This is a genomic window from Stenotrophomonas geniculata (assembly GCF_034508895.1).
Taxonomy (GTDB): Bacteria; Pseudomonadota; Gammaproteobacteria; order Xanthomonadales; family Xanthomonadaceae; genus Stenotrophomonas; species Stenotrophomonas geniculata.
In genome coordinates this window covers 1567501-1793766 of the sequence record NZ_CP140571.1, presented here as the reverse complement: position 1 = coordinate 1793766, position 226266 = coordinate 1567501, and the positions used below count along the sequence as shown (strand labels likewise).

General features: G+C 67.3%; 209 protein-coding genes, 1 tRNA gene, 1 pseudogene and 2 riboswitches (2 of these 213 cut by a window edge). Of the genes and pseudogenes, 113 read left to right on the top strand and 98 right to left on the bottom strand.

Features of this window, described 5'->3' with window-relative positions; genetic code table 11:
- Window positions 1-542: the 5' end (the start) of a TldD/PmbA family protein gene (locus RI032_RS08430; RefSeq protein WP_010487267.1), read on the bottom strand. It extends 1093 nt beyond the left edge of the window; only the first 542 of its 1635 coding nucleotides appear in the window; its start codon is at window positions 540-542; its stop codon lies beyond the left edge, outside the window.
- 30 nt (window positions 543-572) lie between these two features.
- Entirely contained in the window at window positions 573-2204 is a 1632-nt protein-coding gene (locus RI032_RS08425) for a TldD/PmbA family protein (protein WP_162292575.1), read from the bottom strand.
- Between the two features lie 673 nt (window positions 2205-2877).
- Between RI032_RS08425 and RI032_RS08420 the strand changes: the two genes are divergently transcribed.
- Complete coding sequence (locus RI032_RS08420) at window positions 2878-3492, top strand: DUF938 domain-containing protein (RefSeq protein WP_241885773.1); 615 nt, start codon at window positions 2878-2880, stop codon at window positions 3490-3492.
- Here RI032_RS08420 and RI032_RS08415 read toward each other — a convergent pair whose 3' ends face one another.
- The 3 genes from RI032_RS08415 to RI032_RS08405 form a co-directional block, all read right to left on the bottom strand.
- Window positions 3493-4779, bottom strand: coding sequence for a type II toxin-antitoxin system HipA family toxin (locus tag RI032_RS08415; RefSeq protein ID WP_197657443.1), 1287 nt, complete (start codon window positions 4777-4779; stop codon window positions 3493-3495). It lies immediately after the preceding gene.
- A gap of 33 nt (window positions 4780-4812) precedes the next feature.
- On the bottom strand, window positions 4813-5172 hold the full coding sequence (locus RI032_RS08410) for a helix-turn-helix transcriptional regulator (RefSeq protein ID WP_197657444.1): 360 nt from the start codon (window positions 5170-5172) through the stop codon (window positions 4813-4815).
- A gap of 167 nt (window positions 5173-5339) precedes the next feature.
- Complete coding sequence (locus RI032_RS08405) at window positions 5340-9026, bottom strand: indolepyruvate ferredoxin oxidoreductase family protein (protein WP_322548125.1); 3687 nt, start codon at window positions 9024-9026, stop codon at window positions 5340-5342.
- 169 nt (window positions 9027-9195) lie between these two features.
- On the opposite strand from RI032_RS08405, the gene RI032_RS08400 reads away from it, so the two are divergent.
- A complete protein-coding gene (locus RI032_RS08400; RefSeq protein ID WP_171954779.1) occupies window positions 9196-9831 on the top strand; it encodes a tetratricopeptide repeat protein in 636 nt (211 codons plus the stop codon).
- 582 nt (window positions 9832-10413) lie between these two features.
- Here the strand turns inward: RI032_RS08400 and RI032_RS08395 are convergent.
- On the bottom strand, window positions 10414-11898 hold the full coding sequence (locus RI032_RS08395; protein ID WP_322548124.1) for an AAA family ATPase: 1485 nt from the start codon (window positions 11896-11898) through the stop codon (window positions 10414-10416).
- A 123-nt stretch (window positions 11899-12021) separates the two neighbouring features.
- On the opposite strand from RI032_RS08395, the gene RI032_RS08390 reads away from it, so the two are divergent.
- The 9 genes from RI032_RS08390 to RI032_RS08350 all read left to right on the top strand — a co-directional run bounded on the left by RI032_RS08390 (window position 12022) and on the right by RI032_RS08350 (window position 20994).
- Window positions 12022-12651, top strand: coding sequence for a ParA family protein (locus RI032_RS08390; RefSeq protein WP_010487235.1), 630 nt, complete (start codon window positions 12022-12024; stop codon window positions 12649-12651).
- Between the two features lie 49 nt (window positions 12652-12700).
- A complete protein-coding gene (locus RI032_RS08385; protein ID WP_019337594.1) occupies window positions 12701-13177 on the top strand; it encodes a SixA phosphatase family protein in 477 nt (158 codons plus the stop codon).
- Between the two features lie 4 nt (window positions 13178-13181).
- The gene (locus tag RI032_RS08380; RefSeq protein WP_049454254.1) at window positions 13182-13799 is read left to right on the top strand and encodes a YceI family protein; all 618 of its coding nucleotides are present in this window, start codon (window positions 13182-13184) and stop codon (window positions 13797-13799) included.
- Window positions 13796-15847, top strand: coding sequence for a phospholipase D family protein (locus tag RI032_RS08375; protein ID WP_019337596.1), 2052 nt, complete (start codon window positions 13796-13798; stop codon window positions 15845-15847). Before RI032_RS08380 ends, RI032_RS08375 begins: the two co-directional genes overlap by 4 nt.
- A gap of 10 nt (window positions 15848-15857) precedes the next feature.
- Window positions 15858-16292 (top strand): hotdog fold thioesterase, encoded by a 435-nt coding sequence (locus RI032_RS08370; protein WP_010487227.1) that lies wholly within the window; start codon window positions 15858-15860, stop codon window positions 16290-16292.
- Between the two features lie 120 nt (window positions 16293-16412).
- Window positions 16413-17204 carry a lysophospholipid acyltransferase family protein gene (locus tag RI032_RS08365; protein ID WP_019337597.1) on the top strand — a complete coding sequence of 264 codons (792 nt, stop codon included), beginning with the start codon at window positions 16413-16415 and terminating at the stop codon, window positions 17202-17204.
- 52 nt (window positions 17205-17256) lie between these two features.
- Window positions 17257-18246: a YheT family hydrolase gene (locus RI032_RS08360; RefSeq protein ID WP_029380138.1), complete on the top strand. Its 990-nt coding sequence runs from the start codon at window positions 17257-17259 to the stop codon at window positions 18244-18246.
- Between the two features lie 56 nt (window positions 18247-18302).
- Window positions 18303-20372, top strand: a complete 2070-nt coding sequence (locus RI032_RS08355; protein WP_197656721.1) for a tetratricopeptide repeat protein — start codon at window positions 18303-18305, stop codon at window positions 20370-20372.
- 10 nt (window positions 20373-20382) lie between these two features.
- Entirely contained in the window at window positions 20383-20994 is a 612-nt protein-coding gene (locus tag RI032_RS08350) for a YbhB/YbcL family Raf kinase inhibitor-like protein (RefSeq protein ID WP_312720619.1), read from the top strand.
- Window positions 20995-21126: 132 nt separating this feature from the next.
- On the opposite strand, the gene RI032_RS08345 is transcribed toward RI032_RS08350, so the two are convergent.
- From RI032_RS08345 to RI032_RS08335, 3 genes are all read right to left on the bottom strand, one after another.
- On the bottom strand, window positions 21127-21576 hold the full coding sequence (locus tag RI032_RS08345) for an META domain-containing protein (RefSeq protein WP_019337127.1): 450 nt from the start codon (window positions 21574-21576) through the stop codon (window positions 21127-21129).
- Between the two features lie 129 nt (window positions 21577-21705).
- Window positions 21706-22533: an META and DUF4377 domain-containing protein gene (locus RI032_RS08340; protein ID WP_010487212.1), complete on the bottom strand. Its 828-nt coding sequence runs from the start codon at window positions 22531-22533 to the stop codon at window positions 21706-21708.
- Between the two features lie 73 nt (window positions 22534-22606).
- Entirely contained in the window at window positions 22607-23401 is a 795-nt protein-coding gene (locus RI032_RS08335; RefSeq protein ID WP_010487209.1) for an undecaprenyl-diphosphate phosphatase, read from the bottom strand.
- Between the two features lie 223 nt (window positions 23402-23624).
- On the opposite strand from RI032_RS08335, the gene glnA reads away from it, so the two are divergent.
- From glnA to RI032_RS08315, 4 genes are all read left to right on the top strand, one after another.
- The gene (gene glnA / locus RI032_RS08330) at window positions 23625-25034 is read left to right on the top strand and encodes a type I glutamate--ammonia ligase (RefSeq protein WP_010487206.1); all 1410 of its coding nucleotides are present in this window, start codon (window positions 23625-23627) and stop codon (window positions 25032-25034) included.
- A gap of 345 nt (window positions 25035-25379) precedes the next feature.
- Window positions 25380-25718 carry a P-II family nitrogen regulator gene (locus RI032_RS08325; RefSeq protein WP_004134334.1) on the top strand — a complete coding sequence of 113 codons (339 nt, stop codon included), beginning with the start codon at window positions 25380-25382 and terminating at the stop codon, window positions 25716-25718.
- 22 nt (window positions 25719-25740) lie between these two features.
- Window positions 25741-27168, top strand: a complete 1428-nt coding sequence (amt, locus tag RI032_RS08320) for an ammonium transporter (RefSeq protein ID WP_322548123.1) — start codon at window positions 25741-25743, stop codon at window positions 27166-27168.
- Window positions 27169-27413: 245 nt separating this feature from the next.
- On the top strand, window positions 27414-28160 hold the full coding sequence (locus tag RI032_RS08315) for an N-acetylmuramoyl-L-alanine amidase (RefSeq protein ID WP_322548122.1): 747 nt from the start codon (window positions 27414-27416) through the stop codon (window positions 28158-28160).
- Window positions 28161-28190: 30 nt separating this feature from the next.
- Here the strand turns inward: RI032_RS08315 and RI032_RS08310 are convergent, their stop codons facing one another.
- Window positions 28191-28892, bottom strand: coding sequence for a LytR/AlgR family response regulator transcription factor (locus RI032_RS08310; protein ID WP_322548121.1), 702 nt, complete (start codon window positions 28890-28892; stop codon window positions 28191-28193).
- Window positions 28880-30478 carry a histidine kinase gene (locus RI032_RS08305; RefSeq protein WP_322548120.1) on the bottom strand — a complete coding sequence of 533 codons (1599 nt, stop codon included), beginning with the start codon at window positions 30476-30478 and terminating at the stop codon, window positions 28880-28882. The genes RI032_RS08310 and RI032_RS08305 overlap by 13 nt, the downstream gene beginning before the upstream one ends.
- A gap of 238 nt (window positions 30479-30716) precedes the next feature.
- Between RI032_RS08305 and RI032_RS08300 the strand changes: the two genes are divergently transcribed.
- From RI032_RS08300 to RI032_RS08265, 8 genes are all read left to right on the top strand, one after another.
- Window positions 30717-32225, top strand: coding sequence for an alpha/beta hydrolase (locus RI032_RS08300; protein ID WP_322548119.1), 1509 nt, complete (start codon window positions 30717-30719; stop codon window positions 32223-32225).
- A 67-nt stretch (window positions 32226-32292) separates the two neighbouring features.
- Complete coding sequence (mltA, locus tag RI032_RS08295; protein WP_322548118.1) at window positions 32293-33459, top strand: murein transglycosylase A; 1167 nt, start codon at window positions 32293-32295, stop codon at window positions 33457-33459.
- An 84-nt stretch (window positions 33460-33543) separates the two neighbouring features.
- Window positions 33544-33858 carry a hypothetical protein gene (locus RI032_RS08290; protein ID WP_008268793.1) on the top strand — a complete coding sequence of 105 codons (315 nt, stop codon included), beginning with the start codon at window positions 33544-33546 and terminating at the stop codon, window positions 33856-33858.
- Window positions 33859-33998: 140 nt separating this feature from the next.
- On the top strand, window positions 33999-36044 hold the full coding sequence (locus RI032_RS08285) for a TonB-dependent receptor (RefSeq protein WP_322548117.1): 2046 nt from the start codon (window positions 33999-34001) through the stop codon (window positions 36042-36044).
- Between the two features lie 114 nt (window positions 36045-36158).
- Window positions 36159-37220, top strand: a complete 1062-nt coding sequence (locus RI032_RS08280) for a two-component system sensor histidine kinase NtrB (RefSeq protein ID WP_313509114.1) — start codon at window positions 36159-36161, stop codon at window positions 37218-37220.
- Complete coding sequence (gene ntrC, locus RI032_RS08275; protein ID WP_322548116.1) at window positions 37213-38661, top strand: nitrogen regulation protein NR(I); 1449 nt, start codon at window positions 37213-37215, stop codon at window positions 38659-38661. The genes RI032_RS08280 and ntrC overlap by 8 nt, the downstream gene beginning before the upstream one ends.
- Before the next feature lie 93 nt (window positions 38662-38754).
- A complete protein-coding gene (locus tag RI032_RS08270) occupies window positions 38755-39324 on the top strand; it encodes a superoxide dismutase family protein (protein WP_010487189.1) in 570 nt (189 codons plus the stop codon).
- Between the two features lie 31 nt (window positions 39325-39355).
- Window positions 39356-39982, top strand: a complete 627-nt coding sequence (locus RI032_RS08265; RefSeq protein ID WP_019336498.1) for a superoxide dismutase family protein — start codon at window positions 39356-39358, stop codon at window positions 39980-39982.
- A gap of 213 nt (window positions 39983-40195) precedes the next feature.
- Here the strand turns inward: RI032_RS08265 and RI032_RS08260 are convergent, their stop codons facing one another.
- On the bottom strand, window positions 40196-41083 hold the full coding sequence (locus RI032_RS08260) for a hypothetical protein (RefSeq protein ID WP_322548115.1): 888 nt from the start codon (window positions 41081-41083) through the stop codon (window positions 40196-40198).
- Between the two features lie 93 nt (window positions 41084-41176).
- On the opposite strand from RI032_RS08260, the gene RI032_RS08255 reads away from it, so the two are divergent.
- Entirely contained in the window at window positions 41177-42472 is a 1296-nt protein-coding gene (locus RI032_RS08255) for an acetyl-CoA C-acetyltransferase (protein ID WP_029550824.1), read from the top strand.
- Window positions 42473-42603: 131 nt separating this feature from the next.
- Here the strand turns inward: RI032_RS08255 and RI032_RS08250 are convergent, their stop codons facing one another.
- From RI032_RS08250 to RI032_RS08240, 3 genes are all read right to left on the bottom strand, one after another.
- Window positions 42604-43899: a heme biosynthesis HemY N-terminal domain-containing protein gene (locus tag RI032_RS08250; RefSeq protein WP_164193419.1), complete on the bottom strand. Its 1296-nt coding sequence runs from the start codon at window positions 43897-43899 to the stop codon at window positions 42604-42606.
- Between the two features lie 6 nt (window positions 43900-43905).
- Window positions 43906-44883, bottom strand: a complete 978-nt coding sequence (locus RI032_RS08245; protein ID WP_029380131.1) for a uroporphyrinogen-III C-methyltransferase — start codon at window positions 44881-44883, stop codon at window positions 43906-43908.
- Window positions 44884-44987: 104 nt separating this feature from the next.
- Window positions 44988-45797 (bottom strand): uroporphyrinogen-III synthase, encoded by an 810-nt coding sequence (locus tag RI032_RS08240; RefSeq protein WP_235651259.1) that lies wholly within the window; start codon window positions 45795-45797, stop codon window positions 44988-44990.
- A 35-nt stretch (window positions 45798-45832) separates the two neighbouring features.
- Here RI032_RS08240 and RI032_RS08235 point away from each other — a divergent pair, with 35 nt between their 5' ends.
- The 5 genes from RI032_RS08235 to RI032_RS08215 all read left to right on the top strand — a co-directional run bounded on the left by RI032_RS08235 (window position 45833) and on the right by RI032_RS08215 (window position 48917).
- Window positions 45833-46300, top strand: coding sequence for a YiiD C-terminal domain-containing protein (locus tag RI032_RS08235; RefSeq protein WP_322548114.1), 468 nt, complete (start codon window positions 45833-45835; stop codon window positions 46298-46300).
- A gap of 32 nt (window positions 46301-46332) precedes the next feature.
- Entirely contained in the window at window positions 46333-46758 is a 426-nt protein-coding gene (locus tag RI032_RS08230; RefSeq protein WP_019338209.1) for a hypothetical protein, read from the top strand.
- 57 nt (window positions 46759-46815) lie between these two features.
- A complete protein-coding gene (locus RI032_RS08225; protein WP_004153552.1) occupies window positions 46816-47253 on the top strand; it encodes a rhodanese-like domain-containing protein in 438 nt (145 codons plus the stop codon).
- Window positions 47254-47352: 99 nt separating this feature from the next.
- Window positions 47353-47871: a protein-export chaperone SecB gene (gene secB / locus RI032_RS08220; protein WP_004153553.1), complete on the top strand. Its 519-nt coding sequence runs from the start codon at window positions 47353-47355 to the stop codon at window positions 47869-47871.
- Window positions 47872-47891: 20 nt separating this feature from the next.
- Window positions 47892-48917: an NAD(P)H-dependent glycerol-3-phosphate dehydrogenase gene (locus RI032_RS08215; protein WP_010487166.1), complete on the top strand. Its 1026-nt coding sequence runs from the start codon at window positions 47892-47894 to the stop codon at window positions 48915-48917.
- Between the two features lie 116 nt (window positions 48918-49033).
- Here RI032_RS08215 and RI032_RS08210 read toward each other — a convergent pair whose 3' ends face one another.
- Window positions 49034-49486 carry a YybH family protein gene (locus tag RI032_RS08210; RefSeq protein ID WP_322548263.1) on the bottom strand — a complete coding sequence of 151 codons (453 nt, stop codon included), beginning with the start codon at window positions 49484-49486 and terminating at the stop codon, window positions 49034-49036.
- A gap of 135 nt (window positions 49487-49621) precedes the next feature.
- Between RI032_RS08210 and RI032_RS08205 the strand changes: the two genes are divergently transcribed.
- Window positions 49622-50296 carry an Ivy family c-type lysozyme inhibitor gene (locus tag RI032_RS08205; RefSeq protein ID WP_099559723.1) on the top strand — a complete coding sequence of 225 codons (675 nt, stop codon included), beginning with the start codon at window positions 49622-49624 and terminating at the stop codon, window positions 50294-50296.
- Window positions 50297-50356: 60 nt separating this feature from the next.
- On the opposite strand, the gene RI032_RS08200 is transcribed toward RI032_RS08205, so the two are convergent.
- The 5 genes and pseudogenes from RI032_RS08200 to RI032_RS08180 form a co-directional block, all read right to left on the bottom strand.
- Window positions 50357-50731 (bottom strand): hypothetical protein, encoded by a 375-nt coding sequence (locus RI032_RS08200; protein ID WP_322548113.1) that lies wholly within the window; start codon window positions 50729-50731, stop codon window positions 50357-50359.
- Window positions 50732-51221: 490 nt separating this feature from the next.
- Window positions 51222-52253 carry an ACR3 family arsenite efflux transporter gene (arsB, locus tag RI032_RS08195; RefSeq protein ID WP_322548112.1) on the bottom strand — a complete coding sequence of 344 codons (1032 nt, stop codon included), beginning with the start codon at window positions 52251-52253 and terminating at the stop codon, window positions 51222-51224.
- Window positions 52254-52266: 13 nt separating this feature from the next.
- Entirely contained in the window at window positions 52267-52770 is a 504-nt protein-coding gene (locus RI032_RS08190; protein WP_241883578.1) for an arsenate reductase ArsC, read from the bottom strand.
- Window positions 52771-52854: 84 nt separating this feature from the next.
- Window positions 52855-53226 (bottom strand): annotated as a pseudogene (locus RI032_RS08185) (GNAT family N-acetyltransferase); the annotation flags it as partial.
- A 1-nt stretch (window position 53227) separates the two neighbouring features.
- Window positions 53228-53557, bottom strand: a complete 330-nt coding sequence (locus RI032_RS08180) for an ArsR/SmtB family transcription factor (RefSeq protein ID WP_049454280.1) — start codon at window positions 53555-53557, stop codon at window positions 53228-53230.
- Between the two features lie 17 nt (window positions 53558-53574).
- On the opposite strand from RI032_RS08180, the gene arsH reads away from it, so the two are divergent.
- Window positions 53575-54303: an arsenical resistance protein ArsH gene (gene arsH, locus RI032_RS08175; protein WP_322548111.1), complete on the top strand. Its 729-nt coding sequence runs from the start codon at window positions 53575-53577 to the stop codon at window positions 54301-54303.
- Window positions 54304-54326: 23 nt separating this feature from the next.
- Here the strand turns inward: arsH and RI032_RS08170 are convergent, their stop codons facing one another.
- The 3 genes from RI032_RS08170 to RI032_RS08160 form a co-directional block, all read right to left on the bottom strand.
- Window positions 54327-55013, bottom strand: a complete 687-nt coding sequence (locus RI032_RS08170; protein ID WP_043034949.1) for a L,D-transpeptidase family protein — start codon at window positions 55011-55013, stop codon at window positions 54327-54329.
- A 157-nt stretch (window positions 55014-55170) separates the two neighbouring features.
- Window positions 55171-55443 (bottom strand): hypothetical protein, encoded by a 273-nt coding sequence (locus RI032_RS08165; RefSeq protein WP_010487149.1) that lies wholly within the window; start codon window positions 55441-55443, stop codon window positions 55171-55173.
- A 212-nt stretch (window positions 55444-55655) separates the two neighbouring features.
- The gene (locus tag RI032_RS08160; protein WP_322548110.1) at window positions 55656-56606 is read right to left on the bottom strand and encodes a DUF2268 domain-containing putative Zn-dependent protease; all 951 of its coding nucleotides are present in this window, start codon (window positions 56604-56606) and stop codon (window positions 55656-55658) included.
- A 206-nt stretch (window positions 56607-56812) separates the two neighbouring features.
- On the opposite strand from RI032_RS08160, the gene RI032_RS08155 reads away from it, so the two are divergent.
- The 5 genes from RI032_RS08155 (at window position 56813) to RI032_RS08135 (ending at window position 60313) form a co-directional block, all read left to right on the top strand.
- Entirely contained in the window at window positions 56813-57388 is a 576-nt protein-coding gene (locus tag RI032_RS08155) for an OmpO family porin (protein WP_004134798.1), read from the top strand.
- A gap of 121 nt (window positions 57389-57509) precedes the next feature.
- Complete coding sequence (locus tag RI032_RS08150; protein WP_322548109.1) at window positions 57510-58277, top strand: helix-turn-helix transcriptional regulator; 768 nt, start codon at window positions 57510-57512, stop codon at window positions 58275-58277.
- 68 nt (window positions 58278-58345) lie between these two features.
- Window positions 58346-58714 carry a VOC family protein gene (locus RI032_RS08145; protein WP_010487140.1) on the top strand — a complete coding sequence of 123 codons (369 nt, stop codon included), beginning with the start codon at window positions 58346-58348 and terminating at the stop codon, window positions 58712-58714.
- A gap of 123 nt (window positions 58715-58837) precedes the next feature.
- Window positions 58838-59812 (top strand): Dyp-type peroxidase, encoded by a 975-nt coding sequence (locus tag RI032_RS08140; RefSeq protein WP_322548108.1) that lies wholly within the window; start codon window positions 58838-58840, stop codon window positions 59810-59812.
- An 84-nt stretch (window positions 59813-59896) separates the two neighbouring features.
- Complete coding sequence (locus RI032_RS08135; protein WP_043400701.1) at window positions 59897-60313, top strand: hypothetical protein; 417 nt, start codon at window positions 59897-59899, stop codon at window positions 60311-60313.
- A gap of 106 nt (window positions 60314-60419) precedes the next feature.
- On the opposite strand, the gene pnuC is transcribed toward RI032_RS08135, so the two are convergent.
- The 7 genes from pnuC to RI032_RS08100 all read right to left on the bottom strand — a co-directional run bounded on the left by pnuC (window position 60420) and on the right by RI032_RS08100 (window position 69195).
- Window positions 60420-60989, bottom strand: a complete 570-nt coding sequence (pnuC, locus tag RI032_RS08130; protein ID WP_019338380.1) for a nicotinamide riboside transporter PnuC — start codon at window positions 60987-60989, stop codon at window positions 60420-60422.
- 8 nt (window positions 60990-60997) lie between these two features.
- Window positions 60998-63187: a TonB-dependent receptor gene (locus tag RI032_RS08125; RefSeq protein ID WP_322548107.1), complete on the bottom strand. Its 2190-nt coding sequence runs from the start codon at window positions 63185-63187 to the stop codon at window positions 60998-61000.
- A gap of 70 nt (window positions 63188-63257) precedes the next feature.
- Window positions 63258-63353, bottom strand: a riboswitch (TPP riboswitch).
- 43 nt (window positions 63354-63396) lie between these two features.
- On the bottom strand, window positions 63397-64521 hold the full coding sequence (locus RI032_RS08120; protein ID WP_322548106.1) for a phosphotransferase enzyme family protein: 1125 nt from the start codon (window positions 64519-64521) through the stop codon (window positions 63397-63399).
- Between the two features lie 128 nt (window positions 64522-64649).
- Complete coding sequence (locus RI032_RS08115) at window positions 64650-65057, bottom strand: glycine zipper 2TM domain-containing protein (RefSeq protein ID WP_005407617.1); 408 nt, start codon at window positions 65055-65057, stop codon at window positions 64650-64652.
- Between the two features lie 247 nt (window positions 65058-65304).
- Complete coding sequence (locus RI032_RS08110) at window positions 65305-67296, bottom strand: peptidoglycan-binding protein (RefSeq protein WP_322548105.1); 1992 nt, start codon at window positions 67294-67296, stop codon at window positions 65305-65307.
- Between the two features lie 111 nt (window positions 67297-67407).
- Window positions 67408-68178, bottom strand: a complete 771-nt coding sequence (locus RI032_RS08105) for a hypothetical protein (RefSeq protein WP_071306505.1) — start codon at window positions 68176-68178, stop codon at window positions 67408-67410.
- 378 nt (window positions 68179-68556) lie between these two features.
- Window positions 68557-69195 carry a response regulator gene (locus RI032_RS08100; RefSeq protein ID WP_010487129.1) on the bottom strand — a complete coding sequence of 213 codons (639 nt, stop codon included), beginning with the start codon at window positions 69193-69195 and terminating at the stop codon, window positions 68557-68559.
- A gap of 74 nt (window positions 69196-69269) precedes the next feature.
- Here RI032_RS08100 and RI032_RS08095 point away from each other — a divergent pair, with 74 nt between their 5' ends.
- Window positions 69270-72866, top strand: a complete 3597-nt coding sequence (locus RI032_RS08095) for an ATP-binding protein (RefSeq protein WP_322548104.1) — start codon at window positions 69270-69272, stop codon at window positions 72864-72866.
- On the opposite strand, the gene RI032_RS08090 is transcribed toward RI032_RS08095, so the two are convergent.
- Together RI032_RS08090 and RI032_RS08085 are read right to left on the bottom strand one after the other, a co-directional pair.
- Entirely contained in the window at window positions 72860-73261 is a 402-nt protein-coding gene (locus tag RI032_RS08090) for a c-type cytochrome (protein ID WP_019338385.1), read from the bottom strand. The genes RI032_RS08095 and RI032_RS08090 overlap by 7 nt on opposite strands.
- Window positions 73262-73326: 65 nt before the next feature.
- Window positions 73327-75003: an electron transfer flavoprotein-ubiquinone oxidoreductase gene (locus RI032_RS08085; RefSeq protein WP_019338386.1), complete on the bottom strand. Its 1677-nt coding sequence runs from the start codon at window positions 75001-75003 to the stop codon at window positions 73327-73329.
- Window positions 75004-75260: 257 nt separating this feature from the next.
- On the opposite strand from RI032_RS08085, the gene RI032_RS08080 reads away from it, so the two are divergent.
- A complete protein-coding gene (locus tag RI032_RS08080; protein WP_057504116.1) occupies window positions 75261-76424 on the top strand; it encodes an acyl-CoA dehydrogenase family protein in 1164 nt (387 codons plus the stop codon).
- Window positions 76425-76724: 300 nt separating this feature from the next.
- Here the strand turns inward: RI032_RS08080 and RI032_RS08075 are convergent, their stop codons facing one another.
- The gene (locus tag RI032_RS08075; protein WP_005407625.1) at window positions 76725-77204 is read right to left on the bottom strand and encodes a tRNA (cytidine(34)-2'-O)-methyltransferase; all 480 of its coding nucleotides are present in this window, start codon (window positions 77202-77204) and stop codon (window positions 76725-76727) included.
- Between the two features lie 69 nt (window positions 77205-77273).
- Window positions 77274-77750 (bottom strand): XAC0231 family protein, encoded by a 477-nt coding sequence (locus RI032_RS08070; protein WP_010487121.1) that lies wholly within the window; start codon window positions 77748-77750, stop codon window positions 77274-77276.
- Between the two features lie 414 nt (window positions 77751-78164).
- On the opposite strand from RI032_RS08070, the gene RI032_RS08065 reads away from it, so the two are divergent.
- The 4 genes from RI032_RS08065 to RI032_RS08050 all read left to right on the top strand — a co-directional run bounded on the left by RI032_RS08065 (window position 78165) and on the right by RI032_RS08050 (window position 83684).
- Complete coding sequence (locus tag RI032_RS08065; RefSeq protein WP_071306509.1) at window positions 78165-81014, top strand: M16 family metallopeptidase; 2850 nt, start codon at window positions 78165-78167, stop codon at window positions 81012-81014.
- A gap of 202 nt (window positions 81015-81216) precedes the next feature.
- The gene (locus RI032_RS08060; protein ID WP_005407628.1) at window positions 81217-81534 is read left to right on the top strand and encodes a DUF4156 domain-containing protein; all 318 of its coding nucleotides are present in this window, start codon (window positions 81217-81219) and stop codon (window positions 81532-81534) included.
- 102 nt (window positions 81535-81636) lie between these two features.
- Window positions 81637-82653, top strand: a complete 1017-nt coding sequence (locus RI032_RS08055; protein WP_010487115.1) for a 3-oxoacyl-ACP synthase III — start codon at window positions 81637-81639, stop codon at window positions 82651-82653.
- Between the two features lie 140 nt (window positions 82654-82793).
- Window positions 82794-83684 (top strand): alpha/beta fold hydrolase, encoded by an 891-nt coding sequence (locus RI032_RS08050; RefSeq protein WP_010487114.1) that lies wholly within the window; start codon window positions 82794-82796, stop codon window positions 83682-83684.
- 77 nt (window positions 83685-83761) lie between these two features.
- On the opposite strand, the gene RI032_RS08045 is transcribed toward RI032_RS08050, so the two are convergent.
- Entirely contained in the window at window positions 83762-84193 is a 432-nt protein-coding gene (locus RI032_RS08045; RefSeq protein WP_029380125.1) for a YkgJ family cysteine cluster protein, read from the bottom strand.
- A 104-nt stretch (window positions 84194-84297) separates the two neighbouring features.
- Between RI032_RS08045 and oleC the strand changes: the two genes are divergently transcribed.
- The 3 genes from oleC (at window position 84298) to RI032_RS08030 (ending at window position 87183) form a co-directional block, all read left to right on the top strand.
- Window positions 84298-85956, top strand: a complete 1659-nt coding sequence (oleC, locus tag RI032_RS08040) for an olefin beta-lactone synthetase (protein ID WP_054170707.1) — start codon at window positions 84298-84300, stop codon at window positions 85954-85956.
- Complete coding sequence (gene oleD / locus RI032_RS08035; protein WP_322548103.1) at window positions 85953-86945, top strand: 2-alkyl-3-oxoalkanoate reductase; 993 nt, start codon at window positions 85953-85955, stop codon at window positions 86943-86945. Before oleC ends, oleD begins: the two co-directional genes overlap by 4 nt.
- Before the next feature lie 82 nt (window positions 86946-87027).
- Entirely contained in the window at window positions 87028-87183 is a 156-nt protein-coding gene (locus RI032_RS08030) for a DUF1328 domain-containing protein (RefSeq protein ID WP_004153593.1), read from the top strand.
- 82 nt (window positions 87184-87265) lie between these two features.
- Here RI032_RS08030 and ddlA read toward each other — a convergent pair whose 3' ends face one another.
- Entirely contained in the window at window positions 87266-88360 is a 1095-nt protein-coding gene (gene ddlA / locus RI032_RS08025) for a D-alanine--D-alanine ligase (RefSeq protein ID WP_322548102.1), read from the bottom strand.
- A gap of 401 nt (window positions 88361-88761) precedes the next feature.
- On the opposite strand from ddlA, the gene RI032_RS08020 reads away from it, so the two are divergent.
- The 4 genes from RI032_RS08020 (at window position 88762) to RI032_RS08005 (ending at window position 92484) form a co-directional block, all read left to right on the top strand.
- Window positions 88762-89397, top strand: a complete 636-nt coding sequence (locus RI032_RS08020) for a ubiquinone biosynthesis accessory factor UbiJ (protein WP_019337432.1) — start codon at window positions 88762-88764, stop codon at window positions 89395-89397.
- Window positions 89394-91049, top strand: coding sequence for a ubiquinone biosynthesis regulatory protein kinase UbiB (gene ubiB, locus RI032_RS08015; protein WP_057503922.1), 1656 nt, complete (start codon window positions 89394-89396; stop codon window positions 91047-91049). The genes RI032_RS08020 and ubiB overlap by 4 nt, the downstream gene beginning before the upstream one ends.
- Window positions 91050-91054: 5 nt before the next feature.
- Complete coding sequence (locus tag RI032_RS08010) at window positions 91055-91633, top strand: class I SAM-dependent methyltransferase (protein WP_049454296.1); 579 nt, start codon at window positions 91055-91057, stop codon at window positions 91631-91633.
- 107 nt (window positions 91634-91740) lie between these two features.
- Window positions 91741-92484, top strand: a complete 744-nt coding sequence (locus tag RI032_RS08005; protein ID WP_057503920.1) for a pseudouridine synthase — start codon at window positions 91741-91743, stop codon at window positions 92482-92484.
- 70 nt (window positions 92485-92554) lie between these two features.
- Here the strand turns inward: RI032_RS08005 and RI032_RS08000 are convergent, their stop codons facing one another.
- Window positions 92555-93082 (bottom strand): DUF2059 domain-containing protein, encoded by a 528-nt coding sequence (locus RI032_RS08000; RefSeq protein WP_010487093.1) that lies wholly within the window; start codon window positions 93080-93082, stop codon window positions 92555-92557.
- 133 nt (window positions 93083-93215) lie between these two features.
- Between RI032_RS08000 and arfB the strand changes: the two genes are divergently transcribed.
- From arfB to dcp, 3 genes are all read left to right on the top strand, one after another.
- On the top strand, window positions 93216-93647 hold the full coding sequence (gene arfB / locus RI032_RS07995) for an alternative ribosome rescue aminoacyl-tRNA hydrolase ArfB (RefSeq protein WP_322548101.1): 432 nt from the start codon (window positions 93216-93218) through the stop codon (window positions 93645-93647).
- A 46-nt stretch (window positions 93648-93693) separates the two neighbouring features.
- Entirely contained in the window at window positions 93694-94254 is a 561-nt protein-coding gene (locus RI032_RS07990) for a lysophospholipid acyltransferase family protein (RefSeq protein ID WP_224329368.1), read from the top strand.
- 111 nt (window positions 94255-94365) lie between these two features.
- Window positions 94366-96522 (top strand): peptidyl-dipeptidase Dcp, encoded by a 2157-nt coding sequence (gene dcp, locus RI032_RS07985; RefSeq protein ID WP_322548100.1) that lies wholly within the window; start codon window positions 94366-94368, stop codon window positions 96520-96522.
- Between the two features lie 134 nt (window positions 96523-96656).
- On the opposite strand, the gene RI032_RS07980 is transcribed toward dcp, so the two are convergent.
- Both RI032_RS07980 and RI032_RS07975 read right to left on the bottom strand, forming a co-directional pair.
- Entirely contained in the window at window positions 96657-97103 is a 447-nt protein-coding gene (locus RI032_RS07980) for a 3-dehydroquinate dehydratase (RefSeq protein ID WP_004153636.1), read from the bottom strand.
- A gap of 3 nt (window positions 97104-97106) precedes the next feature.
- Window positions 97107-97508: a hypothetical protein gene (locus RI032_RS07975; RefSeq protein WP_197656735.1), complete on the bottom strand. Its 402-nt coding sequence runs from the start codon at window positions 97506-97508 to the stop codon at window positions 97107-97109.
- Between the two features lie 257 nt (window positions 97509-97765).
- Between RI032_RS07975 and lepB the strand changes: the two genes are divergently transcribed.
- A complete protein-coding gene (gene lepB, locus RI032_RS07970) occupies window positions 97766-98392 on the top strand; it encodes a signal peptidase I (RefSeq protein ID WP_010487079.1) in 627 nt (208 codons plus the stop codon).
- A gap of 124 nt (window positions 98393-98516) precedes the next feature.
- The gene (locus RI032_RS07965; protein WP_164192496.1) at window positions 98517-99773 is read left to right on the top strand and encodes an MFS transporter; all 1257 of its coding nucleotides are present in this window, start codon (window positions 98517-98519) and stop codon (window positions 99771-99773) included.
- 80 nt (window positions 99774-99853) lie between these two features.
- On the opposite strand, the gene RI032_RS07960 is transcribed toward RI032_RS07965, so the two are convergent.
- Both RI032_RS07960 and RI032_RS07955 read right to left on the bottom strand, forming a co-directional pair.
- A complete protein-coding gene (locus RI032_RS07960; protein ID WP_197654746.1) occupies window positions 99854-100762 on the bottom strand; it encodes a LysR family transcriptional regulator in 909 nt (302 codons plus the stop codon).
- A 326-nt stretch (window positions 100763-101088) separates the two neighbouring features.
- Window positions 101089-102057 carry a LysR family transcriptional regulator gene (locus RI032_RS07955; RefSeq protein ID WP_134959120.1) on the bottom strand — a complete coding sequence of 323 codons (969 nt, stop codon included), beginning with the start codon at window positions 102055-102057 and terminating at the stop codon, window positions 101089-101091.
- Window positions 102058-102166: 109 nt separating this feature from the next.
- On the opposite strand from RI032_RS07955, the gene aceB reads away from it, so the two are divergent.
- The 4 genes from aceB to RI032_RS07935 all read left to right on the top strand — a co-directional run bounded on the left by aceB (window position 102167) and on the right by RI032_RS07935 (window position 109117).
- On the top strand, window positions 102167-103789 hold the full coding sequence (gene aceB / locus RI032_RS07950; RefSeq protein ID WP_012478791.1) for a malate synthase A: 1623 nt from the start codon (window positions 102167-102169) through the stop codon (window positions 103787-103789).
- A gap of 65 nt (window positions 103790-103854) precedes the next feature.
- The gene (gene aceA, locus RI032_RS07945; protein ID WP_019337654.1) at window positions 103855-105156 is read left to right on the top strand and encodes an isocitrate lyase; all 1302 of its coding nucleotides are present in this window, start codon (window positions 103855-103857) and stop codon (window positions 105154-105156) included.
- Window positions 105157-105573: 417 nt separating this feature from the next.
- Complete coding sequence (locus RI032_RS07940; protein WP_322548099.1) at window positions 105574-106614, top strand: GGDEF domain-containing protein; 1041 nt, start codon at window positions 105574-105576, stop codon at window positions 106612-106614.
- Window positions 106615-106618: 4 nt separating this feature from the next.
- Entirely contained in the window at window positions 106619-109117 is a 2499-nt protein-coding gene (locus RI032_RS07935) for a putative peptide modification system cyclase (RefSeq protein WP_197616392.1), read from the top strand.
- 7 nt (window positions 109118-109124) lie between these two features.
- On the opposite strand, the gene RI032_RS07930 is transcribed toward RI032_RS07935, so the two are convergent.
- Window positions 109125-109421 carry an NHLP-related RiPP peptide gene (locus RI032_RS07930; protein ID WP_010487062.1) on the bottom strand — a complete coding sequence of 99 codons (297 nt, stop codon included), beginning with the start codon at window positions 109419-109421 and terminating at the stop codon, window positions 109125-109127.
- A 138-nt stretch (window positions 109422-109559) separates the two neighbouring features.
- Here RI032_RS07930 and RI032_RS07925 point away from each other — a divergent pair, with 138 nt between their 5' ends.
- Entirely contained in the window at window positions 109560-110726 is a 1167-nt protein-coding gene (locus RI032_RS07925; protein ID WP_322548098.1) for a putative peptide maturation dehydrogenase, read from the top strand.
- 19 nt (window positions 110727-110745) lie between these two features.
- On the opposite strand, the gene RI032_RS07920 is transcribed toward RI032_RS07925, so the two are convergent.
- From RI032_RS07920 to RI032_RS07910, 3 genes are read right to left on the bottom strand one after another with little or no spacing between them, the layout of a single operon-like run.
- Window positions 110746-112746, bottom strand: a complete 2001-nt coding sequence (locus RI032_RS07920) for an acetyl/propionyl/methylcrotonyl-CoA carboxylase subunit alpha (protein ID WP_425603843.1) — start codon at window positions 112744-112746, stop codon at window positions 110746-110748.
- Between the two features lie 8 nt (window positions 112747-112754).
- The gene (locus RI032_RS07915; protein WP_010487057.1) at window positions 112755-114365 is read right to left on the bottom strand and encodes a carboxyl transferase domain-containing protein; all 1611 of its coding nucleotides are present in this window, start codon (window positions 114363-114365) and stop codon (window positions 112755-112757) included.
- A 10-nt stretch (window positions 114366-114375) separates the two neighbouring features.
- Window positions 114376-115539 carry an isovaleryl-CoA dehydrogenase gene (locus tag RI032_RS07910; RefSeq protein WP_019337659.1) on the bottom strand — a complete coding sequence of 388 codons (1164 nt, stop codon included), beginning with the start codon at window positions 115537-115539 and terminating at the stop codon, window positions 114376-114378.
- 161 nt (window positions 115540-115700) lie between these two features.
- Between RI032_RS07910 and RI032_RS07905 the strand changes: the two genes are divergently transcribed.
- The 3 genes from RI032_RS07905 to RI032_RS07895 all read left to right on the top strand — a co-directional run bounded on the left by RI032_RS07905 (window position 115701) and on the right by RI032_RS07895 (window position 118710).
- Window positions 115701-116318, top strand: coding sequence for a TetR/AcrR family transcriptional regulator (locus tag RI032_RS07905; protein ID WP_019337660.1), 618 nt, complete (start codon window positions 115701-115703; stop codon window positions 116316-116318).
- A 219-nt stretch (window positions 116319-116537) separates the two neighbouring features.
- Window positions 116538-117056, top strand: a complete 519-nt coding sequence (locus RI032_RS07900; protein WP_043400625.1) for a c-type cytochrome — start codon at window positions 116538-116540, stop codon at window positions 117054-117056.
- A gap of 208 nt (window positions 117057-117264) precedes the next feature.
- Window positions 117265-118710: an ExeM/NucH family extracellular endonuclease gene (locus RI032_RS07895; protein WP_312250132.1), complete on the top strand. Its 1446-nt coding sequence runs from the start codon at window positions 117265-117267 to the stop codon at window positions 118708-118710.
- Between the two features lie 301 nt (window positions 118711-119011).
- Here the strand turns inward: RI032_RS07895 and RI032_RS07890 are convergent, their stop codons facing one another.
- Window positions 119012-119869 (bottom strand): EamA family transporter, encoded by an 858-nt coding sequence (locus tag RI032_RS07890; RefSeq protein ID WP_322548096.1) that lies wholly within the window; start codon window positions 119867-119869, stop codon window positions 119012-119014.
- Between the two features lie 43 nt (window positions 119870-119912).
- Here RI032_RS07890 and RI032_RS07885 point away from each other — a divergent pair, with 43 nt between their 5' ends.
- Both RI032_RS07885 and zapE read left to right on the top strand, forming a co-directional pair.
- On the top strand, window positions 119913-120584 hold the full coding sequence (locus tag RI032_RS07885; RefSeq protein WP_010487046.1) for an alpha/beta hydrolase: 672 nt from the start codon (window positions 119913-119915) through the stop codon (window positions 120582-120584).
- The gene (zapE, locus tag RI032_RS07880) at window positions 120581-121681 is read left to right on the top strand and encodes a cell division protein ZapE (RefSeq protein ID WP_029380119.1); all 1101 of its coding nucleotides are present in this window, start codon (window positions 120581-120583) and stop codon (window positions 121679-121681) included. Before RI032_RS07885 ends, zapE begins: the two co-directional genes overlap by 4 nt.
- Window positions 121682-121783: 102 nt before the next feature.
- On the opposite strand, the gene RI032_RS07875 is transcribed toward zapE, so the two are convergent.
- Window positions 121784-122620: a DUF2884 family protein gene (locus tag RI032_RS07875; RefSeq protein WP_322548095.1), complete on the bottom strand. Its 837-nt coding sequence runs from the start codon at window positions 122618-122620 to the stop codon at window positions 121784-121786.
- Window positions 122621-123150: 530 nt separating this feature from the next.
- Between RI032_RS07875 and RI032_RS07870 the strand changes: the two genes are divergently transcribed.
- Together RI032_RS07870 and RI032_RS07865 are read left to right on the top strand one after the other, a co-directional pair.
- The gene (locus RI032_RS07870) at window positions 123151-125553 is read left to right on the top strand and encodes a ribonucleoside-diphosphate reductase subunit alpha (RefSeq protein WP_019337780.1); all 2403 of its coding nucleotides are present in this window, start codon (window positions 123151-123153) and stop codon (window positions 125551-125553) included.
- Window positions 125554-125700: 147 nt separating this feature from the next.
- Complete coding sequence (locus tag RI032_RS07865) at window positions 125701-126720, top strand: ribonucleotide-diphosphate reductase subunit beta (RefSeq protein ID WP_005407669.1); 1020 nt, start codon at window positions 125701-125703, stop codon at window positions 126718-126720.
- 144 nt (window positions 126721-126864) lie between these two features.
- On the opposite strand, the gene RI032_RS07860 is transcribed toward RI032_RS07865, so the two are convergent.
- The gene (locus RI032_RS07860; RefSeq protein WP_322548094.1) at window positions 126865-127500 is read right to left on the bottom strand and encodes a LysE family translocator; all 636 of its coding nucleotides are present in this window, start codon (window positions 127498-127500) and stop codon (window positions 126865-126867) included.
- Window positions 127501-127651: 151 nt separating this feature from the next.
- On the opposite strand from RI032_RS07860, the gene RI032_RS07855 reads away from it, so the two are divergent.
- The 3 genes from RI032_RS07855 (at window position 127652) to RI032_RS07845 (ending at window position 130176) form a co-directional block, all read left to right on the top strand.
- The gene (locus tag RI032_RS07855) at window positions 127652-128053 is read left to right on the top strand and encodes an acyl-CoA thioesterase (protein ID WP_010487034.1); all 402 of its coding nucleotides are present in this window, start codon (window positions 127652-127654) and stop codon (window positions 128051-128053) included.
- A 55-nt stretch (window positions 128054-128108) separates the two neighbouring features.
- Window positions 128109-128915, top strand: coding sequence for an NAD-dependent protein deacetylase (locus tag RI032_RS07850; RefSeq protein WP_049409979.1), 807 nt, complete (start codon window positions 128109-128111; stop codon window positions 128913-128915).
- A 160-nt stretch (window positions 128916-129075) separates the two neighbouring features.
- Window positions 129076-130176, top strand: a complete 1101-nt coding sequence (locus tag RI032_RS07845) for an NADH:flavin oxidoreductase/NADH oxidase (RefSeq protein WP_043400603.1) — start codon at window positions 129076-129078, stop codon at window positions 130174-130176.
- A 3-nt stretch (window positions 130177-130179) separates the two neighbouring features.
- On the opposite strand, the gene RI032_RS07840 is transcribed toward RI032_RS07845, so the two are convergent.
- Window positions 130180-131091, bottom strand: a complete 912-nt coding sequence (locus RI032_RS07840; RefSeq protein WP_010487028.1) for a LysR family transcriptional regulator — start codon at window positions 131089-131091, stop codon at window positions 130180-130182.
- Between the two features lie 114 nt (window positions 131092-131205).
- On the opposite strand from RI032_RS07840, the gene purU reads away from it, so the two are divergent.
- Complete coding sequence (gene purU / locus RI032_RS07835) at window positions 131206-132057, top strand: formyltetrahydrofolate deformylase (protein ID WP_029550788.1); 852 nt, start codon at window positions 131206-131208, stop codon at window positions 132055-132057.
- 105 nt (window positions 132058-132162) lie between these two features.
- Here purU and pncA read toward each other — a convergent pair whose 3' ends face one another.
- Both pncA and RI032_RS07825 read right to left on the bottom strand, forming a co-directional pair.
- On the bottom strand, window positions 132163-132789 hold the full coding sequence (gene pncA / locus RI032_RS07830) for a bifunctional nicotinamidase/pyrazinamidase (RefSeq protein WP_049409976.1): 627 nt from the start codon (window positions 132787-132789) through the stop codon (window positions 132163-132165).
- 56 nt (window positions 132790-132845) lie between these two features.
- Window positions 132846-133532, bottom strand: a complete 687-nt coding sequence (locus RI032_RS07825; protein ID WP_082587898.1) for an epoxyqueuosine reductase QueH — start codon at window positions 133530-133532, stop codon at window positions 132846-132848.
- Between the two features lie 161 nt (window positions 133533-133693).
- Window positions 133694-133908: riboswitch (cobalamin riboswitch) on the bottom strand.
- Between the two features lie 154 nt (window positions 133909-134062).
- Between RI032_RS07825 and RI032_RS07820 the strand changes: the two genes are divergently transcribed.
- Complete coding sequence (locus RI032_RS07820; protein ID WP_053443779.1) at window positions 134063-135910, top strand: patatin-like phospholipase family protein; 1848 nt, start codon at window positions 134063-134065, stop codon at window positions 135908-135910.
- Between the two features lie 295 nt (window positions 135911-136205).
- On the opposite strand, the gene RI032_RS07815 is transcribed toward RI032_RS07820, so the two are convergent.
- Window positions 136206-137573, bottom strand: a complete 1368-nt coding sequence (locus RI032_RS07815) for a helix-turn-helix domain-containing protein (RefSeq protein WP_010487019.1) — start codon at window positions 137571-137573, stop codon at window positions 136206-136208.
- A 114-nt stretch (window positions 137574-137687) separates the two neighbouring features.
- Between RI032_RS07815 and RI032_RS07810 the strand changes: the two genes are divergently transcribed.
- From RI032_RS07810 to mmsB, 5 genes are read left to right on the top strand one after another with little or no spacing between them, the layout of a single operon-like run.
- Entirely contained in the window at window positions 137688-139193 is a 1506-nt protein-coding gene (locus RI032_RS07810) for a CoA-acylating methylmalonate-semialdehyde dehydrogenase (protein WP_010487017.1), read from the top strand.
- 14 nt (window positions 139194-139207) lie between these two features.
- On the top strand, window positions 139208-140374 hold the full coding sequence (locus RI032_RS07805) for an acyl-CoA dehydrogenase family protein (protein WP_029380118.1): 1167 nt from the start codon (window positions 139208-139210) through the stop codon (window positions 140372-140374).
- Complete coding sequence (locus tag RI032_RS07800) at window positions 140371-141168, top strand: enoyl-CoA hydratase (protein WP_010487013.1); 798 nt, start codon at window positions 140371-140373, stop codon at window positions 141166-141168. Before RI032_RS07805 ends, RI032_RS07800 begins: the two co-directional genes overlap by 4 nt.
- Window positions 141165-142340, top strand: coding sequence for an enoyl-CoA hydratase/isomerase family protein (locus tag RI032_RS07795; protein ID WP_322548093.1), 1176 nt, complete (start codon window positions 141165-141167; stop codon window positions 142338-142340). The genes RI032_RS07800 and RI032_RS07795 overlap by 4 nt, the downstream gene beginning before the upstream one ends.
- Window positions 142337-143227, top strand: coding sequence for a 3-hydroxyisobutyrate dehydrogenase (gene mmsB / locus RI032_RS07790; protein WP_049464149.1), 891 nt, complete (start codon window positions 142337-142339; stop codon window positions 143225-143227). The genes RI032_RS07795 and mmsB overlap by 4 nt, the downstream gene beginning before the upstream one ends.
- A gap of 231 nt (window positions 143228-143458) precedes the next feature.
- Here the strand turns inward: mmsB and RI032_RS07785 are convergent, their stop codons facing one another.
- Both RI032_RS07785 and RI032_RS07780 read right to left on the bottom strand, forming a co-directional pair.
- Entirely contained in the window at window positions 143459-143884 is a 426-nt protein-coding gene (locus tag RI032_RS07785; protein ID WP_004153735.1) for an organic hydroperoxide resistance protein, read from the bottom strand.
- A gap of 111 nt (window positions 143885-143995) precedes the next feature.
- Complete coding sequence (locus RI032_RS07780; protein WP_019337793.1) at window positions 143996-144976, bottom strand: cation diffusion facilitator family transporter; 981 nt, start codon at window positions 144974-144976, stop codon at window positions 143996-143998.
- Between the two features lie 209 nt (window positions 144977-145185).
- Here RI032_RS07780 and RI032_RS07775 point away from each other — a divergent pair, with 209 nt between their 5' ends.
- From RI032_RS07775 to RI032_RS07750, 6 genes are all read left to right on the top strand, one after another.
- A complete protein-coding gene (locus RI032_RS07775) occupies window positions 145186-146649 on the top strand; it encodes a SulP family inorganic anion transporter (protein WP_322548092.1) in 1464 nt (487 codons plus the stop codon).
- A 144-nt stretch (window positions 146650-146793) separates the two neighbouring features.
- The gene (locus RI032_RS07770; protein ID WP_322548091.1) at window positions 146794-147444 is read left to right on the top strand and encodes a DUF6338 family protein; all 651 of its coding nucleotides are present in this window, start codon (window positions 146794-146796) and stop codon (window positions 147442-147444) included.
- 206 nt (window positions 147445-147650) lie between these two features.
- Complete coding sequence (gene dusA / locus RI032_RS07765; protein ID WP_322548090.1) at window positions 147651-148682, top strand: tRNA dihydrouridine(20/20a) synthase DusA; 1032 nt, start codon at window positions 147651-147653, stop codon at window positions 148680-148682.
- A gap of 212 nt (window positions 148683-148894) precedes the next feature.
- Window positions 148895-149269, top strand: coding sequence for a hypothetical protein (locus RI032_RS07760; RefSeq protein ID WP_010487000.1), 375 nt, complete (start codon window positions 148895-148897; stop codon window positions 149267-149269).
- A 73-nt stretch (window positions 149270-149342) separates the two neighbouring features.
- Entirely contained in the window at window positions 149343-150026 is a 684-nt protein-coding gene (locus RI032_RS07755) for a response regulator transcription factor (RefSeq protein WP_004136763.1), read from the top strand.
- 25 nt (window positions 150027-150051) lie between these two features.
- A complete protein-coding gene (locus RI032_RS07750) occupies window positions 150052-151476 on the top strand; it encodes an ATP-binding protein (protein ID WP_049480014.1) in 1425 nt (474 codons plus the stop codon).
- 84 nt (window positions 151477-151560) lie between these two features.
- Here the strand turns inward: RI032_RS07750 and RI032_RS07745 are convergent, their stop codons facing one another.
- Together RI032_RS07745 and RI032_RS07740 are read right to left on the bottom strand one after the other, a co-directional pair.
- Window positions 151561-152349: a M90 family metallopeptidase gene (locus RI032_RS07745; protein ID WP_193391012.1), complete on the bottom strand. Its 789-nt coding sequence runs from the start codon at window positions 152347-152349 to the stop codon at window positions 151561-151563.
- On the bottom strand, window positions 152316-152594 hold the full coding sequence (locus RI032_RS07740) for a hypothetical protein (RefSeq protein ID WP_010486993.1): 279 nt from the start codon (window positions 152592-152594) through the stop codon (window positions 152316-152318). Before RI032_RS07740 ends, RI032_RS07745 begins: the two co-directional genes overlap by 34 nt.
- A 143-nt stretch (window positions 152595-152737) precedes the next feature.
- On the opposite strand from RI032_RS07740, the gene birA reads away from it, so the two are divergent.
- From birA to RI032_RS07720, 4 genes are all read left to right on the top strand, one after another.
- Window positions 152738-153706 (top strand): bifunctional biotin--[acetyl-CoA-carboxylase] ligase/biotin operon repressor BirA, encoded by a 969-nt coding sequence (gene birA, locus RI032_RS07735; protein WP_322548089.1) that lies wholly within the window; start codon window positions 152738-152740, stop codon window positions 153704-153706.
- Window positions 153703-154434, top strand: a complete 732-nt coding sequence (locus RI032_RS07730; protein ID WP_010486989.1) for a type III pantothenate kinase — start codon at window positions 153703-153705, stop codon at window positions 154432-154434. Before birA ends, RI032_RS07730 begins: the two co-directional genes overlap by 4 nt.
- A gap of 9 nt (window positions 154435-154443) precedes the next feature.
- Window positions 154444-155292 (top strand): SPOR domain-containing protein, encoded by an 849-nt coding sequence (locus RI032_RS07725; protein WP_322548088.1) that lies wholly within the window; start codon window positions 154444-154446, stop codon window positions 155290-155292.
- 41 nt (window positions 155293-155333) lie between these two features.
- Window positions 155334-155409: transfer RNA gene (locus tag RI032_RS07720), tRNA-Thr, on the top strand.
- A 111-nt stretch (window positions 155410-155520) separates the two neighbouring features.
- On the opposite strand, the gene RI032_RS07715 is transcribed toward RI032_RS07720, so the two are convergent.
- The 3 genes from RI032_RS07715 to RI032_RS07705 all read right to left on the bottom strand — a co-directional run bounded on the left by RI032_RS07715 (window position 155521) and on the right by RI032_RS07705 (window position 157595).
- The gene (locus RI032_RS07715) at window positions 155521-156306 is read right to left on the bottom strand and encodes a hypothetical protein (protein WP_134958845.1); all 786 of its coding nucleotides are present in this window, start codon (window positions 156304-156306) and stop codon (window positions 155521-155523) included.
- A gap of 54 nt (window positions 156307-156360) precedes the next feature.
- A complete protein-coding gene (locus RI032_RS07710) occupies window positions 156361-156963 on the bottom strand; it encodes a hypothetical protein (RefSeq protein WP_143048254.1) in 603 nt (200 codons plus the stop codon).
- A gap of 227 nt (window positions 156964-157190) precedes the next feature.
- The gene (locus RI032_RS07705) at window positions 157191-157595 is read right to left on the bottom strand and encodes a hypothetical protein (protein WP_322548087.1); all 405 of its coding nucleotides are present in this window, start codon (window positions 157593-157595) and stop codon (window positions 157191-157193) included.
- Window positions 157596-158189: 594 nt separating this feature from the next.
- Between RI032_RS07705 and RI032_RS07700 the strand changes: the two genes are divergently transcribed.
- Window positions 158190-158960: a DUF3011 domain-containing protein gene (locus RI032_RS07700; protein ID WP_322548086.1), complete on the top strand. Its 771-nt coding sequence runs from the start codon at window positions 158190-158192 to the stop codon at window positions 158958-158960.
- A 24-nt stretch (window positions 158961-158984) separates the two neighbouring features.
- Here the strand turns inward: RI032_RS07700 and RI032_RS07695 are convergent, their stop codons facing one another.
- Complete coding sequence (locus RI032_RS07695) at window positions 158985-159332, bottom strand: hypothetical protein (protein WP_260363915.1); 348 nt, start codon at window positions 159330-159332, stop codon at window positions 158985-158987.
- Between the two features lie 130 nt (window positions 159333-159462).
- Between RI032_RS07695 and rocF the strand changes: the two genes are divergently transcribed.
- The 3 genes from rocF (at window position 159463) to RI032_RS07680 (ending at window position 161108) form a co-directional block, all read left to right on the top strand.
- Window positions 159463-160383 (top strand): arginase, encoded by a 921-nt coding sequence (gene rocF / locus RI032_RS07690; protein WP_010486976.1) that lies wholly within the window; start codon window positions 159463-159465, stop codon window positions 160381-160383.
- A 162-nt stretch (window positions 160384-160545) separates the two neighbouring features.
- Window positions 160546-160683 carry an entericidin A/B family lipoprotein gene (locus RI032_RS07685; RefSeq protein ID WP_014035659.1) on the top strand — a complete coding sequence of 46 codons (138 nt, stop codon included), beginning with the start codon at window positions 160546-160548 and terminating at the stop codon, window positions 160681-160683.
- A gap of 203 nt (window positions 160684-160886) precedes the next feature.
- Window positions 160887-161108 carry a CsbD family protein gene (locus RI032_RS07680; protein WP_010486972.1) on the top strand — a complete coding sequence of 74 codons (222 nt, stop codon included), beginning with the start codon at window positions 160887-160889 and terminating at the stop codon, window positions 161106-161108.
- Window positions 161109-161181: 73 nt separating this feature from the next.
- Here the strand turns inward: RI032_RS07680 and RI032_RS07675 are convergent, their stop codons facing one another.
- Window positions 161182-161976: a hypothetical protein gene (locus RI032_RS07675; RefSeq protein WP_057503837.1), complete on the bottom strand. Its 795-nt coding sequence runs from the start codon at window positions 161974-161976 to the stop codon at window positions 161182-161184.
- Between the two features lie 108 nt (window positions 161977-162084).
- On the opposite strand from RI032_RS07675, the gene RI032_RS07670 reads away from it, so the two are divergent.
- The 4 genes from RI032_RS07670 (at window position 162085) to RI032_RS07655 (ending at window position 166775) form a co-directional block, all read left to right on the top strand.
- The gene (locus RI032_RS07670; RefSeq protein WP_057500021.1) at window positions 162085-163380 is read left to right on the top strand and encodes a tryptophan--tRNA ligase; all 1296 of its coding nucleotides are present in this window, start codon (window positions 162085-162087) and stop codon (window positions 163378-163380) included.
- A 204-nt stretch (window positions 163381-163584) separates the two neighbouring features.
- Window positions 163585-163881, top strand: a complete 297-nt coding sequence (locus tag RI032_RS07665; RefSeq protein WP_049409948.1) for a hypothetical protein — start codon at window positions 163585-163587, stop codon at window positions 163879-163881.
- Window positions 163882-164084: 203 nt separating this feature from the next.
- Entirely contained in the window at window positions 164085-165017 is a 933-nt protein-coding gene (locus RI032_RS07660) for an MBL fold metallo-hydrolase (RefSeq protein WP_322548085.1), read from the top strand.
- Between the two features lie 105 nt (window positions 165018-165122).
- Window positions 165123-166775, top strand: coding sequence for a M28 family metallopeptidase (locus RI032_RS07655; protein WP_049454347.1), 1653 nt, complete (start codon window positions 165123-165125; stop codon window positions 166773-166775).
- An 88-nt stretch (window positions 166776-166863) separates the two neighbouring features.
- Here the strand turns inward: RI032_RS07655 and RI032_RS07650 are convergent, their stop codons facing one another.
- Window positions 166864-167160: a hypothetical protein gene (locus RI032_RS07650; protein ID WP_010486965.1), complete on the bottom strand. Its 297-nt coding sequence runs from the start codon at window positions 167158-167160 to the stop codon at window positions 166864-166866.
- A 67-nt stretch (window positions 167161-167227) separates the two neighbouring features.
- Window positions 167228-168562 carry an MFS transporter gene (locus RI032_RS07645; RefSeq protein WP_134958848.1) on the bottom strand — a complete coding sequence of 445 codons (1335 nt, stop codon included), beginning with the start codon at window positions 168560-168562 and terminating at the stop codon, window positions 167228-167230.
- A gap of 223 nt (window positions 168563-168785) precedes the next feature.
- Between RI032_RS07645 and yedA the strand changes: the two genes are divergently transcribed.
- Window positions 168786-169691 (top strand): drug/metabolite exporter YedA, encoded by a 906-nt coding sequence (yedA, locus tag RI032_RS07640; protein WP_322548084.1) that lies wholly within the window; start codon window positions 168786-168788, stop codon window positions 169689-169691.
- Window positions 169688-170581: an EamA family transporter RarD gene (rarD, locus tag RI032_RS07635; RefSeq protein WP_010486962.1), complete on the top strand. Its 894-nt coding sequence runs from the start codon at window positions 169688-169690 to the stop codon at window positions 170579-170581. The genes yedA and rarD overlap by 4 nt, the downstream gene beginning before the upstream one ends.
- Window positions 170582-170699: 118 nt before the next feature.
- Here rarD and RI032_RS07630 read toward each other — a convergent pair whose 3' ends face one another.
- From RI032_RS07630 to RI032_RS07610, 5 genes are all read right to left on the bottom strand, one after another.
- Entirely contained in the window at window positions 170700-173558 is a 2859-nt protein-coding gene (locus tag RI032_RS07630) for a TonB-dependent receptor plug domain-containing protein (RefSeq protein ID WP_010486961.1), read from the bottom strand.
- 359 nt (window positions 173559-173917) lie between these two features.
- A complete protein-coding gene (locus tag RI032_RS07625; RefSeq protein WP_164193165.1) occupies window positions 173918-175234 on the bottom strand; it encodes an ABC transporter permease in 1317 nt (438 codons plus the stop codon).
- A 12-nt stretch (window positions 175235-175246) separates the two neighbouring features.
- Complete coding sequence (locus tag RI032_RS07620) at window positions 175247-176404, bottom strand: ABC transporter permease (RefSeq protein WP_010486959.1); 1158 nt, start codon at window positions 176402-176404, stop codon at window positions 175247-175249.
- A 14-nt stretch (window positions 176405-176418) separates the two neighbouring features.
- Window positions 176419-177108, bottom strand: coding sequence for an ABC transporter ATP-binding protein (locus tag RI032_RS07615; protein WP_010486958.1), 690 nt, complete (start codon window positions 177106-177108; stop codon window positions 176419-176421).
- 102 nt (window positions 177109-177210) lie between these two features.
- Window positions 177211-178455 (bottom strand): efflux RND transporter periplasmic adaptor subunit, encoded by a 1245-nt coding sequence (locus RI032_RS07610; protein ID WP_322548083.1) that lies wholly within the window; start codon window positions 178453-178455, stop codon window positions 177211-177213.
- A 202-nt stretch (window positions 178456-178657) separates the two neighbouring features.
- Here RI032_RS07610 and RI032_RS07605 point away from each other — a divergent pair, with 202 nt between their 5' ends.
- From RI032_RS07605 to RI032_RS07590, 4 genes are read left to right on the top strand one after another with little or no spacing between them, the layout of a single operon-like run.
- Window positions 178658-179554, top strand: a complete 897-nt coding sequence (locus RI032_RS07605) for an ABC transporter ATP-binding protein (RefSeq protein ID WP_057503845.1) — start codon at window positions 178658-178660, stop codon at window positions 179552-179554.
- Entirely contained in the window at window positions 179551-180333 is a 783-nt protein-coding gene (locus tag RI032_RS07600; RefSeq protein WP_322548082.1) for an ABC transporter permease, read from the top strand. The genes RI032_RS07605 and RI032_RS07600 overlap by 4 nt, the downstream gene beginning before the upstream one ends.
- A 6-nt stretch (window positions 180334-180339) precedes the next feature.
- On the top strand, window positions 180340-181554 hold the full coding sequence (locus RI032_RS07595) for a sensor histidine kinase (RefSeq protein ID WP_322548081.1): 1215 nt from the start codon (window positions 180340-180342) through the stop codon (window positions 181552-181554).
- A complete protein-coding gene (locus RI032_RS07590; protein WP_005407733.1) occupies window positions 181551-182153 on the top strand; it encodes a response regulator transcription factor in 603 nt (200 codons plus the stop codon). Before RI032_RS07595 ends, RI032_RS07590 begins: the two co-directional genes overlap by 4 nt.
- 430 nt (window positions 182154-182583) lie before the next feature.
- Here the strand turns inward: RI032_RS07590 and RI032_RS07585 are convergent, their stop codons facing one another.
- The 10 genes from RI032_RS07585 to RI032_RS07540 all read right to left on the bottom strand — a co-directional run bounded on the left by RI032_RS07585 (window position 182584) and on the right by RI032_RS07540 (window position 191100).
- The gene (locus RI032_RS07585) at window positions 182584-183120 is read right to left on the bottom strand and encodes a cytochrome b (RefSeq protein ID WP_010486949.1); all 537 of its coding nucleotides are present in this window, start codon (window positions 183118-183120) and stop codon (window positions 182584-182586) included.
- Window positions 183117-184220 (bottom strand): catalase family peroxidase, encoded by a 1104-nt coding sequence (locus RI032_RS07580; RefSeq protein ID WP_010486947.1) that lies wholly within the window; start codon window positions 184218-184220, stop codon window positions 183117-183119. The genes RI032_RS07585 and RI032_RS07580 overlap by 4 nt, the downstream gene beginning before the upstream one ends.
- A 134-nt stretch (window positions 184221-184354) precedes the next feature.
- Window positions 184355-185722, bottom strand: coding sequence for a leucyl aminopeptidase family protein (locus RI032_RS07575; protein ID WP_191850488.1), 1368 nt, complete (start codon window positions 185720-185722; stop codon window positions 184355-184357).
- 3 nt (window positions 185723-185725) lie between these two features.
- Window positions 185726-186445: an HAD family hydrolase gene (locus RI032_RS07570; RefSeq protein WP_029550770.1), complete on the bottom strand. Its 720-nt coding sequence runs from the start codon at window positions 186443-186445 to the stop codon at window positions 185726-185728.
- 73 nt (window positions 186446-186518) lie between these two features.
- A complete protein-coding gene (locus tag RI032_RS07565; RefSeq protein ID WP_322548080.1) occupies window positions 186519-186986 on the bottom strand; it encodes a hypothetical protein in 468 nt (155 codons plus the stop codon).
- A 93-nt stretch (window positions 186987-187079) separates the two neighbouring features.
- Complete coding sequence (locus RI032_RS07560; protein WP_010486939.1) at window positions 187080-188189, bottom strand: AI-2E family transporter; 1110 nt, start codon at window positions 188187-188189, stop codon at window positions 187080-187082.
- A 67-nt stretch (window positions 188190-188256) separates the two neighbouring features.
- Window positions 188257-188724, bottom strand: a complete 468-nt coding sequence (locus RI032_RS07555) for a hypothetical protein (protein ID WP_019337636.1) — start codon at window positions 188722-188724, stop codon at window positions 188257-188259.
- Window positions 188721-189191 (bottom strand): phage holin family protein, encoded by a 471-nt coding sequence (locus tag RI032_RS07550; protein ID WP_322548079.1) that lies wholly within the window; start codon window positions 189189-189191, stop codon window positions 188721-188723. Before RI032_RS07550 ends, RI032_RS07555 begins: the two co-directional genes overlap by 4 nt.
- Before the next feature lie 8 nt (window positions 189192-189199).
- Window positions 189200-189565 carry a hypothetical protein gene (locus RI032_RS07545; protein ID WP_010486932.1) on the bottom strand — a complete coding sequence of 122 codons (366 nt, stop codon included), beginning with the start codon at window positions 189563-189565 and terminating at the stop codon, window positions 189200-189202.
- 101 nt (window positions 189566-189666) lie between these two features.
- Entirely contained in the window at window positions 189667-191100 is a 1434-nt protein-coding gene (locus RI032_RS07540) for a Do family serine endopeptidase (RefSeq protein WP_322548078.1), read from the bottom strand.
- Between the two features lie 491 nt (window positions 191101-191591).
- Here RI032_RS07540 and RI032_RS07535 point away from each other — a divergent pair, with 491 nt between their 5' ends.
- Entirely contained in the window at window positions 191592-192485 is an 894-nt protein-coding gene (locus RI032_RS07535) for a histone (RefSeq protein WP_322548077.1), read from the top strand.
- A gap of 107 nt (window positions 192486-192592) precedes the next feature.
- The gene (locus RI032_RS07530; protein WP_010486925.1) at window positions 192593-193285 is read left to right on the top strand and encodes a hypothetical protein; all 693 of its coding nucleotides are present in this window, start codon (window positions 192593-192595) and stop codon (window positions 193283-193285) included.
- 15 nt (window positions 193286-193300) lie between these two features.
- On the opposite strand, the gene RI032_RS07525 is transcribed toward RI032_RS07530, so the two are convergent.
- The gene (locus tag RI032_RS07525) at window positions 193301-193660 is read right to left on the bottom strand and encodes a DUF1428 domain-containing protein (protein ID WP_049455507.1); all 360 of its coding nucleotides are present in this window, start codon (window positions 193658-193660) and stop codon (window positions 193301-193303) included.
- A 91-nt stretch (window positions 193661-193751) separates the two neighbouring features.
- A complete protein-coding gene (locus tag RI032_RS07520; RefSeq protein ID WP_322548076.1) occupies window positions 193752-196154 on the bottom strand; it encodes a S9 family peptidase in 2403 nt (800 codons plus the stop codon).
- Between the two features lie 211 nt (window positions 196155-196365).
- On the opposite strand from RI032_RS07520, the gene RI032_RS07515 reads away from it, so the two are divergent.
- Together RI032_RS07515 and RI032_RS07510 are read left to right on the top strand one after the other, a co-directional pair.
- Entirely contained in the window at window positions 196366-196938 is a 573-nt protein-coding gene (locus RI032_RS07515) for an OmpO family porin (RefSeq protein ID WP_010486919.1), read from the top strand.
- 190 nt (window positions 196939-197128) lie between these two features.
- Complete coding sequence (locus tag RI032_RS07510; RefSeq protein WP_049403468.1) at window positions 197129-197806, top strand: response regulator transcription factor; 678 nt, start codon at window positions 197129-197131, stop codon at window positions 197804-197806.
- 6 nt (window positions 197807-197812) lie between these two features.
- Here the strand turns inward: RI032_RS07510 and RI032_RS07505 are convergent, their stop codons facing one another.
- On the bottom strand, window positions 197813-198250 hold the full coding sequence (locus tag RI032_RS07505) for a DUF6165 family protein (protein ID WP_049403467.1): 438 nt from the start codon (window positions 198248-198250) through the stop codon (window positions 197813-197815).
- 130 nt (window positions 198251-198380) lie between these two features.
- Between RI032_RS07505 and RI032_RS07500 the strand changes: the two genes are divergently transcribed.
- Window positions 198381-199079 carry a TorF family putative porin gene (locus tag RI032_RS07500; RefSeq protein ID WP_029380105.1) on the top strand — a complete coding sequence of 233 codons (699 nt, stop codon included), beginning with the start codon at window positions 198381-198383 and terminating at the stop codon, window positions 199077-199079.
- Here RI032_RS07500 and RI032_RS07495 read toward each other — a convergent pair.
- Window positions 199076-200224, bottom strand: coding sequence for an MFS transporter (locus RI032_RS07495; protein WP_338141133.1), 1149 nt, complete (start codon window positions 200222-200224; stop codon window positions 199076-199078). The two genes, RI032_RS07500 and RI032_RS07495, sit on opposite strands and share 4 nt — an antisense overlap.
- A gap of 144 nt (window positions 200225-200368) precedes the next feature.
- Here RI032_RS07495 and RI032_RS07490 point away from each other — a divergent pair, with 144 nt between their 5' ends.
- Entirely contained in the window at window positions 200369-201256 is an 888-nt protein-coding gene (locus tag RI032_RS07490) for a LysR family transcriptional regulator (protein ID WP_322548075.1), read from the top strand.
- On the opposite strand, the gene RI032_RS07485 is transcribed toward RI032_RS07490, so the two are convergent.
- The gene (locus RI032_RS07485; protein WP_005411992.1) at window positions 201225-201692 is read right to left on the bottom strand and encodes a YehS family protein; all 468 of its coding nucleotides are present in this window, start codon (window positions 201690-201692) and stop codon (window positions 201225-201227) included. The genes RI032_RS07490 and RI032_RS07485 overlap by 32 nt on opposite strands.
- A gap of 116 nt (window positions 201693-201808) precedes the next feature.
- Here RI032_RS07485 and RI032_RS07480 point away from each other — a divergent pair, with 116 nt between their 5' ends.
- Window positions 201809-202561 carry an SDR family NAD(P)-dependent oxidoreductase gene (locus RI032_RS07480; protein ID WP_019337645.1) on the top strand — a complete coding sequence of 251 codons (753 nt, stop codon included), beginning with the start codon at window positions 201809-201811 and terminating at the stop codon, window positions 202559-202561.
- A gap of 127 nt (window positions 202562-202688) precedes the next feature.
- On the opposite strand, the gene RI032_RS07475 is transcribed toward RI032_RS07480, so the two are convergent.
- From RI032_RS07475 to RI032_RS07460, 4 genes are all read right to left on the bottom strand, one after another.
- Window positions 202689-203597: an SPOR domain-containing protein gene (locus RI032_RS07475; RefSeq protein WP_109815132.1), complete on the bottom strand. Its 909-nt coding sequence runs from the start codon at window positions 203595-203597 to the stop codon at window positions 202689-202691.
- A 21-nt stretch (window positions 203598-203618) separates the two neighbouring features.
- Window positions 203619-205307 (bottom strand): arginine--tRNA ligase, encoded by a 1689-nt coding sequence (argS, locus tag RI032_RS07470; RefSeq protein ID WP_322548074.1) that lies wholly within the window; start codon window positions 205305-205307, stop codon window positions 203619-203621.
- A gap of 114 nt (window positions 205308-205421) precedes the next feature.
- Window positions 205422-206126, bottom strand: coding sequence for a RadC family protein (gene radC / locus RI032_RS07465; RefSeq protein WP_322548073.1), 705 nt, complete (start codon window positions 206124-206126; stop codon window positions 205422-205424).
- Between the two features lie 70 nt (window positions 206127-206196).
- A complete protein-coding gene (locus tag RI032_RS07460; RefSeq protein WP_019338987.1) occupies window positions 206197-206823 on the bottom strand; it encodes a response regulator in 627 nt (208 codons plus the stop codon).
- Between the two features lie 228 nt (window positions 206824-207051).
- On the opposite strand from RI032_RS07460, the gene coaBC reads away from it, so the two are divergent.
- The 3 genes from coaBC to RI032_RS07445 are packed head-to-tail and all read left to right on the top strand — an operon-like array spanning window position 207052 to window position 211142.
- The gene (gene coaBC, locus RI032_RS07455; protein WP_322548072.1) at window positions 207052-208314 is read left to right on the top strand and encodes a bifunctional phosphopantothenoylcysteine decarboxylase/phosphopantothenate--cysteine ligase CoaBC; all 1263 of its coding nucleotides are present in this window, start codon (window positions 207052-207054) and stop codon (window positions 208312-208314) included.
- Complete coding sequence (gene dut, locus RI032_RS07450) at window positions 208311-208784, top strand: dUTP diphosphatase (protein ID WP_005411999.1); 474 nt, start codon at window positions 208311-208313, stop codon at window positions 208782-208784. The genes coaBC and dut overlap by 4 nt, the downstream gene beginning before the upstream one ends.
- Before the next feature lie 12 nt (window positions 208785-208796).
- Window positions 208797-211142 (top strand): phosphomannomutase/phosphoglucomutase, encoded by a 2346-nt coding sequence (locus RI032_RS07445; protein ID WP_049412124.1) that lies wholly within the window; start codon window positions 208797-208799, stop codon window positions 211140-211142.
- Between the two features lie 303 nt (window positions 211143-211445).
- Here RI032_RS07445 and RI032_RS07440 read toward each other — a convergent pair whose 3' ends face one another.
- The 8 genes from RI032_RS07440 to pyrE all read right to left on the bottom strand — a co-directional run bounded on the left by RI032_RS07440 (window position 211446) and on the right by pyrE (window position 220943).
- Complete coding sequence (locus RI032_RS07440) at window positions 211446-212159, bottom strand: response regulator transcription factor (RefSeq protein WP_019338804.1); 714 nt, start codon at window positions 212157-212159, stop codon at window positions 211446-211448.
- Entirely contained in the window at window positions 212140-214800 is a 2661-nt protein-coding gene (locus RI032_RS07435) for a sensor histidine kinase KdpD (protein WP_322548071.1), read from the bottom strand. Before RI032_RS07435 ends, RI032_RS07440 begins: the two co-directional genes overlap by 20 nt.
- Before the next feature lie 51 nt (window positions 214801-214851).
- Window positions 214852-215502, bottom strand: coding sequence for a potassium-transporting ATPase subunit KdpC (kdpC, locus tag RI032_RS07430; protein WP_322548070.1), 651 nt, complete (start codon window positions 215500-215502; stop codon window positions 214852-214854).
- Window positions 215499-217556 (bottom strand): potassium-transporting ATPase subunit KdpB, encoded by a 2058-nt coding sequence (gene kdpB / locus RI032_RS07425; RefSeq protein ID WP_312250916.1) that lies wholly within the window; start codon window positions 217554-217556, stop codon window positions 215499-215501. The genes kdpC and kdpB overlap by 4 nt, the downstream gene beginning before the upstream one ends.
- A 10-nt stretch (window positions 217557-217566) precedes the next feature.
- The gene (kdpA, locus tag RI032_RS07420; RefSeq protein ID WP_322548069.1) at window positions 217567-219276 is read right to left on the bottom strand and encodes a potassium-transporting ATPase subunit KdpA; all 1710 of its coding nucleotides are present in this window, start codon (window positions 219274-219276) and stop codon (window positions 217567-217569) included.
- A 12-nt stretch (window positions 219277-219288) separates the two neighbouring features.
- Window positions 219289-219381, bottom strand: a complete 93-nt coding sequence (locus RI032_RS07415; protein WP_005407770.1) for a potassium-transporting ATPase subunit F — start codon at window positions 219379-219381, stop codon at window positions 219289-219291.
- Window positions 219382-219602: 221 nt separating this feature from the next.
- Window positions 219603-220265, bottom strand: a complete 663-nt coding sequence (locus RI032_RS07410) for a hypothetical protein (RefSeq protein WP_134959253.1) — start codon at window positions 220263-220265, stop codon at window positions 219603-219605.
- Between the two features lie 18 nt (window positions 220266-220283).
- Entirely contained in the window at window positions 220284-220943 is a 660-nt protein-coding gene (gene pyrE, locus RI032_RS07405; protein WP_010486876.1) for an orotate phosphoribosyltransferase, read from the bottom strand.
- A 162-nt stretch (window positions 220944-221105) separates the two neighbouring features.
- Between pyrE and RI032_RS07400 the strand changes: the two genes are divergently transcribed.
- The 3 genes from RI032_RS07400 (at window position 221106) to RI032_RS07390 (ending at window position 223584) form a co-directional block, all read left to right on the top strand.
- Window positions 221106-221906 (top strand): exodeoxyribonuclease III, encoded by an 801-nt coding sequence (locus RI032_RS07400; RefSeq protein ID WP_005420469.1) that lies wholly within the window; start codon window positions 221106-221108, stop codon window positions 221904-221906.
- The gene (locus RI032_RS07395) at window positions 221903-223276 is read left to right on the top strand and encodes a muropeptide MFS transporter (RefSeq protein ID WP_049455489.1); all 1374 of its coding nucleotides are present in this window, start codon (window positions 221903-221905) and stop codon (window positions 223274-223276) included. Before RI032_RS07400 ends, RI032_RS07395 begins: the two co-directional genes overlap by 4 nt.
- A gap of 77 nt (window positions 223277-223353) precedes the next feature.
- Entirely contained in the window at window positions 223354-223584 is a 231-nt protein-coding gene (locus RI032_RS07390) for a hypothetical protein (protein ID WP_005407775.1), read from the top strand.
- Between the two features lie 79 nt (window positions 223585-223663).
- Here the strand turns inward: RI032_RS07390 and RI032_RS07385 are convergent, their stop codons facing one another.
- Window positions 223664-224791 (bottom strand): anhydro-N-acetylmuramic acid kinase, encoded by a 1128-nt coding sequence (locus RI032_RS07385; RefSeq protein WP_125437753.1) that lies wholly within the window; start codon window positions 224789-224791, stop codon window positions 223664-223666.
- A gap of 65 nt (window positions 224792-224856) precedes the next feature.
- On the bottom strand, window positions 224857-226266 hold the 3' portion of the coding sequence (locus RI032_RS07380) for a M23 family metallopeptidase (protein WP_010486866.1). 63 nt of this gene lie beyond the right edge of the window; 1410 of the gene's 1473 nt are visible here — the last part of the coding sequence; its start codon lies beyond the right edge, outside the window — the gene reads right to left on this strand; it ends in the stop codon at window positions 224857-224859.

Here is a 226266-nt window from a genome sequence, read left to right as displayed (position 1 = left end):
CTGGCACCGGCACCCATCGCCGCAGCGTTGACGTCCAGCAGCAGCCCGACCTTGTCCTTGATCGGCACCTCCATCGCATTCTTGCGGATCGGCGTGCGCCAGCTCACCTCACCCACGCCCGGCGCCTTGGCCAGTTGCACCGGTGCGGTCTGCACGCCGGCATTGGCCTTGGCGATCGCCGCGGCCTGCTGCGCGGCCCTGGCCACATCGGCCGTACCCAGCGCATTGGTAGCCGCGAAGCCCCAGGCACCGTTGACGATCACGCGGATGCCCACGCCGGTGGACTCGGTGTTCACCACGTTCTGCACCTTGTCCTCGCGGGTGATCACGAACTGCCGCAGGTAGCGGCCGATGCGTACGTCGCAGTAGGTGGCGCCAGCGCTGCGTGCGGCCTGCAGGGCGGCGTCGGCCAGGCGCTTCTTCAGCCCCAGGTCCAGCGTGCTCTGCAGCTGTTCGGCGGCAATCGCCTTGCCGAAGAAGGAGGGCACGATCAGCCCACCCGCGGTAAGCCCGGTCAGGGCCAGGAAGTCACGTCTTTGCAAGGCTGCTCTCCATGTCGAAGGATGGGTGGCTCAAGCGCCGAGACTGCGCGCGGTGTTGATGATGTTGATGCCGTTGAAGCGGGTGGTGGACGAACCGTGCGAGACCGCCGAGACCTGGCCGGGCTGGCCCTTGCCATCGAAGAACGAACCGCCCAGGCGGAAATCGCGTTCATCGCAGATGGCGGTGCAGGCGTTCCAGAATTCCGGCGTGCGGATCTGGTAGGCCGCGTCCTCGACCATGCCGGCGATCTTCCCGTCCTTGATCTGGTAGTACAGCTGGCCGCCGAATTGCGCGTTGTAGCGCTGCTGGTCGATCGAATACGACCCGCGGCCATGGATGTAGATGCCGTTCTCCACGTCCTTGATCATGTCCGCGACGCTGAGCGGTTGCTTGCCCGGTGCCAGCGAGACATTGGCCATGCGCTGGAACTGCACGCTGGACCAGGAGTCGGCATAGCTGCAGCCGTGCGACGCATCGCGGCCGAGGATATGGGCTTCATCGCGGGTGGCCTGGTAGTCGACCAGGATGCCGTCGCGCACCAGGTCCCAGCGCTGGGTCTTCACCCCTTCATCGTCGTAGCCGACCGCACCGAGGCTGCCCGGCTGGGTCTTGTCGGCGAAGAAGGTGACAATGTCGCTGCCCCAGCGGAAGCCGGCATCGCGCTTGTCCAGCGTGGCGAAGCTGGTACCGGCGTAGTTGGCTTCGTAGCCGAGCACGCGGTCCAGCTCCAACGGGTGGCCGACGTTCTCGTGGATGGTCAGGAACAGGTTGGACGGGTCCAGCACCAGGTCGTACTTGCCGGGCTTCACCGACGGTGCCTTCAGTTTCTCGCGCGCGTGGCGGGCGGCGGCGATGGCGTCTTCGACCGGGTCGTAGGAATCGCGGTAGGCGGTGATGCCGCCGGGCAGCTGGACCTTGCCACTCGCATCGCCATCAAGGAACTCGTAGCCCATGCCCATCGGCGAGGAGAGGCCGGCGCGGGTACGGAACCTGCCGCTGGCCTTGTCGATGGCAGTGGCGGTGAATGGCAGCCAGATGCGATGGATGTCCTGGTCGATGAACGAGCCGTCGCTGGAAGCGAAGTACTTCTGTTCGTTGACCAGGAACAGGGTGGAATTGATGTAGTCGGCGCCCGCATTCAGCGCGGCGGCGTTGAGCGCCAGCAGCAGCTCGACCTTGTCCTGGATCGGCACCGCCATCGCGTTCCTGCGGACCGGCGTCTGCCAGCGGACCTCACCCACCGACGGCGTCGGCGCCAGCTGCACCGGCCGGGTCTGGATGCCGGCGTTGGCGCGGGCGATCGCCGCCGCCTGCTCGACCGCAGCGCGCACGGCGGCCTCGGTCTGCTGGTGGGTGGCGGCGAAGCCCCAGGCGCCATTGACGATCACCCGCACGCCCACGCCGGACGATTCGCGGTTGGTCACGTTGCCGACCTGGTGTTCGCGGGTGATGACCGACTGGTTGAGATAGCGGCCGATGCGGACATCGCAGTAGCTGGCCTTGGCGGTGCGCGCGGCGGCGAGCGCCACGTCCGCCAGGCGCCGGCGCTGGGCGGTATCGACCGGTGCGAGCAGCTGCTCGGCGGCGATGGCGCGGGAATGCGGCAGCAGCAGGCCCGCCAGGCCCAGACCGGAAAAAGCCAGGAACTCACGTCGTTGCACAGCGTTTCTCTCTCTCGCTTGCGTGCGGCCGACAATGGGTCGAGCCGATCACGTCAACTTCTCGACTTTCGCCAGTGCGGCGCCACCGGGCAAGTGACTGCAGTCATGGTTGGGAGGGTTTCGGCAGGGCTTGCAGCCCTGCACCTGCTCAATGCAACGGCAACGGCCAAAGCCAGAGCCAGAGCGGCATTCCGTGGGTTGGCGGGGCGGTGTCGGATTGCGGGGACGCCGCAAGTACGTCCGTGTAGGCTTGGCAGCCGCATCCATGCGGCTGACACCCCGCAATCCGACACCGCCCCACCTTCGACAGATTCCGTGTGCTGTTGGTGGGTGTCGACCTTGGTCGACACAATCTGTCAGATATCGAAATGAATCCGGGGTTAGATCCGTTTTCCTGCGGTAAACGGATCTGACCCCAAGAGCCGTTCCAACAGACCACTGGAACCTGTCGAAGGCGGGGTGGGTCCGGTTGCGGGGGCGTGAGCCGCATGGATGCGGCGACCGAGCCTCCATGGACGGATTTACGGCGTCCCCCGCAACCGGACCCACCCCGCAATCCCACAGGAAGCCCGCTGTTGCTGTTGCCGTTGCTTCGGCGGGTGCAGGGCGCCGCCCTGCTGAGCAACACCCCCTCGTGCACAATGGGGCTGACCCCGCCTGGACACCGTCCCTGATGTCGAGCAAGCCGTATTCAGAAGCCTGCGAGCGCAACCGCGAACCGATCGCCACCGCACTCGACCCCTGGATGGGCGATCGCCACCGGGTGCTGGAAATCGGCAGCGGTACCGGCCAGCATGCGGCCTTCTTCGCCGAGCGCTGGCCGTGGCTGCGCTGGCAGCCCAGCGATCATCCGGACCATCTGCCTGGCATCGAGGCGTGGCGCGCCGAGGCGGCGCTGCTCAACCTGCTGCCGCCCGTGGCGCTGCAGGTGGAACTGCCGCCGGCAGCGGGCCTGACCCTGCCGGAGGGCAGCTCGTTCGATGCCGCATTCAGCGCCAACACGCTGCACATCATGAGCTGGGAACACGTGCAGGCACTGTTCGGCGCGCTGCCGCCACTGTTGCGTCACGGTGCGCTGTTGGCGGTCTACGGGCCGTTCAACTACGGTGGCCGCTACACCAGTGACAGCAACGCGCAGTTCGATGCCTGGCTGAAGGCGCGTGATCCGCGCAGCGGCATCCGCGATGTGGAAGCCGTGCATGCGCTGGCTGCGGACAATGGCTTCACCCGCCTGCGCGACGTGGCGATGCCGGCCAACAACCGGCTGCTGCTGTGGCGGTTAGGGTGATCAGGTTGCGGGTTGTTCAAACTGCCGCAGGCAGCGCTGACAGCTCATATCGATGGCATCAAGCAAGCGGTTCAGTACCGGGTGACGAAGTCCCTCCGCGTGGAGGTCCGCATGCGACTTCCGCGCGAGCGCGGGAAGTTGGGTGGCCATGTCGAACAATCCAGACAGTGCCTTGTCTGCGTCAAGTCTCATTGCCTCAGCGGTAGACCGCCAATCCATCAAGCGGATGTCCCACCAGCGGTAATGGCTGCCGATCCTCATTGCCATCTTGATCTTGCGGCGCTGAAGTTCGGCGTAGGGCAGTGCGCTCGATATGTCGTACAGAGGGGCAAGGCGGGCCCTTCCCTGGGCGCCTATCAGCAGCGAATAATTCTTCGCGTGCGCATCCGTGCCGCCGATGAGGTAGTTGAACTGCAGTGCCTGTAGCAGTGCCTCGACATCCGACCGCGGTTGACTGGAGTGGTCCCATAGCACTCGTGCGAGATCGGCAGGACCAGGTCCGCCCTGATTCTGGTACTTGATGTGGGGCATCACGCCCAGAGCTTGGCAAAAGTCTTCCTGGTGCACACGCTGCCATCCAGTCGCCGTACGTATGCGGTCGTATCGCCTTACGGAAATTGCCTGTGCGTCTTCCACGCAGATCATTTCAGCAAACGCGGCCGACATGCCAAGTTGTCTGGCCAGACGTAGGCAGAACACCTCATTTTCAACGAATCCGTCGTAGTCGCCGCTGGGTGGCTTGAGGATATGGGTCGTTGGAACACGGCCGGCGGGAATCTCCCAGCCCCCATCGTCGCGCTGTAACAGGGCGATCTTGGCTTGCGCCCCGGCTAGGCTGAACTGGCCGACATCATCGAGTCGCCGTGCTGCGGCTTGGTCCACCTGTACACGCTGCAGGCGCTGGGCGATTTCATGCGTGGACAGTGGCTCCTGCCTGTCGCTCTCGCCTGAAATGACGGCCGCTAGCCGTTCACTTCTCACAAACTGGACGGCTCCCGCGCAGTCCTCACCCACGCGGGACAGCAGTGCGATCGGATTGCGGGCTGATACATGGAATCGCGAGGCCCATCGTTGCAGCAGTGCTTCGTTGTCCGGAAGCAATCCCCACAGCACTGCGGAAAGCGTCGCGCTGGGAGCACTGTCCTGCGCCAACGGAAGTGCGAGAGACAAGGGATAGGCCCCCGGCGTCTGGCGCCAACTGTCCGCGTAACGGAACGTTGGATGCCCATGTGCATCCTGCCCCAGGTATCCAGCCACTCTGTTGGAAAGGAGTACGTTGAGGTCCATGCCGGAAGCGCGGTGTCCAGGGAGAAGAGGCTTTCAGAGATCCTTGCTGCGGTTACGACGATCGACCGGCAGAACTGCCTTGCGACGTTCATCCGGGTACAGTCGGTTGCTATCCACGATAGTGTCGATATCGGGCAGCGCTAGAGGCATTTCCGACGAATCAGCAACGGATGCCTCGCCCTCGACGTTACCAACGCCCAGTACCAGGCCGAGGACATTCACCGTCCGCAGCACAAGTTGCAGTTCGGCCCGGGGCTTGCCCTTCTCCATTTCGATGACCCACTGCCGGCTCACTCCCACGCGCTCGGCCAGCTGCGCCTGGTCCCAGCGCAGTGCCTTGCGACGTTGGCGGATGACCGCGCCCAAGTCTCGGGAAGTTCGGAGAACGCTCATTTCACAAATGTATGCGCTCGCCGACATTTAAGCAAAATATCAGCGTTCGTTGGCATTTTGGAAAATGTCAACGAACGCTGACTAAACTCGGAATGTCAACGTTCGTTGGCACTGTCGCCGAGGGAAGCGTGCTGCAGGGCAATGCCGGCCAGCGGCCAGCACTACCTTCAAGCCACCTGCACGATGTGCAGCGCCTTCGGATTGCGCCACTGCGCCAGCAGCGCCGCTTCCCGTGCCTTGGCCTGCGCGAAATGCGCTTCCTTGACGTGGCCGAAGCCGCGGATGTGCTCGGGCACGCTGGCGATCTCCACCGCCAGCGCCAGGCGATCGTCATCCAGTCCATCCAGCAGCACCTGCACGGTCGCCTCGTAATCCCCGATCAGTTTGCGCTCCATGCGGCGTTCCTCGGTGCGGCCGAACACGTCGAGTCGGCCGCCACGCAGGAACTTCAGCTTCGCCAGCAGGCCGAAGGCCTTGAACATCCACGGGCCGTATTCCTTCTTCAGCAACCGGCCCTGCTCGTCCTTCTTGGCGAACAGCGGCGGTGCCAGGTGGAAACGCAGCTGGTAGTCGCCCTCGAACTGCTGCTGCAGGCGGCGCTGGAAGTCGCCGCTGGTGTACAGGCGGGCCACTTCGTACTCGTCCTTGTAGGCCATCAGCTTGAACAGGTAGCGGGCCACGGTTTCGGTCAGCGCGGTGGAGCCACCGATGCGGTCGGCTTCGGCGGCGCGCACGCGCTCGACCAGGCTGCGGTAGCGGTTGGCATAGGCGGCATCCTGGTACTCGACCAGGAAGGCGGCGCGACGCTCGATCATTTCGTCCAGCGAACGCGACAGGCGCGCGTCGTCTAGCGGCAGGAAGGCCACGTCGCCGCCATGCGAGGGCAGGCCACGCAGTTCGCGTTCGTCGCCGGTGTTGCGCGGTGCGGCGGTGGCACCCCATTCGTTGCCTTCCCACTCGCCCGGCGGCAGCGGGTGCAGCGGGCCCGGGGTGGATTCGGTATCGGTGTGGCGGTTGCGCACCAGGCCGGCGGCCTGCTGCACGGCCTGCGGGTCGACCACGGCCAGTCGACCCCAGGCGAAGGCCTGCTGGTTCATCGCCACGGCGGCGCCGTTGAGTTCGATGGCGCGCATCAGCGACTCGAACGACAGCGGTACCAGGCCCTGCTGCCACGCGTAGCCGAGGATGAACAGATTGGCGGCGATGGCGTCGCCCAGCAGCGCGGTGGCCAATTGGGTGGCATCGAGCAGCAGCGGTTCCTCGCCCCCCAGCGCCACGCGCACACCGGCCACGATGTCGGCGGCGGGGAACTGCATGTCCGGGCGGGTGGTGAAGGTGCCCGGCATCGCTTCGTAGGTGTTCAGCACCACCTGCGAACGGCCGGCACGCACCTTCGACAGCGCCCAGTAGTCGTTGACCACCACCATGTCGCAGCCCAGCACCAGGTCGGCTTCACCGGCGGCGATGCGCACGGCGTGGATGTCGTCCGGTCGGCGGGCGATGCGGATGTGCGTGGTCACCGCGCCCCCCTTCTGCGCCAGGCCGGTCTGGTCGAGCACGGTCGCGCCCTTGCCTTCCAGGTGGCCGGCCATGCCCAGCAGCGCGCCGATAGTCACCACGCCGGTACCGCCCACGCCGGTGATCAGGATGTTCCAGGGCTGTTCCAGGGTGCTGCGGATGGTCGGCGCCGGCAGGTTGTCCAGCAGCGTGGAGGCATCACGCTTGCTGCCCTTGCGCGGCTGGCCACCGTGCACGGTGACGAAGCTCGGGCAGAAACCATTCACGCAGGAATAGTCCTTGTTGCAGTTGGACTGGTCGATCTCGCGCTTGCGCCCGAACTCGGTTTCCTTCGGCAGCACCGACACGCAGAAGCTCTTCTTGCCGCAGTCGCCGCAGCCTTCGCAGACCAGCGAGTTGATCAGCACGCGCTTCTGCGGGTCTTCCAGCTTGCCGCGCTTGCGGCGGCGGCGCTTCTCGGTGGCGCAGGTCTGTTCGTAGATCAGGATCGAAACACCCTTCACTTCACGCAGGCGCTTCTGCACTTCGTCCAGTTCGCTGCGGTCGTGGAACTCGACATCGCTGGGGAAGTGCTCGCGCTGGCCGGTCCACTTGCCGATGTTGTCCGACAGCACCACGATGGTGTGGATGCCTTCGGCGCGCATCTGCTTTGCGATGTCCGGCACGCTCAGCGGGCCGTCCACCGGCTGGCCGCCGGTCATCGCCACCGCGTCGTTGTAGAGGATCTTGTAGGTGATGTTGACGCCGGCCGCGACCGCCTGGCGGATCGCCAGCGAACCGCTGTGGAAGTAGGTACCGTCGCCCAGGTTCTGGAACACGTGCGGGGTGTCGGTGAACGGCGCCTGCCCGGCCCAGGTCACGCCTTCGCCACCCATGTGGGTGAAGGTATCGGTGCTGCGGTCCATCCAGGTCACCATGTAATGGCAACCGATGCCGGCCAGCGCACGCGAGCCTTCCGGCACCTGGGTGGAGGTGTTGTGCGGGCAGCCCGAGCAGTAATGCGGCACGCGCGGGAAGCTGGCGCGCGGCAACGCAAGCTCGGCTTCCTTCTCCTGCATCCACTGCAGGCGCTGCTCGATCGATTCGTTGTTGAAGAACTTCTGGATGCGGCGGCCGATCACGCCGGCGATGGTGGCCGGCGTCAGTTCACCGGTGGACGGCAGGATCCATTCGCCGCTCTCGTCGTACTTGCCAACGATGGACGGGCGCTGGCCCCAGCTGGCCGGCCAGTTGAAGAACTGTTCCTTCATCTGGCGCTCGATGAAGGCACGCTTCTCCTCCACCACGATGATGTCTTCCAGGCCCTGCGCGAAGCGCGCGATGCCCTGCGGTTCCAGCGGCCAGGTCATGCCGACCTTGTACACGCGGATGCCGATGTCAGCGCATGCGGCTTCATCCAGGCCCAGGTATTCCAGCGCCTGCAGCACGTCCAGGTAGCTCTTGCCGGTGGTGACGATGCCCAGCCGCGCGCGCGGCGCGTCCATCACCACTTTGTCGACGCCGTTGGCGCGGGCGAACGCCTGTGCGGCCTTCACCGCATAGCGGTGCAGCCGCATTTCCTGGTCCAGCGGCGGGTCCGGCCAGCGGATGTTGAGGCCGCCCGACGGCATCTCGAAGTCCTCCGGCAGCACGATGCGGCGTGCCGTCGGATCGACCTGCACCGAGGCCGACGATTCCACCGTCTCGGCAATCGTCTTGAAGCCGACCCAGCGCCCGGTATAGCGGCTCATCGCCCAGCCCAGCAGGCCCATGTCGAGGATGTCCTGCACGCCGGCCGGGTTCAGCACCGGCATCATCGCGCTGACGAATTCGTCTTCGCTGCCGTGCGGCAGGGTCGAACTGCGGCAGGCATGGTCATCGGCGGCCAGCGCCAGCACGCCGCCGTAGCGCGAGGTGCCCGCAGCATTGGCATGCTTGAACACGTCGCCGCAGCGGTCCACGCCCGGGCCCTTGCCGTACCACATGCCGAACACGCCCTGCACGTTGGCGCCGGGGAACAGGTTGGTCTGCTGCGTGCCCCACACCATGGTGGCGCCCAGGTCCTCGTTCAGGCCCGGGGTGAACTTCACCTTCGCCGCTTCAAGATGCTTGCGCGCGCGCCACAGTTCCAGGTCGAAGCCACCCAGCGGGCTGCCACGATAGCCGCTGACGAAGCCGGCGCTGTCGATGCCTTCGGCGGCGTCGCGCAGGCGCTGCATCAGCGGCAGCCGCACCAGCGCCTGCACGCCACTCAGATAGATCCGCCCCTCGTTGCGGGTGTACTTGTGGTCGAGCGTGTAATCACGGTCGAGCAGGTCGGCGGAAGAGGGCGAAGTGAGTTGCGCGGTACTGGTCATGGCTGGCCCGGTAGGATCGGCTGGCACCGGCCGCGTGCAGGCACGCGGCGGGAAAGGCGCGAATTGTAGCAGCGGGGCCGCGCAGGCCCCGGCACTCGCGCCCGTGGCGGTGCTGGGGTTAGGATCGGGAAGAGAGAGGGAGGCTGCAGTTGCGGCCTGGGGAGAAGGGATGTCAGTTCCAGGAAAGATCCTGGCCAGCGTGCTGCTGGCCTCGGGAGTGGTCACTGCGTGGGCCGCGCCGGTCGTGCCGGCACCACAGGAGTTCTACTTCGACAACGACCCGGCGGCCACGCCGATGGTGGCGGTGCACGGCGAGGGCGATGACCTGGTGGCCCAGCTGGTCAAGCTGCGTGAACGCGGCCGCCGCGCGGTTGAGGCGACGGTACAGCTGGCATCGGTGGCCGGGGCGCAGGGTCGCGGTGAACTGGCCGAGCAGCTGTACGGCGAAGCTCTGAAAGAGGCCCCGGCGCAGAGCAGCAGTGGCCGCAGCGTGCGCTGGAACTACGGCTGGGACCTGCTGCGCCAGGGCAAGCCGGAGGCAGCGCTGGAACAGTGGCTGGCTTCGGCCGGCAATGCGCGCAGCAAGCCCAGCTGGGTACCGCCGACCTATGCGCTGGCGCTGTGGCGGATGGGGAAGAAACAGGAAGCGGTGCAGTGGTATGCCGCTGCCGTGCGTACCGAGCCGACGCAGTGGAGTACCAGTGCCCACCATGCGCAATTGCTGCCGCAGTGGCGTGAGGACGAGCGCGCATCGCTGGCCGAGGTGCAGCAGGCGTGGGTTGCCGCGCCGCCTGCCTGGCCCTGAGGGAGGGGTTCGGCCGGGTTGCACCCGGCACCCGCAGAGGCAACAGCCAAAGCAACAGCAACAGCAACAGCGGGCAATCCGTGGGATGGCGGGGCGGTGTGGGTTGGCAGGACACGCCGTAAACCCGTCCATGGGGGCTCGATGGTGCCATCCATGGCGCCAACGGACCTGCCAACCCACACCGCCCCGCCTCCGACAGTTCCCTGCTGCTGGTAGGTGTCGACCTTGGTCGACACGGTAGATCCACGTCATGCGTGGATGAATCTGTATCGGAATCGACTATTCGATATCTGATCGAAATGCAGCCGAGCGTGGGCTCGGCTCTACAGAAGGCGGCCAACCAACCGGCTTTTGCTTTTGCTTCTGCTTTTTTTTTTTCTTTTCCGTGGCGGACGCACTCGGAAATTGTCAGAGGCCGGGCGGGGTGGGTTCGCGGGGGTGTCCGCGGCATGGATGCCGCGGCCAAGCCCCCATGGACGGGTTGACGGCGTCCCCCGCGAATCCATCCCGCCCGGCCAAGCGCGGCTTTTGATGTTCACGGTCAACCAGCCGCCACGAGGGGCTGCGCCGTTCGCTGGAAACTCAATCGTCCGCGGAAACTGTCCGCCCCGACGCCCACGCCCGTAGTGCCTCCACCTGCTCGGCCATCAGCACCGACAGCGGCCGCGTGGCGCGGATCTCGGCCATCAGCAGCTCGGTGTCCAGCGGCCGGCCCTCGGCATGCGCCGCATACAGGCCGGCGACGATCGCCTGCTCGATCTCGGCGCCGGAGAACCCATTGGCGGCCGCCGCCAGCGCGGGCAGTGCGAAGTCGTCGGCGTTGAGCTGGCGCCGGCCCAGGTGCAGCCGCAGCAGTTCCACGCGCACGTCAGGCGAGGGCAGGTCGACGAAGAAGATCTCGTCGAAGCGGCCCTTGCGCAGCAGTTCGGCAGGCAGCTCGTGCACCTGGTTGGCAGTGGCCACGATGAACACCGGCGCCTTGCGCTCGGCCATCCAGGTCAGCAGGTAACCGAGCACGCGGCGTGACACGCCGCCGTCCTCGCCACCGCTGGCCAGGCCCTTCTCGATCTCGTCCATCCACAGCACGCAGGGCGCCAGCTGCTCGGCCGAGGCCAGCGCCTGGCGCAGGTTCGCCTCGGTCTCGCCGTGGTACTTGTTGTACAGCGCGCCCACGTCCAGGCGCAGCAGTGGTACGCCGAAGCCGGCGGCGGTGGCCTTGGCCAGCATCGACTTGCCGCAGCCCTGTACGCCCAGCAGCAGCATGCCGCGCGGCGGGTCCAGCCCGGCCGGGGCCGAACCGGCAATGAAGGCCACGCGGCGCTGGTTGATCCAGCGCTTGAGCCGGTTGGCACCGGCCACATCGCCGAAGCGCGCGCTGTCGTGCTCGAAGAACAGGTGGCCGCTGCGGTTGAGCAGCTCGAACTTCAGCCGTGCCAGCTGTGGCAGGTCGTCGTCGCGCAGCGCGCCATCGGCGTAGATCAGCTGGCGGGCGATGCGCCGGGCATCGACCAGGCTCAGGCCCTGCAGGTTCTTCAGGATCATCTTCACCGCCTCGCTGTCGACTTCAACCCGGCGGCCGCCATGCTCACGCGCATAGGCGTCGGCCTCTTCGCGCAGCATCTTCAACAGGGCGTTGGCATCGGGCAGGCGCGGGTTGAAGCGCACCGCCAGTGCTTCCAGCTCGGCCGGCAGCTCCACCTTGGCACCAATCAGCACCAGCACATGCGGCTCGCTGTGGCGGCGCTGGATCAGGTCGCGCAGGGCGCGCTGGTGACTGGCATAGCCCAGGTAGGGATGGAAATCGAGCAGCAGGTAGACCCCGCGCTGCTCCGCCTGGCGGATCATCTGCAGGGCCGCGCTGGCGTCGGGCGGCCCGACCGGCGGGTCTTCGCTGTCCAGGTCGATCCGGCGCAGGCCCTCGGTGATCGACCAGCGGTGCAGCGCCCGCCATACGTGCATCAGCGTCTGCCGGAACAGCTCGACGATGCGACCCTCGTCCTGGGTCTCGATGACGATCAGTGGGGTGTTGGCGCGGATCAACGCGCTCAGATCCTGCAGTTCGCTCATGCCGGTTCGATCCTTCGGGGGCGCCACGATAGCAAAGGCGATGGCCGCTGGTTCAGCACGACGCTACCTCCCGTCACCATCGCCGGTGTACGCTCGGGGCACGTACCCGGAAGCGAGGCTGGCATGAAGACGATCCTGGTGGCCGGTTCCAAGGGCGGGGTGGGCAAGACCACCGTCGCCACCCACCTGGCCGCGTACGCGGCATTGCAGGGCAAGGCCACGGTGATTGCCGATGCCGACCCGCAGGGCTCCAGCACCCGCTGGGCACAACGCCGTGCCGGGCTGGAAAGCGCGGTGCTGCCGATCGATGTGTATCGGAAGAAGCAGTGGGCGCAGAAGCTGCCCGATGGCACCGACACCGTCATCATCGACGCGCCGGCCGGTGCCCTGGCTGACGATATTCCCCATTTCCTCGACGCTGCCGACGCGGTGGTGGTACCGGTGCTGCCCTCGGCGCTGGACATCGAAGCGATCGTCGGCTTCCTCAACAGCCTGGCCCAGAACCCGCGCGTGCACAGCCGCAAGCTGCCGGTGGGGCTGGTGCTCAACCGTACCAAGCCATGGACCCAGACCTCGCAGCAGGCGCTGCAGATGCTGGGTGAATGGCCGTACCCGGTGGTCGCGCAGCTGCGCGACAGCCAGAGCTACGTGGTCATGACCGGCCTTGGCCGCAGCCTGTTCGACTACCGCTCGGCCCAGGTGCGCGAGCACCAGGCCGACTGGGAGCCGCTGCTGTCCTGGCTCAAGCTTTGATGCCTGCATCACTCTTTCTGCTGCATCCTCTTCTTCATGGAAACCCGCGATGCGTGAATTGATCCTGCTGCGCCATGCCCATGCCGAACCGGCGACCCCCGGCCAGGCCGACCTCGACCGGCCGTTGTCGCCGGTGGGGCTCGCCGAAGCCGAAGCCGCCGGCAAGTGGCTGAAGGAGAAAAACCTGCTGCCGGACTGCGTGCTGTGCTCACCGGCGCGGCGCACCCGGGAAACCCTGGAAGCCGTGCTCGGCACCATCGGCTACGTCGAGAAGCGCCTGGAAGACCGTATCTACGAGGCCACCCCCGGCACCCTCGCGGCGCTGGTGGACGACCGCCGTGACCTCGACCGGGTGCTGATCGTCGGCCATAACCCCGGCCTGGAGCGCCTGGTGGCGTTGATGACGGAAGGCACCAGCAGCGACTACCGCGGCATGCCGCCGGCTGGCATTGCCGTGCTCGGGTTCCCGCGCGAGGCCTCGATCGAGCCGGGCGTGGCCAGCCTGAACGCGTTCTGGTGGCCGTGATCCAATGAGCCTGGCGCGGCGCGGCCGCTTTCTGCTGCCCGTGCTGCTGGTTTCCGGCGCGGCCTGGGCTGCCGCGCCACCGCCAACGCCCCTGCCGCCGGTGGTCGCCGAGGCGCACCGGGTCCTGCGCCTGGATACCCAACGCTCGCAGATCGGTTTCGAGGTGCGCACCCGCTTCGGGCAGCGCATCGAAGGCCTGTTCCCGCACTTCGAAGGTCGCATCGAGGTCCTCTCCGATGGCCGCCACCAGGTGCACCTGAAGATGTTCACGCGCTCGGTCGAGATCCCCGGCAAGGCGCGCTACACCGGCTGGATGCGTGGCGAGGAGTTCTTCGACGCGGGCCGCCACCCGGTGGTCGAGTTCGACTCGCTGCCGTACTGGCCGGAGACCGTGGAAGACGGGGGCGACATCAACGGGCGGCTGACCCTGCGCGGGATCAGCCACCCCGAGACACTGAAGGTCGAGAAGGCGGAGTGCGCCCGACCCGGCTATGATTGCGACGTCGTCAGCCGCGGTACCGTGCAGCGAGGCCGGTATGGAATGGACAGCTGGCAGCTTGCCTTGAGTGACCGAGTGACCTTCGTATTGCGAGCGCGCCTGAGCGAGGCGCCGAAACCGTGAACCTCCTGCTGCGTGTACTGGCGCTGGCAACCGTGTTGCTGGGCAGCGGTTGTGCATCGCTGTCCACTGCCGAGCGCGACCGTGCCGAGGCCATCGCCGTGCAGGCGCGATCGACCCAGGTCGACTGCCAGCGCGCCGACCGCTGCGCGCAGGACTCGCCGCTGCGTGCGCTGGCCGGCCGGGCGTTCACCGAATCCACCCCGGAGCAGCCGCGCCACTACGCCACCCTGCTGGACGAGGGGGAGGGCGCCCTGGTGGCGCGCCTGAACCTGCTGCGCAGTGCCACCCGCAGCATCGACCTGCAGACCTACATCTTCGACAAGGACGACAGCGCGCGGCTGGTCATCGACGAACTGCTGGCCGCGTCGCGGCGCGGGGTGAAGGTGCGGGTGCTGATCGACCAGCTCTCGGCGATTTCCGACCTGCAGATCCTCGGCGCGTTGTCCGGTGCCCACCAGAACTTCCAGCTGCGAGTCTACAACCCGACCTTCGGCAAGGCCCGGCTGAACTACTTCGACTACGCCGGCAGCGTGCTGTGCTGCTTCCGCCGGTTCAACCAGCGCATGCACAACAAGCTGCTGGTGATCGACGATGCGATCGGCGTGGTCGGCGGCCGCAACTACCAGGACGACTATTACGACTGGGACCGCGAGTACAACTTCCGCGACCGCGACGTCATGATCGCCGGCCCGGAAGCGCGCGCGATGGCGGCCAACTTCGATGCGTTCTGGCGCGCCCACCGCAGCGTGCCGGCCGAGCGCCTGAATGACGTGGGCCGCACCCTGCTGCGCGAGGGCGTGCCGGTGCTGCCACCGGCCACCTTCCGCCGCCCCGAGCGGGTGCAGCGGGTCAGCGCCGAAGCCAATGACATGGACTTCGTCACCCGTTCCTTCGTGGATACCGCGCTGCCGGTGGCTTCGGTGCGCTACGTCGCCGACCTGCCGCGCAAGCACCGCCGCGAGAAAGCCGATGCCCCGCTGGCCGGCCAGCACGTGACCGAGCCACAGCTGGATGCACTCATTGCCGGTGCGCAGAAGGAAGTGATCCTGCAGACCCCGTACCTGGTGCTGTCCAAGCCGGCGCAGAAGCTGTTCCGTGAGCTGCGCAAGCGCCCGCAGCCGCCGCGCGTGGTGGTGTCGAGCAACAGCCTGGCGGCCACCGACAACCCGATCGTGTATGCGCTGTCGTACAAGTACAAGCGGCGCAACATGCGCGAACTGGGCTTCAACATCTTCGAATACAAGCCGTTCCCGCTGGATGCACCGGTCGACTACCGCAACCTGCTGCCTGATCCGATCGCCGCGCCCGCGGGCGACGACGACGGCGGGCGCAATCCGCTGATTGGTGGCAGCGCCGCTGGCAGCAATGCCGGCGGTGGCAGCGATGGGGATCTGGCCGCGACCCGCAGGCAGGTACCGGTGAACCATCCGCGTACCGGCAGCGCCTACCAGAACGCCCGCGAACGCCGTCGTGCCGCTGGCAGCGAAGTGGAAACGCGCCTGCTGCGTACCGAGACGCGTCCGTCGTTCCTGGGCAGCAAGGCGGTCAACAAGCCGTTGCCGGTCACCCGCAAGGGTGCCCGCATGGGCCTGCACGCCAAGTCGCTGGTGGTCGACCGCCGCATCGGCGTGGTCGGCACCCACAACTTCGATCCGCGCAGCGAGAACTACAACACCGAAGGCGCGGTGATCATCGACGATCCGGTCTTCGCCGAGCAGCTGGCCGAGAGCATCCTGCGCGATACCCATCCGCAGAACGCGTGGACGGTGGCGCCGCGGGCCAAGCCGCCGGTGCTGTCGGGCCTGAACTACAGTGTCGGCAAGGCCTCCGAAGCGCTGCCGATTCTCGACTTCTGGCCGTGGCGCTATGCCACCGACTACGAGTTCAAGCCCGGCCCGGACTGCCCGCAGCCGCTGCCACGGCAGGACCCGGATTTCCATCGCTGCTACGTTGCCGTCGGCGACTTCCCCGAAGTCAACGTCGGCCCGAAGTGGCTGCTGGTGCGCATGCTGACCGCATTCGGTGCCGGCCTCGTTCCCATTCTCTGAAGGTGCCCGCATGACCCAGGTGTTCCGCGAAGCTGTTTCCATCGAGCAGCTCAATGCGCTCAGCCGCAACACGGCGATCGAGTCGCTGGGCATCGTCTTCAGCGCCGCGGGCGAAGACTGGCTGCAGGCCACCATGCCGGTGGACGAGCGCACCCGGCAGCCCTACGGCATCCTGCACGGCGGTGCCTCGGTGGTGCTGGCCGAGACCCTGGGCAGCAGCGCCGGCAACCTGTGCGTGGATACCGCAAAGCAGATCTGCGTGGGCCTGGAAATCAACGCCAACCATGTGCGTGCGGTGCGCTCGGGGACTGTCACCGGCACCGCGCGCGCGCTGCACGTGGGCCGCAGTACCCAGTTGTGGGAAATCCGCATCGAGGACGAGCAGGGCCGGCTGGTGTGCATCTCGCGGCTGACCCTGGCGGTGGTGGCCGCCGGCCACGGTTGAGCCCCCGTCGGGCGTGTTGACGGCGGCAGAACCCAGCGTTCCCCGCCGATTGCCCCGGTCAATGGCGGTTATGGCCTAAATCGGCTGGCAGCTGCCGCGGCGCTCCGGTATCGTGCGCGGATGACTTCCCCCACTCCGGCCCCCCGTGGCGGCGTGGCGCGTGTGTGCCGTTACCTGTACCGCGTACCGCTGCTGTTGGTCCACATCACCGTGTTCCTGCCGCTGATCCTGATCGGCATGCTTCCGCCGTGGGGCGAGCTGCGCGTGGGCGAGGATACCTTCGGCGCGAAGGTGGTGAACTGGTGGCAGGGCGGGCTGATGTGGATCTTCGGCTTCCGCCTGTCACGGGTGGGCCAGCCCTTGCCCGGTGCCGTTCTGTTCGTCGCCAACCACGTCAGCTGGGTCGACATCTCCATCCTGCACAGCCAGCGCATGATGGGCTTCGTTGCCAAGCGCGAGATCGCCAGCTGGCCGTTGGTGGGTTGGCTCGCCGCGCGCGGCCAGACCATCTTCCATCAGCGTGGCAACACCGAATCGCTCGGTGGGGTGATGCAGGTGATGGCCGATCGCCTGCGTGCCGGCAAGGCGGTCGGTGTGTTCCCGGAAGGGCGCACCCGCGGTGGCCACGAAGTGGGGCCGTTCCATGCCCGCATCTTCCAGGCCGCGGTTGAAACCGGCGTGCCGGTGCAGCCGGTGGCGCTGGTATACGGGATGAAGGGCGACGCACAGACCATCGTCGCGTTCGGCCCGGGCGAGAGTTTCGCCGCCAATTTCCTGCGCCTGCTGGGTGAGCCGGCGCGGCATACCGAAGTGCATTTCCTGGAGCCGATCGGTACCCAGGACCTGGAAGGCCGTCGACGCATCGCGGAAACCTCGCGCGCGCGCATCGTGGCGGCCATGAGCACGCAGTGAGGGTGCGGTGGCCCTGATACCGCCACCTGTCCTGGACGCCGGTACGCCGACGCTGCATGCGGCTGACTATCAGCCGCCGCGCTGGCTGCGCAATCCGCACCTGCAGTCGATGCTCAGTTCCAGCCGCATGCGCCTGCAGCGCGGCCTGCTGCTGCTGGCGGCCACCGGTGCAGTCAGCGAAGAGCTGATCCTCGATGGCGGTGATGGCGTGCGCCTGCAGGGCTGGCACAGTCATGTCGAAGGCCGCGAGCCGAAGGGTGTCGCGCTGCTGCTGCATGGCTGGGAAGGCAGTGCCGAATCCAGTTACATGCGCATGGCCGCCGCGCGCATGATCGAGCAGGGCTTCGACGTGGTGCGGCTGAACTTCCGCGACCACGGCAACACCCATCATCTCAATCCCGGCATCTTCCACTCCAATCTCATCGATGAAGTGGTGCACGCCGCAGGCGACATCGCCCAGCGCTGGCCGCAGCTGCCGCTGGTGGCCGCCGGCTATTCGCTGGGTGGCAACTTCGTGCTGCGCCTGGCTCTGCGTGCCCCGGCCGCCGGCGTGCCGCTGCTGCGCGTGGCCTCGGTGTGCCCGGTGCTGGATCCGGCGTTGACCATGGAGAACATCGAGAACGGCCCGGCGATGTACGACTGGTACTTCCGCCGCAAGTGGGCCGGCTCGCTGCGCCGCAAGCGCGATCTGTTCCCCGAGCTGAGCGACTGCGACGACCGCGTGCTGAAACTGGACATCCGTGCACTGACCGCCTGGCTGGTCGAACGGCACACCACCTTCGGCTCGCTGCAGGCCTATTTCGATGGCTACTCGATTGCCGGTGACCGCCTGTCCACCCTGCAGGTGCCGGCCGACATCCTGATGGCGCAGGACGACCCGGTGATCCCGTACGCGACCTTCAGCGATTGGCAGCTGCCGCGCCAGGCGCACCTGGAAACCGCCTGCTGGGGAGGCCACTGCGGCTTCCTGGAAAACTGGCGGGGTGACGGCTTCTCCGAGCGCTGGGTGGCGCAGCGCCTGCAGCGGGTGCTGGCGGGCTGAACCGGCACCGGTGCGTGGACCGCTACAATGCGGGTTTGCACTTGAACCGGACCGCCATGCAAGACCAGATCATCCAAGCGTTGCGCCAGAACCAGGCCGACCAGGCCGTGCAGCTGGCCCAGGCATGGACCCGTGATGAACCCGGCCAGGCCGGCGCCCACCGCTGGCTGGCGCTTGCGCTGCAGCAGCAGGGCAAGGCCGAAGATGCCATGGAAGCCCTGCAGCAGGCGTTGCAGCTGGCACCGGACGACGCCCAGCTGCACCTGCAGCATGCTGGCCTGCTGCTGGCCCTGCGCCAGTACGAAGGCGCCGACGAAGCGCTGGCGCGCACTACCGGGCTCGACCCGAACTCCTTCTCCGCCTACCTGATGCAGGCGCACCTGGCGATCGGCCGCAACGACTTCGATGAAGCCCAGCGCCTGTCCACGCTGGCCTCGCGCGTTGAGCCGGATCACCCGGAACTGCTGACCATCGACGGCATGATCGCGCTGCGCCGTGACGATCCGGATCGTGCGCTGACGCTGCTGTCGGCGGCCAACCAGGCGCAGCCCAACGACATCCGCGTGCTGTACGCGCTGGGCTTCGCCTACCTGGGCAAGGACATGCTGGCCTTCGCCGAGCAGGCGTTCCGCCGCGTGCTGGAGCTGAACCCGGCCATCAGCTCGCTGCATGGCCTGGTGGTGCAGCTGGCGCTGCGCCAGGGCAACCTGGAGGCGGCTGCCGAAGCGATGCAGATCGCCCTGCAGCAGGAAGGCATGGATACGCCGTCGATGCGCCGCCTGGCCGGTGAACTGTCGCTGCGCGGTGGCCAGCCGCTGCGGGCGCTGGACCACCTGCTGCCGTTGCTGGAATCGATCCCCGACGACCGCCAGGTGCTGCAGCTGCTGCTGATGTCCTGGCAGCGCCTGGGCCGCGAAGACGAGGCGCGCGCGCGCCTGGACGCTGCCCTGGAGCAGCACCCGCAGCTGCACGACCTGTGGCTGGCGCGCCTGGCCGTGGAAGAAGTGGGCAGCCCGACCGCCGCCGCGACCGTGGAACGCTGGATGGACGCGATGCCAGGTCATCTGCCGGCCCTGGAAGCGCGCCTGCGCCTGCATGACATGGTGGGCGAACACGAACAGGCTGAAGCCATCGCCGAGCGTATCGTCAGTCTCGAACCGGGCCGCGTCAGCGGCGAAACCCGCCTGGTTGAAGGCCTGTTGCAGCGTGATCCGGTCGCCGCGATCGCCCGAGTGCAGGCGCTGATCGACAGGGCGCCGGACGGCCATCGCGCCGACCTGCGTACCTGGCTGGGTGAAATCCAGGATCGCGCTGGCCAGCCGGAACAGGCGTTGCAGACGTGGATGGCGCTGCAGGCCGACCAGGCGCCGCAGCGCCTGCCGCTGCCGCCGCAGGCCAAGGCGCCGCCGAGCTGGCCGGACAAGGGCGAGATCGACGCTGATGCCAGCTCCGCGCCGATCTTCCTGTGGGGCGCGCCGGGTTCGGGCGTGGAGCGGGTTGCGACCGGCCTGGCCGCCGCCAGCCCGGTGCTGCGCAGCGACCGTTACACCAGCAATCCGCCGGATGATGCATTCCAGAACTACCACACGCTGCAGGACCTCGCCTCCGGCGTGCTGACCCCGGAGCGCCTGGTGCAGCGCTGGCGCGAGCAGCTGCCCGTGCGCGGCGTGCAGGGTGATGCCGTCATCGACTGGCTGCTGTGGTGGGACAACGCACTGCTGTGGGCGCTGCGCCCGCAGCTGCCACAGGGGCGCCTGGTGCTGGTGCTGCGTGATCCGCGCGACATGCTGCTGGACTGGGTGGCCTACGGCGCCGCCGCACCGCTGGCGATGACCTCGCTGGCTGAAGCCAGCGAATGGCTGGCACGCGCGCTGGCGCAGGTTGCCACCCTGCACGAGGAAGATCTGTACCCGCACGTGCTGCTGCGCATCGACCAGATCGGCAACGATCCGCATGCGATGGCCGAGCTGCTGGGACGCCTGTTCGAGCGGCAGATGCCGCCGGCCGCACAGCTGGGCGCACCGCGCTTCCCGCCGGGCCACTGGCGCAACTATCGCGACGTGATGAGCGCCGCCTTTGCCAAGCTCACCCCGATTGCGGTGCGCCTGGGTTACCCGGAAGAGTAAGGAGAAGCCGATGCAACTGAGCAGCCACAGCCTGACCAACGGCGCGCCGATCGACCGCGAGTTCGCCGCTGGCGATGCCGCAGGCTTCGCGCCGGACCGCAACCCTCACCTGGCCTGGAACGGCGCGCCGGAACGCACGCGTTCGTTCCTGCTGGTGTGCGTGGATCCGGATGTGCCGACCGTTCCGGAAATGGTCGGCCGCAGCGACATGACCGTGCCGCGCGACCAGCCGCGCTGCGACTTCGTGCATTGGGTGATGGCCGACATTCCGGCCTCGGTGCAGGAGATCGCCGCTGGCAGCTGCAGCGATGGCTTCGTGGTGAAGGGCAAGACCGCACCGGCGGGCCCGGCCGGCAGCCGCCAGGGCCTGAACGACTTCACCGGCTGGTTTGCCGGCAATCCGGACATGGCCGGTGACTATCTGGGCTACGACGGCCCGTATCCGCCGTTCAACGACGAACGCGTGCACCGCTACTTCTTCCGCGTGTTTGCGCTGGACGTGGCCTCGTTGGAGCTTCCGGCACGCTTCACCGCCGCAGACGCGTATCGCGCCATGCACGGCCACGTGCTGGCCGAAGCGGCGTTGCACGGCACCTACACATTGAATCCTGCGCTGGGTTGAGCGCGTCTGCAGGGCCGGGCCAAACCCGACTTTGCTTTCTGTAGCCATGCTCGCCTGCTTTTCGCCCAGTCGAGCATGGCTGGCCTCTATAAAGCCCCGATCGAGCCGGCTCGACCTTACCGGCTGCACTTCTCATCTGTTTTTCAGTGGCACCGGCGCGAACACCAGCGTGTCGCCACGTGCGGTATGCAGGGTCAACGGCCCCGCGCGACCCATGATCAGTGTGGAGGCCCCCAGAATCCTGCGCTTGGCTTCGGTTTCCTGTTCGCCTTTGGCACCGAAGCATCCCTTCAGGTTCTGTTCCATGCTGCCCAACGTGAGCTGGCTGTCTTTCAACGTGTATGGGCCGCCCATGCCGTTGCACAGGTTCAGCACGTTGGCACTGGTGCCGCGGAACAACAGACCGACGGGCGGATCACTGGCGATGAACAGTGCATCCAGGCGCTTGCCGTTGCCGTCGACTGCGTGGGTGAGATGCCACTCGTATGCCTGTAGGCGTTGCAGATCGCTGGCATCACTGGCTGCCGCGAGGCCGGCAGGCGTTGTGGCCAGCAGGAGCGCGAAAATGCGGGAAAGAATCATGCCTGTCTCCTTGGCGGTTGGGTATGTAGAGTCGAGCCATGCTGGACTGCCTTCTTCCCAGCCGAGCATGGCTCTACTTCAAGGTGTCCCATGGAAGAAGGGCGACCTCGCGGCCGCCCTTCTGTTTTCTTACTTCTTCTCGATGGCCGACTCGACCACCATGTCCAGCACATACGCCTGCGACGGCGCATCAGCCGGCGGGTTCTTCACTTCGTAGCGCTTCACGCGCACCACGTTGCGCACGCCGTCTTCGTGGGTGTAGCCCTCGATGTTGCCGTAGAAGTTCTCGAACTTGCCCGGCTCACCCTGCTTCAGGCCCTTGTCGTCGAACTTGACCTCACGCACCTGCAGGCACTGGTAGTCCGGGATCAGCGGGTGCGAGCACTTCTCGGTCTTCGCGGCCACTTCCAGGAACACGGTTTCGCCGGCGCCGCCATAGCGGGTTTCAGCGGTCGGTTCCGGGTTGAACACCAGCACGTCGCCCTTGGCGGTGGTCAGGGTCAGCTTGCCATCGGCATCCTGCTCGGCCTTCAGCTCGCCCTGCAGGCGGCTCGACACGGCCTCGTCCAGCGCCATCAGCGCCTTGTCGGTGCAGGCCATCATGGTCGAGGCCATCGCACTGACCGTCAGCTTGCCGTCGGCCAGTGTGTAGCCGCCACCCATGTGGTTGCAGGCGTTGCTGACCGACAGGCGGCCATCAGCGAAGTCCAGGGTGACCGGCTTGTCTTCGCGGGCGAACAGCGCGTCGATGCGCTTGCCGTCGGCGGCGGTGGCCTGCTGCAGCAGCCAGTGCTGGCTCTGCAGGCGCTGCGCGTCCAGGTGCGCCAGCGTCTGCTGGTCTGCTGCCTTGGCCGCGGCCGGGGCCACGTCGTCGCCGCCGGTGCCGGCCGGGGCCGGGGTCTGGCTGCAGGCGGCCATCAGGGCCAGCGGGAGGAGCAGGGTGAGCTTGCGGTTCATGGTGATTCTCCTTGGGGAACCGTGGGGGAAACGGGGTGGGGCCGGCATCGGGGTTACCGTGCCCCGGCGCTGTTCAGCTGCCGGACGGCAACCACAGCAGCAGCGCCGCGCCCAGCGCGATGCGGTAAATGGCGAAGGCGGTGAACCGGTGCGACTTGATGTAGCCCATCAGCCACTTCACTACGACGAAGCCGGTGACGGCCGCGGCAAGGAAGGCCACGCCCACGTCGGCCCAGTTCTCGCTGCCCAGCTGCCCGGCCTTGGCCATCTCCAGGAAGGTATAGGCGCTGGCGGCGAACATGGTGGGAATGCCGACCAGGAACACGAACTCGGCGGCGGCGGCGCGGCGGCTCAGGCCCAGCAGCATGGCCAGGAAGATCGCCGAGGCCGAGCGCGAGGTGCCGGGGAACACGCCGGCCACCACCTGCGCCAGGCCCACACCGATCGCCACTGTCCAGGTCACCTGGTCGCGGTCGGGCAGGCGCGCGGTATAGGCCTCCACCAGCAGCATCCAGACGCCACCGATGATCAGTGCCCAGGCCACCGGGCTGACCGTCTCCGGCAGCGACCAGCCGGCCTTGCGCACCACCAGGCCGACCACGGCGGTGACCAGGAAGGCCGCGCCCAGCTTGAACACGTACTCGCGGTTCTCGCGCTGGTTCAAGCCGGTGGCCAGCTGCAGCAGGCGCTGGCGGAACACCAGCACCACGGCCACGATCGCGCCGGCCTGGATGACGATGTTGAAGAAGTCCGAGCGGGCACCCAGCCAGTGCTGGGCGATGAGCAGGTGGCCGGTGCTGGAGATCGGCAGGAATTCGGTCAAGCCTTCGAGGATGCCCAGCAGCAGGGCGGAGAGCAGGTCGGACATGGACAGTGCGGGCACGCGCGGCAGGTAGGAAGAAGGTCGAGAGGATAGACGATCCCTGCTGCACCAAACGGGTGCGTCTGGTGCTGGGTGCACCCAATTGGTGCGCCCGATTTGCACCGGTCCAGGGCACCCTTTTTGAAATCAATGACTTGCAGCCTGCGAAAAGTTGGCACGGTCGTTGCTGTACCTCAGCAGGCATTCATCCCCATCCGAGGTCGTACCGATGTCCGTGGAAAACGTTGAGAAGCTGATCAAGGACAACCAGATCGAGTTCGTCGATCTGCGCTTTGTCGACATGCGTGGTGTCGAGCAGCACGTGACCTTCCCGGTCAGCATCATCGAGCCGTCGCTGTTCGAAGAAGGCAAGATGTTCGACGGCAGCTCGATCGCCGGCTGGAAGGGCATCAACGAGTCGGACATGGTGCTGCTGCCGGATACTGCCAGCGCCTACGTCGACCCGTTCTACGCCGATCCGACCATCGTGATCAGCTGCGACATCCTGGACCCGGCCACCATGCAGCCGTATGGTCGTTGCCCGCGCGGCATCGCCAAGCGCGCCGAGGCTTACCTGAAGTCCTCCGGCATCGCCGAAACCGCGTTCTTCGGCCCGGAGCCGGAATTCTTCATCTTCGACTCGGTCCGTTTCGCCAATGAAATGGGCAATACCTTCTTCAAGGTCGATTCCGAAGAAGCCGCCTGGAACAGCGGTGCCAAGTACGACGGCGCCAACAGCGGCTACCGTCCGGGCGTGAAGGGTGGCTACTTCCCCGTGCCGCCGACCGACACCCTGCACGACCTGCGCGCCGAGATGTGCAAGACCCTGGAACAGGTCGGCATCGAAGTGGAAGTGCAGCACCACGAAGTGGCCACCGCAGGCCAGTGCGAGATCGGCACCAAGTTCAGCACCCTGGTGCAGAAGGCCGACGAACTGCTGCGCATGAAGTACGTCATCAAGAACGTCGCGCACCGCAATGGCAAGACCGTCACCTTCATGCCCAAGCCGATCGTCGGCGACAACGGCAGCGGCATGCACGTGCACCAGTCGCTGTCCAAGGGCGGCACCAACCTGTTCTCCGGTGACGGCTACGGTGGCCTGAGCCAGCTGGCGCTGTGGTACATCGGCGGCATCTTCAAGCACGCCAAGGCCATCAATGCCTTCGCCAACTCGGGCACCAACAGCTACAAGCGCCTGGTGCCGGGCTTCGAAGCGCCGGTGATGCTGGCCTACTCGGCCCGCAACCGTTCGGCCTCGTGCCGCATTCCGTGGGTCTCCAACCCGAAGGCGCGCCGCATCGAAATGCGCTTCCCGGATCCGATCCAGTCCGGCTACCTGACCTTCACCGCGCTGATGATGGCCGGCCTGGACGGCATCAAGAACCAGATCGACCCGGGCGCACCGAGCGACAAGGACCTGTACGACCTGCCGCCGGAAGAAGAGAAGCTGATCCCGCAGGTCTGCTCCTCGCTGGACCAGGCGCTGGAAGCGCTGGACAAGGACCGCGAGTTCCTGAAGGCCGGTGGCGTGATGAGCGATGACTTCATCGACGGCTACATCGCGCTGAAGATGCAGGAAGTGACCAAGTTCCGCGCGGCCACCCACCCGCTGGAATACCAGCTGTACTACGCCAGCTGACCGGATGCGATGGCGGTGGGCTTCCCCTCCCACCCGCCGCCATCGCTTCCGTTCTCGCGGCTGGGGAGCCGCAAGGCGGGCGCAGGCCCGCCGTTGTAGAGCGGACTGTCAGTCCGCTGCATTGGAACGCGGGCCTTTGGCCCGCTTATCCAGGGGCAAGAGAAAGACCGGATACGCGACCAGGGCCGCCCTCCCTCCCGCGTCGGTCGTGCAAGGAGAAAGGCACGGCCGTCCCGGCCCTGTATGTGTCCGGTGCAACAGCCACGGCCATCATCTGATGGCCGCGGGTTGCCTGATGCCAACGCGCGTCTGCGCGCTGGCCCCATCCACCATCGGGACATGCGCATGAAACTGATCTCCGCCATCATCCGGCCGTTCAAGCTCGACGAGGTCCGCGAGGCCCTGTCCGACGCAGGCGTGTCGGGCATCACCGTGACCGAAGTGAAAGGCTTCGGTCGCCAGAAGGGCCACACCGAGCTGTATCGCGGCGCCGAGTACGTCGTCGATTTCCTGCCCAAGATCAAGATCGAAACCGTGGTCACCGACGAGCGTGCCGACGCGGTGATCGAAGCGATCCAGTCGTCGGCAGGCACCGGCAAGATCGGTGACGGCAAGATCTTCGTCACCGCCGTCGAACAGGTCATCCGTATCCGCACCGGCGAAATCGGTGCCGACGCGCTGTAACCCCCCTTCCGGAGACTCCCCCATGAAGATGCGCCTTCTCACCGGGTGGCAAGCCCGGTTCCATGTCGTGTGGCTGTTGATGCTGCTCAGCGCGTTCGCCGCCGGTGCGTGGCCGGGCAGCGCCCATGCCCAGGCACAGGTGTCGCCGCTGCCGAGCGAAACCGTAGCGGTTGAACCGTTGCAGGCCCCGGTGGCCGCAGCACCTGCCGCTGCCGAAGCAACGGCCCCGGCGTTCGACCACGGTGACGTGGCCTGGATGCTCACTTCCACCCTGCTGGTGCTGCTGATGGTGGTGCCGGGCCTTGCCCTGTTCTACGGCGGCCTGGTGCGTTCGAAGAACGTGCTGTCGGTACTCAGCCAGATCCTGGTGGTGTTCTCGCTGGTGCTGCTGCTGTGGGTGGCGTATGGCTACAGCGCGGTATTCAGCGCCGGCAACCCATTCTTCGGCTCGTTCACCGAATTCGCCTTCCTCAAGGGCTTCACTACGGAGTCGGTCGGCAACACGCCGATCAAGGGCCTGCCGGATTACCTGTTCGTCGCCTTCCAGTCGACCTTCGCGGGCATCACCACTGCGCTGATCGTTGGTGCCTTCGCCGAACGCATCAAGTTCCGTGCGGTGCTGCTGTTCTCGGCGCTGTGGTTCACCCTCAGCTACATCCCGATGGCGCACATCGTCTGGGGGGGCGGCTACCTGGGTGAGATGGGCGCGATCGATTTCGCCGGTGGCACCGTGGTCCACATCAACGCAGGCGTTGCCGGCCTGGTAGCCGCATGGTTCGTCGGCAAGCGCCTGGGCTATGGCCAGACCGCGCTGAAGCCGCACAACGTGCCGTTCACCTATATCGGCGCGATGCTGCTGTGGGTGGGTTGGTTCGGCTTCAACGCCGGCTCCGCCGCCGCGGCCGATACCGTAGCTTCACTGGCCTTCCTCAACACCGTGCTGGCCACGGCTGCGGCTGTACTCGGCTGGACGCTGGTGGAAGCGATCAGCAAGGGCAAGCCGTCGGCACTGGGCGCGGCCTCGGGTGCGGTGGCCGGCCTGGTCGGCATCACCCCGGCCTGCGGCACCGTCGGCCCGCTCGGCGCGATCGTCATCGGCTTCGTCGCCGGCGTGGTCTGCGTGTGGGGCGTGACCGGCCTCAAGCGCCTGCTGAAGGTGGACGACACCGCCGACGTGTTCGGTGTGCATGGCGTCGGCGGCATCGTCGGCGCGATCCTTACCGGCGTGTTCAGTGCGCAGTCGCTGGGTGGCACCAAGGCCGATCTGGATATCGCGCACCAGGTCTGGGTGCAGGTGGTCAGTGTCGGTCTCACCGTGGTGTGGTCGGCCGTGGTGACCGCGGTCATCCTGCTGGTGGTCAAGGTCGTGGTCGGCCTGCGCGTGACCGAAGAGGCAGAGCGCACCGGCCTGGATGTGACCTCGCACGGCGAATCGGCCTACGAGGCCTGAAGTAGCGGTGCATGGACGGGGTGGGTGCCGACCGTTGGTCGGCACTTCCACTGTCCTCGTTCTGGTAGGTGCCAAGCTTGCTTGGCACGGGGTCTGGGTCTGCTCTGGTGGGTGCCGACCGTTGGTCGGCACAGCCGGTAGCCCATCCACGCATGGCGTGGATCTACCGCATCCTCTCTGGTGGGTCCCAAGCTTGCTCGGCACGGCGGCATGCATCATCGCGCCCGATCGCGCACAATCAGGCCATGCGCCCGATCCGCACTGCCTTCATGCTCTCGGCCTGCCTGTTGCTGGCCGCCTGTGCCTCCGCGCCACGGGAGACGCACAACCCGCTCGCCACCTGGGTGCCGTCGCCCAACCAGAACGCGCGCACGCCGGTCATCATCGTCATCCACCACACCGAGCAGAAATCGGTGCAGCAGAGCCTGCACACGCTGCGCACGGCCAACAGTGGTGGACCGGTCAGCGCGCACTACCTGATCGGCGCCGATGGCCATCGCTACCAGCTGGTGGCCGATGTGCGCCGCGCCTGGCATGCGGGGGCCGGACGCTGGGGCACCATCACCGATCTCAATTCGGCCTCGATCGGCATCGAACTCGACAACGATGGCCGCAGCCCGTTCAGTGCGGCGCAGATCGAATCGCTGATCGTGCTGCTGCGTGACCTCACCACGCGCCTGAACATCCCGCCGCGCCAGGTGATCGCCCACGCCGACCTGGCACCGACGCGCAAGCAGGATCCGAGCCGCTTCTTCCCGTGGCAGCAGCTGGCCGAAGCCGGCTTCGGGGTGTGGCCGCGCGCCGCCGATGGTGCTGCGCCGGAGGGCTTCGATGCATGGGCCGCGCTGGCACGCTTCGGTTATCCGCTGGACAACCGCGAGGCGGCGGTACGAGCGTTCCACCGCCGCTTCCGTGGCAGCGACACCCTGCCGAAAACACTCGACGCCGAAGACGCGCGCATCCTGCATTCGCTGTTGCTGCAGACCCCATGAGCCAGTAGTGCCAGCCCATGGCTGGCAGCCTCACTCCATCCCAAGCTCGCTGCGCAGTGCCGCCACATGCCCGCGCCCAACAGGCAACTCGCTGCCGTCGCTCAGCATCAGCCAGTAGCGGCTGCCCGAGGCCGCATGCAGGGTACGCACCTGGCGCAGGTTGACCAGGTAGGAACGATGGCAGCGGACGAAATCCGCAGGCAGCACGCTGGCCAGCGCGGCCAGGGATTTGTCATGTAGTTCACTGCCGCCGTCGCGCAGGCGCACCTGGCTGTAGTCGCCGTCGGCGCGTATCCAGAGCACGTCCGCCAGTTCGACGGTCGCGGTACCTTGCGCGCGCCAGATGCCCAGATACCGCGCGCGACCGGCGCGGACGCCCCCGGTGTCGAGCAGCCGTTCCAGCGCGTGGGCAAGGCGCTCGCGTGAGAAGGGCTTGGGTACGAAGTCGAGTACGCCGTGTTCGAACGCCTGCAATGCACGCTCGCGGTGTGCCGACACCACCACGCACTGGTAGCGCCCGGCCACAGCGCGGCGCAGCAGCTCGAAGCCATCGTCGCCGCCAAGGTTGAGGTCCAGCAGCAGGCCGTCGTAGACGCTGCGCTGCAACCGGTCGCCGGCCGCTTCCAGATCGGCCACCGCATCGAAACGCGCCCGTGCACCGGCCACCTCGCTGCACAGGCGCAGCAGGCGCTGTCGCACCAGCGGCTCGTCCTCGACGATCAGGATGCGCATGTCAGCTCGATCCGGCCGCACCAGTGGTCACCGTCGATGCCCTGCACGAAGCTCCAGCCGGCGGGGCTGGCTGCCGCCAGACTGGCCTCGATGTAGCGCGTGCCGGTGCCACGTCCGCGATGCGGAGCCGAGCCTCGCGCACTGTGCAGTTCCAGTATCCAGCGCGCGTTGTCGCGCTGCACGCGCAGGCGGAAAGGGTGCAGTGCACAGGCGACAGCACCGGCATGGGTCAGTGCATTTTCCACCTGCGCATGCAGGATGCCGGGCGGCAACGAAATCGCCGCATCCTCGCCCTCGACGTCCAGCATCATGCGCCGGTCCAGGGCAAGACCGACGATATCCAGATGGCTGCGGCACAACGCCAACTCGTCCTGCAGGGGCACGCTCTGGCGGCTGCTGCTGTCGCGCAGGCGATCGAACTGATCAGCCAATGACTCCACCAGGCGGCTGGCGCGCATCGGCGACTGTTCGATCAGCTCCTGCAGGCAGGTCAGCGTGTTCATCAGCCAATGCGGCTGGATACCCCGTTGCAACAACTGCAGCGAAAGCCGCGCGCGCTCTTCGCGCAGCCGGGCGTTGTGCCGGTCCAGCGCCTGCCACTGGGCAGCGTGGCGCAGTAGCAGGAACACCATCATCACCGCCAGCAACAGGAAGTAAGGGCCATCAAGGAAGGCACCGCGTGCGACCAGCAGCGCGAGCAGGCCGGTAGACAGCAGCGCCAGGATCGGCCATCGGTCTTCCTGCTCCGCAGGCGTGCGCAGCAGCACCCACACCGAAGCGAGCAGGCTCAACAGCAGCACCGCCGCTGAGCGGGTGTCGAAGCCGGGCAATGCGATGGCCGCGGCCATGATCAGCGCCAGATAGATGACACCCCCCACCTTCGGCACGGCCACCTCGAAGCGACGCGCAAGATAGGCTGGCAGCAGCACGGCCGCGATGACATGCAGTGCAAGCAGCGCGACCAAGCGAACGCCGTGCCATGGGTAGGTGTAGCCCAGCAGTGATCTCCATGCCTCGACCGCGGGCAGTGCAAGTCCCACCACCCCCAGCGCCAGCAGCAGCCGCGCGCCGGGTTTGTGCGCCTGTCCCCGCAGCACGGCCAGGAAGTACAGGCACGCTGCCGCCAGCGCACCGGTGGCGAACGCGGCGATCAGCCACGGCAGGATCACTTGGCCGTACAGCACGGCGGCAGGCGCAATCAGTACCATCGCATCGGCACCATGCAGAGCAAAGCGTTGCCGTTGGCTGGACGCAAGCACCACCAGCTCATCGCTGGCGTTGGCCGAAGGAGGCGGCAGCACGCGGACGATGTCGATGCGTCCCGGCCGCTCTTCATCGGCAGTACGGCCGACCACGCCATTGCTGATCCACGGTGTGCCATTCCAGTACAGCTGGCTGGCCGCGCGCAGCGACAGTCGCAGGGCGCGGCCGTGATCACCGGCGTCGGCCGGCGCAGGCACATGCCAGCGCAGCCAGTACGGGCCGCGCCAGCGCGCCAGCGCGCGTTGGTCCAGTGGCTGCCAGGCCAGGTCCTGCGGCGGTCGCGTCGGCAGGGGGCCGGATGCTCCGAGGTTCGCAGGTGCCATCTCCGCCCCGCGCACCTGCACCATTCCGGGCGGGGGCGTCGTCGCGATCAGCCACGCGGCGACGGCCGCAAGCAATACAACGAGGACAGCCAGGGTTCGTAGGATCTGCATGGCGGCCATCGTATCGGCTGCGCGGAGACATTGGGCTGCCGTCTGGAGACGTTCGGCAGACGGACGCGTCCGCAACGCGGCGAGGGAGCAGATGCTGGCGGCGCACATCCTTCCATCGGAGCCCACCATGACCCGCAGCGCCTCCACCTCCTCCAGCCGTTTCCAAGTTCGTCGCCCTGTCGTGGCTGCCACCCTCGCCGCGCTCAGCCTGGCCCTGGCCGCGGCCCTTCCCGCGCAGGCCAGTCCGGCGGCGCTGGCATTCGAGCCCTACACACTGCAGACCAAGGGCCATGGCGATATTCCCGCCGAGATCGCCACGCTGGAGGTGCCACGTCGGCACAGCGAGCCGGACGGTCCGCGCCTGCACCTGAAGGTGGTGCGCCTGCGCGCGACGGCCGGCAATGGCCGCGCGGCACCGGTGGTCTACCTGGCGGGTGGTCCGGGTGGTTCCGGTATCGACACTGCACGGGGTCCCCGCTGGCCGGTGTTCGACCAGGTGCGGCGCGAATCCGACGTGCTGCTGCTCGACCAGCGCGGCGCCGGCCAGTCCGAGCCGCCGCCGGAATGTCCGCATGAAACACGTTTCGACGACTCCCAACCGCTGCAGCGCGATACGGCTCTGGCCGCAGTGCAGGCCACGGCGGCGAAGTGTGTAGCGTTCTGGCGTCAGGCCGGCGTCGACCTCGGCGCTTACACCACGGCCGAGAGTGCCGGCGACCTTGACGATCTGCGGCGCGCGCTGGACGTGCCGAAGATCAGCCTGTGGGGCATGAGCTACGGCACCCACCTGGCCTTGGCCACGGTACGCCTGCATGGTGGCGGTCTGGAGCGCGTGGTGCTGATGGGGTCCGAAGGTCCCGACGATACGCTGAAGCTGCCGCTGAGCAGCGACGCGCTGCTGCAGGAGCTGGCGGTGCTTGCGCGCAAAGACGGCTTCGACGATCTCGCCGGATCGGTTGCCCGCGTGCTGCAAGCGCTGCGTGAGCAGCCGCGGCAGGGCCGCAGCCACATGCATGAGGGTAAGCAGGTCACCATCGGCCTGTACGACGCGCAGATCGTCATCGCCAACATGCTGGGGCAGCGCATCACCCAGCAATGGCTGCCGTTGGTGCTGCGCGAGGCCGAGCGCGGCAACTACGATCCGCTGGCAGACCTGGTGCTGATCGGGCGTGCCCAGTTCGCACAGTTCCCGGCCATGGGCCTGGCGATGGACGTTGCTTCCGGGCAGAGCCCGCAGCGCCGGGCGCTGGCCGAAGCACAGGCACGCCAGAGCCTGTTCGGCGACGGGCTGAACTTCCCGTTCCCGGCCATCGGCGAAGGCCTCGGCCTGGCCGATCTGGGTGAGGGCTTCCGCGGGCCGCTACACAGTGAGGTGCCGGTGCTCTTCATCAGCGGCACGCTGGATGGACGCACGCCCCCGGCCAATGCCGCTGCACTGCTGCCGGGGTTCAGCAACGGCCACGCGCTGCTGGTGCGCAATGCAAGCCACCACAACGAGCTGTGGACCGGCAATCCCGCCATCGCCCGCAATATCGTCGACTTCCTCTCTGGCCGTGCCGTGAGCGACACCGTGCTGGACGTGCCGCCGCCGGTGTTCGCCACCCACGGCAGTGAGTCGCTGGGCGGCAAGCGATAAGGCCCGTCGTGCGGCGCAGGATGCGATCCCGGTCCTGCGCCACGCCCGATTGCACTACATTGGGGCAATGACTGACCTCATCGCCCCCTTCAACCGCACGTGCTGGAGCCTGATTGCGCTTGCCGTGCTTGCTGGCTGTTCCACCACCGGCACCCGTCCCGAAGCGCCTGCTGCAGCAAAGCCTTCGGCCATCTACGCCAAGGTCGCCTGGAGCACGTTGCCGGCCGTATCCGATAGCGACCTGCTGGCAGGTTTCGCCGCCTGGCGCAGTAGCTGCACCCGGCTGAAGAACGATGCGACCTGGGCCAGGCCCTGCGCGACCGCCGGCACCGTGTCCGACAAGGACGTCAGCGCGATCCGTGCATTCCTGCAGCGCGATCTCGATGTCTATTCCCTTCGTGCCGGCGGCCACCAGGCCGACGGGCTCATTACCGGCTACTACGAACCGATCTATCCCGGCAGCCTCACCCGCACGGCCACTGCCACGGTGCCGGTGTACGGCACGCCCGATGATCTGGTGGTGGTGCAGTTGGACAGTCTCTACCCGGAACTGAAGGGCAAGCGCCTGCGCGGGCGCGTCGAGGGCAAGGTGCTCAAGCCCTATGACGACGCCGGTACCATCGCGGCCAAGGGCGCCAAGGCGCCGGTGCTGGCCTGGCTGACTGATCCGATGGACCTGCAGCTGCTGCAGATCCAGGGATCCGGCCGGGTGCGACTGGGCGATGGCACGCAGGTGCGGCTGGCCTATGCAGAACAGAATGGCCACCCGTACCGCGCCATCGGTCGCTGGCTGGTGGACCAGGGCCAGCTGAAGAAGGAAGACGTCACCATGGACGCCATCCGCACCTGGGCCCGAGCCAATCCCGCACGCGTGCCGGAACTGCTGCGCAGCAATCCCAGCTACGTGTTTTTCGTGCGCAACCCGGACAGCCCGGAAGGTCCACGCGGTTCACTGAACGTGCCGCTCACCGCCGGTTACAGCGTGGCAGTGGACCGCACCGTGGTGCCGCTGGGCAGCCTGCTGTGGCTGTCCACCACGCGCCCGGACGGCAGCCCGGTGGTGCGCCCGGTGGCCGCGCAGGACACCGGCGGTGCCATCGCCGGTGAAGTGCGCGCCGACCTGTACTGGGGCAGCGGCGATGCCGCCGGCAAGCTGGCCGGTGACATGAAGCAGAAGGGCAACATCTGGATGCTGTGGCCGAAGGGCGTGGCGTTGCCGGCGCCGGCCCAATGAAGCGCTCACCTGCGTGCTGCAAGGTCGGGCGATAATGGCGCCATTCCGAACTTTCCGGCCGCGTCTGCGGCCAGGACCTCCGCAATGACCTACGCAAAGCACAACGCAAGATCCGGCGCGAAATCCGCCGCAAAGAAGTACTACAAGCACTGGGCCGAATCGGGCCTGGGCAAGGGCAACGTGCTGATGGAAGCACGCGGCGAGAAGATCGTGCGCCAGGTGGAAATCTACGGCACCAAGATGGTCTGGGCCGACGAGCATGCCCACAGCGACGACCGCTTCCTGCTGGCCGACCAGCCGGTGTCGTTCCTGGATTTCGACGAGGACGACGAAATCTCCGCGCGCGAATTCGAAAGCGCCTGGAAGAAGGCCAGGGAAGCCACCGGCTACCCGGTGTAAGCACCGCTCCACCCCCGCCTTTGCAGCGTCGAGCCATGCTCGACTGCTGTTTGCCAGGAGCCGTCGAGCACGGCTCGACTCTACATGGCAGGCGCATGAAATGTTATAGAATTACATTTCATCCGCACCCTTCCACCCCCATGAAGACCTCCACGCTGGTGGCCGCGCTCGCGGCCGCCCCGTTCGCCCCTGAAGCATTCGCCCAGTCCGCCGACGCCGCGCTCACCCTCGGCAAGGTCGATGTGCACCAGCACAGCGAGGGGCAACTGAGCGCACACCAGGTGCTGACCTCGGTGGACGTGCTGGGCGCGGACCAGATCGAAGACCGCAACGTCTCGCACAGCTGGGAACTGCTGGGGCAGATGCCCGGCATCCAGCTCACCGAAACCCGGCAGGGGGCCGAATCGGGCAAGGTCAGCTTCCGCGCCTTCAACGGCGAGGGCTACCTCAACGCCATCAAGACCCTCATCGATGGCATCCCCAGCAACGTCAACAGCGGCAACCAGCGCTTCATCGACATGCTGTTCCCGCTGGAGATCAGCTACATCGAAGTGGTGCGCGGAACCAACGACCCGCGCTACGGCCTGCACAACATCGGCGGCAACGTGAACTTCGGTACGCGCCAGGGCGGCAACTACACCGATGCGCGGCTGGCTTACGGCAGCTACAACACCCGCGATGCGCAGCTGGCGATCGGCCGCGAAAGCAATGGCTTCGCTCAGAACTACTTCGTCGGCACCCAGGCCAGCGATGGGTACCGCGACCACGACACCTCGAAGAAGTATTCGCTGGGTGGCAAATGGTTCTACGGGTCGCTGGACAACGGCCTGCGCGTGGGCCTGAGCGCGCGCGCCTACCACCACGAAGCGGACGAACCCGGCTTCATGACGGCCGACGAACTGCGCACGCATCGTCGTGGCAGCGACCTGCGCAACGGCAACGATGGCGATGACCGCGACATGCGGCAGATCGCCGCGCACGTGGACTTGAAGCTGTCCGACGCGCTCACCTTCGGCACGCGGCTGTACTACAACCGCTACGAAGACGACCGCCGCGTGACCTTCAGCGACCTGCCCACCGGCAACCTGCCGCGCCAGCGCCGCGTGTGGGATGAGCGCCAGACCGGCCTGCTCAGCACGCTCACCTGGCAGGCCAGCCCCGCGCTTACCGTCGAAGGCGGCCTGAACTACGAGCAGCAGGACAACGGCTACGTCCGCGAGCGCTACGCCTACGCCGAACCCACCGATTTCAGCCAGGCACCGGCGCGCGTGCAGAACAACGACCGCCACAGCTTCGACAACTGGGGTGCCTACGTGCAGGCCATCTACCAGCCCGGCGAGGCGTGGAAGATCGTGCCGGCCTACCGTATCGACCGCTTCAGTGGTAGCACGCACCTGATGAGCGGGATCAGCGCCCGCCTGCAGGACTACGGCACGATCGGCCAGCCCAAGCTGAGCGTCATCCACAGCCTGGGCCAGACCACCCACGTCTACGCGAACTGGGGCCGCACCTTCCAGGTACTGACCGGCTCCACCGCACCGGCCTACCTCACCCCGGGGCAGACGCCGATGCAGCCGTCCACCAACACCGGCACGGAGCTGGGCCTGAAATTCCAGCCGTTTGCCGGCAGCCAGGCACGCCTGGCGGTGTGGCAGCAGGATGCGGAGAACGAGGTATCCAACATGCCGGCTACCGGTACGACGGTCACCTTGGGCAAGACCCGCCGACGCGGCGTGGATGCGCAGCTGAGCCTGCAGATGGGCGACGACTGGACGGTCTGGGCCTCGCACGCCTACCAGGAAGCGAAGATCACCCGCGACGACCGCGATGCCAGCGTTTCCCTGCAGGGCCGCGAAGTGGCCGCGACCCCGCGCCACATCAGCAATCTGGGCGTGGACTACCGCGCCACTGATGCGCTGCGGCTGGGCCTGCAGGCGCGTGCACAGGGCGATTACTACCTGGAAGAGCGCAACGCGGCCGGCAAGTTCGGAGGCTTCGCCGTGCTCGACCTCAGCGCCGCGTACCAGATCAACCCGCGCTGGAGCGTGGACCTGCAGCTGAAGAACGTCACCGGCCGCGAGTACGCCTACGCCTGGTACGACAGCTTCTTCTGGGACAGCGCCCGCCCGATGTTCTCGCCTGCCCCGGGCCGCAGCGTGTTCGTCGGCCTGAACATGAAGCTGTAATCGGCCACGCACCCGGTAGTGGTCGAGCCTGCTCGACCTGCGGCAGGGGTCAGAGCCCTTTCCTGACGGAAAGGGCTCTGACCCCGAACCCACGTTTTGCACTACATTGGTGCAATGTCCGACCCCGCACCCCCGCCGTCCCTCGATGCCCTCGGCACGCCGCTGGCCTGGGCCGGGGCCGATGGCTGCATTGCCGGCTGCAATCCGGCGTTCGCCCGCTGGCTGGGCGTCAGCGTCCGGCGCCTGTTGGGTCGGCCGCTGGCCGCACTGGAAGTGCAGGGCGAGGCACTGGCCCATTTCCTGGCCCGCGATGAACGCGACAGCCTGCGCCTGAACCGGCTGGCGCTCGCGGTGCCCGGCGAGGCCCCGCGCTTCGCCGAGGGCTGGATGAGCCGCCGCGACGATGGCGGCTGGCTGCTGGAGGCGCATCCGGTCGATGAATTTCCCGGGCTGGACCCGACCCAGGCCCTGCCCAGCGCGCTCAGTGCAGCGCTGAAGGGGCTGGCCCACGAGCTGCGCAACCCGCTGGCCGGGCTGAAGGGCGCGGCCCAGCTGCTGGCCCGCCGCGCGGCCCAGCGCGATGCCAGCGAACGCGAGCTGATCGAACTGATCGGCTCGGAGATCGAGCGCCTCAACGGCCTGCTCGACCAGCTGCTGTCGCCGGCCCCGGCCGCGCCGCATGCCGAACTGAACATCCATGCCGCGCTTGAGCGCGTGCTGCGACTGGCCGAGAACGAGGCCGGCTGGGCGGTACGCCTGCAGCGCGACTACGACCCCAGCATTCCCGAATTCCATGGCGACGCCGACCGCCTCACCCAGGCGGTGTGGAACCTGGTGCGCAACGCGATCCAGGCCGGTGCCGGCAACATCACCCTGCGTACCCGCGTGGAGCATGGCGTGCGCATCGCCGAGCAGCTGCACACGCTGGCGTTGCGCCTGGAAATTGCCGACGACGGCCGTGGTGTACCCGAGGAACTGGCCGAGCACCTGTTCCTGCCGCTGGTCAGTGGCCGCGCCGAAGGCACTGGCCTGGGCCTGGCGCTGGCCCAGCAGGTGGCGCGCGAGCACCGCGGCACGCTGACCTACCGCTCGCGCCCGGGCCATACCGTGTTCACCCTGCTGCTGCCGATCGGCAACGGCGCCGCCCTGGCCGAGGAGGCCCCGCGCGATGTCTGAGTCTTCTTCGTCCCCGCAGCGCATCTGGGTGGTCGATGACGATCGTGCCGTGCGCTTCGTGCTGTGCACCGCGCTGCGCGAGGCGGGCTACCAGGTCGTCGATTTCGACAGCGCTGCGCCCGCGTTGCAGGCGTTGAACGAGGGCCCACCGCCGGCGCTGCTGTTCACCGACGTGCGCATGCCCGGCGACGACGGCCTGGTGCTGCTGGACAAGCTGAAAGCCGCATTGCCGCAGCTGCCGGTGTTGGTGATGTCGGCCTATACCGATGTGGCCAGCACGGCCGGTGCGTTCCGTGGTGGCGCGCATGAATTCCTGTCCAAACCGTTCGACCTGGACGACGCGGTGGCGCTGGCGCAGCGTGTGCTGCCGGCAATTGCGCCGGCACTGGCGGCGCCCACACCTGCGGCGGAAGCGCATAGCGACCAACCGCCGCAACTGGTGGGCGATACCCCGCCGATGCGCGCGCTGTTCCGTGCCATCGGCCGCCTGGCGCAGGCGCCGCTGGCGGTGCTGATCACCGGCGAGACCGGCACCGGCAAGGAGCTGGTGGCCAATGCGCTGCATCGCGAATCGCCGCGCGCGCAGGGGCCGTTCGTCGCGCTCAATACCGCTGCAATCCCCTCCGAGCTGCTGGAAAGCGAGTTGTTCGGCCACGAGGCTGGTGCCTTCACCGGCGCGCAGCGCCGCCATATCGGCCGCTTCGAACAGGCCGACGGCGGCACGCTGTTCCTCGATGAGATCGGCGACATGCCGCTGCCGCTGCAGACGCGCCTGCTGCGCGTGCTGGCGCAGGGCGAGTTCTTCCGCGTGGGTGGCCGCGAGCTGATCCGCGTCGATGTGCGCGTGGTCGCCGCCACCCACCAGGATCTGGAAGGCCTGGTTGCACAGGGAAAGTTCCGCGCCGACCTGCTGCACCGCCTGGACGTGGTGCGCCTGCAGCTGCCGCCGCTGCGTGAGCGCCGCGAGGACATCGCGCAACTGGCCAGCACCTTCCTGGCCGCCGCCGCGCGCAAGCTGGATACGCCGCCGAAGCGCCTGACCGCTGCCGCACTGCAGGCGCTGCGCGAACACGACTGGCCGGGCAACGTGCGCGAACTGGAAAACGTGTGCTGGCGGATGGCGGCGTTGGCCGCCGCCGACACCATCGGCGTGGCAGACGTCGATACCGCGCTGAACCGCACGCGCGGCCGTCGCGGCAGCACCAGCGGTGCCGATCCCGGCCAGTGGGAAGCGCTGCTGGCCGAATGGGCACGCCGTCAGCTGGCCGAAGGCGTGGAAGGGTTGCACGCGCAGGTGCGTGAGCGGGTCGACCATGCCCTGCTGGAGGCCGCGCTGCAGATCACCCATGGCCGTCGTGCCGAAGCCGCTGCCCGCCTGGGCCTGGGCCGCAATACCCTTACCCGCAAGCTGGGCGCTGGCCGCCGCCGCGGGGGCCATTGAACGGTCCCTGCACGCGATCCTCGCGCCCGCTTGCCGAACCGTTGATCGTTCATGGACGATGCCGTCCGTAGTGTCACCTGCAAGGAGTCTTCGATGCGTCTGTCCTTTGCCATCCTGCCGTTGTCCGCCGCCGTGCTGCTGTCTGCCTGTGGCAGCGCGCCGAAGAAGGCCGAGCCCACCCCGCCACCACCGACCGTGGTCAGCGCCGCGAAACAGGCCGAGGCCAATCTCTCGCCGGCCTCGGCCAGTATCGTCAGTGGCCGCATCGCGCTGATGGTGGAGCCCGGTGGCCTCCACATCACCGGCCTGATCGGTGGCCTGCAGCCGATGCAGCAGGCCGGCTTCCACATCCATGAGCGTGGCGACTGCAGCGCGGTGGATGCCAGCAGTGCCGGCAATCACTTCAATCCCGGTGGCGCTGCGCATGGCCGCGCCGGCACCGGCAAGCACCACCTGGGCGACATGGACAATCTGCGTGCCGACGCCCAGGGCCGCGCCAACGTCGATATCCACCTCAAGGGCGTTACCCTTGGCGGAGGCGCCGCCACCGATATCGCCGGACGTGCACTGGTCGTGCATGCCAACGCCGACGACTATCGCAGCCAGCCCGCCGGCAATGCCGGCGTCCGCATCGCCTGTGGCGTGATCCGGGTTGTCCGCTGATCACTGCAGGCATCATCCAGGGAGAGATTCCATGCGTTTGATCCACACGTCGCTGTTCGCAGCCATTGCTGCACTGGGCCTGGCGGCCTGCAACCAGCAGCCGGCCGCGCCGCAGGCTGAAACCCCGCCGGCCGCACCGGCCGACGGCGCCACCACCGAACCGGCCGCAACGCCGGCGCCGGCCGCTGCAGCGGCCACCGATGCCACCGCCACCGCCGAACTGGCACCGACCCAGGGTAACGAGACCAAGGGCAGCGTCACCTTCAAGGTGGTTGACGGCAAGGTCCACGTGACCGGCCAGATCAGCGGCCTGAAGCCGGGCAGCGAGCACGGCTTCCACATCCACGAGAAGGGCGACTGCAGCGCCCCGGACGGCATGAGCGCCGGTGGCCACTTCAACCCGGGCAAGCAGGATCACGGCAGCGTGTCCGCTGATCCGCACCACGGTGGCGACATGCCCAACATCAAGGCCGACGACAAGGGCGTGGCCACCATCGACGGCCCGGTGTCGAGCAACGTCAACATCGGCAAGGGTGATGACTTCGACATCATCGGCCGTGGCCTGATCGTCCACGCCGACGCGGACGACTACAAGACCCAGCCGACCGGCAACGCCGGCGCGCGCCTGGCATGTGCGGTGATCCAGAAGGCCCCGTAAGGGCGCTTTTGCTGGAAACGGAAAACGCCGGTGCAAGCCGGCGTTTTTCTTTTGCATCGCTTTCTGTAGAGCCGAGCCCATGCTCGGCTGTGCTTCCGGCGGCCTGAGCCGAGCATGGGCTCGGCTCTACAGCAATACGCACGGCGGTCGCGCCCCGGCGAAACGCAATTGCACGGTAGCGCCGGGCCATGCCCGGCGGCGCGCATCCGCAGATCAGCGCGCCAGCAGCTCGCGCGCGTCCTGCCCTGCCTCGCAGTGCACGAACAGCACCGGCACGCCGTGCGCTTCCAGCACCGCGGCCATCTGCCGCTGACGCATCAGGAACTGCTCGTAGATGCCCTTCAGGCGGTCGCAGTCGTTCTTGCCGTGGTTGTAGTGCGCGCACCAGCCGGCCGGGTCGAACAGCGCCATGCGTGCCTCGCCATGGGTATAGCGCAGCAGCGGCTCGGGCGCGGCATTGAGCCACTCGTCCTCGCCCGGGGCCATGATCGCCGTCTCGATCAGCGGCCACAGCGCGGCCAGGCCCTGGTTGTCGTACTGCATCGACATCATCGCGGCCAGATCATTCACGGTGAAATAGCGTGCGTGCTCGATGCGGGCACCAAAGGTGTTCTGCGCCATCAACGCGGTGTCGGCATGGGCCATGCCGTTGGCCAGCAGCGTATCTTCCAGCGCCTCGGCCACCGCATGGGTGGTGGCCACGTCACTGCCGGTCAGCAGGAACGGCACCACACGCAGGCCACCACCCACCAGGCTGGCATCGGCCTGGAACGGCAGCGGCACGTCACCCTGGGCGTCGGTACCGAACGCCAGCAGGCGCGGGCCCTGGTTGCGGCCCGGCGCACGCATCTGCAGTTCTTCCAGCCGGCGATGGATCGGCCAGCCCGGGCGCAGCACTTCGGCCGGGTCGAAATGGGCGGCGGCGAACACCAGGTCCAGCTCGGCCACCTGCGGCACCAGCTTGGACAGGTCGCGGCCGACGCGATCGGCCAGTTCACCGGCCTGTTCGGCGCTGAGTACCGCCTGGCGGGGGATTTCGCCGCCGGCCAGTTCCAGGGCCAGCACGCCAAGGGCATTCATCGCGGGGTCGGGTTTGCTCATGGTTCCACGGTTGGCCCATCACAGGGCGGCAGCTACACTTGGCTCCATTATGCCTGCTCCGCCGTGCAGGCCATGTTGCAGACACCCTCATCCATGCCAGGTATCTCCATGCCCAACGCTCGTCCCGTCGCCATCCTCGGTGGCGTCCGCATTCCGTTCTGCCGCCAGAACACCGCGTATTCGGATGTCGGCAACCTCGGCATGTCGGTCCGTACGCTGGGCGCGCTGGTCGAACGTTTCGGCCTGCACGGCCAGCAGCTGGGTGAAGTGGCGATGGGTGCGGTGATCAAGCACTCCAGCGACTGGAACCTGGGCCGCGAAGCCACGCTGTCCTCCGGCCTGTCGCCGCTGACCCCGGGCATCACCCTGCAGCGCGCCTGCGGTACTTCGCTGGACAGCATCATCACCGTCGCCAACAAGATCGCGCTGGGCCAGATCGAATCCGGCATCGGCGGTGGTTCGGACACCACCTCCGACGTGCCGATCGTCTACGGCAAGAAGCTGCGCGCGCGCCTGCTGGCCGCCAACCGTGCCAAGAGCACCGGCGACAAGATCCGTGCGCTCACCGCCGGCTTCAAGTTCTCCGAACTGAAGCCCGAGTTCCCGGGCGTGGCCGAGCCGCGCACCGGCAAGAGCATGGGTGACCATTGCGAGGACATGGCCAAGGAATGGAACATCTCGCGCGATTCGCAGGACGAGTGGGCGGTGTCGTCGCACAAGAAGCTGGCTGCCGCCTATGAGCGTGGCTTCTTCAACGACCTGATCGCACCGTTCCGTGGCGTCGAGCGCGACAACATCCTGCGCCCGGATACCTCGCTGGAAAAGCTCGCCACGCTGAAGCCGGCCTTCGACAAGGTCTCCGGCCGCGGCACCCTGACCGCAGCCAATTCCACCCCGCTCACCGATGGCGCTGCCGCGGTGCTGCTGGCCAGCGAGGAATGGGCCCGCGCACACGGCCACGAACCGCAGGCGTACCTGCGTGATGCCCACGTCTCGGCCGTTGATTTCGTGCATGGTGAAGGCCTGCTGATGGCACCGACCGTGGCTGTGCCGGAGATGCTCAAGCGCAATGGCCTGACCCTGCAGGACTTCGACATCTACGAGATCCACGAAGCCTTCGCCGCGCAGGTGCTGTGCACCCTGCGTGCGTGGGAGAGCGAGGATTACTGCCGCAACCGCCTGGGCCTGGATGCACCGATGGGCCGCATCGACCCGGACAAGATCAACCTGCTGGGTTCGTCGCTGGCCACCGGCCACCCGTTCGCTGCCACCGGTGCCCGCGTGATTGCTACGGCCGCCAAGCAGCTGGCCGAACGCGGCGGCGGCCGCGCGCTGGTGTCGATCTGCACCGCCGGCGGCATGGGCGTGGTGGCGATCGTCGAACGCTGATTGTTGCGGCCGCACGCCAACCAAGGTTGGCGACTACCGGGTTCCACACATGAAAACGCCGCCCAATGGGCGGCGTTTTCGTTGGTGGCTCCGGTGGGTGCCGACCGTTGGTCGGCACACCTCAGCCATGCTTACGGCAACCGCGGATTACCGAATTCGTCGCGCTCTTCGTTGGCGTCATACACCGGCGGCTGCACTGCGATCGGCTGCTCTTCCACCGTGGCGCGTGCAGGCGCTTCAATGGCGCGCACCAGCTCCACGCTGTCCTCGCCGCGCTGCAGGCGCAGCGCATTGGCCAGGCACTGCGCGGCCAGCGCGTGCTCGCCACGTTGCGCGAACAGTTCACCCAGTGCTTCCCACGCCGGCGCACCGGCACCGGTCGCAATGGCCTCATGCAGGAACGTTTCGGCGGCATCCCACTGCTGCTGGGCCACGGCCACGCGGCCCTGTGCCAGGCGCAGCGCGGCCGACTCGTCGTGCACGTTGCGCCAGCGCGCCAGGTTGGCTTGTCGCGTGGCCAGACGCTCGGCCGGCAGGCGGCCATACAGCGCCACCAGTTCGTCGTCCCAGCGATGGTCCAGGGCCTGTTCCAGCGCCAGCAGCGCCGGCTCGTCCCAGTTCAGGGCAACCGCGCGGCTGGCATACGCGCCGACCACGTCCGGGGTGGGGCGCAGCGCCTTCGGCGTGGCTTCCCACTGCGCGGCCAGCGCGTTGACGTCGGCCGCTTCCAGCAGCGCCTGTGCGGCCAGGCGTGCTTCCAGTTCGCTGTTCGCGTCGGCCGGCAGCACCTTGCTCTGGCGCAGTGCACCCAGCTGGCCGTACGCCTCGTGGGCGCGGCCGGCCTGTGCCAGTGCTTCGGTGCGCAGCCACAGGCCGCGCGGCGGCAGCGGCTGGATCGCCGCCACGTCCAGTGCGTTGATCGCATCCACCGGCAGATCGCGCGCCAGCAGCTGTTCGGCGCGCAGCAGCGCCTGCAGGGTGGCATCGCTTTCGCCCAGGCGCTGCAGCAGCGCTTCACCGGCGGGGCCGTCGGCACGCGCCTGCGCACTGCGCACGGCGTTGGCCAGCGCCACCGCGCTCACTTCCGGATCCTTGGCGGCGCCGTCCAGCAGCTTCTCGGCACGCTGCCACTGGCCGTGCTCATAGGCCTGCAGGCCGTCGATCAGGCGCACCCGGCCCTGCTTGCGGCGGTAGCGGCCCCAGGCGCGGAACGGTGCAGCGATCAGGCTCCACAGCAGCCACAGTACCAGCACCGCGATCACCGACAGCAGCGCCACCTTGGGCAGGTTGCTGTGGTAGTCGTAGCCGCCGTAGCGCAGCGTCACTTCGCCGAAGCGGTTGAGGTCATCGGCGCCGAGCCATTGCGCGGCAACCACGCCGATGGCCACGGCCAGCAACAGCACGACCAGGGATTGCAGGGGTTTCATGTGGGATTACCTCCGGTCGGTCTGGGTACGCAGCTGCTGCAGGGTGCTGCCAAGAACAGCGTTGCTGGCCTGCAGCGGAAGCTCGCGCAAGGCCTTCAGTTCAGCACGTTGCGCGCGCAGGGCCGGTGAATCCGGCCAACGCCGCTGCGCCCAATGCTCCACGCGTGCCAGCGCAGTATCGCGGCCGGTGCGGTCGCCACGTTCGATCGCGGCGCGCGCCAGGGTCAGTTCCAGTTGCAGTGCATCGTCTGCATTGCGGCGTTCGGCGGCGGTCAGCGGACCGTTCTGGCGGCTGGGGCTGATGTCCACGAACGGGGCCAGCGTGGCCTGCCACCAGGTCTTGCCGGCGCCGGGCGCGCTGTCGCCTGTTACCTGCGAAGGCAGGCCCTGCAGGGCTTTGGCCAGGCTATCCAGGCGCTGCAGCGATTGCGCGCGCGGGCCGGCACCAAGGGAATCCAGTGCATCGCGCTCCTGCACCAGGGCCTGGCGCAGATTCAGGCCGTCGCTGTCGGGCAGATCGGCCAACGCGGTGGCGGCCTGTGCATACAGGCGGCGTGCGCCTTCCACGTCGTCGGCGTAGTTCAGTCGCTGTGCCGCCTGGGTCAACAGCAGCTCGGCCTCATCGCGCTGTACCGCCTGGCGGCCCTGGTTGGCGCTGTCGGCCAGCTTGGCCAGGTTCTCTTCCAGCAATGCACTGCGCTGCGAAAGGCCCAGCATCTCGTCGCGCAGCACGCGGTTGGTGGTCGCCGCATCCTGCAGGCGCTGGCTGGTCGCGCGCTGGTCGCGGCGCAATGCATCCAGCGTCGCCTGCAGGCCCTGCAGCTGCACGGCCGTGGTCTGTGCCTGCGCTTCCTGTTCGTGCTGTTGCTGTTGCCAGACGTACCAGCCGGCATAGCCGCCCACGCCAAGCACGACCACCCCGGCCAGCGGCAACAGCCAGCGCACAGGTCGACGGGGCGGGGAAACGGGCGGAGTCTCGTTCATGGGGCTTCCTTGTCGGCAACGTCGCCGGTCAGGTTCCGGCAGGCCGCGTTGTGCACAGCATCACTGTTGCCGACCACAGCGGCAAGCGTGACCCACGTCCCTGTTCAGGTCGCTGCCGGGACGGTGAGCGTGGCGTGTGCAGCGGCCACCAGTTGTGCCGTGGTGGGCCCGGCCGCGCGCACCACGCGTTGCAGCCCCAATGCGTGCGCCTGTTCGCCGAGCCGTTCGCTGGCCACGACGACGGTGGCGTGCGCCTGAAAGCGTTGCTGCAATGCCGGCGGAAGCTGCTGCCAGAAATGCTGCAGCGCTTCGCCACTGCTCACCGCCAGCACCCACGGCTGCGCTGAATGCGCCAATCGAGCCAATGTGCGGGGCGGCAGGCGCAGCAATCGGCGCTGGTAGACGTCGGCGCGTTCGATCGTGGCGCCCGCCGCCTGCAGTTGCGCGGCAATCAGGCCGCGTCCGCCAGGGGCGGTGACCAGGCCGATGCACAGGCCCTGTACGTTGGCCAGCACCGGCATCGCGAGCAGCCCCTCGCTGTCCATCCGCTGCGGTGCATGCACCTCGGCGACGCCCTGCGCCCGCAGCGCGCGCGCGGTGCCTTCGCCCACGGTCAGCCACGGGCTGCGTTGTGCCTCGGCCAGTGGCAGCAGGGTGGCGGCCGCAGTAACGGCGGCCGGGCTGGTGAACACCACCCGATCGCAGTTCAGCGCGCGTTGCAGCTGACGCACCACTGGCGTGCCGTTCAGGCGCTGCAGACGCCAGGGCGGCAGGGCCACCACATGCCCGCCCAGCCCAGCAACGGCGCGGCGCAGCGCGGAATTCTGGCCCTGCGGCCGCAGCGAAATGAAGGTCCAGCCCGGCTCGGAACCGGCGGCGCCAGTGGGTATCGTATGGTCGGCCATTGCCTGCATTATGCGGGCCCTTCGTTGTCGTGGTCTCTGCTCCGATGTCCGTTGATGCTCTGACTTCCTCGCTGGCCGCCCTGCAGGACGTGCTGGACTGCATGCCGGCGGTCCGCGCCATGCAGATCCAGCTCGACGGCTATGCCGATGGCGTGCTGCGCATCACCGCGCCGCTGGCCGCCAACGTCAACGACAAGGGCAACGCCTTCGGTGGCAGCCTGGCCTCGGTGCTGACCCTGTCTGGCTGGGCGCTGGTCAGCCTGCGCCTGCGCCTGGCCGGCCACGATGCCGAGGTCTACGTGGCCGACAGCAACCTGCGCTACCTGGCGCCGGTCTACGAAGACCTGCACGCCCATGCCGAAGCGGCCGAGGTTATCGGCTGGGATGCTTTCCTGAACACCTTCCGGCAGCGCCGCAAGGCCCGCATCAGCATCATCGCCACCCAGCCCGGTGCCGATGGCAAGCCTGCCGCCGAGTTCAGCGGTCGCTTCGTTGCCTTCGCCAAAGGGTAGGATGGCAGGCTGACGTTCTGGGGAAACCACCGATGCGCCGCCTCATCCAGTTCCTGATGTGTTCCCTGCTGCTGGTCAGCGCCGTGGCGTCGGCCGACGACCTCAGCCGCAAGCAGCGCAAGCTGCTGGAAGAGACCCAGATCGCCTACGGCGCCACCATCCGCTGGGGCAGCATGGACGATGCGATCGGCTATCTGGACCCCAAGCTGCGCAAGGAAAAGCCGCCCACCGAGTTCGAGCTCAACCGCTACGCGCAGCTGCGCGTGTCGTCCTACCGCGAGCGCAGCAGCGCCTCGCTGGACGGTGGCCTGGTCGAGCGCCGGGTCGAAATCGGGGTGATCAACCAGAACACCCAGGCCGAACGCACCGTGGTGGTGGTCGAGCGCTGGCGCTGGGATGCCGAGGCCAAGCGCTGGTGGCAGACGGCCGGCCTGCCGGACCTGTGGAAGGGGCAGTGACGGGCCGCGTCCGGCTTGTGCGACAATCGGCGCCCGCTTAATCGACCCGTGACCTGAGTGAATTACGAAGAGTTGCTGGCCTTTGCAGGCCGAAACCCGATGCTGTCCGCGGCCCTGGTCGGCCTGACCGTGGCCATCATCGTCACCGAGATCCGCCGCCTGTTCCGGGGCTTCAAGGGCATCAAGCCCGCCGAACTGACCCAGCTGATGAACGCGGGCGGCACGGTGGTGGTCGACCTGTCGGCCAGCGGTGACTTCGAGAAGGGCCACATTGCCGGCAGCCGCAACGCCCAGGCCAGTGCCTTCGGCCCGGACAACAAGCTGGTGGCCAACGCCAAGCAGTCGCCGGTGGTGCTGGTGTGCCGCAGCGGCAACGCTTCGGAAACCGCCGCCAAGGCGCTGAAGAAGGCCGGTTTCGAGAAGGTCTACGTGCTCGACGGCGGCATTCCCGCCTGGCAGCAGGCCGAGCTGCCGCTGGTCAAGGGCCGCAACTGATTGCCGCAGGTGGCGGATCCGGCCTTGTATGGGCCTGATGCCGCCCCCATCGCAGTAATTCGACCATCGTTTTCATTGCATTCATTGGAGTTACTGGAAATGTCCGAAGAGATCACCAACGGCGCCGCTGCGCCGGTCGATGCCGCCACCGGCCCCGCTTTCACCGTCGAGAAGATCTACGTCAAGGACGTCTCCTTCGAGTCGCCGAACGCTCCGACCATCTTCAATGACCAGGTGCAGCCGGAGCTGCAGCTGAACCTGAACCAGCAGGTGCAGCGCCTGGGTGAGAACGCCTTCGAAGTCGTGCTGGCCGTGACCCTGACCTGCCAGGCCGGTGAGCGCACCGCCTACGTGGCCGAAGTGAAGCAGGCCGGCGTGTTCGGCCTGGTCGGCCTGGACCCGCAGTCGATCGACGTGCTGCTCGGCACCCAGTGCCCGAACATCCTGTTCCCGTACGTGCGCCAGCTGGTCAGCGACCTGATCCAGGCCGGCGGCTTCCCGCCGTTCTTCCTGCAGCCGATCAACTTCGAAGGCCTGTACGCAGAAACCCTGCGCCAGCGCCAGGAGCAGGGCGACGCACCGTCGCTGGCTGACTCCGAGCCGGCTGGCAACGCCTGATTCCTGCCGCGACGTCACGGATGAGCACTCCCGCTGACAAGATCGCCGTGCTTGGCGCCGGTTCCTGGGGAACCGCGCTGGCCAGCCTGCTCGCACGGCACGGTCACCCGACCGTGCTGTGGGGGCGCGACGCTGCCGTGGTCGAAGCCATCGACCAGCGCCATGAGAACCCGCGTTACCTGCCGGGCATCCCGTTGCCGGACAGCCTGCGTGCCACCACCGACCTGGCGTCGGCGGTGGAGGGCGCGGCCTGGATCCTGGTGGTGACCCCGTCGCACGCCTTCGGTGAAACCGTGCGTGCGCTGGCGCCGCTGCGCCCGGCCGGTGCCGGCGTGGCCTGGGCCACCAAGGGCTTCGAGCCCGGTTCGGGCCGCTTCCTGCATGAAGTAGCGCGCGAAGTGCTGGGTGAGGACGTGCCGCTGGCCGTGGTCACCGGCCCGTCGTTCGCCAAGGAAGTGACCCAGGGCCTGCCGACCGCGATCACCGTGCACGGCGACGTGCCCGAGTTCGCGCAGACGGTGGCCGAAGCGATGCATGGCCCAGCGTTCCGCGCCTACACCGGCGACGACATGGTCGGTGCCGAGCTGGGCGGTGCGATGAAGAACGTGCTGGCCGTTGCCACCGGCGTGGCCGATGGCATGCAGCTGGGCCTGAACGCCCGTGCCGGCCTGATCACGCGTGGCCTCAACGAGATGCTGCGCCTGGCCGCTGCCATCGGCGCCAAGCCGGAAACGCTGATGGGCCTGGCTGGCCTGGGCGATCTGGTGCTGACCTGCACCGGCGACCTGTCGCGCAACCGCCGCCTGGGCCTGGCCCTGGGCCGTGGCCAGACGCTGCAGGATGCCGTGCGCGAAATCGGCCAGGTTGTCGAGTCGGTGCAGACCGCCGACGAAGTGATGCGACAGGCACGCCGCCATGGCATCGACCTGCCGATTTCCGACCGCGTGCGCGCCGTGCTGCACGGCGAGCAGACGCCGGAAGAAGGCCTGCGCGCACTGCTGGCGCGGGAACAGAAACCGGAATACCCGGACACGCTGTTCAAGTGAATCGAAAAACCCCGGCCATGCGCCGGGGTTTTTCATCAGGGAGTACCCCATTCGGGTGCCGGAGCGGAGACAGGCTTTGGTGGGTGCCAAGCTTGCTTGGCATCACGCGCGCCCGATCACCTTGCCCGTGGCGGCGCGTTGGTGTTGTCCATGTCCGAGAAGATCACCCACGGCCCATCCCCCTCACGCTTCAGCGTCAGCGTGAACTTGCCGGTATCGCCCACGTTGTTGCCGTAGCTGTACGCACCGATGATGTAGCCCGTATTCCCCTCCACCGCATACGCCAACGCACGCAGCCGCAACGGACTGCTGCCCTGGCCGGAATACGCGGCCTCGATCGCGCTGCGGCCGCGCACCGGCGGCTGGTTGCTCTGCAGCACAAAGCCATCTTCGGCGAACAGTGCAGCCAGTGCCTTGGCATCACCGGTGCGCCACGCCTGCTCGTAGTCGCGCAATACGCGATCCAGCGGTGCGGGCAGGGGGGTATCGGGCAGGCGCGCAGACGTCGTGCCTTCTGCATCGTGGGAAATTGCCGGCGTTGCCAGCAGCAGGGCACTGCAGAAGATCATGGCGAGGGGTGTACGGCGCATGCGTCCGGCTCCAGACGATGACGGGAAGCTGCGAACGCATCCTAGCGCGGTGCTGGTTAGAATCACGCGGCCGCCGATTCGGCGGATGCAGCGCAGATCAGACAAGGACACGGAATGAAGATGCGAATCACAGGGATGGCGATGATGGCCGCGCTGTTGGCAGCCTGCGGACAGGCACCGGAGAAGACTGGCGGGACTGCACCTGCTGCGGCGCCAGCGCCGACCACCGAAGCACCGGCCGCCACGGCCACCGTGGTCGAGAAGGAATCCTCCGTCGAAGACGGCGTGGATCCCGCGGTATGGGACAACGAAGGCGAACCGGAAGACCCGGCCGCCGGCGGCGAGCTCACCTGCGCGGACAATCCGCTGGCGACCCACTTCTTTACTCTGGTGGGCGGCAACACCGTGGATGACTGCGGCCGCAAGGACCCGAAGGTGCTGGCCGCGTTCGATGCGCTGATGAAGGGCACGCAGGACGCCGAATCCAGCGACAAGGACATTCCGTCGCTGCGCAAGCGCCTGTTGAGCGGACCCAGTGGCCCTGGCGAGCTGCTGGTGCTGCAGGGCGAGCCGTGGTGGTTCTACACCGCCTGCCAGGCCCACGATTGCCCCGGCACCGCGTTGGCGATGTTGTACTCGCCCGATCAGTCGAAGCTGGTCGGCCGTCTTACCGCGCGCTGCCGTGTGTGGTGGCTGGGCGAGCCGACGGCGGAACAGCGTGCGCAGATCGAACAGCGCCAGCCACTGCAGGATGCCGCGTTGAAGGAAGACAGCGTGCTCTGCGAGTGATGTGGCGCGCTCTGCAGCGCCGGGCCGTGCCCGGCGCTGCAGTGAGCGTTGTTCCCCGTATCACCCTTCCGGCCGCATGCGTGCGCTGACCTGTGCGGCCAGCGACAGACTGGCCATCATCAGGCCCTCCATCACGCGGTCGCCCACGTATTCCTCCTCGGGCCCGTTCTGGCGTACGCGCTCGGCAGCCAGCAGCATTTCCAGCGCCACGCGCAGCCCGGCCAACGCACAGTCCGCGTCGGCCAGCGCCATGCGGCGCCCTGGCATCTGATGACGTTCGGGCCAGGGCTGGCCGTCGGCGGCCGCGCCCTTGCCGATGCGGTCGAGCGTGGCGATGAAACCGTGCGGATCGTGCGGGTGCAGTGCTTCCGAGGGCGCGTCCGCGTTGGCGGGCACGTACTGCGCGCGCAGGCGGGAGAATTCGGGTGTGCTCATGGCAAGGGCTCCGTGCAGGACAGACGGTAACCGCCACATAGAGGTGGCGGGCGGAGACGTGGCTCGAAAACCGGGAGATCACGAACAAGACCGGCAGGCGCAAGGCCTCCACGCTCCGCCCGCCATAGCCGGCAGACGGAATGCCAGCCGGCGCCACGCGGGGTGACGCCGGCTGGCAAGCGCAAACAACGTTCGTGATCTAACGGGTTTTCGAGGCCCGGCCACCCATTTTCCGGCGGCCCACCATCTGTACCGCCGTCGCTGCGCAACGCCAATCAGAAGAGTTGCATTCAACGCTGGATCAAAGACGCTTTTGGCATTTTTGCATGCTGTTAAGCCGTCGCAGACGCAGGCGCCGCAACGTCCGTAGCGGCATGGGGAATATGCGACATGGGTCGAAGTTGATGACGTGGCGTACGGGCACTCCACCAGGCCGATGACGACAGTGCGGGGCAAAGAACGTAAATCGACTTCGGCGCACTCCGGTGTGTCAGTGCTCTTCGCGTCTCTCGTACCAGGCTTGAGTACGGTTCACGATCCGCACCACAGACAACATGACCGGCACCTCGATCAGTACACCCACCACCGTCGCCAGCGCAGCCCCCGAATGCACACCGAACAGTCCCACCGCGGTGGCTACCGCCAGTTCGAAGAAATTGCTGGCACCAATCAACGCCGAAGGGCCGGCCACGCAATGCGCCACGCCCAGGCGACGATTGAGCAGGTAGGCCAGGCCGGAAGTGAAATAGACCTGGATCAGGATCGGCACTGCAATCAGTGCGATCACCAGCGGCTGCTCCACGATATGTCGGCCCTGGAAGCCGAACAGCAGGACCAGTGTGAGCAGCAGCGCGCACAGCGAGACGGGCGCCAGCTGGCGAAGCACCCGCTGCAACGCCGCCTCGCCACGACGCATCAGTATCCAGCGCCGCAGCAACGCCGCCACCAGCACCGGCACCGCGATGTAGAGGCCCACCGACAGCAGCAGGGTATCCCACGGCACGGTGATCGCCGACAGGCCCAGCAGCAGTGCAACCACCGGCGCGTAGGCAACCACCATGATCGCGTCGTTCAACGCCACCTGGCTCAGGGTGAAGTTGGCATCGCCACGGCACAGGTTGCTCCACACGAACACCATGGCGGTGCAGGGCGCGGCCGCCAGCAGGATCAGCCCGGCGATGTAGCTGTCGATCTGTGCTGCGGGCAACCAGTCGGCGAAGGCGTGGCGCAGGAACAGCCAGCCCAGCAGTGCCATCGAGAATGGCTTCACCGCCCAGTTGATGAACAGCGTTACGCCGATGCCCTTCCAGTGCTGCTGCAACTGGCGCATCGCAGTGAAGTCGACCTTCAGCAGCATCGGGATGATCATCAGCCAGATCAGCAGTGCAACCGGCAGGTTGACCTTGGCCACTTCGGCGGAGGCCAGCACCGCGAAGGCATCGGGCAGGACATGGCCCAGCAGCGTGCCCATCGCAATGCACAGCACAACCCACAGCGTCAGGTGTCGCTCGAACAGGCTCATGGCAGTGGCACCGTCACTGCGCGCCGTCGGTCGGCAGCAGCCGGCCGATCCGGTCCAGCGCGTGCTGCAGCGCCGTGCGGTCGGACCACAACGATTCGGGCAGCGCGAGCAATGCACGCAGTCGCAGCTTCACGATGGCATGGGCCTGCGCGAATGCTGCGGCCTTGTCGGCATCGCTACCCGCGACGGCCGCCGGATCGGGCAGGCCCCAGTGGCTGCGGATGAAGTCACCGAACACCACTGGGCAAGCTTCGGCGGCCGCCGAATCGCATACGGTGATGACCAGGTCCATCGGGGCCGCGTCCACGAACTCATCCCACGATTTGCTGTGCAGCCCATCGATCGGCATGCCTTCGGCCTGCAACTGGGCCAGCGCGAAGGGGTTGATCTGGCCAGTGGGCTGGCTGCCCGCACTGAATGCGCTGAAGCGATCGCCGCCCCAGGCGCGCAGGGTGGCTTCAGCAAGCACGCTGCGGGCGCTGTTGCCGGTACAGAGGAAGAGGACATTGCGGGTCATGTGGCTTCCATGGTCAGTGAGTGGCTTGGACATGCAAAGCGCGCTGGCCGGGCAGAGACGAGTGAACTCGGCAGATCTGCGGATCGCCTCCGCTATCTGCGCGCGATCACATCCGGCATAGCCGTGCCGCGCGAACCACGTGCCTGCCGATGTTGTCAGCAGCACCAGTTCCCTGACCTGCATACGGCGGGCCATCTCTTCGGCCGTTGCCAGCAATGCGCGTCCAAGGCCGGTGCCGCGTCGGTCATCAGACACCACCAGGGAGCGGAGCAGCGCCGAGGCGCCGAAAGCCTGCAATCCAACGGCGCCCACGGGGACGCCGTCGAGGTCTGCGACGAAAAACACGACCTTGCTGCTTTCCAGATCGGCCACGGGCAACTGCGCCTGCTGCAGAAGGTCTCGGATGGAGGACAGGTCGTCGCGTGTGCCGGCACGAATCACGGGGTCTGGCTTCATCTCAGCACCTGCATGCCGGTTCGCTCACCGCGCACCGCTCGTCCGGCGAGCCCGCGCAGCAGTTGTGCGTCAGGTACTCGATCAAGCCGTTCATGGCATCGAAGTTGGCCCGATAGCAGACATGGCGGCCCTGGCTTTCGCTCTCCACCAGCCCGGCCTGCACCAGCTCCTTCAGGTGGAAGCTGAGCGTGGCCGGCGGCACGCGCAGGGCCGTGGCGATGTCGCCTGCCATGCGCCCTGCCGGGCCAGCCTCCACCAGCAGGCGGAAGGCAGCCAGGCGGGTGGCATGGCCGAGGGCGGTGAGGGCGGCGATTGCATTCGACGTTTCCATATTTCTAGAATAGTCGAATGAATAAGCCAATCACAAGCCCTGACCTGCCCAATCTGGTGGAATCGTCATTGCCCCAGCCCAATCATCACCAGCTCGCCGCGGCAGATCTGGGGCCGCCACGCATCCTCCTGCTCTACGGCTCGCTGCGGCCGCAGTCGTTCAGCCGCAAGCTGGCGCTGGAAGCCGAGCGATTGCTGCGCCATCTGGGGTGCGAAACCCGCATGTTCGATCCGCATGCGCTGCCCATGCTCGACAGCGTGGACACGAGCCATCCTGAAGTGCAGCGGTTGCGTGCGTGGTCGCAGTGGTCGGAAGGCCAGGTCTGGGTCAGCCCCGAGCGGCATGGCACGGTCACCGGCGTGTTCAAGAACCAGATCGACTGGTTGCCGCTGGAAGATGGCAGCGTGCGGCCCACGCAGGGCAGGACGCTGGCGGTGATGCAGGTGAGCGGCGGCTCGCAGTCGTTCAACACCGTCAATACGCTACGCGTGCTCGGCCGGTGGATGCGCATGCTGACCATCCCCAACCAGTCATCGGTGGCCAAGGCCTGGCAGGAATTCGATGACGATGGGCGCATGAAGCCCTCGCCGTACTACGACCGCGTGGTGGATGTGATGGAGGAGCTTGTGAAGTTCACGCTGCTGACGCGAGGGCGGTCGGACTACCTGGTGGACCGCTACAGCGAGCGGAAGGGCGACGCGCATGCCGCAGCATTGGCGCGGGCTGCAGGGGCTGCGGCTTCCTGAATTCCAATCTGCCGACGAGCGTATTACTTGCTTGCGCGCCGCGCGCCCTTCTCGTCTTCGTCCTTCGCATCCCCGCGGCTCTGCGCGAACTCCGGGAAGGTCTTCGCGATCGAATCCTTGTCCGGCAGGATGTAGAACACGCCGCCCTTCTCGAACATGGGCTGCACGATCTGCCCGTAGAACGCGGGCGAGACATTGATGCAACCGTGGGTGACGCGGTTGTCGTCCGGCGTGGGCGATGCCAGTCGTTCGGCACGCTTTTCCTTCGGGCTGCCCGGCGGCAGCGGGTGCATTGAAACCGCGGAATCGTAATCCACCCACAGCACGCGCCCGGCATCGTCGGAGGGGCCGTAGCCACCGATGAAGCGGCCGGCCGGCGTGGTGCGGTCGTGGCCGGGAATCGCGCTCAGTGCGAGCTTGGCGACGCCGGGTGCGGAATGATCGCCGATAGCCGAACCGAACAGCGCCGGTGCCGCGCCACGCAGCTTGCCGTCGCCGCTGAAGATCAGAACCTGCGCCGCCGCCTTGTCCATGACTGCGAACGGATAGCCCTGGTTGTCCTTGCTGGCGACGACCCAGCCGGCCAGCTCGATCACCGTTTCGGACACGCTCTGGTCAGCCGGAAGTTCATCAACGGCGGCTACCGGTGATGCAGGTGCGTCCTTGTCCCTGGCGTTGGCTACGCCGCTGCACGCAACGACCAGTGCCATGGCCAGTGCGGCATGGAGGGCGCGGCGTGCAGGGGAGGAGTAGGTACGAATGGGACGGCTCCTTGCAATGCAGTCTTGGGTGGAAGGACGCCAGTGGCCGGCGAAGGCCACTGGTTCCCGATACAGAGATGGATCAATTCAAGCAGTGAGGGAGCGATTACCCGCGCGGCTTGCGGCCGGCCGGTGCCCTTTCAAGCTGCTGCACGCGGCCTTCGATCTGGTCCAGACGCTGGTTGGCCTGCTGTGCGGACTGGTTGGCGGATTCCGCACTCTGCGCAGCACCCTGCACCTTGACGTCGAGCTGATCGAGACGCGAGTTGATGGTTGCAAACTCGTTCTTGTAAGAGGCGCAGGCGCCAAGGCTGACGGTGGCGATGAGCGCTACAGCAAGTGCGCGGGCCGTCTTCATGTGTTGCGGGTTCAGGTTCATTGCACTCCCTCCTTCGTCTGGGGAAGCTGGAATATAGCGGCGTTTGTTCCCGTCGCTACCAAGCGCTTTCAGCTGGAATTTGAGTACGTGGATGGGCTGTGAAGGCCTGTAAATCAACAAACCTTAACAAGCGGGATCAGGCGAGCTGATCTGCGCCGGCCAAGCGCCTTGTGCCTGTTCAATATCACCCATTCACCAGCATGAAGCCGGCATCACGGTATCTGCGCCTGCGCGCTTTCGCCTGCTCCGCACGCAGGTTGCCATCCACTTGCTTCCAGCAGCGCTGCAGCGTTTCCAGGCTGGACATTCAGCAGTTCGGCGATGGCGTTGCGCGTGTCCGGCGCGCGCGCAACGTAGGCATGGGCAATGCGGTAGCCGATCCAGTAGCCGAGATCTCCACGGCGCGCATCGTCGCCGGGGCCGTTGTACAGCCACCTCGAAAGATCGGTGCCCATGCTGTCCTGCAGGAACGCGCGCTCCAGCGCACACTCACGACCCTGCGTCCAACGCTGCAGATGCGCGTTGGCCGGTTGCCCGGAGATCCGTTCGGCCACGTACTCGGCGCCGCCTTCCAGCAGCGTCTGATAGAGCAGGGTGGGCTGCTCGACCTCCACACGTGCACCAGGCTGTTGCACGTGCACATACTCATGGGCGATCAGATGCACGAAGCGATCACTCACATCGGCCTGCATCCAGTCGGCGTTGCACAGCGCTTCCAGGCCGATGACCACGCCTGCTTCGGTGATCACGCCACCACTGTTGCCGCGGCCCACCAGTACGGTGACCGGGGGAAAGCGCGCAGACGGCAACAAGGCGCCCAGCTGATCGACGGCAGCGGCGACGCGCGTGCGGATCGATGGCAATGCGGTCGCGCAGGTTCTCGCTTTCGCAAACAATGCCGGCTTGTCCTGGATGGCACTGGCCAGCCGCTCCATCGAGCCGATACGGCTGTCGGTGAAGCTGCGCAGGGCATCCGTACCCGCATCCAGATAGCCGTGTTGCAGTTCATCGGCGCTTGGGCGCCCTTGGTTGGCGTCCATCACCTTGAAGAAGCGCGTGACATCGTCTGTCTGCACGACGATGTGCCCGGCAGAAACGATGCGCTCAGCCGCCTGTGCCTGCAGCAGCGCGACCGGCGAGGCGATCAGGATCAGTGCCCACATCAAGCATCGAGCGTGGTGCGTATAAGAAGCCGGCAGCGGTGCCATGCAGAGTTCCCTGAACGCCAGCCTTATTTACACACCAGTCAGTTCAATATTCAGGGTTGATTAGACCCCCTAACGGATAATTCACACCTGTCGACCGCCTCCTTTCTCTCCCCCTCCCGGGAGGCGGTCGACGAAACCAAAATAATTAAAGGTGTGTCCCGATGAACAAGAATTCGCTGCTTGCCCTGGGTCTTCTGGCTGCTCTGCCGTTCGCTGCATCGGCAACCGATGGCCTGTCGTACAACTACGTTGAAGGCGGCTACGTGAACACCGATGCCAAGGGCGGCGACGCCGATGGCTGGAAGGTGAAGGGTTCCGTTGCGGTGCACCCGAACTTCCACGTCTTTGGCGACTACAGCGCCCAGGAAACCGACAAGTTCAAGAATGACGTCGATCAGTGGCGCCTGGGTGTCGGCTACAACTACGGCATCGCACCGAACACCGATCTGGTGGCCCGTGTTGCGTACCAGAAGTACGACGAGAAGCGCGGCCTGGACTTCAACGGCTACTCCACTGAAGTGGGCGTGCGCACCGCGTTCAACCCGTACGTGGAAGGCTACGTGATGGCCGGCTACGAAGATTTCAGCAAGAAGCACGGTTACAACCCGGACGGCGAGTTCTACGGCCGTGTCGGCGCCACCGCCAAGTTCAACCAGAACTGGGGCCTGAGCGGCGAAGTGAAGCTGGCCAAGGCCGGCGACCGCGAGTGGTTCGTGGGCCCGCGCTTCACCTGGTAACAAACGCCTGTCGTTAGTGCGTGTTGTGCTGGCGTGTGACTCTCTCTCTCCCACACGCCAACCGAAGCCCGGCCTCGCGCCGGGCTTCACTTTTATGGGCCCTGTAGCGCGACAATGCGGCATGGGCGACTCTTCCCCCCTCGCAGGTACTGGCACGGCCTACCAGGAGCATCCGGCGCCTGCGCCGCTGCGCGGCCACTTTGGCCAGCTGTGGCAGAGCCAGCTTCCTGCCGATGCCGATGGGCACATCACCGTACTGCCCGATGGCTGCGTGGATATCCTCTGGCGCGACGGTGGGTTGTTCGTGGTCGGCCCGGACCGCGTGGCCGCGCACCCGGCGCTGGCACCCGGTGCGCAGGTGCTGGGGGCACGCTTTCGTCCCGGCCAGGCATTGGCCGCGCTGGGCCTGCCCCTGGCCGAGATCATCGGCCAGGCCGTGCCACTGGCCGATCTGAAGGGCGCGTGGGCGAGCAAGGCGGCGGCCTCCATTGGTGACACCGCGCCTGCACAGCGCCTGCAGCGGATGGCGCACTGCCTGCAACAGCATATGGGTGCGTCCGCGCTCGATACCCCGGCGCAGCGTGCACATGCCCTGTTCCAGGCGCTCGCCATTGGTGACGCCACGCTGGACACGCTGGCGGCACGCCTGAGCCTGAGTCCGCGCAGCCTGCGGCGCTTCAGCCAGTCGCAGTTCGGCTACGGCACCAAGACGCTGGAGCGGATCCTGCGCCTGCAACGTTTTCTTCGCCACAGCCGCGCGCTGCCGCAGCACTCGCTGGCGATGCTGGCCGCCGAGGCCGGCTATGCCGACCAGGCCCATCTCAGTCGCGAGGCCCGTGAGCTGAGTGGCATGACCGCACGCGAACTGCGTCTGGAGTGGGGCCAATGATGGCCGTTTCGTTCAAGACCTCGATATCGCGCTGATTGAAGCTGGGGCTCCCACCACGGAGCCACGCCATGAGCCACGTCGCACCCCACGATGCCGAACGCCGCATCGACAACATCGAATTCAACGTCGCCGACATCGCCCGCAGCAAACGTTTCTACGGCGAGGTGTTCGGTTGGCACTTCACCGACTACGGGCCGGCCTACACCGAGTTCGACGATGGCCGCCTGAAAGGCGGCTTCGTGGCCGACGCGCCGGTGCGTGCCCACGGCGGGCCGCTGGTGATCCTCTACTGCGCGGACCTGGCCGATGCACAGCAGCGTGTGACTGCCGCTGGGGGCGAGGTGGTGCAGGCGGTGTTCGCGTTCCCTGGTGGCCGCCGCTTCCAGTTCCGCGATCTGGATGGCTACGAGTTGGCGGTCTGGAGTGACGTGGATTGAGGTCTTCGTACCTCCGCTGGTGGACGGAACGAGAACCGCTCCGTCCCCGGTCAGTCGGTTCCGCTATGATCGCCCGCACATCGCCACACGCGATGCGCCCGCCTCAAGCCAGCAGGAACCGCCGTGAACTCCCAGCCCGCACCGATCACCGCCCTCAACCACACGCTCGACAACGAGCCGCAGCAGATCACTGCGCCACTGACCCATTCGGCGGCGTTCCTGGTGCTGAAGGTGAAGGACGACGAGGCGTCGATCGCGAAGGCACGCGAGGTCCTGGCCAGCACCGATGACCTGATCAAGAACACCGCCATCCGCGAGATCGAGCGCACCTTCACCTGCAACGTGGCCATTGGTCACCGCGTGTGGAAGCCGCTGGTGGGCACCACGCCGCCGCATGAGCTGCAGCCGTTCCGCGAGATCAAGGGCGCGACCCACACCGCCGTGTCCACGCCCGGCGACCTGCTGTATCACATCCGCGCACGCACCATGGACCTGATCGTGGCGTTCGAGCGCAACCTGCTGATGGCCTTCGGCGATGCGGTGGAGACGGTCGATGACGTGGCCGGCTTCCGTTATTTCGATGGCCGCGATCTGCTCGATTTCGTCGATGGCACCGCCAATCCGGAAGGGCTGTCGCTGCCGGAAGCCACCATCGTGGGCGAAGAAGATCCCGAACATGCCGGTGGCAGCTATGTGGTGGTGCAGAAGTACCTGCACAACCTTGATGCCTGGCGCGCACAGAAGACCGAGGCGCAGGAAGCGATCATCGGCCGCACCAAGCACGACAACATCGAGCTGGATGATGCGCCGGCCGATGCACAGAAGTCGCACAAGACCCTGTGCACCATTGAAGACGCCGACGGCGAGCACGAGATCCTGCGCGACAACATGCCGTTCGCCAACCCGGGCCGTGGCGAGTACGGCACCTATTTCATTGGTTACACCCGCCGCCTGTGGGTGATCGAGAAGATGCTCGAGCGCATGTTCATCGGCAATCCCGCGCCGCTGCACGACCGCATCCTCGATTTCTCCACCGCCACCACCGGCGTGACCTTCTTCGCGCCCTCGCGCAAAGTGCTGGCCGATCTGGGCGATTGATCGCGCCGGGCAGCGGCGACCGCCATCTGCCTGTCATCTACCGCCCCGACCATCTGCTGTTGGATGCGAGTGCAGGAGCAGGTGATGGCCATGACAGGGAACAGAACCGGCATGCGCCGCTGGTGGCGGCCGCTGGCCGCGTTGTTCGGTGCGCTGGCACTGGGGAGCGCCGCGGTGTCCGCGCAGGAAGCTCCTGCACACTGGATGGCCTATGCCGCCGCCGTGGGGGGCCAGCTGCAGCAGCGCCTGCAGCAGGAGCAGGACCCGCAGGCGCAGCGCGTGCTGGAATGGCTGCAGGCACATCCGGACGCACCGACGCCGCTGCCGGTGAGCGTGTGGATCGCGGCGGATGGCCGCATCTCGAAGCTGGAATTCGACAGCCTGGGCGATGCCCAGGTTGACGCAGACCTGCGCGCGACCCTGCAGGCAGCGCCGTTGCAGGCGGCGCCACCGGCCGACATGCGCCAGCCGCTGCGGCTGGGCCTGGTGCTTACCCAGTAGATCCACACCATGCGTGGATATGCCTGGTAGATGCCGACCTTGGTCGGCAGGCACGCCAACCAAGGTTGGCAACTACCGGTGGCCCCCAGCCACGCATGGCGTGGCTCTACTGCGTTGCCACCTGCGGTTCACGCGCGGCCGCGCTCCATGCGCGCAGGCCGAACACGGCCAGGCCGAGGAAGAACACGTACAGCGCGGCGGTCACGTGCAGCGACTTGAACAGGTACGCACCCACATAGACCACGTCCACCGCGATCCACACCCACCAGCAGGCCACGTGGCGGCGTGCCTGCCACCACTGGCCGACCAGGCTCAGCGCGGTCAGCATCGCGTCCAGCCAGGGCAGTGCGGCATCGGTGAAGGTATGCATGGCCGCACCCAGCGCCACGCCACCACACAGGCCGATGGCCAGGTCGCGCAGCAGCTTGCCGCGCGCCAGCGGCACGATGCGGATGCTGCCCTCATCGGCGGCATGCTGCCGCCAGTTGAGCCAGCCGTAGACCAGGAAGCCACCGAAGGCGACCTGCAGCAGGGTGTCCGAGTACAGCTTGGCCTCGGCGAATACCAGCCCGTACAGCGTCACCGACAGCAGGCCCACCGGCCACGCCACCAGCCGGCGCCGGGCCATCAGCCAGACGCCAAGGATGCTGCACAGTGCGGCGGTCCACTCGAGCATCACGCCGCTCACAGCGCGAACGTCACCGACAGGCGGGCCTGTCGCGGTGCGCCGGGGAACAGGTAGTAGTCACCGCCGCTGCTGCCGGTATCGCGCCAGTAGAAGCGGTTGAACACGTTGTCCACCGACAGGTTCCAGGTCACCGCACGCTCGTGCAGGCGATGCTGGAAGCGCAGACCAGCGTCGAACACCGAGTAGTCCGGTGCGCGCACGCCGCCGTCGGCACGTGCGACGTTGGCACCGGCATAACGCCAGCCGCCAGTGACATCCAGGCCCTGCACGAACGGCAGCGCATAGGCCACATGCACGCTGGCCCGCACCTTCGGCACATTCACAAGCTGATGGCCTTCATAAGCCGGCGTGCCTGTGTCGCGCGCACGCGCCTGCAGCACGCTGGCACTGGCCACGATCTGCAATGCGTCGGTCAGCTGGCCGTTGGCGGTCAGCTCCAGGCCGGTGTGGGCCTGGGTGCCTTCCTCGACGAAGGTGTAGCCCACGTCGCTGTTGTCCGGCCTGGCGTACTGGTACGGCTGCGAAATGCGGAACACGGCCGCACCCAGGGTCAACGCCTCGACCGGTACGTACTTCACGCCCACTTCCAGCTGGCGCGACTGCACCGACGGCAGGAAGGTGTCGGCATTGCTGGTCCAGAACGGCGCTTCCTGGCCCAGCGAAATGCCGCGCACGTAACTGGCATAGGCGTTGAGCTGGTCGGTGGCCTTCCACACCAGCGCGGTCTGCGGCAGGAAGCGCGACAGGCGACTGTGGCGCTGCGGGGTGCCGCGCTTGTCGTAGGCCCGCTCGTCGAGGCGCACGAAGCGGCCACCGGCCAGCCACTGCCAGTCGTCACCGAAGCTGATCCGGTCCAGCGCGAAGAAGGCGGTCTGGCGGCTGTCCAGGCGACGTGCGGACGGGCCGGGCATCTTCGGCGACGGCTCGAACACCGGCACCGGTGCCTCGTGGATGTTGGTGGTGCCGACGTACTCGTTGACGCTGGGGCGCTTGTCCACGGTGCGGCGGAAGTAGTCGGCACCGAGGGTCAGCTCATGGCCGACGCTGCCGGTCTCGAAACGGCCGCGCAGCTCGGCACGGGCCTGCTGGTTGCGGCGGGTGTCGCCCGGGCTGCGGTAGTCGTAGACGTCGTAGTCGCCATTGGGCGCGAAGTAGTTGCCCGGCACGGTGCCATCGGCGCACTGCGTGGCGTAGTAGCAGCCGTAGGCGAAGGCGACGTTGTCGTCGATCACCGACCGGCTGTGGCCGACCGACACGCGCGACTGCCAGGCGTCATTGAAGTCGTAGGTGTGCAGTGCGGTGATGTTGGTGCTGGCGATATCCACCGGGCGCTGCCACGGCTGGTAGCCGAGCAGGTGCTCGCGGTCGACGCCGCGCGGCAGGTCACGCGCGCCCAGCAGCTGGTAGCCGGACACCGAACGCTGCGAGCTGGTCTGGTAGTTGGCATCCACTTCCAGCTTGCCGCGTTCGCCGATCAGCCAGTCGGCCGCCAGCGAGTAGAAATTGCGGCGGCCATCGGCGTGCTCGACATAGGAATTGCTGGAATCCCACGCGGCATTCAGGCGCAGGCCGAAGCGCGGGGTGATCCAGTGGCCGACATCGACGGCGAAGTAGCGCGAGCCTTCCGAATCGGTACCGAGCGTGGCGGTGCGCACTTCGGCCGGGCGCTTGCCGATGTAGTTGATGATGCCACCCGGTGCCATCACGCCTGCGGCCAGGCCGGCTTCACCCTTGAGGATCTCCACCGACTGCACGTTCTCCAGCGCCAGGCGCTGTTCGCCGGCGATGGACAGGCCGTTGAAGCGGTAGCCGGTGGCGGCGTCCAGCGCGAAGCCACGGATGGCGATGTTCTGGTAGTAGCCCACCGGCGCATACGCATCACCCAGCGAGGCATCGTTGCTGGCCAGCTCGGACAGCGAACGCACCTGGCGGCGATCGAGGTAGTCGCGCTCGAGCACGTTCACCGAGGCCGGCGTGTCCTTCCAGCTGCCGCCACCGAAGGCGTTCACGCGCGAGGTATCGGCCTTCGGTTTGCCGGCCTGCACGCGCACCGCTGCCAGTTCGGTCGGCGAGCGTTCGGCGCCATTGGCAGCCGCATCAGGGGACGCCTCGGCCTCGCTGGCGTGCAGCGGCAGCGCGGCGCAGAGGGCGAGGGAGAGCAGGGTGGGGCGAAGGCAGCGGTTCATTCGATTCGTCTTCGGACAACAAGGGAGACGAAGCGACGGCGCGCAGGTGCACCGGCCCATAACGGGGGTGTGGCTGCGGCTCAAAGCTCCCTACGCCGGTGCAAACCGGATCAGGTTCCAAGGGACTCTCTCAGCCTGGCAGATCCAGGCACCCCCGCTTCAGGTGACCATTTCACTACAAATGGTACGGATTTGCGAGCCGGCGCCCTTCAGGCTGCCGCGTGCAGGGCCTGCAGCAGTGCCTGTCCCGGCGCGCTGTGGAACCACGCCGGGTGCCCCAGCATGAAGGGCTGCCACGCCACGTCGGCATTCGCGGTCGAGCCGGTGACACCTTCGAAGTACTCCACTTCGGACAGTGCGAAGTCGAAATGGACCATCGGCAGCAGGTCGGCCAGCAGGTGCACGCGTGCCGCCGACAGCGGCAGTACCTGGCGGTAGCCGTCGAGCAGGGCCAGCGCGATATCGATGCGCACCGCCTCCATGCCGCGCTCCAGCTCCAGCCACGCCACCGCGTTGCGCTCGATCGCGGTGGCGAGGTCGAACAGTGCGCTGGTGGGCGAGGCCAGGCCGAAATCCAGCACGGTGCTGATCTGCCCATCGCGCCACAGCAGGTTGGAAACATGCCAGTCGTTGTGGGCCCACAGCCGCGGCTCGTCGCGCAGGCGCCTGGCCAGGCCGGCATGCCACGGCAACACGTCACGCTGCAGCTGCGCTTCCCACGGAGTGCGCGCGAGATAGCGGGCCAGCCCGGGGCGCTCGTGCAGCCCTGCCTTGATGGCCGCGACCGGATCGTCGGCGCGGATCAGATCGTCGCGCGCGACCAGCACATGGGTGCTGCGCTGCGCCGAGTGATAGCTGGCCGCAGCGCGGTGCAGCTGTGCGAGTGCGCGTCCGGCTTCACGGGCCTGCGCGATATCGGTCAGCAGCGACCACGACACCGCGTCGCGATACAGGTCCTCACCGACGCCAACCGCATGCAGCTCGAAGGTCCATTCGCCATGCTCGACGGCAGTGTGGCCATCGGTGGCCGGCAGCACCTGTACTACCGGCACGCCGGCGGCGGCGAGATGGGCGATGAAGTGGTGTTCTTCTTCCAGGCAGGCCGCACTGCGCACGCTGTGGTGGTGGCGCTTGATGAACAGCGCGCCGTCCACGCCGTCGACGATGGCGGCGGCCGACAGCGGTCGGGGGCTGTGCCAGCGCGGTTGGCTGTGCTCGCCCAGCTGCGGATAACGCCGGCGCAGCCACGCGATGTCCGCCGCGCTGATCGGTGGCCAGTCGGCAGCGACCTCGTCGTTGTTGAGGCCCTGCACGCGGTGGGAAGAAGAATTCATGCCGCAGCCCCGGTGGGGAAAGTCACATCCAAGGCTGCGCATTCAACGCCATGCACGCGGCCAACGCAAACGGGCGGGTCATCGACCCGCCCGTCCGTGCATCAGCTGCGGTGATGCTGCCGCGCTTCTTACCAGCCGCGATGGCGGCCGCGGTCGTGGTAGTAGCGGTTGTCGTAGTAGCGCTCGCGCTGCCAGCGACGATCGTTGCCACGGTCGTAGTAGCCGCTGCGGTAGTAGCCACGGTCGTAACGGCGATCGTAGCGGTCGTCGTAACGGCGATTGTCGTAGTAACGACGGTCGCGGCGGTCGGAGGTCGTCAGGTTGCCGATCGCCCCGCCGGCCACGGCGCCGCCCACGGTGGCGGCAGGATCGCCGTTGGAGAGCAGGTTGCCGGCCACGCCACCGACCACGGCGCCGACCAGGGTGCGCTTGTCCTTCCTCGACATCGCGCTGGCATCGCTGACCACGGCCACACCGGCCACCAGTGCCAGAGCCATCGCCAGACCACGGAAGCTGAGTGCGGAAGTACTGAGCATGTAAGTTCTCCTGTGAGGTGCATGCCACGCTGGGCAGGGAGGGCGCGGGGCGCCCCGGCTGCCGTGGTGTCCACGCTGGCGTTCCAACGTTGCCGGAACATTGCCTGGTCCACCGTGCGGCTTGCGCATTCATCTAGCGGCAGGTGGCATGAAGCGAGGCTGAAAGCGGCCTCGGCCGCTCAGCTGGCAGAAAGGGAAAAGGCCACGCGGACGTGGCCCCTCCCTTCTCTCCCAAGGCGCTGCGGGCTTAGATGCCCATCGCCTTCTGTGCCTGCCGGGCCTGCTCCTGCTGGGCATCCTGCTGCTGGTGCAGCACGTTGGGCGCACCCTGCACGGCACCACTGCTGAGCGCAAGGCTCTGCTCGCTGGCGGCACGGGTATCCACCGCCACGCGGCCGGCGGCGGGGTCACCGATCGTGCCCTGCACGGCAAACAGGCGCTCACCGTTCGGGCTCGGCACCACCGTGTCGATGCGCTGCAGGCCGGCGGCATGCGCCTCCTTGGTCAGGGCCGCAGCGGCGCTTTCCAGCGCGTGGCGATCCTTGAAGGTGCCTGCCGGCATCAGTTCCAGACCCTTGCTGGCCTGGATGAACAATGGATTGCGCGGGTGCCGCTCGTCGTTCAGCAACGGCCGTTCGCGGGCGTCCTTGATCGCCTCCAGGGTCTTCGCCCCGACAATGCCGTCGGCCACCAGGCCGTTGTCTTTCTGCAGCTGGCGCACCGCCGCGTCGGTGTTGCGGCCGAAGCGGCCATCCTCGACCAGCGGCTTGCCGTCGGCACCGACGTAGCCGAGGTGGCCCAGCTGCTCCTGCACCCTGCGCACGCCCTCGCTGTGCGCACCCTGCTTGTACAGTTCGGCGTGCGGGGTGGCAGCGGCCTTGTGCTCGGCCGCAGGCTTGCCCTGTGTCTGCTCGTGCGACTGGGTGCGGTTTTCCAGCAGGTCGCGCGCCTTGGACAGCGGATCGGAGGCGTACAGCTTCCAGTTCGGGTGCTCCTTCACCTGCTTGAGGTAGTCCTCGACCGGCATGGTGTGCACGCCCTTGCTGCCGGTGGACTGGCTGATCAGCAGCTTGTCGGTGTTGGGGTCGCGCACCACCATCACAATGTGGTCGATGCCGTTCCAGTGCTCATGGCGGGTCTTGGCCGTATCCAGGCCGATGATCATGCCTTCCTTCAGCGCATCGGGCTTCAGGATCGCGTCGCGGTCCAGCAGCACGCCGGACTGGTCGAACGCCTTGCGCACGATGCCGCCGGAACCCAGGTTGCCCAGGTCGATGCGATCAGCCTTGCTGAACACCGCATGCCCGGCCTTCTGGTTGATCTCGTCCATGGTCCGGTTCTGCAGCGTGCCGACCCAACCGGAACAGTCGATGTAACCCTGCTCCACGTTCTTGCCGGTCTTGCCCGGCACGTACAGCGCGTGACCCGGGATGTTGATGGCGTACTTGACGTGGTCGTACTTCACGCCGGCCTCGTAGGCGGCCTGCAGTTCGATGCCCGGCTTCGGCGCGGCAGCGGCTGTTGCGGTTGCCGCCAACGTGGCAGCACCGGCCGCTACGGCTGCGCTGACCTGTGCGGGCGCTGCCGCGGTCTGGCCCTGGCCCTGCGCCACCGCCTGCGGTTCGATGTTCTTTTCCGGAATGCTGATCGCCGCGTACTTGTGGATGTAGTAGCTGGAGAACGTCCGCGCCAGGTCGCCATCGTTCATGCCGCGCATCTCGGCCAGGGTGTGGCCGGTCAGCGCCTTCGCGTCGGAACCGATCTGGTTCAGCACGTTGCGGCGCATGTTGATCTCTTCGCCGTGGCTGTTGCGCACCACGCCGAAGGTGCCGGTGGCAATGGCGGTCTGCACCGAGCCATAGCCGGCGCTGCCCTGCTGGTGGGCCAGGTACAGGTCCAGGCCGGTGGGCGTGTTGCCACCGGACAGGTACGGGTTGCCGGTGCGCTCGTTGCGGCGCGCCATCGAGTCCAGGTTGTCCTGGTACATCTGCGCGGCCGCCTCGGTGTTGCGGGTGGGGTCGAACTCGTGGCCGGTCAGGTGGTACTGGCGCGCGGAGCCGGGCACGAACTGGAACAGGCCCTTGGCGCCGGACGAGGTGTTGTGGGCGCGCTCGTTGAAGGTGCCGCCCGTCTCGATGTGCGCGAAGCGCATGAAGTCATCGACCGGAATGCCTTTCTGCCGGGCGACCTGCTCGACGATGTCCAGGACTTCCTTTCTGCTGTAGTCATGCTGTGCCATGACGTTTTCCTCGGGGTTGATGGAGCGGCGCATGCCGCGAATCGCCAACCGGACTCATCCGTGAGTCAAGAACATGTCGGTCAACAGGGAACCCGCGCGTGGCGGGTGCTATCAAGGCGCGACGTACTGCTGGGTCGCGCTGTCGAAGGTGTAGTGCACGGTGTCGCTGGCACCCAGGGCGCGGGTCTTGCCGGGGCCTTCGATGGTGGTGCCCTTGAAGGTCACGGTCAGGCGCGGCAGGCCGTTGCCCTCGGCAGCGAAGGCCAGTTCGCCATCGCTGCCGGTGCAGGGCATCACGTTGCCTTCGTCGCAGGCCGCGCTGTTGTCCTCACCGGTGCGCACCGAGCCGACATAGCGCCAGACCTTGCTGTCCACGTCGTCTTCGCTGCGCTTGGGGTTGAACAGCAGCAGCGCATAGCCGGTGCTGCTGATGCCGCGGTCGAAGCTGCGGGTCGGCACCGCCAGCAGCAGGCGGCCGTCGGCGGTGCGATGTTCAAGTGGCTTGCGCCGGGTATCGACATCGTCGGCCTTGTCGTACGCGCCCAGTGCGCCGATGGTCCATTCCTGGCCACGGAACTTCCATGGCTTCCTGGCGTCGGTGCCGGCCAGCACGAAGGTGGCCTCGGCGAGGTTGGCGCGGTCATCCGGACCGGCCGGCGTCTGCTCGCCCGGCTTGCCGTAGTGCTCGCGGGTATCCCAGGAGAAACCCGTGTAGTACGTGGTGCCATCGAGGGTGAAGGTGTGGCCGAACCAGAAGGTCGCCACGCTGCCGTTCTGGACCTCATAGGAGGTCGCGCCATCGCCGTCCACCTGGTAGGTGAAATACATGACGGTCGGCGCGTCGGGCGGGGTGACGGCGGCATCGGGGGTGGGGGTCTGCATCGGGGCAACATCCTGTCGGGGCGCATTGGCAGCCTGCGCAGGAGCGCCGGGCTGGGAGGACGAGGGGGCCGGATCGGCGGCGCTGCAGGCGGCAGCGGAAAGAGAGACGAGCAGGCACGCCGCGAATGCGCGCAGGGGTCGCACCGGCAGGGTCCAACGTAGCTTGGGGGAATGATGCATGCGCCTCTCCATGGTCAGCGTTGCCGGGCCAGACGGCCGGCAGGAAACCGCACCCCATCCACCAGGGACGGGAGCGAGGACATGAGCCGGTCGATTCCTTCGACCTCGCATTGAGAACTCATGCCGGGCCATCTTGGCACAGATCGGCGGCGGGTCAAAGAGGGCGGTGGCAGATGCCCTTCTTGTGTGATCTGGCTCTCAGATATTGCCGTCGCGCAGGTAATCGAACAGCTCGGCGTCGCCCTTCAGGCCCAGTTTGAGCATGGCGTCACCCTTCTGCCGGCTGATGGTGCTGACGCTCTTGTGCAGCTGCAGCGAGATTTCCTTCACGGTCATGCCGGTGCCCAGCAGCCGCAGCACCTCCACTTCGCGTGGCGACAGCGGCTTGCCGTCGCCCTCGCGCATGCGCCAGCTGCCGGCGGCCTCGACCCGCTCGCGCAGGCTTCGGCTGATGTAGGGCTGGCCCCGGTAGACCGACTGGATGGCCTGCGGCAGTTCGTCCATCGACGAACTCTTGTCGACCAGGCCGAGCACGCCGCTGTCGAGCACCATGCGCAGGATCGCCAGATTGTTGGAGACACTGAGCATCAGTACAGGCAGGTCGGGATGGCGCCGGCGGATCATGCCGATCATGGCGAAGCCGTCGGCCTGTGGGCTGCCGGGCATGGAGTAGTCGGTCACCAGCAGGTCGCAGGGCTGGCTGCCAAGCAGGGCCATCAGCGCCTGTGCACTGTCGGCTTCGCCGACCACACGGCCAACCCCGCTCGATTCGATGACGGCGCGGGTACCGATACGGACCACCGGGTGGTCGTCTGCGATGATGATGCGCAAGCTCATGCTCTAGTATGACCACCGGGCAGGCCGGGCCGCGACCATCGCGGCTCCTGGCAGATTCTAGGAGATCGACGCCGATGCGTAGCTGGGCTGTTCGCGGGCTGGTCCTGCTGCTGGCCGTGCTGGCGTTGCCTGCGGCGCTGGCACAGGCGGTGCCTGGACCGTTGCCGCTCACCCCGCTGCAGCGTGAGTACGTTGCCGCGCATCCGAGCATCGTCGTGGGCCAGTATGACAGTGGCTGGCCGCCGTTCGAGTCCCTCCGTGATGGCCAGCAGGTCGGCCTCGGACCCGATTATCTGTCGCTTCTCGCCCGTCAGCTAGGCATGAAGGTCGAGGCGAGGCGCTATTCCGACTGGACATCCGTGCTGGACGCGGCATGTCGTGGTGAGATCGACGTGGTGATGAATGTCGGTCTCAGTGCCGACCTCACCCGCTGCATGGTCTATACCGCCGCCTATGGCGAGGCGCCGCTGGCCCTGGTGGGACGCCCGGATGACCTGCGTGCCTCCGACATCCCCGACCTGGATGGACTGCGGGTGGTGATCGAGCAGGACTTCCTGACCGGCCCGCAGGTGCGGGCGCGCTTCCCCCGGGCACGACAGCTTGTCGCAAACAGCTCGCTGGCGGCGCTGGAGATGGTCAGAGACGACAAGGCTGACGTTTACATCGGCAATGCGTACGTAGCCACCGAACTGATCGCTCGCGAGGACCTGCAGGGGGTCGTGCTGCTGCGCCCCAGCGATCTGCCGCCCGAACGGCTGCACTTCGGCATTCCCAACAGCAAGCAGCCGCTGGCCGAAGCGTTGGACCTGGCGCTGGCCGCGACCAGCCAGGCCCAGCGCGATGCGCTGGTGCAGCGCTGGCTGCCACCTCCGCGGTGGTCGGCATCGGCACAGCTGGCGCTGAGCCAGGCCGAGAAGCGGGTACTGGAGCAGCCGTTGAAGATCGGCTTCGCGCCGAACGCGGCGCCGCTGTCGTTCGCGGACCAGGATGGCAGACCCAGCGGCCTGGCCAGCGAATACCTGCGGCGTTTGCTGCAGGCCGGCGCCAACCTGCAGGTGGAAAACAGCCATGACTGGTACGAGGTGCGCGAGAAGGCACGCCGCGGCGAGCTGCAGGCGGTAATGGGCATTCCTGCCGATTCGCGCTACCTGGGCCCGGACTGGGTGTTCAGCCAGCCCTTCATCAGCGTGCCGAACGTGATCGTCAGCCAGCGTGACAGCCCGGCGCTGCTGGGCCTGTCCGACCTGCAGGGCAGGCGGGTGCTGCTGTCCGATCCGGAGCGTGTGCGTGGCTATGTGCTGCAGCAGGCACCGCAGGCCCGGATCATCGCGGCGCGCAGCGCGGAACAGGCCCTGCAGCGCCTGATCAATGGCGACGCCGATGCCTATGTAGGCAATCTGGCCGTGGTTGACCATCTGCTGCGCAGCCGCTTCCCGGGGCGCCTGCAGGTGGCCGCACCGGCTGGCTTCAACGATCAGCTGGTGCTGGCTGTCGAGCGCCGCCATGCCGCCCTGGCCACTACTTTCGACCGCCTGCTGCTGCAGATGACCCCACGCCAGCGCGAGGCCCTGCGCGGCGACTGGCTGGCCGTCGAATATCGCAACGGGCTCGACTGGACCCGCGTGGCGCGCTGGGGCGTGCCGCTGCTGCTGGTGCTGCTCACCGCGCTGCTGGTGCACGCCATCGGGCATTGGCGGCTGCGCCGCGAGGTGGCCGGGCGACGTCATCTGGAACAGCGCCTGGCCGAAGTCACCGACAACCTGCCCGCCGTGGTCTATCAGGCGCGCCGTGCGGCAGACGGAACCCTCAGCTTCCCGTTCATTGCCGGTGACCTGCAGGCGTTGTTCGGAATCAGCCGGCAGCAGGCCGAACAGGATGCAACGTGCCTGCTGGAGCGCATCGAGGAAGACGACCGCGAGCACATCCTGCATGCGGTCGAGCAGGCGGCGCGCCAGTTCGCACCGCTCATTCTGGAATTCCGGCTGCGACCTGAAGGTGCCGGCGCGCGCTGGGTGCGCAGCCAGGCCCATCCCTATGCGGCCGAAGCAGGTGCGGTGACCTGGAGTGGTTACTGGGTGGATGTCAGCGAGGCGCGTGCGCAGGCCGAGGCCCTGACTGCGGCCAAGGCCGACGCCGAACAGGCCGCGGAAGCGAAGTCGCGTTTCCTGGCAACCATGAGCCATGAGATCCGCACGCCGATGAGTGGCGTGCTGGGCATGCTGGAGGTGCTGGCGCATTCGCCGCTGGATGCCGAGCAGCAGCGCATCCTGGGGGTGATCGAGGATTCGGCGCAGATGCTACGGCAGATCCTCGACGACATCCTCGATTACTCGCGGCTGGAGGCCGGCGCGCTGCGCCTGGAACCGGTGCCGCAGCCGCTGCGGCCATTGCTGGAAAGCGTGTGCCGGTTGTTGTCGGCGCAGGCCAGTGCGCGTGAGCTGGATCTGCACGTGCAGATCGACCCGCAGCTGGCGGCCGCGCACGAAGTGGATGGTGTGCGCCTGCGTCAGATCGTGTTCAACCTGCTCAGCAACGCCATCAAGTTCACCGTGCGCGGCGAAGTGCGGCTGCAGCTGGAAGTGCTGGGGCCGACCGCCGAGGACGGCAGCCAGCCGCTGTGCCTGAGCGTCACCGACACCGGCATCGGCATCGCACCGGAAAAGCTGCAGCACCTGTTTGCGCCGTTCACCCAGGCCGGTGCGTATATCCAGCGCGACCATGGTGGTACCGGCCTGGGCCTGAGCATCTGCCAGCGCCTGGTGCAGATGATGGATGGCGAGCTGGAGCTGCACAGCACGCTGGGTGAGGGCACCCGCGCCGAGGTGCGGCTGTCGCTGGTGGAAGCCAGCAGTGGTGATGTTGAAGCGTTGGTCGCTGAGCAGGAACAAGCGGCGCTGCTGCCGCCGGCGCTGCGCGAGGCACGCGTGCTGGTGATCGAAGATCATCCGACCAACCAGGCGATGATGGCCTGGCGCCTGCAGCAACTGGGCGTGCCGCATGTGCTGGTCGGCGATGGCCAGCAGGGGCTGGATCGGTTGGCGTCGGAGTCGTTCGATCTGGTCATCACCGATTGCCGGATGCCGGTGCTGGATGGCTTCGCATTCACCCGCCTGCTGCGCGAACGCGAGGGCCGCAACGGCCAGCCGCGGCTGACCGTATTGGCGCTGACCGCCAGTGTGCTGGACGACGATGCGCGTCGTTGCCGTGAGGCCGGCATGGACGAAGTGCTGGCCAAGCCGTTGTCACTGGCCACGCTGCGTACCGCGCTGCTGCGCTGGTTGCCGCAGGCGCAGGGACAGTCGTTTGAGGAGCTGGCCGAGTCCGCTGCCGACGATGGTGGGACGCTGCCCGATCTGGACAGCCTGCAGCGGCGCTTCGGCTCGCGCGCGGTGGCCGAGCAGCTGCGCGACAGCCTGTTGCAGGCCAGCGAAGGTGATCTGGCGGGCGTACTGCGCGCCGTGCAGGCCGGTGACCGCATGTCTGCCGCACTGCACCTGCATCGCCAGGCCGGTGGATTGGGTGCGGTGGGGGCGACGGTGCTGGCCGGGCAGGCCAATGCCCTGGTCGAGCGCCTGCAGGACGCAGCCGAGACCGATCCGGAGCCGTTGTTCGAGGCGGTGGCGGGGTTCGTCGCGCGGCTGCAGCAGCAACTGCGGCGCCTGGCTCACTGAGCCGGCTGCTGCTGCAGGTAGGCGATCACCAGCGCGCGGCGTTCGGCGCTGGGGAAAGCGTTGTACATGCGCGTGCCGGGCACCACGTGGGTGGGCGACTGCAGGAACGCATCCAGGGTCTGCGCGGTCCAGGTGATGTCGGCGCGGCGCATGCCCTCGGAGTAGCCGTAGTCGGGCAGGCTGCCGGCGCGACGACCGATCACGCCGTGCAGGTTCGGCCCGAAGCGGTGTATGCCGCCGGGCTGTACGGTGTGGCAGCCGGCACACAGTTCAAACGCGCGCTGCATGGCCTGCTGGTGCGCCTGTTCCGGCGTGGCCGGAGCCGCAGGCGGGCGCTGGCAGGCCGTGGCCGCCAGGGCCACGACAACGGTGATGGGCAGGCAGAAAGCGCGCATGGGCGGGCAGGATAGCGACGCTGCGGGGCAGGCGGGCTGCGACACGCCGTCGCAGCCCGGAGCAATCACATGCCCGAATAGTTCGGGCCGCCGCCGCCCTGCGGGGTCACCCAGACGATGTTCTGGGTGGGGTCCTTGATGTCGCAGGTCTTGCAGTGCACGCAGTTCTGCGCGTTGATCTGCAGCCGCGCGCTGTCGGCTTCGCCGACGAACTCGTACACGCCGGCCGGGCAGTAGCGCGCTTCCGGACCGGCGTACTCGGCCAGGTTCACCTTCACCGGAATGCTCGGATCCTTCAGCGTCAGGTGGCTGGGCTGGTTCTCGTCGTGGTTGGTGCTGCTCAGGAACACCGAGCTGAGACGATCGAAGGTCAGCACGCCATCGGGCTTGGGGTAGGCGATGCGGGTGTGCTTGGACGCCGGTTCCAGGCAGACATGATCCGGCTGGGTGCGGTGCAGCGTCCATGGCGGATTGCGCACGCCCAGCTTGGGCAGCAGCCACTGCTCCACGCCGGTCATCAGGGTTGCCACGGTCTGGCCCTTCTTGAACCACTGCTTGAAGTTCTTGGCCTGCTGCAGTTCGGTGAACAGCCAGCTGGCTTCGAATGCCTTCGGGTAGGCGCTCAGTTCATCGTGCTGGCGGTCGGCGGCCAGCGCGTCGAACGCGGCGTCGGCGCACAGCATGCCGGTCTTGATCGCCGCGTGGCTGCCCTTGATGCGGCTGGCGTTGAGGTAGCCGGCCTCGCAGCCGACCAGTGCGCCACCCGGGAACACCGTCTTGGGCAGCGACAGCAGGCCACCGGCGGTGATCGCACGCGCGCCGTAACCGATGCGGGTGCCACCCTCCAGGTGCTTGCGGATGGACGGATGTGTCTTGAAGCGCTGGAATTCCTCGAACGGGCTCAGCCACGGATTCTTGTAGTCCAGGCCGACCACGTAGCCGATGGCGACCTTGCCGCCGTCGGCGTGGTACAGGAACGCACCGCCGTAGGTATCGCTGTCCAGCGGCCAGCCGGCGGCATGCACCACCAGGCCCGGCTCATGCTTGGCCGGGTCGATCTGCCACAGTTCCTTGATGCCGATGCCGTAGGCCTGCGGGTCCTTGCCTTCGTCCAGCGTGTAGCGGGCGATCAGCTGGCGGCCGAGGTGGCCGCGCGCGCCTTCGGCGAAGATCGTGTACTTCGCCTGCAGCGCCATGCCGCGTTCGAACGCCGGGCCGATGCTGCCGTCCTTCTCGATGCCCATGTCGCCGGTGGCCACGCCGATCACTTCACCGTTGTCGCCGTACAGCACTTCGGCGGCGGCGAAGCCGGGGAAGATGGCCACTTCCAGCGCCTCGGCCTGCTGCGCCAGCCAACGGGTCACTTCGCCCAGGCTGATGATGTAGTTGCCTTCGTTGTGGAAGCACTCCGGCAGCAGCGCGTTGGGCGTGCTGCGTGCGCCGGTTTCGCTGAGGAACAGGAATTCGTCGCGGGTGACCTTCTGCTTCAGCGGTGCGCCGCGCTCGGCCCAGTCCGGGAACAGTTCGGTCAGCGCGCGCGGGTCCATCACCGCACCGGACAGCACGTGGGCGCCTGGTTCGGAGCCCTTTTCCAGCACGCACACCGACAGCTCGCGGCCGGCTTCGATCGCGCGCTGGCGCAGGCGGATCGCGGTGGCCAGGCCGGCGGGGCCGGCGCCGACGATCACCACGTCGAACTCCATTACTTCACGCGGGGGCAGGGCGTTGGCTTCAGCGCTCATCGATTGCATGACTCGTGGGTAGGGCCGGCATCGGGGCCACCGGCGGTGCCTGGGAATCGCGCGTGCGGCCACGGGCGAAACGGTTGTTTGAATGTGTCAGGGTACCGGGACGCGCGTGATCGAGCTAGATAGACGCCGTTCACCGCACGATTGCTGCAGCGCAGCGTAGTGCCTCAGCCCTGGTGGGGGCTAACCCTGGTCGGCACGCGCTGCCCGGATGACCGACAATGGCCGGGTCCTGACTGCGTGTGAGTGCCATGGCTTTGCATCCGTACGATCTGTTCGATGTCCGTTCCCTGCTCAACGAGGAAGAGCGTGCGGTGCAGGAGAGTGTCGCCCGCTTCACCAACGAGCGCGTGCTGCCGATCATCGGCGATGCCTTCGACCAGGCCCGTTTTCCGTCTGAACTGGTGCCGGAGATCGCGTCACTGGGCCTGCTGGGTGCAACGCTGCCGACCGAGTACGGCGGCGGTGGCCTCGGCGCGGTCAGCTACGGCCTGATCTGCCAGGAGCTGGAGCGCGGCGATTCGGGCCTGCGCAGCTTCGTCTCGGTGCAAAGCTCGCTGTGCATGTACCCGATCTACGCCTATGGCAGCGAGGAACAGCGCCAGCAGTGGCTGCCGGCGATGGCGCGCGGCGAGCTGATCGGCTGCTTCGGCCTGACCGAGGCGCATGGGGGTTCCGACCCGGCCAGCATGAAGACCCGCGCCGTGCGCGACGGCAGTGACTGGCGCATCAGCGGCAGCAAGATGTGGATCACCAGCGGCCCGGTGGCCGATCTGGCCATCGTCTGGGCGCAGACCGAGGACGGTATCCAGGGCTTCGTGCTGGAGAAGGGCATGGCCGGCTTCACCACGCAGGAAATCAAGCACAAGATGAGCCTGCGCGCGTCATTGACCGGCGCGCTGTTCTTCGACGACGTGCGCGTGCCCGACAGCCACCGCCTGCCGAACGTGAAGGGCCTGAAGGGACCGCTGGGCTGCCTGACCCAGGCCCGTTACGGCATCAGCTGGGGGCCGATCGGTGCGGCGATTGCCTGCCTGGATGAAGCGCTGGGCTACGCCAAGGAGCGCGTGTTGTTCGGTCGCCCGCTGGCGGCGACGCAGAGCGCGCAGATCAAGCTGGCCGAGATGGCCCGCCGCATCACCACCGCCCAGCTGCTGGCCCTGCAACTGGGCCGGCTGAAGGAAGCCGGCCAGCTGCAGCCGCAGCAGGTCAGCCTGGCCAAGTGGAACAACTGCCGCATGGCCATCGACATTGCCCGCGAGTGTCGCGATCTGCTGGGCGGAGCGGGCATCACCACCGAGCATGTGGCGATCCGGCATGCGTTGAACCTGGAATCGGTGATCACCTATGAAGGCACCGAGACCGTGCACCAGCTGGTGATCGGGCGCGAACTGACCGGCATCAACGCGTTCTGAAACCTGGTTCCGGTGGGTGCCAACCTTGGTTGGCACACCTCTCCGGAAGTTTCTGCAGGCCCCTGGACCTGCTTTTGGTAGGTGCCAACCTTGGTCGGCACATTCCTTCAGCGCGCGACCGGGCATCGGTGCGGACCAAGGTCCGCACCCACCAGAAGCAGCCCACAGCCACCGGAAGTTCTCAGCAGTCCCCTGGACCTGCCTTTGGTGGGTGCCAACCTTGGTTGGCACATTCCTTCAGCGCGCGGCCAAACATCTGTGCGGACCAAGGTCCGCACCCACCACAAGCGGTCTGCGGCGTTACGCGCCGCCGGCAAACCCGTGCTGGCGCCAGGCCTCGTACATCACCACGGCAACGGTGTTGGAAAGATTGAGGCTGCGGTTGTCCGGCCGCATCGGCAGGCGCAGGCGGCGGCCATCGGGCAGGGCATCGAGCACGTCCTGCGGCAGGCCGCGGCTTTCGGGGCCGAACAGGAATGCATCACCGTCTTCAAAGGCCACGCTGTCATAGCGGACGCTGGCACGCGTACTCAGGGCGAACAACCGTTTCGGTGCGATCCGCGCCAGCGCGGTATCCAGGTCGGGGTGCACCTGCAGGCGTGAATACTCGTGGTAGTCCAGCCCGGCGCGCTTGAGCTGCTTGTCTTCCAGTGCGAAGCCGAGCGGCTCGACCAGGTGCAGCTGCGCGCCGGTGTTGGCACAGAGCCGGATCACATTGCCCGTGTTGGGCGGGATTTCCGGTTGGAACAGGATCACGTGGAACTGGGGCGCGGCATTCATCGGCGCAGTGTACCTGCGACGGCGGCCGCCTTTACGGCGCACGCCCTGCACTGGGCAGGGCGGCACCGCTTACGGGCGCAGCAGGACCTGGGCGGTTTCGGTGGCCAGGGCCTGCAGGTCGGCGGCGCTCGGACGCACCTGCAGGGCCGGCAGGTTGACGATGACCGAGTGGGCAACGTTGGTGGCGGCGGCGGCCAGGGTGGCGGCGTAGCGCTGGGCTTCCAGTTCGGCGGCCAGGGCGACGCGCTGTTCCAGGCTCGGGCGCACTTCCACCGAGGCCAGGGTGGTGATCGGCATCGCGGCCGCAACCGGGGCGGCGACGTAGCCGCTGCGCTCGGCCAGCTGGTCGGCGCTCGGGCGCACTTCCACGGTGGCCAGGGTCGGGATGCCGCTGGCCTGTTCCCAGGCCTGCTGGGCCAGCTGGTCGGCGGCCGGGCGGACCTGCACGGTGGACAGCGTCTTGATGGATTCGGAGGCCTGCACCGACGAAACAACCGCGGTGCCGGCGATCAGGGCGATGGCGATGGCAATGGTCTTGGCGTTCATGACGGGGCCTGTTTAGTGTTGGTGATCAGTGGTGTGGTAGTAAGGTAGTACACCGATTCTGGGCATGCAAGGAGAATTTTCGATTTCCTGCATCTGTTCAGTCTTCAGTCAGCTTTCGTCTGAAGCCCTTCCTGGCGCAGGAAGTACCAAGCAATCCCCGTGCCAACTTTTAGTTGTTGATTTACAAGGGTTTTTTTGCGCCGGAAAGTGTCCGGTGGGCGGACACCTGTCCATTCGATGCGCCGCGGACACTGTCCGGACGTTCCTGGCGGGCGCATGTGACGGGTCAGGCAGGGCAGATCGGCACCGCGGATGGGGCACAGGGGCAAACACCCCCAGTGACTGCTGGCCGATTCCTGCCGCTGCGTGCGCAGGCTAGGATCGGGGTTCACCTATGTGACCAAGGATCCGGATATGTCTCTCGCCCTTCGCCCGCGCGCTGCACTGCTGGCCGTCGCCCTCAGCACCGCCCTGGGCACGCTTGTGCCTTCCCATGCGCTGGCGGCCAAGCCTGCCGCACCGGCGAAGGTCGATATCCCGTATGAGCAGTTCACCCTGCCCAACGGCCTGCGCGTGATCGTGCATACCGATCGCAAGGCGCCGATCGTCGCGGTCAATGTCTGGTACCACGTGGGCAGCAAGGACGAGCCGGCTGGCCGTACCGGCTTCGCGCACCTGTTTGAACACCTGATGTTCCAGGGCAGCGAAAACCACGACGGCGAATTCTTCGAGCCGTTCAAGCAGGTCGGTGCCACCAACCAGAACGGCACCACCAATACCGACCGCACCAACTACTTCGAGAACGTGCCCACCACCGCGCTGGACATGGCGCTGTGGATGGAATCGGACCGCATGGGCCATCTGGTCGGTGCGATCGACCAGGCGGCGCTGGACGAGCAGCGTGGCGTGGTGCAGAACGAGAAGCGCCAGGGCGAGAACCAGCCCTACGGCCAGGCCTGGGACCAGCTCAACAAGGCGCTGTACCCGGTTGGCCACCCGTACCACCACGGCGTGATCGGTTCGATGAACGATCTGAACGCGGCGTCGCTGGATGACGTGAAGACCTGGTTCCGCACCTGGTACGGCCCGAACAACGCGGTGCTGGTGCTGGCCGGCGACATCGACCTGGCCACCGCCAAGGAAAAGGTCGGCAAGTACTTCGGCGCCATCCCGGCCGGCCCGACCATGGCGCAGCCGGCAGTGAACGTGGCCAAGCGCAGCGCCGACACCCGCGAGACGATGACCGACAAGGTGCCGCAGGCGCGCATCTACCGCGCCTGGAACGTGCCGCAGGTCGGCACCACCGATGTCGATCAGCTGCAACTGTTCGCGCAGGTCCTGGGCGGTGCCAAGTCCTCGCGCCTGAGCCAGCGCCTGCAGCACCAGGACAAGCTGGTGGACAGCATCGCGTCGGGCCTGTCGACGTCGCAGCTGGGTTCGAACTTCGTGATCATGGCGACGGTCAAGCAGGGCCAGGACCCGGCCAAGGTCGAGAAGATCATCGACGAGGAACTGGACCGCCTGATCAAGCAGGGCCCGACCGCGGCCGAGCTGGAGCGCGCCAAGACCAGTGCCCGCGCCGGTTTCATCCGCGGCATCGAGCGCATTGGTGGCTTCGGCGGCAAGGCCGATGCACTGGCCGAGTGCGCGGTGTTCACCGGCGACCCGGGCTGCTTCCGCACCTCGCTGGCCAACATCGAGAAGGCCAGTGCTGCTGATCTGAGCCGGCTGGGCGCGCAGTGGCTGGACACGGGCAGCCACACCCTGGTGATCGCACCGGGTGAGCGCGTGGCGCTGAAGGAAGACCCGAGCCAGGCGCCGAAGCCGTTCAACGTGCCGGCGGTGGACCCCAAGTACAGCACCCTGCCCGAGCAGGTCGACCGCAAGGCCGGCGTGCCGCAGACCCGCGAGTTCCCGCAGTTGAAGTTCCCGGCGCTGCAGCGCGCCACGCTGAAGAACGGCACCCAGGTGATCCTGGCCGAGCGCCACGAGATTCCGGTGGTGCAGTTCAGCTACCAGTTCCCGGGCGGCTTCAGCGCCGACCAGGGCCGCAAGCCGGGCACCGCCAACTTCACCATGAGCCTGATGACCGAAGGCGCCGGCAAGCTCGGCTCGCTGGCCTTCGCCGATGCCGCCGACGCACTGGGTGCCAGCCTGGATGCCTCGGCCGGCCTGGATTCGATGAGCGTGGACCTGTCGGCGCTGAAGGAAAATCTGGCACCGTCGCTGGCGCTGTACCGCGACCTGCTGCGTGAGCCGCGCTTCGAGCAGGGCGAGATCGACCGGGTCAAGGCGAGCTGGATCGCCGGCATCCAGCAGGAGAAGGTCAACCCGGGTGCGGTGGCGATGCGCGTGCTGCCGCCGCTGCTGTACGGCAAGGGCCACCCGTATGCCATTCCGTTCACCGGCAGCGGTGACGAAGCGGCGATCAATGGCCTGACCCGCGAAGACCTGGTCGACTTCCACCACGACTGGCTGCGCCCGCAGAACGGCACCCTGATCGTGGTCGGTGACACCACCCTGGCCGAGATCGTGCCGCTGCTGGACAAGCAGCTGGGCGACTGGAAGGCCAGTGGCGACGCCCCGCAGGTGAAGGCGGCCACCGACGTGGCGCTGCCGAAGGGCCCGCGCGTGTTCCTGATCGACCAGCCGGGCGCGGTGCAGGCCAACCTGTTCGCCGGCCAGGTGGTGGCGCCTTCGAGCGCTGCCAGCTCGACCCGCTTCGACATCGCCAACGGCGTCATCGGCGGTGACTTCACCTCGCGCCTGAACATGAACCTGCGTGAAGACAAGCACTGGTCGTACGGTGCGCGCAGCAGCGCGGTCAACTCGGTGGGCCAGCGTCCGTGGATGGCCAGCGCGCCGGTGCAGATCGACAAGACCGGTCCGGCGATGGCGGAAATGCGCAAGGAAATCGCCGCGTTCGCCGATGGCAGCAAGCCGGCCACCGCCGACGAGGTGAACCGCATCCGCAACATCCAGACGCTGAGCCTGCCCGGTGCCTACGAGACCGCCAGCGCGGTGGCGTCGACCATCGGTTCGATCGTGCAGTTCAAGCGCCCGGACGACTACGTGCTGCGCCGCAAGGCCGAGATCGAGGCGATGACCCCGGCGCAGGTGCAGCAGGCCGCTGCCGAGATCAAGCCGCAGGCCCTGACCTGGGTGGTGGTGGGTGACCTCAAGCAGACCGAAGCGGCCGTGCGTGCGCTGAACCTGGGCGAGGTGACGGTGATCGATGCCGAAGGCAACCCGGTCAAGAAGTAAGGGATGTGCCTGCCCGCCTCGGCGGGCAGGCCTCCTGTGGTAGCGCCGGGCCATGCCCGGCGGTTTTTCGGCGGCCAGCGAGGCCGCGCTGCGCGCTCGCCGGGCATGGCCCGGCGCTACCGGGGGATCCGACTCCACCCCCGGCTACCCCCGATTCAGGCTGTTCAGGCAGAATCCCCCCATACCCTTCCAGGATCTGCCCATGCGCGTTCTGCTGCTTTCCTCCCTGCTGCTCACCGTCACCGCCTGTACCTGGGTGCCGATCGAACCGGCCGGCAAGGCGACCCGCGTGCTGCCGGCAGGCCCGGTTCCCGCCGGCTGCATCGCCAAGGGCGAGGTGGTGGTCACCGTGAAGAGCAAGGTCGGCTTCTACAACCGCAACCCGCTGCGGGTGCAGGAAGAGCTGGAAACCCTGGCCCGCAACGAGGCCCCGAGCGCCGGCGCCAATGCCGTGCAGGCCGCTGCGGCCCCGGCCGATGGCAGCCAGCGCTTCGCCGCCTTCCAGTGCCCGCCGCGCTGAACGCTTCACCATACGGGCAAGGCTGAATTCGTAAAGATGCGGTGAAAGCCCGGGGGTTATAGAATAGCGCCCCCTTTTGCCTGAGCCTTGGCGCTAACCTCGATGCTCTTCAAGAATGTCTCGATCGCCGGCCTGGCACACGTCGACGCGCCGCATACGCTGACGACCAAGGAAATCAACGAACGCCTGCAGCCGACGTTGGATCGCCTCGGTATCCGCACCGACGTGCTCGGCGATATCGCCGGCATCCATGCCCGCCGCCTGTGGGACAACGGCGTGCTGGCGTCGGACGCCGCCACCATGGCCGGCCGCAAGGCACTGGAAGACGCGGGCATCACCGCGACCCAGGTCGGCCTGCTGGTCAACACCTCGGTCAGCCGTGACTACCTGGAGCCGTCCACGGCCTCCATCGTGTCCGGCAACCTCGGCGTCAGCGACGAATGCATGACCTTCGACGTCGCCAATGCCTGCCTGGCCTTCATCAACGGCATGGATATCGCGGCGCGCATGATCGAGCGCGGTGATATCGACTACGCGCTGGTGGTGGATGGCGAGACCGCCAACCTGGTGTACGAGAAGACCCTGGAGCGCATGACCGCCCCGGACGTCACCGCTGACGATTTCCGCAACGAGCTGGCGGCGCTGACCACCGGTTCGGGTGCTGCGGCCATGGTGATGGCGCGCTCGGAACTGGTGCCGGACGCCCCGCGCTACAAGGGCGGCGTGACCCGCTCGGCCACCGAGTGGAACCAGCTGTGCCTGGGCAACCTGGACCGCATGGTCACCGATACCCGCCTGCTGCTGATCGAAGGCATCAAGCTGGCGCAGAAGACCTTCAGCGCCGCCAAGATTGCACTCGGCTGGGCCGTGGAAGAGCTGGACCAGTTCGTGATCCACCAGGTCAGCCAGCCGCACACTGCCGCGTTCATCAAGAACTTCGGCATCGACCCGAAGAAGGTCATGACCATCTTCGGCGAGCACGGCAACATCGGCCCGGCCTCGGTGCCGATCGTACTGAGCAAGCTCAAGCAGCTGGGCAAGCTGAAGAAGGGCGATCGCATCGCGCTTCTGGGCATTGGTTCCGGCCTGAACTGTTCGATGGCTGAAGTGGTCTGGTAAGCAGCCCGCTGCCCGACCTCCTGTAGAGCCGAGCCATGCTCGGCTCACGCGCGCAGCGCGGCTCTTCCGCAGCGGACCGGAGAGCAGCCGAGCATCGGCTCGGCTCTACACCGCGCCGCGATTCTCCTTAGGTGCTCCGCATGCGCGATCTCCCCGGTTACCCCGCCCACCCGCAGCGCTTCGAAGTGCGCCCTGGCCTGTCGATGAACTATCTCGACGAAGGCCCGCGCGACGGCGAGGTGGTGGTGATGGTGCACGGCAACCCGTCGTGGAGCTATTACTGGCGCACGCTGGTGGCTGGCCTGTCGGACACGTACCGCTGCATCGTGCCGGACCACATCGGCATGGGCCTGTCGGACAAGCCGGACGACAGCCGCTACGAATACACGCTGCAGTCGCGCGTGGACGACCTCGATGCGCTGCTGAAGCACCTGGGCATTACCGGCCCGGTGACCCTGGCCGTGCACGACTGGGGCGGCATGATCGGCTTCGGCTGGGCGCTGTCGCACCACGACCAGGTGAAGCGCCTGGTGGTGCTCAACACCGCCGCCTTCCCGATGCCGGCCGCGAAGAAGATGCCGTGGCAGATCGCGCTGGGCCGCCACTGGAAGATCGGCGAGTGGATCATCCGCAGCTTCAACGCATTCTCGTCCGGCGCCTCGTGGCTGGGCGTGGAGCGGAAGATGCCGGCCGACGTGCGCCGCGCCTACGTGTCGCCGTACAACAGCTACGCCAACCGCATCAGCACCATCCGCTTCATGCAGGACATCCCGCTGTCGCCGGCCGACAGGGCGTGGTCGCTGCTGGAGCGTGCCGGCAAGGCGCTGCCGTCGTTCGCCGACCGCCCCGCCTTCCTCGGCTGGGGCCTGCGCGACTTCGTGTTCGACCACCACTTCCTGAAGGGTTTCCAGGCCGCGCTGCCGAAGGCCCAGGTGCATGCCTTCGAGGATGCCGGGCATTACGTGCTGGAAGACAAGCACGAGGTGCTGGTGCCGGAGATCCGGGCGTTCCTGGACAAGAACCCGATCTGAGAAGTGTGCCGACCAACGGTCGGCACCCACACGTGGAAGGTATGGGGGGGGTGCCGACCGTTGGTCGGCACACCGGATTATGCGGCGACCGGCGCCTGCGGCGGCGAAGAAGGGCTGTTGCCGTTGTCGTCGGGATGATCGTCATCATTGTCGGCGTCATCGCGCCAACGCCAGTCGGCCAGCGTCAACGGATCCAGGCCATAGGCGATGCGCGCCTTGTCGCACTGCGGGCTGGCTTTGCCGTACTCCCACGATGCATCCACCTCACGGCACACGCTGGGCCGGTTGGGGTGGATGGTGCAGCGTGAATACACGCCGATCTGCGCATCCAGCGCCACGCAGCGCACCGGCTTGGAATGGGTGCCACGCATGCACAGGCGATGCGGGTCCAGCACTTCGGTGAGCTGGTGTGGCACGCCGCCGGGGGTGACCTCGTCTGATTCCATCCAGTGGAAGGCCACGCGGTATTGGGTGCAGCAGGCGCCGCAGGTCATGCAGGGATGTTGCATGGGCAAGCCGCCTCGGGCGGCAGTCGGAATCAGGAACGAGGGTGCGGATTTTCCACGAAGTGGGGCGCCGCGCAAGAAATTCCGTAAGCGGCGACAATGAACGGATGAACCGACCCTGCAATATTGCGGCCCGTTTGCCTGAACTGGCGCGTGAACGCCCCGACCAGATTGCTATCCGCTGCCCCGGCCGCCGGGGCGCCGGCAACGGCATGGCCGCCTACGACGTCACCCTGGATTACCGCCAGCTGGACGCCCGCAGCGACGCCATGGCCGCCGGCCTGGCCGGCTACGGGATCGGCCGAGGGGTGCGCACGGTGGTGATGGTGCGGCCCTCGCCGGAGTTCTTCCTGTTGATGTTCGCCCTGTTCAAGCTGGGCGCGGTGCCAGTGCTGGTCGATCCGGGCATCGACAAGCGCGCGCTGAAACAGTGTCTGGACGAGGCGCAGCCGGAAGCCTTCATCGGCATTCCGCTGGCCCATGTGGCGCGGCTGGTGCTGCGCTGGGCGCCGTCGGCGGCGCGCCTGGTGACCGTCGGCCGCCGCCTCGGCTGGGGCGGAACCACCCTGGCCGCGCTGGAGCGCGCCGGCGCCAACGGTGGGCCGATGCTGGCCGCCACCGATGGCGAGGACATGGCGGCGATCCTGTTCACCAGCGGCTCCACCGGCGTGCCCAAGGGCGTGGTCTACCGCCATCGCCACTTCGTCGGGCAGATCCAGCTGCTGGGCAGCGCCTTCGGCATGGAAGCGGGCGGGGTGGACCTGCCGACCTTTCCACCGTTCGCGCTGTTCGATCCGGCGCTGGGCCTGACCTCGGTGATCCCGGACATGGACCCGACCCGGCCGGCGCAGGCCGACCCGGCGCGCCTGCACGACGCCATCCAGCGTTTCGGCGTGACCCAGCTGTTCGGCTCGCCGGCGCTGATGCGGGTGCTGGCGAAGCATGGCCGGCCGCTGCCGACGGTGACCCGGGTGACCTCGGCCGGTGCGCCGGTGCCGCCGGACGTGGTCGCCACCATCCGCAGCCTGCTGCCGGCCGATGCGCAGTTCTGGACGCCGTATGGCGCCACCGAGTGCCTGCCGGTGGCGGTGGTCGAGGGCCGCGAGCTGGAGCGCACCCGTGCTGCTACCGAAGCAGGTGCCGGTACCTGCGTGGGCAGCGTGGTTGAGCCGAACGAGGTGCGCATCATCGCCATCGATGACGCGCCGCTGCCGGACTGGTCGCAGGCACGCGTGCTGGCCACCGGCGAGGTCGGCGAGATCACCGTAGCCGGGCCGACCGCCACCGACAGTTATTTCAACCGCCCGCAGGCCACGGCGGCGGCAAAGATCCACGAGACGCTGGCCGATGGCAGCACGCGCGTGGTCCATCGCATGGGCGACGTCGGTTACTTCGATGCGCAGGGCCGACTGTGGTTCTGCGGGCGCAAGACGCAGCGCGTGGAGACCACGCGCGGACCGCTGTACACCGAACAGGTCGAGCCGGTGTTCAACACCGTGGCCGGGGTGGCGCGCACGGCGCTGGTCGGTGTCGGCGCCCCGGGTGCACAGGTGCCGGTGCTGTGCGTGGAACTGCAGCGTGGCCAGGCAGACAGCCCGGCGCTGCAGGAAGCGCTGCGTGCGCATGCCGCAGCGCGCACGCCTGAGGCCGGCCTGCAGCACTTCCTGGTGCATCCGGCGTTCCCCGTCGATATCCGTCACAACGCCAAGATCGGCCGCGAGAAGCTCGCCGTCTGGGCCAGCGCCGAACTGGAGAAGCGCGCATGAAGATCCTGGTCACCGGTGGTGGTGGTTTCCTTGGCCAGGCGCTGTGCCGCGGGCTGGTCGAACGTGGCCACCAGGTACTGGCGTTCAACCGCAGTCACTACCCGGAGCTGCAGGCGATGGGTGTGGGCGAGATCCGTGGAGATCTCGCCGACGCGCAAGCGGTGCTGCACGCGGTGGCCGGCGTCGATGCGGTGTTCCACAACGGTGCCAAGGCCGGCGCCTGGGGCAGCTATGACAGCTACCACCAGGCCAACGTGGTCGGCACCGACAATGTGATCGCCGCCTGCCGTGTGCATGGCATCAGCCGGCTGGTCTACACCTCCACGCCCAGCGTGACGCACCGTGCCACCCATCCGGTGGAAGGCCTGGGCGCCGATGAAGTGCCTTACGGCGAAGATTTCCAGGCACCGTATGCGGCGACCAAGGCGATTGCCGAACAGCGCGTGCTGGCGGCCAACGACGCCTCGCTGGCGACGGTGGCGCTGCGCCCGCGCCTGATATGGGGCCCGGGCGATCAGCAGCTGGTGCCGCGTCTGGCCGAACGTGCACGGCAGGGCCGCCTGCGTCTGGTGGGCGATGGCAACAACAAGGTGGATACCACCTACATCGACAACGCCGCGCTCGCACACTTTCTCGCTTTCGAGGCATTGGCGCCGGGGGCCGCGTGTGCGGGCAAGGCCTACTTCATTTCCAACGGCGAACCGCTGCCGATGCGCGAGCTGGTCAACAAGCTGCTGGCCGCCGTTGGTGCGCCGACGGTGGACAAGGCGATCAGCTTCAAGGCCGCTTACCGCATCGGTGCGCTCTGCGAGCGCCTTTGGCCGCTGCTGCGCCTGCGCGGCGAGCCGCCATTGACCCGCTTCCTGGCCGAGCAGCTGTGCACGCCGCACTGGTACAGCATGGAGCCGGCACGCCGTGACTTCGGCTACGTGCCGCAGGTCAGCGTCGAAGAAGGGCTGCGCAGGCTGAAGGCTTCATCTGCTGCATAGATCGCCGTCACTGGCTGCACACCGCCAGATCGGGAGGATGGACCCACGCCATCCAACGGCCCGGACATCTGCGAGGAGCGCCATGCTGCATTACGCCGTCATCTTTTTCGTCATCGCCATCATCGCCGCCGTGCTCGGCTTCTCCGGCATTGCCGGCGCTGCCAGCAACATTGCCTGGATCCTGTTCGTTGTGTTCCTGGTACTGGCAGTGATCTCGATGTTCCGCAAGCGCGGGTAGAAGACCGCAGGGTAGTGCCGGCCGCTGGCCGGCACGCCCTCTTTGTAGCGTCGAGCATGGCTCGACGCTACAGACAGCGCCGCTACACGGCGCTGTGCAATCCGCGATCGGCTTCATGACGCTCCAGCGCCAGTTCGATCAGCCGCGTGATCAGCGTGGTGTAGTCCACACCGCTGGCGCCCCACAGCTTCGGGTACATGCTGATGCGGGTGAAGCCCGGCAGCGTGTTGACCTCGTTGATGACGATCTCACCGTCTGCGGTGAGGAACACATCCACGCGCGCCATGCCCGCACACTCCAGCGCCTGGTAGGCCCGCAGCGCGGTCTGCTGGATGCGCGCCTGGGTTGCAGCATCGATATCCGCCGGCACCACCACCTCGGCGCCGTCGGCGTTGATGTACTTGGTGTCGTAGGCGTAGAACTCGTCGTGCACCACCACTTCCCCACACAGGCTGGCCTGAGGATGTTCGTTGCCCAGCACCGCGCACTCGATCTCGCGGCCGACCACCGCCGATTCCACCAGCACCTTGTGGTCGTAGCGCAGCGCCAATGCCAGCGCCTCGGCGAAGCCCGCTGCATCCTTGACCTTGCTCACCCCCACCGACGAACCCTGGTTGGCCGGCTTCACGAACAACGGCAGGCCGAGCTGCGCGATCACCGCATCGACATCGGCTGCCGCCGCCTGATGGCGACGGATGCACAGCCACGGTGCCACCTGCAGCCCGGCGTCGCGCAGCAGGCGCTTGGTCACGTCCTTGTCCATCGCCACCGCCGAGCCCAGTACCGGTGAACCGACGAAGGGCAGGTTGGCCATGCGCAGCAGCCCCTGCAGCGCACCGTCCTCGCCCAGCGGCCCGTGCACGATCGGCAGCACCACATCGATCTGGCCGAGCGCGCTGGCCGCATCGGACGGCTGCAGCTGCGCCTGCTCGGCGCCCGGGCGCACCGCCAGCGACGTACCGGACCGATGCAGGGCGATGCGCGACGGATCATCGGCATTGATCAGGAAGGTATCCGGCTGGCTCAGATGCCACTGGCCCTGCTTGTCGATACCGACCAGCACCGGCTCGAAGCGCTCGCGATCGAGCGCATCGAGGATGTTCTTCGCCGACTGCAGCGAAACTTCGTGCTCGGAAGACTTGCCCCCGAAAATGATGCCGACCCGGGTCCGTGCCATGGGGAATGCGATGTCCTGTGCGTTGCGTGGCCCCATAGCATGAACCTTCATCGGCCCTCCGCGTGAGGCACAGATGAACCAGAAATCCATCCACACATGGCGTGGATCTACCGTGTCGACCAAGGTCGACACCCACCACAGCAACATAGAAAGCCGCCCTGACAGCAGCGGGAAACTGTCGAAGGCGGGGTGGGTCCGGTTGTGGGGGTGTCCGCGGCATGGATGCCGCGGCCAAGCCCCCACGGACGGGTTTACGGCGTCCCCCGCAACCGGACCTATCCCGCCAACCCACGGAATGCCCGCTGTTGCTTTGGCCGTTGTCGTTGCCGTTGCCGTTGCGTCTGCGGGTGCCGGGCGGCGGCCCGGCCCAAGCCCCCCACCCACGCAGGTAGAATGCACACATGGCTCTCTCCCTGCTCAAGTCCCTCAAGCCGGTCGCCGGCCGCGCCCTGCAGATCGCCCTGAACCGCGCGCTGGCGCTGGATCCGGATACCCGCCATGCGCTGACCAGCCTGGATGGCCGGCATATCGATCTGACCCTGGAAGCGCCGTCGCTGGCCATGCGCATCAGCGTCGACGGCGACCAGCTGCGGGTCGGCCCGGTGGATGCGCAGGAAGCCGACCTGGCCGTGCGCAGCAGCCTGGCCGGCGTGCTCGCGCAGCTGCCGCTGCTGGCCAACGCACGGCGCGGTGACAACAACGGCAAGGGCCGCGTGCGCGTGGCCGGCGACGCCGAACTGGCACGCCGCCTGCAGCAGCTCGCCAAGGGCTTCGACCCGGACTGGCAGCAGCCCTTCGTCAGCGTGTTCGGCGAGGTACTGGGCGTGCAGGTCGCCAATACCCTGCGCAGCGCCCTGCAGCACGCACGCCAGGGCGCGGTCGACCTGGCCCACAGCGCCGCAGAATTCATCACCGAGGAATCGCGCGATGTAGTGCCGCGCGCTGAACTGGATGCCTTCCACGATGATGTGGACGTGCTGCGCGACGACGTGGAGCGCCTTGGTGCACGCGTACAGCGCCTGCGGGGTGCCGCATGAAGGCCGTGCTGCGCGCCAGCCGCATCGGCCGGGTGATCCTGCGTTACCGCCTCGACGACCTGCTGCAGGGCACACCGGCCGAGCGCTGGTTGCGCCTGGCCAAGCCGTTCGTGCCGCGCGCCTCGGCCGACATCGCCGCACAGTCGCGCGGTGCGCGCCTGCGCCTGGCGCTGCAGGATCTCGGCCCGATCTTCGTCAAGTTCGGCCAGATCCTGTCCACCCGCCGCGATCTGGTGCCGCCGGATGTGGCCAATGAGCTGACTCTGCTGCAGGACCGGGTCAAGCCGTTCGATGGTGAGACCGCGCGTCGCATCGTCGAGGAAGCGCTCGGCCTGCCGGTCAGCGAGGCCTTCGCCAGTTTCGACACCGAACCGCTGGCCTCGGCCTCCATCGCACAGGTGCACGCGGCCACGCTGGCCGATGGCCGCCAGGTGGTGGTCAAGGTGCTGCGCCCGGGCATCGAGAAGCAGATCGACGCTGATATCGCCCTGCTCAATTCGCTGGCCGCCCTGGTCGAGCGCACCCATCCACGCGCCGACAAGATCCGTCCGCGCGAAGTGGTGGCCGAGGTCGAAAACACCCTGTCCGCCGAGCTGGACCTGCAGCGCGAAGGCGCCAATGCCAGCGTGCTGCGCCGCTTCTGGGAAAACAGCGACGACCTGTACGTGCCGGAAGTGATCTGGAGCCACACCGCCGAGCGCGCGCTGACCCTGGAGCGCGTGTGGGGCATTCCGTCCGACGACATCGCCGCGCTGGACAAGGCCGGCATCGACCGCAAGGCGCTGGCCGCCAAGGGCGTGCGGGTGTTCTACACCCAGGTGTTCCGCGACAACTTCTTCCATGCCGACGCGCACGCCGGCAACATCTGGGTCGACACCGATCCGTCGCGTCGCGCCAACCCGCGCTTCATCGCGCTGGACTTCGGCATCATGGGCCAGCTCTCGCAGGAAGATCAGTACTACCTGGCCGAGAACTTCATGGCCATCTTCAACCGCGACTACCGCCGCATCGCCGAACTGCATGTGCAGGCGCGCTGGATGCCGGACAACGTGCGCATCGATGACCTGGAAGCGGCCGTGCGCTCGGTGTGCGAGCCGTACTTCACCCGCCCGCTGTCGCAGATCTCGCTGGCCGAAGTGCTGATGAAGCTGTTCCGCGTGGCCCAGCGTTACCAGCTGACCCTGCAGCCGCAGCTGATCCTGCTGCAGAAGACCCTGCTGAACATCGAAGGCGTCGGCCGCCAGCTCGATCCGCAGATCGACATCTGGGCAGTGGCCAAGCCGGTGCTGGCGAAGATCCTGCGCGAGCGCTACAGCCCGCGCCGGGTGGTACGCGAGATCGGCAAGCGCCTGCCGGAAATCATGACCCACGCGCCGGACATGCCGCGCCTGGTACACGCCTGGCTGACCCAGCAGGTGGAAGGCCGCCACGAACTGTCGATGCGTTCGCGCGACCTGGCCGCACTGGATGCCAGCGTGCAGCGCCTGCAGAAGCGTGCGGTGGGCGCGATCACCGGTGTCGGCCTGCTGGCCATCGCCGCGCTGATCTATGTGGTGCAGCCGCCGGGCTGGTACTGGGGCGACCTGCCGATGTGGAGCTGGCTGTCCGGTGTGGTCGGCGTGGTGGCGCTGGCGCGCGCGTGGTGGAAGTAGGTCCCATGCTGCAGGCACTCAAGGACGAACTGGCCCGCTTCGGCGCCGACAACGATGCCCGCGAAAGCGCGCGCGGGCGCCGCATGCTCAACATCACGCCGGAGACGGGTGAATTCCTGTCCGTGCTGGTCCGCTTCGGCGCTGCGCGCCAGGTGCTGGAGATCGGCACCTCCAACGGCTATTCGACGCTGTGGCTGGCCGAGGCTGCCACAGCCATCGACGGCCACGTGACCACGCTCGAATACGCCGAGGACAAGGTGGCGATGGCGCGTGACACCTTCGCGCGCAGTGGCCTGGCCGATCGCATCACGCTGGTCCACGACGATGCGGGACCGTGGCTGGCGCTGGTCGCCGATGCCAGCGTCGACCTGCTGTTCCTCGATTCGGATCGCGGGCAGTACGCCGGCTGGTGGCCGCAGCTGCGCCGCGTGCTGCGGCCCGGCGGCCTGCTGGTGGTGGACAACGCCACCTCGCATGCAGAACAGATGGAACCGCTGCGGGCGCTGCTGGAGGCTGATCCGGACTTCAGCATCAGCCTGGTGCCGGTGGGCAATGGCGAGCTGTTGGCCGTACGCAGCGCCTGACTGCTCTACAGGCAGGTGCCAACCTTGGTTGGCACGCCGTTGCCGGTCGCGCAGAGCCGCCGAGCGCGGGCTCGGCTCTACAGAAGGCAGGCATTTATAATCCCGCGGTGAGCACCGAACCCGAGACCCTCGCCGCGGTCGAGACCGACACCGCGCCCCTGCAGCTGCTGCACCTGGATGAACGCCTGGCCGTGGTCAACAAGCCTGCCGGGCTGATGGTCCACGACAGCAAGCTGGCCCGTGGCGAAGACGACTTCCTGGCCGACCGCCTGCGCGAGCAGCTGGGCCGCCCGATCTTCCTCGTGCATCGCCTGGACCGGGCCACCAGCGGCTGCCTGCTGTTGGCCTTCGACCGCGAAACCGCCAGCGCGCTGGGCAAGGCGTTGATGGGCGGTGAAGTGCTGAAGGACTACCTGACCGTCTGCCGTGGCTGGCCGGCAGAACTGTCCTGGCGGGTCGACCACGACCTCGACGGTGGCCCGGGCAAGCCGGTGAAGAAGCCGGCGGTCACCGACTTCCAGCGCCTGGCCACCGGCGAGCTGTCGGTCCCGGTCGGTGAGTTCACCCGTTCGCGCTACGCGCTGCTGCGCTGCCAGCCGCAGACCGGGCGCTTCCGGCAGATCCGCCGGCACCTGAAGCATCTCTCGCATCACATGATCGGCGACACCAGCCACGGTGATGGTCGCCACAACCGCATCTTCCGCATGCAGGGCGTGCACCGCATGCTGCTGCATGCCGAGCGCCTGCGTTTCCCGCATCCGGACGGTGGCACGGTGGATGTGCGTGCGCCGCTGGACCGCGAGTTCCAGAAGGCGCTGGGCCTGTTCGGCTGGCAGGTGGACGACGCCTGATGCTGCTGCGGTAAGCCGAGCGTGGGCTCGGCTCTACAGCCGGCGGCCGGGCGTGGCCCGGCGCACCCCGTTATTTCTTTTCCGGCTCGTTGACGATCGCTTCCAGGTCCTTCTGCAGATCCGCGAACAGCGGCTGCATGCGCGCCTGGATGGCCACCATCACGTTCTGCATCAGCGCCGGGGTCTTGTCCAGCAGGCTCTGGCCGGCCGCGCTCTCGTAGAACTCGGCCATCGCCAGCACGTCTTCCTTGCTGAAGGTCTTCTTGTAGAGGTCCACGTACATCGGCCGCAGCTGCTGCCACGACAGGGCCTGGCGCAGGGTCTGGCTGGTCCGCGCCTGGATCCGCTTCAGCTGTTCCTGCTGCTGGGCGTTGAGCTGGCGCTGTGCGGCCACCTGCTGGAACTGCTGCTGCTGCATCGCCTCGATCTGCGGCAGCATGGTGTCGATCATGCTCTGCGCCCGTGACGCGGACAGCAGGCGGTTGATGTCGCCATCGGTCGGTGGCGCGGCCAGGGCCGGAACGCTGGCCACGGCCAGCGCCAGCAGCAGGGCGGCGCGGCGCAGCAGGGACGGCAGGGCGGGTGCGGTGCGGGTCATGCGGGCTTCCTGCGGTACATGGGACGGCCAGCATACCCGCAGCCAAGGCGAAGGCGGCGTGTTCGGTACCTGATCGGCGGCATACGGTGCGCGATGCCGCACTCCGGCACGTGGCTGCCGCTACAATGCGCGGATGGGCAGTGGACCGGTCACCATCAGCGCGCAGCTTGAAATCCCCGACGGCGAGATCGTCGAGCGGTTCGTGCGTGCCAGCGGTGCCGGTGGCCAGAACATCAACAAGGTCTCCACCGCGGTGGAACTGCGTTTCGATGTGGCCAACTCGCCCTCGTTGCCCGAACCGTTGCGCGCGCGCCTGTTGGCGCGGCGTGACCGGCGCATGACCGGCGAAGGCGTGCTGGTCATCGACGCGCAACGTTTCCGGACCCAGGATCGCAATCGCGAGGATGCGCGCGAGCGGCTGGCGGCCTTCATCCAGGCCGGGCTGAGCGTGCCCAAGCCGCGCAAGGCCACCAAGCCGACCCTCGGGTCGAAACTGCGTCGTCTGGACGCCAAACGCGGGCGCGCGCAGATCAAGCGCGGGCGCTCATCACGTGACTGGGAGTGATTGCTTGAACAACCCGACTTCGTTGCTGCCGGCCGTGCCGCCGCAGATGCCGCAGGTCAAACCCAACGCCTTCCTGCGCTGGCTGGCGCGCTGCACCCTGCGCATGGGCGGCTGGAAGGTGACCGGCACCCTGCCTGACATTCCCCGCCTGGTGTTCATCATCGCGCCGCATTCGTCCAACTGGGACGGCCTGTGGGGCATGGCGGCCAAGATCGCGCTGGGAATGAAGGTCAAGGTGCTGGGCAAGGCATCGCTGTTCTGGTGGCCGCTGGGCCCGCTGCTGCACAAGCTGGGCGTGATCCCGCTGGACCGCAGCTCGCCGCAGGGCACGGTGGGCCAGGCGGTGGACCTGCTGCGCAACAACGAGAAGATGTGGTTCGCCATCACCCCCGAGGGCACCCGCAAGGCCGTGAAGGACTGGAAGGCCGGCTTCCTGAAGATCGCCCGGATGGCCGACGTGCCGATCCTGGCTGCGTATTTCCACTACCCGGAAAAGACCATCGGCATCGGCCCGCTGTTCACGCCCAGCGGCGATGATGCCGCCGACATGGCCGCCATCCGCGAGTTCTACCGGCCGTGGATGGGCAAGACCCGCGGTACGGTCTGAGCCTGCCGCAGGCCGCCGCATAGACGCCACGTCCGGCACATGCCGGGCGAGCGCGACAGGAGTAGGGTGGAGGGCTGGTATCCCGTACCGTCTGCCCAAGGAGTGTTTTACATGTCGCGTACCGTAGTCCTGGCCGCCGCCATCAGCCTGGCGCTGGCGGCCTGTTCCGGCAAGGAGTCCACCCCCGTGTCCGATGCCCAGAAAGCCCCGGCCCAGCAGCCGGCCGAAGCCTCCACCAATCCGCTGCTGAGCGCCAGCACGTTGCCGTTCCAGGCGCCGCAGTTCGACAAGATCAAGGACAGCGACTACCTGCCGGCGTTCGAGGAAGGCATGCGCCAGCACCTGGCCGACGTGCGCAAGATCGCCGACAGCAGCGAGCCGGCCACCTTCGACAACACCATCGTGGCGATGGAGCGCAGCGGCGAGACCCTGAACCGCGTGTCGCGCATTTTCTTCGGCCTGGTCCAGGCCGATACCAACGATGCACGCCAGAAGATCCAGGAAGAAGTGGCGCCGAAGCTGGCCGCGCACCAGGACGAGATCAACCTCGATCCGAAGCTGTTCGCGCGCGTGAAGTCGCTGTACGACCAGCGTGACACGCTGGAACTGGACCCGGTCCAGAAGCGCCTGGTCGAGCATTACTACGACGGCCTGGTGCGCGCTGGCGCACAGCTGTCCGACGCCGACAAGGCGAGCCTGCGCAAGCTCAACGTGGAAGAAACCACCCTTTCCACCCAGTTCCATACCCGTCTGGTGGCCGCCACGGCCGCTGCGGCCGTCGTTGTCGACGACAAGGCCAAGCTGGCCGGCCTGGACGAGAATGCGATCAACAACGCGGCGGCCGCCGCCAAGGATCGCAAGCTGGATGGCAAGTTCCTGCTGCCGTTGCAGAACACCACACAGCAGCCGGTGCTCGGCTCGCTGAGCGACCGCGACCAGCGCGCCGCCGTGCTGAAGGCTTCGGAAACCCGCGCCGAGCGCGGCGATGCCAACGACACCCGGCAGACCGTGCAGCGCCTGGCCCAGCTGCGTGCACAGAAGGCCAAGCTGCTCGGCTTCGACACCTTCGCCGACTACCAGCTGGGCGACCAGATGGCCAAGACCCCGGCTGCCGCGCTCAAGCTGCTGACCGACACCGTGCCGGCCGCCACCGCCAAGGCACGCGCCGAAGCCGGCGAGATCCAGAAGGTGATCGACGCGCAGAAGGGTGGTTTCCAGGTCGCCGCTTCGGACTGGGACTTCTACGCCGAGCAGGTGCGCAAGGCCAAGTACGATCTGGACGAATCGCAGATCAAGCCGTACTTCGAACTGGACAACGTGCTGCAGAACGGCGTCTTCTACGCCGCCACCCAGCTGTACGGCATCACCTTCAAGCCGCGTACCGACATTCCGACCTACAACCCGGACATGAAGGTGTACGAAGTGTTCGACAAGGACGGCACCTCGCTGGCGCTGTTCTACACCGACTACTTCAAGCGTGACAGCAAGTCCGGCGGCGCCTGGATGGACGTGTTCGTCGAGCAGGACGGCCTGACCGGTGCCAAGCCGGTGGTCTACAACGTCTGCAACTTCACCAAGCCGGCCGCCGGCCAGCCTGCGCTGATCAGCTTCGACGACGTCACCACCATGTTCCATGAGTTCGGCCATGCGCTGCACGGCATGTTCTCGAACGTGAAGTACCCGTCGATTGCCGGTACCGCCACCTCGCGTGATTTCGTCGAGTTCCCGTCGCAGTTCAACGAGCACTGGGCGCTGGATCCGAAGGTGTTCGCCAACTACGCCAAGCACTACAAGACCGGCGAGGCGATGCCGCAGGAACTGGTCGACAAGATCCTCAAGGCGCGCAGCTTCAACCAGGGCTACGCGACCACCGAGTACCTGTCGGCCGCACTGCTGGACCTGGCCTGGCACACGCAGAAGGCCGACGCGCCGCTGCAGGATGTCGGCGCCTTTGAAGCCAGCGCGCTGAAGAAGTTCAAGGTCGACCTGCCGCAGGTGCCGCCGCGCTACCGCACCACCTACTTCGACCACATCTGGGGTGGCGGTTACTCGGCCGGCTACTACGCCTACTTCTGGGCCGAAGTGCTGGACCATGACGCCTACCAGTGGTTCACCGAACACGGTGGCCTGACCGCGGCCAACGGCCAGGAATTCCGCGACAAGATCCTCTCGCGCGGCAACAGTGTGGAGCTGTCGACCCTGTACCGCGATTTCCGCGGCAAGGACCCGTCGGTGGAACCGCTGCTGAAGTTCCGCGGGCTGAAATAAGAAGGCGAAAACGGCGGGGGAAACCCCGCCGTTTTTCTTTGCTCTTCTGTAGAGCCGAGCCTACGCTCGGCTGCCTTTCGCGCCCTTGTAGAGCCGAGCCCATGCTCGGCTGGTTTCCCACGAAAGGAAGCGCGCTACGTCCCCACATGCACCCGGTTGGCCTGCTCGGCCAGCCCCAGGTGATCCAGTGCGATGTCCAGCGCCAGCACATAGCTCTGCGCGCCATAGCCGGCGGCGATGCCCAGGCGCTGGCCGACACCGGCCGGCAGGCACGGCTCGGCCACCGCGCCGTCGTCATGCACTTCCACGTAGGCGTTGTGCAGGTACGGCAACAGGCGCTGCAGGCGCAGGCTGTTGGCACACGCACCCGGGTCAAGCAGCGTCACTTCGCCACGGCTGTGATCGGCCACGCGCAGCGCGTCCAGCAGTTCCTGTTCCGAACCGCAGGCACGGATCGCCACGCTGGTGCCGGCATCGATCGCACGATGCACCAGCGACTTCAGTACCGGCGCCGGCAGTGGCATCGCCGTGCGGATCAAGGCGCCGGCCGCTTCCGGGCCACGGATGATGAAGATCGACATGGCTCAGCCCTCCTGCGCCAGGCGACGGCCGACGATGGCCAGCGACAGTGGATAGCCGGCCTGCTGGCTGCGCTGGTCGACCACCACCGCGGCGGGGCCGTGCTGCAGTCGCAGGCGCGCATCCAGGCCGGGCTCGCTGGGCGACTGCAGCTCGATGTACTGCGCCGGCAGCCGTTCCAGCGCCGCCTGCAGTGCGCCACCCTCGGCCTGCCATTGCGCCTCGTCGGCCACGCCGACATCCAGCAGCACCCAGTCGGCCGAGCGCGCCTGCGGCTGGCACAGGCACTGGCGCACTTCGGACAGGCTGGCGCAGTCGCTGCACTGCACGCGATGGCCGCTCAGCTGCGCCGGCAACTGCGGGCGCGGCGCCGACGGAGACGCGTGGCGGATCACCAGGAGGGTCATACAACACCTTGCGGAATGCGCCCTGCGGCGCGGTGGGCACACGATGCGCGTGCTGGCCGTAAAGGTGCGATGCCCGTGGCCGGGGCACGGCGTAAAACCTGCGTAACCCATCCTGTAGAGCCGAGCCTACGCTCGGCTGGCGTGCACCGACGCTTGAAGAGCAGCCGAGCGTGGGCTCGGCTCTACAGCAAGCCGGTGCGGGAACCTCTTCGGCCCGGATGTGGTCTGATGCAGCTACCACTGACCCGGAGCCTGCCATGGACGCTGTTGCCCGCCCTCCCTTTTCCGAACGCGCGCTGGCCTGGCTGAAGAAAGAGGCGCTGCCGTTGCTGGTGATGCTCGGCCTGCTCGCCGCCGCCCGCGATACCCTGGCCAACCACTACGTAGTGCCCAGTGGCTCGATGCAGCCGACCCTGCAGCCCGGCGACCGGGTGGTGGTGGACATGCGTGCCTATGGGCTGCGCCTGCCGTTTACCGGCAAGGAACTGATGGCGACCGGCACCCCGCAGCGCGGCGAGGTGGCGGTGTTCGATTCGCCGGCCGACGGCACCCGCCTGATCAAGCGGGTGGCCGCGGTGGCCGGTGACCATGTGCAGCTGCACGAAGGGCACCTGAGCATCAACGGCCAGCCACTGCAGACCGCCGACCTGCAGGACGTGGAAGCCTTCGGTGAACGCCGTGCCCGCCTCGATCTGGACATGGGCGGCGGCCCGGACATCGCCGATCTGGTGGTGCCCGACGGTAAGGTGCTGGTGCTGGGTGACCACCGCGGCAACAGCTTCGATGGCCGCTTCTTCGGCTTCGTCGACGCTGACAAGGTCTACGGCCGCGCTGTGGCGGTGTACTACCGCCGGGGCGCCGGCTTCGAGTGGCAGCGCCTGTGAGCTGAATTGATACTTTCTGTGTATCAATCCTGACCTATCAGGTTATGGATCGACTGGATGGACGGGCCTAGTCTGAGGCCCGTTCCCTCCCATACCCGGCCGTCCCCACCGGCCCACCGATCCCATGACTGGCGAAACCGCCGCGACCGTCGAACGCCGCCCCCACGCTGTTGACCCCGCTTCCGACACCCGCATCCAGCAGGGCACGCCGGCTTTCCGCCGCACCGCGCTGGCGCTGTTCCTGGCCGGCTTCTCCACCTTCGGCCTGCTGTACACGGTGCAGCCGCTGCTGCCCGAATTCAGCCGCCACTTCGGCGTGTCCGCCGCCGGCAGCGCGATGTCGCTGTCGCTGACCACCGGCACGCTGGCGGTGGCCATGCTGCTGGCCGGCCTGCTGTCCGACGCGGTCGGCCGCCGCCCGTTGATGATTGCTGCGCTGCTGGCCTCGGCCATGCTGTCGCTGAGCACCGCGCTGGTGGACGACTGGACCACGCTGCTGGTGCTGCGCACCCTGCTGGGCCTGGCGCTGAGCGGCGTGCCGGCCGTGGCGATGACCTACCTGGTCGAGGAAATGGACAGCCGCGCGCTGGGCCTGGCGATGGGCTTGTACATCGGCGGCAACGCCATCGGTGGCATGAGCGGGCGACTGCTGGCTGGCATCATCGCCGACCACTGGGGCTGGCGCTGGGGCATCGGCGTGGTCTCGATCATCGCCGTGGCCAGCACCGTGCTGCTGTGGCTGCAGCTGCCGCCGTCGCGTCACTTCCACCCCCGCCGGGATGGCCTGCGCCAGTTGCCGTCACGCTGGCGCATGCTGTTCGCCGACCCGGGCCTGCCGTGGCTGTTCGCCACCTCGTTCGTGCTGATGGGCGTGTTCGTCACCCTCTACAACTACCTGGGCTACCACCTGCTGGCGCCGCCGTACCACCTCAGCCAGACCGTGGTAGGCCTGATCTTCAGCGTCTATCTGGTGGGTACTTTCAGTTCGGCGTGGATGGGCCAGCAGGCTACGCGTTACGGACGCGGCCGCATCCTGTCGATCTCGTTCGCGCTGATCGGTGCCGGCATCGCGCTGCTGGCATTGCCTTGGCTGAGCACGATGGCACTGGGCATCGCGCTGGTCACGTTCGGCTTCTTCGGTGGTCACTCGGTGGCCAGCAGCTGGGTTGGCAGCCGTGCCGGCACGATGCGCGCGGAAGCCTCGGCGCTGTATCTGTTTGCCTATTACCTGGGTTCGAGTGTGCTCGGTGGTTTAGGCGGTCTGGCTTATGCGGCGTGGGACTGGCGGGGTGTGTGCCTGTTCGCCGCCGTGCTGACCCTGATCGGCGGTGGCATTGTCTGGGCACTGCAGCAGCGCGCCCCGCAGCCGGTGACCGCGTGATCCTGGTCTGGTAGAGGCCGACCTTGGTCGGCGTTGTGGTCGTGGGCCAACCAAGGTTGGCCACTACCGGGGGCGCACGCTCAGCCCTCCACGAACGCCTCGCGCAACAACCCGGCGAAATTGCGGATCAGCGGCGTCACCCCCTCGCGGTGCCACGCCAGCTGCACCTCCGAATGCGCACCGGCATCGGCCAGCGCCACGAAGCGCGCGCCCTCCACCCGGATGTGATCGCAGGACGACGGCAGGATCGCCGCACCCAGGCCGGCAGCCGCAAGACTGATCAGGGTCGAGGCTTCACCCGCCTCCTGCACGATGCGCGGTGTGAATCCGGCAGCCGCACACAACGCGATCATGTGGTCGTGGATGCCCGCACCGGCACTGCGCCGGAACGCCACGAACGGCTCCTGCGCGAAGTCGCGCAGCGACAGCGTGCCCTGTTTCGAGAGCCGATGCAGGGCAGGGTGGTCGGCATGCACGATCAACGCCAGCGGATCGACGAACAGGCTGTGTGCTACCAGTTCCGGGGGCAGCGCGCGCTTGCGGATGATGCCCACGTCCAGGCTGCCGTCGAGCAGCGCATCAATCTGCTGCAGCGTGTTCATCTCGCTCAGCTGCAGGCGCACCTGTGGATACTGCTGGCGGTAGCGCAGGATCGAACGCGGAATCTGCGGTGACAGCGGCGTGGCCCGGGTCAAGCCGATACGCAGCTCGCCCTGCTCGCCGCGCTGCGCGCGCTGCACCTCGTCCACCGCTGTTTCCACCTGCTGCACGATGGCGCGTGCACGCTCCTGCAGCAGCTCACCGGCAGGCGTCAGCTGCACACGACGGTGGCTGCGCACGAACAGGCGCGCCCCGATCAGTTCCTCCAGCTGGCGGATCTGCTGGCTGAGCGGCGGCTGCGACATGCCCAACCGCTCCGCCGCCTGGCCGAAGTGCAGTGTATCGGCAACAGCGAGGAAGTAGCGCAGGTGACGGAGTTCGATGGACATGGGTCCAGTTTATTCATCGTCAGCCGGAAATGAATCAGAGGCGGGGTCAGAGCCCGTTGCGCAGCAACGGGATCCGACCCCGTGCCGACCAACGGTCGGCATCCACCATGGGAAGCATTTGCCACAGTTCGCAGAAAACGGTCGAAGGCGGGGTGGGTCCGGTTGCGGGGGCGTGAGCGCCATGGATGGCGCGACCGAGCCTCCATGGACGGATTTACGGCGTCCCCCGTAACCGGACCCACCCCGCCATCCCACGGAAAGCCCGCTGTCGCCGTTGCTGTTGCTTCGGCCTCTGCGGGTGCAGGGCGCAGCCCTGCCGAACACCCCTACCGCTCGGAATGCCCGCTCTGGTCGTAATCGCGCGGACTGAACAACTCCGGCTGGATCAGCTCGATGAACGCCCGCGCCTGCGCCGACAGTGCCTTGCCGCGGCGCACGATCACGCCGTAGCTGCGCTCGGGGAACCAGCGCTTCATTGATCGCGCCGCCAGCCGTTCGCGGTCGGCCTCGTGCAGGCACAGCGCCGGCACGATGGAAATGCCCATGCCCATCGCCACGTACTGCTTGATCACCTCCCAGCCGCCCACCTCCAGGGCCACGGTGTAGGCGATGCGGTGGCGCTGGAACACCTGGTCGACCAGCCGATAGGTGATCTGCCGCTTCGGTGGCAGCACCAGTGGATAGCGCGCGATGTCGGCCAGCTCCAGCTCGCCACCGCTGGCCAGCGGATGATCGTGCGGCGCGATCAGTACCTGCTCGAAGCGATAGGCCGGGGCGTAGCTGAGATCGGCCGGCACATCGGTCATCGAACCGATCGCCAGGTCGGCGGCATCCTCGCGCAGCAGGTCGGTGCCGTCGGCGCTGATCGCGTTGTGCAGGGTCAGGCGCACGTCCGGGTAGTGCAGGCGGAAGCGTTCGACGATCTTCGGCAGCAGGTACAGGATGGTCGAGCTGTTGGCGGCGATGTTCAGCTCGCCCGCATCCAGGCCGCGTACCTTGTCGCGGAAGCGTGCCTCCAGCCCGTCCAGGTTCTCCACCAGCGGCTGCGCCATTTCGTACAGCAGCTGGCCCTCGCGGCTGGGCACCAGGCGACGCCCGCTGCGCTCGAACAACGGCACGCCCAGCTCCCGTTCCAGAGCCTGCAACTGCAGGCTGATGGCCGGCTGGCTGACGAACAATGCCTCAGCCGCCCGTGAGACAGAGCCCAGACGCACGGTCTGGCAGAACGCGCGCAACGGCTTCAACCGGTCGGATTTGTAGGAAAAACGCGGACTTGGCGAGGGGCGCGTGGTCATGGCGTTACAAGTATTAGCACAACTTATGTAGAGCATTGCAAAAACTGTTTTGCCAAATACTCGGCCCGGGCGGCAACGTGGAGGCGTTCCCCACCGCTGGAGTCGCCCCATGTCCGCCGTCGCTTCCGCTGTTCCCACCCCTGCCAGCAAGGCCACCCCCGGCATCGCCCTGGCGACCCGCGTGGCCGGTCAGGACACCGTGCTGCCGGCGCCGCTGCTGGCCCTGCTGGTGTCGCTGCACCGTGCGGTGGAACCGGGCCGGCAGGCACGGCTGCAGGCCCGCCGTGAACGCCAGGCGTTCTTCGACCAGGGCGGCCTGCCGGACTTCCGTGAAGACACCACCGCGATCCGTAGCGGCGACTGGCGCGTTGCGCCGCTGCCGGCCGCGCTGCAGGACCGCCGCGTCGAGATCACCGGCCCGACAGACCCGAAGATGGTCATCAACGCGCTGAACTCCGGCGCCAAGGTGTTCATGGCCGACTTCGAGGATTCGACCTCGCCGACCTGGCGCAACCTGCTGGCCGGGCAGCAGTCGCTGGCGGCGGCGGTGCGTGGTGATCTGGAATTCACCGCCGCCAATGGCAAGCACTACACGCTGCGTCCGTACGACGAACAGGCGGTGCTGATCGTGCGCCCGCGCGGCTGGCATCTGGACGAGAAGCACGTGCGCATCGACGGCCAGTTCATCGCCGGCGGCCTGTTCGACGCGGCGGTGTTCGCCTTCCACAACGCCCGCACCCTGCAGGCCAAGGACCGCGGCCCGTACTTCTACCTGCCCAAGCTGCAGAGCATGGAAGAGGCCGCGCTGTGGGAGACCGCGCTGTCGCACATCGAAGGCATGCTCGGCCTGCCGCACGGCCAGATCAAGGTGACCGTGCTGATCGAAACGCTGCCGGCGGTGTTCGAGATGGACGAGATCCTGCACGCACTGCGTGACCGCATCGTCGGCCTGAACTGCGGGCGCTGGGATTACATCTTCTCGTACCTGAAGACCTTCCGCCGCCACGCCGACCGCGTGCTGCCCGAACGCGGCCAGGTGACCATGACCCAGCCGTTCCTGAAGGCGTATTCGGAACTGCTGATCCAGACCTGCCACCGCCGCGGTGCGCATGCGATGGGCGGCATGGCCGCGCAGATCCCGATCAACAACGATGCCGCGGCCAACGAACAGGCGATGGCCCGGGTGCGCGCCGACAAGCTGCGCGAAGTCACCGCCGGCCATGACGGCACCTGGGTTGCGCATCCGGCGCTGATTCCAGTGGCGATGGCGATCTTCGACGAACACATGCCCGGTGCGAACCAGCACAGCGTGCTGCGCCAGGATGTGCGCGTGGGCCGCGATGAACTGATCGCGCGCCCGCCGGGCACCATCACCCGTGCCGGCTTCGAAGGCAACGTGGAAGTCTGCGTGCGCTACCTGGCGGCGTGGCTGGATGGCAACGGTTGCGTGCCGATCCACCACCTGATGGAGGACGCGGCCACCGCCGAGATCAGCCGCAGCCAGCTGTGGCAGTGGCTGCATACGCCGGGCCAGCAACTGGACGACGGCACCGCGATCGATCTGGCGCTGCTGGATTCCACTCTCTCGCAGCTGCCGGCACGGCTGGGCGATACCGCCGCGCTGCCTGGTGGTACACGCATCGGCGAAGCCATCACCCTGCTCGGCGAACTGAGCCGCAGCGACGAACTGACCGATTTCCTGACCCTGCCGGCCTACGCGCGCATCGATTGACTCCCGCCCGCGTTTCCACGCCGTTTCCCTCCCCGCTGCACGCACGAACCGAACTGGAGAAAGACATGAGCAAGCTGCCCACTGCCGAACAGATCCAGCACGACTGGGATACCAACCCGCGCTGGGAAGGCATCCAGCGCAACTACAGCGCCGCCGACGTGGTGCGCCTGCGCGGCACCGTCCACATCGAGCATTCGCTGGCCCGCCTGGGTGCGGAGAAGCTGTGGGCGTCGCTGCATGAGCGCGAGTTCGTCAACGCGCTGGGTGCGCTGACCGGCAACCAGGCCATGCAGCAGGTCAAGGCTGGCCTGAAGGCCATCTACCTGTCCGGTTGGCAGGTGGCGGCCGACGCCAACCTGGCCGGCCAGATGTACCCGGACCAGTCGCTGTACCCGGCCGATTCGGTGCCGGCGGTGGTCAAGCGCATCAACAACACGCTGCTGCGCGCCGACCAGCTGCACCATGCCGAAGGCAAGGATGACATCGACTTCCTGCAGCCGATCGTGGCCGATGCAGAAGCCGGTTTCGGCGGCGTGCTCAACGCCTTCGAACTGATGAAGGCGATGATCGAGGCCGGTGCCGCCGGCGTGCACTTCGAGGATCAGCTGGCCTCGGTGAAGAAGTGCGGCCACATGGGCGGCAAGGTGCTGGTGCCGACCCGTGAGGCGATCGAGAAGCTCAACGCCGCGCGCCTGGCCGCCGACGTGCTGGGTGTGCCGACCCTGCTGGTCGCGCGCACCGATGCCGAAGCAGCGGATCTGTTGACCAGTGACATCGACGGCAACGACAAGCCGTTCACCACCGGTGAGCGCACCGTCGAAGGCTTCTACAAGACCCGCAATGGCCTGGACCAGGCGATCAGCCGTGGCCTGGCCTATGCACCCTACGCCGACCTGGTGTGGTGCGAGACCGGCAAGCCGGATCTGGAATTCGCACGCAGGTTCGCCGAGGCGATCCATGCGAAGTTCCCCGGGAAGCTGCTGGCCTACAACTGCTCGCCCAGCTTCAACTGGAAGAAGAACCTGGACGACGCCACCATCGCGAAGTTCCAGCGCGAGCTGGGCAGCTACGGCTACAAGTTCCAGTTCATCACCCTGGCCGGCTTCCATGCGCTGAATTACGGCATGTTCAACCTGGCCCACGGCTATGCACGCCGCCAGATGAGCGCGTTCGTGGAGCTGCAGGAAGCCGAGTTCGAAGCGGCCGAGCGTGGCTTCACTGCGGTCAAGCACCAGCGTGAGGTCGGTACCGGTTACTTCGACGCGGTGACCCAGGCGATCCAGCAGGGCCAGTCGTCGACCACCGCGCTGACCGGCTCGACCGAGGAAGAGCAGTTCCACGGCGGGCGCAGCGAACGCGCTGCGTGATGCGGTAGTGCCGGCCGCTGGCCGGCAACCCGTCGATGTTCCCGAGGTCCAGATGGTTGCCGGCCAGCGGCCGGCACTACCGGGCCTCAGAGCGATCAGGGTGGCCAGGGAAGGGCCAGACAACGCCGGCCGGTCGGGGGACCTGCCGGCGTTGTTGTATCGATGCAAAGGCGCGGCCAGCAGGCAGCGTCAATCAGGCGCACCCCGTGTGCCGGCAACTTGGCCGAAACCCTGTGAAACCCGGCATCGGATTGATCCAGCAGGGGTTTTGCCCGGACACCCGTGACCAGAACGGGCCACCATCGATCTTCACATCAATCAAGATCGGCAGAAGGGTCAAAATGAGATAGGGCGCACACTTTAAAGCGGTGCTATGCTCCGCGGCTCACCAGGGGACGCTGGCGGCGGGTGCAGGGAATGACCGGCAGGGGTGCGGCCGAGAACAGTGATGTGACGTCAGGTATCGCCCGGGTGGCGATGGCCGAGATCGTGCACGCGCTGCTGTCCGCTGCCGAGGTGGCATTGTTCGCCAGATTTGCCCGTCCATGCAAGCTTCATGCCGGACAGTGGTTGTTCCAGCGTGGCCATCGCGGCGAACGGATGTATGTGATCCTCCAGGGCCAGATCGAACTGGACTTCGGCGAGGACCTGGTGATCAAGACGCTCGGCCAGCATGAGTTCTTCGGTGAGCTTGGCCTGCTGGTCGGTGATCACCTGCGCAGCGCCAGTGCACGCGCGCTGGCCGACTGCGAAGTACTGGAGCTGGGCCCGGCCGATTTCCATCGCCTGGTGGAATCCGATCCCGGCCTGGTCGCCTACTTCCTGCGCCGCACGATCATGCGCGTGCTGACCAACGAGCAGGCCTTGATCAGCCAGCTGCGCCGGCGCAACCATGATCTGGAAACCGCACTGGACAATCTGTACATCACCACCCATCAGCTGACCCACACCCGTGAGCTGGTGCGTACCGATGAACTGACCGGGCTGCACAACCGCCGTGGCCTGACCCTGTACCTGCAGGAGTGCCGCGCCGACGGTGGCGGGTTGCCGCAGGCCCTGCTGCTGATCGACTGCGACCGCTTCAAGCAGATCAATGATCGGCACGGCCACCAGGCCGGCGACCGTGTGCTGCAGAGCATGGGCAACATCCTGCGCTCGATGGCCGGTGAGCAGGACCTGGCCTGCCGCCTCGGCGGCGATGAGTTCTGCCTGATCCTGCGCCGTGGCAATCACGAGATCGTGCAGCACGCGGCCGAGTTCATCCTCAGCGCGGTGCATGGCCTGCTCGAACGCAGTCATGGCACGCCGCATGTCAGCCTGGTCAGCATCGGTGCCAGCCTGCTGGCGCCGGAGGCCGGCTGGAGCGAGTGGTATGCCAGCGCGGACCGCGCGCTGTACAAGGCCAAGCGCGATGGTGGCAACTGCCTGCGCTGGGTGGATGCTCCGGACGGCCCATAGGGAGATGCAGGCGATGAATGGCGACAACGGAACGTCAGCCCCGCATAGCCCCCAGCTACGCGCCCTGCTGTTCACCGATCTGTGTGATTCGCTGCAGCTGGTCGAGCGGATCGGCGACGTCGCGGCCGCGAGCCTGTTCCAGGAACACGACCGCCTGGTGCTGGTGTTGCAGCACCGCTGGAATGGCCAGCTGATCGATCGCTCCGACGGCCTGTTCATGCTGTTCGAGCGCGCCATCGATGCGCTCGGTTTCGCGCTGGACTACCAGTGCGAACTGCACACGCTGGGCCAGCAGCGTTCGATTGAACTGCGTGCGCGTGCCGGCCTGCATGTGGGTGACGTACTGACCTGGGACAACAGTCCCGAAGCGGTGCGCGCCGGCGCCAAGTCGATGGAAGTGGAAGGGCTGGCCAAGCCGATGGCGGCGCGCCTGATGATGCTGGCACGGCCTGGCCAGATCCTGTTGTCGGCCGTGGCCGAATCACTGACCCGCCGCGCCACCGATGCGTTGGGCGAGCGCGGCGCGCGCCTGCTGTGGAAGTCGCACGGGCGCTGGCGCTTCAAGGGCGTGCCGGTGGTGCAGGAAGTGATCGAAGTAGGCGAGATCGGCTCGGCGCCGCTGCGCATGCCACGTGCCAATGCCAAGGCGCGCCGCGACCTGCCGCTGTGGCGGCAGCCGTTGGTGCTGGCCGCTGAAGGTCTGGTACTGACGGTGGCGGTGCTGGGCGGCTGGCTGCTGCTGCGGCCGGAGCCGGCGATCGCCTTTGCCGAACGCGACTGGGTGGTACTCGGGGATGTCGACAATCTCACCGGTGATCCGATCTTCGACGATTCGATGCGGCACGCGATCCGCATCGCGCTGGAGCAGTCGCGCTACGTGAATGTGCTGTCCGAGGGCAAGATCCGCGAAAGCCTGGAAATGGCGCGGCTCTCGGGCGATACCCGGCTCAACCGGGATACTGCCGTCGATGTTGCGGTACGTGAAGGTGCGCGAGCGGTGCTGCTGCCGACGGTGCGGCAGAAGATCGGTGGCTACGAGCTCGCCATCGACGTCGCAGCACCGGGCAGCGGCCAGGTGATCCAGACGTTCACCGCCACCGCGGATCGATCCGATCAGATGGTGTTCGCGGTGGACGACGTGGTCGGGCGCCTGCGACGTGGCCTGGGCGAATCGGTGGCGAGCCTGGAACAGTCGTTGCCGCTGCCGCGGGCATCGACCCAGGACCTGCGCGCACTACGTGCGTTTGCCCTGGCCGAAAGCGCACTGGGCCAGCGTCGCTTCGAAGAAGCACGCAACCTCTACCAGGCGGCGATCGATATCGATCCCGGTTTCGCCCTGGCCTACATGGGCGTGGCCAAGCTGCTGGCCCGCACTGCGCAGGTTGCGGACGCGCGTGACGCGCTGGAGCACGCGCTGGCCCAGCAGCAGCGCTTGCCCGCGCGTGAGCGCCTGTACCTGAAGGGCTGGCAAGCCGAACTGGAACCCGGTGGCTGGCCGCTGGAACAGTGGCGTGCACTGGCCAAGATCTATCCGGATTCGTTTGCGGGGCTGTCCAATACCTCCTGGGGGCTGCTGCAGGACAATCGCTTCGCCGAGGCCGTGCCCTACGCGCGCGCCGCGACGGTGCCTCAGGACCCGTTGCGGCTGTATCCGATGATCCATCTGGCGCGGGCACAGTTGGGCCTCGGCCAGCCGCAGCAGGCAATGCGCACCTTGCACCAGGCACAGATGCTGCGCGGCAATGACGAGGCCGACGACCTGGATGTGGACGTGCTGGTTGCGCAGGGCCTGGACGCACAGGCACAGCAGCTGTTGATGCGGTTGCCGCGGGGGGATGACCTGCAACAGCGCATGCGCCTGAGGGCAAACCTGCTGGTGGCTGCGGAGCAGCGTGATTGCAGCAGCCTGCATGCCGCGATCGCTGCGGATGGCCCGGCACCGGATCTGATCGACTACCAGATCCATCAACGGCTGCAACACGCCACCGTGACCACGTTGTGCACGGCCGGCGATGCGAAGGAGCTTGAATCCATCGCCGCCATGCTGCGACCGCTGCTGCGGAAGAACGACGACTCCGCCGTGGGTAGCCGCAGTCTGCAGTTGCTGGCCCTGACCTATCTGGCCCAGCGCCAGGGCCAGCATGCGCTGGCCGCAGAGTGGCTGCGTGACCACGGCGAACTGCTGGAGCGGCAGCGCAGCCCTGTGGTGGGCAAGTGGCGCCGGGTTGTGCTGGCGATGGCCGAACTGGCGCAACAGCGTCCGCAAGCGGCACGCCATCTGCTCGAGCCCACCTTTGATGGCAGCGAACCGGTGCAGGCGCATGTTGTGCTGCTGCAGGCATTGCGTGCCGAGCAGGACACTGCTGGCGTGCGCCGCGAGCAGGCCTGGCTGGCCCGGCACCACGGTCAGGCCATTGCCGAGGTGGCGTCCATGCAGGTCTGGCAGCCCCTGAATGTGCACGACATCGCCACGGAGGCGACGTCGGTGCGGGTACCGCGCTGATGCGGACTCAGGCGTTGACGCGCTCGTCGATCCGGTCGGCTTCGAAGCAGAACACCACCGTCATCGAGGCGGTCGAGGCACTCAGGTATGCATGCAGCGAATCGCGGGTGCGGCGCAGCTCCTCGACCGAAGCCAGGGTGCCGATCTTCATGCAGTCGTTCTCGCCAACGGCACCGTCCAGGCCGATCGAGGCCAGGGCCTTGCCCGGCGATGCGGTGAAGTGGTTGCGGAAGTCGTCGTTGCCGATGAGGTGGTCCAGCAGGGTGCTGGCGTCTTCGGCGGAAAGGCGGGGATGGGTGCTCATGGAGATCGTCCGTAGGTTGAGTTTCTCGTATCGGCCGCGACAGCCTGCCATTGAGGGCGGTGGCGTGCATGTCGCTAAAGTTGGCCGCGTCGCGGTCGTTGCTGCTATGCCGGTTGTGCGGCAGAAGGAAGGAAACCCATGCGCCTGCGCCGCTGCGCCAGCCTGATGTTCGAGCCCCGCGAGTCGGTCACCCTGGACCTGCGCGCGATGCTGGCCGGCCAGGCCGAGATGGACAGCCAGATCAGCTGGGTGGCCCTGGCCGCCCATCTGGACCAGCCGCTGCCGGTGGACGCCGAGGAGCGCCAGCTGCTGGGCGAGCTCAGCGCGCACCGCTGGAGCGAACCGCCGGCCGGCACCTCTCCGGCGATGCTGGCGCGCCTGGTCGAGCAGGGGCTGGTGCTGACCGACCCGCCGGATGAGGTCGGGCACCAGATGCGTGATGAGGCATTGCGACGCAGCCAGTGGTGGCCGTTGGCCGCACTGGCCCATCGCCATGCGCGCTGGCAGGCGGTGGACAGCGTGGAGGACATGCGTCGCCAGGGGCTGGATACCGCTGCCGGCCTGCGCCAGCGGCTGGGGCCGCCACCACCGGTGGTGCAGGCCCTGCAGGGCGACTACCAGCCGTTGCCGCGCAGCGAAGAGGCGGCGTTCGACGCGCTGCTGGCGCAGCGCACGACCTGCCGCAATTTCGACCCGCAGCGCGCGCTGCCATTGCCGCTGCTGGCCCAGGTGCTGCAGCGCACGCTGATGGCCCACGCGGTGCAGAAGGTCGAGCGTGATACCGAGTTCCTGAAGAAGAACGTGCCCTCCGGTGGCGGCCTGCATCCCACCGAAGGTTTCCTGCTGGTGCAGAACGTGGAAGGACTGGCACCGGGCCTGTACCACTACCACCCGGTGCAGCACGCCGTGCTGCCGCTGCCCTCGCCGCCGCCTGATGCATTGCCCGCGCTGGCACGGCGGATGCTGTCCGGTCAGGAGTGGTTCGCCGATGCACCGGCGCTGCTGGTGCTGGCACCGCGGTACGACCGCTGCTTCTGGAAGTACCGCAACCACGCCAAGGCGTATCGTGCGGTGACGCTGGATGTCGGCCACATCTCGCAGCTGCTGTACCTGTGCGCGACCGAGCGTGGCCTGGCGGCATTCGTCACCGCAGCCATCAACGATGCCGATGTCGATCGTGCCTTCGGTTTCGACGGCATCGGGCAGAGCGCGATGGCCATCTGCGGCCTGGGCTGGCGCAGTGCCACGCTGGACACGGCCGAATTCGATCCTGCTGGCCGGGTGGTGGTGGCCGACGACCGCTGAGCGGTCGCCGCCGCGGCGTTCACGCCGCCTCGAAGTCCACCAGTACTGCACCGTCACCCACCTGGTCGCCGGCCTTGGCGCGGTAACCCTTCACCGTGCCGTCCGCCGGTGCCTGCAGCGTGTGCTCCATCTTCATCGCTTCCAGCACCACCAGCGGCGTGCCGCGCTTGACCTCGGTACCGGCGGCGACCAGCGTCGCAACGATCTTGCCCGGCATCGGCGCCAGCAGGCTGCCGGCGTCGGCCACGGCGTGGTCCGATTCACCCACCGGATCGTGCAGGGTGAAACGGTGCTGGCCGTCGGCGCCGAACAGGTACAGCTGGTCACCGTCGCGCAGCAGCTGCAACGACCAGCGGCGCTCGCCCAGCTGCACCGTCAGGCCCTGCATATTGGCCGTGCCGATCACCTGCACCGGCGCCGCATCGTCGCACTGCACGCGCCAGCCATCGGCCTGCGCCCACACCTTCAGCGTGTGCCGGCGCTCTCCCTGCTGCAGCGGCAATACGCGCGGCGCGGACGCGCCAAGGCGCCAGCCGTCCTGCGCCTGCCACGGCGAATGCGGGTCGCGCGCATCGCTGCCGGCACCGGCAGTGCTTGCAACAGCGGCCACGGCGGCCAGCTGCCACAGGGCATCATCCGTATCGCCCGCTGCACTCAATGCCGCCTGTTCGCGTTCGATCAGCGCGGTATCCAGCTTGGCGTGCGCGAACGAATCGGTGTTCACCAGGCGGCGCAGGAAGCCGGCATTGGTGGTCACGCCCACCACCTGGCAGTCGGCCAGCGCCTGGCTCATGCGGCGCAGCGCGGCGTCGCGGTCCACGTCCCAGACGATCAGCTTGGCGATCATCGGGTCGTAGTACGGGGTGATGCTGTCGCCTTCCTCCACGCCGGTATCCACGCGCACATGGGCAGACGGAGCCGGCAGGCGCAGGCGGCGCAGGGTACCGGTGGAGGGCAGGAAGCCGCGGTCGGCATCTTCTGCGTACAGGCGTGCTTCGATGGCATGGCCGTGGATCGTCAGCTGCTCCTGGCGCAGCGGCAGCGGCAAGCCCGAGGCCACGCGCAGCTGCCATTCCACCAGGTCGGTGCCGGTGATGTATTCGGTCACCGGGTGCTCGACCTGAAGGCGGGTGTTCATTTCCATGAAGTAGAAATCGCCGTCCGGGCCGGCGATGAACTCCACCGTGCCGGCACCGACGTAGCCCACCGCGCGCGCGGCATCGACCGCCGCCTTGCCCATCGCCGCGCGACGTTCTGCACTCATGCCTGGCGCCGGGGCTTCTTCCAGCACCTTCTGGTGGCGGCGCTGCACCGAGCAGTCGCGCTCGAACAGGTAGACCGCCTCACCGTGGCTGTCGCCGAACACCTGGATTTCGATATGGCGCGGGCGCTCGACATACTTCTCGACCAGCACGTGGTCATTGCCGAACGCCGAGGCCGCCTCGCGCTGGCAGCTGGCCAGCGCATCGACGAAGTCCTCGCTGCGCTCGACCTTGCGCATGCCCTTGCCACCGCCACCGGCGCTGGCCTTGATCAGCACCGGGTAACCGATGGCGTCGGCCTGTTCGCGCAGGAAGGACGGTTCCTGCTGGTCGCCGTGGTAGCCCGGGGTCAGCGGCACGCCGGCGTTCGCCATCAATGCCTTGGCCGCGCTCTTGTCGCCCATCGCGCGGATGGCGCTGGCCGGCGGCCCGATGAAGGTGATGCTGGCGGCGGCGCAGGCATCGGCGAAGTCGGCATTCTCGGACAGGAAGCCGTAACCGGGGTGGATCGCCTGCGCGCCGGTCAGGCGTGCGGCGTCGAGCAGGGCATCGCCGCGCAGGTAACTTTCACGTGCAGCGGCCGGACCGATGTGGATGGCTTCGTCGGCCAGGCGCACGTGGCGCGCGTTGCGGTCGGCATCGGAATATACCGCCACGGTGGCGATGCCGAGGCGGCGGCAGGTGGCGATGACGCGACAGGCGATTTCGCCGCGATTGGCGATCAGGACTTTGGTGAACATGGCAACAGGCTCGGTCATGGCACGGGTTACATGCGGAACACGCCGAAGCGCGTCTGCTGCGGGGCGGCATTGAGGCTGGCCGACAGCGCCAGGGCCAGTACGCGGCGGGTGTCGGCCGGATCGATCACGCCGTCGTCCCACAGGCGCGCGCTGGCGTAGTACGGGTGGCCCTGCTGCTCGAACTGCTCGCGGATCGGTGCCTTGAACGCATCTTCCTCCGCTGCCGGCCACTGGCCGCCCTTGGCTTCGATGCCATCGCGCTTGACCGTGGCCAGAACGCTGGCGGCCTGTTCGCCGCCCATCACGCCGATGCGTGCATTGGGCCACATCCACAGGAAGTTGGGCGAATAGGCGCGGCCGCACATGCCGTAGTTGCCGGCACCGAACGAGCCGCCGATGACCACGGTGAACTTGGGAACCTTGGCGCAGGCTACTGCCATCACCAGCTTGGCGCCGTCCTTGGCGATGCCGCCCTGTTCGTACTTGCGGCCGACCATGAAGCCGGTGATGTTCTGCAGGAATACCAGCGGGATGTTGCGCTGGGTGCACAGCTCGATGAAGTGCGCGCCTTTCAGTGCCGACTCGGAGAACAGGATGCCGTTGTTGGCGATGATGCCGATCGGGTAGCCGTTCAGATGCGCGAAGCCGGTCACCAGTGTTGCGCCATAGCGCGGCTTGAACTCGTCAAAGCGCGAGCCATCGACCAGGCGTGCGATCACTTCGCGCACGTCGTAGGGCTTGCGCGTATCGGCGGGAATCACCCCATACAGTTCATGCGCCGGCAGCAGCGGTTCCTCGGGCGCCTGCACCGCCATCGCCGGCTCCGGCTTGCGCCAGTTCAGCTGTGCGATGATCGCGCGCACCCGTGCCAGCGCCTGCAGATCGTTGTCGGCCATGTGGTCGGCCACGCCGGAGATGCGGGTGTGTACGTCGGCACCGCCCAGTTCCTCGGCCGTCACCACTTCACCGGTGGCGGCCTTCACCAGCGGCGGGCCGCCGAGGAAGATCGTGCCCTGCTCGCGCACGATCACCGTCTCGTCGCTCATCGCCGGCACGTAGGCGCCACCGGCGGTGCAGCTGCCCATCACGCAGGCGATCTGCGGAATGCCCTGCGCCGACAGGTTGGCCTGGTTGTAGAAGATGCGGCCGAAATGATCGCGGTCGGGGAACACCTCGTCCTGCAGCGGCAGGAAGGCGCCGCCGGAATCGACCAGGTAGATGCACGGCAGGTGGTTCTGCTCGGCGATCTCCTGCGCGCGCAGGTGCTTCTTCACCGTCATCGGGTAGTAGGTGCCGCCCTTGACCGTGGCATCGTTGGCCACGATCACGCATTCCACGCCGCTCACGCGGCCGATGCCGGCCACCACGCCGGCGGCGGGCACGGCATCGTCATACATGCCGTGCGCGGCCAGCGGCGCGATTTCCAGGAAGGCGCTGCCGGGGTCGAGCAGGGCGTCGATACGGTCGCGCACCAGCAGCTTGCCGCGCGCGGTGTGCTTGGCGCGTGCCGCCTCGCTTCCGCCCAGTGCAGTGCGGGCAAGCGTGGCGTGCAGGTCGTCGACCACGGCCTGCATGGCCGCGCGGTTGCTTTCAAACGTTTCGCTGCCCGGTTGCAGCTGGCTGTTCAGGACGGTCATCGCGGTGGCCTTACAGGGTGCGCTGGAACAGTTCGCGGCCGATCAGCATGCGGCGGATCTCCGAGGTGCCGGCGCCGATTTCATACAGCTTGGCGTCGCGCCACAAACGGCCGGTCGGGTATTCGTTGATGTAGCCGTTGCCGCCCAGGATCTGGATCGCCTGGCCGGTCAGCCAAGTGGCCTTCTCGGCGGCGTACAGGATGGCACCGGCGGCGTCCTGGCGGGTGGTGCGGCCCTGGTCGCAGGCGCGTGCCACGGCATAGACATACGCACGGCAGGCGCCCAGGCCCACGTACATGTCGGCAATCTTGCCCTGGATCAGCTGGAAGCTGCCGATCGCCTCACCGAACTGGTGGCGCTCGTGCACGTAGGGCATCACCACGTCCATCGCTGCGGCCATCAGGCCCAGCGGGCCGCCGGACAGCACCACGCGCTCGTAGTCCAGGCCGGACATCAGCACGCGCACGCCGCCACCGATCTGGCCCAGCACGTTTTCTTCCGGTACTTCGCAGTCCTGGAACACCAGCTCGCAGGTGGGCGAGGAACGCATGCCCAGCTTGTCCAGCTTCTGCGCGGTGGAGAAGCCCTTCATGCCCTTCTCGACCAGGAACGCGGTGATGCCCTTGGCGCCGGCGTCCATGTCGGTCTTGGCATAGACCACCAGCACGTCGGCATCCGGGCCGTTGGTGATCCACATCTTGTTGCCGTTGAGCACGTAGCGGTCACCACGCTTGTCGGCGCGCAGTTTCATCGACACCACGTCCGAACCGGCACCCGGCTCGCTCATCGCCAGCGCGCCGACCAGGCTGCCGTTGCACAGGCCCGGCAGGAAGCGCTGTTTCTGTTCTTCGTTGCCATTCTTGCGCAGCTGGTTCACGCACAGGTTGGAGTGCGCGCCGTAGGACAGGCCGATGCCGCCGGAAGCACGCGAGATCTCTTCCATCGCCACCACGTGGGCCAGGTAGCCCATGCCGGTGCCGCCGTATTCTTCTTCCACGGTGAGGCCGAGCAGGCCCTGTTCGCCCAGCTTCGGCCACAGGGCCAGCGGGAACTGATTGGTGGCATCGGCCTCGGCGGCCAGCGGTGCGACCTCGGCGGCGGCAAAATGGGCCACGCTCTGGCGCAGCAGGTCGATGTCTTCGCCAAGGTCGAAGTTCAGGGATGGCACGTGCATTGTGGTGGCTCCACGGCGGGATGGCAGGAAATGGACGCACCCGGCGGGGGAGCGGGCGGCGGTCTGCAGGACCGCTGCCCGCACGGGCGATTGGACCCCAGCGTAGCGGGGTTCGGGTAAGAAGTGAATACAAATTCAAAAATTGAAACTAGAATCAAAACATGGCCTACAAACGCTCTGCACTGATGGAAGAACGGCTGGCCGGGGCCCGTGAACGGATCCTGTTGGCCACCCGCGAGCTGGTCGCCACCGGCGGCTGGCGCAATGCTCCGGTAACCGCCGTGGCGACCCAGGCGGGGGTGTCCACCGGCCTGATCTACCGGCACTTCCCGTCCAAGGCCGAGTTGTTCGTGGAGGTGCTCAACGCCGCCGTGGCCCACGAGGTTGCGATCATGGAGCGCATCGCCAGCGGCCCGGAGGTGGCCAGCGAGCGCCTGCGGCTGGCGATCACCGCCTTCGTCCGCCGCGCCCTGGCCGGGCCGGGGCTGGCGCACGCCTTCATCGTTGAACCGGTCGACCCGGACGTGGAAGCCGAGCGCATGCGCGGTCGCCGCGCGTTCGGTGACGTGTTCCTGCGGCTGGTGGAGGAGGGCGTGGCGGCCGGTGAGCTGCCGGCGCAGGACGCGCATGTGGCCGCCGCCTGCCTGGTCGGCGCCTTCACCGAAGCCATGGTCGGCCCGACCGCGCCCAGCCGCGAAGCACACCGCGACGAAGACGCACTGGTGGATGCGATCTGCAGCTTCTGCCTGCGTGCGATCGGCGCCCCCGCAAAACGGTAGCGCCGGGCCATGCCCGGCGGCTGTTGCCATCCTCGACCGTTGTTGCCGCGCTTCGCGCTCGCCGGGCACGGCCCGGCGCTACCCGCATGCGGCCACGGCCGCATGTTGCGCCGCACCAGCAGTGACGCCTGTTGTCGCACGCAAAGCGCGTTCTATACTCGGTCCATCACGCAGTCGCTCAGCCGTGGTCCAACGACTATCAGCCAGGGGTAACGAAGAGTGCGGAATTACGATCTGGAGTTCCTGAAACGCTTCTCCATGGTGATCGCGCTGCTGGCGACCATCACCCTCGGCCTCATCCTCCTTGCCGCCTACATCCACACTCGGATTCCGCCCGAGGTGTCGCCGGCCGCGGCCAAGCGCACCGAACAGCGCATCTCGCCCACCGGCGCGGTCTATGCCGGCAGCACCGGCGCCGCCGCGCAGGCCGCCGCCAAGGCCGCCGCGCTGGCCAAGGCCGCGTCGCAGGTGGCCTACGGCGGCACAAAGGACGGCAAGGTCATCTTCGACAACCTGTGCACCGCCTGCCACACCACCGGTGTGGGCATGGCGCCGACGCTGGACCATTCGCACTGGGACAAGCGCATCGCACAGGGCAAGGACACCCTCTACAAGCACGCCATCGAGGGCTACACCGGCCCGGACGGCGGCATCATGCCGCCCAAGGGCGGCAACCCGGCGCTGACCGAGGAACAGATCCACGCCACCGTGGACTGGATGCTGGGCAACCTGAAGTAGACGCCCCAACGCGCTGCTTCCTGTAGAGCCGAGCCCACGCTCGGCTGCTCTCCGCGCGGTGTGGGCAGGTGCAGCCGAGCATGGGCGCGGCTCTACGATTCCCAGGCTTTGCCCACCGAGGCCTGATCGCTCATATGCCCCCGCTGCGCAGGCGGGGTTTCGCATTTCAGGGTTAGTCTGTGCGCCTCTTCCATGGAGTCGCCCGTCGATGCGCCGCCGTTCCCTCGCCCTTGCCCTGTCCCTGCTGCTGCCGGCCGGCGCCTTTGCCCAGGCCCAGCCGCAGGCCGCACCGGTCGCGTCGCCCTCCACTGCGCGCAGCAGCGCCACCGTGGTGCTGACCGCCGCGCCGGCCGACTGGCGTGTGCTGGATGGCCAGCGCGTGCGCATCGCCGCACCGCTGACCCTGGCCGGTACCGACGGCCTGGAGCGCTTCGGCCAGCTCACCGTGGCCTTCGATGGCCGCCTCTGGCAGCCGACCGAAGTGGCCGCGCCGGGTACTGCCGGCTACGAGCAGGTGATGGCCGACAACCAGCGCCGCCGCCTGGTGCTGGACGACGGCAGCGATGCCCGCGACCCGGCCAGCGTGGCCTACCTGCCGGCCAACCCGGTGCTGCGCACCGGCATGCAGCTGCGCAATGTGGAAGGTGTCGTGCACATGGACGCGCAGGGGCGGCCGCGCCTGCAGGTCGAAGGTGTGCTGAAACTGCCGGAGCTGAAGCGTCCGGCGGTGCCGACCGTGCCGGGCGGCCTGCACGTGGCGGCCTTCAACCTGGAGAACTTCTTCAACGGTGATGGCCAGGGCGGTGGCTTCCCGACCCTGCGCGGCGCGCGCACGCTGGACGAGCACAAGGCGCAGGTGGCCAAGCTGGTCACCACGGTCAACGCGCTGGGCGCCGATGTCGCCGCGCTGATGGAGCTGGAGAACGACGGCTACGGTCCGCAGTCGGCCATCGCCGAACTGGTCGATGCGCTCAACCGGGACCGCGGCGCGCAGGGCGACTGGCGCTTCGTCGACGCGGGCAACGGCCCCGGCGACAACCCGATCCGGGTCGGCATCATCTACCGCAGCGCGCGCCTGCAGCCGGTCGGCAAGCCGGCCACGCTGACCGGTGGTCCATTCGTCGAGCACAGTCGCGTGCCGCTGGCGCAGGCCTTCCAGGGCAAGCAGGGCGCACCGTTCGTGGTGGTGGCCAACCACTTCAAGTCGAAGGGCTGCCGCGACGCCGCCGGTGCCGACGCCGACCGCAACGACAACCAAGGCTGCTGGAACGCCACCCGCGTGACCTCCGCGCAGCAGCTGCATGCCTGGCTGCAGACCGACCCGACCGGTACCGGTGCCAAGGACGCGGTGCTGCTCGGCGATTTCAATGCCTACGCGATGGAAGACCCGATCCGCACCCTGCATGACCTGGGCTGGCAGGACGCGTTCAAGGTGGCCAAGGTCGAGCATCCCTACAGCTACGTCTACAACGGCTATACCGGCCGCCTTGACCACGCGCTGCTGAGCCCGGGCATGGCCAAGCGCCTGCGCGGCGCCGCCGAATGGCACAGCAACGCCGACGAGCAGGACGCCAGCGGCTACCAGGGCCGCAACGTGCAGGGCCCGTGGCGCAGCTCCGACCACGACCCGCTGCTGCTGGGTTTCGACAAGTAAGGTTCGCCGGGGACCTGCTCTGGTAGGCACCTTGATCGGCACGGATGCCGCCTTTGCTTTTGATCTACCAGTCCGCCTTCAAGCGAGCCGAGCATCGCAGGTGAATCAGGGGCGAAGAGGCGCCGATGTCTGAGCGCAGCGAGTTCGGCGCCGTCCCCTGGTTCACCGAGAAGCGCAGGGAACCGGTGCACAGCACCGGCTCGCGGCTGGCGGCGCGTTTCTTTTGGTTACTTTTCTTTTCGCGCGAAAAGAAAAGCGACATCCCACCGCGGGCGCGGAAATGGCCCGCCGCAACCAACGCTCACCCCCAGGCGATCAACCCGATCGCCAGCACCGCCAGCGCCAAGCCGGCGCGGTTCCACTTCGTGGTTGCCTCGCCGAACGCGAACACGCCCACCAGTGCACCCAGCACCACCACGCCGATGTTCATGCCGGCGAACACGGTGGCTGGGCTCTCCGGCATCGACTGATGCGCGTGCACATAGAAAAGAATGTTGCCGCCATTGAGCAGGCCCAGCAGTGCACCCGCGCTGAGGTTGCGCCAGGCCAGCCGGCTGCGGCCACTGACATGCCGCCACAGCTGCAGCGCCAGCATCAGCACGAAGGCCACGCTGAAGCTGGCCAGTACCGCCGCCATCGACGGCGTGCCCGACAGCGCCACCTGCTTGAGTAGCACGTCGACCACCGCGAACCCGGCCCAGACGCCCAGCAGCCAGCCCCAGCCACCGGGTGAGGACGCCACCGCCGGTCCGCGCGGGCGCAGGCTGATCGCCACCATGGCGACCAGGCCCAGCGCCAGGCCGACCAACTTCCACGGCGTGGCGGTCTGGCCGAAGAACAGGAACGCGGCGGCCAATGACAGCAGCAGCGACAGCCGCTGCGCCACGTCGCTGCGGACGATGCCGGCCACCGCCACCGCGCGGCCCAGCACCAGGAAGATCGACGGCAGCACCACCGCCAGCGCCAGCAATGACAGCCACGGCGCATGCGGCGCGCGCAGCGCGTCCAGCGGCGGCTGCAGCACCGCGGCGGTGAGCGTTGCAGCCACCAGATAGTTCCAGGTGACCATCTGCGCGACATCCAGCTGGCGGCGTCCGGCCACCTTCAACAACACCGAAACCAGCACGCTGCAGATCACGGCCAAGGACAGGTAGAGCATGGGGCGGGCACAGGGCGGGGGCAGGGGACGGTATCATGGTGCCATGCACAAGCCTTCGTTCCCCGTCGCCCCTGGCGAAACCGCCTGCCTCGAACTGGACGGCCCGGCCGGCCCGCTGGAAGTGGTCGTCGACCTGCCCAAGGCCGGCGCGCCGGTGCAGCCGATCGTGGCCATTGTCTGCCATCCGCTGTCCACCGAGGGCGGCACCCTGCACAACAAGGTGGTCACCATGACCGCCACCACCCTGCGCGAGCTGGGCATCGCCACGGTGCGCTTCAACTTCCGCAGTGTTGGCGCGTCGGCCGGTGAGTTCGACCACGGCGTGGGCGAGCAGGACGACCTGAAGGCCGTCGCCGCCTGGGTGCGCAGCCAGCGTCCGGACGACCGCCTGTGGTTGGCCGGTTTCAGCTTCGGCTCGTTCGTGTCGCTGAAGGCCGCTGCCGCGCTGCAGCCGGAAGCGCTGATCTCGATCGCGCCGCCGGCCGGTCGCTGGGATTTCGATGGCATCGCACCGCCGGCGCGCTGGCTGGTGATCCAGGGCGAGCAGGACGAGATCGTCGACCCGCAGGCCGTCTACCAGTGGCTGGACACGCTGGACTTCCCGCATGAGCTGGTGCGCATGCCCGAGACCAGCCACTTCTTCCACCGCAAGCTGATCGACCTGCGCGGCGCGCTGACCCACGGCGTGAAACATTGGCTGGGCGCAGCGGCATGAGTGCAACCGAGTTGACCCCGTCGCAGCGGTACGCGGAAGGGGTCGCCCGTGGCGACTGGCAGAACGACCCGGCCCAGCATGCGGCGCTGGCCGAGCTGGACCGCATCCACCTGGGCCTGCTGGACAGTGCCGAGGACGGCTGGCTGGACCGCCTGTCCTCGTTCTGGAAGAAGCCGGAGCCGGTGAAGGGCCTGTATTTCTGGGGTGGCGTCGGCCGCGGCAAGACCTTCCTGGTCGACCTGTTCTACGACGGGCTGCCGATCAAGCAGAAGTACCGCACCCACTTCCATCGCTTCATGCGCAGCGTCCACGAGCGCCTGCGCGAGCACCAGGGCCAGAGCGACCCGCTGGCGAAGATCGCCCAGGAATGGCGCAGCAACCTGCGCGTGCTGGTGCTCGACGAGTTCTTCGTCACCGACATCGGCGATGCGATGCTGCTGGCGCGGTTGCTGGAGCGCCTGTTCGCCGAGGGCGTGACCCTGGTCACCACCTCCAACACGGCGGTGGAGAACCTGTACCTCAATGGCCTGCAGCGCGAGAGCTTCCTGCCGGCCATCGGCCTGCTGCAGCGCTTCTGCGTCGAGTTGTACGCCGAAGGCACCGAGGATTACCGCATGCGCGCGCTGACCCGCTCGCCGGTGTACCGCGCACCGCTGGCGGCCGACAGCGATGAGTGGCTGGCCACGCGCTGGAACGAGCTGAGTGGCGGCCAGCCGGCCAAGGCCGGCAACATCGAGATCGAGGGTCGCAAGATTCCGGTCCGTGGCCGCGGCAAGAGCATCGCCTGGTTCGATTTCGCCGCGCTGTGCGAGGGCCCGCGGGGGCCCTCGGACTACATCGAGATCGCGCACGAGTTCAACACGGTGCTGCTGGGCGGCATTCCGGCATTCGATCGCCTGAACGAAGATGCCGCGCGCCGCTTCGTCAACCTGATCGACGAGCTGTACGACCGCCACGTCAACCTGGTCTGCACCGCCAGCACCTCGCCGATCGAGCTGTACACCGGCCAGCGCCTGCAGGGCGCGTTCGAGCGCACTGCTTCGCGCCTGATCGAAATGCAGAGCGCCGAATACCTGGGCACCCCGCACCGGGCGTGAGGGTAGTGCCGTTTGTAGAGCCGAGCCCACGCTCGGCTGCCTTTGCATGATGTGCCGAAAAGCAGCCGAGCGTGGGCTCGGCTCTACGACAGCACGGCGCGGCTATCGGGTGGGCGCAACCGCGCTCCCCAACGGCCGCTCATCCGGCCCGGCCGACACATGCAGCCCCGAGCCGCTGCCGTGCTCCACCCGAACGCTCTCGCCGCGCTCCAGCAGCCGCAGTGGCTGTCCCTGGTAGCGCACTTCCAGCGCATCGTGGGCCTCTGCCAGTGAACGCACCAGCGGGCAAAGGGCCATTGCCTTGGCTTCCAGCTGCTGGCTGCGCGCTTCCATGCGGCGGTCGACTTCGGCATCGAGGCGATCGGCGCGGCGCTCCATGGCCCCGGCGCGGCCGGTGAACACCTGCCACAGCACGCTGCGGGTCATCGACCCGGCCATCGTCTCGGCCATCTGCTCGATGTGCGCGTCGAAGCCGTCGCCGAAGCTGTCCTGTTCCCAGTAGCCGCGGCCCAGGCTGGCGTCGATCCAGTCCTGCATCTCGCCGCGCATCGCCCGCATCTGGCGGTTGCGGGACTTGCCGGTGATGGCCTCGAAGGCAGCGTCCAGCGCATCGAAGGTGACCCCGGAGACTTCGTGGGCCAGTGCGGTGGCCGCCGGCATCAACTGGCGGGCACCCGCCTCCATCTGCCGCAGGCGGGCGGCGTCGGCGGCGCTGACCGTGACCATCCTGCCGTCCAGGCTCAGCTCGCCGTCGTGGAACACCACTTCATGCGGCGCCTGCGGGCCATCCCGCAGCCAGATGCCGCCGCTGTCCACCAGCACGTCATAGTCGGTATGGATGCCGCACTGGTCCGAACGCAGGTCCAGCCCCTCGGCGGCCAGCGCCGGGGCGATGAACAGGGCGGGCAGCAGGGCCAGCGCGGGCAACCGCAGGTGCATCGGAGCATCCTTTTCCGGGAGCGAGCGGCCAGCATCCGCCGTCAGCGCGCGGGCGTCACCGGCCGGAAGTCACCCGTCCACCGGATTCCCACCGGCTGCCCACCATCTATCCACAGGGTTGTCCCTAGCCAGTTTCATCACTGTCATGTGAAGCTGTCATTGTTCCGTTTTCGCGGTGCGTTGTACCACCGCAATGATGCCTTTCGGGCTTGACTGCGCAGCCCGTTCCGGCAGGTCTGAAGCGTCTGATCCGGGCGCCGATGGCACGATCCTTGCGGCGCAAGGGATTGCCGAATTTCACTACATTTGGCGTTGACGGACCCCACTACCCCCACTATCTTGTGGCCGTCGGTCGCAGCAACCCCAATTCCAGGGGATGCCCGGGGTACCCATCCGCGATCGCCAACGGCAGTGGCAGGCGCAGGGTCTCATCCCCTGCGACGCCGTCCTGCCATCCTGGGCTGTCATGTCCCGGGCTGCGTCACCCGATGCATCGAGCACCCACCAATCACGCCAAGAGGACACACGCCGTGACCACCGAATCCAGCGCCACCATCGAGAAGGAAAGCGAATTCCTGTTGACGTCGCCGCCGACGGCCAACGCGATGAGTGTGACCAAGCGCAATGGCACGACCGAACTGGTGGACCTGAACAAGATCGTGCGCGCGGTGCAGCGTTCCTCCGAAGGCCTGCACGCCGTCGATCCGATGCGCGTGGCCACCCGCACCATTTCCGGCCTGTACAACGGCGCCACCACCCGCGAGCTGGACGAACTGTCCATCCGCACCGCCGCCCTGCTGATCGGTGAAGAGCCCGAATACGGCCGCCTGGCTGCGCGCCTGCTGGCCAACTACATCGCCAAGGAAGTCTCCGGCCAGGAAATCTACGCCTTCTCGCAGTCGGTCAGCCGTGGCCATGAAGTCGGCCTGATCAACGACCGCCTGCTGAACTTCGTGCAGACCAACGCACGCAAGCTCAACGATGCCATCGACATCTCGCTGGACCTGAACTTCGATTACTTCGGCCTGCGCACCCTGTACGACCGTTACCTGCTGCGCCACCCGCACACCCGCAAGGTGATCGAGACCCCGCAGCAGTTCTTCCTGCGCATCGCCAGCGCGCTGAGCGAGGACGTGTCCGAGACCCTGGCGCTGTACAAGCGCATGGGCAACCTGGACTACCTGCCGTCCAGCCCGACCCTGTTCAACTCCGGCACCACCCACGAGCAGCTGTCCTCGTGCTTCCTGCTGGACTCGCCGCAGGACTCGCTGGAGTCGATCTATGCCAAGTACGGCGACATCGCCCAGCTTTCCAAGTTCTCCGGCGGCATCGGCGTCAGCTATACCCGCGTGCGTTCGCGTGGTTCGCTGATCAAGTCGACCAACGGCCACTCCAACGGCATCGTGCCGTGGCTGAAGACCATGGATTCGTCCGTGGCCGCGGTGAACCAGGGCGGCAAGCGCAAGGGCGCGGCCTGCGTGTACCTGGAAACCTGGCACGCCGACATCGAGGACTTCCTCGAGCTGCGTGACAACACCGGTGACGAAGCCCGTCGTGCGCACAACCTGAACCTGGCCAACTGGGTGCCGGACCTGTTCATGAAGCGCGTCGAGGCCGACCAGGAATGGTCGCTGTTCGATCCGCGCGTCGTGCCGGAGTTCACCGACCTGTTCGGCGAAGCCTTCGAAGCCGCCTACCTGCAGGCCGAAGCGCAGGGCAAGGCCAACCGCACCATCTCTGCCCGCAAGCTGTACGCCCGCATGATGCGTACGCTGGCCGAGACCGGCAACGGCTGGATGACCTTCAAGGACAAGTGCAACCGCGCCAGCAACCAGACCCTGCGTCCGGGCAACGTGATCCACCTGTCCAACCTGTGCACCGAAATCCTGGAAGTCACTTCCAACGATGAAACCGCGGTGTGCAACCTGGGTTCGATCAACCTGGGCAACCACTTCGACGAGCACAACGAGTTCGACTTCGAGAAGCTGGCCGAGACCGTGCGCCTGGCCGTGCGCCAGCTCGACCGCGTCATCGACCTGAACTTCTACCCGATCGAAACCGCCCGCCGCGCCAACCTGCGCTGGCGTCCGGTCGGCCTGGGCTGCATGGGCCTGCAGGACGTGTTCTTCCGCAAGCGCCTGCCGTTCGACAGCGCCGAAGCCCGCGCCCTGTCGAAGAAGATTGCCGAAGCGATCTACTTCCACGCGCTGGAAACCTCCTGCGAGCTGGCCCAGGAACGCGGCAAGCACCCGTCGTTCAACGACACCCGTGCCGCCAGCGGCGAACTGCAGTTCGACGCCTGGAACGTGGTGCCGGAAGACACCGCACGCTGGGATGCCCTGCGTGAGCGCATCAAGGAACACGGCCTGCGCAACTCGCTGATGATCGCGATCGCCCCGACCGCGACCATCGCCTCGATCGCCGGCTGCTACGAGTGCGTCGAGCCGCAGGTGTCCAACCTGTTCAAGCGCGAGACCCTGTCCGGTGACTTCCTGCAGGTCAACCGCTACCTGGTGAACGAGCTGAAGAAGCTGGGCCTGTGGACCGCCGACATGCGCGATGCCATCAAGCTGGCCGAAGGTTCCATCGCCGGCGTGGCGCAGATTCCGGAAACGCTGCGCGAGGTCTACCGCACCGCGTGGGAACTGCCGATGCGCTCGCTGATCGACATGGCCGCCGAGCGTGGCGCCTTCATCGACCAGTCGGCCTCGCTCAACCTGTTCATGGAAAGCCCGAACATCGGCGCGATGTCCTCCATGTACATGTACGCCTGGAAGCAGGGCATCAAGACCACCTACTACCTGCGTTCGCGCCCGGCCACCAAGATCGCCAAGACCACGGTGAGCAGCGCGGCCCCGGCCAAGGTGTTCAGCCCGGACGAAGCCATCGCCTGCTCGCTGGAAAACCCGGAAGCCTGCGAGGCCTGCCAGTAACACGCCGCGCGGTGGCTGCCGACCGTTGGTCGGCACTCGAACACCTCGCACCTGTAGAGCCGAGCCATGCTCGGCTGCAGCACGGAAACACCAAGGTAGCGCCGGGCCACGCCCGGCGTTTTGACCCGAGAATTCAAGGAAACACCCATGGCCGACAAGCCCAAGCAGATGCTGCTCGATCCCGGTTTTGAACTGACCCTGCGCCCGATGCGCTACCCGCAGTTCTATGACATGTACAGGAACGCGATCAAGAACACCTGGACGGTGGAAGAGATCAACTTCCAGATCGACATCACCGACCTGCACAGCAAGATGTCGCCGGGTGAGCGCCACCTGATCCACCGGCTGGTCGCGTTCTTCGCCACCGGCGACTCGATCGTGTCCAACAACCTGGTGCTGAACCTGTACCAGCACCTCAATGCGCCGGAAGCGCGCATGTACCTGTCGCGCCAGCTGTATGAAGAAGCGCTGCATGTGCAGTTCTACCTGACCCTGCTCGACAACTACCTGCCGGATCCGGAAGAGCGCGCCAAGGCGTTCTCGGCGGTGGAGAACATCGACTCGATCAAGAAGAAGGCCGACTTCTGCTTCAAGTGGATCGACTCGATCCAGAGCCTGACCCGCATCGAGACCCGCGAACAGCGCCGCCAGTTCCTGCTCAACCAGATCTGCTTCGCCGCTTGCATCGAAGGCCTGTTCTTCTTCGCTGCCTTCGCCTACGTGTACTACTTCCGTTCGCGTGGCCTGCTGCCGGGCCTGGCCTCGGGCACCAACTGGGTGTTCCGCGACGAGAGCGCGCACATGGAGTTCGCGTTCGAGTCGGTGCGTGTGGTGCGTGAGGAAGAACCGGACCTGTTCGACGAAGAGATGAAGCAGCAGGTCTACGACATGCTGGCCGAGGCGATCGAGTGCGAAGTGCAGTTCGCCGAGGACGTGCTGTCCGGCGGCGTGGCCGGCATTTCCACCCGCGACATGCGCCAGTACCTGCAGCACTGCGCCGACCAGCATTTCGCCAAGCTGGGCATGGAAAAGAAGTACAACGTGCGCAACCCGCTGCCGTTCATGGAACTGCAGGACGTGCAGGAACTGACCAACTTCTTCGAACGCCGCGTCTCGGCTTACCAGGTCGGCGTGCAGGGCGAAGTGGCCTTCGACATGAACTTCTGATCGAACCGGTCAAGCCTGTCGCAACGAAAAACCCCGGCGATCGCCGGGGTTTTTTGTTGCGCGCCTGGCTTTTGCAGAGTCGAGCCATGCTCGACTGCTGTCCGCGAAGATCAGTCGAGCATGGCCCGACTCTACAAAGAGCGGCTATCGCCGCCCTTCCACCGCCATGCGCACCGCCAGCCCGGCCAGTACCGTGCCCATCAGCCAACGCTGCACCATCTGCCAGGTGGGGTGCGCGGCCAGGAAGCCGGCGATGCTGCCAGCGGTCAGCGCGATCATGCCATTCACGCTGACACTGACCAGGATCTGGGTGGAGCCCAGCACGATCGACTGCATCAGCACGCTGCCTTCGCTGTCCGGGTGCAGGAACTGCGGCAGCAGCGACAGGTACATCACCGCCACTTTGGGGTTCAGCAGATTGGTCAGGAAGCCCATCGTGAACAACTTGCGCGGGCTGTCCTGCGGCAGGTCGCGCACTGCAAACGGCGAACGGCCACCCGGCTTGAGCGCCTGCCAGGCCAGGTACAGCAGGTACAGCGCGCCGCCGATGCGCAGCGCGTCGTAGGCGAACGGTACCGTCATCAGCAGGGCGGTGATGCCCAGCGCCGCGCACAGCATGTAGAACACGAAGCCCAGCGCCACCCCGCCCAGCGAGATCAGTCCCGCCATCGGCCCCTGGCAGATCGAGCGCGAGATGACGTAGATCATGTTCGGCCCGGGCGTGATCACCATGGCCAGCGAGACCAGTGCAAAGGCCAACAGGTCGGAAAGTGCGGGCATGGGCGGTCCTGGCAGTGGGCGTGGCGCAGTGTAGCGCCTGCCATGGGCGGGGCCTGCGCAGGCACCGCTGCCAGGTGGCCATTGCACATGCGTTCCGATGGCCGTCACGCCGGTCGCATAAAATTACCGGACCCCACACCGAAGCACCTCCATGACCCCGAGCCCCGAGACCGTGCCGCCCACCGAAGTGCGCATGGCCGAAATCGTCTTCCCGAACCACACCAACCACCTCGGCACCCTGTTCGGTGGGCAGGCACTGGCGTGGATGGACAAGGCGGCCTTCCTGGCCGCCGCCCGCTATTCGCGCCGCACGGTGGTGACCGCGCGCAGCGACCAGGTCGACTTCAAGCTGCCGATCCGCATCGGCCAGATGGTCGAGACCATCGGCCGCATCGTCGAAGTCGGCCGCAGCTCGATGAAGGTCGAGGTGGAGCTGGTCGCCGAAGACCTGCATAGCGGCGAGCGCAAGCTGTGTACCCGCGGCCACTTCGTGATGATCGCGCTGGACGAGGAAGGCCACCCGATCGCGGTGCCACCGCTGCCGGCGGCCTGACCCGGCCAACGGACCGGCGCTTGCGGGGGCGCCGCCGCGCCCCCATCTGGCAGCCATGACCCCGCCACTGACCGACTTCATCGACCGCGCCCAGCGCCTGTTCGTGCTGACCGGCGCTGGCTGCAGCACCGCCTCGGGCATTCCCGATTACCGGGATACCGACGGCCAGTGGAAACGCACGCCGCCGGTGACCTACCAGGCCTTCATGGGCGAGGCGGCCACCCGCCAGCGCTACTGGGCGCGCAGCCTGCTGGGCTGGCCGCGCTTCGGCCTGGCCCGGCCCAATGGCACCCACCAGGCCCTGGCTGCCCTGGAAAGCCGCGGCAAGCTGCAGGTGCTGCTGACCCAGAACGTGGACGGCCTGCACCAGCGGGCCGGCAGCCGCAACGTGATCGACCTGCATGGCCGACTGGATCGGGTGCGCTGCATGGGCTGCGAACGCCGCAGCGGCCGCGAGGACTTCCAGCAGCGCCTGCTGGACGCCAATCCGGGCTGGGACGCGCTGGAGGCCGGTATCGCCCCGGATGGCGATGCCGATCTGGAGACCGATTTCTCCAGCTTCGTGGTGCCCGATTGCCCGTCCTGCGGCGGCCTGCTGAAGCCGGACGTGGTGTTCTTCGGCGAAAACGTGCCCCGTGAACGCGTGGCAGCGGTGCATGAGCACCTGCAGCAGGCAGACGCCGTGCTGGTGGTGGGTTCTTCGCTGATGGTCTATTCCGGTTTCCGCTTCGTGCAGGCGGCGGCCAGGGCAGGGCTGCCGGTGGCGGCGCTGAACCGCGGCCGCACCCGTGCCGACGACCTGCTGCAGTTCAAGGACGAGCGCGATTGCGCCGAAGCCCTGGCCACGTGGGCTTCGCCCTGAGCCGAGCGTGGGCTCGGCTCTACAGGCGATTGTGGGCTTCTGTAGCGCCGGGCCCATGCCCGGCTGCAGCAGGCTGCGCGAAACAGCGATCCATCCAGATGGTTGATCCGCGAGCCGCGCAGCGGTGCAATACGCACCCCCTACGTCGTTCATCACCGTCTTGAGCCAGCTGTTCTCGCCGATTTCATTCGGCCCCCTGACCCTGTCCAACCGCATCGTCATCGCGCCGATGTGCCAGTACTCCGCCGAAGACGGTCGCGCCAGCGACTGGCACGCCATGCACCTGGGCAACCTGGCGCAGTCGGGCGCTGGCCTGCTGATCCTGGAAGCCACCGCGGTAGAGCCGCGCGGCCGCATCAGCTGGGCCGATCTGGGCCTGTGGGACGACGGTACCGAAGCCGCGTTGGCACAGGTGCTGGCCAGCGTCCGCCGCTGGTCGCCGATGCCGCTGGGCATCCAGCTCGGCCACGCCGGCCGCAAGGCCTCGGTGAAGCGCCCGTGGGACGGCGGCGGCCAGTTGCCAGCCGATGATGCGCGTGGCTGGTCCACCGTGGCGCCGTCGCCGCTGCCGTTCCATGCCGGCGATCCGGCACCGCAGGAACTGGACGAGGCCGGCATCGCCGAGGTCATCGCCGCCTTCGCCGCCAGTGCGGTGCGCGCCGAGCGCCTGGGCTTCGAGCTGATCGAGCTGCATGCCGCGCACGGCTATCTGCTGCACCAGTTCCTGTCGCCGCTGAGCAACCGCCGCACCGATGGCTATGGTGGCTCGCTGCCGAACCGCCTGCGCCTGCTGGTGGAAGTGTTCGACGCGGTGCGTGCGGCAGTGTCCGACAAGGTCGCCGTGGGTGTACGCATTTCCGCCAGCGACTGGGTCGACGGTGGTTGGGATCTGGTGCAGAGCGAAGCGCTGGCCCAGGTGCTGGACGCGCGCGGCTGCAATTTCCTGCATGTCTCCAGCGGCGGCCTGGACGAGCGCCAGAAGATCACCGTCGGCCCGGGCTACCAGGTGCCGTTCGCGGCGGCGATCAAGGCCAAGGTGCGCATGCCGGTCATCGCTGTGGGCATGATCACCGAGCCCGAGCAGGCCGAATCGATCCTGCGCCATCGCCACGCCGATGCCGTGGCCCTGGCGCGCGGCATCCTCTACGACCCGCGCTGGCCGTGGCATGCCGCCGCCGCGCTGCGCGACAGCGTGGAACCGGCGCCGCAGTACCTGCGCTGCGAGCCGCGCGACGCGCGCGGCGTGTTCAAGGCGCGCTGAGGCTCACACCCGCCAGGCCGGCGCCATGCCGGCCTGCAGGTGCTCGAACAGCGCGCGGATCTTGGCGGTGAAGTCGCGGCGGTCGCTGACGCAGAAATAGACCTCCATCGGCTCCGGGCGCCACGCCGTGTCGGCGCCGAACACCGCCTGCAGGCGGCCATCGCGCAGGTAGGGCTCGGCCACGAATGCGGCCAGCCGGGTGATGCCGGCACCGGTCGCGGCAAGCGTTGCCAGTGCATCGATGTCATCGCAGACCATGCTCGGCGGCAGTGCGGCGTCCACGCGCTGGCCATCCTTCAGCAGGCCCCAGCGCAGCGGCCGGCCATCGGTGGGGAAGCGGTGCAGCAGCCCGCGATGACCGCTCAGCTCGGAGGGCTGCTGCGGGGTGCCGTGCGCTTTCAGATAGGCCGGCGAGGCACAGAACACGAAGGGCACGCGTGCCAGCTGCCGTGCGACCACGCCATCTTCCAGCTGCGCACCGATGCGGATGCTGGCATCCACCGCTTCCGGGCCATGCTGCACGGCGCGGTCGGTCAGGCGCAGCTCCAGCTGCAGTTGTGGGTAACGCTGCTGCAGTGAAGGCAGCAAGGGGGCAAGCACATGGCGACCGAAGGCGCTGCTGCTGGCGATGCGCAGCGGCCCGGCCGGCTCGATGTCACCGGCAGTGACCATCGCCTGCGCGCGCGCCAGGTCGGCTTCGATGTGGCGCACCTGCGCCAGGTACAGCGCGCCGGCCTCGCTGAGGGCCAGCTGGCGCGTACTTCGGTTCAGCAACCGTACCCCCAGATGCGCCTCCAGCCGGTTGATGTTCTGGCCGACTGCGGTGGCGCTGATGCCAAGGATGCGGGCCGCGGCGGCAATGCTGCCGGTCTCTGCGGTGCGGGTGAAGCTGCGGATCAGTTGCAACAGGTTCATGACCGACCAGCTTGCCACGGGGAGTTCCAAGTATCGCTTGGGACTGAACCAAGCAGGTCGGTTGCATCGGTGACCATCGATCCGGCAGGCAGGTCGCTGCCCTACACTCGAGCCATGCGCCCCGATTCCATCCTCACCCTGTCCTGCCCCGACCGTACCGGTATCGTCTACCGCGTGTCCGGCCTGCTGTTCGACCATGGCTGCAATATCCTCGACGCCCAGCAGTTCGGTGACGAGGAAAGTGGCCGCTTCTTCCTGCGCGTGCACTTCGACCGCGATGCCAGCCTGCCGCTGGAGACCGTGTACGCCGCCATGGCCACGCTTGCCGAAGGCTTCGGCATGGACTGGCAGCTGCATGATGGCCGCCGCCGCGCACGCCTGCTGGTGCTGGTCAGCAAGCAGGGGCACTGCCTCAACGATCTGCTGTTCCGTGCCCACAGCGGCCAGTTGAAAGTCGACATCGCGGCAGTGGCGTCCAACCACGCCGATTTCGCGCCATTGGCCGCGTCCTACCAGGTGCCGTTCCACCATCTGCCGGTGACCGCCGATACGCGTGCGGTGCAGGAGCAGCAGATCATCGACCTGGTCGAGCGCGAGCGCATCGATCTGGTGGTATTGGCGCGCTACATGCAGATCCTGTCCCCCACGCTGTGCCGCGCACTGGCCGGCCGTGCGATCAACATCCACCACAGCTTCCTGCCCAGCTTCAAGGGCGCGCAGCCGTATCACCAGGCGCACGCGCGCGGGGTCAAGATCATCGGTGCCACCGCGCACTATGTCACCGAGGATCTGGACGAAGGCCCGATCATCGAACAGGACGTGGCCCGCGTGGACCACGCGATGGCACCGCGCGAACTGGTGCGGCTGGGCAGCGATACCGAATCGCTGGTGCTGGCGCGCGCGGTGCGCCGCCATGTGGAGCACCGCATCCTGCTCAACGGGCACCGAACGGTGGTGTTCCGCTAGGATCGGGTTGAATCTACTGTCGCGTGCCCTGTCACCGTCTTTCCCTCGATCCTGATCGGTATCCCGCACCCAGCGACGACGCGTCCATTGAGCAGCGGTCGCCCGTCAGATGATCGCAATCCCCGCCTTGCCCAGCGCCTCGCGCACCATCGTATCGTTGGCCTCGGTCACCGGCCGGGTCAGCTCCCACAGGAACTTCACCCGGAAGCCGGACTTCACCGCGTCCTGCGCGCTCCACAGTACGCAGTAGTCGCGGGCCAGGCCGCACACATGCACTTCGCGGATGCGGCGCTCGTGCAGCCAGCCGGCCAGGCCGGTAGCTGGGCGCTCGCCATCGGGGCCATGGTTCTCGCGGAAGGCGCTGTACGAATCCACCTGTTGGCGCGTGCCCTTGCGCAGGATCAGGTCGGCCACGGTCCAGTCCACGCCCGGGTGCAGGGCGGCACCGGCGCTGCCCTGCACGCAATGGTCCGGCCATAGGGTCTGCGGCTGCGCGTGCAGCAGGATGGTCTCGAAGGGGCGTTGGCCGGGGTGCTGGCTGGCGAACGAGGCATGGTCGGCCGGGTGCCAGTCCTGTGTCGCCACCACGGTGCGGTAGCGGCGCTGCGCCAGCAGACCGGCAATCGGTACCACCAGCGCATCGCCCTGGTCGCAGGCCAGCGTACCGCCGGGCATGAAGTCTGGCTGCAGGTCGATCACCAGCAGGGCGACATCGGCGGGCAGGGCGGTCATGGCAGGTCCACTACAACGTGAAGGGGCGACCAGCGTGGCCGCCCCGGCGGCACAGGTCAATCGCCCTGCGGCGTCCCAGCGTCCTGCCCGTAGTACAGCAGGCCGATCTTGATCCGCTCACGGCCATTCTCGCGGCGATGGCGGTTGGCATCGCGCAGCGAGTACACGCAGCCGCAGTACTCCTGCTGGTAGAACTGCTCGCGCTTGCTGATCTCGATCATGCGGCTGGCACCGCCGCCCTTGCGCCAGTTGTAGTCCCAGTACTGCAGGCCCTCGTAGCGCGACGCGGCGCGGATGCCGCAGTCGTTGATCTGCGCCATGTTCTTCCAGCGCGAGATGCCCAGCGAAGAACTGATGGTGTCATAGCCGTGTTCGTGCGCGTACAGCGCAGTGCGCTCGAAACGCATGTCGAAGCACATCGTGCAGCGGATGCCGCGTTCGGGCTCGTTCTCCATGCCGCGCGCACGGCTGAACCAGTTGTCGGTGTCGTAGTCGCAGTCGATGAACGGGATGCCGTGCTGCTCGGCGAAGCGGATGTTCTCCTGCTTGCGCAGCTCGTATTCCCTCACCGGGTGGATGTTGGGGTTGTAGAAGAAGATCGCGTAGTCGATCCCGGAGGCGGTGATCGCCTCCATCACTTCGCCGGAGCAGGGCGCGCAGCATGAATGCAGCAGCAGGCGCTTGCCATCGGCGGGCAGGGTCAGGGTGGGACGTTGGAGCTCGGTCATCGTCAGGTACCGCATGGACCGCCGGCAACGGCGGTGGCCCATGCATCAGCGCGTGGGTGAACAGGTCTGGCCGGATACCGTGAAAAGGACGCGCGCGGCCGCATCGCCTGCACGCGCAGGACAACGACGGCCCCGGCAACCTCCCCGCGGAGATTCCAGGTCGAATCAGGGGACGGTCGTGTCCCCCGGCCGGGGCCGGTATTCGGGCTGATGGACACGGGCCGCAGCCCACCTACTACCTGCCGCTTCCCAGGCGCGAGCCCAGTGCTGTTGGCAGGATTCGTTTCCATTCACCGCTGCGGGGCAGCTCCGGAATGGGCGCGCGAGGCGCCTTCACCGGATTCCCGTTTAAATCCCGGCCGCCATCAATGCCACGGCGGGGATACCTTCGGCGTGCCCACGGTGGACGCGTCGAGGCCAATGGTCAAGGGCCAATCAAAGCGCAGGGCTGTGGCTCGTTTCTCAGGCTGTGAGAGCCCCTCTTGCCATACTGTGCATCGACAGACGGGAGGTGGCTCGTGGCGGCGAAGTACTGCGATCTGGTCATGAAAGGCGGCATCACCAGCGGCATCGTGTACCCCAATGCGGTACTGGCGCTGGCGCGCGAGTATCGCTTCAAGAGCATCGGCGGCACCTCGGCCGGCGCCATCGCTGCGGCGGTGGCGGCCGCGGCAGCCTGCGGTGATCGCCGCCAGCAGGCGGGCGAGCACCTGCCTGGCGATGCCGGCTATGGCGGGTTGTCGGCGGTGTCGGCGCAGCTGTCGCGGCGCGGCTTCATCTACAGCCTGTTCCAGCCGGCACGGGGCGCGCGTGCGGCCTATCGGCTGCTGGTGGTACTGACCGGCAATGCCCGCCTGCCGCACAAGCTGTTGTGCCTGGCCGTTGCCGTGTTCGAGATCGCGCCGCTGGAAGTGCTGGTGTCGCTGGCGCTGCTGCTCGGCCTGGGCTGGTGGGGTGGTGGTTGGAGCGGCGTGGCCGCCACGCTGCTGCCGTCGCTGCTGTGCGCTTACGGTGCCGGCGTGGCCGGTGCCGCGCTGCGGGTGGCGCGGGTGGCGCGGCGCAATCTGCTGGGCCTGTGCAGCGGCCTCGGCCGTGATGCACGCAAGCCGGCGTTGACCGAGTGGCTGCACGAGTGCCTGCAGCAGTTGTCCGGCAAGCCGCTGGATGCACCGCTTACCTTCGCCGACCTGCACGATGCACCGCGCTATGCCGGCGAGCCGGACAGCCCGCATGCGATCAGCCTGCAGATGATCACCACCTGTGTGTCGCACAACGAGCCGCGTACGCTGCCGCTGGGTGGCGCGCAGTTCTGGTTCCTGCGCGAGGAGTTCGAGCAGCTGTTCCCGGCCAGCGTGGTGCAGTGGCTGGTGGATCAAGCTGGCCCGCCGTTGGAGGTGGAGGGGCGACGGTACTACCACCTGCCGCAGGGCCCGAAGCTGCCGGTGCTGGTGGCCACGCGCATGAGCCTGAGCTTCCCGTTGCTGATCAGCGCGGTGCCGCTGCATGAGCCCTCGCGGCGCGAGCGTCGCTGCGAACCCACCGCGCCTGCCGCCGACCAGGAGCACAACGTGGCCGACAGCATGGAAGGGCTGACCAGTGCCGGGCAGACCTGTGGCCCGGTGATCACCGCCTTCCGCATCTGCTGGTTCTCCGATGGCGGCATCAGCAGCAACTTCCCGATCCATCTGTTCGATGCCGCCTTGCCGCGCTGGCCGACCTTCGCCATCAACCTGGTCTACCCGCAGCACGCTGAAGAGGTGGGCCACGGCAGCAGCGGCCGCCAGTCGCTGGAACACGCGGTGTTCCTGCCCACCGAAAACCGTCATGGCTGGCAGCGCACCTATCAGTCGATCGCCACGCCGTTGGCGGCCGCGGAACTGGGGCGTTTCCTGTTCGCGGTGGTGGCGACCATGCAGAACTGGCGCGATCTGCTGCAGGCGCGCGCGCCGGGTTACCGCGACCGCATCGTGCACGTCAGCCTGCAGGGCGACGAAGGCGGCATGAACCTGGACATGCCGCAGGAGGTGCTGACCCGCATCGCCGACAAGGGCAGCCTGGCGGGCGCGCGCTTCTGCTCATTCTCGTTCGAGAACCACTACTGGATCCGCTGGCGCAACCTGGCCTCGGCCTACCAGCGCTACACGCTGGAAGTGGCGCGCACCGATGACCCGGCGCAGCAGGTGCTGGCCTACCGCGCGGCGTACGCGATGGTTGCCACTGGCCAGCCGACGCCACCGTCATACAAGCTGGGTTCGGAAGACAAGCGGCTGGCCTCGCAGCAGCTGTGGGGGTTGATGGTCGAACAGGGTCGCAGCTGGGAGGACCTCGGCCCCGACCTCACCGACGGCGCACCGCGCCCGTTGCCGCAGATGAAGGTGACGCCGATCTACTGACCCGGTAGTAGATCCACGCCTTGCGTGGATCCACCGTGTCGACCAAGGTCGACACCTACCAGAGCAATACGTCGTTCCGACAGATGGAAGGAAACTGTCGAAGGCGGGGTGGTGTCGGATTGCGGGGTGTCCGCGGCATGGATGCCGCGGCCAAGCCCCCAGGGACGGGTTCACGGCGTCCCCGTAATCCGACACCGCCCCGCCATCCCACGGAATGCCAGCTTTTGCTGTTGCTGTTGCTGTTGCTGTTGCTTCGGCTTCGGCAGGTGCAGGGCGCAGCCCTGCCGAACCAACCCTACCGCCCCGGCAATTGCGCGAACGCGCGCTGCATGCAGTCCTCGCGCGGGCACACCCGGCAGCCCGGGCCAATCGACACCGAATTGCCCGGGCTCTGCACATCCAGCCCCAGCGAATACACCAGCCGCTCGGCATGCTGCAGGTCGCAGCCCAGCGCCACCGCGAAGGTCTTGCGCGGCTGGCCATGCCCCACCGGCCCGCTGCTGACCTGCCGCGCCAGCCAGAAATGCCGCCGCCCATCAGGCATGCGCGCCGTCTGCGTAAGGATGCGCCCGGGCTGGTTGAACGCCTCGTAGACGATCCACAGCGGGCACGACCCACCCACCTGCGAGAAGTGGAAGTCGGTGGCTGAATGGCGCTTGGACACATTGCCCGCACGGTCCACGCGGATGAAGAAGAACGGCAGCCCCGGCGCACTGCGCCGTGCCAGTGTGCTCAGCCGATGGCACACCGCCTCGAAGCCGACGCCGAACTGATGCGCCAGCAGTTCGATGTCGTAGCTGCTGGCCTCGGCCGCACGCAGGAAGCGCATGTACGGCATCACCAGCGCGCCGGCGAAATAGTTCGACAGGCCGATGCGCGCCTGCGCGATGCGTGCCTCATCGGTGAAGCCGGCACGCGCCACCACCGCATCGATCTGCGGCAGGTAGCCGTGCAGGGCCAGTTCGGCGGCCATCTGGAATGCCTGCTGGCCCGGTTCCAGGTAATCGGGCAGCCACAGCCGCCGTGCACCGGCATCGAACTGGCGCTTCTCGCGCCCGGCCTGCAGCGCCGCCACTTCCACCAGCACGCCATGGCGGTCGGCCAGCAGCTGGCGCAGGCGTGGTGCCACATGCCCGGGCGACAGCCCCCACTCGGCGAACAGGCGCTCGGCCAGTTCGTCCAGCTCGGGGATGTGGTTGTGCATGCGGTTGAAGAACTCGCGCACCTGGTCACCGGCGGGCAGGGTGCTGCCGGCACCCGGCTCGCCCAGCTGGAATTCCAGGGCGGCGGCATGTTCGCGCAGCGCCAGGTGGCGCCGATGCAGGTCCAGCAGGGCGCGGCTGACCTGCGGCAGGTTGCCGGCCAAGGCGCGCAGCTCGGTCGCGCTCACCTCCGCCAGGCCCAGGTCGCGCAGGGTCTCGCCCAGTGCCTCCTGCAGTGCGGCGGGCTCATCTTCGTCGAACAGCGAGGAAACGTCGCCCAACACCTCACCCAGCTTCTTCTGCACCGCCGGCGTCAACGGGCGCTTGTTACGCTCGATCTGGTTCAGGTAGCTGGCCGACAGCCCCAGCGCACGTGCCAGGTCGGCCTGACTGTAACCACGCTGCTCGCGCAGCCGCAGCAGGCGCAGGCCCAGTTGTCGCTGGGTGGCTGAATAATTCACAGAATTAACATGAATCGTCTGGCGTGTTGGCCAGATTAAGCGGATTCAGCCCGGAAATCGAGGTGGGTGCTGTGAATAATGCCAAGCATCTTTCAAGCCCGTGGGATTGTCGTCATGACTGTTGCAGCGCCCCGTATCCGCATGCTGATCGATGGCCAGTTCATCGAATCGGCCACCTCCCACTGGCAGGACGTGATCAATCCGGCCACCCAGGACGTGCTGGCCAAGGTGCCGTTCGCCACCACCGGCGAAGTGGACGCCGCCGTCGCCGCCGCCAAGGAAGCCTTCAAGACCTGGCGCAAGACCCCGATCGGCACCCGCGCGCGCATCTTCCTGAAGTACCAGCAGCTGATCCGCGAGCACATGAGCGAGCTGGCCCACATCCTCACCGCCGAACAGGGCAAGACCCTGCCGGACGCCGAAGGCGATGTGTTCCGCGGCCTGGAAGTGGTCGAGCACGCCGCCGCCATCGGCAACCTGCAGCTGGGCGAGCTGGCCAACAACGTGGCCAATGGCGTGGATACCTACACGATCATGCAGCCGCTGGGCGTGTGCGCCGGCATCACCCCGTTCAACTTCCCGGCGATGATCCCGCTGTGGATGTTCCCGATGGCCATCGCCACCGGCAACACCTTCATTCTCAAGCCGTCCGAGCAGGACCCGATGGTCACCATGCGCCTGGTCGAACTGGCGCTGGAAGCCGGCATTCCGAAGGGTGTGCTGAACGTCGTCCACGGTGGCGAGGAAGTGGTCAACGCGATCTGCGACCACCCGGACATCAAGGCGGTTTCGTTCGTGGGTTCCACCCGCGTCGGCACCCACGTCTACAACCGCGCCTCGCTGGCCGGCAAGCGCGTGCAGTGCATGATGGGCGCCAAGAACCACGCTGTGGTGCTGCCGGACGCCAACAAGGAACAGACCCTCAATGCGATGGTCGGTGCTGCCTTCGGCGCCGCTGGCCAGCGCTGCATGGCCGCCTCCACCCTGGTGCTGGTCGGTGAAGCACGCAACTGGGTGCAGGATCTGGTGACCAAGGCCAAGACCCTGAAGGTCAGCGGCGGCACCGTGGCCGGCACCGATGTCGGCCCGGTCATTTCCTGCAGCGCCCGCGAGCGCGTGGAAGGCCTGATCGCCTCGGGCGTGGAGCAGGGCGCCAAGCTGGTGCTCGATGGCCGCAAGCCGCAGGTCGATGGCTTCGAGAAGGGCAACTTCGTCGGCCCGACCATCTTTGCCGGTGTCACCCCCGACATGCGCATCTACCAGGAAGAAATCTTCGGGCCGGTGCTGGTCATCCTCGAAGCGGAAACGCTGGAAGACGCCATCGCGATGGTCAACAGCAACCCCAACGGCAACGGCACCGCACTGTTCACCCAGTCCGGCGCCGCCGCGCGCAAGTTCCAGGAAGACATCGACGTCGGCCAGGTCGGCATCAACGTGCCGATCCCGGTGCCGGTGCCGTTGTTCTCGTTCACCGGTTCGCGCGCGTCCAAGCTGGGCGACCTGGGCCCGTACGGCAAGCAGGTGGTGCTGTTCTACACCCAGACCAAGACGGTCACCGCGCGCTGGTTCGATGACGAAACGCTGAGCCACGGCGTCAACACCACGATCAGCCTGAAGTAACGGCAGGAGCAGCCATGAGCCACTCGATGACGACGGAACTGGAAGAAGCGCAGCAGGCGTACCGCGAGGCTGCGCGCGACTTCGCACAGGCCGAACTGGCGCCACACGCCGCGCGATGGGATGCGGAGGGCATCTTTCCGCGCGAGGCGATCGCCAAGGCCGGTGAACTGGGCTTCTGCGGTCTGTACATGGACCCGGAAGTGGGCGGCAGCGGCCTGAGCCGACTGGACGCCGCCGTCGTCATCGAGGAGCTCGCCAACGTCGATCCGTCGACCGCGGCCTACATCAGCATCCACAACATGGCCTCGTGGATGGTGTCCACGTGGGGCCAGCCGGCACTCCGCGATGCGTGGGGCACCGACCTGTCTTCGGGCAACAAGCTGGCCTCGTACTGCCTGACCGAGCCGGGCGCCGGTTCCGATGCGGCCTCGCTGAAGACCACCGCCGTGCGCGATGGCGACTTCTACGTGCTGAACGGCGCCAAGGCCTTCATCTCCGGCGCCGGTGCCACCGAACTGCTGGTGGTGATGGCGCGTACCGGCGGTGCCGGTGCAGGTGGCGTCAGCGCCATTGCCGTGCCGTCGGACCTGCCGGGCATCAGCTTCGGCCGCAAGGAAGAGAAGATGGGCTGGAACAGCCAGCCCACCCGTGGCATCACCTTCGAAAACGTCCGCGTGCCGGTCAGCCATCTTCTGGGAGAGGAAGGCGGTGGCTTCAAGCTGGCGATGAAGGGGCTGGATGGTGGCCGCATCAACATCGCCGCCTGCTCGCTGGGTGCTGCGCAGGGCGCATTGGATGCCGCGCGCCGCTACATGGGCGAGCGCCGCCAGTTCGGCAAGGCGCTGGCCGAGTTCCAGGCACTGCAGTTCAAGCTGGCCGACATGGTCACGCAGCTGGTGGCCGCGCGGCAGATGGTGCACACCGCCGCGCGCAAGCTCGATGCCGGTGCCAGCGATGCCAATGTCTGGTGCGCGATGGCCAAGCGTTTTGCCACCGATGCGGGTTTCAACGTCTGCAATGAAGCACTGCAGATCCACGGTGGCTACGGCTACATCCGCGAATACCCGATCGAGCGCCTGCTGCGTGACTGCCGCGTGCACCAGATCCTGGAAGGCACCAACGAGATCATGCGGGTGATCGTTGCCCGTCACCTGCTCAACACCGAAGAGGAACTGCGATGAAGGATTGGCGTACCCAGGAGCACGTGGGCCTGAAGGTCGAGGCCGACGGCCACACCGCCGTGGTCACCCTGAACAACCCGCCGGCGCACACCTGGACCGTGCACAGCCTGTCCGCGCTGCGCGACCTGGTGGGCGCGCTCAACGCAGACCGCGACATCTACGCACTGGTGATCACCGGTGACGGCGAGAAGTTCTTCTCCGCCGGTGCCGACCTCAACCAGTTCGCTTCAGGCGACAAGGCCGCCGCACGCGAGGCCGCGCGCCGCTTCGGCGAAGCCTTCGAAGCGCTGTCCGGGTTCCGTGGCGTGTCGATCGCCGCGATCAACGGCTACGCCATGGGCGGTGGCCTGGAATGTGCGCTGGCCTGCGACCTGCGCATCATCGAAGACCACGCCCAGGTCGCGCTGCCGGAGGCCACCGTCGGCCTGCTGCCGTGCGCCGGCGGCACCCAGAACCTGCCGCGCCTGGTGGGCGAGGGCTGGGCCAAGCGCATGATCCTGCTGGGTGAGCGCATCACTGCCGAGACCGCACTGCGCATCGGCCTTGCCGAAGAAAAGGTTGGCAAGGGCGAAGCCAAGGCACTGGCGCTGGAATGGGCGAAGAAGGCCGGCAAGCAGAGCCCGACCAGCATCGCCGCCTGCAAGACCCTGGTGCAGTCCACCCGCACCGGCACCCACGCCTCGGCGCTGGTGGCCGAGCGCGAAGCCTTCGTCGATCTGTTCGATACCGCCGACCAGGTCGAGGGCGTGACTGCCTTCCTGGAAAAGCGCACCGCGCAGTGGAAGAACGCATGAGCACCGACACCGCTGCCGACGACGCACCGGTGCTGTTCGAAGAGCGCGTGGCCGGCAACGGCACGCGCATCGGCATCGCCACGCTCAACGCGCCGCGCACGCTCAATGGTTTCTCGCTGCCGATGGCGCACCTGCTGCTGAAGCAGCTGAATGCCTGGGCCGATGACGATGGCATCGCCATGGTGGTGCTGCAGGGTGCCGGTGAGAAGGCGTTCTGCGCCGGCGGCGACCTGCACAGCCTGTACAAGGCCATGGTCGCCTTCCGCGAAGAAGGCCGCAGCGATATCCGCGAGAACGACTACGCCGCTGAATTCTTTGACGTCGAGTACCGCGTCGATTACCTCATTCACACCTACGCCAAGCCGATCCTGTGCTGGGGTCATGGCATCGTGATGGGCGGCGGCATCGGCCTGATGTCCGGCGCCAGCCACCGCGTGGTCAGCGAGCGCTCCAAGTTGGCCTTCCCGGAAATCACTGTTGGCCTGTTCCCCGATGTCGGTGGCAGCTGGCTGCTGCCGCGGGTACCGGGCAAGGGCGGCCTGTTCCTGGCCCTGACCGGCGCGTTGCTCAACCCGGGCGATGCCATCTACGCCGGCTTGGCCGACGTGCACGTGGCCGAAGAGCGCCGCAGTGCAGTGTTCGATGCGCTGCTGCAGGTGGCCTGGTCCAGTGATGCCGCACACAACCAAGAACGCCTGACCCATCTGCTGCAGTCGCATGCCAGCGATGCCGCCACCGGTCCACTGCTGGCCCACGCGGCGCAGGTCGATGCGTTGTGCGAAGGCGATGACCTTGAAGCCATCGTTGCGCGCATTGCCGGCCTGCAGACCGACGACGCCTGGTTGCAGGCGGCTCAGAAGACCCTTGCGGCCGGCGCACCGGGTTCGGCACGGTTGGCGTACGAACTGCAGCGCCGCAGTGCCGGCCAGGATCTGGCCAGTGTCTATCGTCTGGAGTACATCACCGCGCTGCATTGCGCCGCCCACGGCGATTTCGCCGAAGGCATCCGCGCGCTGCTGATCGACAAGGACCGCAACCCGCAGTGGAACCCGGCCACCCTGGCCGAGGCCAGCGGCGCGTGGGCCGACACCTTCTTCGCTTCCCCCTGGGCCGATGCCGCGCATCCGCTGGCCGACCTGGGCACTCCCCTTGTTGAAAGGAGCCTTGCATGAGCCGCATTGCATTCATCGGGTTGGGCAACATGGGTGGCCCGATGGCCGCCAATCTGGTCAAGAACGGCCATACCGTGCGCGTGTTCGATCTGGTCCCGGCCGCGGTGCAGGCCGCCGTCGATGCCGGCGCCAGCGCGGCGGCATCGGCGCGCGAAACCCTGGCCGATGCCGAGGTGGTGATCTCGATGCTGCCGGCCAGCCGCCACGTCGAAGGCGTGTACCTGGGCGACGACGGCATCCTCGCCGCGATTCCGGCCGGTGCACTGGTCATCGACTGCAGCACCATTGCCCCGGCCAGCGCGCGCAAGGTTTCTGAAGCCGCGGCGGCACGTGGCCTGCAGATGATCGACGCGCCGGTGTCCGGCGGTACCGCCGGTGCCCAGGCCGGCACCCTGACCTTCATCGTCGGTGGCGAAGAGGACGCGCTGGAACGCGCGCGCCCGGTGCTGCAGGCGATGGGCAAGAACATCTTCCACGTGGGCGCCAGTGGTGCCGGCCAGGTGGCCAAGCTGTGCAACAACATGGCGCTGGGCGTGATCATGGCCGTCACCGGTGAAGCCATCGCCCTGGGCGTGGCGCACGGGCTGGACCCGAAGGTGCTGTCGCAGATGATGGCAGTCAGCACCGGCCGCAGCTGGGCCACCGAAGTGTGCAACCCGTGGCCGGGCGTGCTGGAGAATGCGCCGGCCTCGCGCGGTTACAGCGGCGGCTTCGGCAGTGACCTGATGCTGAAGGACATGGGCCTGGCGGTGGAAGCGGCGATGAGTGTCGGCGCCTCGATCCCGCTGGGCGAAGTGGCCCGCAACCTGTACTCGATGAACCACCAGGCCGGCCGCGGCAAGCTGGATTTCTCCAGCGTCGTGCAGCTCATCACCAGCGACCGGTAACCGGTCGCTGGTCCGCGCATTCCACCTTATCCCCGCGCCGTTGGCGCACCCCCTTGAACAACAAGGGGGCTCTCCTCCAGAAGGATGGATGCGCGCCGTAGCGAATGCGTCCCCGGCCGCGCGCCGGGGCCCACCCGAGGTGGGATGGGCGGATGCCCGGTTTCGACCGGCATCCGCCCATTTTTTTGCCTTTCATGTTGGTAGTGCCGGCCGCTGGCCGGCAGCACCGCATCAGGCAACGATCAGCGTCACGTCGATGTTGCCGCGGGTGGCGTTGGAATACGGGCACACGATGTGCGCCTTCTGCACCAGCTCTTCCACCTGCTCGCGCGGTACGCCCGGCACGTTGATGGTCAGCTCGGCTTCGATGCCGAAGCCGGTCGGGATCTGGCCGATGCCGACCTTGCCGGTCACGGTGGTGTCGGCCGGCAGCGCGACCTTGGCCTGGCCGGCCACGAACTTCAGTGCGCCCAGGAAGCAGGCCGAGTAGCCAGCCGCGAACAGCTGTTCCGGGTTGGTGCCCGGACCGCCGGCGCCGCCCAGCTCGCGCGGGGTCGACAGCTGGATGTCCAGCACGTTGTCGGAGGAGACGGAACGGCCTTCACGGCCGCCGGTGGAGGTGGCCTGGGCGGTGTACAGAACCTTTTCGATGGACATCGTGATGCTCCTGGTCGGTGGGTGGGTGTTGCGTTGGAGCCTACTTTGCCCGGTTTTCGCGTACGTTGGGTTGCAATGCGTACGAAAAACTTGATCGATCGTCCTGTGGGCCTAGATCGTCCACTCGCGGTCGGTGGTGAACATGATCGTCAACCAGCGGTCCGGCGAAGCCTCGCCGAGCGCATCGCCGATCTCATCACGCAACTGGTCCCATTCCACCAGCGGCCGCGGCGGGTCGTCCTCGCGCACCACGAAGAACAGCTCGATCTGCTCGCCTCGCCCCACCTGGGCCACGTAGCTGCGGTGCTCGACGAAGCCGTGCTTGGCGACGATGTCGCGCGCCACCGCATCCACGTGCGCCTGCAGCTCCGGCGGGGTGACCAGCAGGATGCCGGCCAGCGCGCGGCGCACGGTACCGAGCGGGGCGATCATCACCAGCACGCAGACGAAGGCGAGGATGGCGGGGTCGATGTATGGGCCGACCCAGGCCAGCGAGGTGCCCTGCACCAGCACACCGCCGAGGAAGGCCAGCAGATAGCAGGCCGACATGCTGGCTGCGATCACCCAGTTCTTCGCGTCCAGCGCAATGAACTCCGAGCCGATGCGGCGGTTGGCGCGCAGGATGAACCAGGCCAACGCGCCTTCGCCCACGATCGACAGCCCGGCGAAGGCAATGGCCGGGCCCAGCGCAATGTGGCGGCCCCCGGACATCAGTGCATCCACCGCATTGACCAGGGCATACAGTGCCGCACCGATCATCAGCGTGCCGCTGACCCCCAGCACGATCGGCTCCAGGTGCCAGAAGCCCATGGTGAAGCGCTGGTTGAGCCGCGATTGCAGCGCGTCGGTCTGGGTGGACAGCGCGATCAGCCGTGCCACCAGCAGCGACAGCCAGGTCATCACCACGTCGATCAGGCCGTAGATGCCGTCGAAGATGATCAATGACGAATTGGCCAGCAGGCCGAACACCACCGCCGCCGCGGCCAGCAGCAGCGAAGCGGCGATCGACAGGCGCAGCACGCCTTGTTCGGTGGCGGGGTCGAAGAACTGCGGGCGATCAGTAGCCATGCCCCGATTGTAGAGCGGCGCCATGCCCCGCGGCCTTTCGCGGCCGTTCGCGCTACCTTCGTGCGGCCGCTTCCCGTAGACTGCGCCCCTCCCAACGCACCGACGCCCGCCTGCAGTGATCACGCCACCCTGACCCTTGCCGCCCATCGGCAGCCGGCCCGCCCGGCTCAGGAAACCGTGTCTTTCCACTGCAGCGCCACGTGGCCCCATGCCCGTGCGTGCGGAGTTCTCCCATGCAAACGTCCTATCCCCTGCGCCAGCAATGGCTCGGCAACCTCCGTGGCGACCTGCTGTCCGGCATCGTCGTCGCCCTGGCCCTGATTCCCGAGGCCATCGCTTTCTCGCTCATCGCCGGCGTCGACCCCAAGGTCGGCCTGTATGCCGCGTTCTCCATTGCCGTCATCACCGCCATCGCGGGTGGCCGCCCCGGCATGATTTCCGCCGCTACCGGTGCAATGGCGCTGGTGATGGTCGACCTGGTCAAGGATCACGGCCTGCAGTACCTGTTCGCCGCCAGCATCCTGGCCGGGTTGCTGCAGGTGCTGGCCGGCGTGTTCAAGCTCGGCTCGCTGATGCGCTTCGTCTCGCGTTCGGTCATCACCGGCTTCGTCAACGCGCTGGCGATCCTGATCTTCCTCGCGCAGATGCCGGAACTGATTGGCCGCGGCCCTAGGGTCTACGTGCTGTGCGCGGCGGCGCTGGCGATCATCTACCTGCTGCCGCGTATCACCCGCGCCGTACCCTCGCCGCTGGTCGCGATCGTGGTGCTCACCGCCGTGGTGATCGGCTTCGGCATCGACGTGCGCAGCGTCGGCGACATGGGCCAGCTGCCAGACAGCCTTCCACACTTCCTCATTCCCGATGTGCCGCTCACCTGGGAAACGCTGCGCATCCTGTTGCCGGTGTCGGCCACGCTGGCCGTGGTCGGCCTGCTCGAATCGATGATGACCCTGCAGATTGTCGAGGACATCACCGAGACGCCCAGCGAACGCAACCGCGAATGCGTCGGCCAGGGCGTGGCGAACACGGTCACCGGCTTCCTCGGCGGCATGGCTGGCTGCGCGATGATCGGCCAGTCGATCATCAACGTGACCTCCGGTGGCCGTGGCCGCCTGTCCTGCCTGGTGGCGGGCGTGCTGCTGCTGGCATTGGTGGTGTACGGCGGCGACCTGGTGGGGCAGATCCCGATGGCTGCGCTGGTGGCGGTGATGATCATGGTCAGCATCGGCACCTTCAGCTGGCGCTCGCTGCGCGACCTGCGCACGCATCCGCGCAGCTCGTCTGCGGTGATGCTGCTGACCGTGGTGGTCACCGTGGCCACCCACGATCTGGCCAAGGGCGTGCTCAGTGGCGTGCTGCTGTCGGCGCTGTTCTTTGCGCGCAAGGTGGGCCACATGCTGGATGTGCAGCGCGACGATGCTGGTGACACACAGGTCTACCGCGTGCGTGGGCAGGTGTTCTTTGCCTCGGCGGGGCAGCTGGGTGCGGCGTTCGATTACCAGCACGTGGCGCCGAAGGTGCAGATTGACCTGCGCGATGCCCACCTGTGGGATCTGACTGCCGTGGCCGCGCTGGAACGGGCGCAGGAAAAGCTGGCCGCGCATGGTGCGGAGGTGACGGTGGTGGGGCTCAATGCAGCCAGCCAGACGCTGATCGAGCAGGTGGGTGGCAAAGGCGCTGCTGGCAGCGCGCATTGACGCTATCGGCTCTCGTGGAGCAACTGCAACGCCATGGCCGCTGTTGCGGTTGCTGCATCTGCGGCATGTGAACCCCACGTCGGGTGGAAGTATCGCCGTGATCGTGCTCCGTTGTGATCCTCACGACGGAGTACTTCTTCCGGAATGGATACGCTCTTCAACAACGCCACCACGCTGCTGACCTTTCTGCTGCCGGGCTTCCTGGCAGCCTGGGTGTTCTACGGGCTGACTTCACACCCCAAGCCACCGCAGTTCGAAAGGACCGTGGAAGCGCTGGTATTCACCTTCGTCGTCCAGGCGCTGGTGAAGTTCATCGAACTGATGCTCCTGCTGGCTGGTCGCTGCTTTGTGCTGGGGATCTGGACCGAGACCAGCAGCCTGCTCTGGGGCTTTGTCCTCGCCGGACTGCTGGGGACAGGATTGGCCCTCGCTGCGAACAAGGACTTTTTCCACGGGGTTCTCCGCCGCGCAGGCTTCACCACGCGTACGTCCCACCCGAGCGAGTGGTACTGCGTGCTGGGTACGCGTCCTGCCTTCGTGGTGCTGCAGCTGAAGGATGGCCGTCGATTGACCGGATACCCCAAGGAGTGGCCGATCAGCCCCGCTGCGGGACAGTTCTACATGCAGATGCCCGCCTGGCTCGTGGATGCGGATCCACCAGATGAAGGTGCCGATCCAGCAGCGGATCCCGTGGCCAGCCCCGCCGTGGTCGAGCTTCCGCAGCTCGATGGCATACTGATTCACGCAGTGGATGTGCAGTGGGTCGAGATTCTCCAGGAGACAGACAATGGCTAAGTTGAGGAAGGGTTCCAACCCACCACTGGACCAGCTGGTCGTATCCATGGAGAACGCAAACCCCAAGCTCCCCGAGGGCAGGAAGCGTCCGCCGCCGCCGCCCAGCCCGCCCCGGCCGCCAGCGGGAACCGGGCCCAACCGGCGCTCACCGCGCGGCTGACCGGGCGCATTCAGCCGGGCGGTGTAAACTATTGATCTCACTGGCAATGCCAGTCTCCACGATCAACGCCCCGATGACGTCCGCCACCGCCCGTTACGCCGATTCCCTGCGCCTGTCCGTTGCCCCGATGATGGACTGGACGGACCGCCATTGCCGCGTGTTCCATCGCGTGCTGGCGCCGGGTGCGCGCCTGTACACGGAAATGGTGCACGCCAACGCGGTCATCCACGGCGATCGCGAGCGCCTGCTCGGCTTCGATCGCAGCGAACAGCCGCTGGCGCTGCAGCTGGGTGGCAGTGACCCGGCCCTGCTGGCGCAGGCCGCACGCATCGCTGCCGAGTGGGGCTATGACGAGGTCAACCTCAACTGCGGTTGCCCGTCCGACCGCGTGCAGGCCGGGCGTTTTGGTGCCTGCCTGATGCGGGAGCCGGTGCTGGTGGCCGAGTGTGTGGCGGCCATGGTCGATGCGGTTGATATCCCGGTGACGGTGAAATGCCGCCTGGGCGTGGACGAGGACAACGACTACGACGTGTTCGCCGCCTTCGTCGACCGCCAGGTTGCCGCCGGTGCGGCGATGGTGGTGGTGCATGCGCGCAACGCGTGGCTGAAGGGCCTGTCGCCGAAGGAGAACCGCGAGGTTCCGCCGCTGAAGTACGACTGGGCCTACCGCCTGAAGCTGGAGCGCCCGGCACTGCCGGTGGTGATCAACGGTGGCCTGGCCAGCATCGAGGCGGTACAGGCGCAGGCCGCGCACGTCGATGGCGTGATGCTGGGCCGTGCGGCCTACCACGACCCCTACCTGCTGCATCAGCTGGAGGTGCTGCACACCGGCGCCGCGCTGCAGGCCCGTGGTGACCTGCTGCGCGCGATGCGCTCCTACATCGAGGCGCGGCTGGGCGAAGGCCTGGCGCTGAAGCACATTACCCGCCACCTGCTCGGCCTGTTCCACGGCCAGCCCGGTGGTCGCGCATTCCGCCAGGTGCTGAGCGAGGGCGCACATCGCCCGGGCGCCGGCTGGAACCTGATCGAACAGGCCCTGGCGGTCACCGAACGCGAAGCTGATCGGGCCGCAGCGTGACCGCAGTCACATTCCTGGCTTGACAAGGGACGTCGATTCGTCCCGAATGTTCACTTAGCTGAACAACGCGGACGCAGGGCCGGAAAAGTTCAGACCGGATTCACCGCTGTAAACCAAGAATTTACAAAAGATTTGTAAAACGCTGGGTTTCGAACCCGGCGCCGGATTTACGACTTTTGAACGAATCGCCGTGCTCGGCTAGGATCGCATCGATGTCTTCCGCTCCCTTCCATCGCCGCATTGCCCTGGCCACCTGCGTGGTGCTGTCGGCTGTGCCGCTGTCTTCGGCGCTGGCGCAACAGCCGCCGCGTGGCGAGCAGGCGCGGGCGGAGATGATGGAGCGAGGCGAGCGTGGCAACCGTGGCGACGAGCGGTCGCTGTCCGATGCCGTGCGCCGCGTGCAGCGCACCACCGGCGGCCACATCCTCGGTGCCGAGCGCGTGCCGTTCGATGGTCGTGATATCAACCGGGTGAAGTACATGGACGATCGGGGCCGGGTCCGCTACATGGACGACCCCGCCCCGTCGCGTTCACAGCCGCGCACGCCGCGGTCGGATATGTCATCACTACGCGGCGATAACCCCTGAACAGGGATAGTTGTCGCTATCAACCCGTACCCCACAGGCCTCCGGGCCACACCCAGGACACTAGGGAGAGTTCATGCGTATCCTTCTGGTCGAAGACGAAGCCCCGCTGCGTGAGACCCTGGCAGCCCGGCTCAAGCGCGAAGGCTTTGCCGTCGATGCTGCGCAGGACGGCGAGGAAGGCCTCTACATGGGGCGCGAAGTTCCGTTCGATGTCGGCATCATCGACCTTGGCCTGCCCAAGATGTCGGGCATGGAGCTGATCAAGGCCCTGCGTGACGAAGGCAAGAAGTTCCCGGTGTTGATCCTGACCGCGCGTTCGAGCTGGCAGGACAAGGTCGAGGGCCTGAAGCAGGGCGCCGACGACTACCTGGTCAAGCCGTTCCATGTCGAAGAGCTGCTGGCCCGCGTCAACGCGCTGCTGCGCCGCGCCGCTGGCTGGAGCAAGCCGACGCTGGAATGCGGCCCGGTTGCCCTGGACCTGGCTGCGCAGACCGTCAGCGTGGCCGGCAGCAATGTCGATCTCACCAGCTACGAGTACAAGGTGCTGGAGTACCTGATGATGCACGCCGGTGAACTGGTCTCCAAGGCCGATCTCACCGAGCACATCTACCAGCAGGACTTCGACCGCGACTCGAACGTGCTGGAGGTCTTCATCGGCCGCCTGCGCAAGAAGCTGGACCCGGATGGCGAACTGAAGCCGATCGAGACCGTGCGCGGCCGCGGCTACCGTTTCGCGATTCCGCGCAACGAGGGCTGAGCCGGCTCACCCTGGCGATAGCACGATGTCCGGCCGTCTGTGGTTCTTCCGACGCTGGCGGCCGCGCTCCCTGCAGGCGCGCCAGATGTTCGCCGCGTCCGTGGGCCTGGTCGCGTTCCTGGCGCTGGCCGGTTACGCGCTCGACGCCGCCTTCGCCGATACGGCGAAGGCGAACCTGCGTGAGCGCCTGAAGAACTACGCCACCGCCTACGCGGCCGGCATCGACTTCACCCGCGACCGCTCGCTGTACATCCGCGAGCAGCCGCCGGATTCGCGCTTCGACGTGCCTGGCAGTGGCCTGTACCTGCAGGTGGTGATGCCGCACGGCAAGGGCAATTCGATGTCCGCCGAAGGCCCGATGCTGCCCACCGTGGGCGGTGGCCTGCTGGCACCGCGCCAGGAAGTGTTCGAAGGCCCACTGCCGATGATCCAGATCGACGGCAGCCAGGGCTCGGTGTACCGCTATGGCCTGGGCCTGGTGTGGGACGCAGACGCCGACCCTGCCACCGAGTTTCCGTACACCATCTACGTGATGGAAGACTCGCGCGCGCTGGGTGCGCAGCTGCGCGTGTTCCGCAGCCGGGTCTGGTTCTACCTGGGCGGCATCGGCCTGATCCTGCTGCTGCTGCAGACCGTCATCCTGCAGTGGAGCCTGCGCCCACTGCGCCGCGTGATCACCGAGCTGACCAAGGTGCAGCGCGGCGAGACCGAGCGCATGAGCGAGCGCCACCCGCGCGAACTGGAACCGCTGACCGACAGCATCAACGCCTTCATTGAAAGCGAGCGCGAGAACCTGGAGCGCCAGCGCAACACCCTGGCCGACCTGGCGCACAGCCTGAAGACGCCCATCGCCGTGCTGCGCACGCAGATGGACAGCGGCGCCGGGGACGGCGCCCTGCGCGAGGAGCTGGACGTGCAGCTGCAGCGCATGAACAACCTGGTCTCGTACCAGCTGGCACGTGCTGCGTCGTCGGGCCACAAGCTGTTCTCCGCACCGCTGCCGATTGAATCCAACGCCGAGGAAATCGTGCGTGGCCTGGAGAAGGTCTACGCCTCCAAGGGTGTGCTGTGCGAATTCGACATCGACCCGGCCGCGCGCTTCCATGGCGAACCGGGCGACCTGCAGGAACTGCTCGGCAACCTGCTGGAAAACGCCTTCAAGTGGGCCAACCGCCGCGTGCTGCTGACCGCGCAGCCGCTGCCGGCACCGAACGCGCGCCGTGCCGGCCTGCTGCTGGCGGTGGACGACGATGGCCCTGGCATTGCCCCGGACGACATCGGCAAGGTGCTGCAGCGTGGCGTGCGTGGCGACGAGCGCGTGCAGGGCCACGGCATCGGCCTGTCGATCGTGCAGGACCTGATCAAGGATTACCGCGGCGAACTGACTGTGGGCCGCTCCGAGGAACTGGGCGGCGCTCGTTTCGAAGTGCGCCTGCCGCCGGGGCCGTAGCCTTGTGGAGAGTCGAGCCATGCTCGACTGCTCCGCAAAATGCAGCCGAGCATGGCTCGGCTCTACATAAGCTGCGGTAGTGAATCAGCCGACCATCGTCGGCGGCTCGCCATAGAACCGCCGCAGCTGCGCGGCCACCTCCGGCAATGCCTGCTGCAGCAGATCCGGCGCCGAGAAGTGATACTCGCTCGCTACCGCGAAGAACTCTTCCGGCGCTTCGGCCGCGTACGGATCGATCAGCGTTTCCACGCCCGCGTCCACCTGCGCACAGAAGGCATCGTAAGCCTGCTGGAACGTAGCCGCCCACTCGCGCTGCCATTGCCGCGGCAGCGGCGGCGTGCCGTCCATCGCGCCATCCAGCGCATCCAGCTTGTGCACCATCTCGTGCACCGCCACGCAGTATCCCTCGTGCGGCGCCGACAGGTCGGCCTGCACATCGGCCCAGGACAGGATCAACGGACCGCTGTCCCACGATTCGCCGATCAGTTCGTCATCCCACTCGTGCAGTACGCCGGCCGCATCCATGTGGCTGCGGTGCACGCGGAACGCGTCGGGGTAGACGATCAGCTGCGACCAGCCTTCCAGTCCCACTTCGCCGAACTCGATCAGCGGCAGGCAGCACAGCGCGGCCAGCAGCACGCCATCGCCGGCCTGCAGCTGCAGATCGCCGATCGGGGTGATGGTCTTCTCGTGCAGGAAGCGCGTGGCCAGCAGGCGCAGTCGCCCACGACGCCCGTCATCCAGGCCGTGCAGCCACGCCGCGCGTTGGCAGGCGTCTTCCCAAAGTGCATCGTCAATCGGCCGCGGTGCAGGCCGCAGCCACTGCAGCAACGACTTGATCAGCGGAACATTCCCGGCAGGTAGCTGTGCCACTTCGGCGCGCGGATGCGCGGCAGCATGTCGTCGTCGCTGCCACCGCCGCCGGTGGTGGTGCTGGCAGCCGGGCGTACCGGTGCCGCCTTGGTGCTGGCAGCCGATGCGCTGGCGGTGGGCGCGCGCTGCGAGGCGGCATCGCCATTGGAGGACACGCATGCCCCACGGCTGTCGTCCAGCGCTGCTGTCGCAGACGCCGCGAAGGGCATCGTCAGCAGGATCAGGCAATGGGCATAACGGCGCATTGACGACATCCACGTTAAGGGAAGGTGAGTTCCCGATTCTAGCCCGAACCCGGCACCCGGTTGGAAGCCCCTGCGGCCCACCGGTGGCGGGCGTCGCTGGCGGCTTTCCCGCATAATTCCTTTCTGACTTCGTGGAAGCTGCCGTGGACGATCGCCAATTGCTGGCCAAACTCGCTGCCGGTCGCCTGTCCGGCGACGCCCTGGCCCGTGAGCTGGGTCAGACCCGGGCGGCCATTTGGAAGCGTATTCAAGGACTTAGGGCCGCCGGTGTGGACATCGAGGGCCGCGCTGGCGAGGGCTATGGCCTGACCCGCCCGGTCGACCTGCTGGACCCGGACGCGATCCGCGCCGGCCTGCCCGCCCACGTTCAGGCCCTGCTGCACGACCTGCAGGTGGCCTGGACAGTGGACTCCACCAACGCAGAATTGCTGCGTTGCAGCGCGCCCCTGCGCGGGGTGAGCGTCCTGCTGGCCGAACGCCAGACCGGCGGCCGCGGCCGTCGCGGCCGTACGTGGGCGTCGCCGCTGGCCGCGCATATCTACCTGTCGGTGCTGCGCCTGTTCTCCGGCGGCCTCGGCCGCCTGGCCGGGCTGAGCCTGGTGGCCGGCATCGCCGTGGCCGAAGCGCTGCACGACCTGGGCTACCCCCAGGCGCAGCTGAAGTGGCCGAATGACCTGATCGTTGATGGCAAGCGCAAGCTGGTCGGCCTGCTCGCAGAAGGCGGTGGCGAATACGCCGGCCCGGCGCGCGCGGTGATCGGCATCGGCATCAACACGCACATGCCGCCGTCGTTCGCCGAGCAGATCACCCAGCCGTGGGTGGATCTGGACACGCTGGCTGGCAAGCCGGTGGACCGCAACGTGGTCGTTGCGGCCGTGTTGACGCGTCTGCTGCCGGCGCTGGAAGAGTTCGATCGCGAAGGTCTCGCTCCGTTCCTGCCGCGCTACGCCGCGTTCGACATGCTGGCCGGCCGCGAAGTACGGGTGGAACTGGAAGGGCAGTGGCAGCATGGCACCGCGCTCGGCCTGGCCGATGACGGCGCCTTGCGCTTGCGCATCGATGGCCGCGAGTGCCTGCTGCACGCCGGCGAAGTCAGCGTGAGGGCGGCATGAGCGATTGGTTGTTCGACCTCGGCAACTCGCGGTTCAAGTTCGCGCCGTTGCAGGGTGACCGTGCCGGTGACGTGCAGGCCTGGGCGCATGGCGCCGAAGGCATGGCCGGGCAGCCGCCGCACAGTCTGCCCAGCGGCACCACCGCGTTCGTGGCCAGCGTGGCCGCACCGTCGCTGACCAGCGCCATGCTGGACCAGCTGCAGCGTCGCTTCGAGCACGTGCACGTGGTGCGCACCAGCGCCGAATGCGCCGGTGTGCGCATTGCCTATGCCAAGCCGGAGAAGTTCGGCGTCGACCGCTTCCTGGCCCTGCTGGCCGCGGCCAAGGCGCAGCGCCCGGTGCTGGTGGTCGGTGTGGGCACCGCACTGACGATTGATCTGCTCGACGCCAATGGCCAGCACCACGGTGGCCGCATTTCCGCATCGCCCACCACCATGCGCGAAGCACTGCACGCCCGTGCCGTACAGCTGCCGGCTACCGGTGGTGACTACAGCGAGTTCGCCAACGATACCGCCGATGCGCTGGCTTCCGGTTGCGATGGTGCGGCGGTGGCACTGATCGAACGCAGCGCACAGCAGGCGCAGACGCTGCTGGGTGTTGCGCCCTCGCTGCTGGTGCATGGTGGCGGCGCACCGGCGCTGATGCCATTGCTGCCCGGCGCCGATTACCACCCCTCGCTGGTGCTGGATGGTCTCGCCCGCTGGGCGGTGCACCAGCCCGCAGGCTAGTATCCGCGCATGCTGACCCGTGCCCTGATCGTCGTACTGGCCATCCTCAATCTTGGCGTCGCTTGCTGGTGGCTGCTGCGCGATGCGCCGCAACCGCCTGCGCCGCCGCCGCAACCGGCCGGCGTCGCCGAGCTGCGCTGGGTGCCCGGTGGCGTTGATGCGGCTGAGGCCGCCGATGCCACTGCTGCCGCCCCGACCGCGCCGTTGACGGAGCGCGAGCCGGCGGCAAAGACAGCGGTGGCTGCGACGCCCGCGCCGGCCGTGCCGGCCAAGCCGGAATCTGCCAAGCCGCAGGCGGCTGAGGCTACGCCGGTTGCTGCCGCTCCCAAGCCGGTAACACCGCCTGCACCAGCCCAGGCGCCGGAAAAGCCCGCAACCCCGCCCGCAGCCGCAGAGCCGCCGCGTTGCGTGGCGCTGGGCCCGTTCGCCGACCGCGCCGCCGCGACCAGTGCACAGGGCAAGGCCGGCAGCGTCATCAGTCAGGTACGCCTGCGCGAACAGCCCGCTGCCAGTGGCAGCGCCCGTTTCCGGGTGATGCTGCCGGCCGCCGCCAACCGTGACGACGCGCAGGCCACGGTGAAGCGTATCGTGGCCGCCGGCCTGAGCGACTACTACATCATCAGCCAGGGCGAGGACGCCAACGCCGTGGCGCTGGGCCAGTACCGCAACCGCGAAGGCGCCGAGCGGCGCATGGCAGCGGTGCAGGCCGCCGGCTTCCAGCCGCGCCTGGTCGCCAGCGGCGACGCCGGCCAGTGGTGGCTGGAAGGGCAGCTGGCGGCGGGCGCGCAGCCAGCCCAGGCCCAGCAGCGCAGCGGGGCGGCGCAGAGCCGGTCGCTGGAATGCACGCGGTTGCGCTAGAATCCCCCGGACCGCGGCGCTGCCGCCGGTGATGCACCCATGCCGCTTTAGCTCAGTTGGTAGAGCAACTGTCTTGTAAACAGTAGGTCATCCGTTCGATTCGGATAAGCGGCACCATCTTCGATCTCTTGGCATCCGCGCATGTCCACGGAGAACAATCAACCCGCTGCAATGGCGGGTTTTTTTGTGCGCTGCTGTTCTGGACAGAACGGCAGCCTGCAGGCGCGTTCAACGTGATGTCGCGAGACTGCTTTTGAGTTGACTACAACGTTGGAGCAGACGTTCGCCGGATTGCTCCTTGAGTTGAATGCTGCCATCAGCGAGAAGGGGATAGGTCTCGAGACGAACGCGATAGGCCGCTTGTGAAGACAGCTGCACTGCATCGTCGTCTGTGCCGATGGCGGCTCCAGGCAGCGAATCTTCTCGAACAACGCCATTTACCTGAAGCTGTGCGCAGATGCCGGCGTAGTAGGCGATGCGTTCATCAAGCGCCTGAGGGTGTCTTGTGGCATGACCTAGCGCATGAAATGTCTCGTGTGCGACCAGATCGACAAGGTTCGCAACCGTCCGTCCACGATCGTCATGTATCGAAGCCGCAAGTGCCAATGTCTTCCCGCCCGAAAACGATCCCAAAGTACGCGACTGTATCGTCGCCGCGGTATTCGTTGGCGCGAGAAGGATCCGGTATCTGTTCGCCTTTGCTTCTATCCATGATTCGGAGAATTTCGCTGCTGCATCAATGCGCTTGCAGGTATCTGCAACGTCAACCTGTGATCCTGCAACCATCAAGAGCAGGATTTCGTGCTGGGTGTTGGTGCAGTGAAACGATTCCAGAGCGGGCAGGTCCTTGCGCCCTGGAACAATGGAGAGGGATCGGAAGTAACGGAATGGACCGAGAGGCGTGGACACCAGCTCGGTATAGCCATCCGGAGGGATGCCTTGTGGCAATCCAATTGATGTGGCGCAGCCTGCCAGGATGGAGGCGGCGTATGCGGCGAGTACGACTCCTTTCATCGCTTCTCCCAAAGGTGCGGGTGCTCAAGGTGCACCCGCATCTCCTGTTGTTTACTACATCTCCATGCACAAGTGCGGCGACGGGTGGTTGACGCAATCCCGTCCTTCGAACTCCAGGTAGTAGCTCGCCTTGGTAATGCCTTCCTGTTTGGCTTGCCCAGCGATAACCTGCGGGCCATTTCCGTATGCCGAATGGAAGGGGAGCAGGTCGTAGCTCAAGGCATCGCCATTACCCACATTTGCGTATATCCAGGCATTCACCGCGTTAGGGTCCGCAACTCGGATCACGGTGCCTGTCCTGACCCATGAAAACGTTTGGGATGCGCTGATTGCGCCGGTAGCGACGTTCTTTACCCGGAGTACCGCATTGCCCGTGGCAGGATACGGTATGGTTGATCCGGATGTATCCAGCTCAAACGTCGCGGCATCTGGGAGTACGCTGAGAGACGACAGCAGGGAGTTGTAAATGCTCCTCTTCCCACCACCGTCCCCTTCCCAGATAACTTCCATACCCGCCTTGCATTCTCCGCCACCTGCTTGTTTTCCACTGCACTCGCCATAAGCTCGAACACTCTTCAGGGTGCAACCTGTGAACAGAAGTGCGCTTCCCAATGCGATAGTGGAGGCGGCCAATATGCTCTTGGAATTCATTCTCATGCTAGATCTCTCCTTGGTCTAGAAGGATGCGTGGTCCACCGTGGTTTCGAAACCACGCGGAGCAGTTGAAATGAGATCGAAAGAGGTAGATGTGACTTCGGTCTTGGAATTGAGTATCCGTCGGTGTCGTCGAGTATCACTCTCGGAAATGAGGCGCGCTGTGCGAGTGCAAGAAAACCTTCCACAACGAAGTAGAATCCGGGCGTTTGTGCAGATGCTCTCGCCAGCTACCTCCCACCCACCTGCAACGCCACATACTCCGCCAGCCCCCGACAGGCCAGTATCAGCCCTTCGCGCGTGCCATCGCCGATATCGTCTTTCTCTTCCCCGTCCACGCGCACGCGCTCAGCGGCGTGATACAGCTCCAGCAGCGACACCAGGCCAACCGCAGCGCGATCCCTACGTGCAGCAGCCACGGCGTCGCCAGGTGCGCCTGCCGGTCCCGGCCACGGCTGTCCATCGGCGGCGTCACCGGCCTGGATGCGCTGCAGGCAGCCGGGCAGGTTGATCGGCGCGGGCGCCTCGTTGGCGGCAGCGAAAGCGGCTTCCAACGGCCGCGCCAGTTCGGGCGGCAGGCGCAGGGCAGCCTCGCCCAGGGTGGCCGTCAGGTACGGATGATGGGTTCTGGACATGCGGGCATCCTCGTCAGGAACAGAGGCGCCGCCACGGTAGGGTGGCGGGCGATGCGTGGCTTCCAAGACCGGGTCAACGAATCGGCGGGCACGAGGCCCCCACGCACCGCCCGCCGTCGATCGGCGAACGGATTGCCAGCCGGCGCCGTACTTGGGAGGACGACGCCGGCTGGCAAGCGTATACATCGTTGACAACACGGGCTTGGAAGTCCCGGCCACCCTTGCAGGTGGCGATTCATCATGCGCACGTGAAATCACCGCCTGCCAGTCGTTTGTTTCGATGGCATCGGGTGATCTGAAAGGAAAAATGAACTATCGCGTTTAGCCCGTTTCGAGCATCGCAATGCCAGAAGCGACATTTCGCGCGGAGCTGCAACCAACGATGAATCCTGGTGAGTCATTGTTGTCGTGCGGCCTTTCATGGCCCAGGAAGTAAAGCTGGCTTAACTTCCCCGGCAGGGCTTCCAGAACACCCTACCAGACATGAATCCCCACGCGCGCCGTCCGGATCTTGATGTTCCTCACGGACAGCCCGCAACGCCCCATCGCATACTGCCGCTACGCGCCCACCCTGGGGCCCTCCGGGATCTGCACATGCGTCGCCATGCCCTGTCGCTCGCCGCCGCACTGTTGTCCACCGTCTTCGTGGCCCCAGCCATGGCCGCGGTGCCGTTCTTCAACGCCAGCTGCCCTGGCGGCATCGATGTGCACGCCGACGAAGGCGGGCCGGTCTACGTACAAGGCCGCGAGGCCACGCTGAAGCGCTTCAACGACCGCTACTTCGAAGCACGCGATGCCAACAGTGGCATCACGCTGTCGATCAGCAGCAACGAGGACGGCACGCCGCAGATCAGCTATACCGGCCGAGGCGGCGCCAATGGCATCTGCCAGGTCAGTGCCAGTGGAACGCCCGCGCCGTCTGAACATCGCGACCACCGTCGCCACGATGACGACAACGACGCGGTGCTGCCGCGCGAAGTCACCTGCGAATCCACCGGCCAGCAGCAGGTGTCGTGCGACATGGATACCCGCGGCAACGTGGAAATCGTGCGCCAGCTCAGCCACGCCCGCTGCGAGCAAGGCCAGAACTGGGGCCTGTCGCGGCATTCGGTGTGGGTGAATGGTGGCTGCCGTGCGGTCTTCCGCAATGCGTCCAAGGCGGCCAACGGCGCGCCGCCGGGGGATACCGCGCTGGGTTCCTGCAATATGCGCAAGGGTGCGCAAGGCACGCTGGTGACTCAGCTACCGGTGGGCAGCGATTATCAGGAGTTGATCATCGATTATCCCGATGGCCGCTTCCTGTGCATGATGCGCAACAACGGCCAGGTGCAGAGCGTAACGCCGGTTCGCCACCGCGGCGGTTGAGTTCGTCGCAGGCAGGGACCTCCGTCAGCCGCCTGATGTTCGCAGCAAAACCCACGCCAGCAGCAGGGCGAACGTTCCGAACAACGTCAAGCCGAACCACAGCGCGGCTACCCTCACGTTGCCGATCAACGCTGCCAGCATACGGTGCAGCTCGCTCTTCAGGATCGGGTATTCAGCGTGCGCCTTGCGCAGACGCTGCCAGCCCAACCCGAGGAATACCAGGGTCGAGAACGGCACCAGCAGCAGTGTCGCCTGCATCAGCCAGCCATTCGGCGACGCATCGATCGAGTTGCTCAAAAAAACCGCAAAAACGGCGACCGGCAGCGCCCCGATGAAAAAGCGTGGCCACGCGGTATTGATGAAGGGCGACATCGCAATCTTCCATGAAGGACGGTCGGGTCCGCGCGGCATCATGCCATGCAATGGCCCTGCTGCACCGCCGCGAGTGGTGTCACACAGCTCTGGCTAGACTGTGCTTCTTTTTCCCCCGCAGGAGGCACCCATGGCCCATCCCATCTCCGTATCCCTGATTGGCGTTCCCACCGATGTCGGTGCGGGCCATCGCGGTGCCCGGCTGGGGCCGGAAGCGCTGCGCGTGGCGGGCCTGCCGGAGGCGCTGGAAGCGCGCGGCGTGGACGTGCGCGACCTGGGCAATCTGGATGGCCCGCGCAACCCGTGGACCACGCCGGTGGAAGGCTACCGCCACCTGGACGAAGTGGTGGCATGGAACCACGCACTGATGGAAGCCAGCTACGCCGAACTGCAGGCCGGGCGCATGCCGATCATGCTCGGTGGCGACCACTGCCTGGGCATCGGTTCGATCACTGCCGTGGCACGTTGGTGCCGCGAGCAGGGAAAGACCCTGCGCGTGCTGTGGCTGGATGCGCATTCCGATTTCAACACCAGCGATGTCACCCCGTCGGGCAACATCCACGGCATGCCGGTGGCCTGCCTGTGCGGCCTCGGCCCGAAGGCGCTGACCCACCTCGGCGGCAGCGCACCGGCGATCACCCCGTCGCAGATGCACCAGATCGGTATCCGCTCGGTGGACCCGGACGAGAAGCGCCTGATCAAGACCCACAAGGTCGATGTGTACGACATGCGCTACATCGACGAGAACGGCATGAAGCGCGCGGTGGAAGCGGCGCTGGCCGGTATCGACGAGAACACCCACCTGCATGTCAGCTTCGATGTGGACTTCCTCGACCCCAGCATCGCACCGGGCGTGGGCACCACCGTGCCGGGCGGGGTGAACTACCGTGAGGCGCAGCTGGTGATGGAAATGATCGCCGACACCGGGCGCATGGGGTCGCTGGACATCGTTGAGCTCAACCCCTTGCTGGACAAGCAGAATGCCACCGCTGAACTGGCCGTGGACCTGGTGGAAAGCCTGTTCGGCAAGTCCACCCTGATGCGCGACTGACCGCCCCTGCTGAACGGATTGCCGAACCGTTCACGCCCGCTCCACGCCCCTGCCGCCAGATTGCACTTCACGCGGCGGCAGTGGGCATTGGTGCCCTCCCGCCGAGCGAAAGAATCCCATCCGCGAATAAAGCGGTATAGCGGCGAACCCAAGGAGAAGCCCATGAAGCGCGTAGTTGCCCTGATGCTGTTGTCGATGTTCTCGGTGGCCCTGCTGGCCGGTTGCAACACCGTGGCCGGTGCTGGCAAGGACGTGCAGAAGGCCGGTGAAAAGGTTGAGGACGCCGCCAAGGGCAAGTAAGCCCGGCGCGGAACGGAAAGAGAAAGGGCCGGGGACATCCCCGGCCTTTTTTTGTGCGTGCTTTTCACTACATGCTGTCGAAGCGTAGTGAACCATTCAAGCAGGTGAGCATTGTTTTCATGGTCGGTTGACCGGCACCCAACAGCCGCTGCGCGAAGCTGGAGCTACGGTAAGAACGCCGTTGCAGCCAAGGATTCCCAGCAATGAACAAAGACATCATTTCCGGCAAGTGGTCGCAGCTGAAGGGCAAGGCCCAGGCCAAGTGGGGCGATCTGACCAACGACGATTTCGATGTGGCCGAGGGCAATGCCGAGTATCTGGCCGGTCGCCTGCAGGAACGATATGGCTGGGCCAAGGACCGCGCCGAGAAGGAAGTCCGTGACTTCCAGGATGCGGTGAGCAAGGACTACCCGGACTACAAGTAAGCGCTTCGGTTTCCCCCACAACACAACGCCCGCACCGAGAGGTTGCGGGCGTTGTGTTGTCTGGGCGGGAGGATCAGCGCGCCGGCGGGTCCGGCACGTAACGGTTGGGGAAGGCCTGCGGCTCGCGCGGCAGGCGCGAGGGCGAATCCACCAGGATGCCGCGTGCGCGCAGGTTGCGGGCGCTGTCGTAGCGCAGCTGCAGGACCTGCGCCGGGCTGCGGCTGGCGCGTTCGAAGTCGGTATCGCGTACCGACGACTGTTCGCGTGCGCCGTGGCCGGTGCCCAGCGCAGGAGCCTGCGACTTGCTGGCATAGCCCTCGATGCGGCTGGCGCTGGCGTCGGCCGCCGCTTCGGCCGTCGGGGCCGGTGCTGGCAGGCTACGGCGCAGGATCGGATCCGGACGCCAGCGGCGCGCTTCCTCGAACACGGCCACGCCCACCACGCCGATGTTGTCCGGGCGGCCAGTGCGGCTGGCATAGCTGCCGCTGGGGCTGCTGAACACGAACTGCGCCACTTCGTCCTGGCTCTTGCGCCAGCCGGTGATGTCGGCGCGCTGGCCGGGGTTGAGCACGTAGCCGGTCTGCGACGGATCGGCATCCTCGCCGGAGATGGCGTTGACGCCGTCCACCGACAGCACCACCAGCACCCGGCGCGGGCTGTCGTTGTACAGGCGCACGGCGTAGCGGTGGCCGCGCTCGCCGGCCACCCAGCGCTGGCCCTCGGCAGGGTAGCTGCGCAATTCGGTGCCGCGGTCGCGGTCGACCAGGGACATGCGCACGGGGCCGCCCTCGTAGGCCGGCGGCGGCATCGGGGCGGGGCGGAAGCCGGCCAGGGGCAGGATCAACAGCAGGGGCAGCAGGCGTTTCATCGGGCGTCTCCAGCGGGGTTGCGTGAATGAACGCGCCGCAGGCCCTGACGGGGTTGGTGGCGTGCAAGGTAAACTGGCCCCGTTCATCGAAGGTTACCCCACGCAGTCATGACCACCCGAGTCCTCACCGGCATCACCCCCTCCGGCACGCCCCACCTGGGCAACTACGTTGGCGCCATCCGTCCGGCCATCGCGGCCAGCCGCGCGCCGGGGATCGAGAGCTTCTTCTTCCTGGCCGACCTGCACAGCCTGATCAAGTCCCAGGACCCGCAGCGCACCCAGCGCGCGACCCTGGAGATCGCGGCCAGCTGGCTGGCCTGCGGCCTGGACCCGGAACACGTGTGGTTCTACCGCCAGAGCGACATCCGCGAGACCACCGAGCTGATGTGGTTCCTGACCGCCATCGCCAGCAAGGGCATCCTCAACCGCGCGCACGCCTACAAGGCGGCGGTGGACAAGAACCGCGAGGAAGGCGTGGACGAGGATGCAGGCGTCAGCGCCGGCCTGTTCATGTACCCGGTGCTGATGGCCGCCGATATCCTCATCTTCAAGGCCAACCAGGTACCGGTGGGCCGTGACCAGATCCAGCACATCGAGATGGCGCGCGATTTCGCCCAGCGCTTCAACCACGTGTACGGCAAGGAGTATTTCCCGCTGCCGGACGTGGTGATCGACGAGCAGGTGGCGACGCTGGCCGGCCTGGATGGCCGCAAGATGAGCAAGAGCTACCACAACACCATTCCGCTGTTCGTGCCGCGCGAGGAGCTGAAGAAGCTGGTGTTCTCGATCCTGACCGACTCGCGCGCACCGGGCGAACCCAAGGACACCGAGGGCTCGGCACTGTTCCAGATGTATCAGGCGTTCGCTACCCCGGAACAGACCGCCGAATTCGCCAAGGCGTTCGCCGCCGGCATCAGCTGGGGTGATGCCAAGCAGCAGCTGTTCGAGCGCATCGACAGCGAGCTGTCGCCGCTGCGCGAGCGCTACAACGCGCTGATGGCCGAGCCGGAGAAAATCGAAGCGTTGCTCAAGCGCCGTGGCCAGCAGCTGCGCGAGCAGCTGGCGGCACCGCTGCTGGAAGAGCTGCGCCATGCGGTGGGCCTGCGTGACCTGTCCAGCGCCGGCGACATCGCCAGCGAGGATGCCGGCGTGGCCCGCGTGGCACCGCCGCTGTTCAAGCAGTACCGCGAGAAGGACGGCCGCTTCTACTTCAAGCTGACCGCCGGTGACGGCACGCTGCTGATCCAGAGCGAAGGCTTCGATTCGCCGCGTGATGCCGGCCAGCTGATCGCGGTGATCAAGCAGGCCGAGCAGGGCGACCAGCTGCAGAGCGAACTGTTCAAGCTGGAAGCCGAAGTGGACGCCGTGCTGGCCGCGCTGGCGGCGCTGCGCGAAGGGACCTGATCGCCGGGCCTGCCTGCCCTTTGTAGAGTCGAGCCATGCTCGACTTTGCTCCGCCTCTGTAGAGCCGAGCCCATGCTCGGCTGGGCTGCAAAGCAGCCGAGCATGGGCTCGGCTCTACAGGGAAGCACTCCGCCGGCACGACCGTGGCACAGCGCCCATGGCATGATGCCCACGCGCCTCTGGCGCGATGACATGGAGTCTGCGATGGCCTGGTTGTCGCTGCTGCTGTTCCTGCCCTGGTTCCTGCTGCTGGGCAGCCTGTACTGGCTGTTCCCGCGCCAGCCGCGTACCCCGCGGCGGCGCCTGTTCGACAGCACCACCCTGGTGCTGGCCTTCGCCCTGAGCATCGTGTCGATGCTGTGGGGCTACCGCATCGGCGTGGTGCAGCCCGGCGCCGGACCCATCTGGCCACAGGTGCTGGCGGTGCTGTATGCCTACGGCGCGTTCCTGGCGGTGCTGGTGCTGGCATTGATGCTGCGGCCGCGATGGCTGGACCGGTAGCCCCGCTTTTGTAGAGTCGAGCCATGCTCGACTTCGCGTGCCGCTGTAGAGCCGAGCCTATGCTCGGCTGATGCCTGACAGAATGGCAGCCGAGCGTGGGCTCGGCTCTACAGTAGAGCGCCCTCCGACCAAAGCCGCATCGAACCCGGGCCGCCTGCGCGCCTACCATGGTGTCTGTTCCCGATCCTGCCAGGTGCGTGCCGATGACCGCCGACCCCAGCATCCACACCATCGATACCGGCTTCCAGCGTCCCGACTTCGACGCGGCCTATCTGATCGTTGAGAACGGCCGCGCCGCGTTCGTCGACTGCGGCACCGGCCTGTCAGTGCCGGCCATGCTGCAGGCGCTGGCCGACACCGGGCTGGGCGTGGACGCGGTGGACTGGCTGCTGCTGACCCATGTGCACCTGGACCACGCCGGTGGCGCCGGCCTGCTGATGCAGCAGCTGCCGAATGCAAAGGCGGTGCTGCACCCGCGTGGTGCGCCGCACATGATCGACCCGACCCGGCTGATTGCGGGTGCCACGGCGGTATACGGCGCCGAGGAAATCGCCCGCAGCTATGGCCGCATCGAACCGATTCCCGCCCAGCGCGTAGTGGTCGCTGAAGATGGCCACCGCATCGACCTGGCTGGCCGCGAGCTGGTACTGCTGCACACGCCGGGCCACGCGCTGCACCACTACTGCGTGTGGGATGCGCGCAGCCGCAGCTGGTTCACCGGCGATACCTTCGGCATCTCCTACCGCGAGCTGGACAGCGCGCAGGGCGCTTTCATCTTCCCGACCTCCTCGCCGGTACAGTTCGACCCGGAGGCGATGAAGGCCTCGATCCGGCGCATGCTGGGCTACGGCCCGCAGGCGATGTACCTGACCCACTACGGTCGTGTGGAACAGGTGGAGAAACTGGCCGACGACCTGTTCGAGCAGATCGATGCGATGGCCGCCATCGGCCGCCAGTGCGATGGCCGGCCGGACCGTCACCGCTGCCTGCTGGCTGCACTGCAGGCGCTGTACCTGGAACGTGCACAGCTGCATGGCTGTGCGCTGGACGATGCGGCGGTGACTGCGGTGCTGGCGATGGACATCGAACTCAATGCGCAGGGCCTGGCCTGCTGGCTGGATCGCATCAGCAGGTAGATCCACGCCATGCGCGGGTGACGCCGCCCCAAGCCGCGCCGTGATGTCACGACCACGTTACACTCTGGTGACTTCCAAGCTAGCCGTGGTACTGCCGTGAATCCGATGCGCGTGTTGCTGCTGTCGTCCTGCCTGTTCGTCGGTGGCCTGGCCCATGCGGCCAATGACCTTCCCGGTGGCGGCATCGATCCGCAGGCACTGTCGCGCCACGTGCGTGTGCTGGCGTCGGATGAATTCGAGGGCCGCGCGCCGGCGACCGAAGGCGAAGAACGCACGGTGCAGTACCTGATCGAGCAGTTCCGCAGCTATGGCCTGCAGCCGGGTGGTGTGGATGGCAGCTGGGTGCAGCCGGTGCCGCTGGTGCGCGCGCAGCTTGATGGGCCGGCCAAGGCCAGCCTGTCGCTGAAGCAGGGCAAGCGCGCGCTGGCCAACGGCGTGGACGTGACCCTGCAGAGCCTGCAGCCGCGCAAGCGCGTGCAGATCAAGAACGCGCCGCTGGTGTTCGTCGGTTACGGCATCGACGCGCCGGAACGCCAGTGGAATGACTACAAGGACGTGGACCTGCACGGCAAGATCGCCGTCATGCTGATCAATGACGCGGATTTCGAAGCCGATGCGCCGGGCGCGTTCGACGGCAAGGCAGTGACCTACTACGGCCGCTGGACCTACAAGTTCGAGGAAGCCGCACGCCGTGGCGCCGAGGGCGTGCTGATCGTGCACGAGACTGCGCCGGCTGCCTATGGTTGGGCCACGGTGAAGAGCTCGGGCACCTCGCCGCTGTTCGACATCGAGCGCAGCCAGGCTGAAGCCATGGCGCAGCACACACCGCTGCGCGGCTGGATGCAGCGCGAGCTGGCTGAGGCGATCTTCGCCGACGCGGGCCTGGACTTCGACGCCGAGAAGCGCAAGGCGATGCGCGCCGACTTCCGTCCGGTGGCGCTGGATAACGCGAAGCTGAGCGTCGACTTCGCACTCAAGCGCGAGCAGGTGGTGACCCGCAACGTGGTGGCCAAGCTGCCCGGCGGCGAGCATGGCGACGAGGCGGTGATCTTCTCCGCGCACTGGGATGCGTTCGGTATCGGCCAGGCCGATGCCAAGGGCGATCGCATCCGCCGTGGTGCGATCGACAACGCCACTGGCGTGGCCACGGTGCTGGAACTGGGCCGCGTGTTCGCCGCCGGCCCGCAGCCGCAGCGCACGCTGTACTTCGTGGCACTGACCGCTGAAGAGAAGGGCCTGCTGGGCGCCAGCTACTACGCCACGCATCCGCTGGCGCCGCTGGACAAGACCGCCGCGGTGCTGAACATCGAAATGTTCAGCCCGGATGGCCCGACCCGTGACATCGCTTCGTGGGGCAAGGGCCGGGTGTCGCTGGAAGGCGATCTGGAACGCGTGGCCAAGGCCCGCGGCCGCAGCTACAGCCCGGACCCGAACCTGGAGGCCGGCTTCTTCTACCGCGCCGACCACTTCGCCTTTGCGCGCCTGGGCGTGCCGGCGATCACCATCGGCCCGGGCCTGGACAAGCTGGACGGCGGTGTTGAAGCCGGCCGTGCGCTGCGCGAGAAGTACTTCGCCGACTGCTACCACCAGGCCTGCGATGCCTGGACCCCGAGCTGGGACCCGAGCGGCCATGCCGCCGACACCCTGCTGGTCTATGACCTGGGCGCCGAGCTGGCCAACAGCCGCCGCTGGCCGACGTGGGAAAAGGAATCGGAGTTCCGCGGCGCGCGCGACAAGAGCGAAGCCGCCCGCCGCTGAGGTAGTGCCGGCCGCTGGCCGGCAACCTCGTGAACCTTCGGAAAGAATGTGGAGTTGCCGGCCAGCGGCCGGCACGATCGCGCGCTCGTCAGCGCCGGCGCAACAGCGTCCATGCGCCCCAGCCACTGGCAGCGAGCGCGGCCAGATAGCACGCCACCATCGTACGCAGGCCAACCGGTGATCCTGCGTTGATGCCGCGATGCAGGCGCAGCTGCAGCGAGCTGTGGCCGCTGCCCAGGTCCACCGCCAGCTGCAGCGCCAGCGCGCCGCAGAACACCAGCAGGGCGATCCCGAATCCGATGCGTGGCCACGCGGCCTGCGCGTTGGGACGGCGCAGCAGCCAGGCCAGTGCCGTGGCTGCGGCCAGCGTCGCCGCGATCCACATCAGTGGCGTGGCGGGAGACGCAGCGGCCACCGGCATTGCACCGGTGGCCGCAATTACGGCAACGCGCTTACGTGCGGGTGCCGTCGAGCCAGTTCGGGCCCTTGTTGGTAAGGAAGAACACATAGACCACCAACGATACCGCGATCGTGGCGGTTACGTAGATAGCGAACCAGTCGACATGGCCGGTCTTCAGCGCGCCCTGGTACAGCAGCGGGGCGGTGCCACCGAACAGCGAGTTGGCCAGCGCGTAACCCAGGCCCACGCCCAGTGCACGCACGTGGGTGGGGAACAGCTCGGCCTTCACCACCGCGTTGATCGAGGTGTAGCCGGTGAGGATGACGAAGGCCATGGCCAGGGTCAGGAAGGCCAGGGTGGCGTCATGCTGGTGCGGCAGCTGGGTGATCAGGTACCAGCTGTACAGCACACCGCCCACACCGAAGAACACCAGCAGGGTCTTGCGGCCGATGATGTCCGACAGCCAGCCGCCGACCGGCTGCAGCACCATCAGGAACGCCAGCACGCCCAGGTTGATCAGGGTGCCGGTCATCGGGTCGTTGCCGGCGAAGGCGCTCTGGATCATCTTCGGGCCGTTCACCGAGTAGGTGTAGAAGGCCACGGTGCCACCGGCGGTGATCAGGAAGCACAGCAGCAGCGGCCGCCACTGGTGCACGAACAGCTCGTACATCGAACCGGACTTCTGTGCCTTGCCTTCGCGCGCGGCTTCGATGGACGACTCCGACAGCGACTCGTCCATGCCCCGCCGCAGCCAGAACACCACCACCGCGGCGATGCCACCGATGCCGAAGGCGATGCGCCAGCCCCACTCTGAGATCTCCGGCTTGCCCCAGAAGGTCAGCATCAGCAGCAGGGTCAGCTGGGCCAGCACATGGCCGCCAACCAGGGTGACGTAGTGGAAGGAGGACAGGAAACCGCGTCGGCCGGGAATGGCCGCCTCGGACATGTAGGTGGCGCTGGCGCCGTACTCGCCACCGGTGGCGAAGCCCTGCAGCAGGCGCGCGAACAGCAGGATGACCGCAGCCCAGATGCCGATGCTGGCGGCGGTGGGGGTGATGGCGATGAGGAACGAGCACAGCGCCATCAGCGTGACCGAGACCGTCAGCGCCAGGCGGCGGCCGTGGCGGTCGGCGAAGCGGCCGAAGAACCAGGCACCGATCGGGCGCATCAGGAAGGTCGCGGCGAAGATCGCCCACACGTACAGGGTGGAGTTCTTGTCGTCCTGCGAGAAGAACTGCGATTCGAAGTACACGGCGAACACCGAGTACACGTAGACGTCATACCACTCCACCAGGTTGCCGGCGGAGCCTTTGAGGGTGTTGGAGATCGACCGCCGCAGGGCAGCGCGGTCGTTTGCGGGTACGGCAGGTTGGGACGTGGTGCTCATCTGGGTGGGAATCCTCGATGCGGCGCGTCCGTGCGCAGGGAAAACGGCGCCCGGCCTTGGGGCGGCGCGGCCGGGCAGCCCTCTTGGTACTGCATCGGCCGTCAACACGGGGTAGCAGACCAGAGCAGGGTGCATGGATGGATGACAGCGTGCCACCGTCCGGGGTGCCGGACCATACTCAAAACGTCCTAGAATCCGCCTTCCCCCGGCTCCCTGGTGTGTCATGTCGGCTCCCCCTTCTTCGTCTGCGGCTGCCCCCCGGGGTGGCCTTGTCGCGCTGGCATTGCTGCTGGTCTACGTGGTCTGGGGCTCGACCTACCTGGGCATCGCCAAGGCCCTGCACGGGGGCGCGCTGCCGCTGACGATGGTCTCCGGCAGCCGGTTCATCATTGCCGGTGGCCTGATGTTCCTGGCCTTGCGCCTGTTCTGGACGATGCCGAACCCGACCCTGCGGCAGTGGCGCAACCTGGTGGTGATGGGCGTGACCATGCTGGTGCTGGGCAACGGCATGGTGGTGCTGGCCGAGCGTGAGGTGTCTTCGGGACTGGCCGCCACCGCGGTGGCCTCGGTGCCGCTGTGGATGGCGCTGTTCTCGGCGCTGCGTGGCCAACATGCCAGCAAGGGTGAATGGCTGGGCATCGCGGTCGGCTTTGTCGGCGTGGTCTGGCTCAATGCCGGCAGCAGCCTGACCGCCTCGCCAACCGGGCTGGTGCTGCTGCTGATCGCACCGATTGGCTGGGCGTTCGGTTCGGTGTGGTCACGTGGCCTGGACCTGCCGGGCCCGTTCATGACCGCTGCCGGGCAGATGATCTGCGGCGGCGTGCTGCTGGTGCTGATCGGCCTGGCCGTGGGCGAACGCCCCACCACGCTGCCCGATATCGGTGGCCTGCTGGCGATGGCCTACCTGTGCGTGTTCGGTTCCATCGTCGCGTTCACCGCCTATGTGTGGCTGCTGCACAACGTGCGCCCGGCGCTGGCGGGCAGCTATGCGTACGTCAATCCGGTGATTGCCGTGCTGCTGGGCGCTGCATTGAATGGTGAACGCTTTGGATGGCGGGACTTCCTCGCCATGGCGGTGATTCTTCTGGGTGTGGTGGTGCTGACAATGGCAAGGACACGAAAGAAATGAGCATGGACGAGAAAGAACAACGCCGGGGCCTGCTGGTCACTGCATCCACCTTCGTGATCTGGGGGTTGGTGCCGGTGTACTGGCACCTGCTCAACGAGGTCCCCTCGTTCCAGATCATCGCCCACCGCATCATCTGGAGCACCGTGCTGGTGCTGGGCTGGCTGCTGCTCAGTTCGCGCCTGGGCTGGTGGCAGAAGATCGCCGCACAGCCGCGCGCGCTGCCGATCCTGCTGGTGTCGAGCCTGACCATCGCGTTCAACTGGGGCCTGTACATCTGGGCGGTCAACGCCGGCCATGTGATCGAAACCAGCCTGGGTTACTTCATCAACCCGCTGGTGAACGTGCTGCTGGGCGTGCTGGTGCTGAAGGAGCGCCTGCGCCGCCTGCAGTGGGTGGCGGTGGCGATGGCGGCGGTGGGTGTGGCCTGGCTGACCATCGATGCGGGCACGCCGCCGTGGATCGCGTTGGGCCTGGCCTGTTCGTTCGGCCTGTACGGCCTGCTGCGCAAGCTGGTTTCGGTCGATCCGGTGGCCGGGCTGGGCGTGGAGAGCATGTACCTGTTCCTGCCGGCGCTGGCGTTCGCGATCTGGGCCGAGAACGGCCATGGCGGCGCGTTCTTCCATGGCTGGGGCTGGCACAACGACCTGCTGCTGATCTTTGGCGGTGCGGTGACGGCCGTGCCGCTGATCGGCTTCGCTTACGGCGTGAAGCGCATTCCGCTGTCGCTGGTCGGCATCCTGCAGTACATCGCGCCGAGCCTGCAGTTGCTGCTGGGCGTGTTTTTCTTCCACGAAGCGTTCGATACCGCCAAGGCGATCGGGTTCGCGGCGATCTGGGCCGGCCTGGTGCTGTTCGTCGGCGACAACATCCGCACGATGCGCAAGCGGTAGCGGCGCCGGGAGCCGGCCCCGTCTTCCGCAAAAAAGAACGGCGCCCCGAGGGGCGCCGTTCTGCTTCCATCCACCGCCAGGAGAGAGAGATGGCGGTGGCGGGAACGCGGTTGCAGGCTTAGAAGCGCTGCTGGTACTTCATGTACATGAAACGACCGATATCGAAGCCACCGTAGTAGGTGAAGCTGCTGTTCGGCTGGCTGTACATGATCGGACCCTGGTGGTCGAAGACGTTGTTCACGCCCAGCGACACGGTGCCGTCCCACGGCAGGCTGTAACGCACCTGCAGGTCGTGGAAGGTGTTGGAGCCCACCTTGCGGCTCGGCTGCGCATCGGTGTACGGCGAGACGAAGCCGGCCATGTTGCAGTCCGGGCCACCGGCCAGGTCATACGAGCAGGCTTCCTTCATGCCCGAGTAGTAGCGGGCGGTCCAGCCGATGCCCAGATCGCCGTACTGCCAATCCAGGTTGAAGGTCGAACGCACGCGGAAGTTGCCCTGCCAGCCGGTCTTCTGCTCCACCGGCGTGGTAGCGGCGCTGTCGTTGCGCTGCTCCAGGTAGTCGGTGTAGGTGGTGTTCCAGTTGATGGCGAACTTGCCGTACGCGGTTTCCGGCAGGCGGTAACGCACGCCGATGTCATAGCCGGCGGTTTCGCGATAGCCAGCGTTGACCAGCGAACGATCCAGCGCCGAGACCTGGCCACGGGTGGCCGCAGCGGTGGAACGGGTGAAGCGACCGCAGGCCGAATCCACGCCCTGCACGTAGCACTGGTTGAGGATGTCGGTGGCCGACTCGCCGACGATGGCGTTGTTGATGCGGATCTTCCACCAGTCCAGGCTGACGTCCAGGCCCTGCACGAATTCCGGGCTGTAGACCAGGCCGACGGTCCAGGTCTTGGCGGTTTCCGGCTTCAGTTCCGGGTTGGAACCCGAGTTGAAATCGGAGGTGGCCTGCTGGCCCGGGCGGTTGGCAAGGTTGCCGTCCGCACCGGTCTGCTGACGGAAGTTGGCGGGCACATTCAGCGCCTTGCAGCGTGCTGCCACCGTCGGGCTGCTGGCGGCGATGCCGAACTTCGTATCGCACGGATCGGTGAACGAATCGCGGCTGGACACGGCGCCGCCGTAGAGATCGTCCACGGTGGGTGCACGGAAGCCGGTACCGTAGGTCGCGCGCACCAGCAGGCTGTCGATCGGCTTCCACTTCAGGCCGAACTTGCTGTTGGTGGTCGAACCGAAGGTGTTGTAGTCGGTGTAGCGGCCGGCCAGGTCCAGCGACAGTTCACGCGCGAATGGCATGTCGGCCAGCAGCGGCACCTGCATTTCCAGGTAGACCTCGTTGAGCGAGTAATCGCCACGGGTCGGCTGGCCGGTGGTGCCGGCGATCTGGCCCTTCTGCACCATCAGATCCGGGGTATAGCTGGCCTCTTCGCTGCGGTGCTCGAAGCCCATCGCACCCATGATGTCACCGGCCGGCAGAGTGAACAGCGAGCCGGAGATGTTGGCGCTGGCCACCTTGGTGGTGCTCTTCATCTTGTCCACGAAGCGGGTGAACAGGTAGTCCTGCACGTCCTGGTTGCCCAGCGAGCCCGGGCCCGCATAGCCCATCGGCGCGGCCGGGTTCCACGGCACGCAGCCGGCGATCACCGCACCCGGAGTGCCGCAGCGTGCCACGGTGCCATCCATGAAGGACGGGCCGACCGCCAGGTCGACGTGCGGCTGGTACATGCTGCCGGTACCGATGCGCTCGCCTTCATTGCGGTTGTACATGTAGCTGACGTTCCAGTCCCAGTAACGCGAACCGGTTTCGAAGCTGCCTTCCAGGCCGATGCTGGCGCGCTTGGTGTCCAGGTTGTTCTCGGTGCCGCGCGGCAGTTCTTCAGTGCGGTGCGAGAACAGGACGTCCTGGCCCCACTTGTTGAAGGTGCTGTCCTTGGACAGGGCAGCACGGGTGCCATTGCGGGCCTGTGCGGCCGATACCGAGTACGGGTAGCCGGCCAGGTGCTTGGTCGACTCGCGCTTGCTGTACAGCGCGTCGGCCACGATGCGCAGGTTGTCGGTGATCGAGAAACCACCGTTGGCGAACACCGAGGTGCGCTCCAGACCGCTCAGCAGGCTCATGTTGGTCTTGGCGTTGGCACCATCAGCCGGGTCCGGGGTGTGGAAGTTGCCAGCCTGGCTCGGATTACCGCCCGGGCCCACGGTCAGCGGCTTGCCGCCGACGGTGACGGTGCCCCACTGGGTGGTCGGGCTCAGCGCGTCGACGTCATCGGCGTGGCGCGGGCCACCCGGGTAACGGCTGAACTCGCGCTCGCTGCCGAGGATCTCGTCTTCCTTGGTGCGCTCGGCGCCGACGCTGAACCAGCCGCGGTCGAAGGTCTTGCCGAAGGTAGCGCTGTAGGAGCGCTTCTGGCCGTCGCCTTCACCGTACTGGCCGACGTAGACGCTGGCTTCGCCGCCGTCGAAGTTCTTGCGGGTGATGATGTTGACCACACCGGCGATGGCGTCCGAGCCGTACAGCGCGGATGCGCCGTCGGTCAGCACTTCCACGCGCTCGACGATGGCGGACGGAATCGAAGCCAGGTCGGAGTAGCCACCGGCGCTGACGCCCATGCGGCGGCCGTCGATCAGCACCAGGCTGCGTTCCGGGCCGAGGTTGCGCAGGCTGACGTACGTGCCGCCGAAGTCGCGCGAAGAACTCAGCGACGACGAGCGGCTCAGGCTCGGAGCACCGGCGGCGGTGACGTCCTGCAGGATGTCGGCGACGTTGATGTAGCCCTTCTTCTCGATCTCGGCGCGGCTGAGCGCGACGACCGGCTGTGCGGTCTCGACGCTGGCCTGGCGGATGCGCGAGCCGGTGATCTCGATGCGGTCGAGGTTGGTCGGGGTATCGCCGGCGCTCTGTGCGAAGGCGGGGGTGGTGCAGCTGGCGGCCAGCGCGATGACGATCGCGTTGCGCAGCGGAGTGGTTTTCAGGGACATCCGTGACATCTCGTGTTTCAGGAAAACAAGCGTCCGTTCTGTGGGCGCGTGGGGTGCTGCAAACCAACGTGGGGGCCGGGATTCTAGAGTGTTTCCATTCGTAACTGTTTGTCGCCATGCCGCTGAATGTGCGCGAAGATGAATCGCAACCAACAATCCACAGATGCGACGTGCGCAGCGTCACGCACGTTGCATGCGCGATGGGCAGAGGCATCGATAGCGGCGGATTTCCGCCGATCTGTAGCAGTGCGTGTGCGCAGGCATCCATCCGCGCCATGCATGGATGATGTGCAAACAAAAAGGGACGGAGCCTTGGCTCCGTCCCTCTGCAGGATGCGCAATCTATCGTTTATAGATGCTCAGGTTTCTCGCAACGCCGTGGTGATCGGCAACCGGGCCGCGCGCAGCGCCGGGAACAGGCCGCCGACCAGGCCGATGCCCAGCGCCCATTTCAAACCCGTCCACAGCAGTTCCGGCGACACATGGAACTTGAACACCACCGCGCTGAAGTTGCTGCCGATGGTGGACACGCTGTAGCCATTGAACAGCAGCCATGCCACCGCACAGCCGAGCAGGCCACCCAGCAGCGCCAGCAGCATCGTCTCCAGCATCACCGCGGTCACCACCGGCAGGCCACGGAAGCCGATCGCGCGCATGGTGGCGATCTCGCGCGCACGCGTGGCCACGGCCGCATACATGGTGTTGAGCGCGCCGAACACCGCACCGACCGCCATGATCGTGCCGATTACCTTGCCGAGGATGTCGATCAGCTTGGTCAGCCCACCGCCCTGCTTGCTGTAGTAGACACGGGTGGTTTCCACGTCCAGCTTCAGGCGTGGATCAGCGGCGACGGCGGCCTTGAACTGCTCGAAGCCGGCCTTGCCATCGGTGCGCACGCTGATCGACTGCCACGCACTGCGCTGGTAGGTGGTGGCCAGCGTATCGGCGTCGGTCCACAGTTCCGAATCATGTGCATCGCCGGTGGCGAAGACGCCCACCACGGTCCAGGTCTGGTTGCCCAGGGTCAGCGTCCTGCCCACATCCAGATCGCGGAACTGGCCCTTGGCGCCCTGGCCGACCACGATCTCGCGCAGGCCAGTGGCGAACGTGCGGCCTTCGACGATCTTGACCTTGTCGTGCACCGCCCACGCCTGCGGGCCGACGCCGCGGAACTGCGCGTTGACGTCGGTGCCATCGGACTTTGACACCAGGTTGACCACCTGCGACAGCTCTGGTGACAGCAGCGGCCGACCTTCGGCATCGCGGCTGATGCCGGGCAGGGTGGACAGCGTGGGAACCTGCTCGCGGGTGATGACCGAGTTGGTCTCGGCCTGCGAGCCACCGCGCAGCACGATGGCGGTGGTGTCATCGCCGGTGTTGTTGAGCGTGGCCTGGAAGCCTTCGCCCATCGCCAGCATCGCAACCAGCACGCCGACCACGCCGGCGATGCCGACCACGATCACCGAGGACGCGCCCCAGCGCTGCGGCAGGCTGGCCACGCCGATGCGGGTGGCGGCCAACGCCAGCCGTCCACCGCGGGTCAGCAGCAGCCACAGGGCCACCAGCACGGCCACGGCCAGCACGCCCATCCACGGCAGGCTGATCCACAGCACCAGGCCGATGACCAGCAGCAGTACGGTCAACGCGTTGCCGGCCCACTTTTTGAACTTGTTCATCTGCAGGTCTCCTCAGCGGCCGGCCAGTGCGTCGACGATCTTCAGGCGCTTGGCACGCAGCGCCGGCAGCAGGCCGACGATGATGCCGATCACAACGATCAGGCCCAGCCCCATCAGCCAGGTGGGCGTGGGTACGTGTGGCGGCAGCAGGCCCATGCTCTTCGGGCCGATCGCCGGCAGGATCAGCGCGGCCAGGCCCATGCCGATCAGGCCGCCCAGGCCGATCAGCAGCACCGACTCCACCATCACCAGGGTCAGCACGGTGCTGTCCTTGAAGCCCAGCGTCTTCAGCGTGGCCAGTTCCGGCACGCGCTCGCGCACCGCCTGTGCCATGGTGTTGCCGGTCAACAGCAGCAGGGTGAAGAACACCGCGCCCATGATCGAAGTGACGATCATGCCGATGTCGGCGAACTGCTTGACGAAGGCCTGCTGGAACGCCGATTCGGTCTGGGTCTTGGTCTCGTGGTCGGAGTTGGCCGAGATCGCATCGATCGCCTGCGCTACCCGCGAGGAGTGGTCAGGGTTGTCCAGCGTCACCGTGTACCAGCTCACCTGGTTCTTGATGTAGTCGTTGGATTCGTCGAAGTACTTCCAGTTCATCATCAGCTGGCGTTCTTCATTGGCGGCCAGCGCGCGGTCCTTGGAGCGGTAGATGCCCTTCAGCTCCAACGGCCAGTCGTTGCTGCCGCCACGCGGGAAGATCGTGGCCTGCAGCGGGATGGTGTCGCCGATCTTCCAGCCGAACTGCTTGGCCAGGGTTTCGCCGACGATGGCGCCGGTGCGGGTCTGCTTCCAGTCTTCCAGCTGCGCCGGATCGATCTGCAGCTCGCGGTAGACATCGAAGTAGTTGGGCGACACCGAGAAGTTCGGGAAGAAGTTCTTCGGGTCCTGGTAGATGCCACCGAACCACATGCCATAGGCCACGTCGCGCACGCCGGCCACCTGGCGGATCTGGGTTTCCAGGCGGATCGGCAGTGACTGGGTGATCGACAGCCGCGAGGCCACCACCAGGCGGTTGGCGCCTTCCACGCTGCCGCCGGACGAGAACGCCACGCGCACCGAGTCGAGCATGCCGAACAGCAGGAACGCGGCCACCACCGAGAGCAGGGTCAGCAGGGTGCGCGTGCGGCTGCGGAACAGCTGCGCCCACACCAACGAAAAGTATTTCATCGCCGTGGCCTCCGTCAGTGGGCCAGCGGGGCGTCGGCCAGCTCGCCCTTGTCCAGGTGCACCGTGTGCGTGGCGTACTCGGCCGCCTTCGGGTCATGGGTGACCATGATGATGGTCTTGCCATGCTCGCGGTTGAGCTGCTGCAGCAGGCCGAGGATCTCCTCGGCGGACTGGCGGTCGAGGTCGCCGGTCGGTTCGTCGCAGATCAGGAAGGTCGGGTCGGAGACGATCGCCCGCGCGATCGCCACGCGCTGCTGCTGGCCGCCGGACAGTTCATTCGGGCGATGGCTGCGGCGATCGGCCAGGCCCACCAGGGTCAGCGCGATCTCCGCATTGCGGCGGCGCTGCGCCGCATTGAGGTGGGTCAGCAGCAGTGGCAGTTCCACGTTCTTCTGCGCGGTCAGCATCGGCATTAGGTTGTAGAACTGGAACACGAAGCCAACGTGGTGGCTGCGCCAGGTCGACAGCTGGCTACCGCTCATCTGGTCGATGCGCTCGCCTTCGATGCTGATTTCGCCGCCACTGGGGTTGTCCAGCCCACCGATCAGGTTGAGCAGGGTGGTCTTGCCCGAACCGGACGGGCCCATCAGCGCGACGAAGTCGCCGCTGGCGATGTCGAGGTCGATGCCGTGCAGCACCTGCACTTTCTCGGGGCCACGCTGGTAGGTCTTGGTGATGTTGCGCAGTGAAACCAGGGTCGACATGGGTTGTTCTCCACGGAAGGCGGGAAACGGGGAAGCGCACCTGCGGTGGCTGCGGGCGTGCGTCGAGCGGTGTTGCCGGCGGCGCCCATGGGCGCCAGGCCGTTACTGTGCTTGTTTCTGTTGCACCTTGGCGCCATCGCGCAGGGTGTCCGGCGGGTTCACCACCACCGATTCACCTGCACTCACACCCTTGAGGATCTGGCGGTCCTTGCCCATCGCCTGGCCGGCCTCGACCTTGCGCTGCTGTACCCGGTTTTCGTCACCCAGCACGAAGGCCACCGATGCGCCCTCGCGCTGCACCACGGCGCCGCCCGGCACGCGCACACCCTGCGGCTTGGCGGCGGCCTGCGGCTGGGCCTGTTCCAGGAAGCTGACCCGCACGCCCATCTCCGGCACGATGCGTGGGTCCTTCACTTTCAGCGCCACGCGCACCTTCACCGTGGCCTTGCCGCGGTCGGCGGTGGGGATGATGGCGATCACCTCGCCCGGAATCTTCCACTCCGGATAGGCATTGAGCGTGGCTTCCACCGGCATCTTCGGCTGCACGCGGCCGATGAAGGCCTCGCCCACCTCGACTTCGATCTCCAGCGAGTCCATGTCGACGATGGTGCCGATGCCGGTACGGGTGAAGCCACCGCCTGCCGACAGCGGCGAAACGATTTCGCCGGGCTGCGCGGCCTTGGCGGTGACCACCCCGGAGAACGGCGCGCGCACGATGTTGTTGTCCACGCCCAGATCGGCGATGGCCAGCTGGTCGTTGGCGACCTTGACGTTGCGCTGGGCGGTCTCCAGCTGCGCACGCAGGCTGTCGCGCTGTGCCACGGCCTGGTCGTACTGTGAGCGCGATACCAGCTGCTGGCCGACGAGTGCCTGCAGGCGGCTGGCTTCGGCGGTGGCCTGCTTCTGCTGCGCCTCCAGCCCGGCCACCTGGCTGCGTGCGGCCTGCAGCTGCGAGGCATACAGGCTGCGCTGGGCGTCGGCATCAATCGGGTCCAGCGTGGCCATGATCTGGCCCTGTTCCACGCGCATGCCCTCCTCGATCATCACCTCGCTCACCTTGCCGGTGATCTTGGCCGAGACCGTGGCCATGCGGCGGGCGACCACGTAGCCGCTGGCGTCGAGCACCGAACTGCTGGCGCTGCCCTGCTGGATGGCCACCGCAGGGGCAGTTTCCACTTCCACGGCCGGTGCACGGCCGAACAGGAAGGCGACGGCGGCGGCCAGCAGCACGATCACGATGATCGCGATCCACAGCCAGCGGCGGCTGCCTCCACTGCCACCGGAGGCGGGCGGCGGCGACTTGCGGTCGATACGGAGTTCCTTCAACAGCTCGGCAGAAGCGTTCATTCGTTCCATCACAGGCGTTCGGGCGGGTGTGGCCGGAAGGGCAGACGGCGGCGGTTCCGGCGGTGGAGCGTGCGGCACAGCATGAAGGCAGGTACGGCGATGACGGCAGTGACAGCTGTCACCCGATGACACTGACGGCGGCAACTGCGAAATGTGACCACGGCGGCACAGGATGGCAACGTCCCCGCTACCGGTACCGCCCATGGATCCGATCGCCCCGTCGCTGGCCCGCCTGCAGCAGGTGCAGGTGCGCTACCGCGACCATACCGCCCTGCATGGCATCGACCTGCAGGTCCGCGCTGGCCAGGTGCTGGCATTGCTGGGCCGCAACGGTGCCGGCAAGAGTACCGCGATCAGCGTGCTGTTGGGCCTGCGTCACGCCGATGCCGGCCAGGTCGAGCTGCTCGGCGGCGACCCGCAGCAGCGGGCCAGTCGATTGGGCCTGGGCGTGATGCTGCAGAGCACGAACCTGCCGCCGATGCTGCAGGTGGACGAGCTGGTGGCCCAGGCCAGTGCCTGTTACCCCGACCCGATGCCGTTGCCGGAGGTACTGCAGCGCGCCGGACTGCAGGCGCTGGCGCGCCGCCGCTACGGCCAGCTGTCCGGCGGCCAGCAGCGCGCGGTGCAGTTCGCCATCGCGCTGTGCGGCCGCCCGCGGGTGCTGTTCCTGGACGAGCCCACCACCGGGCTGGACATCCAGGCGCGGCAGGCGATGTGGCAGGCGGTGCGGCAGTTGGTGGCCGAAGGCTGCGGCGTGCTGCTTACGACACACTATCTGGAAGAGGCCGAGGCGCTGGCGCAGCGCGTCGTGGTGCTGGAAGGCGGCCGGGTACTGGCCGACGCACCCTTGGCCGAGCTGCGCCTGGCCGACCGGCCGCGCCGCATCCGCTGCCGCAGCGCGCTGGCTGTCGAGGACGTGCAGCACTGGGCGGGCGTGCAGCAGGTGCAGCGCGACGGCGAGCATCTGCAGCTGCTGGCGAGCCCGGCCGAGCCGGTGGTGGCACGCCTGCTGGCGGCCGACGCGCAGTTGCGTGAGCTGGAAGTACAGGGCGCGGCGCTGGCCGACGCCTTCCTCGACCTGACCCGGGAGGCCGCATGAACACGATGACCCGTACCGGCACCGCACCGGCGCCGTCGTCTGCCTGGCGCCAGGCCCTGCGTCCCTACTGCGCTGAGCTGGTGGCCGAACTGCGCCGCGCCTGGCGTACGCCCGCCTTTGCCGTACCTTCGCTGCTGTTCCCGGTGCTTTTCTACCTGCTGTTCGGCGTGCTGTTGGGCCGTGGCCACGCACCGCTGTACCTGTTGGCCACCTACTGCGTGTTCGGCGCGATGGCCCCGGCGCTGTTCGGCTTCGGCGTGCAGCTGGCGCTGGACCGAGAAGGCGGGCTGCTTACGCTCAAGCGGGCGCTGCCGATGCCGCCGGCGGCGCCGCTGCTGGCGCGACTTGCGATGGCCACGCTGTTCGCGCTGCTGGTGGCCTCGTTGTTGATCGGCGTGGCATCTGTGCTGGGGGGTGTGCAGCTGCACGCCCTGCAGGTGCTGCAGCTGCTGGCGGTGGCGGGCCTGGCTGCGTTGCCGCTGGGGGCGATCGGCCTGCTGATCGGCAGCCATGTCAGTGCCAGCGCAGCGCCGGCGATGGTCAACCTGGTCTACCTGCCGCTGGCGTTGCTGTCGGGCCTGTGGCTACCGCTGTCGGCGCTGCCCAAGATGTTTTCGATGATGGCACCGCTGTGGCCGACCTGGCATCTGGCGCAGCTGGCGCTGCCGGTGGTCGGGCTGCCGTCGGTGGGCAGCATGGCAGGCCATCTGCTGGTGCTGCTGGCGGTGACCCTCGTGGCGTTGCTGCTGGCACGGCGCCGCCTGCGCCGGATCGGCTGAACTGGCATGATCGGCAGCGATCGTCCCCGCCTGGATCCTCCCGTGCCACCGAGCTGGCTTGCCTCCCTGCTGCGCCCCGCACCGGATTCGGCGGTGGCCGACAACCTGCGCCGCGGCAAGCCGGCCTGGGCCGATGCCATCCACCTGCTGTGGACGGTGTGGGTGTTCATGACGCCGCTGTTTTCAGGGGGGTACACGCTGCGCTGGCTGTGGTTCACCCTGGCCAGCTATCCGTTGTTCCTGTTGTTGTATGTGCGCCTGCTGCTGTCGCCGCGGCACCATGCGCCCCGCTATGCACTGGCGATGACCGCGCTGGCGATCGTGCTGGTGCCCTGGTACCCATCGGGCATCAGCTACTTCATTTTCGGCTGCGTGATGCTGCGGGTCTGCGGTCGCAGCAGCTGGTGGCGTTATCTGTTGCTGCTGGCCGTGCTCAACGCGGTGTTCTACCTGGTGGCCTACCTTGCGCACTACCCGTGGCAGAGCCTGGTCTGGGTGCCGGCGGTGTCGTTCATCATCGGCATGGTGGTGAACGTGGAGACGGTGAACAAGGAAAAGGATGCCGCATTGCAGCTTTCGCAGGAGGAAGTACGGCGGCTGGCCACCACCGCCGAGCGCGAACGCATCGGCCGCGATCTGCATGATCTGCTCGGCCATACCCTGTCTTTGATCACGTTGAAGCTGGAGCTGGCGCGCAAGCTGCACGACCGTGGCGATGCCCGTGCGCGGCAGGAGATCGGCGAAGCCGAGGACATCGCCCGCGAAGCGCTGGCCCAGGTACGCAGTGCGGTCACCGGCATCCGCGCCAGTGACCTGGCCGGCGAACTGGCCTCGGCGCGCCTGCTGCTGGAATGCCAGCAGGTGCACCTGCAGTACGCGCCTCCACCGCCGATGCCGGTGGACGTGGAGCGCGGACTGGCGCTGGTGCTGCGCGAGGCGGCAACCAATATCGTGCGCCACGCGCAGGCGACGCAGGCGCGGGTGGAATTCATGCTGGAAGGACGAATGCTGGCGATGCAGATCCGCGACGATGGCCGTGGCGGCGTACAGGCCGAAGGCAATGGATTGTGCGGCATGCGCGAACGGGCGATGGCGCTGGGTGGACAGTTGTCACTGCAGTCGCCGCGCGGAGAGGGCACGGTAGTGACCGTGCGCGTGCCACTGGTGGCCGCGACCACGCCGCTGTCGCCAGCGTCACTGGCTCAGGATAGTGCTGCATGATCCGCATCCTGCTAGCCGAAGACCAGGCGATGGTGCGTGGCGCGTTGTCGGCACTGCTGGGCCTGGAGCCGGATATCGAGGTGCTGGGCAGCGCCGCCGACGGTGAGGCTGCGTGGCGCATGCTGCAGCAGCTGCAGCCGGACATCCTGGTGACCGACATCGAGATGCCGGGCCTGTCCGGGCTGGAGCTCGCACAGCGCATCGCCCGCCATGAGCTGCCGATCAAGGTGGTGATCGTGACCACCTTCGCCCGCGCCGGTTTCCTGCGCCGCGCGCTGGAAGCGGGCGTGCTGGGGTACCTGTTGAAGGACGCACCGGCGGAGAACCTGGCCGATGCACTGCGCAAGGTGAAGCAGGGTATCCGTGCGATCGACCCGCAGCTGGCACTCGATGCCTGGTCGCAGGCCGACCCACTGACCGACCGCGAGCGCCGCGTGCTGCGGCTGGCCGGCGAAGGCCGTACCGCCAGCGAGATCGCCGAGCAGCTGGGGCTGTCGCACGGCACGGTGCGCAATTACCTGTCCGAGTGCATCGGCAAGCTGGGTGTGGCCAACCGGATCGAGGCGTACCGGCTGGCGCGGCAGAAGGGGTGGCTGTAGGGGCGCTGCCGTGCCCTCTGTAGAGCCGAGCTATGCTCGGCTGCTCCAAGCCGCAAACGCAGCCGAGCATGGCTCGGCTCTACAGAAAGCGAGGCGCCTCCAAGGCCGGACTGGAAGGTCAAGATCAACGGCAACAGCATCCACGCATGGCGTGGATCTACTGGGTGCAGCTGTCGCTCTTGATGTTGGGTCCGCCTTGAGCGAGCCGAGCATCGCAGGGGAATCAGGGGCGAAGAGGCGCCGGTGTTTGAGCGTAGCGAGTTCGGCGCCGTCCCCTGATTCACCGAGAAGCACAGGGCACCGGTGCGCAGCACCGGCTCGCGCTCTGGCGGCGCGTTTCTTTTGGTTACTTTTCTTTTCGCGCGAAAAGAAAAGTGACACCCCACCGCAGTCGCGGAAATGATCCGCCGGGAACGCCCGGCGAACCCGATCAATCCTTCCCGCGCGCCATCGCCTGGAACACGCCATCGCGCCGCACCCACAGGTGGAACAGCGCCGCACCCACGTGCATCAGCACCGTGGCGAACAACACATACGCCAGCAGGCTGTGCGCATTGCGCAACGCGGCATACAGCGCCGGAGTGTGCGGCACGATCGGCGGCAGGTGCAGGCCACCCCACAGCACGATCGGGTAGCCGCCGGCCGACAGCATCGCCCAGCCGATCAGCGGCATCGCCAGCATCAGCGCGTACAACATCCAGTGCGAGGCCTTTGCTGCCAGCACCTGCCAGGCGGGCAGGTCGGAAGGCAGCGGCGGCGGGCGGTGGCGCAGGCGGTTGTACAGGCGCAGCAGCACCAGTACGCCGATGGTGATACCCAGTGGGCGGTGCAGATCGATCAGCATCGGCCGCAGATGCAACGAGGCGACCATGGTCACGCCGACGAACAGCATGGCGATGATCATCAGCGCCATGGACCAGTGCAGCACCCGCGCCAGCAGGTTGAAGTGGCCGTTGCCGGTGTTCATCGTGCGGCCTCCTTCGGTTGCTCGACATTGCCGCTGGCGCGCTCGCGTTCGCGACGGTTGAAGGACTGCGAATACACCGCCGAGCGGGCGGCCAGGATCGGATCATCACTGCCGCGCACGCCACTGGGCAGGATCAGCGGATCGAAGTTGATCTGGCCGCACGCACCTTGTTCCTGCGACTGCATGCGGTCCAGGCTGAGTACGCCGGCCACCACCTGATCACGCGACTCGGGCCACGGCACCGACGGATCATCAATGGCATCACCGGGCTCGGCGGTGGTCACGACCAGGTTCCAGCGTACCGGGCCGCTGGCCAGGCGCTGCTGCAGTTCCTGGCTGAGGAAATCGACACTGGCCTGCTTGCGCGTTTCCGCATCCATCTCCACCACCGGCGCCTGTGGCTGCCAGCGCCAGCGCACGGCACGCTTCTGGCCCTGCGCGTTGGTGAACCAGAAGCTGTTGACGCTGTTGAAGGTGGTGTCGGCCCAGCTGCTGGTCCACGGTGCCGTCTTGGCCCACTGCTGGAACGCCTGTGCACTGGGGTACTTCGCCAGCACTGCAGCCATCTTCTGCGGGTCGGGCTTGCCGGTGGCGGGGTCCGGAATGGAGGCGCGTGTCTGCGCGTAGAACGCCTCGGCATCGGGCACGGCGAAGAACGGGAAGCTGTTCATCGCCATCCGCCATTCCTGGCCGTCATCGCTGACCATCTGCACCGCCAGGCTGCGCACGCGTGCGGTGTTGTCGGCGCCGTAGGGGTCGCCGCCGCCGATCGACAGGCGGCCCATCACCGGTACGCGGCGCTGCGAGAACACGCGGGCGCTGGACAGGGTAGGGGCCTGCGCGCTCGGTTCGAACCAGCCGTTCACGCAGACGCCCTTGCTGTGCGCGCGTCGGAAGCCTGGATGGGCCGGGCCGGTGGCCTCGATGGTGTCGGTGAAGCGTTGCGCGGTCAGGCGGTCGCCGATCCATCCGGCCAGCCAGGCGAAGGCCAGCGCGACGGCACCCAGAATGAGCGCGATCAGTGCGATCCAGGGCAGCGGCGAATGTTTGCGTGGTGCGCCCGGCGTCTGGCCAGCGCGGGTGTAGCGGAAGAGCGACATGGTCGGAGTCCTGCCTTCACGGAACGTGTGGGTGGTCGACCCACACATCCTCGCAGAACCCTTCCAGGCCCGGTATTCAAATTTTCGTCAAGATTGCCGGGACGGCGTGCCGACCAAGGTCGGCACCCACCCGATCAGCTGTAACGCGCCTTCAGCATCGCCCACGCCGAGCGCAGCGCCAGCGCTTCGCCACCGGCCGGACGGCCCGGGCGCTCACCGTCGTTCCAGGCATACACATCCAGATGCGCCCAGCGCTGGCCGTCTTCCAGGAAGCGCTCCAGGTACAGCGCGGCGGTGACCGAGCCGGCCATGCGCGAGCCGGCGTTGGCCAGATCGGCGATGCCGCTGGTCAGGTAACGCAGGTAGGGGCGCCACAGCGGCATGCGCCAGACCGGGTCGCGGGTCGCATCACCGGCCTGCAGCCACTGCTGCGCCACGTTGTCGTCATTGCTGAAGAGCGCCGGCAGATCCGGGCCCAGCGCGATGCGCGCGGCGCCGGTGAGGGTGGCAAAGTCCAGCACCAGGTCGGGTTTCTGCTCGCTGGCGAAGGTCAGTGCATCGCACAGGATCACGCGGCCTTCGGCGTCGGTGTTGTCGATCTCCACGCTCAGGCCCTTGCGGGTGGCGATCACTTCGCCCGGGCGGAATGCATCCGGGCCGATCGCGTTTTCCACCGCCGGCACCAGCAGGGTCAGGCGTACCGGCAGCCCGCGTGCCATCACCAGGCCGGCCAGGGCCAGTGCGTGCGCGGCGCCGCCCATGTCCTTCTTCATGTTGCGCATGCCGTCGGCCGGCTTGATGTCCAGGCCGCCGGTATCGAAGCACACGCCCTTGCCGACCAGCACCAGTGCCGGATCGGTGTCCTTGCCCCAGCGCAGCACGACCAGGCGCGGTGCGCGGTGCGAGGCGCGGCCCACCGCGTGGATGGCCGGGAAGTTCTGCTTCAGCAGTTCGTCGCCGGTGATCGCCTCGACCTGCGCGCCGTGCGCGTCGGCCAGCGCGCGCGCGGCGTCTTCCAGCTGCTGCGGACCCATGTCTTCGGTCGGGGTGTTGACCCAGTCACGCACGCGCAGGCTGGCGGCGATCAGGTCGGCCACTTCGCCGGTCGGCTCGGCCACCAGGCGCGCCGGCGCACGGTGGCGCTTGCGATAGCGGTCGAAGCGGTAACTGCCCAGGCCCCAGCCCAGCTGCAGCAGCGCCAGTTCGGCGGCCGGCAGTTCGCTGGCCAGCTGCCACACGCTGCCTTCCGGCAGGGCATGCGGGGCATGCGAATAGCTGTAGGCATCGGCACGATCACCGACACCGATCACCGCTCCGGCCAGGCCATCGGCGCCGGGCAGCAACGCCGTGGTGAAGGCACCGGCGGTGAAGCCCTGCGACGCCAGCCATGCCTGGGTGGCGGCCGGCTGGCCGTCCTTCCAGGCCGCGAACTGCTCGCGGTCCAGCACGTACAGCGGCAGTGCTGCGGCGGTGTCGGCAGTGAAACCAGTGATCTCGCTCATGCGTCAGGTACTCCGGGATGCGGCAGCGTCGAGGTTGGCGTCCAACCAGTCGGCCAGGCCGGTAAGGGTGTCGAACTGCAGGTCCGGCTGCAGCTGCGGATGGGTCCAGGTGGCTGCGTCGCGGTTGATCCAGCAGCCGCGCAGGCCGGCGGCGATCGCCCCGGCCACGTCCATGTCGGCGTGGTCGCCGACGTGCAGTACCTGTGCCGGTGCCACACCCAGTCGGGTGCAGGCGGCGTGGAAGATGCTCGCCTCCGGCTTGGCCGCGCCGTGCTCGCGCGCGCCCAGCTGGAAGGCGAAATGATGGGCCAGGCCGATCCGCTCCAGATCGGCATTGCCGTTGCTCAGCGCTGCGACCGGTACCCGCGCGGCAATCCGCGCCAGCGCGTCGATCGCATCGGGGTAGCACTCGACCTGATTGCGCGCGGCGAAGAACACTTCATACGCCGGCTCCAGCAGATCCAGGCTGGCGCCACTGGTGTGCAGCGCTTCGTGCAGGGTCAGCCGGCGCAGTGCGCTCAGGTCGTGATGGAGGTGCGGATGGGCGTGGTACAGGCGCTCGCGCAGTTCGCGCATTGCCGCCACCGGATACATCTCGGCCGTGGCGGGGCTGTTTTCACGCATCCACTCGTGCAGGACCAGGTCGATGCGGGCGCCGATCGGAGCGAACGGCCACAGCGTGTCGTCAAGGTCGAGGGTGATGGCTTGGACGGGGAAATTCACCCCGCCATTCTACCCCTGCCCGCGCGGGCTTTCATGCGGCGCGGCGGGCGGGGGGCGCTGGGGCTGGGCCGGGTCAGCGCAGGTTGTACGAGCAGGCGATGGTGGTCTGGCCGTCGAACTGCTGCACGTCCAGGTTGTGCCGGCCCACTTCCTTCGTATAGGTGCCCGCCACCGGGTCGGACATCTTCGCCAGTGCCGCGATCTGTTCGACGCTCGCTGAGCTGAAGTACGCAGTGAAACTGTCGATGCCGTCCTCGCCGCTGTCGCCGTCATACGACTGCAGACGGTTCACGGGCTGGCCCAGCACCATCAGCGGCGTGGTCAACCGGAACTCGCCGCTGGATTCGCCGTTCTGCGCCCGCGCCGGGGCCGGTGCCAGCAGCCGGGCCATGGCGTCGAACTGCTTGGGCGTGAGGTGCCGCTTGCAGGTCACCGCGTCGGCAAGCTGGGTGCGTGCCTGGTTGGCAGTCGGGGGTGCAGCGGCGAACGCGGGAGCGGCAAGGCAGGCCAGGGCGAGGCAACGCATAGCGAGAGCGATCATCCGAACGGATCCATCCGAAAAAAGGGGGCCATAGTCTGCCACTTCGTCCCAGTTTCGGGTTCCGCCATCTGCGTCCTTCATTTACTGATGCCGTTATTCCAGCAGCCGTGCCCAGCCCTGCATGCCGTCCAGGCGTGCCAGCACCAGCTTGATGCATACCAGCAGCGGCACCGCCAGCAGCAGCCCGATCATGCCCCAGGCCCAGCCGAACACCATCAGCGCCAGGATCAGTACCAGTGGCGACAGCTTCATGCGACGGCCCAGCACGATCGGGGTCACCATCTGCCCTTCCAAGGTGTGCAGGCCCAGGTAGGCGGCGGCCGGCAGCAGGGCCTGCAGCGGGTCGCGGAACTCGACGAAGCCCATCAGCAGCATCAGCGCCACGCCGATCAGCGGGCCCACGTAGGGGGCGAAATTCAGCAGTGCGGCCACAGTGCCCCACAGCAACGCCTCCTGCAGGCCGATGCCGAGCAGCATCAGCACGCCAGCGAACACCAGGCCCACCAGTGTGTTGATCACGCTGATGGTCAGCACATAGCGCGAAACCTCGCGCTCGATCGAGCGCAGGATGTCACTGGTGAATCGCTGCTGCTGGCGGTTCGGGAACAGGGCGATGGCCGCGCGCTGCAGGCTCTGCCCATAGATCATGAAGAACAGCGTGAGCAGCACCACCGCCAGCACCGAGGCGGCCAGCCGCGGCGCGCGGGTCAGCATGCGATAGGGGTCGTCCATCTGGGTGCGGATCACCTGCACCTTGTGGTTGCTGTCACCACCGGCCACGCGGGCGAAGTTTTCCGCCGCCTGGTTGGCCTGCTGCACCGGTTTGGTCAGGTCCTGCACCTGGCGGGCGACCTTGCGCAGCTGCTGCGGTGCTTCCTGCGCCCATTCCATGGCCGGGCCGATCAGCTGCACCGCCAGCGAACCGGTCACGCCCAGGCCGGCGCCGAGGATCAGCAGTGCGCCGAGTGCGCGTGGAATCCACAGCTTCTGCAGCAGGCGCAGGATCGGATTGCCGACCAGCGCGAAGAACATCGCCAGCAGCACCGGCAGGATGATGTCCTGTGCCGCCCACAGGGTGTAGCCCACCGCCAGAGTGGCCAGCACCACCAGCGACATCGGTCCGCGCGGGCGCGATGCGGGCGGCAGCGGAACGTCGGGCTGTTCGGGGCCGGCCGGTGACGGGGACAGGAGGGACTCGCTCATCGACGCACCAACCGGGAAGGGGAGCGCATTATCCGCCGGCCGCGATCGGCGCGGCGGATTCCATGGTTCAACGTTCGGACAGCTCGGTGGCCGCTTCGGCCGGACGCGGTCCGCGCAGGTCCGGTTCCGGTCCTGGCTCCGGCACTGAGCGTGGTGCCGGTGCCGGCCGTGCTTCGGCAGCGGAGGCCGCCGCCTGTGCCTGTTCGCTGGCCTCGTCGGCTTCTTCGGCCGCGTCGTCGGCGGTGGCTGCGGCCTGCGCCGCCATCGCCGTGGCGAACGCCGCCTGTGCACTGGCGAACAGGTTCGAGACCGAGCCCACCATCTGCAGCCAGCGGGCACCGTTGACCTTGCCCGGCACTTCCAGCTTGCCGGCGATGAAGCCACCGGCCAGGCCGACCACCACGATGCGCAGCGGCGACCAGCCTTTTCGCCAGACGTCGCTGAGCGTGGACCAGTGGTCCTGGGTCTCGCCCAGACGCACGGTCACCACCTGTTCGCAGCGTTTCACCCGCCGTTGCAGCGCGCCGAACTTCATGGCTTGCCCTCGGGCAGCTGCACCTCGGCATCGGGATCGTCTTCGCTGGGTTCGTCGAACAGGCCCAGGCGTGACAGCTGGCGCCGGGTAGCGTGCATGCCGGTGTGGTGGAAGAAGTAGGACACCCGCAAGATCGCATAACCGGTGACGGCCAGGCTCAGCAGCGAGGTGATCAGCAGGGCCTGCAGCCAGCTCAGGCCCCAGCTCTGCAGCAGGGCGATGAGGGTGGCGGCCATCAGCAGCCAGGCCGAGGCACCGAACACGATCGCCACGCCGGCCCAGGCCAGTGCACGACCGAACGCACTGCGTGCCATCGCGAAGTCGGCCGAGGCCAACCGGCGCAGCGAGCGCAGCGTATGCTTGGCCGAATCGGCAGCGGCACGACCGGCCGCACCGACCTGGCGGATGCTCTCATCCAGCGGCGGGGTGGCCGCTGGATCAGGGGCTTGCGCGTTGTCTTCGCTCACGCCGCGGCTTACTTGTCGCTGCTGCCGCGGGCCAGCTTGGCGATGATCCAGCCGGCAGCGAAGGCAACACCGAACGAGGCCAGCGGACGTTCACGGATCAGCTCCGCGGCGCTGTCGATCAGGTCCTTGCCCTTGTCCATCAGCGCATCCACCTGCTCCTTGGCGGCGGCACCACCGAACTCGGCGGCGGCCAGGCCGGACAGTGCGCTGTCGGACAGTTCAGCCTTGACGTTGGCCTTGCCGATGCGAAGCTCGTCGGTCGCTGCGCCGGTTGCACCCTTGATTGCACCGCCGGCGGCCGACGCGGCCTGCTTCAGGTGGGAACCGGCTTCACCCAGGTGTTCCTTCAGGTTCTCGGTATTGGTGGGGCTCATCGAATCACTCCTGTTGCGATGGGGGAACGGGTGTCGGCGGTGCCGACCTGGACTGACAGCAATAGCATTGCCGGGGTATAGGGGGTGTTACGGCAGGGCGATCAGCGCATCACGAGCTGGCCCTGCTGTTGGCCATTGTTGCGCAGCACGCGTATCACCAGGGTCGGCGGGCGCTGCTGGAAGTTGGCGCGCCAGCTGGCCAGGTCGGCGAATTCGCCCACCGTGGCATCGGTGATGATGTCGCCCTGCTGCAGGCCGTTGCTGGCCGCGCGGCTGCCGCGCTTGACCTCGCTGACCAGCACGCCGCCGACACCGGACTGGCGCAATGACTCGGGCAGGTCGACGAAGGTGGCCCCGGTCAGGCGCGGGTCCAGGCTCTCGCCGGTGACCGCGCGCGCCTGTTCCTTCAACGTTGCCTTGATCTGCAGCTGCTTGCCCTCGCGGCGCACGTCCAGCGTCAATGCGCTGCCGACCGCGGCCAGGCCTTCCACGTTGTGCAGGGCTTCGGCGCTGTCTACACGTTGGCCGTTGGCCGAGACCACCACGTCGCCCGGCTTCAGCCCGGCTGCGGCGGCGGCCGAACCGGCCAGCACGCGCGTGATCAGCGCACCGCGGGTTTCGCCCAGGCCCAGGCCCTGCGCGATCTGCGCGGTCAGGTTCTGGCTTTCCACGCCCAGCGTGCCGCGCACCACCACGCCGTGCTTGACCAGCTGGTCGACCACGCTGCGTGCCAGGTTGGAGGGAATCGCCAGGCCCAGGCCGATGTTGCCGGCCATGCTGCCCTGCGGGTTGAAGCTGGCGGTATTGATGCCGATCAACTGGCCCTGCAGATCGACCAGTGCGCCACCCGAGTTGCCCGGGTTGATCGACGCATCGGTCTGGATGAAGTTCTGGTAGCCCAGCCCGCGGATACCGCTGCGGCCCACCGCCGAGACGATGCCCGAGGTGACCGTCTGGCTGAAGCCGAACGGATTGCCGATGGCCACCACGAAGTCGCCCACGCGCAGCTGGTCGCTGTTGCCGAGCTTGATGTCGGTCAGGTTCTGCGCCGGAATGCGGATCAGCGCGATGTCGGTATCGCGGTCCGAACCGAGGAATTCGGCCTTGACCGTGCGCCCGTCGGCCAGTGTCACCTGTACGTCATCGGCGTTGTCGATGACATGGTGATTGGTCAGCACCAGGCCTTCCTTGGCGTCGATGATCACGCCCGAGCCCAGCGATTCGTTGATGCGTTCCTGCGGGATGTCCGGGAACAGGCGGCGGAAGAACGGGTCGTTGAAGAAGGGGTTGCGCACGCGCACCACCTGCTTGGTGTTGACGCTGACCACTGCTGGCATCGCCTTCTCCAGCATCGGTGCCAGCGACGGCACCGCCTGTCCGGCTACCGAGGCGGGCAATGCCGCCGTGGTCGGCAGCACCGCTGGCAGCGGCGCGGCATCGGCACGGTTGTCCAGGTGGGCATTGATGCCGGTGGCAACGAAGCCACCGAAGGCGGCGGCGATTGCGAGCGTGAGCAGGGTGGGAAGCGGTCGCATGGGAGTCGGTTCGCTGGCGTGGGTGGGGGCGGTTCGGCCCTACGGTAAAACAAGCTGAATGAGTGTGTCGCGATCTGGATAAATGCGCCATGAAAACCCGGCGCCCCGAACGTGGGTCGGCATCGCCATCTGTGGGGCGGTACCGACAGCATAGGGCGTGCTTCTCAACGTGCCGACGTCTGCCGAAGCGCATGTGGATACAGGCCGATACTTGCGCAGTTCTGCGCATCCTGGTGCCGCGATGCGCCATATCGCACGCCTTTCGCTGTATTCGGACTGGTGCACGCAGGCAGCACCTGCCGCTACCCGGATCGTGCGGCGCAGCACTGAAAAAAAGGGGTTTCCTGTCACCCCACTGCGCTCGCGAGGGTACCCGGCTACACCATTGCCGTCGCAGCAGATGCGATTGCTGGTGCATGCCCCGTTCCACGATCGTCAATGTCGGTATAGCATCGCCCCGTTTTGATACTTAAGGCCCCCAGGAGGGCAACATGAGCAACGGTAATGGTGTGTCGGTCGTGACCGACGCCGTCGAGAACGTCAAAGAAACCGCCACCAACGTTGGCGAGACCATCGCCCACGCTGCCGAAGACGCAGTGAAGTCGGTCAAGAAGACCGTCAAGCGCGCCACCAAGGCTGCCGGTACCCGCGTTGCCAAGGCCAAGAAGGCCGTGGCCAAGGTCGAGAAGACCGTTGCCAAGAAGGCCGAGAAGGCTGCCAAGTCGGTGGGCAAGACTGTTGCCAACGCCAAGAAGAAGCTGGAAGCCGCCAAGAAGAACGCCAAGGCCGAAGCCGCTGCCCTGAAGAAGGAAGTGGCCAAGAAGAAGGCAGCTGCAGGCAAGGCTGTGACCAAGAAGGCCGCGGCTGCCAAGAAGACCACCAAGGCCGCCACCAAGGCTGCCGGCAAGAAGGTCGCTACCGTGAAGAAGGCCGCCACCAAGAAGGCTGCCGTCGCGAAGAAGACCGTTGCCAAGAAGACCGCGGCCGCCAAGAAGGTTGTCGGCAAGAAGGTCGCTACCGCCAAGAAGGCCGTGGCCAAGAAGACCGTCGCCGCCAAGAAGGTCGCTGGCAAGAAGGCCGTGGCTGCGAAGAAGGTTGTCGGCAAGAAGGTTGCCGCCACCAAGAAGGTCGCCACCAGGAAGACCGCTGCCGCCAAGAACGTTGTGGGCAAGAAGGCTGCTGTCGCCAAGAAGGCCGTCGGCAAGAAGACCGCCGCTGCCAAGAAGGTTGTCGGCAAGAAGACCGCCGTTGCCAAGAAGGCAGTTGGCAAGAAGGTTGCCGCCACCCGCAAGACGGTCGCCAAGAAGGCTGCGCCGCTGAAGAAGGTCGCCGCCAAGAAGGCGCCGGCCAAGAAGGCCGTGCGCAAGGTCGCCAAGCGCAAGTAATCGCGCCGTGACCGAAGGCCCTGCCACCCCCCGGGTGGTGGGGCCTTTCGCGTTTCTGGGACGCGGTCTGGGGCAAGATGCAGGTTGTTCCCGCCGGAGCCCCGGGCATGCGTGGTATCGACTTCAGTTCCTGGCAGGGCGTGCTGTCCACCTTGGCCGGCCTGGTCCTGATCACCCTGCTGGGCGTGGGCATCCGCCTGCTGGTGATGCAGACCCTGCAACAGCGCCGCGAGCGCGAGAACCGGCAGATCAACGAACGGCTGCGCACGCTGATGGCGGCCTACAAGACCCTGGGCGGTTCGTTCACCGGCGAACTGGGTGTGGATCCCAGCCATCGCCGTGACCTGCGCCAGCGCGAGGATGCCGAGGGCATCGCCGAGCCCCGTTCGGATCGCGCGCGCCGCATTCGTGATGCCGTTGAAGCGGCGTTGTCGGACATCCTGCTGCTGGGCACCGACGAACAGGTGCGGCTGGCCGCGCGTGCCGCCAATGAACTGGCACAGGGGCGGCCGGTACATACCCACGAACTGGTGGTCTCGCTGCGCGACTTCGTGCGCGAAGCGCTGGATCTGGCGCCGATTCCGGCCGACCTGCAGATACCGCCGCAGGGGCCGACCCGGCCGGGTGGCGCCAGTGGCGGCGGCAAGGGCCGCAACGAGGGCGATGCCAAGGGCGGTCGTGCGGGTGGAGGAGGTGGCGGTGGCGGAATGGGCGCTGGCATGGGGGGTGTCGGCCTCGGCGCCGGCGCCGCTCTGGGCGCCGGCCATGCGTCTGCCAGCGATGAAACGGACGCGCGCTGAGCACGTCCGCCCGGTTCAGCGCGTCAGCTCGTAGAGCGGCACGAAGCCGCCGTAGATCATCCGCGCGCCGTCGAACGGCATCGGATTCTTCGCAGGATCAAACCGCGGGTCTTCCATCATCTTCTTCATGCCGGCGTCGCGGGTCGGCTTGTCCGGCCATTCGATCCAGGAAAACACCACCGTCTCGTCCGGCGTGGCTTTCACTGCGCCGAAGAAGTCGGTGGTCTTGCCGTGCGGCACGTCATCGCCCCAGCACTCGACCACGCGCAGCGCGCCGTATTCGATGAAAACGGGATCTCCTGTGCGTGCGTGGGCGAGGAACTTCTCCTTGTTGGCGGTGGGCACCGCCAGGACGAAACCATCGATGTAGCTCATTGCCTGCCTCCGGATGGACCGTGCCGCATGCACGGCCTTCAAGTACCCGACGAACCAGGGCGTCGTGGATCGACATCCTGTGTGCGCCTGTTCAGCCCGGGCCACCGGGCAGCGGCGCCAGCACCGTATCCGGTGGCTGCTGGCCGGCCAGGTGGCGCACGAAGTAGTCCCACATGCGGTGCGTGTAGGTGGCGTCGTTGCGGAACAGTTCGTGGTCCTGCCGGGCCAGGTACAGCAGGTCGTAGCTGCGCTGGGCCTTGTTCAGGGCGGCGGCCAGCTGCAGGGTCAGCGCCGGTGGCGCGTTCTCGTCCAGTTCGCCATAGACCAGCAGCAGATGCCCGCGCAGGTTGCCGGCCAGTGCCGCATTGTCGAGCCCGGCAAAGGGCGCCGGCACGCCTTCGGCAGTGGGCGTGGCCGGCAGCACCCCACCGAACAGCCGGTCCATGCCGTGCAGGGCGCCGCCGTACATACCCTGGAAATTGTGGCTGCCAGCCGAGGCCACGCCCACCTTGTAGAACGTGGGATAGCGCAGCAGGGCGCGCGCTGCACTATAGCCGCCGAACGAATGCCCGTAGATGCCGACCCGCTCCAGGTCGATGCCCGGGTAGCGTTCGCCCAGCTGGCGCAGCGCAGCCACATGGTCATCCAGCTGTACATCGGCGGCGCGCAGGAAGCTGCTGTCATGGAACGCCTTGTTGCGGCCACCGGTGCCGCGCGCATCGATGCTGACCACCATGAAGCCGAGTTCGGCCAGGCTGGCGCGGGATACCGGATTCAGGGCAGACACCGCCTCGGCGTAGGTCACCGGCGCATTGCTGATGAAGGAACCACCGTACATCGCGTCGATCACCGGGAAGCTGCCATCATCGCGATAGTCGCGGGGCAGGTAGACGGTGGCGAAGATCGGCGTGCGTCCATCGGCGGCCAGCAGCCGTTCGCGCCGTGGTGCGCGCCAGCCGGCAGCAACGATCGCGCTGTCATCGGCTGTTTCCAGCACCATCACTTCACGTCCGTCATCGCTGGCCCGCAGCACGGTGCGTGGTGGCTGGTCGAGACGGGAAACGGTATCCACCAGATACCCACCGCCAGGCGACAGCGCCTGGGGAGCGCGCCCCCCGAGCAGCGCGCCGGTACCGGCATCGGCCATGTGGTCGTTGCCATCGGCGGCCAGGCGCTGGATCGGACCGCCCTGCAGCGATACCCGGTACAGGCCGCGCACGTAGGGGTCGCCACCGTCGACGCCACCGGCGCTGAAGTACGCCCAGCCACCCGCAGCGTCCACACCCAGCAGGTCACGCACCACCCATTTGCCGCGGGTGAGCTGGCGCAGCACCTTGCCATCGGACAGGCGCACCCGGTACAGATGGCCCCAGCCATCGCGCTGCGAGAACCACACGGCGGTGTCCTGCCCGGGCAGGATGGCCACCGCTGGCCGGTTGTAGGAATACACGTTGAGCTGGAGGCGAGTGTCGCTGGCTTCTTCCACAACCGTGCGCAATGCACCGCTGTTGGCATCGATCTCCACCAGGCGCAGCCTGCGCGGCGTGCCGAAGTGCGCGATCACGGCATACAACCGATCGCCGTCCCAACCCAGGATGCCGGCCTCACTGAGCGTGTTCCAGCCCTCGGGAAGCGCGATGTCATGCTGCCTGCCGCTGGGGATATCGATCACATACAGGCTGTCGCATACCTGCTGTGCATCGCCCAGTACCCCCAGCTTCACGGTATGCACGCGCGGCCGCGCGCTGTGGGTCGGGCTGCTTTCCAGATAGGGATAGTCCTGCAGCGCGCGCTCGTCGTAGCGGATGCCGGCTGCGTAACGGCCATCGGGTGACCAGCTCACCGCAAACGGTCGTGCCGGCATCCGGCCCTGACGGCGTGGAATGCCGCGCAGGGTGAAGTCCGGCAGTACGCCATAGCCATGCCCAGCTTCACCGCCCCGGGTCAGTCGCTGCGGCGCCGCTCCAGAGCGCTGCAGCCACAGGTTGTGGTCGCGTACCTGCAGCCAGGCATCACCGCCGGGCGACGGCAGTGCATCAGCCGGCGGCAACGCCTGTTGTGCGGCCGTGCACTGCAGGCGTGGCCATTGGCAGTTGATCTCCGCCTCGCCGTTGAACTGCAGGCGCAGGCCATCATCCAGTACCTGCACGTTGTTCAAGCGCAGGCGTGGCCCGCTGGCACCCAGAGGTGCAACTGCGGCGTCCAGCGCATCGGGTTCGAACAGGATCTGGCGCGTAGCCTGGATTGGATCGACCAGTATCGCCTGGCGCCGGCCCTGTGTGTCTTCGCGTTCGTACCAGAAGCGCCCATCGGCCAGCCACTGGGGCAGGACCGATGCATTGCGCAGCGCACCGCGCAGATGACTGTCATGCACGCGTTCGGCGCGCTGGTAGTCAGCCGCCTGCAGCGCGTGCGCAGCATGGATCGGAAACAGGGAAGCGCAGGCCAGGAGGGCGGCGCGAACAGGCATCAGCAGCGGATCGGAAACGTGCAAGGCAACCTCCTGTTGCAGTTGGTGACGAATCACAAATGCACGCGCGCCGCGCGCGTATGCCAGAGACAGCCTGAATCAAGCCAAAAAATTCAGCAATGCGAAGAACGCTGTTTTCAGGGAGCGTTGTGGCGAATAACGGAGAATTTACATTCCCGATGCGATGGCGCCCTGGCGCTGCTGCACACCATAAGAAAGTAAAAGGTGTACCCCCATGAAGAATTCGCTGATTGCTCTGGCCCTGGCCGCTGCCCTGCCGTTCACCGCCTCGGCTGCTGAGAACCTGTCGTACAACTACGCCGAAGCCGACTACGCCAAGACCGATATCGACGCGTTCAAGGCCGACGGCTGGGGCGTGAAGGGTTCGTACGGCTTCCTGCCGAACTTCCACGCTTTCGGTGAGTACAGCCGCCAGGAAATCGACCACACCAACATCAAGCTGGACCAGTGGAAGATCGGCGCCGGCTACAACGTTGAAATCGCCCCGACCACCGACTTCGTTGCCCGCGTTGCTTACCAGAAGCGCGACCAGAAGCACGGCCTGGACTTCAACGGCTACAGCGCTGAAGCGGGTATCCGCACCGCCTTCGGTGCCCACGCCGAAGTCTACGGCATGGTCGGCTACGAAGATTTCTCGAAGAAGCACGGCATCAATCCGGAAGGCCAGTGGTACGGTCGCCTGGGTGGCCAGGTCAAGCTGAACCAGAACTGGGGCATCAATGGCGAGCTGAAGATGAACCGCGACGGCGACAAGGAATACACCGTCGGCCCGCGTTTCAGCTGGTAATAGCTTCCTCGGCGCGCCTGCGCGCTGAAGATGCCTCGACAGGCCCGGCGCATGCCGGGCCTGTTGCGTTGTGACGACCCGAAACCGCAGCTGAGCATGTTCCGGGGCCGCTGCTGCGTTGCAATAAATTGGATTCCGCTGCTCCCGGCGCGGGCCTACGGTGGGCACTTCGTACCGTCGGATCCATGTGATGCCGCCTGCCGTTCCCGCTCTGCCCCTCGATCGGCCCCGCCGCCTGGCAATGCTGGCGCCGCATCCCGTGCTGCGCCTGGGGGTGGAGGTGGTGCTTTGCCAGCACGGTGGCGTGCAGGTCTGTGGCAGCTTCACCCGCGAAGGTGATCTGCTCGATCTGCTGCAGCGCCAGCCGGATGGCATCGACCTGTTGCTGATCGACCTGCTGGCGCCGTGCGGACCCGAACAGGGCCTGGCCCTGTTGCGGCTGTTGTCGCGGCGCTGGCCGCTGCTGCCGGTGCTGGTGCTGTCTGCGCACTGCAATGCCAGCACGGTGACCATGGCGATGCAGGCCGGCGCGCGCGGCTTTCTGTCAAAGGGAACCACGCCGGAGATGCTGCGGCGCGCAGTTGACGTACTGGCGCGTGGCGGCCGCTTCGTGCCCCCGGAGTTGCGCACGCAGTTGAGCCGATCGCGCATGCGGCGCACACCGGCGCCGGTGCTCACGCCCTTGAGCCGACGCGAGCGCGAGGTGCTCCGGCTGGTCCTGCAGGGCTGCACCACCGGGGAGGTGGCGCGGCGCTTCGGGCGCACGGCCAGTACGGTCAGCACGCAGAAGCGGACCGCCTACGAGAAGCTGGGCATCCACAGCGATGGTGAGCTGTTCCGCATCCGGCACCTGCTCGAATGCGGATGAGCGGGCTTACTCGCCCTGGTACTGTTTCTCTTCCACCAGCGCCGAACCGGCCACGCGGTTGATCTCGTTCTTCACCTGCACGCGCTCACCATTGGTGCCATAGACACCGCGTGCCAGCTGGATGAAGGCATCGTCGAATACCTGGGCCGCTTCCTTGTCGCGCAGCTGGTCTTGGATGTCCCACATGCGCTCGTTGATCGCCTTCAGCTGCTGCTGCAGCGCGGCCAGGGCCGGCTGTGCCTGCAGCTGCTGCTGCAACAAGGGCAGCAGGCCGTCCAGTTCGGTGCGCACGTTGGCCAGCTTGGCCGCATCGTCGATGCGCTCGGCCTTGATCTGGAGAATGGTGATCTTGTCGATCAGCTCGCCGATCGATACCGGGGTCAGGATGGCGTCCACGCGGTTGGTTCCTGGAAACAGGGCGCCATGATACCGCGCTGCTGGCATGTGGCCCCGATCCGCGGGATTTACGCCGAATTTGCGCCACGGGCCCGGCAGCACCCTCGATCCGTTACGGCCACCGCCTCGACACTGCGTTCCCGGCGGCGTGACCGCCTTCGACGAGGAACACAGTGCAGTGAACAGCAAGGGGATGATGGCGGCGGTGGTGGCCGCCCTGGCAGGGCTGCTCGGAATCGGCAGCGCGCAGGCACAGGTACAGGTCAGTGGCAGTGCGGCGTTGACCAGTGACTACGTGTGGCGTGGCAGCTCGCAGAGCGACGGCGACCCGGCGGTGCAGGCGGGCGCGAAGGTTTCGATCCCATCGGGTTGGTACGCCAGCGTGTGGGGCTCCAACGTTTCGTTCAAGCCGGACAACGGCGCGCGCAGCGAGTTCGACCTGGTGGCGGGCTGGTCCGGTGCGCTGGCCCCGGACTGGACACTGGATGCCAACCTGACCCGCTACATGTACCCGGGCACCGGCCGCGCGCTGGACTGGACCGAACTCAATACCACCGTGACCTGGAAGCAGCGCGCCTGGTTGCAGGTCGCCCATTCCAGCGATGCATTGGCCGGCGGCCATCGCGGCACCTATGCCCAGTTGGGCGTGCGGGTACCGCTGCACGAGCGGTTCCGCCTGGAGGCGGCGGTGGGCCAGTATTGGCTGGCCACCGCCCAGGGGCCGGATTACCTGCATGGACAGCTCAGTGCCATCGCCTCACTGACCCCGGCATGGGAACTGCGCGCCACCGTGCATGACACCGACAGTGCGGCCAAGCGCCTGTTCCCGGGCAATGCCGGGGGGCGTTGGGAGTTGGCGCTGCAGGGCAGCTTCTAGTTCGACGACACCGCCTGGCGCGCACGCAGCGCGCCGGGCAGCCACAGCAGCAGGGCCAGCACGGCCACCGTGGCACCGGCCACGCAGACGCCGGTCCAGCCGAAGCGCTGGTAGACCTGCGCCGACAACAGCGAACCCAGCGAACCGCCGATGAAGTAGCCGGTCATGTAGCCTGCATTGAGGCGGTTGCGTGCGGCTGGTTGCAGCGCATAGATCAGGTTCTGGTTGCTGACGTGCAGCAGCTGCGCGGCCAGGTCCAGCACCACTACGCCGACCAGCAGCGCCAGCAGCGAGTGTGCCGACAGCCCCAGCGGCAGCCACGAGAGTAGCAACAGCGCCAGCGCGATGGCGGTGGCGCGGCCGGTCTGCCCGCGGTCGGACATGCGGCCGGCCAGGCCAGCCGCCAGCGTGCCGGCGGCGCCGACCAGTCCGAACAGGCCGATGGTGGCGTCGCTGTAGGCGTAGGGCGGTTGTGCCAGCAGGAACGCCAGTGGCGTCCAGAAGATCGCGAACATGGCGAAGCTGCAGGCGCCAAGCAGCGTGCGCTGGCGCAGCACGGGTTCCTGTACGAACAGCACACCGATCGAGCGCAGCAACGCGAAGTAGCCAAGGCCGGCGCTGTGGTGGAAGCGCGGCAGGCCGCGCTGCAGTGCCAGCGCGGTCAGTACCAGGGTGCCGGCGGCGATCGCGTACACCAGGCGCCAGTCGCCCAGGCTGGAAAGCAGGCCGGCCACGGTACGTGCCAGCAGGATGCCCAGCAGCAGGCCACTCATCAACGTGCCGACCACGCGACCACGATGCTCGGGCGCCGCCAGCGTGGCGGCGAACGGCACCAGCACCTGGGCCACCACCGAGAACAGGCCGGTGATCGCGGTGCCCACCAGCAGCCAGGTCAGCGACGGCGCACAGGCACTGATCACCAGCCCGCCGGCGGACAACAGGCTCATCACCACGATCAGGCGGCGGCGTTCGAACAGGTCTCCCAGCGGCACCAGCAGGACCAGTCCGGCGGCATAGCTCAGCTGTGCGGCAGTGACCACCATGCCAACCTGGCCGAACGGCACACCGAAGGCATCGGCAATGGTGTGCAGCAGCGGCTGCGCATAGTAGTTACTGGCCACGGCCACGCCGGTAGCCACCGACATCAGCAGCACCTGCCATCGGTGCAGAGGGGGGAGGGACGGACTCACGCGGTGTTCCAGAGAAGCGGGGTGCACAGTGTCCGCCTGCTGCAGCGATGATGGAAATGAATCATCATCATCCCTGTCATCTGGAAACGAGATAGCAGGGTGAACCTCAAGCAGCTCGAGTTTGCCGTCGCCCTGGCCGAGGAAGGCAACTTCACCCGCGCCGCCGAACGCTGCCATGTGGTGCAGTCCGCACTCAGCCACCAGATCGCCGCACTGGAGCAGGAACTGGGCACGCCGCTGTTTGAACGCCTGCCGCGCCAGGTGCGGGCCACCGCCGCCGGTGAGGCCATGCTGGTGCATGCGCGGCAGGCCTTGGCCAGCCTGCGCCATCTGCGTGCCGACGTGGCGGCGGTGAGTGGCGAGGTGCGCGGGCTGCTGGCGATCGGGCAGATTTCCTCGCTGACCGGCATCGACGTGGTGGCGATGCTGGCCGCCTTCCAGCAGGTGCACCCGCAGGTGGAATTCCAATTGCGGGTGGACAAGAGCGAGGACCTGATCGCGCAGGTGCAGTCGCGCGACCTGGATGTGGCGCTGGTCGGGTTGTCACCCTCGGCCCGCCTGGACGGGGTCTGCCACCAGATGCTGCAGGAAGAAGACCTGGTGGCGGTGCTGGCGCCGTCGCACCGCCTGGCCCGGCGCAAGCGGCTGCCATTGACCGAATTGCAGGACGAGGCGCTGGTCGACTTCCCGCGCGGCACTGGTGCGCGGCGGCAGACCGACGATGCCTTCGCCGCCGCTGGCCTGCCGCATGCGGTGCGCTTCGAGGTCAATCTGATGGAACTGATCGAGCGCTTCGTCCGCCATGGGCTGGCGGTTGGCATCGTGCCGACGTTGATTGCCGAAGGCTTCCAGGGCGTGGTGCAGATTCCGCTGCAGCCGACCCCGACCCGCCGCGTGCACCTGGTCTGGCAGCGGCTGCCGACACCGGCGGCGCGGGCGTTCGTCGAGGCCGTGCTCAGCCGCGCAGGCGCAGGCTCAGGCCCTTGAGGAAATTGCGCAGCATCTGGTCCAGGCAACGCCGGTAGTTGGTGTGGCCGGGCTGGCGGAACAGCGCGCCCACTTCCGACTTGGACACGTTGAAACCGGCGCTGGCGAAGATCTCCATCAGATCGACGTCGCGCAGCTGGAACGCCACGCGCAGCTTCTTCAGCACCAGGTTGTTGTCGATGCGGGTTTCCACCGCACGCTGCGGCTGGCTCTCGTCGCGACCGCGCAGGTGCACGATCAGGCCATCGAGGAAGTGCGCCAGCGCGCTGTCGCTCATCGCCTCGAAACCGGCTTCGTCCTCGCGGCGCAGCCAGGCCTTCACCTGCTCGGGATCCACGGCGAAGGCCGGGTCGGCCATCTGGCACAGGGTCACCACGTGGTGGTCGCCCAGATCCAGGGAGTAGCGCACGCTGCGCAGGACATCGTTGTTGATCATGGCCCAATTGTACTGGTCACCCCGGCAGGAGGGGCCGGATCTGGCCGATCAGGCAACGCAACCCCCCGCCGACGGTGCCAGAATGGGGGTCTGGTTTTTCCCCCTGGAGTTGCCTGATGACCCGCACTGTCCTGATTACCGGCGCCACGTCCGGCTTCGGCGCCGCCGCCGTCCACCGCTTCGCCCAGGCGGGCTGGAAGGTGATCGCCACCGGCCGCCGCGGTGAACGCCTGCAGCCGCTGGTCGAGCGCTACGGCAAGGACGTGGTGCACGCGGCTGCCTTCGACATCCGCGATCCGGTGGCGATGGAAGCCGCGTTGCTGGCACTGCCGCCGGCCTTCGGCGAGATCGATCTGCTGGTCAACAATGCCGGTCTGGCGCAGGGCACCGCGCCGGCACAGAGCGCCAAGCTGTCGGACTGGACCACGATGATCGACACCAACATCACCGCGCTGGTGACCCTGACCCATCGCCTGCTGCCGCAGCTGGTGGAGCGCAAGGGCGCGATCATCAACATTTCCTCGGTGGCCGGCGTCTACCCGTATCCGGGCGGCAACGCCTACGGTGGCACCAAGGCCTTCGTCAGCCAGTTCTCGCTGGGCCTGCGTTCGGACCTGCATGGCACCGGCGTGCGCGTGACCACGATCGAGCCGGGCATGGCCGAAACCGAGTTCACGGTGGTGCGTACCCATGGCGACCAGGCGGCGTCGGACAAGCTCTATACCGGCGCCAACCCGATGACCGCCGAAGACATCGCCGAACAGATCTTCTGGGTAGCCAGCCTGCCGCCGCACCTGAACATCAATCGCCTTGAACTGATGCCGGTCAGCCAGTCCTTCGCCGGTTTCCAGGTCGCCCGCGAAGGCTGACCTGCGTCGCGGGTCCTGTAGAGCCGAGCCTATGCTCGGCTTCGTCTGGATTCAGCCGAGCATGGCTCGACTCCACAGAAACGAAAAAGCCGGGCAATGCCCGGCTTTTTCGTTCACAGCGGCAGGCTTACTGCGCCTTGATCGCCATCGCCTGCAGGCCGGTGCCGTCCAGCTTCTGCTTGGCTTCGGACAACTCGCCGGCACTGCCATACGGCCCCATGCGCACGCGGTACACGGTCTTGCCGTTGATCTGCGCCGATTCCACGCGTGCCGCCAGGCCCATCATCGCCAGCTTGGCCTTGGTCGCTTCGGCATCGCCGGAGGCACCGAACGCACCCGCCTGCAGGATGTAGCGGGCGTTGTCGGCGGCGGCCGGTGCAGCAGTGGCCGGGGTACTGGCCGCGGTCGGCGGGGTTTCCGCGCGCGCTGCCGGAGTGGCGGCGGCGCTGCTGGTCGACGCCGTCGGCGTGCTGGCCGGAGGCGTTGCCGTTGCCGGGCGTTCGCTCAGCGGTGCCGGCAGCGGACGGCTGGTGGCGGTTACCGGTGCGGTGCTGGCCACGCTGGCGGTTGCTGTCGGTGCTGGTGCTGGTGCAGCGGCGGCGGCCGGAACCGGCTTGCCTTCCAAAGCCGCCTGCGCGCGCTGCGCTTCGGCCTTGGCTCGGCGCTGGTCTTCGGCACGCGCGCTGGCGGCCAGTTCGGCGTCGGACATTTCAACTTCCTTGCCCGGCAGCAGGGTGTAGAAGTCGTACTGGGTGGCGGCCGGCTTCTCCGGTTCGGCCGGCTTCTGCGTGGCCGGCTGCGCGGCCGGCTGGGCGCCAACATCGCTGTCGGCATCCGCGACCGGGGCCGGCTGCGCGTTCGGGTTCGGCTGCGGACCGGCCCGAAGGAAGCCATCGCCTTCGCCCTTGAACAGGTTCGGCGCCGCCAGGAACACCACGGCTGCAATCGCCACGCCAGCGACCAGCCACACCCATCCGGGTGTTCCCTGGCTGCTGCTGTTGCGTCGTGCCTGGTTTTTGCCGCGTCGTGCTGCCATGTGTACTGCGTCTCCTGATGCTTACATTTTTTCCGGGGCGCTGACGCCCAGGAGTTCGAGGCCGTTGGCCAGCACCTGGCGCGCGGCGCAGGCCAGGGTCAGCTTGGCGTTGCGGTCGGCGGCGTCATCCACCAGCACCGGCGTCCCGTGATACCACGTGTGGAACGCGTGCGCCAATTCACGCAGGTACTGCGCCACCAGATGCGGTTCCAGCGCCACGCCGGCCGCCTCCACCACTTCCGGGTACCGCGAGATCTCGTTCATCAGCAGCAGCGAAGCGTCGTCGGCCAGGCGGCCGAGGTTGGCCAGGCCGTTGCCCTGTTCGTACACCAGGCCCTTCTCCTGCGCCTGGCGCAGCAGGCTGCAGACGCGCGCATGCGCGTACTGCACGTAGAACACCGGGTTGTCGTTGCTCTGCTGGCGGGCCAGGTCGATGTCGAAGGTCAGCTGCGAATCGGGCTTGCGCGCGATCAGGAACCAACGGGTGGCATCGCGGCCGGCTTCCTCGATCAGGTCGCGCAGGGTGAAGTAGCTGCCGGCACGCTTGGACAGCTTCACTTCCTCGCCGCCACGCATGACGGTGACCATCTGGTGCAGCACGTATTCCGGCCAGCCCTGCGGAATGCCCACTTCCATCGCCTGCAGGCCGGCGCGCACGCGCGCCAGCGAGCCGTGGTGGTCGGCACCCAGTTCGGTGATCGCGCGCTCGTAGCCGCGCTGCCACTTGGACAGGTGGTAGGCCACGTCCGGCACGAAGTAGGTGAAGGTACCGTCGGACTTGCGCATCACGCGGTCCTTGTCGTCACCGAAGTCGGTGCTGCGCAGCCACAGCGCGCCACCTTCTTCATAGGTATGACCCGACGCCTGCAGCTTGGCCACCGCTTCGGCTACCTTGCCGTCGGCGTACAGCGAGCTTTCCAGGAAATAGATGTCGAAGTCGACGCCGAACGCGGCCAGGTCCAGGTTCTGCTCGTTGCGCAGGTAGGCCACCGCAAACCGGCGGATCGCCTGCATGTCGTCCGGGTCCTTGGCGCCGACCACGGTGCTGCCTTCCAGGTCGACGCTGGCGCCGGCCATGTAGGCGCGGGCGACGTCGGCGATGTATTCGCCGCGGTAGCCACCTTCCGGCCAGCCGTCCTGGTCCGGCGCGATGCCCTTGATCCGCGCCTGGGTGGACAGCGCCAGGTTCTCGATCTGCACGCCGGCGTCGTTGTAGTAGAACTCACGCTTGGCGTTCCAGCCGTTGGCGTCGAGCACGCGCGCCACGCAGTCGCCGATCGCCGCCGCGCGGCCATGGCCGACATGCAGCGGGCCGGTCGGGTTGGCTGACACGTACTCCACGCCCACCGTGCGGCCATTGCCGGACAGATTGCGGCCGTAGTCGTGGGCTTCCTTGATGACCGAGGCGGCTTCGCGCTGGTACGCGGCCGGGGCCAGGTGGAAGTTGATGAAGCCGGGGCCGGCGATCTCGATCTTGCTGACGTCCTCGCTGCGCGGCAGCGCCTCGACCAATGCCTGTGCCAGTGCGCGCGGATTGCTGCGCGCGGCCTTGGCCAGCAGCATCGCGGCGTTGGTGGCGAAGTCGCCGTGGTCGCGGGTCTTCGGGCGCTCGACCACGAAGTCCGGCGGCAGGGAGTCGGCGGGCAGGGTGCCATTGGCGCGCAAGGCTTCGATGCCTTGGCTGATCAGGGCGCGGAGGAGATTTTTCACGAGGCCTGCTGTGAGAATGAGCGGCGGAATCGCCCATTTTAGCGCAGATACCCGCGCCCACGCTGACCAGAACATGCCTGTGGGGGCGGCCGATGGCGCCTGAAGGGGCCGTGCTCAGCCGAACAGGCGCGGCTGGGGCGCGGACAGAAGTCCCCGTTCAGCAAATGAAACGGGACGGCCCTCGCCCACCACGAAGTGGTCCAGCAGGCGCACGTCCACCATCGCCAGCGCCTGCTGCAGTTCGTCGGTGATGCGGGTATCGGCGCTGGAGGGTTCCGGGTCGCCGGAAGGGTGGTTGTGGCTGAGGATCACCGCCGCTGCGTTGTGCAGCAGGGCGCGCCGCACCACTTCGCGGGGGTAGACCGGTGCGGCGTTGATGGTGCCGTGGAACAGTTCCTCGCAGGCGATCAGGCGGTGGCGATTGTCCAGGAACAGGGCCATGAAGATCTCCCGTGCCTGCCCCCGCAGGCGGTGCTGCAGATAGCGTCCGACCGCGGCCGGGTTGTTGCCGACCGCTTCGCCGTGTTCCAGCTCGGCGGCCAGGTAGCGGTGGGCCAGTTCCAGCCCGGCAGCCAGGGTACAGCTGCGCGCCGGACCCAGCCCGGGCAGGCGCGCCAGCTCCCGCGCGGGGCGATCGAGCAGCACCCGTAACGGGCCATGCCCCTGCAGCAGGTCGCGCGCGGTCTGCACGGCATCGCGGCCACCGAACCCGGAGCCGAGAAACAGGGCCAGCAGCTCGGCGTCGGAAAGTGACGTGGGCCCGCGCGCGATCAGCTTCTCGCGGGGGCGTTCCTGTTCGGGCCAGTCGTGGATGGGCATGCCTGCATCATCGCCAGCTTCGGCGGCATCTCCCATCGGGGCTTGCCGCGGGCCCGGGTCGGTCGATGCCTCAGTCGCGCCGGGTCTGCAGGTAGTCGAACAGTTCCTGGTTGTTCTGCAGGCCCAGCTTGCGCTTGGCTTCGGCCTTCTGCCGGCTGATGGTCTTCGGGCTGCGCCCACAGCGCTCGGCGACCTGGTTCACGTTGAGACCGGCCGCCAGCAGCTCCAGCACTTCCTGCTCGCGTGCCGACAGCGGCGCCGGCTCGCGCGGAAACAGCAGGTCGCGTGCCTGCAGGTGGTGGCGCAGCTGCTGGGAGACGAATACCTGCCCCGCCATCGCGGCGTTCAGCGCCTGGGGCAGTTCGGCGAAATCGGCGCACTTGTCGACCAGGCCACTGATGCCCTCCCGCAGCAGTCCGTCCAGCAGGCCGGGATGACGGGCGCCGGTCAGCACCACCACCGGCAGGCCAGGGCGGCGCATGCGCAGCGCGTCGATCAGCTCCGGACCGTCCGGGCCGGCACCCGGCATCGAGAGGTCGGTCAGCACCGCATCGCAGTCGTGCTGGTCCACCAGCTCCAGCAGCTGGGCGCCGTCACGCGCACTGCCGACGATGTCCATCAGGTGGGTCTGCAGCACGACACGGATGCCATGCAGGACCACGGGATGGTCGTCGGCGATGATGATGCGTGGATGCACGCGGCTCCTCGAAGGTCGAACAGGCCACGGCGGGCGGCAGCCAATGCCTGATTCTGCAAAAGCACAGAGACGTAGGGGTATAGGAAAGGTCCGAAACTGTTACCGGGTGAATCCCGGGTCAACGCAGGCGGATTCCATCTGCTGATAGCCGCCCGCTATGTGCGCCCTGCACCGGGACATTACCGACCATCGGGTAAGCTAGCGCCCTCGTTTGCACAGGAATTCCAGGTGGCTGACTCCCCCAACGCTTCCCCCGCGCCGGCGCGCGCGCTGGAAGGTCAGAAACTGCTGTTGTGCGTCGGAGGCGGGATCGCGGCGTACAAGGCGCTGGAACTGGTGCGGCGCCTGCGCGACGCCGGTGCCCAGGTGCAGGTGGCGATGACCGCCGGTGCCCAGCAGTTCGTCACTCCGCTCAGTTTCCAGGCCCTGTCCGGGCAGCCGACCCGCACCACGCTGTGGGACAGCGCCGCCGAACAGGCCATGGGCCACATCGAGCTGGCCCGCTGGGCCGACCGCATCGTGGTCGCCCCGGGGACCGCCGATCTGCTGGCCCGGCTGGCGCAGGGCCATGCCGATGACCTGGTCAGCACGTTGTGCCTGGCCAGCACCGCGCCGTTGACGATCTGCCCGGCGATGAACCACCGCATGTGGCTGCATCCGGCCACCCAGGCCAACATCGCCCTGCTGCGCCAGCGCGGCGCGCAGGTGATCGGCCCGGTCGACGGTCCGCTGGCCGAGGGCGAATCCGGTCCCGGCCGTCTGGCCGAGCCCGGCGACATCGTCGCCGCGCTGGCCGCCAATGGCAGTACCACGGCGGCGGCTGCCGCACCGGAAACCCGCGCGCTGCAGGGCCTGCGCCTGCTGATCAGCGCTGGCCCGACCTATGAAGACATCGATCCGGTGCGCTACGTCGGCAACCGCAGCAGCGGCAAGATGGGCTTTGCCCTGGCCGCGGCCGCCGCGACGATGGGCGCCCAGGTGGTGCTGGTCAGCGGCCCGGTGCAGCTGCCGACGCCGCCCGGCGTGCAGCGCGTGGACGTGCGCTCGGCCGCGCAGATGCGTGATGCCGTGCTGAAGTCGCTGCCGGCCGACATCTATATCGGTGCCGCCGCAGTGTCCGACTACACACCGCGCCAGGTGGCTGCGCAGAAGCTGAAGAAGACCGCCGACAGCCAGTCGCTGGTGATCGAGCTGGTGCGCACGCCGGACATCCTGGCCGAAGTCGCCGCGCAGACGCAGTCGCTGAAGCTGGTGGTCGGCTTTGCCGCCGAAACCCACGACCTGGAGAAGTACGCACGCGGCAAGCTGGTCGACAAGCGCCTGGACCTGGTGATCGCCAATCAGGTCGGCATCAGCGGCGGCGGTTTCGAGAGCGACAACAACGCCGCCACTGCCTTCTGGCAGGACGGTGAACAGGTATTCCCGGCCACCTCCAAGCGCGAGCTGGCCGAACAACTGCTGGCGCTGATCGCGCGGAGACTCCAGGCATGACCCAGGCTTTCACTTCCCAACCGCTGCAGGTCAAGCTGCTCGATCCGCGCTTCGGCGACAGCTGGCCGCTGCCGGCCTACGCCACCGAAGCCAGCGCCGGCATGGACCTGCGCGCGGCGCTGGATACCGCGCTGACCCTGCAGCCGGGCGACACCGCGCTGGTGCCCAGCGGCCTGGCCATCCATATCGCCGATCCGCACCTGTGCGCGGTGATCCTGCCGCGTTCCGGGCTGGGTCACCGCCACGGCATCGTGCTCGGCAACGGCACCGGCCTGATCGACGCCGATTACCAGGGCCCGCTGCTGATCAGCGTCTGGAACCGTGGCCGCGAGGCCTTCACCATCGAGCCGGGCGATCGCATCGCGCAGCTGGTGGTCGTGCCGATTGCCCGCGTCAGCCTGCAGGTGGTGGATACTTTCACCGACAGCGTGCGGGGAACGGGTGGATTCGGCCATACCGGGGTGCGTTGACAGGGGACATCGATGAGCGGCATCGGGGAAGGACAGCGGGGACGGTCGTTGGGACGCAGTGCGCCACTACTGGGGGTGCTGCTGGTCCTGCTGGCTGGCTGGTTCGGATGGAGCGCGGTGCAGCAATGGCGCCAGGAGGCCAACGGCCAGGCGCTGGAAGCTGCGCGTGACCAGGCTGTGCAAGGCCTGCAGGAGGCCGCTGCCGGCCAGCTGAAGCAGCTGCAGCAGCAGCTGAAGAACGAGCGCGTGCAGCAGGCGCTGCAGGCCGGCGATGCCGCTGCGGCGGCACTCGCGGTCCGCGAGAGCTGGACCGGCGTCGAGCACGCCGAAGTACTGACCGCCGATCTGGCCAACGCCTACGCCGACCCGGCGACCTTCGGCTATGCCCGGTTGGCGCTGCTGGAAGCCGCATTGGCCGAGACCGGCCCCAGCCTGCGCGTGGTCCGCGATGGGGGCGGCAATCGTCTTGGCCTGGCGGCACCGGTGCCGCTGGGCAGCCTGGGCCCGGCAGTGCTCTACGTGCGCCAGCCGTTGCTGCGACTGACCTCGCCGCTGGACCAGGTGAGTGCGCCATCGGCCGGTTTCCTTGGCCTGCGCCAGGGCGCGCATGACCTCGTCGCCCAGGGCGATGCCAGCCTGGCCGAAAGTGCCGAAGCATTGGCGCGGCCGATTCCGGGTACGCCGTTGCGGCTGGTGGCCGCGGTACCCAATGTCGAACCCGGTCCGCTGGGCCTGGGTTCGCTGGCCAGCGCCATCGTTGCGCTGCTGCTGGCGTTCATCGCCGTGCTGCTGGTGGTGGGTCGCGGCCGCCTGCCGAAGACGCTGCCGCTGCCGCGCCGTGCGGCCGTGGCGGAAGCGGATCATGGCCCGACCCTGAGCGAGAGCCTGCAGATGGCGCCGCCGCCGGTGGCCGAGGCCAGTACAACTGAAAGTGCACCGCCGCCCCCGCCGCCGGTTCCGGCCGAGGAACTGGCGGCCGGTATCTTCCGCGCCTACGACATCCGCGGCGTGGTGGGCAGCCAACTGACGCCGAAGACGGCGGCGCTGATCGGCCAGGCCATCGGTACCGTGGCACTGGAGCAGGGCCTGCGCGAGGTGGTGATCGGCCGCGACGGCCGTCTGTCCGGCCCGGAACTGGCCGCAGGGTTGGCCGAGGGCCTGAGGCGCGCCGGTTGCGCGGTGATCGACATCGGCCTGGCACCGACCCCGGTCGTGTACTACGCCGCCTTCCATCTGCGCACCGGCACCTGCGTGGCGGTCACCGGCAGTCATAACCCGCCCGAGTACAACGGCTTCAAGGTGGTCATCGGCGGCGAGACGCTGTCCGGCGATGCCATCACCGATCTCTACCAGCGCATCATCGAAGGCCGCCTGGTACAGGCCGCCGAGCCGGGCGATTACCAGCAGCGCGATGTCAGTGCCGACTACATCCAGCGCATCGCCGACGACGTGCAGCTGGACCGCCCGTTGAAGGTCGTGGCCGATGCCGGCAACGGCGTCGCCGGTGCGCTCGCACCGCAGCTGCTGGAAGCGATCGGTGCTGAAGTCATTCCGCTGTACTGCGATGTCGACGGTACCTTCCCCAACCATCATCCCGACCCGAGCGAACCGGCCAACCTGGAAGACCTGGTGCAGACGGTCAAGCGCTTCGGCGCCGACCTCGGCGTCGCCTTCGATGGCGATGGCGACCGGCTGGGCGTGGTCACCGGCGAAGGCAGGATCATCTATGCCGACCGCCTGCTGATGCTGTTTGCCGCCGATGTGCTGATGCGCAACCCCGGCGCGATGGTGATCTACGACGTGAAGTGCACCGGCAAGCTGTCCGACCACGTGCTGCGCAATGGTGGCAGCCCGCTGATGTGGAAGACCGGGCATTCGCTGATGAAGGCGAAGATGCGCGAGACCGATGCCGAGCTGGCCGGCGAGATGAGCGGCCACTTCTTCTTCAAGGAGCGCTGGTTCGGTTTCGACGATGGCCTGTATGCGGCGGCGCGCCTGCTGGAGATCCTGGCCCAGCGCGAGGAGACCCCGGATGAGGTACTGGCAGAGCTGCCGGAGATGGTGGCCACGCCGGAGCTGAAGGTGCCGGTGGCCGACGGTACGCCACATGCGCTGGTGGCGATGCTGGTGGCGGCGGCGCAGTCACCGGACAACCCGTATGTGGGCGGCCGCCTGTCGACCATCGACGGCCTGCGTGTGGACTTCCCCGATGGCTGGGGCCTGGTGCGTGCCTCCAATACCACGCCGGTGCTGGTGCTGCGCTTCGAGGGCAACGACGAGGCGGCACTGGAACGCATCCAGGCGCTGTTCCGCAGCCAGCTGCAACCGGTGCTGGGCGAGACCCCACTGGGGTTCTGAGGTGGGGCCGGGCTGCGCCCGGCACCCGCCGAATCAACGTCAACGTCAACGTCAACGTCAAAGGCCGGCTATCCGTGGGATGGCGGGGCGGTGTCGGAGTGCGGGGACGCAGCAAGTACGTCCCTGTAAGCTTGGCAGCCGCATCCATGCGGCTGACACCCCGCACTCCGACACCGCCCCACCCCTGACAATGTCCTGGAGCTGTTGGTAGGTGTCGACCTTGGTCGACACAGTAGATCCACGCCATGCGTGGATGTTCTTCCGAATTCGCTTTGGTGGGTGTCGACCTTGGTCGACACACCCTCACCCCTTGAACCGCAATCCCACGCCCGGTTCGGTGAACAGGTAGCGCGAATCCAGCGCCGAATCACCCAGCTTGTGCCGCAGCTTGCCGACCAGGATGCGCAGGTAATGGGTGTCGTGCTGGTGGGTCGGCCCCCAGATCTCCTGCAGGATCTGCGGCTGGGTCACCACGCGCCCGGCATTGCGCAGCAGCAGCGACAGCAGCGCGTATTCCTTGCGGGTCAGCGCCACCGGTTCACCATCGAGTGCCACTTCACGGCGCACCAGGTCCACATGCAGATGGCCATCGTCGAACACCGGCGGGGTGCCGTCGCTGGGCACGCTGCGCGTGCGCAGCAGCGCCCGTACCCGCGCCATCAGCTCCTGGGTACCGAAGGGTTTGGTCACGTAGTCGTTGGCGCCGTTGTCCAGCGCCCGCACCTTCTCGGTTTCGCCGGCGCGAACGGTCAGCATGATCACCGGCACCTGGCTCCATTGCCGCAGCTGCTCCAGCACCTCGTGGCCTTCCATGTCCGGCAGGCCGATGTCCAGGATCACCAGGTCCATGTCTTCGCTGGCGGCCATCTCCAGGCCTTCCTGGCCGGTCGCGGCCTGCCGTACCTGGTAGCCCTGCGCGCGCAGGCTGATATCCAGGAACCGGCGGATCTGGGTTTCATCATCGATCACCAGCACGCGCGCGGCCGGCACGCTGGCATCAATCGGGGTCGGGCTCATCGTGGGAGGCTGGCTTGAGCAGGGGCAGGGTGATGCGGATCAGGGTACCGCGACCGTCGCGTCCGGGCAGCGCCTGCACGCTGCCGCCATGCGCGCCGATCATGCCCTGGCAGATGGTCAGGCCCAGGCCGGTGCCGTGGCGGCCGCGGTCGCCGCGCTCGACGCTGTAGAACATGTCGAAGATGCGCGCACGCTCGTCATCGGGAATGCCGGGGCCGGCATCGATCACGTCGATGCGCAGCTGGCCGTCCAGCTCGCGCGCCTGCACCTGCACGGCGGCATCGGGCGGCGAGAACTTGGCCGCGTTTTCCATCACATTGAACACGGCCTGCTCGACCAGCGCCGGGTGCACCCAGATCGGCGCCAGCGTGGAGGGAATATCCAGCTCCAGCCGTACCTTGGGCTGGTAGCGCTGCAGGCGCCGCGCCGCCGAGCCGATCAGTTCGTCCACGCCGATCCAGTCGCGGTTGATCTTCAATCCTTCGTGGCCGAGGCGGGTCATGTCCAGCAGGTTCTGGATGTAGCGGTCCAGCCGTTCGCCCTCGACCAGGATGGTGTCCAGCAGGGCACGGCGATCGGCTGTATCCATCGCCGCACCGTAGCTGGCCAGGCTGTCGGCCGAACCGATCATCGCCGCCAGCGGCGAGCGCAGATCGTGCGATACCGAAGAGAGCAGGGCCGAGCGCAATCGCTCGGTCTCGTTGCTGACGTGGGCCTGTTCCAGTTCGGCCACCAGCCGCGTGCGCAGCGCGGCCTGCGCGATGTCATCCACCATCGCTTCGGCCAGCTGCCGCTGCTCGGGCAGCAGGCGCGCCTGCGCGCCGGGCAGGTACAGGCCGGCCACGCCGATCGCGCGGTCTTCGCCATCCAGCAGCGGCAGGAACCACCATTGCGCGCCGGCCAGAGTGTCGGTGAAGCGGCCGCTGGGCTGGCCGTGGCGCAGCGCCCAGTCGGCGGCGGCCAGATCGGTATCGCCAGGCTGGCTGCGGCCACCGGTTGCGGTATCGGCGCCGATCCGCAGCCACGCCGGCACGTCCATGGCCTGTTCCAGTGCATGCCGACCCGCCTGCGCCACCTCTCCGTTGCCGGCGGCACTGGCCAGCTGGCGGCCCAACTGCTGGCGCGCACGCGCATGGCGGTTGGCGGCACGCAGCGCGATCACCTGCATGCGCAGGCGCGAGGCCAGGCGTCCGGCCACCAGCGCGGCGGCCAGGAACAGGAACACGGTGATCACGCCCTGGCGCGCGCCGATGGCGAAGGTGAAGCGTGGCGCGATGAACAGGAAGTTGTAGGCCAGGAAGCACAGGATCGCCGCCATCACCGCCACGCTGGCGCGGGTGCGCGCCGCCACCAGCACCACCGCGACGATGAACACCATCGACAGGTCGGCCATGCCCACCCAGTGTTCGGCCAGCCACGCCACCGCACAGGCCAGCGCGGTAGCGATCAGGGCTTGTGCCGGTTCATGACTGATACCGCGCATTGGCGGCAGCAGGCTCTCGCGGCGCGAGCGCGCCCGCGCCTGCGGGGTGCTGATGATGGTGATCTCGTAGTGCGCGCCGCGCTGGATCAGCTGCTGGGTCAGGGTGCGGTTGAACATCCGCGCCAGCGGCCGTTCGCGGGTCCGGCCCAGCACCAGGGTCGACACGCCATTGTGCGCGGCGTGGTCGAGCAGGGCATCGGCGATGCTCGATCCGTGCAGCAGTTCGGCGTCGCCGCCCAGGCGCCGTGCCAGCGCGAAGGCTGCATCGATCTCACGCCGGGTCGCCTCGTCCTGGCGTCGCCCCTGCACGGTCACCACCGTCCACGGTGCGTCGCGGCGCTCGGCGATGCGCCTCGCCACGCGCACCAGGTATTCACTCTGACCGCCGCCATCAATGGCCACCAGCACGCCGCGACGCAGCGGCAGGTTGCTCTCGCCGCGTGCGGCGCGTGCTTCGCGCAGGCTGCTGTCGACGCGGTCGGCAGCTTCCTGCATGGCCAGTTCGCGCAACGCGGTCAGGTTGGCCGGCGAGAAGAACGCCTGCAGCGCCTGCGCGGCTTGTTCGGGTACATAGACCTTGCCCTGCTGCAGGCGCGCGATCAGTTCGCGCGGCGGCAGGTCCACCAGCACGATGTCGTGCAGTCGGTCGAGCACACCGTCCGGCACGGTCTCGCTGACGCGTACGCCGGTGATGCGCATCACCACATCGTTGAGGCTTTCCAGATGCTGGATGTTGACCGTGGTCCAGACGTCAATGCCGACGTCCAGCAGCTCCATCACGTCCTGCCAGCGGCGCTCATGGCGGCTGCCCGGCGCGTTGCGATGGGCCAGTTCATCCACCAGTACCAGCGCTGGATGCCGTGCGAGCACGGCATCCAGGTCCATCTCCTGCAGGGCGTGGCCGTGGTAGGCCACCTCCTTCAGCGGCAACCGCGGCAGGCCCTCCAGCAGCGCCTGGGTATCGGCGCGGCCGTGGGTTTCCACCAGCCCGACCACCAAGTCAACGCCGCGGCGCAGCTGTTCCTGCGCGCGGGTCAGCATGGTGTAGGTCTTGCCCACGCCCGGCGCCGCGCCGAGGAACACGGTCAGCTTGCCGCCGGCTTCGCGTTGCAGGCCTTCGACCAGGGCATCGGCCTGGCGGGTACGCGCATCAGTCATGGGTGCCGCTGTCATGCCCGCCATTGTGCGCGCAGCCGGTGCAGGCCGGCATCACGGCGCCTTGGCCGCGTGGTCCAGCGCGAAGTTCAGCGTCACCACGTTCACCCGCGGCTGGCCGAACAGGCCCCACTGGCGCCCTTCGGTATGCGACTGCACCAGCGCTTGTACGCGCGCCACCGGCAGGCCACGGGCACGCGCTACGCGTGCCACCTGCAGCTGCGCGGCGGCCGGCGACAGCTGCGGATCCAGGCCGCCTGCGGACTGGGTGACCAGATCCGCAGGCACCTGCGCCGGCGCGACACCTTCGCGTGCGGCTACCGCAGCCGTGCTGGCAGCCACGCGCTCGGCCAGTGCCGGGTTGCTGCGCGCCATGTTGGAACCGGCCGCGGCCATCGGGTCGTAGTTGGCGGCCGACGGGCGCGCCTGGAAGTAGCCGTCACCGGTGAACGGCTGCGCCAGCCATACCGAGCCGCGCACCTGGCCACTGTCATCGCGCAGCAGGCTGCCTTCGGCCTGTCCCGGGAATGCCAGGCCGGCAAAGCCGGTTGCAATGCCGGCGTAGACCGCGCCGGCCAGCAGCAGGGTGGCCAGGCCCAGGCCGATCGCCGGACGCCAGCGGGCGTCATCCTGCAGGCTGGCCACGCGGGCCTCGGCCTTTGGTTCACGGGACAGGGAAGACGAAGTGGAAGCAGAACGGTTCATGCGCCGAATACCAGGACAAGAAGGAGGTCGATCAGCTTGATCGCCGCGAACGGCAGCAGCACGCCGCCGAGACCGTAGACCAGCATGTTCCGGCGCAGCAGCGCCGTCGCGGTGGCCGGGCGGAAGCGCACGCCACGCAGGGCGAGCGGAATCAGGGCGGGAATCACCAGGGCGTTGAAGATCAGCGCCGCCAGCACGGCGTTGCGCGGGCTCGACAGCTGCATCACGTTCAGTGCGGCCATGGTCGGAACGGCAGCGGCGAACAGCGCCGGCAGGATCGCGAAGTACTTGGAGACGTCGTTGGCCAGCGAGAAGGTGGTCAGCGCGCCGCGGGTGATCAGCTGCTGCTTGCCCACTTCCACCACCGCCAGCAGCTTGGCCGGGTCCGAATCCAGGTCGACCATGTTGCCGGCCTCTTTCGCCGCCTGCGTGCCGGAGTTCATCGCCAGGCCGATGTCGGCCTGGGCCAGCGCCGGGGCGTCGTTGGTACCGTCGCCGACCATCGCCACCAGGCGGCCACCGGCCTGCTCCTGGCGGATGCGCGCCAGCTTGTCTTCCGGCCGCGCTTCGGCGATGTAGTCGTCCACACCGGCCTCGGCAGCGATGGCGGCGGCGGTCAGCGGGTTGTCACCGGTGATCATCACCGTGCGGATGCCCATCGCCCGCAGCTGCGCGAACTTCTCGCGCATGCCGTGCTTGACCACGTCCGACAGCTCGATCACGCCCAGCACGTGGCGGCCCTCGGCCACCACCAGCGGGGTGGCGCCGTTGCGCGCGACCTGCTCGACACGACCGGCCAGCTCGGCCGGCACGTTGCCGCCCAGCACCTGCACGTGGGCACGGATCGCATCGGCGGCACCCTTGCGGATCTGCCGCCCATGTTCCAGGTCCACGCCGGACATGCGGGTCTGGGCAGTGAAGGCCAGGTAGTCGGCATGGTCCGGTTCGGCGGTGGCGCAGCCCTGTTCGCGCGCAAGGCGCACGATCGACTTGCCTTCCGGGGTCGGGTCGGCCAGCGAAGACAGCAGCGCCGCTTCACGCAGCTGGCTGGCATCGATACCGGCCAACGGATGGAAGTGGCTGGCCTGGCGGTCGCCGTAGGTGATGGTGCCGGTCTTGTCCAGCAGCAGCACGTCGACGTCGCCGGCCACCTCCACCGCCTTGCCCGACTTGGCCAGCACATTGGCGGCCAGCGCACGGTTCATGCCGGCGATGCCGATGGCCGGCAGCAGCCCGCCGATGGTGGTCGGGATCAGGCACACCAGCAGCGCGATCAGCAACAGCGGGTCGACCTTGACGCCCACGGAGGCGCCGATCGCAGGCAGCGTCGCCACCACCACCAGGAAGGTCAGCGTCATCGCCGCCAGCAGCAGGGTCAGCGCGATCTCGTTCGGGGTCTTCTGGCGGTTGGCACCCTCCACCAGGGCAATCATCCGGTCCAGGAAGCTGTGGCCCGGCTCGGCGGTCACCCGCACGATGATCTGGTCGGACAGCACCTTGGTGCCGCCGATCACACCGGAACGGTCGGTGCCAGCCTCGCGCAGCACCGGTGCCGATTCGCCGGTCACCGCCGCTTCGTTGATGGTGGCCAGGCCCTGCACGATCTCGCCGTCGGCCGGCACCAGCTCACCGGCACTGACGATCACATGGTCGCCCGGGCGCAGTTCGGCTGCGGGTACCTGGGTTTCGGCCGCGCCCGGCTGCGGCGCAGCCAGCCGGCGCGCCACCAGATCCTGGCGGGCACGGCGCAGCGAGGCGGCCTGGCCACGGCCGCGCGCTTCGGCCACCGCCTCGGCGAAGTTGCCGAACAACACGGTCACCAGCAGGATCGCGGTCACCGCCAGGCCGAAGCCCAGCGGCGCTTTGCCGCTCAGGGTGACGATGGCGGCGACAATCGTGCCGGCCATCACCACTGCCATCACCGGGCTGCGTACCAGGTGCATCGGTGACAGCTTGCGCACTGCGTCGACCAGCGCACGGCGCAGGCCGGCGCCATCGAGCAGGGCAGGGCGCGGCGCATGGGAACTACGGGTGGAACTTGCGTGGGTACTCATCGGGGTGTCCTTAGTGCAGTCCCAGGCTCAGGTGGTCGGCGATCGGGCCGAGTACCAGCGCCGGCATGAACTGCAGCACGGTCAGGATGACGATCACCGAGACCAGGGTCAGGGCGAAGGTCGGGGTTTCGATCTGCAGGCTGCCGGCAGACTCCGGCGCCTGGCGCTTGGCGGCCAGCTGTGCGGCCACCACCAGCGGGATGATCAGCAGTGGGAAGCGGCCCAGCAGCAGCACCAGCGAGCAGCTCAGGTTCCACCACAGCGTGGCGTCACCCAGCCCTTCGAAGCCCGAACCGTTGTTGGCATAGGCCGAGACGTATTCGTAGAAGACCTGGCTGATGCCATGGAAACCGGGGTTGGACGTGCCCGCCAGGCCGGGTACGGCCAGGGTGATCGCGGTGAACACCAGCAGGGTGATCGGCTGCAGCAGCACCAGCAGGGCCAACAGGCGGACCTGTGGCGTCTCCAGCTTGCGGCCGAACAGTTCCGGCGTGCGCCCGGTCATCAACCCGGCCAGGAACACGCCCAGCAGCAGGTACACGATGAACTGCTGCAGGCCACAGCCAATGCCGCCCCAGATCGCGCTGACCAGCATGTTGACCATCGCGATGCCGCCACTGAGCGGCGCCAGCGAATCGTGCATGCCGTTGACCGAGCCGTTCGAGACCTGGGTGGTCACCGCCGCCCACAGCGCAGTGCCGTCGGCACCGAAGCGCACCTCTTTGCCTTCCATCAGCAACGGCGTGGCGGCGCTGGCGCTATGCCCTTCGCTCCACATCATCGCGCCGGTGGACAGCAGCGACATGCCCAGCATGCAACTGAACACCAGGGCGCCGAAGCGGCGCCGGCCGGTGAACGCGCCGATCATGAAGATCACCGCCATCGGCACCAGCAGGATGCCGACGATCTCCAGCGCGTTCGACAGCGGGGTCGGGTTCTCCAGCGGGAAGCTGCTGTTCGGGCCGTACCAGCCGCCACCGTTGGCACCCAGCTGCTTGGCCGCGACCATTGCCGCCACCGGACCCAACGGCAGCTTCTGTCCGGCCATGCCGGCGCTGGCATCGATCGGCGTGGCCTGTGGCCCACCGGCCATCGTCGACGGCACGCCCTGGCTGGTCAGCACCAGTGTCCACACCAGGCACAGCGGCAGCAGGAAGCGCACGCACAGGCGCACCACGTCCACGTAGTAGTTGCCCACCGCCACCTGGCGGTCATCGCCGCTGCCGGTGGCGGCCGCAGCCTGCGGCGCACGCGAGAACAGCGCGCGCAGTGTCGCTACCGCCAGCGCCAGGCCCATCATCGGCGTCACCACCTGCAGGCCGGTGATGCCGGTCATCTGCGAGAGGTAGGACAGCTGCGCCTGGCCCGAATAGTGCTGCTGGTTGGTGTTGGTCAGGAACGAGATCATCGTGTGCAGCGCGGTGTCCCAGCGCATGTTCGGGATCTGATCCGGATTCAGCGGCAGCCAGGCCTGGGTCATGAACACCGCCTGGGTCAGCACCGCGACCACCAGGTTGCTCAGGACGAAGGCCAGCACGTAGCCGCGCCAGGACATCGAACGTGCCGGATCAACACCGAACATCCGGTACAGCGGCTTCTCGATCCAGTGGAACAGCACGTCGACCTTCATCGGCGTGCCACGCATCACGCGGGCCAGGTACAGGCCCAGCGGCCACGCCAGCAGCAGGCTGGCGGCAATAATCACAAGCATCTCAGTCATGGCCGGCTCCGCTCAGAACGACTCGGGCCGCAGCACGACATAAAGAAGATAGGCGGCGGCGACCAGCACCAGCACGCCACACAACAACGACAGCCAGGGGGACATTGCAATAGCGTCCTGGTGGAACCCCTCCACCTCAGGTCGTCATCGTCGTCCTGCCGCCCATAAACGCACTACGCGCCGGACCGGGCCGACGCGTAAAGAGTGCATAAATTTCGTGGGCCAAGCCGTAACCAGGCGCCGCCTACTGTAGAGCCGAGCCCATGCTCGGCTGCTCTTTCCCAAGGTCACGCGGAGCCGAGCATGGGCTCGGCTCTACAAGCGAATCACGGGGCCTGGCTCGCTGGTGCCACGCCCTTCAGCTCGCGATAGCGCTGCAGGGTGCTTTCAATTTCGGCCTTCAACGCCTGCTGCTGCTGCAGGAACCCGGCCTGCAGGCGCTGCTGCGCCTGCAGCTGCACGTGCCGCTGGCGGATCGCCCCGGCCTGCTTGTCGGCCACCTTGGCGCCGGCCAGTTCGCGATCACCGGCGGCCGACAGCAGGGCCACCAGCGACTCGCGCAGGCTGGTGACGTTGTACTCGGCCGTCTTCAGGTTGTTGTCCAGCACTTCCTGGCGCTCGGCGAACACCCGGCGCAGGTCGTCCTCGCTGCCATAGGTGGTCAGCATCGCCTGCTCGGTGCGCTGGCGGGTCTGCTCGGCCATCAGGTCCAGCTGCTGCTGCGCGGCCACCGTGCTGGCGGCGGCACGCTCTTCGTCGGTCAACGCGCGCTGGACCTGCGCATTGCGCAGGCCACTTTTCGCGTTGAATTCCTCGCGGGCATGGTTGACCGCATCGGCCGGCAGCGAATCACTGCAGATCCGCTCCTTGCCCTCGTTCCAGCAGTACAGCTTCTTCTCCACCTTGTCGCCACCCCGCGACTGCGCCGGCAGCGTGAACGGCACGGCCAGCAGCAGGCCGGCAAAGAGAACAGCAGGAACTCGGGACATGACCTTTCCCCTGGTCGGTCAGCGGATCGAACGGACGCCGTACTGGGCCCGGTAGGCTTCCAGCGGCTGCCGGTAGCCCACAAGTTCCGGGTTGCCGGAGGCGAAATCAAGCAGATCGGCCAGCGATGCCACGGCGATCACCGGAATGCCGGCCTCCTCGGCCACCGACTGCGCCGCCGAACGGCGATCGGTTTCCGAAGCGATCTCCTGGCGGTCAAGCGCCACCACGATGCCGGCCGGGGTGCCACCGGCAGCGCGAATGATGCCCAGCGCTTCGCGGATCGCGGTACCGGCGGTGATCACGTCGTCGACGATCAGCACGCGCTTGCCATTCATGTCGGCGCCGATCAGCTGGCCGCCTTCGCCATGGTCCTTGGCTTCCTTGCGGTTGAACGACAGCGGCAGGTCGCGGCCACGCTGGGCCAGCTCACAGGCCATCGCGGTGGCCAGCGGGATGCCCTTGTAGGCCGGGCCGAACACCACGTCGTACTTGATTCCGGTGGCATCGATGGCATCGGCGTAGCAGGCGCCAAGCTGCGACAGCAGCGAACCGGAGTCGAAACGACCGGCGTTGAAGAAATAGGGGCTCAGCCGGCCGGACTTGAGGGTGAACTGGCCGAAGCGCAGGGCGTCGGCGGTCAGGGCCAGCTGCAGGAAACGGTGGCGGTGGTCGCTCATCAAAACTCGATTCATCTTCATTTGGAGCATAAATCCTAATCCAGCTGGGCGTTTCGCGCTCGTCCGGACCCGTGTGAAGGGCGTCGCGGCCTGGCCGGGCAGACTGCGCAGCCCCGCGGGCAACCGGTATGCTTGCCCGGTTTCCTGTCGTAGGTCCCTTGCATGCGCATCATCAGTTTCAACGCCAATGGCATCCGTTCCGCCGCGACCAAGGGCTTCCTCGACTGGTTCCGTGCCCAGGACGCCGACGTCCTGTGCATCCAGGAGACCAAGGCCCAGGAAGACCAGCTGACCGACCCGATGTTCCGTCCAGACGGGCACCACTGCTTCTATCGCGACGCCATCACCAAGAAGGGCTACAGCGGCGTGGCGATCTACAGCAAGCGCGAGCCGGACCAGGTCATCACCTCGCTGGGCTGGGCGCCGTTCGACGACGAAGGCCGCTACATCGAGGCGCGCTACGGCAACCTCAGCGTGGTCTCCTTCTACATCCCGTCCGGCAGCTCGGGCGACCTGCGCCAGGGCTTCAAGTTCGAAGTGATGGAATGGCTGCGGCCGATCCTGGAGGAGTGGGCGCGCAGCGGCCGCGACTACGTACTGTGCGGCGACTGGAACATCGTGCGTTCGGCGCTGGACATCAAGAACTGGAAGTCCAACCAGAAGAATTCCGGCTGCCTGCCGGAGGAGCGCGACTGGCTCAACGCCCTGTGCGCCGACCACGGCCAGGCCACCGATGTCGCCGCCGGCCGTGGCTGGGCCGATGCCTACCGCCTGCTCAACCCCACCGGCGAGGATTACACCTGGTGGAGCAACCGCGGCGCCGCCCGTGCGAACAACGTCGGCTGGCGTATCGACTACCAGTTCATCACTCCGGGCCTGCGCGACAAACTGCGTAGCTGTTCGATCTACCGCGACGAGCGCTTCTCCGACCACGCCCCGTTCACCGTGGACTACGACCTGTGACCGAGGCCGCCAAGCCGCGCCGACCGTGGCAGCAGGTGTTGTCCAACCTGAGCCAGCGCAAGGTGCTGGCGATGCTGCTGCTCGGTTTCAGTTCGGGCCTGCCCATCTATCTGGTGGGCAATACGCTCGGCTTCTGGATGCGCAAGGAAGGCATCGAGCTGAGCACGATCGGTTTCCTGTCATGGGTCGGGCTGGCCTACACCATGAAGTTCCTGTGGGCGCCGATCGTCGACAAGACCGACGTGCCTCTGTTCGGTCGTTTTGGCCGCCGCCGCGGCTGGATGCTGCTGTCGCAGCTGGTCGTAGTGGTGGGCCTTGTCGGCATGGCGCTGGTCCAGCCCAAGGGCGGCCAGATCCAGTTCCTGGGCATCGCCTGGCAGCACATCGTCGTGTTCGGCGTAATGGCCGTGATCGTGGCGTTTGCTTCGGCCACCCAGGACATCGTCATCGATGCCTGGCGCATTGAAAGTGCTGACAACAGCGAGCAGCTTGGCCTGCTGACCTCATCCTCGGCATTGGGCTACCGCACTGCCTTGCTGGTCACCGATGCGCTGATCCTGATCATCGCGGCCCGTGTTGGCTGGCAGGTCTCCTACGAGATCATGGCCGTGCTGATGGCGCTTGGCGTGGTAGCCGTGGTCATGGCCCGTGAACCCGCGCGGGAAGTGGCTGCCGTGCAGGCACAGGCGACCTCCCTGTGGACGCCGCGCGGCCTGTTCGACGCCGTGGCGGGGCCGTTCATCGCCTTCGTCCGCGAGCATCGCAGCGGCGCGATCCTGATCCTGGTGGCCATCAGCGTCTATCGCATGGCCGACTTCGTCATGGGGCCGATGGCCAACCCGTTCTACGTCGATCTCGGCCTGGACGAGGACACCGTGGGCGCGGTGCGTGGCTCGGTGGGCCTGGTCGCGACCTTCGTCGGCATTGCTGCGGCGGGCCTGGTCTCGGTTCGCTGGGGGGTGCTGGCGGCGCTGATGGTGGGTGCCGTGCTGGGGCCGGCCTCCAACCTGGCATTTGCCTGGCTGGCCTATTCGGGCCCAGACACGACCCATTTTGCTGTGGCCATGGCCATCGACAACTTCGCCAGCGGTTTCGCCGGTACGGCGCTGATCGCCTATATGTCCAGCCTGACCAGCATCGGATACACCGCAACCCAGTACGCGCTGCTGAGTTCGTTCTACGCGATGCCCGGCAAGGCGCTCAAGGGGCTCTCGGGGTGGTCGGTACAGACGCTCGCACAGGGCCGGACGCTGCTGGAAGGCTACGCGCTGTTCTTCGTCGGTACCGCGCTGGTGGCGATCCCGGTGGTGATCCTCTGCGCCCTGCTGATCCTGCAGCAGCGCCGTCGCCAGGCCTCCAGCTCGACCTGATTGCCTGCCCGTCCGGTCTGCGGGATCATCGCCTCGACGCGCCGAGGGGGCGGTGCCTTGCGAACGGGGAAGCGAGCATGGCCGACGTTGTGCTGCGGGACCTGGACCCGCTGCTGCTGGAACGCATCAAACGCGTCGCGGTCGCCCGCGGCTGGACCCACGAACAGACCTGCGCCGCTTTGCTGGAGCAGGGCCTGTTCAGCAGTGAACTGGAGGTCCGCTCCGGCTTCGGTGATCCCGAAGTGGACGCGCTCTCCGACGCCATCGCCGCCCTGCAGGCCTTGCCCGCAGGGCAGGGCTTCGATTAGCGGCCGCGCCGCAATGCTGTAGAGCCGAGCCCACGCTCGGCTGCCCGGTAGATCCACGCCCTGCGTGGATGACGCCACCTCACGCCAGGTGGATCGCCCCGAGGATCCGCGGCCCCTTGGCCCCGGTCACGCTCGGCAGGTTGCCGGCCAGCCCGTCCATCGTCCGCTGCGCCAGCCACGCAAAGCCCATGGCCTCCACGTACTCCGGGTCCAGCCCGTGCACCGCGCTGGATTCCACCTGCACCCCCGGCAGCCGCGCCGCCAGCCGTTTCATCAGCTGCCGGTTGCGTACGCCGCCACCACAGACCAACAGGCGCCGGGTCTGCGGCTGCTGCGCCAGCAGCGCATCGGCCACGGTTGCCACGGTCAGCTCCAGCAGGGTGGCCTGCACATCGGCGGCAGCGTATTGGCCTTCGCCCATGTGCACCTCGGCCCAGGCTAGGTGGAACTGCTCACGGCCGGTGCTCTTCGGCGGTGGCAGCGCGAACCACGGGTCCGAGCGCCAGCCGGCCAGCAGGCCCTCGTCTACCGCGCCACTGGCAGCGTACGCACCATCGGCATCGAAGGTGCGGCCGGTATGGCGCTGGCACCAGGCATCCATCAGCGCGTTGGCCGGGCCGGTATCGAAGCCGCGCACTGCGCCTTCGCGCGGGATCAGGGTCAGGTTGGCGATGCCGCCCAGGTTCAGCACCGCACGGTCCTCATCGGCGGCGCCCAGCATGCCAAGGTGGAAGGCCGGCATCAGCGGCGCACCATGGCCCCCGGCGGCCACGTCACGGCGGCGGAAGTCGGATACCGTGGTGATCCCGGTCAGCTCGGCGATGCGGTTGCCATCGCCCAGCTGCACGGTGAAGGCGGGGGTGGCCAGCGGGCGATGGCGCACGGTCTGGCCGTGCGAGCCGATCGCGCGGACCTGGCTGCGGTCCACGCCGGCCTCGGCCAGCAGTTGATTGGCGGCTTCGGCGAAGTTGATCGCGATCCGGGCGTCCAGCTCGCCCAGCTCCTCCAGCGAGTCCAGCGGTCCGCCTTCGCCCAGCGCCACCAGCCGCGCACGCAGCACAGGCTCCCAGCGGGCGGTCAGCCCGTGCACGAAGCGGCAGCCTCCGCCAGCGGGGAACTGCACCAGCGCGGCATCGATGCCGTCGGCGCTGGTGCCCGACATCAGGCCAAGGTACAGGGGGGCGTCAGCGTCGGCAGTCGTGTTCATGGCGGACAAAAAAAAAGGACGCGGCAAGCTTGGGCTGCCGCGTCCTTCTTCGTCAACGCAGGGGTTCAGCCGCGCTTGCGGCCGGTCGCCTGCTTGTCCTTGGCGCTGGCCACCTCGGGGGCGGCCTCGTCGCGGCTGGTCGGTGCCGGGCTGGCGTCGGCGTAGATCAGCTTCTCCATGCCCTGGATGCGGGCCATCGCCGGTGCGGTCTGCGCGCGGAAGGCGACCAGCTCGGCGCCCTTCAGCGGCTCCGGCGGCGGCATGGTCACGGTCAGCGGATTGCGGTGCTCGCCGTTGACGCGGAATTCGTAGTGCAGATGCGGGCCGGTGGCCAGGCCGGTCGAGCCGACATAGCCGATCACCGTGCCCTGGGCCACGCGCTGGCCGGTCTTGATGTTCGCAAAGCGCGACATGTGCCCGTACAGGGTGGTGTGGCCGCGGCCGTGGTCGAGGATCACCACGTTGCCGTAGCCGCGCTGCACGCCGGCGAACTGCACGCGGGCATCGCCGGCGGCCATGATCGGGGTGCCGGTGCGCGCAGCGTAGTCCACGCCCTTGTGCATGCGCATCTTGCCCAGCACCGGGTGCTTGCGCGCGCCGAAAGTCGAGCTCAGCCGGGCGAACGGGATCGGCATGCGGATGAAGCTCTTCTTCAGCGAACGGCCGTTGATGTCGTAGTACTCGGACTTGCCGTTGCGGTCGAAGCGGAAGCCGGAATAGGTCTTGCCACCGGTGGTGAAGGTCGCCGCCAGGATCTTGCTGGTGTCCACCTTCTCGCCTTCGCGCCAGGTTTCATCCATCACCACGCTGAAGCGGTCGCCCGGCTGCAGGTCCTTCGAGAAGTCGATGTCGTACTTGAAGATGTCGTCGGTCATCGTCGCGATCGCCGACGGCGACAGCCCGGCGCGTCGGGCCGCGGCATACAGCGAACTGGTGATCTCGCCGCTGGTGACCACGGTGCGCGTGGAGGTCTCGCGCTGGGTCACCTTCTCCTTGATGTCGTCGCCGGTCAGGCTCAGTTCCACCCGGTTGTCGGCATCGCGGTCGAAACGGATGCTGCGCAGGTCACCGGACAGCGGCATGTCGAAGGCGATCTCGGCGCCCGGGCGGAGCTTGGTCAGCGCCTCGCGTGCACCGGGGTGGTCCAGCACCCGGTGCAGGGTGGTGGCCGGGATGCCCGCCTTGTCGAACAGATCGCTCAGGGTCTGGCCGCGCTCCACGCGCAGCACCTGCCAGCTGTCACCGGGCACCTGCTGCTGGCGGGCCATGGTCAGCGGCGGCAACGGCAGTGCAAGGCTGGTATGGCTGTCGGCAAAGGGGGCGTCGATGGTGTGCGAGAAGCCCGGGACGATCGTTGCCACCAGGGCGCCGATGGTCGCGAACAGGCTGGCGTGCATCCAATGGCGGCGGGTCCATCGCTCATTGAAGGCGGCGGGAAGATGTTGCCTGAGCTTCCGATGCAGGGCGTTGTCGTG

Excerpts from the sequence above, each read along its gene's own strand:
- RI032_RS08420 (WP_241885773.1), top strand. The coding sequence starts at position 2,878 with ATGTCGAGCAAGCCGTATTCAGAAGCCTGCGAGCGCAACCGCGAACCG.
- RI032_RS08415 (WP_197657443.1), bottom strand. The coding sequence starts at position 4,779 with ATGGACCTCAACGTACTCCTTTCCAACAGAGTGGCTGGATACCTGGGG.
- RI032_RS08410 (WP_197657444.1), bottom strand. The coding sequence starts at position 5,172 with ATGAGCGTTCTCCGAACTTCCCGAGACTTGGGCGCGGTCATCCGCCAA.
- RI032_RS08405 (WP_322548125.1), bottom strand. The coding sequence starts at position 9,026 with ATGACCAGTACCGCGCAACTCACTTCGCCCTCTTCCGCCGACCTGCTC.
- RI032_RS08400 (WP_171954779.1), top strand. The coding sequence starts at position 9,196 with ATGTCAGTTCCAGGAAAGATCCTGGCCAGCGTGCTGCTGGCCTCGGGA.
- RI032_RS08395 (WP_322548124.1), bottom strand. The coding sequence starts at position 11,898 with ATGAGCGAACTGCAGGATCTGAGCGCGTTGATCCGCGCCAACACCCCA.
- RI032_RS08390 (WP_010487235.1), top strand. The coding sequence starts at position 12,022 with ATGAAGACGATCCTGGTGGCCGGTTCCAAGGGCGGGGTGGGCAAGACC.
- RI032_RS08385 (WP_019337594.1), top strand. The coding sequence starts at position 12,701 with ATGCGTGAATTGATCCTGCTGCGCCATGCCCATGCCGAACCGGCGACC.
- RI032_RS08380 (WP_049454254.1), top strand. The coding sequence starts at position 13,182 with ATGAGCCTGGCGCGGCGCGGCCGCTTTCTGCTGCCCGTGCTGCTGGTT.
- RI032_RS08370 (WP_010487227.1), top strand. The coding sequence starts at position 15,858 with ATGACCCAGGTGTTCCGCGAAGCTGTTTCCATCGAGCAGCTCAATGCG.
- RI032_RS08365 (WP_019337597.1), top strand. The coding sequence starts at position 16,413 with ATGACTTCCCCCACTCCGGCCCCCCGTGGCGGCGTGGCGCGTGTGTGC.
- RI032_RS08355 (WP_197656721.1), top strand. The coding sequence starts at position 18,303 with ATGCAAGACCAGATCATCCAAGCGTTGCGCCAGAACCAGGCCGACCAG.
- RI032_RS08350 (WP_312720619.1), top strand. The coding sequence starts at position 20,383 with ATGCAACTGAGCAGCCACAGCCTGACCAACGGCGCGCCGATCGACCGC.
- RI032_RS08345 (WP_019337127.1), bottom strand. The coding sequence starts at position 21,576 with ATGATTCTTTCCCGCATTTTCGCGCTCCTGCTGGCCACAACGCCTGCC.
- RI032_RS08340 (WP_010487212.1), bottom strand. The coding sequence starts at position 22,533 with ATGAACCGCAAGCTCACCCTGCTCCTCCCGCTGGCCCTGATGGCCGCC.
- RI032_RS08335 (WP_010487209.1), bottom strand. The coding sequence starts at position 23,401 with ATGTCCGACCTGCTCTCCGCCCTGCTGCTGGGCATCCTCGAAGGCTTG.
- glnA (WP_010487206.1), top strand. The coding sequence starts at position 23,625 with ATGTCCGTGGAAAACGTTGAGAAGCTGATCAAGGACAACCAGATCGAG.
- RI032_RS08325 (WP_004134334.1), top strand. The coding sequence starts at position 25,380 with ATGAAACTGATCTCCGCCATCATCCGGCCGTTCAAGCTCGACGAGGTC.
- amt (WP_322548123.1), top strand. The coding sequence starts at position 25,741 with ATGAAGATGCGCCTTCTCACCGGGTGGCAAGCCCGGTTCCATGTCGTG.
- RI032_RS08315 (WP_322548122.1), top strand. The coding sequence starts at position 27,414 with ATGCGCCCGATCCGCACTGCCTTCATGCTCTCGGCCTGCCTGTTGCTG.
- RI032_RS08310 (WP_322548121.1), bottom strand. The coding sequence starts at position 28,892 with ATGCGCATCCTGATCGTCGAGGACGAGCCGCTGGTGCGACAGCGCCTG.
- RI032_RS08305 (WP_322548120.1), bottom strand. The coding sequence starts at position 30,478 with ATGGCACCTGCGAACCTCGGAGCATCCGGCCCCCTGCCGACGCGACCG.
- RI032_RS08300 (WP_322548119.1), top strand. The coding sequence starts at position 30,717 with ATGACCCGCAGCGCCTCCACCTCCTCCAGCCGTTTCCAAGTTCGTCGC.
- mltA (WP_322548118.1), top strand. The coding sequence starts at position 32,293 with ATGACTGACCTCATCGCCCCCTTCAACCGCACGTGCTGGAGCCTGATT.
- RI032_RS08290 (WP_008268793.1), top strand. The coding sequence starts at position 33,544 with ATGACCTACGCAAAGCACAACGCAAGATCCGGCGCGAAATCCGCCGCA.
- RI032_RS08285 (WP_322548117.1), top strand. The coding sequence starts at position 33,999 with ATGAAGACCTCCACGCTGGTGGCCGCGCTCGCGGCCGCCCCGTTCGCC.
- RI032_RS08280 (WP_313509114.1), top strand. The coding sequence starts at position 36,159 with ATGTCCGACCCCGCACCCCCGCCGTCCCTCGATGCCCTCGGCACGCCG.
- ntrC (WP_322548116.1), top strand. The coding sequence starts at position 37,213 with ATGTCTGAGTCTTCTTCGTCCCCGCAGCGCATCTGGGTGGTCGATGAC.
- RI032_RS08270 (WP_010487189.1), top strand. The coding sequence starts at position 38,755 with ATGCGTCTGTCCTTTGCCATCCTGCCGTTGTCCGCCGCCGTGCTGCTG.
- RI032_RS08265 (WP_019336498.1), top strand. The coding sequence starts at position 39,356 with ATGCGTTTGATCCACACGTCGCTGTTCGCAGCCATTGCTGCACTGGGC.
- RI032_RS08260 (WP_322548115.1), bottom strand. The coding sequence starts at position 41,083 with ATGAGCAAACCCGACCCCGCGATGAATGCCCTTGGCGTGCTGGCCCTG.
- RI032_RS08255 (WP_029550824.1), top strand. The coding sequence starts at position 41,177 with ATGCCAGGTATCTCCATGCCCAACGCTCGTCCCGTCGCCATCCTCGGT.
- RI032_RS08250 (WP_164193419.1), bottom strand. The coding sequence starts at position 43,899 with ATGAAACCCCTGCAATCCCTGGTCGTGCTGTTGCTGGCCGTGGCCATC.
- RI032_RS08245 (WP_029380131.1), bottom strand. The coding sequence starts at position 44,883 with ATGAACGAGACTCCGCCCGTTTCCCCGCCCCGTCGACCTGTGCGCTGG.
- RI032_RS08240 (WP_235651259.1), bottom strand. The coding sequence starts at position 45,797 with ATGCAGGCAATGGCCGACCATACGATACCCACTGGCGCCGCCGGTTCC.
- RI032_RS08235 (WP_322548114.1), top strand. The coding sequence starts at position 45,833 with ATGTCCGTTGATGCTCTGACTTCCTCGCTGGCCGCCCTGCAGGACGTG.
- RI032_RS08230 (WP_019338209.1), top strand. The coding sequence starts at position 46,333 with ATGCGCCGCCTCATCCAGTTCCTGATGTGTTCCCTGCTGCTGGTCAGC.
- secB (WP_004153553.1), top strand. The coding sequence starts at position 47,353 with ATGTCCGAAGAGATCACCAACGGCGCCGCTGCGCCGGTCGATGCCGCC.
- RI032_RS08215 (WP_010487166.1), top strand. The coding sequence starts at position 47,892 with ATGAGCACTCCCGCTGACAAGATCGCCGTGCTTGGCGCCGGTTCCTGG.
- RI032_RS08210 (WP_322548263.1), bottom strand. The coding sequence starts at position 49,486 with ATGATCTTCTGCAGTGCCCTGCTGCTGGCAACGCCGGCAATTTCCCAC.
- RI032_RS08205 (WP_099559723.1), top strand. The coding sequence starts at position 49,622 with ATGAAGATGCGAATCACAGGGATGGCGATGATGGCCGCGCTGTTGGCA.
- RI032_RS08200 (WP_322548113.1), bottom strand. The coding sequence starts at position 50,731 with ATGAGCACACCCGAATTCTCCCGCCTGCGCGCGCAGTACGTGCCCGCC.
- arsB (WP_322548112.1), bottom strand. The coding sequence starts at position 52,253 with ATGAGCCTGTTCGAGCGACACCTGACGCTGTGGGTTGTGCTGTGCATT.
- RI032_RS08190 (WP_241883578.1), bottom strand. The coding sequence starts at position 52,770 with ATGACCCGCAATGTCCTCTTCCTCTGTACCGGCAACAGCGCCCGCAGC.
- RI032_RS08180 (WP_049454280.1), bottom strand. The coding sequence starts at position 53,557 with ATGGAAACGTCGAATGCAATCGCCGCCCTCACCGCCCTCGGCCATGCC.
- arsH (WP_322548111.1), top strand. The coding sequence starts at position 53,575 with ATGAATAAGCCAATCACAAGCCCTGACCTGCCCAATCTGGTGGAATCG.
- RI032_RS08170 (WP_043034949.1), bottom strand. The coding sequence starts at position 55,013 with ATGGCACTGGTCGTTGCGTGCAGCGGCGTAGCCAACGCCAGGGACAAG.
- RI032_RS08165 (WP_010487149.1), bottom strand. The coding sequence starts at position 55,443 with ATGAACCTGAACCCGCAACACATGAAGACGGCCCGCGCACTTGCTGTA.
- RI032_RS08160 (WP_322548110.1), bottom strand. The coding sequence starts at position 56,606 with ATGTGGGCACTGATCCTGATCGCCTCGCCGGTCGCGCTGCTGCAGGCA.
- RI032_RS08155 (WP_004134798.1), top strand. The coding sequence starts at position 56,813 with ATGAACAAGAATTCGCTGCTTGCCCTGGGTCTTCTGGCTGCTCTGCCG.
- RI032_RS08150 (WP_322548109.1), top strand. The coding sequence starts at position 57,510 with ATGGGCGACTCTTCCCCCCTCGCAGGTACTGGCACGGCCTACCAGGAG.
- RI032_RS08145 (WP_010487140.1), top strand. The coding sequence starts at position 58,346 with ATGAGCCACGTCGCACCCCACGATGCCGAACGCCGCATCGACAACATC.
- RI032_RS08135 (WP_043400701.1), top strand. The coding sequence starts at position 59,897 with ATGGCCATGACAGGGAACAGAACCGGCATGCGCCGCTGGTGGCGGCCG.
- pnuC (WP_019338380.1), bottom strand. The coding sequence starts at position 60,989 with ATGCTCGAGTGGACCGCCGCACTGTGCAGCATCCTTGGCGTCTGGCTG.
- RI032_RS08125 (WP_322548107.1), bottom strand. The coding sequence starts at position 63,187 with ATGAACCGCTGCCTTCGCCCCACCCTGCTCTCCCTCGCCCTCTGCGCC.
- RI032_RS08120 (WP_322548106.1), bottom strand. The coding sequence starts at position 64,521 with ATGAATTCTTCTTCCCACCGCGTGCAGGGCCTCAACAACGACGAGGTC.
- RI032_RS08115 (WP_005407617.1), bottom strand. The coding sequence starts at position 65,057 with ATGCTCAGTACTTCCGCACTCAGCTTCCGTGGTCTGGCGATGGCTCTG.
- RI032_RS08110 (WP_322548105.1), bottom strand. The coding sequence starts at position 67,296 with ATGGCACAGCATGACTACAGCAGAAAGGAAGTCCTGGACATCGTCGAG.
- RI032_RS08105 (WP_071306505.1), bottom strand. The coding sequence starts at position 68,178 with ATGCAGACCCCCACCCCCGATGCCGCCGTCACCCCGCCCGACGCGCCG.
- RI032_RS08100 (WP_010487129.1), bottom strand. The coding sequence starts at position 69,195 with ATGAGCTTGCGCATCATCATCGCAGACGACCACCCGGTGGTCCGTATC.
- RI032_RS08095 (WP_322548104.1), top strand. The coding sequence starts at position 69,270 with ATGCGTAGCTGGGCTGTTCGCGGGCTGGTCCTGCTGCTGGCCGTGCTG.
- RI032_RS08090 (WP_019338385.1), bottom strand. The coding sequence starts at position 73,261 with ATGCGCGCTTTCTGCCTGCCCATCACCGTTGTCGTGGCCCTGGCGGCC.
- RI032_RS08085 (WP_019338386.1), bottom strand. The coding sequence starts at position 75,003 with ATGAGCGCTGAAGCCAACGCCCTGCCCCCGCGTGAAGTAATGGAGTTC.
- RI032_RS08080 (WP_057504116.1), top strand. The coding sequence starts at position 75,261 with ATGGCTTTGCATCCGTACGATCTGTTCGATGTCCGTTCCCTGCTCAAC.
- RI032_RS08075 (WP_005407625.1), bottom strand. The coding sequence starts at position 77,204 with ATGAATGCCGCGCCCCAGTTCCACGTGATCCTGTTCCAACCGGAAATC.
- RI032_RS08070 (WP_010487121.1), bottom strand. The coding sequence starts at position 77,750 with ATGAACGCCAAGACCATTGCCATCGCCATCGCCCTGATCGCCGGCACC.
- RI032_RS08065 (WP_071306509.1), top strand. The coding sequence starts at position 78,165 with ATGTCTCTCGCCCTTCGCCCGCGCGCTGCACTGCTGGCCGTCGCCCTC.
- RI032_RS08060 (WP_005407628.1), top strand. The coding sequence starts at position 81,217 with ATGCGCGTTCTGCTGCTTTCCTCCCTGCTGCTCACCGTCACCGCCTGT.
- RI032_RS08055 (WP_010487115.1), top strand. The coding sequence starts at position 81,637 with ATGCTCTTCAAGAATGTCTCGATCGCCGGCCTGGCACACGTCGACGCG.
- RI032_RS08050 (WP_010487114.1), top strand. The coding sequence starts at position 82,794 with ATGCGCGATCTCCCCGGTTACCCCGCCCACCCGCAGCGCTTCGAAGTG.
- RI032_RS08045 (WP_029380125.1), bottom strand. The coding sequence starts at position 84,193 with ATGCAACATCCCTGCATGACCTGCGGCGCCTGCTGCACCCAATACCGC.
- oleC (WP_054170707.1), top strand. The coding sequence starts at position 84,298 with ATGAACCGACCCTGCAATATTGCGGCCCGTTTGCCTGAACTGGCGCGT.
- oleD (WP_322548103.1), top strand. The coding sequence starts at position 85,953 with ATGAAGATCCTGGTCACCGGTGGTGGTGGTTTCCTTGGCCAGGCGCTG.
- RI032_RS08030 (WP_004153593.1), top strand. The coding sequence starts at position 87,028 with ATGCTGCATTACGCCGTCATCTTTTTCGTCATCGCCATCATCGCCGCC.
- ddlA (WP_322548102.1), bottom strand. The coding sequence starts at position 88,360 with ATGGCACGGACCCGGGTCGGCATCATTTTCGGGGGCAAGTCTTCCGAG.
- RI032_RS08020 (WP_019337432.1), top strand. The coding sequence starts at position 88,762 with ATGGCTCTCTCCCTGCTCAAGTCCCTCAAGCCGGTCGCCGGCCGCGCC.
- ubiB (WP_057503922.1), top strand. The coding sequence starts at position 89,394 with ATGAAGGCCGTGCTGCGCGCCAGCCGCATCGGCCGGGTGATCCTGCGT.
- RI032_RS08010 (WP_049454296.1), top strand. The coding sequence starts at position 91,055 with ATGCTGCAGGCACTCAAGGACGAACTGGCCCGCTTCGGCGCCGACAAC.
- RI032_RS08000 (WP_010487093.1), bottom strand. The coding sequence starts at position 93,082 with ATGACCCGCACCGCACCCGCCCTGCCGTCCCTGCTGCGCCGCGCCGCC.
- arfB (WP_322548101.1), top strand. The coding sequence starts at position 93,216 with ATGGGCAGTGGACCGGTCACCATCAGCGCGCAGCTTGAAATCCCCGAC.
- RI032_RS07990 (WP_224329368.1), top strand. The coding sequence starts at position 93,694 with ATGCCGCAGGTCAAACCCAACGCCTTCCTGCGCTGGCTGGCGCGCTGC.
- dcp (WP_322548100.1), top strand. The coding sequence starts at position 94,366 with ATGTCGCGTACCGTAGTCCTGGCCGCCGCCATCAGCCTGGCGCTGGCG.
- RI032_RS07980 (WP_004153636.1), bottom strand. The coding sequence starts at position 97,103 with ATGTCGATCTTCATCATCCGTGGCCCGGAAGCGGCCGGCGCCTTGATC.
- RI032_RS07975 (WP_197656735.1), bottom strand. The coding sequence starts at position 97,508 with ATGACCCTCCTGGTGATCCGCCACGCGTCTCCGTCGGCGCCGCGCCCG.
- lepB (WP_010487079.1), top strand. The coding sequence starts at position 97,766 with ATGGACGCTGTTGCCCGCCCTCCCTTTTCCGAACGCGCGCTGGCCTGG.
- RI032_RS07965 (WP_164192496.1), top strand. The coding sequence starts at position 98,517 with ATGACTGGCGAAACCGCCGCGACCGTCGAACGCCGCCCCCACGCTGTT.
- RI032_RS07960 (WP_197654746.1), bottom strand. The coding sequence starts at position 100,762 with ATGTCCATCGAACTCCGTCACCTGCGCTACTTCCTCGCTGTTGCCGAT.
- RI032_RS07955 (WP_134959120.1), bottom strand. The coding sequence starts at position 102,057 with ATGACCACGCGCCCCTCGCCAAGTCCGCGTTTTTCCTACAAATCCGAC.
- aceB (WP_012478791.1), top strand. The coding sequence starts at position 102,167 with ATGTCCGCCGTCGCTTCCGCTGTTCCCACCCCTGCCAGCAAGGCCACC.
- aceA (WP_019337654.1), top strand. The coding sequence starts at position 103,855 with ATGAGCAAGCTGCCCACTGCCGAACAGATCCAGCACGACTGGGATACC.
- RI032_RS07940 (WP_322548099.1), top strand. The coding sequence starts at position 105,574 with ATGACCGGCAGGGGTGCGGCCGAGAACAGTGATGTGACGTCAGGTATC.
- RI032_RS07935 (WP_197616392.1), top strand. The coding sequence starts at position 106,619 with ATGCAGGCGATGAATGGCGACAACGGAACGTCAGCCCCGCATAGCCCC.
- RI032_RS07930 (WP_010487062.1), bottom strand. The coding sequence starts at position 109,421 with ATGAGCACCCATCCCCGCCTTTCCGCCGAAGACGCCAGCACCCTGCTG.
- RI032_RS07925 (WP_322548098.1), top strand. The coding sequence starts at position 109,560 with ATGCGCCTGCGCCGCTGCGCCAGCCTGATGTTCGAGCCCCGCGAGTCG.
- RI032_RS07920 (WP_425603843.1), bottom strand. The coding sequence starts at position 112,746 with ATGACCGAGCCTGTTGCCATGTTCACCAAAGTCCTGATCGCCAATCGC.
- RI032_RS07915 (WP_010487057.1), bottom strand. The coding sequence starts at position 114,365 with ATGACCGTCCTGAACAGCCAGCTGCAACCGGGCAGCGAAACGTTTGAA.
- RI032_RS07910 (WP_019337659.1), bottom strand. The coding sequence starts at position 115,539 with ATGCACGTGCCATCCCTGAACTTCGACCTTGGCGAAGACATCGACCTG.
- RI032_RS07905 (WP_019337660.1), top strand. The coding sequence starts at position 115,701 with ATGGCCTACAAACGCTCTGCACTGATGGAAGAACGGCTGGCCGGGGCC.
- RI032_RS07895 (WP_312250132.1), top strand. The coding sequence starts at position 117,265 with ATGCGCCGCCGTTCCCTCGCCCTTGCCCTGTCCCTGCTGCTGCCGGCC.
- RI032_RS07890 (WP_322548096.1), bottom strand. The coding sequence starts at position 119,869 with ATGCTCTACCTGTCCTTGGCCGTGATCTGCAGCGTGCTGGTTTCGGTG.
- RI032_RS07885 (WP_010487046.1), top strand. The coding sequence starts at position 119,913 with ATGCACAAGCCTTCGTTCCCCGTCGCCCCTGGCGAAACCGCCTGCCTC.
- zapE (WP_029380119.1), top strand. The coding sequence starts at position 120,581 with ATGAGTGCAACCGAGTTGACCCCGTCGCAGCGGTACGCGGAAGGGGTC.
- RI032_RS07875 (WP_322548095.1), bottom strand. The coding sequence starts at position 122,620 with ATGCACCTGCGGTTGCCCGCGCTGGCCCTGCTGCCCGCCCTGTTCATC.
- RI032_RS07865 (WP_005407669.1), top strand. The coding sequence starts at position 125,701 with ATGGCCGACAAGCCCAAGCAGATGCTGCTCGATCCCGGTTTTGAACTG.
- RI032_RS07860 (WP_322548094.1), bottom strand. The coding sequence starts at position 127,500 with ATGCCCGCACTTTCCGACCTGTTGGCCTTTGCACTGGTCTCGCTGGCC.
- RI032_RS07855 (WP_010487034.1), top strand. The coding sequence starts at position 127,652 with ATGACCCCGAGCCCCGAGACCGTGCCGCCCACCGAAGTGCGCATGGCC.
- RI032_RS07850 (WP_049409979.1), top strand. The coding sequence starts at position 128,109 with ATGACCCCGCCACTGACCGACTTCATCGACCGCGCCCAGCGCCTGTTC.
- RI032_RS07840 (WP_010487028.1), bottom strand. The coding sequence starts at position 131,091 with ATGAACCTGTTGCAACTGATCCGCAGCTTCACCCGCACCGCAGAGACC.
- purU (WP_029550788.1), top strand. The coding sequence starts at position 131,206 with ATGCGCCCCGATTCCATCCTCACCCTGTCCTGCCCCGACCGTACCGGT.
- pncA (WP_049409976.1), bottom strand. The coding sequence starts at position 132,789 with ATGACCGCCCTGCCCGCCGATGTCGCCCTGCTGGTGATCGACCTGCAG.
- RI032_RS07825 (WP_082587898.1), bottom strand. The coding sequence starts at position 133,532 with ATGCGGTACCTGACGATGACCGAGCTCCAACGTCCCACCCTGACCCTG.
- RI032_RS07820 (WP_053443779.1), top strand. The coding sequence starts at position 134,063 with ATGAAAGGCGGCATCACCAGCGGCATCGTGTACCCCAATGCGGTACTG.
- RI032_RS07810 (WP_010487017.1), top strand. The coding sequence starts at position 137,688 with ATGACTGTTGCAGCGCCCCGTATCCGCATGCTGATCGATGGCCAGTTC.
- RI032_RS07805 (WP_029380118.1), top strand. The coding sequence starts at position 139,208 with ATGAGCCACTCGATGACGACGGAACTGGAAGAAGCGCAGCAGGCGTAC.
- RI032_RS07800 (WP_010487013.1), top strand. The coding sequence starts at position 140,371 with ATGAAGGATTGGCGTACCCAGGAGCACGTGGGCCTGAAGGTCGAGGCC.
- RI032_RS07795 (WP_322548093.1), top strand. The coding sequence starts at position 141,165 with ATGAGCACCGACACCGCTGCCGACGACGCACCGGTGCTGTTCGAAGAG.
- mmsB (WP_049464149.1), top strand. The coding sequence starts at position 142,337 with ATGAGCCGCATTGCATTCATCGGGTTGGGCAACATGGGTGGCCCGATG.
- RI032_RS07785 (WP_004153735.1), bottom strand. The coding sequence starts at position 143,884 with ATGTCCATCGAAAAGGTTCTGTACACCGCCCAGGCCACCTCCACCGGC.
- RI032_RS07780 (WP_019337793.1), bottom strand. The coding sequence starts at position 144,976 with ATGGCGCCGCTCTACAATCGGGGCATGGCTACTGATCGCCCGCAGTTC.
- RI032_RS07775 (WP_322548092.1), top strand. The coding sequence starts at position 145,186 with ATGCAAACGTCCTATCCCCTGCGCCAGCAATGGCTCGGCAACCTCCGT.
- RI032_RS07770 (WP_322548091.1), top strand. The coding sequence starts at position 146,794 with ATGGATACGCTCTTCAACAACGCCACCACGCTGCTGACCTTTCTGCTG.
- dusA (WP_322548090.1), top strand. The coding sequence starts at position 147,651 with ATGCCAGTCTCCACGATCAACGCCCCGATGACGTCCGCCACCGCCCGT.
- RI032_RS07760 (WP_010487000.1), top strand. The coding sequence starts at position 148,895 with ATGTCTTCCGCTCCCTTCCATCGCCGCATTGCCCTGGCCACCTGCGTG.
- RI032_RS07755 (WP_004136763.1), top strand. The coding sequence starts at position 149,343 with ATGCGTATCCTTCTGGTCGAAGACGAAGCCCCGCTGCGTGAGACCCTG.
- RI032_RS07750 (WP_049480014.1), top strand. The coding sequence starts at position 150,052 with ATGTCCGGCCGTCTGTGGTTCTTCCGACGCTGGCGGCCGCGCTCCCTG.
- RI032_RS07740 (WP_010486993.1), bottom strand. The coding sequence starts at position 152,594 with ATGCGCCGTTATGCCCATTGCCTGATCCTGCTGACGATGCCCTTCGCG.
- RI032_RS07730 (WP_010486989.1), top strand. The coding sequence starts at position 153,703 with ATGAGCGATTGGTTGTTCGACCTCGGCAACTCGCGGTTCAAGTTCGCG.
- RI032_RS07725 (WP_322548088.1), top strand. The coding sequence starts at position 154,444 with ATGCTGACCCGTGCCCTGATCGTCGTACTGGCCATCCTCAATCTTGGC.
- RI032_RS07715 (WP_134958845.1), bottom strand. The coding sequence starts at position 156,306 with ATGAAAGGAGTCGTACTCGCCGCATACGCCGCCTCCATCCTGGCAGGC.
- RI032_RS07710 (WP_143048254.1), bottom strand. The coding sequence starts at position 156,963 with ATGAGAATGAATTCCAAGAGCATATTGGCCGCCTCCACTATCGCATTG.
- RI032_RS07705 (WP_322548087.1), bottom strand. The coding sequence starts at position 157,595 with ATGTCCAGAACCCATCATCCGTACCTGACGGCCACCCTGGGCGAGGCT.
- RI032_RS07700 (WP_322548086.1), top strand. The coding sequence starts at position 158,190 with ATGCGTCGCCATGCCCTGTCGCTCGCCGCCGCACTGTTGTCCACCGTC.
- RI032_RS07695 (WP_260363915.1), bottom strand. The coding sequence starts at position 159,332 with ATGTCGCCCTTCATCAATACCGCGTGGCCACGCTTTTTCATCGGGGCG.
- rocF (WP_010486976.1), top strand. The coding sequence starts at position 159,463 with ATGGCCCATCCCATCTCCGTATCCCTGATTGGCGTTCCCACCGATGTC.
- RI032_RS07685 (WP_014035659.1), top strand. The coding sequence starts at position 160,546 with ATGAAGCGCGTAGTTGCCCTGATGCTGTTGTCGATGTTCTCGGTGGCC.
- RI032_RS07680 (WP_010486972.1), top strand. The coding sequence starts at position 160,887 with ATGAACAAAGACATCATTTCCGGCAAGTGGTCGCAGCTGAAGGGCAAG.
- RI032_RS07675 (WP_057503837.1), bottom strand. The coding sequence starts at position 161,976 with ATGAAACGCCTGCTGCCCCTGCTGTTGATCCTGCCCCTGGCCGGCTTC.
- RI032_RS07670 (WP_057500021.1), top strand. The coding sequence starts at position 162,085 with ATGACCACCCGAGTCCTCACCGGCATCACCCCCTCCGGCACGCCCCAC.
- RI032_RS07665 (WP_049409948.1), top strand. The coding sequence starts at position 163,585 with ATGGCCTGGTTGTCGCTGCTGCTGTTCCTGCCCTGGTTCCTGCTGCTG.
- RI032_RS07660 (WP_322548085.1), top strand. The coding sequence starts at position 164,085 with ATGACCGCCGACCCCAGCATCCACACCATCGATACCGGCTTCCAGCGT.
- RI032_RS07655 (WP_049454347.1), top strand. The coding sequence starts at position 165,123 with ATGCGCGTGTTGCTGCTGTCGTCCTGCCTGTTCGTCGGTGGCCTGGCC.
- RI032_RS07650 (WP_010486965.1), bottom strand. The coding sequence starts at position 167,160 with ATGTGGATCGCGGCGACGCTGGCCGCAGCCACGGCACTGGCCTGGCTG.
- RI032_RS07645 (WP_134958848.1), bottom strand. The coding sequence starts at position 168,562 with ATGAGCACCACGTCCCAACCTGCCGTACCCGCAAACGACCGCGCTGCC.
- yedA (WP_322548084.1), top strand. The coding sequence starts at position 168,786 with ATGTCGGCTCCCCCTTCTTCGTCTGCGGCTGCCCCCCGGGGTGGCCTT.
- rarD (WP_010486962.1), top strand. The coding sequence starts at position 169,688 with ATGAGCATGGACGAGAAAGAACAACGCCGGGGCCTGCTGGTCACTGCA.
- RI032_RS07630 (WP_010486961.1), bottom strand. The coding sequence starts at position 173,558 with ATGTCCCTGAAAACCACTCCGCTGCGCAACGCGATCGTCATCGCGCTG.
- RI032_RS07625 (WP_164193165.1), bottom strand. The coding sequence starts at position 175,234 with ATGAACAAGTTCAAAAAGTGGGCCGGCAACGCGTTGACCGTACTGCTG.
- RI032_RS07620 (WP_010486959.1), bottom strand. The coding sequence starts at position 176,404 with ATGAAATACTTTTCGTTGGTGTGGGCGCAGCTGTTCCGCAGCCGCACG.
- RI032_RS07615 (WP_010486958.1), bottom strand. The coding sequence starts at position 177,108 with ATGTCGACCCTGGTTTCACTGCGCAACATCACCAAGACCTACCAGCGT.
- RI032_RS07610 (WP_322548083.1), bottom strand. The coding sequence starts at position 178,455 with ATGAACGCTTCTGCCGAGCTGTTGAAGGAACTCCGTATCGACCGCAAG.
- RI032_RS07605 (WP_057503845.1), top strand. The coding sequence starts at position 178,658 with ATGGATCCGATCGCCCCGTCGCTGGCCCGCCTGCAGCAGGTGCAGGTG.
- RI032_RS07600 (WP_322548082.1), top strand. The coding sequence starts at position 179,551 with ATGAACACGATGACCCGTACCGGCACCGCACCGGCGCCGTCGTCTGCC.
- RI032_RS07595 (WP_322548081.1), top strand. The coding sequence starts at position 180,340 with ATGATCGGCAGCGATCGTCCCCGCCTGGATCCTCCCGTGCCACCGAGC.
- RI032_RS07590 (WP_005407733.1), top strand. The coding sequence starts at position 181,551 with ATGATCCGCATCCTGCTAGCCGAAGACCAGGCGATGGTGCGTGGCGCG.
- RI032_RS07585 (WP_010486949.1), bottom strand. The coding sequence starts at position 183,120 with ATGAACACCGGCAACGGCCACTTCAACCTGCTGGCGCGGGTGCTGCAC.
- RI032_RS07580 (WP_010486947.1), bottom strand. The coding sequence starts at position 184,220 with ATGTCGCTCTTCCGCTACACCCGCGCTGGCCAGACGCCGGGCGCACCA.
- RI032_RS07575 (WP_191850488.1), bottom strand. The coding sequence starts at position 185,722 with ATGAGCGAGATCACTGGTTTCACTGCCGACACCGCCGCAGCACTGCCG.
- RI032_RS07565 (WP_322548080.1), bottom strand. The coding sequence starts at position 186,986 with ATGATCGCTCTCGCTATGCGTTGCCTCGCCCTGGCCTGCCTTGCCGCT.
- RI032_RS07560 (WP_010486939.1), bottom strand. The coding sequence starts at position 188,189 with ATGAGCGAGTCCCTCCTGTCCCCGTCACCGGCCGGCCCCGAACAGCCC.
- RI032_RS07555 (WP_019337636.1), bottom strand. The coding sequence starts at position 188,724 with ATGAAGTTCGGCGCGCTGCAACGGCGGGTGAAACGCTGCGAACAGGTG.
- RI032_RS07545 (WP_010486932.1), bottom strand. The coding sequence starts at position 189,565 with ATGAGCCCCACCAATACCGAGAACCTGAAGGAACACCTGGGTGAAGCC.
- RI032_RS07540 (WP_322548078.1), bottom strand. The coding sequence starts at position 191,100 with ATGCGACCGCTTCCCACCCTGCTCACGCTCGCAATCGCCGCCGCCTTC.
- RI032_RS07535 (WP_322548077.1), top strand. The coding sequence starts at position 191,592 with ATGAGCAACGGTAATGGTGTGTCGGTCGTGACCGACGCCGTCGAGAAC.
- RI032_RS07530 (WP_010486925.1), top strand. The coding sequence starts at position 192,593 with ATGCGTGGTATCGACTTCAGTTCCTGGCAGGGCGTGCTGTCCACCTTG.
- RI032_RS07525 (WP_049455507.1), bottom strand. The coding sequence starts at position 193,660 with ATGAGCTACATCGATGGTTTCGTCCTGGCGGTGCCCACCGCCAACAAG.
- RI032_RS07515 (WP_010486919.1), top strand. The coding sequence starts at position 196,366 with ATGAAGAATTCGCTGATTGCTCTGGCCCTGGCCGCTGCCCTGCCGTTC.
- RI032_RS07510 (WP_049403468.1), top strand. The coding sequence starts at position 197,129 with ATGCCGCCTGCCGTTCCCGCTCTGCCCCTCGATCGGCCCCGCCGCCTG.
- RI032_RS07505 (WP_049403467.1), bottom strand. The coding sequence starts at position 198,250 with ATGCCAGCAGCGCGGTATCATGGCGCCCTGTTTCCAGGAACCAACCGC.
- RI032_RS07495 (WP_338141133.1), bottom strand. The coding sequence starts at position 200,224 with ATGTCGGTGGCTACCGGCGTGGCCGTGGCCAGTAACTACTATGCGCAG.
- RI032_RS07485 (WP_005411992.1), bottom strand. The coding sequence starts at position 201,692 with ATGATCAACAACGATGTCCTGCGCAGCGTGCGCTACTCCCTGGATCTG.
- RI032_RS07480 (WP_019337645.1), top strand. The coding sequence starts at position 201,809 with ATGACCCGCACTGTCCTGATTACCGGCGCCACGTCCGGCTTCGGCGCC.
- RI032_RS07475 (WP_109815132.1), bottom strand. The coding sequence starts at position 203,597 with ATGGCAGCACGACGCGGCAAAAACCAGGCACGACGCAACAGCAGCAGC.
- radC (WP_322548073.1), bottom strand. The coding sequence starts at position 206,126 with ATGCCCATCCACGACTGGCCCGAACAGGAACGCCCCCGCGAGAAGCTG.
- dut (WP_005411999.1), top strand. The coding sequence starts at position 208,311 with ATGACCCAGGCTTTCACTTCCCAACCGCTGCAGGTCAAGCTGCTCGAT.
- RI032_RS07445 (WP_049412124.1), top strand. The coding sequence starts at position 208,797 with ATGAGCGGCATCGGGGAAGGACAGCGGGGACGGTCGTTGGGACGCAGT.
- RI032_RS07440 (WP_019338804.1), bottom strand. The coding sequence starts at position 212,159 with ATGAGCCCGACCCCGATTGATGCCAGCGTGCCGGCCGCGCGCGTGCTG.
- RI032_RS07435 (WP_322548071.1), bottom strand. The coding sequence starts at position 214,800 with ATGACTGATGCGCGTACCCGCCAGGCCGATGCCCTGGTCGAAGGCCTG.
- kdpC (WP_322548070.1), bottom strand. The coding sequence starts at position 215,502 with ATGAACCGTTCTGCTTCCACTTCGTCTTCCCTGTCCCGTGAACCAAAG.
- kdpB (WP_312250916.1), bottom strand. The coding sequence starts at position 217,556 with ATGAGTACCCACGCAAGTTCCACCCGTAGTTCCCATGCGCCGCGCCCT.
- kdpA (WP_322548069.1), bottom strand. The coding sequence starts at position 219,276 with ATGACTGAGATGCTTGTGATTATTGCCGCCAGCCTGCTGCTGGCGTGG.
- RI032_RS07415 (WP_005407770.1), bottom strand. The coding sequence starts at position 219,381 with ATGTCCCCCTGGCTGTCGTTGTTGTGTGGCGTGCTGGTGCTGGTCGCC.
- RI032_RS07410 (WP_134959253.1), bottom strand. The coding sequence starts at position 220,265 with ATGTCCCGAGTTCCTGCTGTTCTCTTTGCCGGCCTGCTGCTGGCCGTG.
- pyrE (WP_010486876.1), bottom strand. The coding sequence starts at position 220,943 with ATGAGCGACCACCGCCACCGTTTCCTGCAGCTGGCCCTGACCGCCGAC.
- RI032_RS07400 (WP_005420469.1), top strand. The coding sequence starts at position 221,106 with ATGCGCATCATCAGTTTCAACGCCAATGGCATCCGTTCCGCCGCGACC.
- RI032_RS07390 (WP_005407775.1), top strand. The coding sequence starts at position 223,354 with ATGGCCGACGTTGTGCTGCGGGACCTGGACCCGCTGCTGCTGGAACGC.
- RI032_RS07385 (WP_125437753.1), bottom strand. The coding sequence starts at position 224,791 with ATGAACACGACTGCCGACGCTGACGCCCCCCTGTACCTTGGCCTGATG.